The sequence below is a fragment of the Paraoerskovia marina DSM 21750 genome (assembly GCF_000701465.1).
In the GTDB taxonomy this organism is placed as follows: Bacteria; Actinomycetota; Actinomycetes; order Actinomycetales; family Cellulomonadaceae; genus Paraoerskovia; species Paraoerskovia marina.
In genome coordinates this window covers 977373-1206381 of sequence record NZ_JNIY01000003.1, presented here as the reverse complement: position 1 = coordinate 1206381, position 229009 = coordinate 977373, and the positions used below count along the sequence as shown (strand labels likewise).

The following is a 229009-nucleotide window of genomic DNA, read 5'->3' as shown; positions in this document are numbered from 1 at the left end:
CGACGACGACGGGAACGGCCCGTCTCGAGCGGGACCCCGACCGCCCCCGTGCCTTCACCGTCGTCGTCAACGACGTGCCCAGCTCGTACGTCGACCTCGACGATCCGGGCTTCCTCGCCTTCGAGTACATGCAGCAGATGGCAGCGCTCGTCGACCTGCTCGACGGCCCCCTCGAGGCGGTTCACCTGGGCGCGGCGGGTTGCGCCCTGCCCCGCTACATCGACCACACCCGCCGAGGGTCCCGTCAGCTCGGCGTCGACGTCGATGCCGTCCTGATGGAGCGGGTACGGGAATGGTTCGACCTGCCCCGGTCCCCACGGCTTCGGCTCCGGGCCGGCGATGCGCGTGCGGCCGTGGCCACGCTGCGCGACGGAAGCGCGGATCTCGTCGTCCGCGACGTCTTCGACGGGGCGACGACTCCCCCGCACCTGACGACCGTGGAGGCGACCGACGACGTCCTCCGGGTGCTCAGGGACGACGGCATCTATCTGGTCAACTGCGCAGATCGCCCTCCGCTCGCCGGACTCGCGTCCGAACTCGCGACGCTCCGGGCCGCGGGCCTGTCCGACGAGCACGTCGCCGTCGTCGCGGAGCCCGCCCTGTTCAAGCGACGCCGCTACGGGAACTTCGTCGTCGCGGCGTCGCGGGTGCACACGTTCGACGACGCGGCGCTCGGGCGTGCACTCCGCACCCAGCCGGTCCCCGCACACCTCGTGACCGGCCCGGGACTCGAGGCCCTGCGCGGGACCGCCGCGCCTCGACACGACGACCCCGGCCCGTGACACGACGACGGGCCGCCCTCGTCAGAGGACGGCCCGTCGTGGAGAGTGAGATCAGAGCGGGCGAACCTGCTCTGCCTGCGGACCCTTGGGGCCCTGCGTCACCTCGAACTCGACCCGCTGGGCCTCTTCGAGGGTGCGGTAACCCTGCGTCTCGATTGCGGAGTAGTGAACGAACACGTCGTCACCGCCGCCGTCCTGGGCGATGAAGCCGAAGCCCTTTTCGCCGTTGAACCACTTCACGGAACCCTGCACCATGCTGATCCTCAGTCCTTCTTCCCCGAAGGGAATTTGTTAGTCGGCCCTACGCCGATCCGGTGGAACGGCGTCCTTCGTCAGAAGCGTGCCGCCGACCCCAGTCTGGCACGAGAATTGCACACCGCGCCATGCCTAGGGAAAAAACACCGGGACGACGGGGGTCAGTCGTCCCGCTGCTGGGCAAGAAACCGCTCGAACTCGTCGCCGATCTCGTCAGCAGTCGGCAAAGGCGCGTCCTGCGCCAGAAGGCTCGACTCGCCCACAGAGCGCGAGAACGCGTCGTACTGCTCCTCGAGGGCCCGCACGACCGCAGCCACCTCGTCCGACTCCGCGACCTGCCGCTCGACCTCGTCGGCGGTCTCGAGCACCGCGCTGTCGAGGCTCGACACGCGCAGGTCGAGACCGGTCACCCGCTCGACGTGGTCGATGGCCGCGACCGCGGCCGGCGGGTAGGGCGACTGCGACAGATAGTGCGGGACGTGAACGGCAAAGCCGACCGCGTCGTGGCCCGCCTCCCCGAGCCGCAGCTCGAGCAGCGCCGCCGCACTGGCGGGTACGTCGACCCGCCCGAACCAGCTACGGGCCTCGCCGAGCAGCTCGCGTCGCGTCGCGTGCGTCGTCGTCGTGAGGGGTCGCGTGTGCGGGATCCCCATCGGGATGCCGTGCACCGTGACTGCGGGGGGGGTGGCGAGCCGGTCGACGAGCTGGGTCGTCGCGGCGACGAACCGCTCCCACTGGAGGTCGGGTTCGGGCCCGCGCATCACCAGGAACCCGGTCCCCTCCGCGTCACGCAGGTGCTCGAGCCGGATCACAGGCTCGACGTAGTCGGACCAGTGGTCGGTGTCGAAGGTGATCGAGGTCCGCTTGGACCGGTAGTCGATCAGCTGGTCGGCGTCGAACGTGGCGATCGTCGTCGACTCGAACTCGTCGAGCAGGTGGTCGAGCACCAACGTGCCGGTGCTTCCTGCGTCGACGTAGCCGCGGAGCGCGTAGACGAGGACGGGGCCCGCACCGGGACCGGGGGAACCCGCGGCGCCGTCGAACAGCCGGTCGACGGCTTCCTCGTCGACCGTATAGATGTCGCGTGGATCAAGCACCGGGTCACCTCAAGATCAGATCTGGCCCGTCAGGGCACGGCCATGTCCTACCAGGAACACGCAGATCGCCTGTTTTCTTCCAGGCGGGGCGGTCAGTGCCCGGGGAGGCGGACCACCGTGACGAAGAAGTCGTCGATCTGACGCACGACGTCGATGAACCGGTCGAAGTCGACCGGCTTGGTGACGTAGGCGTTGGCGTGGAGCGAGTAGGACCGCAGGACGTCCTCCTCGGCCTCGGAGGTCGTCAGCACGACGACGGGGATGTGACGCAGGCGGTCGTCGGCCTTGAGCTCGGCGAGGACCTCGCGGCCGTCCATCCGTGGCAGGTTGAGGTCCAGCAGGACGAGATCGGGCGTGGGCGCGTCGGCGAACTCTCCCTCCTTGCGGAGGAAGCTCATCGCGCTGACACCGTCGGAGACGACGGACAGGCGGTTGGTGAGCTTGTGGTCCTCGAACGCCTCTCGCGTCATGAGGACGTCACCGGGATCGTCCTCGACCAGAAGGACGTCGATACCGCGGTTCTCCGTCATACACACCCTTTCCTCGCCTGAGCCGCCCGCCACGGGCGACCGACCGGGGCTGAGCCTATCCGACGGTCGCCGCTCTCCCGTCGTCGTCGACGTCCGCCGTGTGGGGCACCGGTTCGGGCTCAGGCTCGTGGGCGAGGGTCCACCGGACCGTCGTCCCTCCCGTCCCGGCCGGTTCGACACTGATGTCGCCGCCGTGGAACTCGACGATCCTCTTGCACATCGCCAGTCCGATGCCGGTCCCCTCGTAGACCTCTTTGGCGTGCAGACGCTGGAAGATCACGAACACCCGGTCCGCGTACTGCGGGTCGATCCCGATGCCGTTGTCCGTGCAGGTGATCTCCCACGCAGAACCAAGGTCCTGTGCGGCGAGCGTGATCTCGGGCGCCCGGTCGGGATCACGGAACTTGATCGCGTTGCCCACCACGTTGACGAGGAGCTGGCGGAGCAGGACCTCCTGCCCACGGACCGTCGGAAGCGCGTCGGCCGAGACCGTCGCACCGGACTCCTCGATCCGCTCCGACATCTCGCTCGTGACCTGGTCGAGAAGGTGCGCGAGGTCGACGTCGGTCCGCGGGGCCGGGGTCCGTCCCACCCGGGAGAACCCGAGCAGGTCCTGGATCAGGCGCTGCATCCGCTTGGCACCGTCGACCGCGAAGTCGATGTACTGGTCGGCACGTTCGTCGAGCTGACCGCCGTACCGCTTCTTCAAGAGCTGCGTAAAGCTCGCGACCTTCCGCAGCGGCTCCTGCAGGTCGTGGGACGCGACGTAGGCGAACTGCTCGAGGTCTCGGTTGGACCGTTCCAGCGCTGCCGCCTGCTGCTCGAGCAGGGTGTGCGACGCGGCCACCTCGGCGTGCGAGACCTCGACCTCGGCCGTCCGCGAGACGAGGGTGCGTCGCATCAGCTCGACGTCACGGGCAAGCCCCACGACCTCGCCCGAACCTTCCATCTGGATCGGAGTCTCGGGCGAGTCCGTCGCGGCGTGCCTGACCTGGGCCGCGAGGTCCGCGACGGGTCTGGTGACACGACGCTCGACCATGCTCCACAACCATGCCGAGACGAGGATCGCGCAGAGGGCGAGAAGGACGACCGCGCCGAAGAGCGTGGCCGTCCACCGGTCCAGGACGGCGAGGTTCGCGGCCCGCTCGGACTCCAGGACCTCGATCAGGTCGTCGGTCGCCGTCCGAGCGTCTCGGTACAGTCCGTCCGAGACGGTGTCGACGGGCATTCCGGCCTGCTCCGACGCGACGGCCGGCTCGACGTAGCCGACGAACCAGACGTCGACGGCGGCCGCGGCACGCGCCCACGCGGCCTCGATCGCCGGCTCGTCCTCCGCCAGCGCGGCGATCGCCCCGCTCTCGAGGTCGGGGGCACCCCCGGCGAGCACGCCGTTCTCGAGGGTCTCCAAGGACACGGTGTTTCCGGTCCGCTCGAAGCTGCGCACCGCGACCTCCGTGTCGACGAGCGCGAGGTTGAGGTTCTCCGCCTCGTGCAGCGCGTCGTAGTAGCCCTCCGTCACGAGGTCCTGCCTGTCGACGACCTCGGCGAGCGCGTAGCCGGCCACCGAGACGACGATCGCGAGCAGCACGCCCGCGACGACGAAGATCCGTCGCAACCACCGCCGCAACGTCCGCCTCGAGCTCATCTCCCCCACCCCGCGTCCTCGGCCGTCGTCGACGCACGCTCGCCGGCCTCGCCCGGGCCGGCCCATCCGACCAGGAGGGCCGCGGCGTCGTCGTCGAGCGGACCGCCGTGGACGTCACGAACGGCCCGGAGGGTTCGTTCGACGACGTTCGACTGTCCGTCGGCAAGCACGCGCTCGACCGTCGACGCCAGGCCGTCCAGACCCAGCCGCGCCCGGCGCGGGCGTGGGCCGTCCAGGCCCTGGACCTCCACTCCCGCGAGGGTCGCCTCGACCAGCCCGTCCGTGTACAGGAGCAGGCTCCACGGTGCCGCCAGAGGGATCGTCAGCGCCTGCCAGCCACCTGTTGACGGCACCCCCATCGCCCGTCCGCGTGCCGTCGACGGCACGGGAGCAATCCTGCCCTCGGCGATGAGCAGAGGTGCGAGGTGCCCGGCGAGGTAGAGATCGGCCGAGCGCCTGTCGGGTGCGACGACCACCTGGCACAGCGTGGAGAAGATCTCGGGACGATCGCGCTCGAGCGTCAGGATGTGCTCGACGTGACCGATCACGTCGGCCGGCGCCGTACCGCTGACGACCAGCGTGCGCCAGGCCGTCCGCAGGGTCGCACCGAGCGCGGCCTCGTCCGGTCCGTGGCCCGCCACGTCGCCGATCAGGCAGACGACCCGCCCGTCCACCAGCTCGACCGCGTCGTAGAAGTCGCCGCCGAGGAGTCCGTTGCCCCCGGGGATGTATCCCACGAGCACCGCGAGGTCGTCGTCGTCGACCAGCGGCGTCGGCAGCAGCGCACGCTCGAGCCGCATCGTCTCCGCCTCACGGATCTGGCTGCGGTAGATCGCACGCTGCTGGGCCTCGGACCGACGGCGCTGCACGGCATACCGGACGGAGCGCCCGAGGAGGTCGGGCTCGACCTCCCCCTTGACGAGATAGTCGTCGGCGCCGGCCGCGACGGCGCGGACCCCCTCGTCCGTCCCGGACAGGCCCGTCAGGACGACGAGTGCCGGCGCGCACGGGAGTGCCCGGAGCCGCGTGACGGCGTCCAGCCCGACCGCGTCCGGAAGTCCGAGGTCGAGCAGGACGCAGTCGACGGAGCGGTCGCCGAGTGTCGAGATCGCGTCGTCGAGCGTCGTCGCGCGCCTGACGACGACCGTCAGCGCAGCGTCCGCGAGGTGCTCGGTGACGAGGAACGCATCGCCGTCGTCGTCCTCGACGAGCAGGACGACGAGCTCGTCGTCGGCCCCGACAAGCGCACTCCCGCCGGATCCTTCGCCCGTTGTGTCGATGACCACGTGTGCCTCTCGTGCCGTTCTGGATTCCCGGCCACGATCCTAGCGGCGGGAAGCCCCGGTGCGGGTCGCGTCAGGCATAATGGACGGCTGCCAGGAGACGGGAGATCACGTGGCCACGCGGCAAGACGAACTCAGACGTGAACAGCGGGTCGTCGACGACAGGTATGCGCGCCTCGACGCCCTCCGGGCACAGGCTCGCGCACGCCTCGCCGACGTCCGCCGTGCCGGCCCGTCGGGTTCTCCGCAGAACCGGAGCGAGCGCGACTCGTTCGCGACGCTCTACGAGGACCGGCTCGCCCAGCTCGAGGCGGTCGAGGACCGGCTCGTGTTCGGCCGGCTCGACCTGCAGACGGACAGCACGATCTACGTCGGCAGGTTGGGCCTGACCGACGACCAGCACGCCTCCGTCCTGACGGACTGGCGGGCTCCGGCCGCGCAGGCGTTCTACCGCGCGACCTCCGCACATCCGGACGGCGTCGCCCGCAGGCGCCACCTGGTCACACGGCGACGGACCGTGACCGGGGTCGAGGACGAGCTCCTCGACCTCGACGCCCCGGCGGACGAGTCGACCCTCTCGGGCGAGGGCGCGCTCCTCGCCGCCCTGTCCACGGGCAGGACGAGCCAGATGGGCGACATCGTCGCGACGATCCAGGCCGAGCAGGACGCGATCATCCGGTCCGGGCTCGACGGAATCCTCGTCGTCCAGGGCGGCCCAGGGACCGGGAAGACCGCCGTGGCGCTCCACCGCGCCGCCTACCTGCTCTACGCGCATCGGCGGACGCTCGAGCGCTCGGGCGTGCTCCTGGTCGGTCCGAGCTCGTCGTTCCTGCGGTACATCGACCAGGTGCTGCCGTCGCTCGGCGAGACGGGCGTCGTCTCGACCACCGTCGGCGACCTCCTGCCCGGTGTCCGGGCGACGGGGTCGGACTCCGCCGAGGCCACGCGCGTCAAAGGCCTGGCGATCATGGCGCGGGTCGTCCGCCGCGCCGTCCGCCGGCGCGAACGCGTACCGGCGCACGACCAGGCCGTCCGTGTGGAGGGGCACGACGTCGTCGTAAGGCGTAGGGACGTCCGCGACGCGATCGCCCGCGCACGGCGCACCCAGAAGCCTCACAACGAGGCGCGTCGGACCTTCGTCCGCGAGATGCTCCAGCGCCTCGCCGACCAGGTCTCGGACCAGCTCGGCGAAAGGATCGAGGGCGACGACCGGTCGATCCTCCTCGACGACCTGCGGCACTCGCACGACATCCGGGTGGCGCTGAACCTGGCATGGCTCCCCATGAGCCCGGAGTGGCTCCTCGAGGACCTCTACGCGAAGCCCGAACGCCTCGAAGAGCTCGCGCCCGAGCTGCGTGAGCCGGAGCGTCGAGCGCTGCTGCGGCCCCGCGGCAGCGCGTGGAGCGACGCCGACGTCCCGCTGCTCGACGAGGCGGCCGAGCTCCTCGGAGTCGACGACCAGGTCGCTCGCGACGCCCGCCGCGCCGAGGACGCCGAACGCGCAGCGCGGGTCGAGTACGCCCGCGAGATGCTGCGCTCGACCGGCGCCGGCGACGGCATCGTCGACGCGGAGACGGTCGCCGACCGGTTCAGCGCCGGCGGATCACGCCTGACGACCGCCGAACGGGCGGCCCAGGACCGGTCGTGGACATACGGGCATGTCGTCGTGGACGAGGCGCAAGAGCTCTCCGCGATGGCCTGGCGCATGCTCGCCCGACGCTGCCCGACACGCTCGTTCACGGTGGTCGGGGACGTCGCCCAGACGTCGTCGCCCGCCGGGACCCGGGACTGGCGAGCGGCGCTCGAGCCTCCCCTCGGCCGCTCGGTCCGGGTCAAGGAGCTCACGGTCAACTACCGGACCCCGCGGGCCGTCGCGGACGCCGCCCAGCGGGTGGCCCGGACCGCCGGGCTCCCGGTCTCCGCCCTGACCTCGGCACGAGACGTCGACGGCGCGCTCGAGACCGTGCACGTCGGGACGCCGGACGAGACCGTGCCCGTCACCGTCCGGCGGCTCGAGGACGCCGCGCACACGTTCCTCGAGGACGACGGCACCGGCCGCGTCGCGGTCATCGCGACGGCCGAGAACCTCACCCGGATCGAGGTGGCCCTCGACGACCTGGACCCTTCCGCGGCCGTGACGGCGGCGCGCGCGGGCACCGACCCGCAGATCGTCCTGCTGACCCCCGAGGCGGCCAAGGGGCTCGAGTTCGACGCCGTCCTGGTCGTGGAGCCGGCGACGATCACGGCACGTCGCAGCGGTGACTCCGACCTCTACGTCGCGCTGACGCGGCCGACGCAACGCCTCGTGGTGATCCACGCCGACGCGCTGCCGCCAGGCATAGAACCCTCGTCCTGATACATCTGTCCCGAGTGTCAAGACGACTCGGCATATCCATCGGGTCGCGGCGCACCATGGGCAGGTGCTGCGAGCCCTCCTTCTTGAGAACCTTCACCCCGACGCCACCGAGATCCTGACCGCTGCGGGCATCGAGGTGATCAACCACGGCGGCGCGATGGACGAGGACGAGCTCATCGAGGCCCTCCAGGGGGTTCAGATCCTCGGGATCCGGTCGAAGACGCACGTGACGGCCCGGGTCGTGGCGAACGCCCCGGACCTGATCGCCGTCGGTGCCTTCTGCATCGGGACCAACCAGATCGACCTTGAGGCCGCCGCCGACCGCGGAGTCGCCGTCTTCAACGCGCCGTTCTCGAACACGCGCTCCGTCGTCGAGATCGCGATCGCGGACATCATCTCGCTGACCCGGCGCCAGAGCGAGTTCGACAAGTCGATGCACGACGGGGTCTGGAACAAGTCTGCGGTCGGCGCGCACGAGGTCCGCGGCCGGACGCTCGGCATCATCGGGTACGGGAACATCGGCACGCAGCTCTCCGTCCTCGCCGAGAGCCTCGGCATGTCCGTCGTGTTCTACGACACCGCCGAGAAGCTCGCCCTCGGCAACGCCCGCCGCATGTCGTCGCTGGACGAGCTCCTCCAGACCGCCGACGTCGTCACGCTCCACGTCGACGGCCGCCCGGGAAACGCGGGCTTCTTCGGCACCCGTGAGCTCGACCGGATGAAGCGCGGCGCGATCCTGCTCAATCTGTCCCGCGGCTTCGTCGTCGACGTCGAGGGACTGCGCGACCGCATCCAGTCCGGCCACATCTCCGGCGCGGCGATCGACGTGTTCCCGACGGAACCGAAGAAGCGCGGCGACACGTTCGAGTCCCCGCTCCGCGGTCTGAGCAACGTCATCCTCACGCCGCACACCGGCGGGTCGACAGAAGAGGCGCAGGAGGCGATCGGGAACTTCGTCGCCAACAAGCTGCGCGACTACCTCAGCACCGGCTCGACGACGCTCAGCGTCAACCTTCCGAACCTCGCGCTGGAGAAGACCACGGGAGTCCGGCGCGTGGCGCACCTGCACCGGAACACCCCGGGTGTGCTCGCCGCGGTCAACTCCACACTCTCGGCCCACGACACGAACATCGAGGGGCAGCTGCTCGCCACGCGCGGCGGCCTGGGCTACGTGGTGACCGACATCGGTGCCGACGTCTCCCCCGTCATGGTGGACGCTCTGCGCGCGATGGACCAGACCGTCCGTCTCCGCGTGATGGACTGACCCGCCCCCTGACGCGCCGATGGCCGCAGACTCTCGAGAGTCTGCGGCCATCGGCGTGTGCGCGGATGCTCGGCGTCCTAACCGGACTTACGCCGGAAGGTCCGCTGCTGCATCGGCCCGGCGGTCTCGGAGCCATGGACCGCTCCGGTGTTCCGGTCACCCTCGGCCGTCCGGTGACGGGATGCCTGCTTCCGCTCGAGTGCCTCGCGGAACTTGGCTCGTGCTTCGTCCGACGGCGCCCCGGGGGCGCCCTCCTTCGAGTCTGAAGTCATCGTCGATCCTCCTTCGTCGCGGGTCGGTACCCGACGATGCCCCTAGCCTGCACCGCCACGACGGCAAACGCGAGACTATTGCGTCGACGAGTCCGCGTCAGCCTGCTCGGCATGATCCTCACGCAGTGAACGGATGGCCGCCTCGAAGTCGTCGAGGGACTCGAACCCGCGGTAGACGCTCGCGAAGCGGAGATACGCCACCTCGTCGAGATCGCGCAGCGGACCAAGGATCGCGAGGCCGACGTCTCCCGCGTCGATCTCCGCGGTGCCGGCGCTCCGGATCGCCTCCTCGACCTGCTGAGCGAGCAGGGCAAGATCGTCCTCGTCGACCGGGCGCCCCTGGCAGGCCTTGCGCACGCCGCCGACGATCTTGTCCCGACTGAAGGTCTCGGTCACCCCCGACCTCTTCACCACGGACAGGCTGGCGGTCTCGGACGTCGAGAATCGCCGCTGGCAGGCCGGGCACTGACGACGGCGACGGATCGACGACCCGTCCTCCGACGTTCGCGAATCCACGACACGCGAGTCGGGATTGCGGCAGAACGGGCAGTGCATAGGGCTCCTTGCACGAAACGTACCGAAGCGAAACAGCTCCGGCGCCCGAAAATACGGCGAAAGGCACCAGCACCGCAAGAAGCCACACCGCGCACGCCTCGGGTCGGCCCGCGTGACCCCAGGCGCCCGGGGCGTCTACTCGGAGGCGACGGGGAGCAGCACCGTCTGACCGACCTCGAGCGTCGAGGTCTGCAGACCGTTGAGCTCGACGATGTCCGCCAGGACGTCCCTGACGTCGGCGCCGACGACGGTCATCTCGCTCGCGTACGACCAGAGCGTGTCGCCCGGCTCGACGACGACCTCGCGCACCTCGACAGGCGCCGCCGGCGCATCGGCGACGACCGCCCGCGCGCCCATGAGGCTGACGACGAAACCGACCGTCGCCGCAAGCGCTGCGAGAACGACCCGCCCGCGGCGGGTCAGGCGGAGCGAGGACAGCGATCCTTCGGTGTGCCTGTGCCCCGCGGGGGCCAGAGTGAGCGTGGTCATCGATTCTCCTCTCACGGAGCTCGAGCAGCTTCCCCGGCTGATCGAACACCTGTTCGTCGAACATCTGTACGATGTATAGCACACCGGGGCGCGCCGCACACGGCAGGATCGAACACGTGTTTGAAAGAAGTGGCGTTCTGACCTACTCTGAGGCATCGCCTTTCGGCGGCGACCTCGACGGAGCGGAGAGAACAGTGGAGCGAGTGCCCGGTTCAGACGTCCCCCTCGCCGAGGTGCATCCTCTGACGGCGCGGCAACCGCTGTCAGAGCGCCAGAGACTCGTCCTCGAGACCGTCCAGGCGTCGGTCGACTCGCGGGGCTACCCACCGAGCATGCGCGAGATCGGCGAGGCCGTGGGCCTGACGAGTCCCTCCAGCGTGAAGCACCAGCTGATGACGTTGGAGCGCAAGGGATACCTCCGACGTGACCCGAACCGTCCGCGCGCGATGGAGGTCGTCCGGATGCCGCAGCAGGCCGGTGCCGCCCTCGAGCCGGCACCGACGACGCCGATCACACTTCTCGACCGGGCCGAGAGTTCCGGGCCCGAGTCGACAGACGCGACCCCCCGGCCCTCCTACGTCCCCGTCGTGGGGCGGATCGCGGCCGGCGGCCCGATCCTCGCGGACCAGGTTGTCGAAGACGTGTTCCCGCTCCCGCGGCAGATCACCGGCGACGGCGAGCTGTTCCTGCTGAAGGTCGTCGGAGACTCGATGGTCGACGCGGCGATCTGCGACGGCGACTGGGTCGTGGTCCGCCGCCAGCCGGTGGCGGAGAACGGCGAGATCGTCGCCGCGATGATCGACGGTGAGGCGACCGTCAAGACGTTCCGGCGGACAGACGGGCACGTCTGGCTCGTGCCGCGGAATGACGCGTACGAGCCGATCCCCGGTGACGACGCTCAGGTTCTCGGACGGATCGTCTCCGTCCTCCGCAGCCTCTGAGCCGTGCTCTGCGCCACACCGTCCGAGCGCTTCAGGCGGGGTTGCGCAGGCCGACCTTCTGCAGAGTCTCGCGCATCGCCTCCGCCGAACGCCGAAGCCCTGCACGCTCTTCGTCGTTGAGGGGGACGTCGATCCGTACGTCGCAGCCGCGTCGGTCGACGAGTGCCGGGACAGAGAGGCAGATGCCGTCGAGGTCCTCGTTGCCCTGGATGAGGGTCGAGACCGGGAGCACGCGGTGCTCGTCCCCGAGGATGGCCTCGACGATGCGGGAACCCGCGAGCCCGATCGCGTAGTTCGTCGCACCCTTGCCCGCGATCACGCGATAGGCAGACTGCACGACGTCGCGCGCGATCGCCTCGCGGTCGGCGGCCGTCAGAGACCCTCGGCCCGGCAGACCCTGCCAGTCCAGCAGCGGCACGCCACCGATGGTGGCGCTCGACCAGAGCGGGATCTCCGAGTCGCCGTGCTCACCGGCGATGTACGCGTGCACGTTCTGCACGGCCACCCCGCAGTGCTGGGCCACGGACTGCCGAAGCCGGGAGGAGTCGAGCACGGTGCCTGACCCGAAGACCTGACGCGGGGGCAGTCCGGAGGTCTGCAGCGCGGCGTAGGTCACGACGTCGACGGGGTTCGTCACGAGAAGGTAGATCGCGTCGGGAGCGACCTCCAGGAGCGGCGGGAGGACAGCACGCACGACGCCGATGGTCGCGTCGGCGAGGTCGAGCCGCGACTGACCGGGCCGCTGCTTGGCCCCCGCGGTGATCACGACCACGTCGGCGCCGGCGCAGACCGAGATGTCGTCCGACCCCTGGACGGTCGCCTGGGGCATGAACTCGAGCCCGTGCTGCAGGTCGAGCACCTCGGCCTCGACCTTTGCGGCATTCAGGTCGTAGAGGGCCACCGTCCGTGCTGCGCCGCGCATCAGCGCCGCATACGCCATCGTGGAACCGACGGCTCCCGCGCCGACGATCGCCAGCTTCGTCGTCCGTGACTGCACTGCGCCCTCCCAGGGATCGGATCCGAAGTGTCTAGCCTAGGGCGTCGAGGCGTTCGAGGGCACCGATGACCGTGGAGCGGTCGTGGGTGCGCCAGAAGGGCGGCATGGATCGCAGGAGGAACTGTCCGTAGCGGGCCGTCGCGAGCCGGGGGTCGAGGACCGCGACGACGCCGCGGTCGTCGATCGAGCGGACCAGCCGACCGGAGCCCTGTGCCAGGAGGAGCGCCGCATGCGCTGCCGAGACCTGCATGAACCCGTTCCCGCCGGCCTCCTCCACCGCGCGGGCGCGGGCCGACCGCACCGGGTCGTCCGGACGGGGGAACGGAATGCGGTCGATGAGCACTAGCCTGCACGCGGGCCCTGGGACGTCGACTCCCTGCCAGAGCGAGAGAGTTCCGAAGAGCGACGTCGCGTCGTCGTCGGCGAACTGGCGGACCAGCGTCGGGAGCTGATCGTCGCCCTGGCACAGGATCGGGATGTCGAGACGCTCGCGCATCGCGTCGGCGGCGACGGTCGCGGCCCGGCGCGAGGAGAAGAGTCCCAGGGTTCGTCCCCCGGCGGCCGTCATGAGGTCCGCGATCTCGTCGAGCTGGTGCTCCGTCGACGCGTCCCGCCCGGGCGCGGGCAGGTTGCGGGCGATGTACAGGATGCCCTGGCGCCCGTAGTCGAACGGACTGCCGACGTCCTCACCGGTCCACGGCGTCTCCTCGGGGTCGAGCCCGAGGGAGCGGGCGACAGGCTCGAAGCTCCCGCCGAGCGCCAGTGTCGCGGAGGTGAGCACCCCGGTCCGCTCGGCGAGGAGGTGCTCGCGGATCAGACCGTTCACCGCGAGCGGGGCTGCGTGCAGACGCGGGGACGACGGGCCGCCGTACGACGCGTCCGGCTGGGTGCACCAGAGCACGTCGTGCCCGGTCGGGTCGGCGGCCATCCGCTCGGCGACGTCGTGCAGCGCGAGGACCGACGCCTGGGCCAGCTTGAGACCGGGGTCGGGCGTCGACCCGGACTCGGGCTTCAGGGCCGACACGAGCCCGCGTGCCGCGTCCCGGACCGCACCGACCACCACGCGGACCTCGTCCGGGAGGCCGGCCGGAAAGCGTTCGGGCGGGAGCTCCTCGAGCATCGTCCCGAGCAGCGCCGCGGCGGAGTCGAGGTCGTCGGTCGTGACCCCACCGTGGCGACGGGCGAGCCGTGCGGCGTGCTCGGCGGACGGGGCGGACAGCTCGACGGTCGCCGCGGCGGTCACGCGCTCCGTCAGCTCGTGCGCCTCGTCGACCACGAGAACGTCGTGCGGAGGGAGGATCTGGGTGAGTCCCGATGCCTCGATGCCCAGCATCGCGTGATTCGTCACGACGACGTCGGCCTCCCTCGCGCGTTGCCGCGCGGCCTCGGGGAAGCAGTCGTCGATCAGGGGGCACTTGGCGCCCAGGCACTCCATCGTCGAGACGGAGACCTGGCGCCATGCCTTGTCCGAGACACCGGGCACGAGGTCGTCGCGGTCCCCCGTGGTCGTCGCCGCCGCCCACTCTCGGGCCCGCAGCACCTGCGCGCCCAGGCTCGCGTCCGCGCCGTCGGCGGGAGCAGGGTGCTCCGCGCCGCCCGCCCTCTCGGCCCCGGGCAGGTCGAAGAGCGCCGGCTCGTCCTCGGGGTACCCACCGCCCACCTTGTGGGCACAGACGTAGTTGTTCCACCCCTTGAGCAGGGCGATGTCCGGGCGCCGCGGCAGCTCGCCCGCGAGAGCGTCGGCGACGAGCGGGAGGTCACGGGTGACGACCTGACGCTGCAGCGCGAGCGTCGCGGTCGAGACGACGACCTTCTCGTCGTCGACGACGGCATGTCGAACCGCGGGCACGAGGTACCCGAGCGACTTACCCGTGCCGGTCCCCGCCTGTACGAGAAGGTGCGTTCCCGAGTCGATCGCACCGCCGACCGCCTCGGCCATGCGGGTCTGCCCGGCGCGTTCGGTCCCGCCGAGCGCTGCGACGGCCGTCGCGAGAAGGTCACGCACGGGCGCGACCGTGGTCCCGGCGGCCGTCCGGTCGGCCTCGTCCACTCCCGCGCTGGTCATCCGACGATCCTAGGGGTAGCGAGCCTTCCGAGGATCCCCGGGAGGGCCATCTGTGGGGAACTCGTCAGCGCACGGCCACGGACGCGATCTGCGCGGCGAGGTCTGCGTCGACACGGCCGCGGATGCGTGTTCCCGTACCGAGGTGTTCCTCCTCGTCGATCTCGCCCTCCTCGTGGATGCGGTGAACGAGGTCGCCGCGGTCGTACGGGACGACGGCGTCGATCTCGACGGCCGGGCGCGGCAGCTCTCGGGCGATCAGCTCGAGCAGGTTGTCGATCCCCTCACCGCCGTGGGCCGAGACGACGATCGTCCGACGCTCGTGCAGCCTGACCCGGGCCACGGTCTCCGGGTCGGCGACGTCGGCCTTGTTGAGCACGACGACCTCCGGCACCCGGTCGGCGCCTGGGACGTCGGCAAGCACGGTGCGCACCGCCGCGATCTGCCCCTCGGGGTCGGGGTGGGACGCGTCGACCACGTGCAGCATGAGGTCCGCCTCCCCCGCCTCCTCGAGCGTCGACCGGAAGGCCTCGACGAGCTGGTGCGGCAGGTTCCTGACGAAGCCGACCGTGTCGGCGAGCGTGTAAACGCGCCCGTCCTCGGTCTGCGCCCGACGAATCGTCGGGTCGAGCGTCGCGAAGAGCGCGTTCTCCACCAGCACCCCCGCACCGGTCAGGGCGTTGAGCAAGGAGGACTTCCCGGCGTTCGTGTAGCCGACGATCGCGACCGACGGGATGTGTCCTCGACGTCTGGACCCGCGTTTGGTGGCCCGCGAGGGCGCCATCGCGGCGATCTCCCGACGCAGCTTGGCCATCCGGGTGCGGATGCGTCGCCGGTCGAGCTCGATCTTCGTCTCCCCGGGACCGCGCGAACCCATCCCGGCGCCCGCGCCACCGACCTGTCCGCCCGCCTGGCGGGACATCGACTCACCCCAGCCACGCAGGCGCGGCAGCATGTACTCCATCTGAGCGAGCTCGACCTGCGCCTTGCCCTCCCTGGACTTGGCGTGCTGGGCGAAGATGTCGAGGATCAGCGCGGTCCGGTCGATGACCTTGACCTTGACGACGTCCTCCAGCGACCGCCGCTGCGACGGTGCGAGCTCCGCGTCGACGACGACGGTGTCGGCCCCGCAGGCGGCGACGATCCCGGCCAGTTCCGCGGCCTTCCCGGACCCGAGATACGTCCCGGGGTCGGGCTTCTGCCGTCGCTGCAGCAGGCCGTCGAGAACCTCCGAGCCAGCCGTCTCCGCGAGCGCCGAGAGCTCACGCAGGGAGACCTCGGCGTCGTCCGCGGTCACGCCGTCGGATCCCCACAGCCCGACGAGGACGACCTTCTCCAGACGAAGCTGGCGGTACTCGACCTCGGTGACGTCCTGAAGCTCTGTGGAGAGCCCCGCGACCCGTCGGAGCGCGGCGCGCTCCGCGAGGTCCAGCTGGTCGCCGTCGTGGGCAGAGTGGACGGTGCCGCCCTCGGCCCTCGCGGTTCCCGCCCGGGCCAGCACGCGTGCCACGACCTCGTCGGCGACGTCACGCTCCGGGAGCCCGACGACGGCGTCGTGGTCGTCGAGGTCGTTCGGGGTGTTGTCGGACGGTGTCTGGGGCATGTGCGCCTTTCTGGAGGGGCCGGCGACCGCGGTCGCCCGGTCGAGGGAGAACAAGCGTGACACGTCCGCGATTCCCCGCGCGAGCGGATTTTCGTCAGCACGTAGGATCGACGACCGTGGACGACCCTGCTGAGCATTATTTCACCGCCCGCCCCGCGTCGGACGCGGAGCGTCGGACGATCGACGTGCGTCTCGCGGGCGAGGACGTCACCGTCGAGGTTGCGTCGGGCATCTTCTCCCCCGGGCGTCTCGACCTCGGCACGCAGGTGCTGCTGCGGTCGGTTCCCGGGCTCGACGCGTCGCCGCGGCCCGACGGCTCCGCGCGGCAGTACCTCGACGTGGGGTGCGGCTGGGGCCCCGTCGCCCTGACGATGGCCACCCAGGCTCCCGAGTCGGTGGTCTGGGCCGTGGACGTCAACGAGCGGTCGTTGGACCTGACGCGGCGCAACGCTCAGCGCCTGGGTCTGGGCAACGTCCGGGCCGTCGCGCCCGAGGAGGTGCCGGACGACGTCGTCTTCGACGGCATCTGGTCGAACCCGCCGATCCGGGTGGGCAAGGCGGAGCTCCACGCGCTGCTCACGCTCTGGCTCGGCCGGCTCGCCCCCGACGGCGACGCGCACCTGGTCGTGCAGCGCAACCTCGGCGCGGACTCGCTGATGCGGTGGATGAACGACTCGCTGCCCGGGCTGACGACGTCGAAGCTCGCGAGCGCCAAGGGCTTTCGGGTCCTGCACGTGACACGCGCGTCGTAGCGTCAGGGGCGGCCGGAGAGCTCGATCGTCCCGGCGAACACGAGGTCGGCCGGCCCGGCCAGCTCCACGTGGCCCGAGGCCAGGACCCGCACGCGAACGGTCCCGCCCGGCACGTCGACGAACCACACGTCGGGCGCCCCGGCGCCCGCCCACGCCCGGACGGCGAGCGCCGCGGCACAGGCTCCCGTCCCGCAGGACTGCGTCTCGCCGGCACCGCGCTCGTGCACCCGCATGCGGACGCGTCCGGCGACCGCTCCGTCGTCGCGCCGGTGCTCACCGAGGGGCACCACGAGCTCGACGTTCGTCCCGGTCTCCGGGACGGGGACGACGAGCGGTGCGGCCGAGAGGTCGAGTCCCGTGAGCTCGGACTCGTCGGAGATCGCGACGACGGTGTGCGGGTTGCCCAGGTCGACGGAGAGGGCGGGCCTCCCCGTCGTCCAGCCCGCGGCCTGGACGCGAGCGTCGAACCCGTCCGTCACCGCACCCTGCCCACCAGGGAAGCGCCACGCCCCCATGTCCACGCAGTACCAGCCGTCGCTGTCGCGCGTCACCCGCTTCACGCCGTCGCGGGTCGCGACGACGAACGGCGCGCGTGCACAGTCGGCGAGGCCGAGCGACTCCGCGAAGGCGGCGAACACCCGCACGCCGTTGCCGCACATCTCGGCGATCGTGCCGTCTCCGTTCCGGTAGTCCATGAACCACTCGGCGGACGGCTCGGCCACGAGCACCTCGCGCCCCTCGGGCAGCGTGGAGCTCGGTGCCAGTCGGATGACGCCGTCGGCCCCGACCCCGGAACGACGGTCCGTGAGACGTCGCACGTCCTGGGCGTCGAGGTCCAGCGTGCCCGCACGGTCGTCGACGAGGACGAAGTCGTTGCGGGTGCCGTGCCCCTTGACGAAGGGAATCAGCGTGGGGCGCGGCGCGGTGCTCATGCACCCAGGCTACGGCGTACCGGTGCGGGCCCGGGATCCGGTCCGGGCCCGCGGCGGGCGGACTCGACGACCGCCAGCGCTTCCGCGAGCAGGGTCGGTGACTGCGCGTCGAGCCAGTTCACCCGCGGGTCTCGCCCGAACCATCCCATCTGCTTGCGCGCAAGACGCCGCGTGTTCGCCGCGATCGCCGCACGGGCCTCGTCAGGGGTGAGCTCTCCGGCGTCCATCGCCAGCACCTCCGCATAGCCGACCGCACGAGCCGCCGTCCGACCGAGCGCAGGGGCGATCCGACGGACCTCGTCGACCAGACCCCGACCCCACATCGCCTCGACGCGGGCGTCCACGCGCGCGTCGAGCACGGTGCGGTCGCAGTCCAGTCCGATCTGGACGGCGGGCGACACGTACTCCTGCCGCGGGAGAAAGGCCGTGAACCTCTCACCCGTGACCTCGACGACCTCGAGCGCCCGGACGACCCGTCGCGCGTTGCGCGGGTCGATGCGTTCCGCGGCCTCCGGGTCGCGGAGCGCGAGCTCGGCGTGCAGCACGCCCGGGCCCTCAGCCACCGCCCGGGCCTCGAGGTGAGCGCGGACGACCGGGTCGGTGCCCGGGAACTCCATGTGGTCGAGAAGTGCCCGGACGTAGAGCCCGGAGCCCCCGACGACGACCGGTTGCGCGCCCCGTGCGGCGATGTCCGCGAGCGCCGCGCGCGCGTCCCGCTGATACTCGGCGACCGTGGACTCCTGATCGGGATCCAGGACGTCGACGAGATGGTGGGGGACGCCGCGCCGCTCCTCCGGCGGCACCTTGGCCGTGCCGATGTCCATGCGTCGATACGTCTGGTACGCATCCGCGTTGACGATCTCCGCGGGCGCGAGGGACTCGGCGATGTCCAGCGCGAGGTCGGACTTGCCCGTCGCGGTCGGTCCGACGACGGCGATGATCATGGCGTCCCCCAGACCTTGACGGTCAGCTCCTCGTCGGCCACGCGGACCGACGCGACCCTGCGGCCCGGTCCGAGGGCCCGGCCGGCGCACGCCCGGACCGCGCCGCGACCGGCGTCGTCCCCCACGAGGACGACGTCGCCGCGTACCAGGACGGCGGACAGCTCGTCGCCCGTGGCGTCGTCGGCGATCTCGAGCACGCGTCGAGGCAGGACGGGGGCCACGGTGTCGAGCAGGGTGAGCAGCACGGACGCCTGCAGTCCTGCCCGGGCGTCCGAGGTCGGCACGGCCTTCGTCTCTGCCGACCGGGCGGTCGAGACGTCGACCCAGGGGCCACCTGCCTGCCCGAGGTCCGGGAGAAGGTCGGCAAATCGCGTCGCGCTCCCTCGTGCGACGACCAGGCAGCGACCGGCCCGTCCCACGGCGTCGATCAGCGCGGCGACCGCGGTGGCGCGCAGGTGCGCGAGGGGATCCGCGCGCCCGGCCGCCCCGGGCAGCATCAGGGCGGAGGCGGGCAGACTCACGGCGGTCACGGGCACGTGCGCAACGGTACCCGGACGCAATCCGCCGGTGCGGCGTACGCTGACCACGTGAGGCTATTCGGCGGCCGTCGCCGCACCCCGGACGACGCAGGTCTTCGATCCGCGGTCGAGGACGTCCTCGTGCGAGAGCTCGGTCGTCTCCCGGACGCCGGGAACGACCGTCTCCGCCCGCTCGACGTCGACCGTCTGCACGCGCGCCTGCTCCACCTGGGGATCAACGCGGCGCGGGACGTCGAGGACGACCTGGTGTGGTCGTGGCGAGGTCGAGAGTTCACGGTCCGTGCGATCGGCGCGGACACGGAGATCCTCGACCTGCGGGCCGACTGGCCGCGGACACCGACGATCGACCGCCTGACCGAGTTCTGGCGGCTGTGCAACGCGTGGAACGCGGAGCGCGTCTGGCCGACCGCCTCGGTCCGGGTCGACGACGACGGCGAGGTCCTGCTCGGCGGCCGCGTGAGCATCGACGTCGAGACCGGAGTGAGCGAGGCGCAGCTGGACCACCTGCTGCGCACGGCGATCGGGAGCACCGTGGCGTTCTTCGACGCCGTCGACGGGACCTATCCGGACCCGATCGCGGAGGCGCCGTGAGGCTGTGGGGGCGGCGACGACGTCCGGGCGTGGCCACCGAGGCACCGGCCCCTGTCACGCCCCGTCGGGTCGCGGACGAGCTGACCCGCCAGGGCTATGCGTTCAGGGTGGGTGGCGACGGCGTGCTGACCGGGACCTGGGACGGGCACCGGCTCTGGTTCCTCCTCCTCGGGGACGAACGTGGGCTGCTGCAGGTGCGGGGTCGAGCCGCGCGGACCACGCCCGTGGAGCACCACGACGCGCTCGTCCAGGTGCTGAACGACTGGAACCGCGACGGCCTGTGGCCTGCGGCCCACGCTCGCGAGGAGCAGGGGGTTCTCCTGGTCTACGGCGAGGTGTCGACGCCCTTCGAGCTCGGAGCGACCGACGCCCAGCTCGCGCACGCGATTCGCACCGGGGTGGCCGGCTGCCTGGCGCTCTTCGAGGCGCTCGACTCGCTCGTGCGCGTCGAGTAGCCCGCCGCGGGACTACGGCCGCAGCGTCGGGAGGCCGAGCACGACCGGACCGGGCGCCGCCGGAGCGCCGTGCCCGTGGTCGTCCTCGCCACGCAGACGCGCACGCTCGCGGGCGACCCAGGCATCACCCGAGGCAGTCCGTCGGACGTCGAAGGTGCCGCCGGCGACGGCGGAGTCGGCGATCAGGTGGTACGGCGCGGACCGGGTCACCTCGACCGTCACGACGTCGCCCGGACGCGGCAGCCGGGGGTCGACGACGTCAGCCAGGCGCGGGTCGTCGGCGCCGCCGAACCCCTCGGCGAGGTCCTGCGCCGCGGCCGGCAGGGCGAGGTGGACGAGCCGGTTGTCCGCCGCCCGCCCGGTCACGCGGTGGGACGTCCCGTCCTTGCGGCCGGAGCCCTCCGTGACGAGCACCTCGAGCGTCCGTCCGACCTGCCGCTCCGACTCTCGGCCGGAGATCGTCTCCTGAAGGGCGAGAAGACGGTCGAACCGCTCCTGGACGACCTCTTTGGGAACCTGCTCGCCGAGGTCCGCCGCCGGGGTCCCCGGACGTGGGGAGTACTGGAACGTGAACGCCGACGTGAACCGCGACGCCTCCACCACGCGCAGGGTCTCCTCGAAGTCCTCGTCCGTCTCTCCCGGGAACCCGACGATGATGTCCGTGGTGATCGAGGCGTCCGGCATCACCGCGCGGACCCGGTCCAGGATGCCGAGGAACTTCGCGCTGCGGTACGACCGGCGCATCGCCCGCAGGATCCGGTCCGAGCCGGACTGCAGGGGCATGTGGAGCTGCGGCATGACGTTGGGCGTCTCGGCCATCGCCTCGATGACGTCGTCGGTGAACGCTGCCGGGTGCGGGGACGTGAAGCGCACGCGCTCGAGTCCGTCGATCTGACCGCAGGCGCGCAACAGCTTGGCGAACGCGCCACGGTCCCCGAACTCGACCCCGTAGCTGTTCACGTTCTGGCCGAGCAGCGTGACCTCGATGGCGCCCTGGGCGACGAGTGCCTGGACCTCGGCCAGCACCTCGCCCGGACGGCGGTCCCTCTCCTTGCCGCGCAGGTGCGGGACGATGCAGAACGTGCAGGTGTTGTTGCACCCGACGCTGATCGACACCCACCCGGCGTAGACGGACTCTCTCCGGGTCGGCAGCGTCGACGGAAAGACCTGCAGCGACTCGGCGATCTCGACCTGGGCGGCGTCGTTGTGGCGAGCCCGTTCGAGCAGCACCGGCAGGGCGTCGAGGTTGTGGGTGCCGAAGACGACGTCCACCCACGGCGCCTTCTCCACGATCGTCCCGCGGTCCTTCTGCGCGAGGCAGCCGCCCACGGCGATCTGCATGCCGGGACGGGCCGCCTTCACCGACGCCAGCATCCCGAGGTTGCCGTACAGCTTGTTCGCGGCGTTCTCGCGAACGGCGCACGTGTTGATCACGACGACGTCCGCCTTGTTCGCCGCCTCGTCCTCCGGGCTCGCGCGCCGATAGCCCGCGTTCTCGAGCATCCCGGCCATGTGCTCGGAGTCGTGGACGTTCATCTGGCACCCCAGGGTGCGCACGGCGTAGGTGCGGGGCGGCGTGGCGGTCGTCGGCTGGGGGGCGGCGGCGTGCGGCAGAGCGGTGGTGGACATCCCCACCAGGATACGGCGCGCGGCCGCGGGCAATCGTTCCCGGACCGTTACCGGCGGAAGTAGCGCACAACACACCGATCCTCTACGTTCGGGAAATGACCGACGAATCAACCAGCGACGTTCTTGTCGAGCTCCACGACGTGAACAAGCACTTCGGCGAGCTCCACGTCCTGCAGGACATCAACCTGGAGGTGGCGCACGGGGAGGTGCTCGTCGTCATCGGCCCGTCGGGCTCCGGGAAGTCGACCCTCTGCCGGGCGATCAACCGTCTGGAGACCGTCGACTCCGGCACGATCCGGATCGACGGCGTCGACCTGCCCGCCGAGGGCCGCGCGCTCGCCCAGCTGCGATCCGACGTCGGGATGGTCTTCCAGTCGTTCAACCTCTTCGCGCACAAGACGGTCCTGCAGAACGTGACTCTCGGCCCGATCAAGGTGCGCGGACTCAAGGTCGCCGACGCCAACGAGGAGGCGATGGCGCTCCTCGACCGCGTCGGTGTCGCGAACCAGGCCGACAAGCTGCCCGCACAGCTCTCGGGCGGCCAGCAGCAACGCGTCGCGATCGCCCGCGCCCTCGCGATGCACCCCAAGGTCATGCTCTTCGACGAGCCGACCTCTGCGCTCGACCCCGAGATGATCACCGAGGTGCTCGACGTCATGGTCCAGCTCGCGAAGGAGGGCATGACCATGGTCGTCGTGACCCACGAAATGGGCTTCGCGCGCAAGGCGGCCGACCGCGTCGTCTTCATGGCCGACGGCCAGATCGTCGAGGAGGCGACACCCGAGGAGTTCTTCACGAACCCTCGCAGCGAGCGAGCGCAGGACTTCCTCTCGAAGATCCTTACCCACTGACCACCCCAACAAAAACCACGACACGAGGAGAACTGCAATGCGTACACGGACTGCAGGCTGGGTGGCGATCGCCGCGGCCACCACACTCATGCTCGGAGCATGTTCCGACGACTCGTCCGACGGGGACTCGTCCGAGCCGGCTGACGTCTCCGCGGGAGACTTCGCCGAGGGCAGCACCATGGCCGAGCTCGCCGAGGCGGGGTCGATCACGATCGGGACCAAGTTCGACCAGCCGCTCTTCGGCCTCCAGGGCCCCGACGGCGTCCCCGTCGGGTTCGACGTCGAGATCGCCACGATGATCGCCGCAGAGCTCGGCATCTCGGAGGACGGCATCGAGTGGGTCGAGACCGTCTCCCAAAACCGTGAGCCGTTCATCCAGGACGGCCGCGTGGACATGGTCGTCGCGACGTACACGATCAACGACGAGCGCAAAGAGGTCATCGACTTCGCCGGACCGTACTACTCGGCCGGTCAGGCCTTGATGGTGCGGGCCGACGACGACTCGATCACCACGCCCGAGGACCTCGCCGGCAAGATTGCCTGCTCGGTGGACGGGTCGACGCCCGCCAAGAACATCGAGGACAACTACCCCGACGTCGAGCTCAAGACGTTCGCGGCGTACACCGACTGCCTCGACCCCCTGCGCAACGGACAGGTCGACGCGGTCACGACCGACAACGTGATCCTGGCCGGCTACGTCGACGAGAGCCCCGACGACTTCAAGATCGCCGGCGACCAGTTCACCGAGGAGCCCTACGGGATCGGTATCGCGAAGGGCGACGACGAGTTCCGCTCCTGGATCAACGACGTGCTCGAGGCCTCCTATGACGACGGCCGCTGGCAGGCGGCCTGGGACGAGACGGCCGGCACCGTCCTGCCGACGGCCGAGCCGCCCGCGGTCGACCGGTACTGAGCCGCCCGGCACCGACACACGACGAGCACACCCCGACGAGGTAGCGGGCCGGTCGACGACGACGTCGACCGGCCCGCTGACCGGAAGCAGGAACCATGGACTCAGTAATTGAGGCCCTCCCCCGGTACTGGGACGGCTTCACGATGACCCTCTATCTCGCCGTCGTCTCCGGCATCCTCTCTCTCGTGCTCGGCACGCTCCTCGCGGCCTTCCGCGTCTCGCCGTTGCGGTCCCTGCGGTTCATGGGCACCGTCTTCGTCGAGGCAGGGCGCAACACCCCGCTGACGCTCGTCTTCATCTTCTTCGTCTTTATCCTTCCCGCGGCAGGGGTCATCCTGCCGCTGGGCACGACGCCCGCGATCATCGCCCTGACCGTGTACACGTCGGCGTTCGTCTGCGAGGCCGTGCGGTCCGGGATCAACAGCGTCGGCGTCGGCCAGGCAGAGGCGGCCCGGGCCATCGGGCTCGGCAGCGTCCAGACCCTCACCCTCGTCGTCCTGCCCCAGGCCCTGCGGTCGGTCGTCCCACCGCTGATCAACGTCCTGATCGCACTGACCAAGAACACCTCCGTCGCCGCAGGGTTCGCCGTCGTCGAGCTCACCGCGACCGGCCGAGGGCTCTCGCGCGACTATCCGGCGGACGTCATCTGGATGCTCCTGGGCGTCGCGTTCTTCTATCTCGTGATCACCATCCCGTCCGGCGTCCTCGCCGGGTTCATCGAGCGCAAGGTGGTGTTCAGCCGATGAGCACGTCCGTCCTCTACGACGCGCCAGGACCGCGGACCCGACGTCTGGAGCGGATCGCGTCGATCTCCGTCGCGGTCGTCGCTCTCGGCGCTCTCGTCTGGCTCGCGACCAAGATGGCTGCCGACGGGCTCTTCGACGACCGCTGGCTCGTGTTCGTCGACCCACCCAAGGGCCAGACCGCGTCCGACGTGTGGACCTCACTCTTCAAGGCCCTGGGCAAGACGATGTCCGCCGCCGCCGTCGCCGCGCCCCTCGCCCTCGTCCTGGCCCTCACCCTGGCGGGCCTCCGCACCGCACGGACCCGCTGGATCAGTGGACCGGCGACCGCCGTCATCGAGTTCCTGCGCGGCATGCCCGTGCTGCTCATGATGTTCTTCGGACTGCTCGCGTTCGGGCTCTCCGCCTACTGGGCGGTCGTCTTCGGGCTCGCGCTGTACAACGCCGCGATCGTCGCGGAGATCCTCCGGGCGGGTCAGGCGGCGCTTCCCCGCGGCCAGGTCGAGGCAGGGACGGCGATCGGCCTGACGCGCGGTCAGACGCTGCGCCTGATCCAGCTGCCACAGGTGGTCAGGTTGATGCTGCCGTCGCTGATCAGCCAGTTCGTCGTCCTGCTGAAGGACACGTCGCTCGGCTTCATCGTCGGGTATCGCGAGCTCCTGCGGACCATGCAGCTGAACTACAGCTTCTTCGGCGACGAGTACCGCCTGCCGCTCTTCGTCGCGGTTCTGGCCATCTACCTGACGGTGAACATCACGCTCTCGCGGACGGCGGTCGTCGTCGAACGCCGACTGGGCGCGGGTGGCAAGACGAAGAAGAAGGCCCGGAACACACCCTCCGGGGGCGGTTCACCGACGCCGGCCAGCAAGCAACCCGGCGTCATGCTCGACGAGTAGCAGACTCTCGGGGCAAGTAGCAGACTCTCGGCCAGGGCGACAGGGGCGCGCGGTCAGTTGCCCGCGTCGTCGACGCCCTGGCCGTCGAGCTCGTCCGCCTCGGTCTCGAGCTCGGAACGTACGAGCTCGAACGCGAGACCGGGGCCGTAGCCCTTGCGGCCGAGCGCGGCCACGGTGCGACGCACACGCACGTCCCGGTCAAGACCCCGTGTCCGGGCGAGTCGTCGACGCACGAGATCCGCGGCGGCGGCTCGTTCGTCGTCGTCGTCGACCTGACCGAGCGCGTCGGCGGCGAGATCGTCGTCGATCCCCTTGCGGCGCAGCTCTTCGGCCAGCGCGCGCCGCGACAGGCCGCGTTCGGCGTACCGTGTCCGGACGAGCGAGTCCGCGTAGGCGGCGTCGTCGACGAGGCCGACCTCCTCCATCCGGTCGAGCAGAGGCTCGACGAGCTCCTCGGGGTACCCGCGCCGCCCGAGAGCCTGGGTCAGCTGGGCTCGGCTGCGCGGTGCCCCTGTCAGCGACCTCAGCACGTACTCACGAGCCTGCTCGGTCGCCTCCTCACGACTCAGGTCCCCGGTCTCGAGGCGCTCGGCGATCGACGGGCGCGGCGTCTTGCCACGCCCGTCGGGCCGTCGTCCAGGACTCAGAAGTCCACCTTCGCGGCCTTGGCCCGGCCCTTGGCAGGCGCGACCGGCGGAGCGACGTCGGCCTCAGGCTTTGCCTCGCCGGCATCCGCCGCCACCTCCGCCGGGATGATGCCGAGCTTCTCCTTGATCCGCCGTTCGATCTCGGCCGCCAGATCCGGGTTGTCACGGAGGAAGGCACGCGCCTTCTCCTTGCCCTGGCCCAGCTGGTCGCCGTCGTAGGTGAACCACGACCCGGACTTGCGGACGAACCCGTGCTCGACCCCCATGTCGATGAGGCTGCCCTCGCGGGAGATCCCCACCCCGTAGAGGATGTCGAACTCGGCCTGCTTGAAGGGCGGGGCCATCTTGTTCTTGACGACCTTGACCCGCGTCCGGTTGCCGACCGAGTCGGTCCCCTCCTTCAGCGTCTCGATCCGCCGGATGTCCATCCGCACCGACGCGTAGAACTTCAGCGCCTTGCCACCGGTCGTCGTCTCGGGCGACCCGAAGAACACACCGATCTTCTCGCGGAGCTGGTTGATGAAGATCGCCGTGGTGCCGGAGGCGCTGAGCGCACCGGTGATCTTTCGTAGCGCCTGCGACATCAGCCGGGCCTGGAGACCGACGTGGCTGTCGCCCATCTCGCCCTCGATCTCGGCCTTGGGCACGAGCGCCGCCACCGAGTCGATGACGATGATGTCGAGCGCACCCGAGCGGATCAGCATGTCCATGATCTCGAGCGCCTGCTCACCGGTGTCCGGCTGCGAGACGAGGAGGTTGTCGGTGTCGACCCCGAGCTTCTTCGCATACTCCGGGTCGAGCGCGTGCTCGGCGTCGATGAACGCGGCGACCCCGCCGGCGCGCTGTGCCGAGGCGACGGCATGCAGCGCCACGGTCGTCTTACCGCTCGACTCCGGTCCGTAGATCTCGACGACGCGCCCCCGGGGCAGTCCGCCGATGCCGAGAGCCACGTCCAGCGCGATGGATCCGGTGGGGATCACCGCGACACGCGGGCGGGTGTCGTCACCCAGCCGCATCACAGAACCCTTGCCGAAGTTGCGGTCGATCTGGGCGAGGGCTGCCTCGAGCGCCTTCTCGCGGTCTGCCGGTGCTGGCATCGTGGTTCACCTTCACTTCAGGGCACCAGGGGTGCCGACGGGTTGTGCTGTGCGTCGGGAACGACCGTACGCGGCGCCACCGACAGAGCCGGTGACGGTCGCCGCGTCGTGTGGACGGACCAGCGTCTTGGGTGCTGTGCACAACTGTAACCGAACAGGTGTTCGACCGCAGGGACCGGCTCACCCGCCGTGTCGCCAGGTCTGCCCCGGCGTCAGCACCACCGGCTCACAGCCCGGCGCGTGCTCCGCGAGCGCCACGCCGAAGGCGACACCCGGCAGGTCCATCCACCCGCGCGGGAACTGCCCCACGAACGGCGCGTGCAACGTCCCCCAGTGGACCGGGACGGCCACCCGCGCCCCGACCTGCGCACAGGCCCGCGCGGCGTCGACCGGTCCCATGTGCCCGCCCGAGAGCCGCGGACCCCAGCCCGAGACGGGGACGAGCGCGACGTCCACCGCTCCCCCGGCGAGGTCGGCGACCCGGTCCAGCTCGGGGCACAGCTCGGTGTCCCCCGCGGCCCAGATCGTCCGCACGGACGACTCGGCAGGACTCGACAACCTCACCAGGTGACCGTTGGCGGCGTTCGGCCGGTGGGGCATGGGCCGGTCCCCGTGGACCGCGGGCACGAGGCAGACCTGGACGCCGGGTCCGACGTCGTACCACTGCCCGACGTCGAGGCCCCGGGGGTCGAGCCCCTTCTTCCTCAACCACGGCGCGTTGAGCCGGTCGACGACGACCGGGGCGGGATGCAGGGCCCGGAGGGACGCGACCTCGGCGTGATCGTGGTGCAGGTGCGACAGCAGCACCACGTCGGCACCCGCCGTCGCGGTGGCGGCCGGCGGCCGGGCGCGGCGGCGGAGAACCCCGGCGTGGCGGCCGAGCAGCGGGTCGGTCACCAGCCGGACGCCGGCGACGTCGATCACGACCGTCGAGTGGCCGAGCCACGTCACGTCCAGGGTCATCGTGGTCGCAGCCCGAGCTCGACCTGCCAGGCGACGAGCCTCTCGTGCACGCTCTCCGCCCCGACGAGCATCCGACGACCGTCCACCGCCTCGAGGAGCGTGTCGGGGACCTCCAGGCCGACCGGACGGATCAGCAGGGCGTCGTTCTGGGCTCCGCCGAGCCCGCCGTGGGAGCCGACGAGCCCTTCGAACGCGTGGACGAGTCCGGCGGCGTCGACGGACGAGACGAGAAGCAGGTCGGGTGCGTCGCCCAGGGTGACGGCGCGGTCCAGGTCGGCGGCGGCACGGGTGCTCCACCCGGCGAGGGGGTCGGTGCCGTGGACGACGCCCGAGTGCAGCTCTCGCCGGCCTCCCACCCCGTGCACGACGACCTCCGCGGGCTCGTCGCCCGTCAGGACCTCGCGGGGTGCCTCGCGGGTGACCACGAGCCCGATCCCGGCCTGGTCGACAAGTCCGTCGACGAGGCGCGGCCATCGTGCCCGGACGTCCTCTCCGCGCAGCGGAGTCGCGGACCCCGGGAACCAGACCAGGCCGAGATTTCCCGAGCCCACGACGACCACCTCGTCGGCGTGCGCGTCCGGCGACGGCCGCTCGCGCCGGGTCCGGTCCGGGCCCACGACCGTCCGTCCGTCGGGCGCGCGGGAGAACGAGCTGAGCGCCGTGTTCACCGGACCCCAGGACTCGTCCGTGCTCCGCGCCGCCGAGGTCGCGGCCGGCAGGTCCGCGTCGACGGCCATCAGGCGCCGCACGACGTCGACGAGCGGCGCACCGGCCACCGCCTCGAACGTCTCGCCCAGCGCCTGACCGTGGTCCGAGAGCACGACGACCCGGTAGTCGCGCGGCGCGGACTCCACCACGGCCTCCAGCGTGCCGACGACTCCGTCGATCCCCTCGAGCGCCCGCAACGACTCGGGCCGGAGCGGGCCCGCGTGATGGGCGATCTCGTCGTAGTCGACCAGGTCGACGAAGATCGTCGGCGTCCCGCGGGCCATCTGCTCCGCGACCATCGAGACGATCAGGTCGCGCAGCACGACGTTCGTCACCCCCCGGAGCCACGGGTACCACCCCAGCCGCGAGACCCGGGGGCGTACGCCTCGCGCAGCCTGGACCCACCCCTGGTAGAGCTCCTTGAGCGTCTCGGCCACCGTCCCGACGAGCGCTCGGGCGAGCAGGAACGGGCTCGAGAAGAAGTGGACGAAGAGCTGACCGGGACCCAGCCCTCCTCGCCGTCCGGCGCGACTCATGACGAGCAACGCCGTCTGCGCGTCGCCGCTGAACATCGTCGCGACGGCGGCGCCCCCGTGGGCGAGCAGGCCGTCGCCCGTCGACAGCCGTGCCTCGACGAACGCGGCGTCCGGCGGCCGGTTGGTCACGACGAGACGGCCACGGGCACGGTCCCACCAGCGAAACGCCGGGATCTGCCGCGACGAGCCGTGCAGCAGACCGGCCTGGCTCGCGGGCGTCGTGGACGGGACCCGGGCCCACCACGAGTCGACGGTGTGCGACCCGCGCTCCTGCCACTGCGCGAGACGCGGGACGAGCCCCGCCTGGACCGCGTAGTCGAAGGTCGACCGGGAGACGCCGTCGAGCTGGATCACCAGGAGGCCCGGATCACGGGCGGCGTGGGCCTCAACACCCCGGCGCCGAGCCTGCCGGTCGGCCCGACGGACCACGTCCGCCACCACATAGCTCTGGTCGTTGGCACCGATGACCCACCGTGCCAGCGCCATGACCACCGACGCGACGACCAGCACCAGGAGCAGCGGCCCGACCCCGCCGACATCCACACCGGGGAGAGCGACCAGAGCTGCGAGGACCACGACGACCTGGGCGAGGCTTCCCAGGACGATCGCACCGACCGCGCCGGTCCGCGGCGCGACGAGCCGCAGAAACGGCCGGAGCAGCGCGTCACCCACGGCGACGACGGCGGCGGCGACGAGCACGGCCGCGATGCTCGCCTCCCCGGCGCCCGGGACGACGGCCAGGCCGATCCAGAGCCCGAGGGCCGTGGTCGCCAACGACCACGCGGCCGCGCGCACGTCGCGCACGGTGACCGCCACCCTCGACCTCATGGCGTCATGATGCCGCAGACCCCGGCTGCGGGGGCGCCTGACGGAACTCGTCGACCCCCCAGCGGTCGGACTCCGGAACCTGCAGGGCGTTGCAGAGGGCGTGCCAGACGACCCGGGGCTCCTCACCGTCGTCGAGCGCTGCGACGGCCGTCCTGCTCCCCAGGTCGTTCAACGAGTGGTCGGACGCCAGGACGCGACCGTAGTCGGCGCCGAAGACCTCGTCGACCAGTTGCCAGAACTCCCGATATCGCACGGTCCCACTCTGCCACGCCGGCACAGCACGGGGAGGTCGACCGACCGGGACGGGCGGATGTGGGACCCCGCTGCCACGATGGTCCCGTGCCGACCGATCCGCTCCGACGATTCACCCGCCCCACGCAGGAGTGGTTCCGTGGCGCCTTCGAGGCCCCGACGGCGGCCCAGGTCGGCGCCTGGGACGCGATCCGGTCCGACGACCACGCACTCGTCGTCGCTCCCACCGGCTCGGGCAAGACCCTGGCCGCCTTCCTCTCCGCCATCGACTCGCTGGTCGGCGCCTCCGAGCCGCCCGAGCCGTCCCGTCGCTGCCGCGTGCTGTACGTCTCGCCGCTGAAGGCGCTCGCGGCCGACGTCGAGCGCAACCTCAGGTCCCCGTTGACCGGGATCGGCCACGCCGCCCGTCGCGCCGGCACCACGATCCCGGAGGTCACCGTCTCGATGCGCACGGGCGACACGCCCGCCGCCGAACGACGCGCGTTCGCGACGCGACCGACCGACATCCTGATCACCACCCCGGAGTCGCTCTTCCTCGTCCTCACGTCCGCGGCACGCGAGGGCCTGGCAGGAGTCGAGACGGTCATCCTCGACGAGATCCACGCCATCGCGGGCTCCAAGCGCGGGGCGCACCTCGCCCTGTCCCTCGAACGACTCGACGCCCTGCTCGACCGCCCCGCGCAACGGGTCGGGCTCTCCGCGACGGTCCGGCCCGTCGACCCGGTCGCGCGGTTCCTCGCCGGGGTCCGCCCGCCGCAGGACGGGGGCCGACGCGTCACCGTCGTCCAGCCCGGCGGCGGACGACGGCCCGAGGTCGAGGTCGTCGTCCCCGTGCCCGATCTCCGCGACCTGCCCGCACCACCCGGTGACGACGCGAAGACCGGCGAGACCGAGCCCGGAACCGCCGAGCACCGTCCCGCCACGCGTTCGGTGTGGCCGCACGTCGAGGAACGCATCGTCGACCTCATCATGAGCAACCGGTCGACGATCGTCTTCACGAACGCGCGACGTGGCGCCGAACGACTCACCGCCCGGATCAACGAGATCGCCGCCCGGCGCGCAGGAACGCCCCTGCCGGACCCCGGAGCGGTCGCCCCGGCGGCCGTGCCCGGGCAGTCCGGCTCGGGGGTGGGTGCACCGCCCGTCGTCGCCCGGGCCCACCACGGCTCGATGAGCAGGGCCGAGCGTACCCAGACAGAGACCGACCTCAAGGCCGGCCGCCTCCCGGCCGTCGTGGCCACCTCGTCCCTCGAGCTCGGGATCGACATGGGCGCCGTGGACCTCGTGATCCAGGTCGGTGCACCTCCCTCGGTCGCCTCCGGGCTGCAGCGGATCGGGCGCGCCGGGCACCACGTCGGGGCCGTCTCGCACGGCGTCGTCCTCCCGACGTTCCGCGGCGAGCTCGTCTCGTCCGCGGTGATCGCCGAACGCATGCGGACCGGCGACGTCGAGGCGATCCACCTCACCCAGAACCCTCTCGACGTCCTCGCGCAGCAGGTGGTGGCGGCCGTGGCGCTCGAACCCTGGACGGTCGACGACCTCGCACAGCTCGTGCGACGTGCCGCCCCGTTCGCCGACCTGGGCGACGCCACGTGGGCCGGCGTCCTCGACATGCTCGCGGGACGCTACCCGAGCGAGGACTTCGGCGAGCTGCGCCCTCGCATCGTCTGGGACCGTTCCAGCGACATCCTCACCGCGAGGCCCGGCGCGCAACGCCTGGCCGTCACGAGCGGGGGGACGATCCCGGACCGCGGGCAGTACGGCGTCTTCCTGGCCGGGTCGGACGGGCCGCGCGGCGGGCGACGCGTCGGAGAGCTCGACGAGGAGATGGTCTACGAGTCGCGCGTGGGAGACACCTTCACGCTCGGCTCGAGCACGTGGCGGATCGACGACATCACCCCCGACCGCGTGCTCGTGACCCCCGCGCCGGGACAGCCCGGCCGGCTCCCGTTCTGGAAGGGTGACAGCCCCGGCCGGCCCGCCGAGCTCGGCGGCGCGCTCGGAGCGTGGGTGCGCAGGTCGGGGTCGGACCCGGCCAGGCGCCGCGACGAGCTGCTCGCGACGGGTCTCGACGCCTGGGCGGCCGACAACCTGCTCGCCTACCTCCAGGACCAGGTCAGGGCGACGGGAGTCCTTCCGGACGACCGGACGATCGTCGTCGAACGGTTCCGCGACGAGCTCGGCGACTGGCGCGTGGTGCTCCACTCCCCCTGGGGTGCCCGCGTCCACACCCCGTGGGCGCTCGCGCTCGGGGCGCGGCTCAAGGAACGGCTCGGGGTCGACGTGGCGGCGATCCCGGCCGACGACGGAATCGTGCTGCGTGTCCCGGACACGGCCGAGACGTGGGAGGCGGGCACGCTCGGCTCCCACGAAGGCCTCCGTCTCGGTGCGGAGGACCTCGTGATCGACCCCGCGGCGGTGCGCGACGAGGTGCGCGACGCTCTCGGCGGATCCGTCATGTTCGCCGCGCGCTTCCGCGAGGCGGCGGCCCGCGCGCTGCTGCTGCCCCGGCGTAGCCCCGACCGGCGCACGCCGCTGTGGCAGCAGCGCCGCCGGGCCTCACAGTTGCTGGAGGTCGCCTCGCAGTACCCGGAGTTCCCCCTCGTGCTCGAATCCGTCCGCGAGTGCCTCCAGGACGACTTCGACGTCCCGGCCCTGACCGAGGTGCTCCAGGGCCTGACGGACGGTCGGATCCGGCTCGTCGAACTGACCACCAGCACGCCGTCCCCCTTCGCCTCGACGCTCCTCGTCGGGTACACGGCCCAGTTTCTCTACGACGGCGACGCCCCGCTCGCCGAGCGACGAGCGGCGGCGCTCACCCTCGACCCGACGGTGCTCGCCGAGCTCCTCGGTCCCGACGCGACCTACCAGATCTCCGACCTCCTCGACGTCGAGGCGCTCGAACGCACCGAGGCGGAGGTGTCCGGACGCGCGGAGTCGCGCCGGGGCAGAGACGTCGAAGGGCTCGCCGACGTGCTGCGGCGGTTCGGCCCGCTCCCCCTCGACGAGGTCGTCGACCGGATGCAGCCGGAGACCCACGAGGCAGTACCGGGCTGGCTCGACGATCTTCGCGCGGCCGGCCGCGCGCTGAGCGTCCGGGTCGCGGGCACCGACGGCGCCGAGCGGTGGGCCGTCGTCGAGGACGCGGCACGTCTGCGCGACGGGCTCGGTGTCGCCCTGCCTCCCGGCCTCCCGGAGGCACACACCTCGCCGGTCGCCGACCCCCTCGGGGACCTGATCCGTCGCCATGCCCGGACGCACGGACCCTTCCCGGCATCGGACGTCGCACGGCGGTTCGGCCTCGCGCCCGCCGTCGTGGCAGAGGTGCTCCGCCGCCTGGAGACCGAGCACCACCTCGTCTCCGGTGCGCTCCGGCCCCCCGAGCTCGGCGGGACGGGTCAGGAATGGTGCGACGTGCAGGTCCTTCGGTCGATCAAGCGGCGCTCGCTCGCCGCGCTGCGTGCCGACGTCGAACCTGTCGAGGAACGCACGCTCGGCGTCTTCGCGCCGCGATGGCACCGGATCGGCGGGCTCCGCGGCACGGACGGGGTGCTCGACGTCGTCGAACAGCTCGCTGGGCTGCCCCTGCCTGCGTCGGCCTGGGAACGACAGATCCTGCCCGCACGTGTCGTGGACTATCGACCCGGGATGCTCGACGAGCTGACGACCTCGGGCGAGGTCCTCTGGGCAGGCCACGCGGCACTGCCCGGACGTAGTGACGGCCTCGTGAGTCTCCACATCGCCGACGCGGCGGCGCTCACGCTCCCTGCTCCCCCGCCGCGCACCGACGCCGACGGCCTCGACGCCACCGTGCTCGACCTGCTCAGCTCGACGGGCGGGTACTTCCTCGGGCAGCTCGTCGACCTGGCGGACGCCGGTACCACCGACGTGCTCGACGCGCTCTGGAACCTGGTCTGGGCCGGCCACGTCACGAACGACGGATTCGCGGCGGTCCGGGAACGCCTCGGTCGACGATCGTCACGGTCGCGTGCCCGCACCCGGTCACGCCCCACCCGCCGCTTCGGCTCGATGCGGCCCGACGGCCCTCGCGAGGCTCCGCCGGGCGGTCGCGGACGGTGGTCCGCGCTCCCGACGCCGGAGACGGACAGCACGCGACGCACCGCGGCTCTCACCCGTGTGCTCCTCGACCGGCACGGCGTCCTGACTCGTGGCTCCGCCCACGCGGAGGGGGTCACCGACTACTTCCGCGGGGTCTATCGGGCCTTGAGCGAGCTCGAGCAGCACGGAGCGGTGCGACGGGGGTACTTCGTCGAGCACCTGGGCGCCGCGCAGTTCGCACTCCCCGGAGCGGTCGACCGGCTGCGTGCCGACCGGGACGAGACGGACAGAGGCGCAGGTGCGGTCGAGCCGCTCGTGCTCGCCGCCTGCGACCCGGCCAACCCGTACGGCGCAGCGCTGGCCTGGCCCCCGACACGTGGTGCGGGCGGGCACCGGCCGCACCGCGGCGCCGGCGCGTCCCTCGTGCTCGCGGACGGCGCTCCCGGGCTGTTCGTCGAACGCGGCGGACGGTCGCTGCTCACGTTCCACGACGCAGAAAGCCCCGACGACGGCTCGGCGCGAGCTGGATCTCTCGCGCGGGCCCTCGTCGAGGCTGTTCGTGCAGGACGCCTGGACTCGCTGACCGTGACGCACGTCGACGGCGACCCCGTCCTTGACGCCACCGGACCCGCCGGCAGGTCGTCGGCGACGAGCGCGCTTCTCGACGCAGGCTTCACCCTCACCCCGCGCGGACTCCGACTACGGAGTCCGTAGGGGGCGGCGCCCGCAGGCGGCGGCAGTACTAGCCGACGGGCTGCAGGTCTTCCGGTGCGCGACGGTCGGACGAGCCGAGCTCGTCGAAGCCGTCGCTGAGGTGCGCCGGGACGGTGTCGGGGATGTCGAACCCCTCGGCCACGGCGATCCGGTCGCTGACGTCGCGCAGCACCACGGACATCGGCACGTTCAGCGCCTCGCAGATCGAGGCGAGCAGCTCGGAGGAGGCCTCCTTCTGCCCGCGCTCCACCTCACTGAGGTATCCGAGCGACACACGCGCTCCGGACGAAACCTCGCGCAGGGTCCGGCCCTGTCGCTGACGGGAGTCACGCAACACGTCACCGAGCTCTCGGCGAAGAACAATCATCTCGCGCCCCCTCTCCCTGTCGTTCGCGGGCGCCGGACGGGTGCGCTCCACGGTCTTTGACGTCGTCCCCCGGACGGGGGTGCTCGTACCGTACCGTGCAACCGGGTGGCTGCGGCGGATGGAACGGCCTTGTGGTCGGGTTGGTATCACGTCGTTGCTAACCCGGTTCATCCGTCGATTGTTCCCCATCCCGTCCGTGGTCACCGCCGTTCGCGCAGAATCTCCACACACAGACCGAGAACTTCGCCCACGGTCGACGATCGGACGGCGCTCCGGTCACCAGGAAGTGCCAATGTTCGCGTCCGCGCGATTTCACCCACCTGGGCGGCGACCACCACCGTGCCCGCCGCGACACCGCCGTGCGCACCCGGGCCGGCCACCCCGGTCGTCGCGAGCGCGACGTCGACAGAGAGTGCCGACCGCGCCCCCGCGGACATCGCCGTCGCGACCGCCGCAGACACGACGCCGGATCGGTCGATCTCGTGCCGGTCGACGCCGAGAAGGGTGACCTTGAGATCCGTGGCATAGCTGACGACGCTCCCCCGGAACACCGCCGAGGCGCCCGGGACGTCGACGAGCGTCGCCGCGACCAGGCCCCCGGTCAGCGACTCGGCCGTGCCGACCGTCAGGCCGTGCTCGGCGCACAGCTCGACAACCTGCCGGGCACGAGGGTCGATCACCGCGACCGCTTCGCCTCGCGACTGATCCGCCGCCCCTGGGCCGCGTAGTCGAGCCCCGTGGCGACGGTGACAACGAGGGCGGCGCCCATGAACGCCGCAGCAGCCCAACCGATCCAGTCCGGCAGGACGAACAGGGGCAGCAGGTAGAGCGTGATCGCGACGGTCTGAAGAACGGTCTTGATCTTTCCGCCGCGCGACGCCGGCATGACCTCGTACCGGATGAGGACGAACCGCATGAGAGTCACGCCGAGCTCACGGGCGAGGATGAGGATCGTCACCCACCACCAGACCTCCCCGATCCACGAGAGGAGCACGAGCGCTGTTCCGACGAGCAGCTTGTCGGCGATCGGGTCGAGCAGCTTGCCCAGGTCGGTGACCTGACCGGAGCGGCGGGCGAGCCATCCGTCGAGCTTGTCGGTCGAGGCCGCGAGCGCGAAGATCCCGGCCGCCACCCAGCGCCACGTCTCGTCCTGACCTCCGTCGACGACGAGCGACCAGGCGAAGAACGGCACCATGAGGATCCGGATCGCGGTGACCACGTTGGCGGCGTTCCAGGACTTCATGAAGGGAGGATTCACGGCTCCACCCTAGAGGCCCGGCGGCCGCCCGTGCGACGGGGCACCTCGCGGGGTGACCTCACTCCGCGCTCTGACCGGTGGGGACGCTCTCCTGGTCGTACGCCGCCGGCGCGGGATCGCCGCGCAGCAGGGCAAGGGTGCCTGCCAGGTCGTCGGGACCGACGAGCACGTCCCGGGCCTTCGAACCCTCCGACGGCCCGACGATCTCCCGCGACTCGAGGAGGTCCATGAGGCGCCCCGCCTTCGCGAAGCCGACCCGGAGCTTGCGCTGGAGCATCGAGGTCGACCCGAACTGCGTGGTCACCACCAGCTCCGTCGCCTGCAGCAGCAGGTCCAGGTCGTCGCCGATGTCCTCGTCGACCTGCTTCTTGGGTGCGACCTGCTGCACGTCCTCGCGGTAGACGGGCTTGAGCTGGCCCTTGACGTGCTCGACGACTGCGTGGATCTCGCTCTCGTTGACCCAGGCCCCCTGCACACGCATCGGCTTGGCGGCACCCATCGGCAGGAAGAGCGCGTCGCCCTGCCCGATCAGCTTCTCCGCCCCGGGCTGGTCGAGCACGACGCGGGAGTCGGCCAGCGACGACGTCGCGAAGGCGAGTCGCGAGGGCACGTTGGCCTTGATCAGACCGGTCACGACGTCGACCGAGGGTCGCTGGGTCGCGAGCACGAGGTGGATCCCGGCGGCGCGGGCCAGCTGGGTGATGCGCTGGATGGACGCCTCGACGTCGCGCGGCGCCACCATCATCAGGTCGGCCAGCTCGTCGACGACGACCAGGAGGTACGGATACGGGGCGATCTTCCGCTCGGAACCCGGCAGGGGCTGGACCTTGCCCGCCCGCACCGCGGCGTTGAAGTCGTCGATGTGCTTGAAGCCGAACAGGGCGAGGTCGTCGTACCGGGCGTCCATCTCGCGCACGACCCACTCGAGCGCCTCGGCAGCCTTCTTGGGATTCGTGATGATGGGCGTGATCAGGTGCGGGATTCCCTCGTAGATCGTGAGCTCGACGCGCTTCGGGTCGACGAGGACGAGGCGCACCTGCTCCGGCGTGGACCGCATCAGGATCGACGTGATCATCGAGTTGATGAAGCTCGACTTCCCGGCGCCGGTCGCACCCGCGACGAGGATGTGCGGCATCTTGGCGAGGTTGGCGACGACGTACCCGCCCTCGACATCCTTGCCCACACCCATGACGAGCGGGTGCTCGGTTCGGCGGGCGGCCGAGGACCGCAGCACGTCGCCGAGCGAGACGTTCTCCCGGTCCGCGTTGGGGATCTCGATCCCGATCGCAGACTTTCCGGGAATCGGCGAGAGGATACGGACGTCCGCGCTCGCCACGGCGTAGGCGATGTTCTTCGAGAGGTTGGTGATGCGCTCGACCTTGACCGCCGGACCGACCTCGACCTCGTACCGCGTCACCGTCGGACCGCGGGTGAAGCCCGTGACGCTGGCGTCGATCGAGAACTGGTCGAACACCTTCGTCAGCGACTCGACGACGCGGTCGTTGACCGCCGACCGTGTCTTGTGGGGCGGCCCCTTGGCGAGCGCGTCCTCGCTCGGGAGGAGGTAGACCGTGTCGCCGTCGAGCATGCCCTGCACTCCCGCACCCACGGATCGGTGCTCCGGCGGAACCTCGTCCTCCACGTGCAGGTCGGGGACGAGCGCAGGGGACTCCTCGCCGGTCGACGGCAGCACCTGCGTCGCGTCCGTCGGCCCACTCGCCGACTCCGGGACGTCGTCGTCCGGCAGGGGGTCCCGGTCGATCGTCGCGGCCGTCTCGAAGGCCTCGTCGCCGGAGTACCCGCCGGGGAGGTCCACGCTCGGTACGTCGGTCGCACGCGTCGGAGCCTTCTTGCGGCGCCGCTTCTTGCGAGGCGCCTCCTCCTCGCCGTCGTGCCGCGAGACGCCCTCGGCGAGCTGGAGCCCGTCGGGATCGTCGTCCGGTGCGGTGTGGGCGCCGGTCAGTCGGGCGTAGAGCGCGCCGAGGCGCTCGGGGATCCGGTTCACGGGCGTCGCCGTGACCACGAGGATCCCGAAGAAGCCGAGCAGGAGGAAGATCGGCACCGCGAACCACTCGGTGAGTCCGGCCACCAGGGGCGTGGCGACGAGGTAGCCGATGATGCCGCCCGCGTCCTGCACCCCGGCGAAGCCGTCGCGCGGGGAGGGCAGCCCCTCGGCGACGTGGATCAGACCGCACGCCGCCACGGTGATGAAGCCGAGCCCGATCGCGACACGGGAGTTCGCCTGCGCACGCTCGGGATGCCGCATGATGCGGAGCGCCATCCAGATCAGGAGCACCGGGACGGCGATCCCCACCAGACCGAACGTTCCCGCGACCACCGCATGGACGGCGCGCCCGAAGGCACCCGGGATCCCCCACCACTCTCGCGCGGCGACGATCACGGCCAGGCCGATCAGCAGGAAGGCGATCCCGTCCCGCCGGTGTTCCGGGTCCAGCTCTCTCGCTCCCTTTCCGATCGCGCGGGTGAGACCACCCACGGCATGTGCTCCGCCCAGCCAGACGCCCCGCACCATGCGGAAGGGCCACGGCGCGGGTCGCGTCGCGCTCTTGCTCTTCGGCCCGCCCCGCGCAGCAGGCTTTGACCGCGTGGCCGTCGACTTCTTGGACGTGCCGGCCTTGCCCCCCGACGCGCCGGTCCGGCGGGTCGAGGTGCCCGTCGAACGGGTCGCGATGCGTGCTCCACCGCGCCCTGAGCCGGCAGGACGTTTCCCTGAGGTCGATTGACGCGTGGCCATAGTGCCCTCACCGTACCCGTGCGCACGGCCAGGTCCACGGATTGGCGAGGCCGTGTCCGCATTGACTCCCGGCCCGTCGGCGCTGAGGATCGACGGCATGACGAGCACCGTGCACGAGATCACACCGGGCGTGCTCGTCAGTCGCGCACGCCTGTGGTCCAGTCTGACCACCGTGGTGGTCGCGGACTCCCGGTGCCTGGTCGTCGACCCCGGGATCACGCCGTCCGAGATCGGCCGTGTCGCCGACGAGCTCCGCGCCCGCGGTCTGCGGGTCGACGCCGGGTTCTCGACGCATCCGCACTGGGACCACGTGCTCTGGAGCCCACGATGGCCGGACGCACCACGGTGGGCCACCACCGCCTGCGTCCGTCGGGCCGACGAGTCACGCGCGCACAACCTCGCCGAGGCCGACGCGCTCGCCCCCGGCCACGACCACGACCTCGTCGGACGCCTCGTGCCGATCCCCCGCACGCACGGCGGTGCGCTCCGGCTCCCCTGGACGGGCGTGGACTCGCTCGTGGTGGAGCACGACGCGCACGCCCCGGGCCACGCGGCTCTCGTGCTCCCCGGACGTCGGGTGCTGGTCGCGGGCGACATGCTGTCCGACCGCGAGGTGCCGCTGCTCGACACCGACGCGGTCGATCCCGTCACGGACTATCGTCGGGCGCTCGACCTCCTCGAGGCCCAGGTCGTCGAGCACCGGGTCACGGCACTGGTCCCCGGGCACGGAAGCCCCGCCCTCGGGTCGAGGGACGTCGGTGAGAGGTTCACGGCCGACCGCCGCTACCTCGACGCGATCGAGCACGAGGCGCGCCACGGATGCGGGGACGAACCCCGCTCAGCATGCTCGACCCGGGACCCCCGGCTCACCGACCCCTGGGTCGCCGGGGAGCACCGAGCCCAGGTCGCCGCTCTCGGACGATCCCGTGGGTAGCCGAGACCTCCGACGGGGGCCGCCACCGTCGTGAACCTCCGACCCACGGATCAGCAGGTCACCCGGCCCGACTGTTCGGGAACCACGCCGGGAACGGCTCGGGACGACGCACGGGTCCGCCCCCTCGCGACGAGGGAGCGGACCCGCGGTGGTGCAGGGTGTTGGGTCGGGACTACGCCTCGACGACGACCGGCACGATCATCGGCCGACGGCGCAGCCTGTTCGAGACCCAGCGGCCGACGACGCGTCGCATGATCTGCTGCAGCTGGTGGGCGTCGGTCGCGCCCTTGGCGATCGCCTCCTCCAGCGCCTCGACCACCTTGGGCTGGATCTCGTCGAAGACCGACTCGTCCTCGGCGAACCCGCGCGCCAGGATCTGCGGGCCGGCGATGACCTTCCCGGTCGCCGTGTCGACGACGGCGAAGATCGAGACGAAGCCCTCCTCGCTGAGGATCCGACGGTCCTTGAGCTCCGAGTCGCTCACCTCGCCGACGCTCGTGCCGTCCACGTAGACGTATCCGCACGGAACGGCCCCGACGACCGAGGCCTTCCCGTCGACCAGGTCGACGACCACGCCGTCCTCCGCGAGGACCACGCGCTCCGGGGGCACACCGGTCTTGACAGCGAGCGCCCCGTTGGCGATCAGGTGGCGCACCTCGCCGTGGACGGGCATGACGTTGCGCGGCCGCAGGATGTTGTAGCAGTAGATGAGCTCGCCGGCACTTGCGTGCCCGGACACGTGCACCTTGGCGTTGCCGCCGTGGACCACGCGTGCCCCCAGTCGCATCAGTCCGTTGATGATCCGGAAGACGGCGTTCTCGTTCCCGGGGATCAGCGACGACGCGAGGATGACCGTGTCACCGTAGTTGACCTGGATCTTGTGGTCGCCGTTGGCCATCCGGCTGAGCGCGGCCATCGGCTCGCCCTGCGAGCCGGTGCACATCAGCACGACCTGGTCGTCGCGCAGCGAGTCGATCTTCTTGAGGTCGATCAGGACGCCGTCGGGCACGTCGAGGTAGCCGAGCTCGGCGGCGATGCCCATGTTGCGGATCATCGACCGACCGACGAGGGCCACTCGCCGTCCGTGCGCGTGCGCCGTGTTGAGCACCTGCTGGACGCGGTGCACGTGCGAGGAGAACGACGCGACGATGATGCGCTGGTCCGACTGGTGGAAGACGTCGTCGAGCACGGGGCCGATCTCGGCCTCCGGCGTGACGAAGCCCGGGACCTCGGCGTTGGTGGAGTCGACCATGAACAGGTCGATCCCCTTCTCCCCGAGGCGTGCGAACCCGCGCAGGTCCGTGATCCGCCCGTCGAGCGGGAGCTGGTCCATCTTGAAGTCACCCGTGTGCAGGACGGTGCCCGCCCCCGTGGTGATCGCGACCGCGAGCGCGTCCGGGATGGAGTGGTTCACGGCGACGAACTCGAGGTCGAAGACACCGACCTTGCGGGTCTCGCCCTCCTTGACCACCTGCGTCACCGGTGTGATCCGGTGCTCCTTGAGCTTCGCCGTCACGAACGCGAGCGTGAGCTGCGAGCCGAGGATCGGGATGTCACGGCGCAGCCGCAGCAGGTAGGGCACGCCACCGATGTGGTCCTCGTGGCCGTGCGTGAGGACGATCGCCTCGACGTCGTCCATCCGGTCCGCGATGTACTCGAAGTCCGGGAGGATCAGGTCGACCCCGGGCTGGGTGTCCTCGGGGAACAGCACGCCGCAGTCGACGATGAGAAGTCGGCCGTCGTACTCGAGGACGGCCATGTTGCGGCCGACCTCGCCGAGACCGCCGAGGGCGACGATCCGCAGGCCGCCCTCCGGCAGCTCGGGGGGTGGTGAGAGTTCGGGGTGGGGGTGACTCATGGTGGCCTCCTGGCCTGTTCTTCAGCGCGCCGAGCGCGCAAGGTCGAGCGCGCCGGCGGCCCGCAGCACGTCGCGCACGGCCTCGCTCTCGGCGTCGCTCGCGGGGACGTTGGGGAGCCGCATCGCGCGGTTGGTGACGACGCCGAGGGCCTGCATCGCGGCCTTGGCCATCACGGCTTGGGCCCCGGCGCCGTTGAGCGCGTCGACGACGGGAAGCGCCGACCGGAGCAGGTCGAGGGCACGACCGTGGTCGCCGGCGTCCCACGCGACGGTGAGGTCGGCGAACTGGCGCGAGACGACGTGCGTCGCGACGCCGACGTGGCCGACCGCGCCCTGGGCGAGCATCGCGAGGTAGAGACTGTCGTCACCGCAGTACCAGGCCAGGCCGGTCCGCTGCGTGTGGGCCGCGACCGCGGCGACGTCGCCCGTCGCGTCCTTCGTCGCGACGATCCTGTCGTGGTCGGCGAGACGGTCGAACGTCTCCGCCGCGATGCGCAGCCCGGTACGGCCGGGTACGTCGTAGAGCATGACGGGCAGCTCGGTCGCGTCCGCGACCGCGGTCATGTGCTGGTAGAGGCCCTCCTGCGAGGGGCGCGAGTAGTAGGGGGTGACCACGAGCAGACCGTGGGCCCCGGCGTCCGCGGCCTGCTCGGCCATCCGCACGGCGTGCACCGTGTCGTTGGAGCCTGCACCGGCGACGACGTGGGCGCGGTCTCCGACGGCGTCGACGACCGCGGCCACCAGCTCGGCCTTCTCGGGCGCGTGCGTGACGGCCGACTCACCGGTCGTCCCGTTGACGACGAGTCCGTCGTTGCCCTGGTCGACCAGGTGCTCGGCGAGGCGTGCCGCGGCGACCAGGTCGATCGCGCCGTCGTCCGTCATCGGGGTGATCATCGCCGTCAGGACGGCTCCGAACGGCCGCACCGGGCTCTGTCCGGCAAGTACAGGGGAAACCATGGGTCAAACGTACCGTGCCCACGGGCCTCGCCGTGGCCTGTACCGTCATACGGTGCACGACGAGCAACCCGACACGTCCGCGGGCGACCGGCGCCCGAGCGCCGAAGAACGCCGAGCCGTCGTCCGTCAGGCGCTCTCGGTGTCCGTGGCGACCGGCCTGTACGGCGTCTCCTTCGGGGCGCTCGCCACCGTGGCCGGCCTGAGCCTCGCCCAGTCGATGGTGCTCAGTCTGCTGATGTTCTCCGGCGGGTCGCAGTTCGCCCTGGTCGGAGTGGTGGGCTCCGGCGGCGCGCCTCTGGCCGCCGTGCTCTCCGCCTCGTTCCTCGGCGTCCGCAACGCGCTCTACGGCGTCCAGCTGGGCCCGCTCCTGGCACTGCACGGGTGGCGTCGCGCGCTAGCCGCCCACCTGACGATCGACGAGTCCACGGCGGTCGCCACCGCGCAGCCGACCCGTGCGTTGGTACGTCTCGGCTTCTGGTGGACGGGCGCGGGCGTCTTCGTGCTGTGGAACCTCCTGGTCCTCGTCGGCGCGGTCGCCGGCGACGCGCTCGGCGACCCGCAGCGGTGGGGCCTGGACGCCGCTGCCGGTGCCGCCTTCCTCGGGCTTCTCTGGCCGCGCCTCGCCTCCCGCGCCGTCGCGCTGACGGTCGCGATCGCCGCAGTCGTGGCCGTGCTGCTCGTCCCGGTCACACCGGCCGGCGTCCCCGTCCTCGCGGCCGCCGCCGTGGCGATCGTGCTCGGGCAGGTCCTCCCTCGCCCGCGCGAGCCGCACCTGGCGTCGCCGGCCTCACCGAAGGAGGAGTCATGACCGACCTCGAGCTCTGGATCACCGTCCTCGTGGCGTCGGTCGTCTGCCTCGGGTTCAAGCTCGCGGGGCACTACCTCCCCGAGCACTGGCTCGGCGACCCCCGCGTCGCCCGGACCGCGAACCTCACGACCGCCGCGCTCCTCGCCGCGCTCGTCGTGGTCCAGACGGTCGCGAACGGTCAGGAGGTCGTCGTCGACGCGCGACTGCCCGCCCTGGGGGCGGCCGCGGTGGCGCTCGCGCTGCGGGCACCGTTCATCGTGGTCGTCGTCCTCGCAGCCGGAGTCGCCGCGGGGCTCCGGGCTCTGGGCGGGTAGGGTCGCCGCCATGGCGTTGTTCTCCGAGTCCGCAGACGTGTCCGTCCGCCCCGCCGTCGCCGGCGACGACGTCGCCGTGACCCGCGCACAGATCGCGGCGTGGCGCGGTGCCCACGACGACGCGCTGGGCGCGGAGGTCCTGGACCGGCTCGACGTGGCCCGGATGCAGGAGCAGTGGGCGGCAGCCATCACGGCACCACCCGGGCCGGGGTTCGCGGTCCTCGTCGCGTGCGTCAGGGCCGACGTCGTGGGGTTCGCCGCCGTCACCCCCGGGGCCGTGATGTCGCTCGAGGTGCTGCCCGAGCACCAGCGCGCGGGCCACGGGTCGCGACTCCTGACCGCCGCGGTCGACCGGCTTCGTCAGGACGGGGCCGACACGGTCACCGCCTGGGTCCTCGACGGGGACGACGCGCGCGAGCAGTTCCTGTCGGGCGCGGGTCTCGGCCCCGACGGCATGGAACGCACCCTGACGACCGGGCCTCGCGAGGTGGTCGAGCGTCGCTGGTCCGCCTCGATCTGAGACGGACCACGCGGACCGAGGGAGGCTACGGGGCGGAGGTACCGGCGGTGCCTGATCGCCGTGACCGGTAGATCCCTGCAGCGGTCCGCAAGGACGACCGGGCCCGCCGGCGGTCACCCGCGGCGTCGTAGGCGAACCCGAGACGGAACCAGTTGGCCCAGTCCTCCGGATCCTGCTCCACGGCCTCACGGCGCGGGCCGAACTGCGCGTCGGCGGCGGCGCGGTCCACACGCCCGCCCGGAGACCGGGGCAGGTCGTCCACGTCGAGCTCGCCCCGAGCGTCGAGCTCGTTGGACATCCGCTGCACGGTCACGGCAAGGCGGTACTCCTGGACGAGCACCCAGATCGCCACGAGCGGGATGAGAACGACCGACGCACCGATCGCGACCGCCACAGGGTCGCCGGTCCGCACCAGCGCCACCGCGCGCCCCCCGACCGCCCACGTGTACAGGACGAGCAGGGCCGTGACGAGGATCGCACCGAGCATGCCCTTCTTCATCAGCGGCGTCCCGTCACAGGTCCATGACGTTCTCGAGCCCGACGGTCAGACCAGGGCGGCCGACGACCTCCCGGATCCCGAGCAGCACGCCGGGCATGAACGACACGCGGTCGAACGAGTCCTGACGAATCGTGAGCTGCTCCCCCTCGTTGCCGAGCAGGATCTCCTCGTGGGCGACCAGACCGCGCAGCCGGACCGCGTGCACACGCACCCCGTCGACGTCCGCGCCGCGAGCCTCCCAGCCGCTCTCGGTCGCGTCCGGGCTCGGCGCGACGCCGGCCTCGGAACGCGCCGCAGCCATCGCCTGAGCAGTGTGCGTCGCGGTACCGCTCGGCGCGTCGACCTTGTTCGGGTGGTGCAGCTCGACGACCTCGGCGGACTCGAAGTACCGGGCGGCACGGGCTGCGAAGGTCATGGCCAGCACGGCCGACAGACCGAAGTTCGGGGCGATCAGCACGCCGACGGCCGTACCCTCCTCGGCCGACGTGGCGAGGTGGTCCGCGACGCGGGCACGGGACTCGTCGGTCCACCCGGTCGTCCCGACGACGGCGTGCACACCCTGGTCGACCAGCGCGTGCACGTTCGCCTCGGTGACGGCGGGGACGGTGAAGTCGACCGCGACCGACGCCCCGGACGCCGCGACCTGCGCGAGATCGTCGCCCGCATCCAGAGCAGCCACCAGCTCGAGGTCCTCGGCCGCCTCGACCGCCGCACAGACCGTCCTGCCCATGCGGCCGTTCGCGCCGAGCACTGCCACCTTGATCGTGTTCGCCGTGTTCACGGGGCCACCCTATCGACCCTCGAACGGCGCGACGCGCACGGTGCTCCGGGGCCGCGACGCCAGGTCCGCCGCCAGGTCCGCGACGTCGTCGACCGTCACGGAGCGGATGTTCGCGATCGCCTCGTCGACGTCCGCGACACGGCCGTGCACCAGCTCGAACCTCCCGAGACGGTTCATCCGCGAACCCGAGTCCTCCAGCCCGAGTGCCAGACCACCCACGTGCTGCCCGACGCTGCGGTCGAGCTCGGCCTGGGTGATGCCGTCCGCGGCCAACCGGTCGAGCTCGGCACCGAGCAGCTCGGTCAGCTCGTCCACACGCCCCGGTGCGCAACCGGCGTACAGGCCGAACGTGCCGGTCTCGGCGAACCCGGACGCGAACGAGTACGTCGAGTACGCCAGGCCGCGCTTCTCACGGATCTCCTGGAAGAGCCGCGAGCTCATCCCCCCGCCGAGGACCGCGTTGAGGATCGACAGGGCGAACCTGCGGTCGTCCGTCGCGGACAGACCGGTGGTCCCCACGATCACGTTCGCCTGCTCGACTCCGCGGTGCAGGTCGAGGGAGACCGGTCCCCCCGGGACGAGGGGCGCGGAGTCGCTGCGTCGGGCACGGGGTGCGCGGTCGGGGTCGAGATCCCACCCGCCACGGCCCAGGGCTGCGGTGACCTGTGCGCAGAGCGCGTCGTGGTCGACCCCGCCCGCCGCGGCGACGACGAGCGTCTCGGGCGCGTAGTGCGCACGGTAGTGCTCGTACACCGCGTCTCTCGGCACGTCCTGGATGCTCTGCGGGGTGCCGCCGATGGGCCGGCCCAGCTCGTGGTCCCCCAGGACGGCGCGCGCGAACTCCTCGTGGGCGACGTCCGTCGGGTCGTCGTTGTCCATCGCGAGCTCTTCGAGGATGACCCCGCGCTCGACCTCGAGCTCGGCCGGGTCGATCGTGGCCGAGGTCACCATGTCCGCCACGACGTCGACCGCCATCGGCAGGTCGGCGTCGAGCACGCGCGCGTAGTAGCAGGTGTGCTCCTTGCCGGTGGCGGCGTTCGCCTCACCGCCGACGGCGTCGAACGACTCGGCGATGTCCATCGCCGACCGCGTCGGTGTTCCCTTGAACAGCAGGTGCTCGAGGAAGTGGGTCGAACCCAGGTGCCCGCTCGTCTCGTCGCGCGACCCGACCCCGACCCAGGCACCCATGGTGACCGAACGAAGGCCGGGCATCGTCTCGCTCAGCACACGAACGCCGCCGGGCAGGACGGTGCGACGAATGGTCGCGCCGTCCTGCCCGGCGGTCAGATCGCTGCCGGGCTCACCGGCAGTGACGAGCGGGAGGTCCCAGGGCACCTCAGGCGTCGGTGGAGGCGTCTGCCTCCGCCGATGCGTCGTCGTCCTCGGTCACGGCGACGAGCGAGAGCTTGCCGCGCGGGTCGATCTCGCCGATCTCCACCTGGACCTTCTGGCCGATGGAGAGGACGTCCTCGACCGACTCGACGCGCTTGCCGCCCACGAGCTTGCGGATCTGGCTGATGTGCAGCAGACCGTCCTTGCCCGGGGAGAGCGAGATGAACGCGCCGAAGGAGGTCGTCTTGACGACCGTCCCGACGAAGCGCTCGCCGATCTCCGGCACGTGCGGGTTCGCGATCGCGTTGATCGCGGCACGAGCGGCCTCGGCCGACGGGCCGTCGGTCGCGCCGATGAAGACGGTGCCGTCGTCCTCGATCGAGATGTCCGCGCCGGTCTCCTCCTGGATCTGGTTGATCATCTTGCCCTTCGGGCCGATGACCTCGCCGATCTTGTCGGTGGGGACCTGCACCGTGATGACGCGCGGGGCGGTGGCGCTCATCTCGTCCGGGGTGTCGATGGCCTCGTTGAGGACGTCGAGGATCGTGATGCGGGCGTCGTGCGCCTGCGTCAGTGCGCCGGCCAGGACCGAGGCGGGGATGCCGTCCAGCTTGGTGTCGAGCTGGATGGCGGTGACGAACTCACGCGTTCCGGCAACCTTGAAGTCCATGTCGCCGAAGGCGTCCTCGGCCCCGAGGATGTCGGTGAGTGCCGCGTAGCGGGTCTCACCGTCCACCGTGTCCGAGACCAGGCCCATCGCGATGCCCGCGACCGGGGCGCGCAGCGGCACACCGGCGTTGAGGAGCGAGAGCGTCGAGGCGCAGACCGAGCCCATCGACGTCGAGCCGTTGGAGCCGAGAGCCTCGGAGACCTGACGGATCGCGTAGGGGAACTCCTCGCGCGACGGCAGGACCGGCACCAGGGCGCGCTCGGCGAGCGCACCGTGGCCGATCTCGCGGCGCTTGGGGCTGCCCACACGGCCGGTCTCGCCGGTCGAGTAGGGCGGGAAGTTGTAGTTGTGCATGTAGCGCTTGCGCGTGACGGGACCGAGGGAGTCGATCTGCTGCTCCATGCGGAGCATGTTGAGCGTCGTGACGCCGAGGATCTGCGTCTCGCCACGCTCGAACAGTGCCGAGCCGTGCACGCGGGGCAGGACCTCGACCTCGGCACCCAGGGTGCGGATGTCGGCGAGCCCGCGACCGTCGATGCGGAAGCCGTCGGAGAGGATGCGCTGGCGGATGAGCTTCTTCTGCACGGCGCGGTACGCGGCGGACAGCTCCTTCTCGCGACCCTCGAAGTCTGCGGAGAGCGCTCCGACGACCTCGGCCTTGATCTCGTCGAGACGGCTCTCGCGGTCCTGCTTGTCGGCGATGGACAGTGCCTCACCCAGGGGCGCCGTCGCAGCGGACTCGACCGCGGCGTAGGAGTCGTCCTGGTAGTCGGGGAAGAGCGGAAGCTCCTTCGCCGTGTTGGTGGCCTGTGCGGCGAGCTCGGACTGAGCCTCGCAGAGCGCACGGATGAACGGCTTGGACGCCTCGATGCCCTCGGCGACGACCGCCTCGGTCGGTGCCTGGACGCCCTCGTTCTTGATGAGGTTCCAGGAGTCGTCCGTCGCCTCGGCCTCGATCATGGCGATCGCGACGTCGTCACCGACGACACGACCGGAGACGACCATCTCGAAGACGGCGCGCTCCTTGTCCGAGTACTTCGGGAACGCGACCCACTGGCCGTCGATCAGAGCGATGCGCACCGCACCGGCAGGGCCGGAGAACGGCAGGCCGGAGAGCTGCGTCGAGAGCGACGCGGCGTTGATGGCGAGCGTGTCGTACGCGTCGTCGGGGTGGCTCGCGAGGACGGTCACGACGACCTGGACCTCGTTGCGCACGCCCTTGACGAACAGCGGGCGCAGCGGGCGGTCGATCAGACGGCAGGCGAGGATCGCCTCCGTCGACGGGCGGCCCTCACGGCGGAAGAACGAACCGGGGATGCGGCCTGCGGCGTACATCCGCTCCTCGACGTCCACCGTCAGGGGGAAGAAGTCGAAGTGGTCCTTGGGGTGCTTGCCGACCGTCGTGGCCGACAGCAGCATCGTCTCGCCGTCGAGGTAGGCGACGGCGCTGCCGGCGGCCTGCTTGGCCAGGCGGCCCGTCTCGAAACGGACGGTGCGGGTGCCGAAGCGGCCATTGTCGATGGTGACTTCGGTGAACTTGATCTCGGGACCCTCCATGGGTGCCCTCCTCACTGTTCTGTGCGCCCGGCGACCGTCGACGGTCTTCGATCGAGGCTCACGGCTTCCCCTCGCGGGGTTCCGGGGGCCACTACCGAGGACCAGACGGATCGGGTCGGTGGGCGCGGAGTGGTTGTGTGGTGTGGATCTGACGTGTCACACCGAACCAGCCCGACCCCTGGAGGGGTCGGGCCGGGAGGCGGACGTCAGCGACGCAGGCCGAGGCGCTCGATCAGGCTGCGGTAGCGGCTGATGTCGGTCTTCTGCAGGTACTTGAGAAGACGACGACGCTGGCCCACGAGGAGCAGCAGACCACGACGGCTGTGGTGGTCGTGCTTGTGCTCCTTGAGGTGCTCGGTGAGGTCCGTGATGCGCTGCGTGAGCATCGCGATCTGGACCTCGGGCGAACCGGTGTCGCCCTCGCTGGTGGCGTACTCGGACATGATGCGCTGCTTGGTGGCAGAATCGAGCGGCACGGCTCTCCTTCAAATGGTCGTTGCGCGGCGCACCAGGGCTTGATCCCTGGGCTCTTCGATGCGATCGGCGAGCTGTCCCCGATCTCCGCGGCCGTTCAGACGGCCCTGCCAGTGTATCAGCCGGTCAGGACGGCCCGCCGGACAGGATCGCCCGGGCCCGCGCGACGTCCTCGTGCATCTGCTCGACGAGCGGCTCGATCCCGTCGAAGCGGACGGTCGGGCGCAGATGCTCGACGAGCTCGACGACGACCTCCTCGTCGTAGAGGTCGAGGTCGTCCCGGTCGAGCACATAGGCCTCCACCCGACGCTCGACGCCGTCGAACGTCGGGTTCGTCCCGACCGAGATCGCCGCGGGCAGGCGGATGTCCGCGTGGTCGGGCGCCGCGTGGGCGAGATCGGGGCGGGAGAGCCAACCGGCGTAGACACCGTCAGCCGGCACCATCCCCACGACGTCACCGAGGTTCGCCGTCGGGAATCCGAGCTCGCGACCCCGCGCGTCACCGTGCACCACCGTGCCACGCACGCGGTGCGAACGCCCGAGCACGTCCGCGGCGTCCTGTACGCGACCCGCCTGCAGAAGCTCGCGGACATAGGTCGACGACCACCGGTCGCGGCCCGGGGTCGAGCCCTCTTCTGCGTGGTCGGCCGCACCGACGTCGTCCACCGTCACGACGTCGAACCCGTAGTGCCGTCCGAGCTCGACCATCGTCCGGAGGTCGCCGGAGTTGTCCCGACCGAACCGGACGTCACGCCCGACCACGACCGTCGTCGCACCCAGCGGTCCGGCGAGGTACCGCGCCACGAACTCCTCCGGCGTCTGCCGGGCGAAGTCCAGGGTGTACTCCTGGACGAGGACGGCGTCGAGACCGGTCGCCTCGAGCAGCTCGGCCCGGTCGACCAGACCGGTCAGAAGCTCCGGCGCCTGCCCGGGACGGTGCACCTGGGCGGGGTGCGGATGGAAGGTCACGGCGACCGACCGTGCGGCGTCCTGGCGCGCAAGGTCCACGATGCGGCCGAGAACCTCGGCGTGCCCGCGATGTACGCCGTCGAAGTTGCCGATCGTCACGACCGACGGGCCGAATCCCGCGGGAACCTGACTCAGGTCGGTCCACAGGTGCACGCACATCTCCTTCTCGAGGGGGGTGCCGCTGAGACAGCGGCAAGGACTAGCGTGCCACGACTCGCGCACCAGGCAGACCTTCGCACCTGCAGACCGACCGCGGCCGGTCGTCTACGCCGGCGCGAAGACCAGGACGGGGCGCGAGCCGTCGACGCCACGTCGTCGCCGGTTCTCCAGGAGAGCCACGAGCGTGCCGTCCGGCGCGAGCCCCGCCGTCGTGCACGGCTCAGGGCTCGGGGAGATCGACTGCCCGTACGACAACGCCCGCACCTCGGCGTCGTCGAGCTCGCGCACCGGGAACACCGCGCGCGCAGCGTCGGCCATCGGACGCGTCGAGAGGACTCCGTTCTCGTCCACCTCGGCACCGAGCTCGTCGAGCGAGCGCGCGACGTCGAGGCCGAACCCACCGACCCGCGTGCGCCGCAGGGACGTCAGGTGACCGCCGGTGCCGAGCATCTCCCCCAGGTCGCGCGCGAGTGCCCGCACATAGGTGCCGGAGGACACGGTGACCCGGACCTGCACGTCGATCGCGGGGCACGTGCCCGCAGGCACGTCGGCGAGGACGGCACGGACGTCGAGCACCTCGAACCGGGAGACCGTCACGTCGCGCGCCGCGAGCTCGACCTGCTCACCGTCGCGCACCCGCGAGTACGCGCGACGCCCGTCGACCTTGATGGCGCTGACTGCGCTGGGGACCTGAGAGATCCGCCCCGTGAGGCGCTGCACCCCCGCCTCGACGGCGACGCGGTCGACGTCCCGCGCGCCGACCGCTGCCGCGACCTCGCCCTCGGCGTCGTCCGTGACCGTCGAGACACCGAGACGGATCGTCGCGTCGTAGTCCTTGTCCGCACCGACGATGTACGTCAGCAGGCGGGTCGCACGACCGACCCCGAGAACCAGGACGCCCGTCGCCATCGGGTCCAGCGTTCCTGCATGCCCGACCTTGCGGGTGCCGGCGAGGCGCCGCATCCGTCCGACGACGTCGTGGCTCGTCCACCCAGCCGGCTTGTCGACGACGACGAGTCCGTCGGCCGCGGCCGGGTTGCGTGGTGTGGTCGTCCGGTTCATCGGGGGTCCTCGGGGTGGTGGGGGTCGGTGAGGAGGATCGAGCTGTCGAGGACGCGGGCGACCAGGTCGGCCATTCCCGGCTCGTCGCGGTGCTCGGGTGCGTCCACCGCGAGAAACACGTTGATCAGCAGGCCCTCCGCGACGAAGGCCTGCGCCCGCTCCGCGGAACCCTCCCAGTGCCGTTGCGAGATCTCGAAGGCACGGGCGATCACAGCCCGGGCCCGGGCACCGATCTCCGGGTCGTCACCCGCGATCAGACCGTGCATCAGCACACGGGGCAGATCACGGTGCACCAGCAGGCCGAGGTACGCGTCGCCGAGCGCCGACCCGCTGCCCGGAGCGAGCGGAACGCTCTCGAAGGTCGCGATCACCTCGTCGCAGACGTCGTCGAAGACCGCCCGAAAGAGCTCCCTCTTACCGCCGAACATCCGCACGACGTACGGCTGGGAGACCCCCGCCGCCCGCGCCACCTGCTCCGTGCTGGTCCCGGCATAGCCCCCGCGCGCGAACGCGGAGCGGGCCGCCCGCAGCACCTGCGCGCGGCGCGCCACCCGCGTCATCCGCTGCGGGGCGGGGCCCGTCGTCGGCGTCATCGTCCCGAGCACACGACTACTCGGTCGTGTCCTCGTCGTCGGACCGCGGGCCGCGCTCACCGGGCTCACGGTACGGGTCCTGCTCCCCCGCGTAGGTCGCGGTCTTCCGCAGAGCTTCGATCTCCGCGTCCCGGCGGTGCGCCTCGACGATCGCCGCGTCGAGATGAGCCGCGGTCTCGGGCACGGAGTCGAGGTGGAACTCGAGCGTCGGGGTCAACCGGATCCCGGTCTGCTTGCCGACCTCGGACCGGATCATGCCCTTCGCGCTCTCGAGCGCCGCGGCCGTTCCGTCACGTTCCTCGTCGGACCCGTAGACCGTGTAGAAGACGCTGGCGTTCTGCAGGTCGCCGGTGACCCGGACGTCGGTGATGGTGACGAAGCCGAGTCGCGGGTCCTTGATCCTGCTGTCGATCATCGAAGCGACGATCACCTTGATGCGGTCGGCGAGCTTGCGCGACCTCGGGCTGTCGCCCATGTTCGGTCCTTTCTGAGGCCCGGGCCGTACCGGGGCCGGGCGGGCGAAAACCCGCCGCCCCTCGGGACGAGGGGCGGCGGGTCCTGGATCACATCACTTTCGAGGCTTCTCGCGCATCTCGAACGTCTCGATCGTGTCGCCGATCTGGACGTTGTTGAACGAGCCGAGGCCGATACCGCACTCGAAGCCCTCGCGGACCTCGGTCGCATCGTCCTTGAACCGCTTGAGGGAGTCGATCGTCAGGTTGTCGCCGACGACGGCCCCGTCACGCAGCACCCGCGCCTTGGAGTTACGCGTGATCGTCCCGGATCGGACGATCGAACCCGCGATGTTCCCGGCCTTCGAGGAGCGGAAGATCTCACGGATCTCGGCGGTGCCGAGCTGAGCCTCCTCGTACTCCGGCTTGAGCATGCCCTTGAGCGCTGCCTCGACGTCGTCGATCGCCTGGTAGATGACCGAGTACGAGCGGATGTCGACGCCCTCGCGCTCGGCGAGTGCCTCGACACGGCCGTCCGACTTGACGTTGAACGCCAGGATGATCGCGTTGTCCACCGTGGCGAGGTTGACGTCGTTCTGCGTGACGTCACCGACCCCGCGGTGGATGACCCGCAGGTCGACGTCGTCGCCGACGTCGATCTGCAGCAGCGCGTCCTCCAGCGCCTCGACGGCACCGGAGACGTCACCCTTGAGGACCAGGTTGAGCGTCTCGACCTTGCCCTGCTCCAGCTGCTGCTGGAAGTCCTCGAGGCTGATGCGCTTGCGACGCTTCGCCAGCATCGCCGCACGCTGAGCAGCTTCACGCTTCTCGGCGATCTGGCGAGCCGTCCGGTCGTCAGGAGCGACGATGAACGTGTCACCGGCGCCGGGGACCGAGGTCAGACCGAGGACGAGGACCGGGCGGGCCGGGCCCGCCGCCGTGACGCTCTCGCCGTGCTCGTCGAACATGGCGCGCACGCGGCCGTAGGCCGTGCCCGCGACGATCGAGTCGCCGACGTTGAGCGTGCCGGACTGCACCAGCACGGTCGCGACCGCACCGCGCCCCTTGTCGAGGTTCGCCTCGATGGCGACACCGCGGGCGTCCTTCTCGGGGTTGGCACGCAGGTCCAGGGCGGCGTCGGCCGTGAGGAGGACAGCCTCGAGCACGCTGTCGATCCCCCGGTTCTCCTTCGCGGAGACGTCGACGAACATCGTGTCGCCGCCGTACTCCTCGGCCACGAGGTTGTACTCGGTGAGCTGCTGGCGGATCTTGGAGGGGTTCGCGCCCTCCTTGTCCACCTTGTTGACCGCGACCACGATCGGCACGTCGGCCGCCTGGGCGTGGTTCAGCGCCTCGATCGTCTGCGGCATCACGCCGTCGTCCGCCGCGACCACGAGGATCGCGATGTCCGTGACCTTCGCACCACGCGCACGCATGGCGGTGAACGCCTCGTGACCCGGGGTATCGATGAAGGTGATGGCGCGGTCGACGCCCTCGTGCTCGTGACGAACCTGGTAGGCACCGATGTGCTGGGTGATGCCACCGGCCTCGCCCGAGATGACGTCCGTCGACCGGATGGCGTCCAGAAGACGAGTCTTTCCGTGGTCGACGTGACCCATGACCGTGACGACGGGAGGACGAGGAATCAGGAGATCGTCGTCCTCGTCCGCCTCCTCGGCGTCGAGGTCGATGTCGAAGGCGCCGAGCAGCTCTCGGTCCTCGTCCTCGGCCGACACCATCTCGATCTGGTAGCCGAGCTCGGCCCCCAGCGTCTCGAAGGTGTCCTCGTCGAGCGACTGCGTCGCCGTCGCCATCTCACCGAGGTGGAAGAGGACGGTGACGAGGCTCGCCGGGTTGGCGTCGATCTTGTCCGCGAAGTCGCTCAGCGACGCTCCGCGGCGCAGGCGCACGACCGTCTCGCCGTCGCCCCGGGGAACCTGCACGCCACCGATTGACGGGGCCTGCATCTGCTCGAACTCTTGACGCTTCGCGCGCTTCGACTTGCGCCCACGGACGGGACGCCCTCCGGCACGACCGAACGCGCCCTGCGTCGAACCACGTCCGGCGCCACCACGACCGCGGAAACCGCCGCCGCCGCCCGGACGACCGGCGAAACCACCGGGACCGCCCGTGCCACCACCGGGGCCACCACGGCCACCGCCGGCGCCACCACGGCCACCGCCGGCACCGCCACGACCACCGGCTGCCGGCCGGTCACCGGGGCGCCCGATGCTCGACTTGCCCGGCATCATGTTCGGGTTGGGGCGTGAGCCGCCACCCGGACGAGGCGACGCCGGACGGGGCGCACCAGGACGCGGTCCGCCGGAGCGCTCCGGGGCGTCGCTGCGGTCCGTGCGCTCTGCGCGCTCCGGACGCTGACCAGGCCGGGGCATGCCCTGGCTGGACGCGAACGGGTTGTTGCCCGGACGCGGCGGCTGACCGCCCGAACCGGACCGGCCGCCGCGCTGACCCGGCCGGGGCATGCCCTGGCTGGACGCGAACGGGTTGTTGCCCGGGCGTGCGTCGCCCGAGGACGAGCGCGGGGGCTTGGGAGCGCCGGGCTTGGGAGCGGCGGACCGTGCAGGCGCGTCGGCCGCGGGCTTCTGGGCCGCCGGTGCCTCGGGGACCTCGGCCGCGGGAGCGGCCGTCGTCGCCGCGGGTTCGGGGGCCGGGGCAGGAGTCTTCTTCGGGGCGGGCTTCTGGGCCGCCGGCGCCTCGGGGACCTCGGCCGCAGGGGCCGGGGTCTTTGCCGCAGGCTTCGGCCCGGGCGTGGGGGCGCCCGAGCTCTTGGTCTGTGCCGCCGCCTTCGCAGGCGGGGTCGATGTCTTGTCCGCTGCGGGGAACTTGTCCCGCATGGAACGGACGATGGGGGGCTCGAGCGTCGACGACGCTGAGCGGACGTACTCGCCTGCTGACTTCAACTCGGCGAGCAAGACCTTGCTCTCCACACCGAGCTCCTTGGCGAGCTCGTATACGCGGACCTTTGCCACAACTCTCCTGTCTCGGCCCGTCCCGGACAGGGAGGACCGTCGTTAGTGCTGGGTTCTCATCGCTGAGTACTCATCGGGTGCCCATGAACTTCTGACCCGCTTCCTTGTCGACGTGTCGTGCGGTGCGGACCGGCACCTTCCCGGTTCGCGACTGGCCGCCGAGGCGACCTCAAAGGTTCTGCTCCAGATGTGCGCGCAGGCCGCTCACGTCGACCGGGATCGTGACGCGCAGTGCGCGGGCGAACGAGCGCCGCTTCTCTGCACGGTCGAGGCATGCGAGATCCGCGTGGATCCACGCACCCCGGCCCGGAAGAGACCGGCGCACGTCGGGAACCAGCTCAGCGGTTCCTGACGACCCCGTGCGAGCGACCACACGAAGAAGAGCAGAACAGGACGTCCGCTCCCGGCAACCGACACACGTGCGCACAGGCCCGAGGGACAGTGGCGCCGTCGACGGCGTGCGGGAACTTCGCCCGTTCTCCTCCATGGTAACGCCTCGCCCCGGCGGAGTCAGCGGCCGTCGGGCACCGCGACGTCGTCGCCCGCACCCGCATCCTGGCCACCCTGGTCCGACTGGATGTCGATGCGCCACCCGGTGAGCTTCGCCGCAAGACGGGCGTTCTGCCCCTCCTTGCCGATGGCGAGCGAGAGCTGGTAGTCCGGGACGACGACACGCGCAGCCCGGGCCGCCGCGTCGACCACCGTGACAGACGTCACCCGCGCAGGCGACAGTGCCTGGGCGACGAACCGCGCGGGGTCGTCGCTGAAGTCGACGATGTCGATCTTCTCGCCGTGCAGCTCCGCCATCACGGCACGGACGCGCGAGCCGAGCGGGCCGATGCACGCACCCTTGGCGTTCAGCCCCTGCACGGTCGAGCGCACGGCCAGCTTGGTGCGGTGGCCCGCCTCGCGCGCGACGGCGACGATCTCGACGCTGCCGTCGGCGATCTCCGGCACCTCGAGCTCGAAGAGCTTGCGCACGAGCCCCGGGTGCGAGCGGCTCAGCATCACCTGGGCGCCCTTCGGCCCCCGGGCGACGTTGATCACCAGCGCGCGCAGACGTTCTCCGTGGACGTAGCGCTCCGTCGGGACCTGCTCGTGCGACGGGAGCACGGCCTCGGTGTCCCCGACGTCGACGAGCACCGTCCGCGGGTCGTTGCCCTGCTGGATGATTCCCGCGACGATCTCGCCCTCCTTGTCTCGGAACTGGCCGAGCACCTGGTCGTCCTCGGCGTCACGCAGACGCTGGATGATGACCTGACGCGCGGTCGCCGTGGCGATGCGGCCGAAGTTCGCGGGCGTGTCGTCGAACTCGGGCCCGGGCTCGGGCATCGGCGGGTAGACGCCGTCCTCGTCGGGCTCGGGGCGCTCGACCCGTTCCCGCGCCCAGACCGTGACGTGCCCGGAGCTGTCCAGCTCCACACGAGCGTCGGCGTAGGCGTCGGGCGTGCGGTGGTACGCGGACAGCAGCGCCGACTCGATCGCGGAGATCAGGACGCCGAGGCTGATGTCCCGTTCACGCTCGAGCATCCGGAGCGTGCTCATGTCGATGTCCATCAGGCCTCCTCATCCGCGCCGAATGCCTCGGCCGCGCGCTTGAGCTCTACCTCGACGTGCCCCACGGCGACGTCGGTGAGCGGAATCTGCGTCGACTCGTCGGAGCCGTCCGCCACACAGTGCAGCACGTCGTCGACGACGTCGACGAGGCGGGTCGTCGTGCTCGTACCGTCACGACGGTCGAGGCGCACCAGCCGGCCTCGTGCGCGCCGGAAGTGCCGCGGCGTCGTCAACGGTCGGGACGTGCCCGGGGTGCCGACCTCGAGAGTGTAGGCCCCGGGGAGGACGTCGGTCTCGTCGAGCGCGTCGGAGATCGCCCGCGACACGTCGGCGACGCCGTCGAGGTCGAGACTCCCGAGCTCGTCCTCCGGGAGGTCGACGACCACGCGCACGACAGACTTGCTCCCCGCCCTGCTCGTCCGCACCTCTTCGAGGAAGAGTCCTGCGTCGACGACGACCGGCGCTAGCAGGTCGTAAACCTCGCCGTCGGTGTGCCTGGCCATCTACATGCTCCTGGTCGGTCGCGCCCACCGGGCTCGATCCGACCGGTGTGCTGTTGTGGGCCCAGCCTATCTACTCCAGAGCGACGTCGCGGACGGAACCGGTCCGTGGGTCCGTGAGCATCGCCACCGTCCTGCGTGGCATGATCAGCATCGATGGACGCCGAACCCCTCTCCCCCACGGTGCCGACCCGACGCAGACGACTGGTGCGCGCCGTGCTCGGCGCCGCCGCCGTCGTCGCCCTGGCGGCCTGCGGAGTACGGATCGACACGCCGCCTCCCAGCGAGCCGTCCCCCGACACGCACGAGATCCTGCGGTCGACGGTCGTCGCCGACGCCCTGGACGTCGAACGGCTCGCCACCAGCGCCGCGGAGGGGACCGACGACGCGGACGTGAGCGCCGCACTGCTGCAGGCGGCCGCGTTCGCCCAGGCCCACGCCCAACAGCTCGGCGGCACCTACGAGTCCGGTCTCGCCGACGCGGCGGTCACACCGGAGGCGACCACCTCCCCCGACGACGAGGCCGCACGCGTGACGGACGTCGTCGAGGCTCTCGCCGGCGCCTCCGTGCGGGCCAGGGGCGCGGCGGACACCACGAACGACGGACCACTCGCTCGACTGCTCGCCTCGATCTCCACGTCCGACATCCTCGCGGCAGAGCAGCTCGGCGACCTCACGGGCGCCGAGCTGCCCGAGACCGTCGTCCCCACGACCGCCGTCGTTCCCGAGACACTCCCGAGCGGCGTCTCTGCAGCCGACCTCACGACGCTCGTGGAGGCCGAGGACGCCGCCGGCTACGTGTACGAGGTGCAGGCGGCGCGAACCGCGGACGCCGGTCGGGAACGTTCCGCCGACCGCGCCCCGATCCATCGTGACCGTGCCGACGACTGGGCCCGGCTGCTCGAGATCGACTCCACGGCGCAGGACCCTCGGAGCACGGCGTACGTGATGCCCGAGGCCGAGAGCGTCGCCGCCCGGGGCCAGCTCCTCGAGAACAACCTCGCGGCGTCCTACGCCAGTCTCGTCGGCACATCAGGCCCGAGCGGGCGGACCGAGCTGGTCGACCTCCTGGCCGACAGCAGCCGCAGCGCGGTCTCGTGGGGGGCACCGCTGACGGCGTTCCCCGGGCTCCCCGAGCAGGAGTAGGAGGGGGACGACGACGGGGCGGGTCCGACCACCGGTGGTCGGACCCGCCCCGTCGTGGTCTCGCCCTAGGCGAGCAGCTCGACGACCTGGCCGGTGACGTGCTCGACGACCTCGTCGACCGCGACCTTCTCGGGGTCGCCCCCGGCGCGCGGACGGACCTCGACGATCCCCTCGGCCAGCCCCCGGCCGACGACGACGATGAGCGGGACACCGAGCAGCTCGGCGTCCTTGAACTTCACACCCGGCGAGACCTTCGGTCGGTCGTCGTAGAGCACCTCGACGCCCTGGCCCGCGAGCCCGGCGACGATCCGCTCGGCCTCCTCGAAGACAGCCGCGTCCTTGCCGGTCGCGACCACGTGGACATGCGCGGGGGCGACCTGTGCCGGCCATGCCAGGCCGACGTCGTCGTGGTTCGCCTCGGCGAGGGCTGCCATGACCCGCGAGACACCGATCCCGTACGAGCCCATCGTCACGGTGACCTGCTTGCCGTTGACGTCGAGGACCTGCAGTCCGAGCGCACGCGCGTACTTGCGCCCAAGCTGGAAGATGTGTCCGATCTCGATGCCCCGTGCAAGCTCCAGAGGCCCCGAGCCGTCGGGCGCCGGGTCGCCGGCACGCACCTCGGCGGCCTCGATCGTCCCGTCGACGGCGAAGTCGCGTCCGACGGTCAGGTCGAAGACGTGCTGGCCGGACGAGTTGGCTCCCGTGATCCACCGGGTCCCCTCGACCACACGGGGGTCGACGAGGTAGCGGATCGCGGTGTCCTCGGGCGAGCCCACCTCGACACCGGCGGGCCGGACGTTGGGTCCGAGCACCTGGGGGCCGATGTATCCCTTGACGAGCAGCGGACGGGCGGCAAGGTCCTCCTCGGTGGCCGGTTCGACCTCGGCCGGCTCGAAGACTGCCGCGACACGCTTGAGGTCGACGTCCCGGTCTCCCGGCAGGCCCACGACGACGAGCTCGCGCTCACCGTCCGGGTGGGTCAGGGCCAGGACGACGTTCTTCAGTGTGTCGGCGGCCTCCCACGGCCGGTCCGGGCGCGGGTGCATCTCGTTCGCGACCTGCACGAGGCGCGCGATGGTCGGCGTCTCCGGCGTGTACTCGACGTGAGCCGCCGGGGCGTCGTCGTACGGCACCGGCTCGGGCGCCGGGGTCACCACGGCCTCGACGTTCGCCGTGTAGCCGCCGGGCGACCGGACGAAGGTGTCCTCGCCGATCGGCGTGGGGGTCAGGAACTCCTCGCTGCGCGAGCCGCCCATCGCGCCCGACGTCGCCGCGACAATGACGTAGTCGAGCCCGAGCCGCTCGAAGATGCGCTGGTAGGCGTCCCGCTGCAGCTGGTACGACGTGTCCAGACCCTCGTCGTCGACGTTGAACGAGTACGCGTCCTTCATGACGAACTCGCGGCCGCGGATCAGCCCGGCGCGCGGGCGCGCCTCGTCGCGGTACTTGGTCTGGATCTGGAACAGCGTGACCGGCAGGTCCTTGTACGAGGAGTACAGGTCCTTGACGAGGAGGGTGAACATCTCCTCGTGGGTGGGCGCGAGCAGGTAGTCCCCACCCCGGCGGTCGGCCAGGCGGAAGAGGTTCGACCCGTACTCCGCCCACCGGCCGGTCGCCTCGTAGGGGTCACGGGGCAGGAGCGCCGGGAAGTGCACCTCCTGCGCCCCCGCCGCGACCATCTCCTCCCGAACGACGGCCTCGACCTTCGCCAGAACGCGCAGCCCGAGCGGCAGCCAGGTGTAGATCCCCGGGGCTGCGCGACGCACGTAGCCCGCGCGCATCAGGAGACGATGACTCGCCACTTCCGCGTCGGCCGGATCTTCGCGCAGCGTGCGGACGAAGAGCGTGGACATGCGCAAGGGCTGGGGCAGCGTGGCTGCGACCGGACGAGCAGATGACATGTCGCAAGCGTACCTGCGCGCAGGCCCCGTTCGATGCCGCGACCGGGGGTGCGGTCGTCGTGATCTGCGACGCACCGCACCGCCCGCCACGGCGGTTGCCGACGCGCTACCCGAGGACCTCGTCGCGCGCCGCCACGAACGCCTCGACACACGCCTCGATCTGGTCGGACGTGTGCGCCGCCGACAGCTGGACGCGGATCCTCGCGCGACCGCGGGGCACGACCGGAAAGCTGAACGCGGTGACGTAGACGCCGCGGCGGTGCATCGCGTCGGCGACCCGGGCGGTGGCGGCCGCGTCCCCGAACATCACCGGGACGATGGGGTGGTCGCCCGGCAGCAGGTCGAATCCCTCCTCCGTCATCCGTCGACGGAAGTGAGCCGCGTTCTCACGCAGCGTCGCCCGCAGCTCACCCGAGCCCTCGACCAGCCGCAGCGCCTCGAGCGTGCCCGCGACGATCGTCGGGGCGAGGGCGTTGGAGAACAGGTACGGGCGCGCGCGCTGGCGCAGGAGGTCGACCACGGCACGGCTCGCCGCGACATACCCCCCGGACGCCCCGCCGAGCGCCTTGCCGAACGTCCCCGTGACGATGTCGACGCGATCCGCGACGCCGCAGGCCTCGGGCGTCCCGCTGCCTCGGTCGCCGAGCACCCCCACCGCGTGGGAGTCGTCGACGAGCACGAGGGCGTCGTACCGGTCGGCCAGGTCACAGATCTCTCGCAGCGGTGCCACGTAGCCGTCCATCGAGAAGACGCCGTCGGTGACGATCACCCGGAACCTCGCGTCCTGCGCCTCCACGAGCCTCGCCTCGAGATCGGCGACGTCGCGGTTCGCGTACCGGAGTCGCCGCGCCTTCGACAGCCGGATCCCGTCGATGATCGACGCGTGGTTGAGCTCGTCCGAGATGATCGCGTCGTCGGCGGTGAAGAGCGTCTCGAAGACACCGCCGTTCGCGTCGTAGCAGGAGGAGAAGAGGATCGTCGCCTCCGTCCCGAGATAGGAGGACAGCGCCTCCTCGAGGGCCGTGTGCTGGTCCTGGGTGCCGCAGATGAACCGCACGCTCGCGAGACCGTAGCCCCACTCGTCCAGCGCGCGGTGCGCCGCGTCGACGAGCCGGGGGTCGTCGGCCAGACCGAGGTAGTTGTTGGCGCAGAAGTTCAGGACCTCGTTGCCGCCCGTCGTGATCCGCGCGCCCTGAGGCCCGGTGATCCCGCGCTCGTGCTTCGTCAGCCCGGCCTTCTCGATCTCCGCCAGCTCTCCGGCCAGGTGATCGGTGAATCGTGTCCCCATCAGAGCTCCTCCCAGTTCAGCACGACCTTGCCGCCCCCACCTGAGGCTGCGGCGTCGAACCCCTCGCGCCATCGCGTCGCGGGGAAGCGGTCCGAGACGACCGCGGCGACCGACTCGCGCAGACGTGCGCTGGTCTCGAGCATCGCGCTCATCGCGTTCCACGTCTCGAACATCTCGCGACCGTAGATCCCCTTGATCGTCAGCATGTGCGTGACGACCGTGCCCCAGTCCACGGCGATGTCTCCGGTGGGCAGACCGAGCATGGCGATCCGACCCCCGTGGTTGAGGTTCGCGATCATCGCCGGGAGTGCCGACGGTGCACCGCTCATCTCGAAGCCGACGTCGAACCCCTCGCGCATCCGGAGGGCCTTCTGCACCCCGTCGATCGACTCGGTGCGGACGTCGATCGCCGCGTCGGCGCCCATCGCCAGAGCCAGCCGCAGCCGCTCGGGACTGATGTCGGTGCCGACGACGTGCCGGGCACCGACGTGACGGGCGACCGCGATCGACATGAGCCCGATGGGGCCGCACCCCGAGACGAGCACGTCCTCCCCCACGACGGGAAAGGCGAGCGCGGTGTGGACCGCGTTGCCCAACGGGTCGAACAGCGCTCCGACGTCGGGGGCGACGTCTGCCTGGTGCACCCACACGTTCGTCGCCGGCAGGGCGAGGTACTCGGCGAAGGCCCCGTCGCGCTGCACCCCGACGCTCTCGGTCCGGATGCACATCTGCTTGCGCCCGGCACGGCAGTTGCGGCACGTCCCGCACACCACGTGCCCCTCCCCGGAGACCCGGTCCCCCACGGTGACGTCGCGGACGCCGGAGCCGACCTCGACGACCTCGCCGTAGAACTCGTGCCCCGGGACGAGCGGCGCGGTGACGGTCGACGCGGCCCAGTCGTCCCACCTGTCGATGTGCAGGTCCGTGCCGCAGATTCCGGTACGCAGGACGCGGATGATCACGTCGTCCGGGCCGCCGTGCGGGTCTGGACGATCGGTCATCTCCAGGCCCGGCCCGGGTCCGGGCTTGTACAGTGCCTTCATCTTGTCCTCTCTCTGGTGCGCGCGGAGATCGTCCGCAGGTCTGACGCTACGCGGCGCCGTCTGCAGAAGCACACCTGGTCAGAAGAGGATCGTCGCGTAGGTCCCCACCCGCTCGAACCCCACCCGGTGGTATGCACGCAGCGCCGGTTCGTTCCAGGCGTTGACGTACAGCGAGACGACCGGTGCGAGAGCCGCCCGCACGTGGTGCACGACGGCCGCCATCCCCGGAACGGACAGCCCCTGCCCTCGCACCCGGGGCTCGACCCAGACGCCCTGGATCTGCGCGACCTGGGAGGTGAGGGCACCGACCTCCGCCTTGAACCCGATCCCGGCCGACGGGCCGTCGTGCAGCGGACGCACGAACGACCGCTCGTCACGAACGAGCGAGCGGACGCGCTGCTCGTACGCCCCACCGCTCGCGACCATCGGCGAGTAGCCGACCTCCTCCGTGAACATCCGGACGCACGCCGGGAGCAGCACGGGCATGTCGCGCAGGACTGCGCGCCGGACCCGTGGGTCCGGCGCGACCGCGGGCGGCCCGTCGATCGCGAGCGACGGCTGCTCGTCCCGGACCTCCCGCGCGGCGGGCCATGCATGGGCGAGCCGCTCCCAGAGACCCAGCGCGGCCGCGCGCTCGCCGACGATCGACGAGCTTCGTCTCCCGTGGCGGAGCGCGCGTCGGGCGAAGGCGTCCAGCGCGGCTCGGGACCCGTCCGGCACGACGGGTACGAGGTTCGCCCCGGCCCAGCAGATCGCCGTGAGCGCCCCGGCCGCTGGATAGCCCCACACCTCGCCCCCGGCTGCCGTCAGGCCGGACCGTCGGGCGACCTCGAGCCGGGCGGCGGCGAGCACCGAGGCGACGGGGTCGACCGCGCACACCGCGAGCGCCTCCGCGAGGTCTCCCGCTCGGAGCACGCGCGCCTCGTCGCGCACCGGAGGCCGGATCATGGACAGATTCTCCCCCGGCCCGGTCGGACGCGCCGCACGAGCCGTGTCAGCCGACGGTGACCGTGGGGGCACCCGCCTGCGCGTCGTTCTCGGGCGCCATGTCCTCGGCGATCCGCATCGCCTCCTCGATGAGCGTCTCGACGATCATCGCCTCGGGCACGGTCTTGATGACCTCGCCCTTGACGAAGATCTGGCCCTTGCCGTTGCCCGACGCGACGCCGAGATCGGCCTCACGGGCCTCGCCTGGCCCGTTGACGACGCAGCCCATCACGGCGACGCGCAGCGGCACCTCCATACCCTCGAGACCTGCGGTGACCTTCTCGGCGAGCGAGTACACGTCCACCTGGGCACGACCGCACGACGGGCACGAGACGATCTCGAGCTTGCGCGGGCGCAGGTTCAGCGACTGCAGGATCTGGATCCCGACCTTGACCTCCTCGACCGGAGGTGCGGAGAGCGAGACGCGGATGGTGTCGCCGATGCCCTGACTGAGCAGGGCTCCGAAGGCGGTCGCCGACTTGATGGTCCCCTGGAAGGCGGGGCCCGCCTCGGTGACGCCCAGGTGCAGCGGCCAGTCGCCACGCTGCGAGAGCAGCTCGTACGCGCGGACCATGATCACGGGGTCGTTGTGCTTCACGGAGATCTTGAAGTCGTGGAAGTCGTGCTCCTCGAAGAGGGACGCCTCCCAGACGGCGGACTCGACGAGCGCCTCCGGCGTCGCCTTGCCGTACTTGGCGAGCAGTCGCTTGTCGAGGGAGCCCGCGTTCACACCGATCCGCAGCGATGTGCCGTGGTCCTTGGCCGCCTGCGCGATCTCCTTGACCTGGTCGTCGAACTTCTTAATGTTACCGGGGTTCACGCGGACCGCGGCGCACCCTGCCTCGATCGCCGAGAACACGTACTTCGGCTGGAAGTGGATGTCGGCGATGACGGGGATCTGCGACTTGCGCGCGATGATCGGCAACGCGTCGGCATCGTCCTGCGTGGGGCAGGCCACCCGCACGATGTCGCAGCCCGAGGCGGTGAGCTCGGCGATCTGCTGCAACGTGGCGTTGACGTCGGTCGTCTTGGTCGTGGTCATCGACTGCACGCTGACCGGAGCGTCACCGCCGACGTCGACCTTCCCGACCTTGATCTTGCGCGTCGGCCGCCGCGGGGCGAGAACCGGCGGCGGTGCTTCGGGCATTCCCAGGTTGATCGAGTTCACCCGTCCATTATCCACCCCTGCGCCGGTCCTGGGGGCATTCACCCCAGGGTCACCGGGTCGACGACGTCCGCGTAGACGAGAAGCAGCCCCATCCCGACGAGGGCGACGAACATCACGTAGGCGACGGGCATCATGCGGGCGACGTCCGCGGGGCCCGGGCGGGGCAGCCCCCGCAACCGCGCGAGCTGCCGCTTGGCCCCCTCGTAGAGCGCGTTGACCACGTGCCCACCGTCGAGCGGGAGCAACGGGATCAGGTTGAAGACGAACAGGGCGATGTTGAGGGACGACAGGAGCAGGAGCATGGTGGCGACGCGGTCCATCACCGAGGCGTCGGCGGTCGCGACGTCGACGGCGATCCGCCCCGCCCCGACCGGCCCCATGATCGACGTCGTCGCCCGCTCCTGCTCGCCGAACGCGGACCTCGCGACGTCGACGACCTGGGCTGGCAGGGTGACGACCACGGCCGCCGTCGCGCTGATCTGGTCGCCCAGGGCCGTACCGACCTCGGACACCGGGACGGGCTGCCGCTCGACGGCGGACGAGATCCCGACGTAGCCGCCGGGATCCGTCACGGGCTCCCCGTCCGCGTCGAGGACGACGCTCCCGTCCTCGTCGTACCGGGGACGCTCGATCTCGCTCGGCGTGAGCGTCAGCTCGAGCTGAGCGCCGTCCCGTTGGACCACCACCTGCGTGGGTTCCCCCGCCGCGTCGTCGATGAGCCCGACGAGCTGGTCCCAGGACTCGACGTCGGTCCCACCGAAGGAGACGACGGTGTCCCCCGACCGAAGCCCCGCGGCTGCGGCCGGAGACTCGGGGTCTGACGCAGTGCACTCCGCGGTGCCGGACGTCGCGTCCCCCGACGCCACGCAGGGCACGACGGTGGCGACCGACGTGGTCGCCGTCGGCACGCCGATCCCGACCAGGACGACGAGCAGGAGGACGGCGGCGATCACGAGGTTCATCACGGGCCCGCCGAGCATGACGACCAGCTTCTTCGGGGTCGACAGGTTGTAGAACGCTCGACGCTCCTCGCCCGGACGGATCTCCTCGGTGCTGGCGTCGCGGGCATCGGCGACGATCTGACCGAAGAACGAGCTCGACGTCTTCGCCCCCTCGGGAGCCGGCGGGAACATGCCGACCATCCGGACGTATCCGCCGAGCGGGATCGCCTTCAGCCCGTACTCGGTCTCACCCCGCCGGCGCGACCAGAGCGTCGGCCCGAATCCGACCATGTACTGGCTGACGCGGACGCCGAACCGTTTGGCGGGGACCATGTGCCCCACCTCGTGGAGCGCGATGGACAGCAGCAGTCCCACCACCACCACGAGGATCCCGACGACCGTCGCAAGCATGAGTCCTCCTCTGTCCGCGCGTCAGCGACGCGCGAGAATCTCCCGCGCGGCGACACGCGCGCGCTGCTCCGCCTCGACGACCGCCTCGAGCGTGACGTCGGCCACCGAGGTGCCACGGTGCTCGGCCAGCACCCGCTCGACGGTCGTGACGATGTCGCCGAAACTCGCCCGGCCCCCGAGAAAGGCGTCGACGCACTCCTCGTTGGCCGCGTTGTACACGGCAGGATGCGTGGCGGACGCACTCGCGGCCTCGCGCGCCAGCCGGACGGCGGGGAAAGTCTCCTCGTCGAGCGGCTCGAACGTCCAGGACGTCGCCGCCGTCCAGTCGCACGGCGGCGCGACGGGGTCGAGCCGCTCGGGCCAGGACAGGCCCAGCGCGATCGGCAGCCGCATGTCCGGCGGAGAGGCTTGCGCGACGGTCGACCCGTCGACGAACTCGACCATCGAGTGCACCACCGACTGCGGATGGACCACGACGGTGATGTCGTCGGTCGGGACGTCGAAGAGCAGGTGCGCCTCGATCAGCTCCAGCCCCTTGTTCATCAAGCTGGCCGAGTTGATCGTCACCACGGGTCCCATCGACCAGGTCGGGTGCGTGAGCGCCTGCTCCGGGGTGACCTTCTTGACGTCCTCGGACGTCCAACCACGGAAAGGGCCGCCGGAGGCCGTCAGGATGATGCGGCGCACCTCAGCGGACGTCCCCGACCGCAGGCTCTGGGCGATCGCCGAGTGCTCGGAGTCGACCGGGACGATCTGGCCCGGCCGGCGCTGCGCGGCGTGCACGAGCGCTCCACCGACCACCAGGGACTCCTTGTTCGCGAGCGCGAGGGTCGACCCGGCCGTGAGCGCGGCGAGGGTGGGACGCAGGCCGACGGAGCCCGTGATGCCGTTGAGCACCACGTCGCTCCCCGACCCTGCCACGACAGTCGCTGCGTCGGGCCCGGCGAGGACCTCGACGTTCGGGACACCACGGTCGGCCAGTGCCTGCCGGAGCGCGTCCGCCCGCGTCGCGTCGGCGACCGCGACACGCTCGACACGGAGGTGCGCCGCCTGCGCGGCCAGGGTCTCGACGTCGGAACCGCCCGCGGAGATCGCCTCCACCCGGAACCTGTCCGGGTGCGCGTCGACGACGTCGATCGCCTGCGTGCCGATCGACCCCGTCGATCCGAGCAGCGTGACGGTGCGGGTCGCACCGGAGTCGGGGACGAGAACGTTGTCGGTCACGTCACTCGACGCCGAGCAGGACCTCGACGGCCCGTGAGCAGAAGGCGTCGACCGGACCCTCCGCATAGCCCTTCGGGCCCTTGCGACGGCGGAACACCGTGTCGCGCACCTCGGCGGCCGTCAACGGCACCTGGCGGTCGAAGTAGTCGACGAGCCGGTCGCACAGGTCGTCGACGTCGTCCATGTCGTAGGCGGGCTCCCCGCGGTCCGCCGGGACGAACCTCTTGCCGTCCGGGCGGCCGAGACGGTCGTAGAGCGTCCGCGCACGCCCCGCGAGCGCGTCCATCCAGGCCTGCTGACCGTGGACGGAGACGTAGGCGGCCCGTTGCCGCGCGATGAAGGCCGACTCGAGCCGGTCCAGAGCCGCGTCGACCTCGTGCGTCGAGTACCCGCCCCGCACCAGCTCGAAGGTCGCGGTCTGGATCTCCCCGGACGTCAGCGTCCGGTTCTCCCGCCCCTCGTACAACGCGCGCGCCTCGTCGAAGAAGTCGTCGACCTCGTCCTTCTCGTACCCCTTCTTGGTACGTGGCACAGTGCTGAACAGCGAACTCACTCGTCCTCCTCGGCTGCAAGCTGCCCACAGGCACCGTCGATGTCGCTGCCGCGGGTGTCACGGATCGTCGTCGGGATACCGTGCGCGCGCAATCGTGCCACGAACTCGTCCTCGACGTCACGGTCGCTCGCGGTCCAGATGGACCCCGGTGTCGGGTTCAGCGGGATGGGGTTCACGTGCACCCAGCCCCGACCCCGCTTGTTGAGCTTCTCCCCGAGCAGGTCGGCCCGCCACGCGTGGTCGTTCATGTCCTTGATCAGCGCGTACTCGATGCTGACCCGACGGCCCGTGACCTCGTAGTAGTGGTACGCGGCGTCGATGGCCTCGTCGACCGACCAGCGCGTGTTGATCGGCACGAGCTCGCTGCGGAGCTCGTCGTCCGGCGCGTGCAGCGACAGCGCGAGCGTGACGGGAATGCCCTCGTCGGCCAGCTTGCGCATCGCCGGCACGAGCCCGACCGTCGACACCGTGATGTTGCGGGCCGACATGCCGAACCCCTCGGGCGTCGGGGCCACGAGGCGCCGCACGGTCCCGATGACCGCACGATAGTTGGCCAACGGCTCTCCCATGCCCATGAAGACGAGGTTGTTGAGCCGCGTCGGTCCGCCGGGGATCTCGCCGTCGGCAAGGGACCGTGCCGCCGAGCGGACCTGCTCGACGATCTCGGCGACCGAGAGGTTGCGGGTCAGGCCGAGCTGACCGGTGGCGCAGAACGGGCAGGCCATCCCGCAACCCGCCTGGCTCGAGACGCACAGCGTCGACCGACTCGTGTAGCGCATGAGGACCGACTCGACCTTGACGTCGTCGAACAGGTGCCACAGCGTCTTGACCGTCGTGCCGCCGTCGGCCTGCATGGTGCGCTTGGCGGTCAGCAGTTCCGGGAACAGGTGTTCCGTCAACGTGTCGCGCGACGCCTTCGGCAGGTCCGTCATCGACTCGGGGTCACGCGTCAGGTGCGCGTAATAGTGGGTCGCGAGCTGCTTGGCACGGAACGGCTTCTCGCCGAGGCTCGTGACGACCTCGCGGACCTCGTCCGGGGTCAGGTCCGCGAAGTGGCGCGGCGGCTTCCCACGACGCTTCGCGGTGAAGGACAGCGGCAGCGGTGCCGTCTCGTCGGACGGCCGAACGGTGGGCCGCTCGAGCGCGACGGGCTCGCGCTGTGTCGGAGTGGTCGAGTGGCCGGCCATACAAGGCTCCCAGGGTCGGGTGCGGTGAGCGGACGAGGCGGTTCCTCAGAGCGCTACGGACAACATCAGGTACACGAACGGAGCCGTGATCATCATGGAGTCGAGCCGGTCCAGGAGACCTCCGTGCCCCGGCAGCAACGAACCCATGTCCTTCAATTCTAGATCGCGCTTGATCAACGACTCGGCGAGGTCGCCGACCGTCGCGGTCAGCGGGGTCACCAGACCGAGCGCGACGCCGATCCACGGGCTGATGCCGAAGCCCCACACGGCCGCACTCACTCCGACGAGGATCGCGAGGACGAACGAGCCGCCGAGGCCCTCCCACGACTTCTTCGGACTCACCGTCGGGGCGAGCGGATGGCGCCCGTAGAGGACCCCGGCGATGTACCCGCCCACGTCGTTCGACACGGCCAGCAGGATGAAGACGAGGACCTGGAGCCGCCCCTGGGGCTCCGAGAGCATCAGCATGACGAAGCCGGCCATGAAAGGCAGGTAGGTCGCCGCGAACGCGGCGGCAGCGACGTCGCGCAGCGCACCCGGTCCGGGCCCGTCGATGAGCCGCCAGACGACGGAGCCCGCGACCGTCAGCAGGTACGAGACCATCAGCGCCTCGGACCCCGACGTATACGTCGAGACGATGATCCCCGTCGATCCGACGATCAGCGGCACCATCGGCAGATGGATGCCGCGGCGCGTGAACGCCCGGCCCAGCTCCCAGAGGGCGCCGCCGACCGCGACGACGGCGAGCCCGACGAACAGCTCGGGCCGGTACCCGAGGCTGACCGCGACGACCAGGAGGAGACCGACCCCGACCGCGATCGCGACGGGCAGGTTGCGGCCCGCGCGTGGTTGGCGGCCCGCCGGGGTGGAGAGCGGCTCGGCAGTCATCAGACCTCGAGCAGTTCGCTCTCCTTGGCGGCAAGAATCACGTCGACCTCGTCGACATGACGCTTGGTGAGCGCCTCGAGCTCCTTCTCGGCGCGCGAACCCTCGTCCTCGCCGGCGTCGCCGTCCTTGACGAGGCGGTCCAGCTGATCCTTGGCCTTGCGACGGACGGAGCGGATCGAGACCTTGGCGTCCTCGGCCTTCGTCTTCGCCAGCTTCACGAAGTCACGGCGCCGCTCCTCGGTCAGGGCGGGCAGGGCGATGCGGATGACGTTGCCGTCGTTCGACGGGTTCACCCCGAGGTCGGAGTCGCGCAGAGCCTTCTCGATGGCGGTCATCGCCGACTTGTCGAACGGTGCGATGACGACGGTCCGGGCCTCGGGGATCTGGAACGACGCGAGCTGCTGCAGCGGCGTCGGAGCCCCGTAGTAGTCCACGGTGATCTTCGCGAACATGCCCGAGCTCGCGCGTCCACTGCGAATGCCGGCGAAGTCTTCCTTCGCGACCTCGACAGCCTTGTCCATCTTTTCCTCGGCCTCGAGGAGGGTCTCGTCGATCACGTGCGCTCCTTCAGCGGTACAGCTCGTCGTCGCCCGCGCGGCGCACGGACGGGGGTGGATGCCGTCAGGCAGCCGTTACCAGTGTCCCAATGTTCTCACCCTGCAGCGCCCGCGTGACGTTGCCGGGCTCGCCCATACCGAACACGCGCATGCGCACGTCGTTGTCCCGGCACAGGCTCATCGCGGTCGCGTCCATCACGCCGAGGTCGTCGACGAGTGCACGCGTGTACGTCAGGTGGTCCAGCTTCTCGGCAGCGGGGTCCGTCCGGGGGTCCGAGGTGTAGACACCGTCGACACCGTTCTTTCCCATCAGGACCTCGTCACACCGCACCTCGAGCGCGCGCTGCGCCGAGACGGTGTCCGTCGAGAAGTAGGGCATCCCCGCGCCCGCGCCGAAGATGACGACACGGCCCTTCTCCAGGTGCCGGATCGCGCGAAGCGGGATGTAGGGCTCGGCGACCTGCCCCATGGTGATCGCGGTCTGGACGCGTGTCGTCGTGCCGGCCTGCTCCAGAAAGTCCTGGAGCGCGAGGCAGTTCATGACCGTTCCGAGCATGCCCATGTAGTCGGCGCGTGCCCGGTCCATCCCCGCCTTGGAGAGGTCGGCCCCGCGGAAGAAGTTCCCGCCGCCGACGACGATGGCGACCTGGATCCCGTCGGCGACAGCGACGGAGATCTCCCGTGCGACGCGCTGGACGACGTCGGCGTCAAGCCCGACGGCGCCTCCTCCGAAGGTCTCGCCCGACAGCTTGAGCAAGACCCGTCGTGCCTGCGTCCTTGAGTCGGTCACCGCATCCACCGTCCTTCGTCCGTTCAGCAAAACGTGTCGGATCCTCGCAGGTGCGAGGTCCGTGGGTGCACGTCGGCCCGGCCAATCGAAATTAGCCGGGCCGACGTGGCGTGGTCAGTTGCCGACGCGGAAACGGACGAACGAGGTGAGCGAACCCCCGGCGCCCTCGAGCGTCTGCTTCACCGTCTGCTTCGGGTCCTTCGCCAGCGGCTGCTCGAGGAGCACCGCCTGCTTGAAGTACCCGTTGAGGCGGCCCTCGATGATCTTCGGGAGCGCTGCCTCGGGCTTGCCCTCGTTGCGCGAGGTCTCCTCGGCGATACGGCGCTCGTTGGCGACCGTGTCGGCCGGGACGTCGTCGCGCGAGAGGAACTCGGGCGACATCGCGGCGATGTGCTGCGCGATGTCCTTGGCAACGGCCTCGCCTGCTGCGTCCGTCGCCACGACGGCGGCGATCGACGGCGGCAGGTCCTTGGCGGTGCGGTGCAGGTAGGCGGTGACCTTCTCACCCTCGACGCGCGCGACGCGACGCAGGACGATCTTCTCGCCCATGGTGGCGGCGGCGCCGTTGATGACGTCACCCACGGTCCCGTCGGCCGTCGGCGCGGCAAGTGCGGCGTCGAGGTCCTGGGCGCCGGCTGCCGCGACGGCCGCGAGGACCGTGTTCGCGAGCTCGATGAACTTCTCGTTCTTGGCGACGAAGTCGGTCTCGGAGTTGATCTCGACGATCGTGGCGACCTGGCCGCCGTCGACGTCGTCGACCTGGACGGCGACAAGACCCTCGGAGGTCGTGTTGCCCTCGCGCTTGGCCACGCCCTTCAGGCCCTTGACGCGGATGATCTCGAGGGCCTTCTCGGCGTTGCCGTCAGCCTCGTCGAGCGCCTTCTTGACGTCGAGCATGCCGGCGCCGGTGCGCTCACGGAGCGCCTTGATGTCAGCAGCGGTGTAGTTCGCCATGTCTGCTTCCTTACGTTAGTCGACGGATCGTGCCGGGCGAGGCCCCGGGCGCGCGACGCGCTCCGGGGCCTCGTCGGATCACTTCTCGGTGGGCTCTGCAGCCTCGGCGGCCGGGGCGGCGTCAGCGGCAGGCGCTTCCTCCGCGGCCGGGGTCTCCTCGGCGGCGGCCTCGGCCGGTGCCTCCGGGGCGGACGGCTCGGCAGCAGCGTCGGCGGCGGGAGCCTCGGCGGCGGCCTCGGCCGGCGCAGCGGTCTCCTCGGAGCCGGTGAGCAGCTCTTGCTCCCACTCGGCGAGCGGCTCGGCGTCGGCAGACTCCTCGCCCTTCGAACCCTGGTGGCGCTTGATGGTGCCCTCGGCGACGGCGTCGGCGATCACACGCGTCAGCAGCGTGACGGAACGGATCGCGTCGTCGTTGCCCGGGATCTTGTAGTCGACGACGTCAGGGTCGCAGTTCGTGTCGAGGATCGCGACGATCGGGATGCGCAGCTTGCGCGCCTCGTCGACGGCGAGGTGCTCCTTGTTCGTGTCGACGATCCAGACGGCGGAGGGGACCTTCGCCATGTCGCGGATACCACCGAGGGTACGGACGAGCTTGTCCTTCTCGCGGCGGAGGACGAGGAGCTCCTTCTTGGTCAGACCCGACGCGGCGACGTCGTCGAAGTCGATCTCCTCGAGCTCCTTCATGCGCTGCAGGCGCTTGTGCACCGTGCCGAAGTTGGTCAGCATGCCACCGAGCCAGCGGTGGTTGACGTAGGGCATCCCGACGCGAGCGGCCTGCTCGGCGATGGGCTCCTGGGCCTGGCGCTTGGTGCCGACGAAGAGGATCGTCCCGCCGTGGGCGACGGTCTCCTTCACGAACTCGTAGGCACGGTCGATGTACGACAGCGACTGCTGCAGGTCGACGATGTAGATGCCGTTGCGCTCGGTGAAGATGAAGCGCTTCATCTTCGGGTTCCAACGGCGGGTCTGGTGTCCGAAGTGGACACCGCTCTCGAGGAGCTGGCGCATGGTCACGACGGCCATGGCACGTCCTTTCACGCGCGGCCGGGGGCCGCGCACCAAATCTGCGCGGTCGCGCACGGCGCGACCGCTGTTGCGGTTGTCAGCACGGGCCGGCGGCCCGTCCTCCTGGTGTCGTGGCTCGCCGACGCCGAGGAGACCTCGGACCGATGTCTGGCTCGCCCTCCCTCGTGGGAGCGGACGACACGCGATGTCGACCGGTCAGACGCACCGGTCGCATCGAAGAGTCTACCGGACGCGGCGTGTGTTCTCAGCCGCCAGCCATGTCCACAGGGTCACAGCGACGCGCAGCGTCCACAGCGCCGAGTCCACGCGACCCTGCGGGCGCCCGGCCGGACCACGATACGAGGATGAGACGTCGAACGGTGCACGCCGTCACGGGTGTCGTGCTCGCGACTGCTGTCGTCGTGGCCGGGCTCTCGCGCCCGGCCACCTCAGGCCCACCGGCGGCCGCACCGTGGCCGGCGCCCGGCGAGTGGTGCGCGCCTGCGTCGTGCACCGCGGTGGCCGACGTGGTGCGAGGCTTCGACCCGCCGCTCCAGGACTGGCTCCCTGGCCATCGCGGTGTCGACGTCGTCGCACCGCCGGGGACGTCGGTCGCCGCGCCGGCTGCCGGGACAGTGACGTTCGCGGGTGCCGTCGGCGGCCGGCCGGTCCTCGTCCTGGAGCACGACGACGGCCGACGCAGCACCCTGGAACCGGTCGAGTCCGACCTGGTGCAGGGCGAGACCGTGGCCCGCGGGCAGGTCGTCGGAGTCGCGGGGACGACGGGTATGCACTGCTCGTCCTGCCTGCACTGGGGCGTGAGGGAGGACGAGGTCTACGTCGACCCGCTCCTCCTCCTTGACGGAGGACCGATCGTCCTGCTGTCGACTAGGCCCGAGGGAACGCCTGCTCGAACGAGGCCCTGAGCCGGTCGGCGCTCACGTGCGTGTACCGCTCCGTCGTCGCCAGGCTGGAGTGGCCGAGCACCTCCTGGACGCTGCGCAGGTCGGACCCGCCCTCGAGGAGGTGTGTCGCGGCACTGTGCCGCAGGTCGTGCGGACCGATGTCGTCCACGCCGGCCCGGGCTGCGCACGCATGCACGCACTCGCGGAGCCGACGCTGCGACCACCGGCCCCCTCGGTCACCGAGCAGCAGGGCTGCTCCGGAGTCCGGCCGTACCAGCGTGGGCCGGACACCTAACCATGCCCGGACCGCACGCGCCGCCGGGACACCGAACGGCACGACCCGTTCCTTCGCCCCCTTGCCCATCACGCGGAGGGTCCTCTCGTCGAGGTCGACGTCGTCGACGTCGACCCCCACCAGCTCGCCGACACGCGCACCGGTGGCGTAGAGGAGCTCGACCGCTGCCCAGGCCCGGACGTCGGCCGGTTCGCCCGACTCCGCCGACGCCTTGACGTTCTCCATGAGGTGCGCGGCAGGGTCCACCCCGAGGACGGTCGGCAGCGCCTTCGGCACGCGTGGCGTCGCCAGTCGAACCGCCGGGTCCACGTCGGACCGCCCGGTGCGGCGCATCCACGCGAAGAACGCCCGCAACGCCGCTCCACGACGCGCGAGCGAGGACCGTGCCGCGCCTCCGTCCGCCATCGCCCCGAGCCAGCCGCGGACGACGGTCAGCGTGACCTGATCCGGCTCGCCATGACCCTGGTCACGGCACCAGAGGGCGAAGGCCTCCACGTCTCCGAGGTACGCCCGCACGGTGTGGTCCGAGAGTCCCCGCTCGACGGCGAGGTGGTCGCCGAAGGCGAGGATGTCGCGCTCTGTCGGCACCGGCGATGAGGTCATACCGGACAGCGTGCGCGACGGGTCCCCGTCGGCCAAGGAGGCGCACCGACGTCCAGCTCATCGTCCGCGCCGCCACCCGCCGTCGTGCCGCTCGGCCAGCCCCGCGAGCTCGAGACGCCCGAGCGCCGCGCGCGTCTCCGTGGTCGAGAGACCCGCGGCGCGTGCCAGACCGTCGACCGTGGCTCCGGAGCGGAGGGGCAGCGCCTCCCAGGTCGCACGATCCTCTGGCTCGAGCCCGTCCCCGGGCCGCGCGTCGCCCGGCGGCTCCGCACCGTACGACTCGCCGATCGATCCCACGAGCTCGAGAACCTCGTCCCCACCCGTGACACAGACCGCACCGTCACGCAGGAGCCGATGGCATCCCGTCGAGGCCGGAGACGTCACCGGCCCGGGCACCGCACCGACGGGTCGACCGAGCTCGACGGCCCGCGCCGCCGTGCTCAGCGATCCCGACCTCCACGCCGCCTCGACGACGACCGTCGCCCGGGAGGCCGCGGCGATCAGCCGGTTGCGATGCAGGAATCGGACACGGTTCGGCACAGAGCCCGGAGGGACCTCGCTCACGACGGCGCCGCCGCTCTCCATCAGCTCGCGCAGGATCTCAGAGTTCCCGGCGGGGTACAGCCGGTCGACGCCTCCGGCGAGGAAGGCGACCGTCGGTCCGCCGGCGACCAGCGCCGCACGGTGGGCCGCGGCGTCGATGCCGTAGGCACCCCCGGACACCGTCGTCGTCCGCCGGGCCGCGAGCGTGCCGGCGATCTCGTCGGTCACTCGTCGTCCGTACTCGGTGCAGGCTCGTGCTCCGACAAGTGCGACCGACCCCTGCATGAGAGATCGTAGGTCGTGCGCGCCCCGGACCCAGAGCGCGAAGGGTGCCGTCCGACCGAGATCGTCGATCGACTCCGGCCACATCTCGTCCCCGGGCACGAGCAGACGTCCTCCCAGCCGTTCGAGGACATGCACCTCCCGGAGGGGATCCGCGCACTCCAGACGCGGAGCCCACCGAGCGACCGCCCTCTGCAGTCGTGCCCGCGCAGGCAGGATCGCGGACTCCGGCCCCGAGGTCGACGAGGTGTTCGGCAGGTCGGCGCGACCTCCGACGAGGTCGTCCACCCACCGCAGCGCCGCCACCGCCCCCATCGACGCGACGAGGGCCGTGGCGACGAGGTCCCCGGGTTCCGCCAGTCGTGACCACGCGGCGGCGGCAAGCCGGGGGTCGTCGACGTCGCGAGGACTACGCACCGCTCCCCCTCGTCCGGAGCGCCAGGGCCTCGCCGATCTCGTCGCGTCCGGGCGCCTCGCGTCCGGCGAGATCGGCGAGCGTCCAGGCGATGCGCGTCGCGCGGTCCGCACCGCGAAGGCTGAGCGTCCCGCGCTCGACCGCGCGGTCCACGGCCGCCGCGCGGGAACCGAGGGGCCACCGGGAGCGCAGCGCCGGCCCTGGGACCTCCACGTTCGTCCGCCAGGGTGTCCCGGCGAGTCGCGCCCGCGCGACCGCCCGCGCCTCCTGGACACGGGCGCGGACGACCGCGGTGCTCTCGCCGGGGCTCGCCGTCGCCCGGCGCACCGGGAGCACGTCGACCTGGAGGTCGACGCGGTCCAGGAGCGGGCCCGAGAGCCGCCCGATGTAGCGCTGGACGTCGAGCGGTCGACACGTGCAGTCGAGCCCGCGGCCCACCCGCCGCCCGCACGGGCACGGGTTCGCGGCGAGCACCAGCTGGAACCTCGCCGGGAATCGCGACGCTCCCCGTGCGCGGTGTATCACCAGCTCGCCCTGCTCGAGCGGTTGCCGCAACGTCTGGAGCACGCGCGGGCTGAACTCCGGAGCCTCGTCCATGAAGAGCACGCCACGGTGGGCTCGCGACGCAGCACCGGGCCGCGGCACACCGGCACCTCCTCCGACCACCGACGCCGGCGTCGCGGTGTGGTGCGGGTCCTCGAACGGAGGGCGACGGAGGAGGCCGTGACCGGGATCGAACGTCCCGGCCATCGAGTGCACGGACGTGACCTCGACGGCAGCCTCGTCGTCGAGGTCGGGCAGGACTCCGGGAAGCCGCGACGCCAGCATCGTCTTGCCCGCACCGGGCGGGCCCACCATGAGCAGGTGATGCCCACCGGCCGCGGCGACCTCGATCGCACGCCGCGCCTCGGGCTGACCGACGACGTCCGCCAGGTCCCCGCTCGGCTGGTGGCGGACGGACACGGCCGGCCGGCGGAACGGGTCGGTCGGTTCGTCCTCGACGTCGACGCCGTGCAGCCGGAGTGTTCCCGCAAGGGTCGCGGCGCCGCGCACGCGCGCGCCGGGAACCAGGCTCGCCTCCTCGACGTCCGCCGACGCGACGACGACGTCGGGGAGTCCGGCGCGCACCGCCGCAGCGACCGCCGGCAGCACACCCCGCACCGGGTGCAGCCGCCCGTCCAGCCCGACCTCGGCGAGGTGCACGACCTCACGGACCTCCGCCCGGACGACGCCGGCACCGGCGAGGATCGCGACGGCGATCGCGAGGTCGAACCCCGTGCCCGTCTTGGGAAGCGAGGCCGGCGAGAGGTTCACGGTGATCTTCCGCTGGGGCCAGGGCACTCCGCTCGAGGCGACCGCGGCGCGCACACGGTCGCGGGACTCGTGCAGGGAGGTATCGGGGAGCCCGACCAGGACGAAGCCGGGGACCGAGGCGGCGACGTGCGCCTGGACCTCGACGACGTGCCCGGTCATCCCGAGGAGTGCGACCGCCCGGGTGGTTCCGAGGCCGCTCACCAGACGCCTCGCAGGTGCTCGATCTGCGCGGCACCCGCCCGCGCCACGACGACGGCGACCACGTCGATGCGCACGGATGCCGGGTGCGACCGGTCGAGGGATAGCCACTCCCCCGTGAGGCGACGGATGCGCGCCAGCTTCGCGGGCGTGACCGCCTCGGCCGGATGCCCCGACAAGACTCCTCGTCGTGTCTTGACCTCCACCGCGACCAGCACGTCCCCGTCCAGGGCGACGACGTCCAGCTCACCTCGCGCTGTCCGCCAGTTCCTTGCGACGATCTGCCAGCCCAACGACTCCAGATGCCGGACCGCGACACTCTCTCCGTACCGACCCACGGCGTCCTTCGCTCGCATGTCTCACCTCCACGACCGATGCTGCCGGTCGGACGGAGGGAGCGGGCGTGGGCCGACGAGGCCGTGGAGACGACGCGCCGTCGCGGGTGTCTGTGGACGAGTCTGGCGCGGTGCGGGGCGTCAGAGCTGAAGATCCGCCTTGGCGAGCTCCTCGACGTTGACGTCCTTGAACGTCACGACCCGGACGGACTTGACGAACCGTGCCGACCGGTAGACGTCCCAGACCCATGCGTCCGCCAGCGTGAGCTCGAAATACACCTCGCCCGCCGCCGACCGGACCTGGAGATCGACCTGGTTGGCGAGGTAGAAACGTCGCTCGGTCTCCACGACGTACGAGAAGAGCGAGACCACGTCTCGGTACTCGCGGTAGAGCGCGAGCTCCATGTCGGTCTCATAGTTCTCGAGGTCTTCTGCGCTCACTCGTCCATCATGAACCATCACACCAAATGGGGCGACCTACACGCTAACAATCCTCGGCACGCCCAATATTCGCCGTCGCCACGGACGAACTCATGGCGAGCACGACGGCGTGCAGCCATTCAGGGCAGTGGTGACTCTCCGCAAATCGCAGTTGGCACACGAAGCGATCCGGCTACCCCTCCCCACGCCACCACCGAGTCACCGCAGGCCTGGAGTCTCGTCACCCCGGCACCCGCGCGGCGAATGGAGTTACCCTTCGAGCGCGGCGTACGGTCCGCGCTTAGGTGGTCGCGGCTTCCCGTCCGGTTCCCGCACGAGGCCGAGGTCCACCCCAGTCCGTGCGGGGACGAGGTGGAACCCTGTCTTGCGTCGCGGGTTGTAGTCAATCACCTGCCCCGTTTCCTTTAGCCGAGCTTCGACCGCGTACAGGTTCCGCCATGACTCGTCACCCAACGGTTCGTCGTGCTCACGACGCCAGTACGAGTACACGGCGTTGCGGTACACGGAACCCTTGTGTTCCGGCTTGACCTTCCACGGCATGCGACGCCCACCGGCCTTGATCCCGCCTGCTGGTGGGATATCGGTGTGACGCTTCCTGAACATGCTTATTGCTGATGGGGTTACCTCGATGCCGAGGTGTTCCCGTAACCATGCTGAGATTTCAGCTGGTCCCATCCCGTCTTCCAACATCCTTGCTACACGGTCGTGTGGCAGTCGTGGTGCTGGCATTCCAGTTCTCCATCCACTAGGTGTTTCTTATGTTTTCAACCACCATAACAGGCGGTCTCGTGGGGCGCGAGGTGGGGGATGGCGTATGTCTTTTGTGATGGGTGGGGGTGTTGTTGCTGGTGGTGGTCGATACGTTCATAATGAACCATCAAGGGTCGACTGTGCCGCCTCGACAGGCGTGGGCAACGTCTCGGCTCCTGGAATCTTCCAGCTCCGGCGGTGCTGCGGCGTCGTGCCGAGCCGACGGATCGCGTCGACGTGCGCGGCCGATGCGTATCCCTTGTTGCTGTCCCACCGGTAGGCGGGGTACTGGCGAGCGAGCCCGGCGACCAGGGCGTCACGTTCCGTCTTGGCCAGCACGCTGGCGGCAGCCACGGACGCGCAGGTCATGTCTGCCTTGACGAGAGTGCGTACGGCGGGATCCGGGGGCCCGTCGTCGATGTCCAGCTCGGCGGACGCGAAGAGGTCGAACCCCGCGGGACGGGAGAGCCAGTCGTGCGAACCGTCGAGCAGGACGACGTCGACCGGGCCGACCTGTCGACGAACCTGGGCCAGCGCCCTCAGCCCGGCGATGCGCAGAGCCGTGACGATCCCGTGCGCGTCGATCTCGGCGGGTCCCGCGTGGCCGACCGCCCAGCCCACGGCCCAGGCGCGTGTCGGCTCGACCAGTCGCGCCCGCGCCCGCGGCGTCAGGAGCTTCGAGTCCGTCAGCCCCGTCGGGCAAGGACCGGTGGACGCGTCGACGACCGCCACACCCACGCTGACGGGCCCCGCGAGGGCGCCACGCCCGACCTCGTCCATGCCGGCGACGACGCGCGCGCCGGCGCCGAGCAGCGCGCGCTCGTGCCGAAGATCGGGAGGATCGGTGGTCACGGCTCGGGGACGTCGGCGAAGACGTCACCGGGATTGTGGAGCACCGCGAACCGGTCGAACGGCCAGACACGGATGAAGGCGGACCCGGTCACGTCGTCGAGCGGCACGAATCCGCCTCCAGGGTCGCCGAGGTGATAGCGGGAGTCGCCCGAGTGCTGTCGGTTGTCGCCCATGACGAACAGCGAGTCCGCGGGCACCGTGACGTCGAACTCGACCTCGCTGGGGATCGACCCCGGCTTCAGGTACGGCTCGTCGAGGGGCTCGCCGTTGACGCTGACGCGACCCTCGGCGTCACAGCACTCGACATGGTCGCCGGCGACCCCGATCGTCCGCTTGATCAGATGGTCTCCCGTGTCCTGGGGCCGCAGCCCGATCCAGGTCAGGACGCTGCCGATCGGGGTCTGCGGGTCCGAGCGTTGCGCCGGCAGCCACCCGCCGGGGTCGGTGAACACGACGATGTCCCCGCGGTGGACGTCGAAGACGCCGGGGACGAGGCGGGAGACCATGACGCGGTCGTCGACCTGCAGCGTGTCCTCCATCGACTCGCTGGGGATGAAGAACGCCTGGATGAGGAAGGTCTTGATGAGCCAGGAGAGCACGAGCGCGCTGACGAGGATGATCGCGATCTCCCGCAGCAGGGCGCCTCCGCCCCGGGCCCCGTCCTCGTGATGCCGCCCCGATTCGGTGGCGAGGCCGTTGTCGTCGATGTCGTCACGGGTCACGAGCACACTCTCCCACGCCGGACGCGACCGGAGAAACGTCCGCGCCCCGGGTACGCGAACGGGCGGCCACCCCGAAGGGTGACCGCCCGAAGCGAGAGATCAGGAGTTGGTGCGCTTCTCCTTGATCTTGGCCTTCTTGCCGCGCAGCGAGCGCAGGTAGTACAGCTTGGCGCGACGGACGTCACCGCGGGTGACGACCTCGACCGTGTCGATCGTCGGGGAGTGCACGGGGAACGTGCGCTCGACGCCGACGCCGAAGCTGACCTTGCGGACGGTGAACGTCTCGCGGACGCCGTGGCCCGAGCGAGAGATGACCGCGCCCTGGAACGCCTGGACGCGCGAGCGGTTGCCCTCGACGACCTTGACGTTGACCTTCAGCGTGTCGCCGGCGCGGAACTCCGGGATGTCGTCGCGCAGGCTCGCTGCGTCGACCGAATCAAGGGTGTGCATGTTCTTCTCCCCGCCCGCCACAGGTCGGACGCGTCTCGAGGCTCTCGACGAGAGCCGGTGTCGGTACGAAAGGTGGCGACGTCGCGACCGGGCACAGGCCCGGTCCTCAGGTCAGCAGAGAAGTCTCTGCACGCCGTCCCCCGTGGCAGAAGACGTGGACCGACGCACACCAAAGGACGATTATGCCACAGGAGCCGGCGGTGTCGGCACCAGGCGTCCGGCCTCGACCACCCATCCGAGCTCCTCCAGGACGGCACGGTCGTGCTTGTCGAGCGCCGCGGCGTCGAGATCCTGGATCATGTCCGGCCGGCGCGCGGCGGTCCTGCGGAGCGCCTCGTCCCTCCGCCACCGGGCGATACGTGCATGATGGCCAGAGAGAAGCACCTCGGGGGCGTCGTAGCCGTCCCAGGACGGCGGACGGGTGTAGACCGGGTACTCGAGCAGACCTGCCGCACCGTGCGACTCCTCGACGAGCGACTCCGGGTTCCCGATCACACCGGGCAGGAGGCGCGCGACGGCCTCGACCATCACCATCGTGGCGACCTCTCCCCCGTTGAGCACGTAGTCGCCGATCGACAGCTCGCTCACACGACCGCCGGCCGCGCGATGGCGTTCCGCGACCCGTGCGTCGATCCCCTCGTACCGGCCGCACGCGAAGACGAGCTGCTCCTCGCCGCTGAGAGCCTCGGCGGTCCGCTGCGTGAAGGTGCGTCCCGAGGGGGTCGGGACCACCAGGTGCGCCCCGGGCTGCGCACAGGCGTCGAGGGCCTGGCCCCAGACGTCCGGCCGCATGACCATCCCGGCGCCCCCGCCGAGCGGGGAGTCGTCGACGGTCCGGTGCCGGTCCGTCGTCCAGTCCCGCAGGTCGTGGACCCGCAGGTCCAGTAGCCCCGAGGTCCTCGCCTTGCCGACCAGGGAGAGGTCGAGCGCCCGGAGGTAGTCGGGGAAGATCGTGACGACGTCGATCCGCATCAGGACCCGCTCGTCTCGTCGGAGATCTCCAGGTTCGCGGCGTCTCGCGCCAGGAGTCCGCCGGGCGGGTCGAGGACGACGCGGCCTCCGTCCACGTCGACGACGGGGACGAAGACCGTCACGAACGGTACGAGGGTCCGCTCGCCGCCGAGCTCGCGGACCACGAGCAGGTCGTGCGCCGCGCCGGGCTCGAGGCCGGCGACCTCTCCCACGTGCGTGCCGTCGACGAGCTCGACGCGCAGCCCGGTCAGCTCGTGCGGGTACCAGGCGTCGGGCTCGTCCGACGCCTCGACGTCGACGACGAGCTCCGTCCCGCGCAGCGCCTCGGCGGCGTTGCGGTCCTGCGCCTCGGCGAACGTGACGAACCAGCGGCCGTCGAGCGACCGGTGCCGGGCGACCGTCAGCGGGCCGACGTCAGCCGGACGCGTCCGGAGGGCCTGCCCGACGGCGAACCTCGCCTCGGGCGTGTCGGTACGCACCTCGAGCCCCACCTCGCCGCGCAACCCGTGCGCGCGGCCGATCTTTGCAACGGTGAGCTCCATCGGTCCTCCTCCTGGCCGCGGCGTCAGGCTCGCGGCGCGTCAACGACGACGAGGCCCGGCCCCCTGGGGGACCGGGCCTCGTCATCACTACTCAGCGACGATCGACGTCGACGACGTCCACGCGCACAGGGCCCGTGGCGATCGCTCCGACGACGGTGCGCAGCGCTCGTGCTGTCCGGCCGCCTCGGCCGATGACCCGGCCGAGATCTTCCGGGTGGACCCGGACCTCGAGGAGGTCACCGCGTCGCAGCGTCCGGTTCGAGACCTGGACGTCGTCCGGGTGATCGACGATCCCCCGGACGAGGTGCTCGAGCGCGTCGGCAAGCATCAGGCCTGCTCGTCTGCCGTCTCAGCGGCAGCCTTGGCGGCCTCCGCCGACTTCTTCTCGGCAGCCTTGGCCTTGGCCTTCTCGGCCTCGGCGTGGACGGCCTCGACCGCAGCAGCGGTGTCGCCGGCGTCGCCCTTGGTGCGCAGGGTGCCCTCGGCGCCCGGCAGACCCTTGTGCTTCTGCCAGTCACCGGTGATCTTGAGCAGTGCAGCGACCTGCTCGGTCGGCTGAGCGCCGACGCCGAGCCAGTACTGCGCACGCTCGGAGTTGATCTCGATGAACGAGGGCTCCTCGGTGGGGTGGTACTTGCCGATCTCCTCGATCACACGACCGTCGCGCTTGGTGCGCGAGTCGGCGACGACGACACGGTAGTAGGGCGCACGGATCTTACCGAGGCGCTTGAGACGAATCTTGGTGGCCACTAGGTGGTCTCTCCTGTTTCACGTGGTGGTGACTGATCCGCGTCCTCGTGGGGCGAGGAGGCTGACCGTGTCGGGACACGGCGTCGCGCGGTGAGAGGGGCCGGGCACGCCGAGTACCTGCCCATTGTGCCAGACGGATCACCGGCCGGTCCACACGCCGCCCGTGACGTCGACGACGGCTATCGAGCGGTCGCGAGCGAACCGCCGACGATCTCTCCGCGCAGGACGATCGCCGCGGGGTGCTTGAGGACACCGACGTCGAGCCGCGGGTCCTCCGGGTAGACGACGAAGTCCGCCGACGCCCCCTCGACGAGCGACCCGTAGCCGAGGAACGCGCGGCCCTCCCAGCTCGCGGCGGCGACGACGTCGCGCGCGGGCAGTCCTGCCTCGACGAGCTCGGCGCACTCCGCCGCCAGACGACCGTGGTCGATCGTCCCGCCCGCGTCGGTGCCGACGAGCAGCTGGATCCCCGCGTCGTACATCTCCCGCACCTGCTCGTAGCGTCGCTCGTGCATGCCGCGGAGCCGGCGTGCGAAGACGTCGTACTTGCCGGCGGCCTGGTCGGCGATCTGCTCGAACCGCGAGACCTGCAGCAACGTCGGAGTCACGGCGATCCCCCGCTCGGAGATCTCGTACATGATCTCCGGTGCGATCCCCGTGCCGTGCTCGATACAGTCGACCCCTGCCTCGACGAGGTCCGGGATGACCTCCGCGGAGAACGCGTGGACGGTGACGCGTGCCGCCTCGGCATGGGCCGCCTCGACTGCCCCGACGAGCTGTTCGCGGGTCCACAACGGGCGAAGGTCGGCCCCGGGGCCCATGTCCCGGTCGATCCAGTCACCGACGAGCTTGACCCAGCCGTCGCCGGTGCGCGCCTCGGCCCGGACGACGTCGGCCAGCTGTGACGGGTCCTCGAGCTCGAGGCCGTAGTTGCGCAGGTAGCGCCGCGGGCGGGCGATGTGCCGCCCCGCGCGGACGAGCCGCGGCAGGTCCGGGCGCTGCTGGACCCACCGCGTGTCGGCGGGCGATCCCGCGTCGCGGATCAGAAGGACTCCGGCGTCCCTGTCCGCCCGCGCCTGCGCCTCGGCGACGTCCTCGTCGACGGGACCGTCGGCCCCGAGGCCGACGTGGCAGTGCACGTCGACGAGCCCCGGGACGACCCACCCTGACAGCTCTGTCATGTTGGTGCCCTGGGCGGACGGCCGCGTCAGACTGAGCGCACCGTCCTTCACCCATGCGTCGCCGACCTCTTGGTCTGCGCCCAGGATGACGTGGCCTGAGACGTGGATCGTCGGGCCCTCAAGTGCAGACAATGCGACCTCCGTGTCGTGTGTCGAACGGGCCTAGCGGCCCAGATACTTCTGCAGCTCCGCCAGGTCGACGTCCTCGGGGGGCGTCGTCGGCCCGCCGCCGAAGGCCGAGCCGGGCGCCTGCGCCTTGCTGGTCGTCTCGCCCCGCTCCTGCGCGGCACGCTTGGCCGGGTTGCCCGACTTCCCCTTGCGCTTCTTCGCGGGGGCCTGCATGCGACCCTTCGCCTTCTTGCCGCTGCCACCCATGGCCGGCATCCCCGGCATCCCCGGCATGCCGCCGCCCTTGCCCATCTGACGCATCATCTTCTGGGCCTGGGTGAAGCGTTCGAGCAGCTGGTTGACGTCGCTCGTGCGGACGCCCGAGCCCTTGGCGATCCGTGCGCGTCGCGACCCGTTGATCACGCGCGGGTTCTCGCGCTCGCCGGGGGTCATCGAGTTGATGATCGCCTCGATGCGGTCGACCTCGCGCTCGTCGAAGTTCTCGATGGCGTCCCGCATCTGGCCCATGCCCGGCAGCATGCCGAGCATCTTCTTCATCGAGCCCATCTTCTTCATCTGCTGCATCTGCACCAGGAAGTCGGCGAGCGTGAAGTCCTCTCCCGACGCGACCTTGGCCGCCATCTTCTCGGCCTCTTGGGCGTCGAAGGTCCGCTCGGCCTGCTCGATCAGCGTCAGGACGTCGCCCATGTCCAGGATGCGCGACGCCATCCGGTCGGGGTGGAACGCCTCAAACTCGGTGAGCTTCTCACCGGTGGACGCGAACAGGATCGGGCGGCCGGTGACCTTCGCGACCGACAGGGCGGCACCACCGCGTGCGTCGCCGTCGAGCTTGGAGAGCACGACACCGGTGAAGTCGACACCCTCGAGGAAGGCCTGGGCCGTGGTGACGGCGTCCTGGCCGATCATCGCGTCGATGACGAACAGCACCTCGTCCGGTGAGATCGCCTCGCGGATGTCGGCCGCCTGCTGCATCAGCAGCTCGTCGACGCCGAGACGGCCGGCCGTGTCGACGATCACGACGTCGTGCTCGCGCGCCCGGGCCGTCGCCACACCGTCGCGGGCGACGCCGACCGGGTCGCCGACGACCTCGTCGGTCTCGGCGCCCTGGTTCCCGGGGTGCGGCGCGTGCACGGGGACGCCCGCGCGCTCACCGACCACCTGCAGCTGGGTGACGGCGTTGGGGCGCTGCAGGTCGGCGGCCACGAGGATCGGGGTGTGGCCGCGACCCTTCAGGTCGAGGGCCAGCTTCCCGGCCAGGGTCGTCTTTCCCGCACCCTGGAGCCCCGCGAGCATGATCACCGTCGGCGGTGTCTTCGCCAGGTTCAGCGACCGGGACTCCCCGCCGAGGATCCCGACGAGCTCGTCGTTGACGATCTTGACGACCTGCTGGGCAGGGTTCAGCGCACCGGAGACCTCCGCGGAGAGCGCTCGCTCGCGCACCGACGCGGTGAACTCACGCACCACCGGGACGGCGACGTCGGCATCGAGGAGCGCGCGACGGATCTCGCGCACGGTGGCATCGATGTCCGCCTCGGAGAGCCGGCCCTTGGTGCGCAGGTTCTTGAAGGTGGACGTCAGACGGTCCGACAGGGTGGAGAACACCGCATGGATCCTTTGGGGTCGTGGAGCAGAGCCGTCCCAGCCTACCGTCCGGCGGCCGGATCCCGACCCTCGGGCGGCAGGGAGGGCTCGAGTGCGTGCCGGGCCGCACCCACCAGCCGGTCGACGAGGCGCGCGCGCCAGGTCGTCCACGCCCCCGGACCGAGAGATGCGCCGTCTGCCTCCGTGAGCACCCGCAGGACCTCGAGGAGGTCCGTCCGACCGTCCACGGCGTCGACGAGCTCACGCACCGTCGCCGGGTCGTCGGGGTCCGCGGTCACGGCGAGCCGGGAGAGCGTGAGGTGGTGCCGCACGAGCCGGGCGACGTCGTCCGCCGCCCCGTCACCGAAGCCCATGCGCGCGACGGCTGCGCGGGCCAGCGGCTCGCCGGCGACGGAGTGGTCCTCGACGCCCGCGCGCTTGCCGATGTCGTGCAGGAGGCACGACAGCAGGAGCAGGTCGATCCGTTCCACGGAGCGCCGTCCCGACGAGGCGAGCGCGACCACCTCGATCATGTGCCGGTCGACCGTGTGGCGGTGGACGGCGGCCCGCTGGGGCCGGTTGCGCACCCCCTCCCACTCCGGGATCCAGCTGGTCACGACCCCCGCGAGGTCCAGCGCCTCCCACACGGGGACCTGGGCGTGCCCCGAGCCGAGCAGGTGCAGCAGCTCCGTCCTGGCCGCGGTCGGCCACGGGACCGGCAGCGACGGGCAGGCCGACAGGCTGGCGACCGTCACCGGCGAGAGCGCGAGCCCGGTCCGGGCGGCCACGGCCCCGGCGCGCAGAGCCAGCATGGGGTCGGTCTCCGGCGTCGCGCCGACGGCAAGGACGAGCTCGCCGTCGTGCTCGACCAGGCCGGGACCCGCAGACCGGAGCCGCGGCGCAGCACGTCGTCCGCGGACGAGCAGCGGGCGCCGGGCGGGTGGTCGCTGCAACGCGCGGCGCGCTCGGCGGATGGTCCCGTCGAGGGCGTACGAGACCTCCCGGCCCGAGGCGGCCAGGCTGCCGAGCAGGTCGTCCGGGTCGTCGTAGCCCGCGAGCGCCGCGACGTCGTCCAGGTCGCCGAGACTCAGACGGTGCGAGTGTCGACCCGTGACGACCTGCAGCGCGTCGCGGACGTCGAGCAGGTGCGCGTGCGCCCGGTCGACGGCACCGTGGGGCCGGTCGGTGAGCCACGTCGCGGCCAGGGCCGAGAGCACGACGGCGTCGCGGATCCCTCCCCGGGCCTCCTTGAGGTCCGGCTCGATCAGGTAGGCGAGCTCACCGAACTTCTCGGCGCGTTCGCGGACCGACGTCAGGAGGTCCGGAAGGCGCCGACGCGAGGCGTCCCGCCAGTCGGCGAGGACGGCGCTCGCGGCACGGTGCACGACGACGGCGTCGCCGGCGATCGCCCGGACGTCGAGCCAACCCACCGCCGCCGGCACGTCCGTGGACGCGACCTGTCGGCACTGGCTCAGCGATCGAACGGCGTGGTCGACGTCGACGCCCGAGTCCCAGAGCGGGTACCAGATCCGGTCGGCCACCACGCCGACCTCGGCGGCGGAGCGGACTCGCCCGTCGTAGACGAGGACGAGGTCCAGGTCGCTGGCCGGTCCGAACTCCCCGCGGCCGAGACTCCCGACCGCGGCGAGCGCCATCCCGTGACTCTCCTCCCCCTGCAGCGCGTGCGACCACAGTGCGGCGAGGCGCTCGACGACGAGCTCGCCGAGCGCCTCTCGCCGTGCGACACCGCTGCGGCCGGGCCCGGTCAACGACCGGGCGAGGGTGGTGATCTCAGCGCGGAGGCCCCGCACCCCTGTGGGGTCCGGGGCCTCCGTGTCAGCGTCGGACATGAGCCGTCACAGTGCGCCTGCGCCGTGCTCGCCGGTGCGGACCCGGACGACGTCCTCGACGGGGACCGTCCAGACCTTGCCGTCACCGATCCGGCCGGTCTGCGCGGCCTGGACGACGACGTCGGTCACCGTCGGGGCGGTCTCGTCGTCGACGAGCACCTCGATCCGGACCTTGGGGACCAGGTCCACCGTGTACTCGGCGCCGCGGTACACCTCGGTGTGCCCCTTCTGCCGGCCGTACCCGCTGGCCTCCGAGACCGTCATGCCGCGGATCCCTGCTGCCTCCAGCGACGTCTTCACGTCGTCGAGACGGTGCGGCTGGATGATTCCTGTGACGAGCTTCATGCTCGAACCTCCTTGATGGTGCCGCCCTGTGCGGCGATCTCGTACGCGGACTCCCCGTGGACGGCGAGGTCGATACCGCCGACCTCGTCCTCCTCGCTGATGCGCCAGCCGATGGTCGACTTCAGGATCAACCCGATCACGAGCGTCACGATCCCGGCGAACGCCACGGCGACGAGTGCGATGAGGATCTGGACGACGAGCTGCTCGACGCCCCCACCGTAGAAGAGACCGGTCTCGGTCGCGAGGAAGCCGATCGCCACGGTGCCCCAGAGGCCGGAGACCAGGTGCACGCCGACCACGTCGAGCGAGTCGTCGTAGCCGAACTTGAACTTCAGGCCGACCGCCAGGGCGGACAGGACACCGGCGACGGCGCCGACGGCGAGCGAACCGACCGGGCTGACGGAACCGGCGGCCGGCGTGATGGCGACCAGACCTGCGACGACGCCGGACGCGGCACCGAGGGAGGTGGCCGAGCCGTCGCGCAGCTTCTCGGTCACGAGCCATCCGATCACGGCGGCCGCGGTCGCGGTGGTGGTGTTGACCCAGGCGAGGCCGGCGAAGCCGTCGGCCGTGAAGGCCGAGCCACCGTTGAATCCGAACCAGCCGAACCACAGGAGCGCAGCACCCAGCATGACGAGCGTGAGGTTGTGCGGACGCATCGGCTCCTTGCCGAAGCCCTTGCGCTTGCCGATGATGATGGCGAGCACGAGCGCCGCGATACCGGCGTTGATGTGCACCACGGTGCCACCGGCGAAGTCGATCGGAGCGACGCTCGCGACCTCGTCGGCCCCCGTGCCGGTGGTGCCGAAGACCATCGCCGCCAGGCCGTCGGCCGAGCCGGAGAGGAAGCCGCCGCCCCACACCATGTGGGCGAGCGGGAAGTAGCAGACGGTGACCCAGATGGCCGTGAAGATCATCCAGGTACCGAACTTGACGCGGTCGGCCAGCGCACCGGAGATCAGCGCGACGGTGATGATGGCGAACGTCGCCTGGAACCCGACACCGACGATGTTCGGCACACCGAACCCGTCGATGAGGAACTCACCCGACTCGTCGTAGATCGCGCCCTGCAGCCCGAACTGGTCGAACGGGTTTCCGAAGATGCCGCCGACGTCCGCCCCGTAGGACATCGACCACCCCCAGAGCACGTAGACCACGGCGACGACCGCGATCGACCCGAACGACATCATCATCATGTTCAGGACGGACTTGGTCCGTACCATCCCGCCGTAAAAGAACGCCAGTCCCGGCGTCATCAGGAGCACGAGGGATGCCGACATCAGCATCCACGCGGTCGCTCCGGTGTCCAGCTCCACCATGGTCAGTCTCCCCTCGTCGGCCCGGGCGGCCGATCTGGGTCAACCTTCGAAGACGCGGGTTTCCGCCGATAGGTCGTCGTGTTACGAGCGTGTGACAGGCGTCATCGGCGGGTAACCATCATGTTTCGCGTCTCGGCGTCCGAGACGACGGCTACGCCGGGTCGCCGAGGAGTGCGTCGACGAACTCGGCCGGGTCGAAGGGTGCGAGGTCGTCGGGGCCCTCACCGAGACCGACCAGCTTGACCGGCACCCCGAGCTCGCGCTGCACGGCGACGACGATCCCGCCCTTGGCCGTGCCGTCCAGCTTGGTGAGCACGATGCCCGTGACGCCTGCGACCTCCCCGAAGACCCGGGCCTGGGTCATGCCGTTCTGCCCCGTCGTCGCGTCGAGGACGAGAAGCACCTCCGCGAGCGGTGCCTCCTTCGTGATCACCCGACGGATCTTGCCGAGCTCGTCCATCAGCCCGGCCTTGTTCTGCAGACGGCCGGCCGTGTCCACGAGCACGACGTCGGTCCCGTCCTCGCGACCGCGACGCACCGCGTCGAACGCGACGGACGCCGGGTCGCCACCCTCGCGCTCGGAACGGACGGTGGGTACGCCGACACGGGCACCCCAGGTCTCGAGCTGGTCGGCCGCGGCGGCACGGAACGTGTCCGCGGCTCCGAGGACGACCGAGCTCCCGTCCGCGACGAGCACCCGTGCCAGCTTTCCGACGGTCGTGGTCTTCCCGGTCCCGTTGACACCGACGACGAGAGTGACCGCGGGGACGGTGACGCCGTCCTCCCTCGTGACCCGCTGCGTCGCCAGGCTCCGGTCGAGCTCCGGGTCGATGATCTCGAGCAGGGCGGAGCGCAGCATGGCGCGGACCGCTGCCGGGTCACGCACGCCCTCGACGCGGACCCGCGTCCGCAGGCCGTCGACGATCTCCCCCGTGGCCCCCGCACCGACGTCGGCGAGCAGGAGGATCTCCTCGATCTCGTCCCAGTCGTCCTCGGTGAGGCTGTCACGCGACAGGACGGCGAGCAGCGCCGATCCGAGCGGCGAGCCGGACCGGGCGAGCCGGTCCCGCAGCCGCGTGAGCCGACCAGCGGTGGGTGCGGGCGTCTCCGTCGACGGCGCGGCAGCCTTCGCCGGCAGGCTCTCGGCCTCGCCCTCGGCCTCGGGCACCTCCGCCTGGTCCGGTCCGCGCTCGTCCAGGGTCGGTGGCTTCTTGGCCCCTCGTCCCCGCGGCGCGAGGAGGACGTAGAGCAGTCCTGCCACGACGAGAACTGCGAGAAGGATCCAGAGCCAGGTGAGATCGGTCGCGTTTGTCACGCGCTGATTCTCTCAGACCTCCGTGGGCTCCTCAGGCTGGGCGTGCTCGCGGGGCCTGACCGTCCCGATCCGGACGTGGCCCCGGGCGGTGCGGGCGGCGTCGACGGCCCGTGCGCCCGTCCGGGCCCACGACTCGGTGACGTCGGTGGCGTCCATGTACGGGTTCCCGTCCTCCTGCGTCGCCGCGAAGAAGTCCCCCATGCGCGTCTCGACCGGCTGCTCCGGGTCCTGCCGGCCGGTCGCCGTGCCCGCACGACGCTGCCGGCGACGCTCACGCATCGCGTCCGTGGCACTCCGCAGGTCGTCGACAAAACCGCGGACGCCGCGACCCTTCTGGCCCGACTCCATGCCCGCGACGGTTCCCGCGTACACGAAGACCACGCACGCGACGAGAAGGGCTATACCCCACCACAGGAACATTCCAAGCATGTAGACAGTGTGCAGGAGCGTGCGGCACCCGACACGCCGACATCACCGTTGTCATCGAACTGTCACACGATCTCCACGGGCGCGGTCAGACGACGGGAGCAGGGTCCATCCGTTGACTGATGACCGTCGTCACACCGTCGCCGCGCATCGTGACGCCGTAGAGCGCGTCGGCGATCTCCATGGTCCGCTTCTGGTGCGTGATGACGATGAGCTGGGAGTCCTCCTGCAGCTCGCGAAAGATCTCCAGGAGCCTGCCGAGATTCACGTCGTCGAGCGCCGCCTCGACCTCGTCCATCACGTAGAACGGGCTCGGCCGCGCCTTGAAGATCGACACGAGGATCGCCACCGCGGTCAACGACCGTTCTCCCCCCGAGAGCAACGAGAGGCGCTTGACCTTCTTGCCGGCGGGGCGGGCCTCGACCTCGATCCCCGTCGTGAGCATGTTCGTCGGGTCCGTCAGGACGAGCCTGCCCTCACCCCCGGGGAACATCCGGGCGAACACGCCCTCGAACTGGCGGGCGGTGTCGGCGAACGCCGAGGTGAACACCTCCTCCACGCGGCGGTCGATGTCGCTCACGATGTCGAGGAGGTCCGACCGGGACTTCTTCAGGTCCGCGAGCTGGGTGGTGAGGAACGTGTGCCGCTCCTCGAGCGCGGCGAACTCCTCGAGCGCGAGCGGGTTGACCTTCCCCAGGGCTCGCAACGCGCGCTCCGCCGACCGGAGACGCTTCTCCTGCTCGGCCCGGACGTACGGGACCTCACGGGGCTCACCGTCCTCGTCGAGGGCGTCGTCGCCGGTGCACGGCACCGGGCGGTGCGGTCCGAACTCCTCGACCAGCACCGCCGGGTCCAGTCCGAGCTCGTCGACGGCGCGCTGCTCGAGCTGCTCGACGCGCAGGCGCTGCTCCGCCCGGGCGACCTCGTCACGGTGCGCCACGTCGGTGAGCTCGCGCAGGCGCTGCTCGAGCCCGGAGACGGCCGCGCGCACCACCCCGAGCGTCTCGTCCCGCACGGCGCGTGTCTGCTCGAGCTCAGCCTTCCCGTCGGCCGCCCGCTGGACGGAGTGCTCCACCACGCGCACCGCCTGCTCCGCGATGTCGGAGACCTCGCGCGCGCGGCGGGCACGACGCACCCGGACCTCCTCGCGCCGAGCGGCGCGCTCCCGCGCCTGGCGCTCGTTCGCGACGGCGCGGTCGAGCGCCTCGGCGCGCCCGGACAGTGCTCGCTCCCGTTCCTCCTGCGTGCGGAGCGCGAGACGAGCCTCCGTCTCGGTCGCCCGTGCCGCCTGCGCCGCCTGCGCCGCCTCGTCACGCTCGCCCTGGGCGGCCACCACCGACGCCTCGGAGGCCTCGGGCTCGGCCGCCGCCACGTCGTGCCGCTCGACGAGCGCCGCGAGGAGCTCGCGCTCCTCGCCGAGGGAACGCTCGGCCCGTTCGAGGTTCACGCGCGCACGGTCGGCCTCCGCCGTCGCACCGCGCGTGGTCGCGCCCAGGTTCCCGAGACGTTCCGCCACCGCCGCGAGCGCCGCGTCGTTCTCGTCGAGACGCCCGAGGGTCTCCTCGTAGCGCTGGTCGGCCGCGGCCAGCGCGAGCTCGGCGTCGGCCAGTTCTCGAGAGATCTCTGCGACGAGGGCGTCGACGGCATCACGCCGTTCGCGCGCGTCGTCCACGGCGGCCTGCAGGTGCAGCACGCCCGGCGCGGACGCCGATCCGCCCCAGGCCTGCCGGGCGCCGAGCACGTCCCCGCCGCGGGTCACCGCGACGAGCCGCGGCTCGCTCTCCACCAGGATCCGTGCGGCGGTCAGGTCCTCGACGACCACCACGTCGCGCAGCAGCGCCGCGACGACGTCGCGAGCCGCGTGCGCCGGTGTGACGACGTCGGTCGCCCACGACGCCGCGGGCGGCAGGTCGATCTCCGGCCGTGCCGGAGCGTCGGCGGCGTCCAGGACGACCAGCCCGGCCCGCCCCGCGTCCTCGGTCCGCAGGTGCCGCAGGGCGTCCACGGCGGCACCGACGTCCTGGACGGCGACGGCGTCGGCAGCGGGGCCGAGCGCGGCGGCGACGGCGTCCTCGTACCCCGGCGCGATGCCGACGAGCGCGGCGACCGACCCCTCGGTCCGTACTCCGTCGGCGCCGAGCAGCTCGCCGACACCGTCCTTTCGGGTCAGGCTCAGCTCGAGCGTCTCGATGCGTGCGGCGAGGGTCGCCCGCTCCTGCTCGGCGGCGCGACGGCGCTCGACCAGTGCGTCGACGGCGTTGCGGGCCTCGGTCCGCGCCCCGGCCGCCTGCTCGTGGGCGGCGTCCAGCCCGACCTCCCCCTCCTCCGCGCCCGCGGCCTCCGCCTCGAGCGACGAGAACTCCGCGCGCGCCTGCTCGGCCCGTCGGCCCGCCTCCGCGACGACCTCGGTCAGCCGTCCGATCTCCGCCTCGACGGCCTCGACCCGGCTGCGCCGGGCGGCGACCTTCCCGGCGAGCGTCGCGAGCCCCTCCCGGCGGTCGGCCTCGCCGCGCACGAGCGTCGCGAGCGCCCGGTCGGCCGCCGCCGAGGACTCTTCCGCGGTCTGCCGTGCGGCCTGGGCCGCGGTCAGCCCGTCGCGCGCGGCCTCGACCTCGGCGGCCAGCTCCCGCTCTGCGGCACGGACACGCTCGGCCTGCCGGGCGAGCTCGTCGGGATCCTGCCCCTGGTGGGCCGGCTCGGGCGTGCCGAGCATCCGGAGCCGCTCGCCGGCGAGCTGCCGGGTGCCGACGAGCCGTTCGCGCGCGGAGGACAGCCGGAACCAGACGTCGGTGGCGGCGGCCAGCTCCGGGGCGGCCCGCGCGGCCTCCTCCTCGAGCGAGGCCAGCTCGGTGCGTCGCGACGCGAGGTCGGCCTCGACGGTCGCCTGCTGCGCCCGGACGGCGGCCTCGTCCGCCGACTCCTGCTCGAGCCGCGCGGTCGCCTGGGCGACGTCGTCGGCGAGCAGTCTGGCGCGAGCGTCGCGGACGTCCACCTGCACGGTGCCCGCCCGGCGCGCGACCTCGGCCTGCTTGCCGAGCGGACCGAGCCGCTTGCGGATCTCGGTCGTGAGGTCGGCGAGCCGCGTGAGGTTGCCCTGCATCGCGTCGAGCTTGCGGAGGGCCTTCTCCTTGCGCTTGCGGTGCTTGAGAACGCCCGCGGCCTCCTCGATGAACCCGCGCCGCTCCTCCGGGGTGGCACGGAGCACGGCGTCGAGCTGCCCCTGCCCGACGACGACGTGCATCTCCCTCCCGATCCCGGAGTCCGAGAGCAGGTCCTGGATGTCGAGGAGACGGCACGCGGAGCCGTTGATCGCGTACTCCGACCCCCCCGACCGGAACAGGGTGCGCGAGATGGTGACCTCGCTGTAGTCGATCGGGAGCGCCCCGTCGGCGTTGTCGATCGTCAGCGACACCTCGGCGCGGCCGAGCGGCGGACGGCCGGCGGTGCCCGCGAAGATGACGTCCTCCATCTTGCCGCCACGCAGGGACTTCGCGCCCTGCTCGCCCATGACCCAGGCGAGCGCGTCGACCACGTTCGACTTGCCCGAGCCGTTGGGGCCGACGACGCACGTCACTCCCGGCTCGAACCCGAGCGTCGTCGCCGACGCGAACGACTTGAAGCCGCGGAGCGTCAGGGTCTTGAGGTGCACGGGTCACACACTAGCGACGCACGGCCCCGGACACACGGACGCCGCCCCGGCCGAGCGGCGCGGGGCGGCGGAGACTCGTGGTGTCAGCCGAGCTCGGGGAACCAGAGCCCGATCTCGCGGGTCGCCGACTCGGCGGAGTCGGAACCGTGCACGAGGTTCTGCTGGACCTTGAGCCCCCAGTCACGCCCGAGGTCACCACGAATGGTCCCCGGGGCGGCGGCGGTGGGATCGGTCGCACCCGCGAGCGATCGGAAACCGGGGATGACGCCCTGCCCCTCGGCGACGACCGCCAGGACCTTGCCGGAGAGCATGAACTCGACGAGCGGCTGGTAGAAGGGCTTTCCCTCGTGCTCCGCGTAGTGCTGGGCGAGGACGGCGGGGTCGGCGTCGACGAGCTTGACGGCCGCGAGCACGTAGCCCTTGGCCTCGACGCGGCGAAGAACCTCGCCCGACAGCCCCCGGCGGACGCCGTCGGGCTTGACGAGGATCAGTGTGCGTTCGATCGGTGCATCAGTCATGGCACGAGCCTACCGCCGCGTGATCAGGCGACGTTCGGGGCCGTCTCGGGGTGCGCGGCGTCGTACTCCGCACGCTCCCGATCGATCCGCGAGCCGAGGACGAGCGAGGCGATCCACATCACGACGAAGATCGCGCCGACGAGGAGCATGAGCGGGATCGCGATCCCCGTGGCGAGCACCGGGACCTGGACGAGGCTCCCGGCCACGTACCCGCCCGTGGAGTCGAGCGTCCGGGAGAGCACGAGCAGAGCCACCATGAGCGTGCCCCCGATCACCCAGACGGTCGTCGCCGAGGGCACGTCCATCCACTCGGGCCACCCCGCCTCGTTGCGCCGCAGGGCGTGGGCGGCCATGGTCGCGAACAGCACCAGGCACGCCTCGAGCACCAGCGTCGCCGAGGCGAACTGCTGCTTCGCCGACTTCTTCGGGCGGATGCGCGGCGCGTCCTCCCCCGACCGGACGATCGGGTCGGGGGACGCGGGCTGGGTCGAGTCGCTCACGCGGTCAGGATACCGATCTCGGGGGCTCGCCGCTGCGACCCTCGTCGTCGCCGTCCGCGACGCCCGGGTCGGCACCGGGCGCGGCGCCCACGGGGGCACTCACCGGCGACGGTTCGACCGGCTCCTCTCCCGTGCCTGCACCGGTCGTGGGCTTCGGGGCGGCGAGCGCCTCACCGCGTGCCACCATCCCCGCGGTGTCCGAGAGCTTGACCACCGGCAGGAACAGCGCGAGGACGAACCCGAGGGCCAGCAGCGGCACGAGGTACCAGAACGACGGCGCCAGCGCGTCGGCGTAGGCATCGACGACTCCGGAGTGGAGCGGCTCCGGGAGCTGCTCGACGGCAGCCGGCGTGATCGAGTCCGCGCCGCCGGGATCGCCCGCGCCCGGGACACCGGTGAAGACCTCGGTGAGGTTCTCCGTGAGCCGCGAGGTGAAGATCGTCCCGAACAGCGCGGTGCCGACGGCGGCACCGATCTCGCGGAAGAAGTTGTTGGCGCTCGTGGCGGTCCCGATCTCCTGCGGATCCACGGAGTTCTGGACGGCGAGCACGATCGTCTGCATCACGAGTCCGATGCCCGCGCCGAGCACGAAGATCATCGCGCCGAAGAGGACCATCGACATGTCGCCGGTCATGGTGGTCATCCAGACCAGGCCGAGCGTCGCGATCGCCATCCCCGCGATCGGGTACGGGCGGTAGCGGCCCGACTTGACGATCGCGAACCCGGAGATGATCGAGGTCGCCATGAGCCCGACCATCATCGGGATCATGAGCAGGCCCGACTCGGTGATCCCGGCGCCGGTGGACATCTGCAGGAACGTCGGCAGGAACGCGAGGGCGGCGAACATGCCCATGCCGATGGTGAACCCGATCGAGGTCGCGATCGTGAAGGTGCGGTTCTTGAAGAGGCGCAACGGGAGGATCGGGTCCTGGGCCCGGAGCTCGACCACCACGAAGAGAGCGACCGACACCAGCGTCCCCGCGGCCAGCGCGAGGAGCGCGGGGCTGCTCCAGTCGTAGCCTCCGTCGGCCACCGACTCCCAGCTCGTCAGGAGGATGATGCCGGAGGTCGCGAGCACGAGGAAGAAGATCCCGGCGACGTCGACCCGACGTCGGGCGGAGTGGCTGGGGAGCTTCAGCGCGACGAACGAGATGATGAAGGCCGCGATGCCGACGGGGATGTTGATCCAGAAGCACCAGCGCCAGTCGGCGTGCTCGGTGAAGAACCCGCCCAGCAGGGGGCCCGCCACGGCGGAGATCCCGAACAGGGCACCCATCGGCCCCATGTACTTCCCGCGCTCCCGCGCCGGGACGATGTCCGCGATGATCGCCTGGGACAGGATCATCAGACCGCCGCCGCCGGCTCCCTGGACGAAGCGCCAGAACACCATCTGCCCCATCGTGTCGGCCATGCCCGCGCCGGCCGAGGCGACGGTGAACAGGGCGATCGCGCCGAGGAAGAGCCAGCGACGCCCGAAGACGTCGCCGAACTTCCCGTACAGCGGCATCACGATGGCGACGGCCATGATGTAGGCGGTCACCATCCAGGCCTGGTGCTCGACGCCCCCGAGGTCGCCCACGATCGTCGGCATCGCGGTGCCGATGATCGACTGGTCGAGGGAGGCCATGAACATGCCGGCCATGAGGGAGCCGAAGATCAGCCAGATCGTCTTGGGGGTCAGGACGATCAGGGGTTCGTCCTGGGTGGTCGTGGTGCTCATCGACGAGCCTTTCCGGTACAGGGTGGGATTGCGGGCCGGCGGACGCGAGTGGTCAGGCCAGCAGGGTGCGGATCTCCGCGAGGATTGGTTCGACATGGTCGGCCGGCGTGCCGTCCGCGCCGTGCCGCTCCCAGCGCATGAAGGCGCCGCGCACGGCGGACATCATGACGACGCCGACCAGCTCGGAGGCGACGTCCTCCCCCGTCGTCGCGCGACGCCGGGCGAGCAGCTCGTCAAAGCTCGAGCGCTGGTCCTCCATCCAGGCGACGTGCCGGACGAGCAGCCGGGGCTCGGCCCGCGCGAGCTCCATCGCGGCAGCAAGTCGGTGGCCGGAGAGCGCGGGTGCGGAGAGCAGGTCCCGGAGCACCACGACGGTGTCGTCCACGAAGCGTCCCGTCGGCCCGCCGGCCACGAACGTGGCGGCGACGGTGTCGTCGACCGAGACCTCCGTGAGGCCGAGGATCGCGTGCTCCTTGGACTCGAAGTAGTTGAAGAAGGTCCGCGACGAGACTCCGACCGCGTCGCAGATCATCTCGACCGTGACGCCGTCGCTCCCGTGCTCGCGCACGAGGGCGTGGGTCGCGTCGATCAGCGCCTCGTGGCGCTCGCGCTTCTTGCGCTCGCGCAGTCCAGACTTCTCCATGGAGAATATTCTTGCACGGCCTGCACTATTTCAGTGACTGAAATAATGTGGCCCCGGACACGCTAGAGCTCGCCGAATCCCGCCTCGACCGCCTCGACGACGGCCTGGCGGGCCTCGGCCGCCTGCGGGCCCTCGGCGACGATCGTGAGCTCTCTTCCCTGTGTCGCACCGAGCTTCATCAGCTCGAGGACGCTGGCGCCGTCCACCCCGTCGACGCGGACCTGGGCGTCGAACCCGGCGATCATCCGGGCAAGGACGGCCGCGGGCCGGGCGTGCAGGCCCAGGGGGTTGCGGAGCACGACCACGATCTCCCCGTCGGCCGCTGCAGCACCGTCCGTCGTCGCGTCCATGACCGCATACTCCGACCCGACCGGCGCCCCGCGCAAGCTCACCGCGGCATTCTCCGCGGCGGCGACGACGTCGGACGCGGCCAGGCCGCCGTGCGCGGCCACCGCGGCAGCGACGGCACCCTCGACGAACGGACCACCGGCCAGTCGGACGTCCAGCCCGTCCTCGAGGTCGAGGACGGACTCGACCGTCAGCACCGCAGACCCGAGGTCCGCGAGCACGACCGCGGACCCACCGTCGGACGTCACGTCCGTCAGCGCCTCGAGAATCCGGTCGAAGCTCGTCCCGAGCCGCCGGTCGTCGGCTCCCCCGACCGGGACGATACGGACCCCGGGCGCCATCTGGCCGGCGAGCTCGGCGAGCCCGTCCGCCAGGGCGGCCGAATGAGAGACGAGGACCAGCGAGACGCGGCTCATCGGCCCTCGCCCACGGCCCGCACGGCGGCGTCGAGGATCAGCGCCGTGGAGGTCGCGCCGGGATCCGCGCTCCCCGCGCTCCGGTCCCCGAGATAACTGGCGCGACCCTTGGTCGCGACCATCGACGTCGTCGACGCCGCACCCGCGGTCGCCGCGGTGGACGCCCGGCGCAGGACCTCCTCGGCAGATGCGCCCTCGTGCGCGGCGGCCGCAGCGGCGTCGGCGGCCGCCTGCCACGCGTCGACCATCGTCTTCTCCCCGGGCACGGCCTTGCCCCGGGCCGTCACACCGTCGAGCGCACCCTCGACGAGAGCCACGACGGCGCTCGCGTCGAGAGAGGGGACTGCTGTCGCCTTGGCGGCACGCAGGTAGGCGGTGCCGTAGAGCGGCCCGGAGGCTCCGCCGACCTTCGACATCAGCGTCGTCGCGATGAGCTTGAGCACGTCTCCGACGTTCTCGGGCTCGGGGTCGAGCGCGTCCAGGCGTTCGACGACCGCGCGGTACCCCCGGTCAAGGTTCTCGCCGTGGTCGCCGTCCCCGATCCGTCGGTCCAGCTCGGTCAGCTCCGCCTTGGCCAACCCCACCGCCTCGGCGGTCAGTCGTACCCAGCGCACAGCCCACGAAACGTCCAGCATCCGTCACCCTCACTTCTGACATCGTCGGCATCGGCGGTCCGGGCCTTGCCCGCGGCCGTCGCTACCAGTGCAGCGCCGCGGTGCGCACGGGTGCGTCCCACAGCTGCGTCGTCTCGTCGTCGAGCCGCAGGACAGAGACCGACGCGCCCTGCATCTCCAACGACGTCACGTAGTTGCCGACGAGCGAGCGCGATACCGAGACGCCCAGCCCCTCGAGCCGTGACCGCGCACGACGATAGACGACGTAGAGCTCGGAGAGCGGGGTGCCGCCCATTCCGTTAACGAACAGCAACACGCTCTCCCCGTCGGTCAGCCCCAGGTCCTCGACGACGGGGTCGAGGAGCTGGTCCGTGATCTCGTCCGCCGTGGCCACCGGTGCCCGCCGCCGACCGGGCTCGCCGTGGATGCCGATGCCGATCTCGATCTCGTCGTCGCCGAGCTCGAACCCGGGTCGTCCCACGTGGGGCACCGTGCACGGGGCGAGTGCCACGCCCATCGTCCGGACGTTGTCTGCGACGCGCTGCGCGACGGCGGTGACGGTCTCGAGGTCGTCGCCGCGGGCGGCCGCCGCACCGGCGATCTTCTCGACGGCGACCGTCCCCGCCACACCACGACGTCCCGCCGTGTAGAGCGAGTCCTCCACCGCGACGTCGTCGTTCACGAGCACCGTCGTGACGCGGTGGTCGTCGTCCCCGGCGAGCTCGACGGCCATCTCGAAGTTCAGGACGTCGCCCGTGTAGTTCTTCACGATCGCGAGAACACCGGCCCCCGAGTCGGCCGCCTCGAGCGCAGGCTGGATCTGGTCCGGCGTCGGCGACGTGAACATCTCGCCCGGGACCGCGGCGTCGAGCATGCCGTCGCCGACGAATCCTGCGTGGAGCGGTTCGTGGCCGCTCCCCCCGCCGCTGACCAGGCCCACCTTGTTCGGCACGGGGCCACCCGCACGGGTCACGTACGTCGGGTCCAGGGAGAGCTCGACGAGATCGGCATGAACCGCCGTGAATCCCTCGAGACTCTCCGTGACCGCGTTCTGCGGGTCGTTCAGCAACTTCTTCATCGCACGAACCTCCGTTGGTCGGCGGTCCGCGCGCAGGACGACGGACCCGTACCCCCATCCAACACCTCCCCGGCCGGGTCGGCGAGGGCGGGCCCCGCCGACCCGGCCGGGCGAAGGTCTCGCTCCTATCGTCGGCGCAGCAGTGCCCGCGCGTCGGCGGCCGTGATGACCGACCCGGTCACCAGAACTCCCGTCCCGGTGCCGACGCCCACCGTGTCCTCGGCCTCCGCCAGGTCCGCGGCCCGCGCCACGGCGTCGCCCAGCTGCTCGACGACGTGCACGCGGTCCTCGCCGAAGACCTCGCGCGCGGTGTCGGCAAGGTCCAGCGGGTCGGCGGACCGGTCGGCACTGTTGCTCGTGACGACGATCTCAGCCAGGTGCGGCTCGAGCACGGCCAGCAGGGCCTCCGCGTCCTTGTCCGCCATGACCGCGACGACGCCGACGAGGTGCGTGAACGCGAACGACTCCTCGAGGGCGGCGACGAGCGCCTCGGCACCCGCCGGGTTGTGGGCGGCGTCGACGAGGACCGTCGGGCTTGAGCGGAGGACCTCGAGGCGCCCTGGAGACGTCACGTCGGCGAACGCGGCCTCGACGACCTCCCCGCCGAGCGCGCGACCGCCGAGGAACGCCTCGACCGAGGCGAGCGCCAGGAGCGCGTTGTGCGCCTGGTGCGCGCCGAGCACGGGAAGGAAGATCTCCGTGTAGAGGCCCGCCGGTGTCCGCAGGTTCAGCAGCTGCCCGCCGACGGCCGGGGTGCGGCCGGCGACCTCGAGGTCGACGCCGTCGCGCAGCACACGCGCGTTGCGCTCGGCCGCGGTCTCGAGGATGACGAGCTCGGCCACCTGCTCCTGCTCCCCCACGATCACCGTCGCGCCGTCGACGATGATGCCCGCCTTGTTCTCGGCGATCTCGGGCAGCGTGTGACCCAGCCACCGCTCGTGGTCGAAGGCGACAGGGGTGATGACCGCGACCTCGCCGTCGACGACGTTGGTCGAGTCCCAGGTCCCGCCCATGCCGACCTCCACGACGGCGACGTCGACCGGGGCGTCGGCGAAGGCGGCGAAGGCCATGACGGTCAGCACCTCGAAGAAGCTCAGGCGTGGGCCCCCGGACTCCTCCGACTCGCGGTCCACGACCCCGACGTAGGGCGCGACGTCCTCCCAGACCGCGACGAACTCGCCCGCCGTGAGCGACTCGCCGTCGACCGCGATCCGCTCGGTGACGCTGGTCAGGTGCGGGCTGGTGAAGCGCCCGGTCCGCAGGCCGTGCTCGCGCACGAGCCGCTCGACCATGCGCGCCGTCGACGTCTTGCCGTTGGTCCCGGCGACGTGGATGGTCCGGTAGGCCTTCTGCGGGTCCCCGAGCAGCTCGAGCACGCGGGCGACCCGGTCGAGCGTCGGGTCGATGTCGTGCTCGGGCGCACGATCCATGATGTGCGCGTAGACCGTGGCCAGCGCCTCCTGGCTCGCGGCGTCCTCGGTCGCCTCCCGCTCCTTGCGCCGACGGTCTCGTGCATCGCGCTCGTTCTTGGACGGACTCATGCGCGCGCCACCTCCACGGTGATCGTGTCGGCCGTCCCCACCTGGACGGTGACGGCCAGCGTCTCGCGAGCGATCAGCTCACGGTGCTCCTCGACCGCGGCCACGTTCGCCTGCGGAACGCCGAGCGTCAGGACGATGCGGTCCGAGACGTCGAGGTCGGCGGACTTGCGTGCCTCCTGAACCTCGCGCACGACGTCGCGGGCGAAGCCCTCGGCGACGAGCCCCTCGTCGAGGGTCAGGTCCAGGACGACGAACCCGCCTCCGGGCAGGACGGCGGCCGCGACCTGCCCGTCGTCCCCGCCCCCGACCACGGTCGAGAGCTCGTACTCCGACGCGAGCAGCGGCACGTCGCCGGTCTCGGTGGTGACCACGACCTCGTCGCCGTCCGTGCGCCAGGAGCCGGACTTGGCGGCCTTGATCGCCGCCTGCACCCCGCGCCCGAGCCGCGGTCCGGCGGCACGGGCGTTGACGGCGAGCCGCTGGGTGATGCCGAACCGCTCGGACACGGTGTCCGTGAGCTCGACGACGTCGACCTCCTTGAGGTTCAGCTCCGCGGCGAGCAGGTCGACGTAGGGCGACAGTGCGCCCGGCTCGGCGACGGCAACGGTCAGACGGCGCAGGGGCTGACGCACCCGCTGCCGGTTCGCCTTGCGCAGCGAGAGGGTGTGGGAGACCACCGCGCGCACCTCGTCCATCGCCGCGACGAGCGCCTCGTCCGGGACGAGCGCCGCGTCGGTCGGGCCGGTTGCGCCGGTCGAGCCGGTCGAGCCGGTCGCGCCGGTCGCGCCGGTCGCGCCGGTCGAGCCTGTCGAGACCACGGGCCAGTCGGTCAGGTGGACCGAACGCCCACCGGTCACGCCCCTCCAGACCTCCTCGGCGGTCAGGGGCGCCAGCGGCGCCATGACGCGCGTGAGCACCTCGAGCGAGGTCGCGAGCGTGTCGAAGGCGTCGTGGTCCTCGGACCAGAAACGGTCCCGCTGCGTCCGGACGTACCAGTTCGTCAGGACGTCCAGGTGGACGCGGACGCTCTCGCACGCCCCGGCGATGTCGTAGGAGTCGAGCTGCTCGGTGACGCGGACGACCAGCTCGGACGTCTTGGCGAGGAGGTAGCGGTCGAGCGCCGGGAGCCCGGCCACGCGGTCCGCCGTCACGGGCTGCGCCACGTAGCCCGCGCCGTCGTGCGCCTTGTTGGCGTAGAGGGTGTGGAAGTAGTACGTGCTCCACAGGGGCAGGAGGACCTGCCGCACCGAGTCGCGGATCCCCTCCTCGGTCACGACGAGGTTGCCGCCGCGCAGGATCGGCGAGCTCATCAGGAACCAGCGCATCGCGTCGGCCCCGTCCCGGTCGAGCACCTCGGTGACGTCCGGGTAGTTGCGCAGCGACTTGCTCATCTTGCGCCCGTCAGAGCCGAGCACGATCCCGTGCGAGACGGCCGAGCTGAACGCGGGACGGTCGAAGAGCGCCGTCGACAGGACGTGCAGCAGGTAGAACCAGCCACGCGTCTGGCCGATGTACTCGACGATGAAGTCGCCCGGGAAGTGGTGCTCGAACCAGTCGGCGTTCTCGAACGGGTAGTGCACCTGGGCGAACGGCATCGACCCGGAGTCGAACCAGACGTCGAGGACGTCGGGGATCCGGCGCATCGTGGACCGCCCGGTCGGGTCGTCCGGGTTCGGGCGGGTGAGGTCGTCGATGTACGGACGGTGCAGGTCGGGCTCACCGTCGGCGTTCAGCGGGAGCCGGCCGAAGTCCGCCTCGAGCTCCGCGAGAGACCCGTAGACGTCCGTGCGCGGATAGTTGTCGTCGTCGCTGACCCAGACCGGGATCGGGGTGCCCCAGTAGCGGTTGCGGCTGATCGACCAGTCGCGCGCGCCCTCGAGCCACTTGCCGAACTGGCCGTCCTTGATGTGCTCGGGCGTCCAGTCGATCTGCTGGTTGAGCTCGACCATGCGGTCCCGGAACTCGGTGACCCTCACGAACCAGCTGGAGACGGCCTTGTAGATCAGCGGGTTCCGGCACCGCCAGCAGTGCGGGTAGGAGTGCTCGTAGGTCTCGTGCCGCAGGACGACGGCACGCCGTGCCTCGTCCACGCGTGCGAGCGGACCCGTCCTTGCCTTGAGGTCCTTGATGATCGTGGGGTTCGCGTCGAAGACCTGCTCGCCCGCGTAGTCCGCGACGGCGTTCGTGAACCGACCCCGCCCGTCGACGGTGAGGACCGCCTCGATGCCGGCGACCGAGCACACGGCCATGTCGTCCTCGCCGAAGGCCGGGGCGAGGTGCACCAGCCCGGTGCCGTCCTCGGTCGAGACGAAGTCCGCGACCAGGACACGGTGCGCGTTCTCGTGGCCCGCGAAGTAGTCGAACGGCGGGGTGTAGGACGCCCCGGCGAAGTCGCTTCCGGTCATGATCGAGAGCACCGTGGGGTCCTCCCCCAGCTCCTTCGCGTACGCCGCGAGTCGCGAGACGCCGACGACGACGCGCTCCCCCTCGAGGGAGGAGCCCTCGCCCGGCTGGACGACGACGTACTCGATGTCCGGCCCGACGGCGATCGCCAGGTTGGACGGCAGCGTCCACGGCGTGGTGGTCCAGATCAGGGCGAGGGCGCCCGAGGCCGGGCCCGCGTCGTCGGACAGCCGCACGCCGACCGTGAGCGCCGGGTCCTGCCGCGACTGGTAGACGTCGTCGTCCATCCGCAGCTCGTGGTTGGACAGCGGGGTCTCGTCGCGCCAGCAGTACGGCAGCACGCGGTAGCCCTCGTACGCGAGGCCCTTGGTGTGCAGGGTCTTGAACGCCCACAGCACAGACTCCATGAACGTCACGTCGAGCGTCTTGTAGTCGTTCTCGAAGTCGACCCAGCGCGCCTGGCGGGTGACGTACTGCTCCCACTCGGCGGTGTAGGTCAGGACCGAGCTGCGGCACGCCTCGTTGAACGCGCCGATCCCCATCGCCTCGATCTGCGACTTGTCGGTGATCCCGAGGATCCGCTCGGCCTCCAGCTCGGCCGGGAGACCGTGGGTGTCCCACCCGAAACGTCGCTCGACGCGCTTGCCACGCATCGTCTTGAACCGCGGGACGACGTCCTTGGCGTAGCCGGTGAGCAGGTGTCCGTAGTGCGGCAGCCCGTTGGCGAACGGGGGCCCGTCGTAGAAGACGAACTCGTTGTCACCGTTCGTCCCGGCGTCCCGAGCCTCGACCGACGCACGGAACGTGTCGTCGTCCTTCCAGAACGCGAGGACGTCGCGCTCGATCCCGGGAAGGTCCGGGGAGGCGGGGACGTCCGACGACGGGCGGTGCAGCGGGTAGGCCATGGCTCAGGCTCCAAGTTCGAGTGGTCCGGGTCTCGCATCGAGGACGACTCGCCCGTCCGGGCGCTCCGCGGTACCACCTCGCTTGCCGACGCCACCCCAAAGGGGCACCACCGACCGCTCGAACGGCTGTGACGGGCCGACCCGTCCGGTTCTACTGGGGAGGGCTCGCGCCCTCCTGTTCTTCCGGAGGCTCACCGGTGATCGCCGGGTCGACGCCTATGCACCCATCGTAGCGCGGGCGCGCGCCCGCTGTCGTACGGATTCGCGGCGGGAGTAGGCCTCGATGTCGAGCGAGACGAGGTGCTCGATCGTGACGGCCCGGGCCACCGGGGCCGAGAGACGGACAGGACGGGGCCTGCGGGTCGGGGCCGCCGTGTCGCGGACGGAGACGTCGACGGGCGGGGCGAGCAGCGACATGTGAGATTCCTGGTGATGCGCAGTGACGGCGGACTGCAGACCGGGGACGCTGTGGGTCCTCGGCGATCACGGGCGCGCGTGTGCGCGTCTGCTCACCGACCGTGGATCCGAGCTGCGTCGGGCCGGCGAGCCGTCAACAACAGGTCGCGGCGACGGACGCGCGCACGACGAGGACCGCGGCAGCGCGGTGCGTCGGGGCGTCCAGAGGTGTCACGAGAAGAATTGTGCCGGGATCCGGGACCGATGGCAAGAGGTCACCGGACGTCGACCTCCACGGAGTGCCACCCCGTGGACCCGTCCGGGGCGGGAGGTGCGTACTGCTCCGTCTGGGTGTCCCCGTCCACGTTGGTCGCCCGCACCGTGAGGGTGTGCCCCCCGGGGGTGGCGTCCCACCGGTAGACCCACTGCCGCCAGGTGTCGGCCGAGGCCGTCTCGGCGAGCTCTGCCTCCACCCACGCACCGTCGTCGACGCGCACCTCGACCTTCTCGATCCCCGTGTGCTGGTCCCAGGCCATCCCGGCGACCGCGACGGTTCCCGCGTCGACGGTGGTGTTGCTGCGCGGGGTGTCGATCCGGCTCGACATCTTGATCGGCCCCCGGGCGGTCCACCCCCGGGTGGTCCAGTACGCGACGTCCTCGGCGAACGTCGTCACCTTGAGCTCGGTGACCCACTTGGTCGCGGAGACGTAGCCGTAGAGCCCGGGCACGACGAGTCGCGCGGGAAAGCCGTGCTCCAGCGGTAGCGGCTCTCCGTTCATGCCGACGGCGAGCAGGCTCGCGCGGTTCTCGTCCTGGAGCACGTCCAGCGGGGTGCTGGCCGTCCACCCGTCCTCGGACCGCGACAGGACCATGTCCGCGCCGGCCTGGGGCTTCGCGCGTGCGAGCAGCTCCCGGAGCGGGTAGCCGAGCCAGAGCGCGTTGCCGATGAGGTCACCGCCGACGTCGTTGGAGACGCACGCGAGCGTCGCGTGGTGCTCCTCGAGCGGGAGGGCGAGGAGGTCCGCCATCGTGAGCTCGAACGGCTCGTCGACCATGCCGACGACGCGCAACGACCAGTTGTCGGGGTCGACCTGCGGCACGCGAAGCGCAGTGTCGATGCGGTAGTACTCCTCGTTCGGCGTGATGTACGGTTCGAGGCCGTCGATACCGAGCTCGGCACCCGTCGGCACGGGGTCGGCCGGGACGGCGGGGATCGGGAGGCGCAGGGTGGTCCTGGCCTGCTCGACCACCCGGGTGGTCGCCGACAACGCGCGGGCCCCCACGGCGAGCAGCACGGCGGACGCCCCCGCGACCCCGGTGTAGGTCAGGAACCGTCGGCGGTCGAGCTCCGCACGCCGACGCGCAGCGGTCAGCGGCGTCTCGACCTCCGGGGACTCGACGTGCTCCCACTCCGCCAGGCGGCGGATCGACGCACGGAGCACGCCGGCCCCGGCCAGTCCGCCGATGACCGACGGCGCGGCCCAGAAGATCGTGGACCCGGGGCGGAGCACGGCCACGACCGCCGCCACGGCGGCGACGAGGAGGACGAGCGCCGCACCCCACGTGTCGCGGCGGCGTTCGAGCACGCCCGCGAGGGCGGCGCCGACCAGCATGAAGACGCCCATGAAGACGAAGAGCGCCACCTTGTCCGCGGTGCCGAACGTCTCGATGGCCCAGTCCTTGAGCCATGCCGGCGTCGCGTCGACGACGGCCGCTCCGGCCGCCGCCACCGGGCTCGACCGCGGCGAGACCAGCACGGCAAGAACCTCGGCGACGGCGAGACCGGCGCCGGCGCCGACGACGCCGGCCAGCGCTGCCCACCACCGGGCACCCCGGACCTGCCCGGAAGGCTCGTCAGGACGCGGTGCAGCGGGGCGCGGGGCGCTGGTGGCCGTGGTCATGCACCTAGCGTCGCACCCCGTCCTGTGCCGCGAGGGCCTCGAGGCGGCAGGACCGGGAACCGTCATCCGTTTGTCAGGTCCCCGTCCGGCCGAGGATGCGGCCGACAGATATGGTTGAACAATGAACGATTCTGTCGCAGGGAACGACCGTCCGGAGCACTCCCAGGGCGGCACGTACACGGTCGAGGGCCAGGAGTTCGTCCGCGACCAGCGGTACATCCCCACCCGGATCACGCGCGACGCCGTCGACGGCTTCCCCGTCGAGCCCGGCCGGTACCGACTGGTCGCGGCCCGGGCGTGCCCCTGGGCCAACCGCTCGATCATCGTCCGCCGCCTGCTCGGACTCGAGGACGTCATCAGTCTGGGCACGCCCGGCCCGACGCACGACGAGCGCAGCTGGACGTTCGACCTCGACCCCGACGGCCGTGATCCCGTTCTCGGCATCGAGCGCCTCCAGGAGGCCTACTTCGCGCGCGACCCCGAGTACCCGCGCGGCATCACGGTCCCCGCCCTCGTCGACACGAAGGACGGCGCGGTCGTGACCAACGACTTCGCGCAGATGACGCTGGACCTGTCGACCGAGTGGGCCGACTTCCACCGGCCCGGCGCGCCGCAGCTGATCCCGCAGGATCCGACGGAGCGCGCCGAGATGGAGGCCGTCATGCAGGAGGTCTACACCGAGGTCAACAACGGGGTGTACCGCTGCGGGTTCGCCGGCTCCCAGGAGGCCTACGACGAGGCCTATGCCCGGCTGTTCGCGGCGCTCGACCGCCTCGAGGACCGGCTCTCCGGGCGCAGGTTCCTCATGGGCGAGAGAATCACGGAGGCGGACGTGCGCCTGTTCACGACGCTCGTCCGGTTCGACGCCGTCTACCACGGCCACTTCAAGTGCAACCGGAACAAGCTCACCGAGATGCCCGCTCTCTGGGGCTACGCTCGCGACCTCTTCCAGACCCCCGGGTTCGGCGACACCGTCGACTTCGGCCAGATCAAGGAGCACTACTACCGGGTGCACACGGACATCAACCCGACCGGGATCGTGCCCGCCGGTCCCGACCTCGCGGGCTGGACGACGGCGCACGGCCGGGAGTCGTTCGGCGGCGACCCCTGGGGCGGAGGCACCCCGCCGGAGCCCGCGTCCGCACGCTAGGGTGGGACACGGATCCCGGGCACCGTTCTCGCCCGGAACGGCGGACGCACCCCTTTGCGCCGCAGGTCCTCGGCACCGGATGGCGTGCCACGCTCCCTGATCGCTGACCCCGCACGCCCGCGGGCCACCACTCTGGAGACGCCACCGTGCGCCATGTCCGTCCTCGTACCCCTGCCCGTCCTCGACGCGCCCCCCGTGCCGTCGCCGCACTGACGACTGCCACCGCGCTGCTCGGGCTCGGCGCGTGCGCCGACCCCGACCCCGGAGCCGGAACAGACCCGACCGACGGCAGCACCGCCGCGGTCACGGACGGGTTCCCCGTCGACGTCGACAACTGCGGGTTCGACGTCACGATCGCCGCCGAGCCGCAACGGGTCGTGACGATCAAGTCGTCGATGACCGAGCTCGCGCTCGCGCTCGGGGCCGGTGACCGGATCGTGGGGAGCGCCTTCCTGGACGGTCCGCTTCCCGACGACCTTGCCGCGGGCGCTCCCGAGACCGTGACCTCGCCGATGGCCGACCAGGCGCCCGGCGCCGAGGCGCTGCTCGCCCTCGAGCCGGACCTCGTCCTGGCCGGGTGGGAGTCGACGCTGACCGCCGAGGAGTCCGGCGACCGGTCCACTCTGACGAGCCTCGACGTCGCGACGTACGTGGCACCGTCGGCCTGCAAGGAGAAGGAGTACCAGCCCGACCCCATGACCTTCGACCTGCTGTTCGACCAGATCGCCGAGGCCGGTGACGTGCTCGGCACCCCCGACGAGGCGGCCGCACTGGTCGACGAGCAGAGCGCGGAGCTCGACGCCGTCGTGCCGGACGAGCGCGGGCTGACCGCGGTCTGGTACTCCTCCGGCTCCGACGTGCCCTACGTCGGCGCGGGCATCGGCACGCCGCAGATGATCATGTCGGCCGCCGGGCTGACCAACATCGCCGCGGACGTCCACGACACGTGGACCTCGATGGGCTGGGAGTCGATCGTCGAGCAGGACCCGGACGTCATCGTCCTCGTGGACGCCGCCTGGAACACCGCCGAGAGCAAGATCGAGGCGCTGGAGGCCAACCCCGCCACCGCCGAGCTCTCCGCCGTGCGCGAGGGTCGCTACGTGACGCTTCCGTTCGCGTCGACCGAGGCCGGGGTGCGGTCCGTCGACGCCGTCGCCTCGCTCGTCGAACAGCTCGGCTCCGTGACCGACTGAGGGCGGCTCCATGACCACGACGACACCCCGGACCCGGACGACGACGCGCGTGCCGGGCGAGGCCCGGCCCGCGGTCGCGCCGCGCCGCGGGCCGCGTGGAGTCGTCTGGATCCCTCTCGCCGCCGTGCTGCTCCTGGTGACCGTCGTCGTGGCCGTGACGATCGGACCCGCCGACGTCTCGGTCGGCGACGCCGCCGCGAGCGTCGCCGGGCACCTCGGGATGGGCGGGCTCGTCGAGGCCCCGTCGCGTCTGGTCGACGCGATGGTGTGGGAGCTGCGGATGCCGCGGGTCCTGACCGCCGCGTGTGTCGGCGCCGGTCTGGCGCTCTGCGGTGTCGTCATGCAGTCCCTGACGCGCAACCCGCTCGCCGACCCGTACCTGCTCGGCCTCTCGTCCGGCGCGTCGCTCGGGGCGGTGCTCGTCCTGCTCGTCGGCGTGAGCGTGCTCCTGCCCGTCGCGGCGTTCGTCGGTTCGACGGCCGCGCTCGTCGCCACCCTCCTCCTGGCCGGGGCGTCCGGCGGCGTCACGCCCGCCCGGACCGTTCTCGCCGGGCTCGCCGTCGGCCAGGCCGCGGCCGCCGCGACGTCGTTCGTGATCTTCACCTCCGCCCAGGGCGACTCCTACCGGGAGGTGCTCACCTGGCTGATGGGCTCGGTGGCCGGCTCCACGTGGACGGAGGTCGCGATCGCCGGGGGTGCCGTGCTGGTGCTCGGCGGGCTCCTCGTGAGCACCGGGAGCGTGCTCGACGCCTTCACCTACGGGGACACCGCCGCGGCGGCGCTCGGGGTGCACGTCGCCCGCACCCGCTGGACGATGCTGATCGGAGTTGCCGTCCTCACCGGCGCCCTCGTCGCGGTCTCCGGCGCGATCGGCTTCGTCGGGCTGATCCTCCCGCACGCCGTCCGGTTCCTCACCGGCGCCCGCCACCGGCTCCTCCTCCCGCTCTCCGCGCTCTTCGGTGCCAGCTTCCTCGTCTGGTCGGACACCGCAGCACGGACGGTGGTCGCGCCGAGCGAGCTCCCCGTCGGAATCGTGACGGCCGCCATCGGGGCCCCGGTCTTCACCCTCCTCCTCTGGCGCCGCAGGGCAGCATGAGCGGTCTCCGGATCGACCACGTCAGCTGGGGCGTGGGTCGACGACTCATCGTCGACGGCGTCGACTGCACCGCCCCCGCCGGCGCGGTCACCGGCCTGTGTGGACCGAACGGTTCGGGCAAGTCGAGCCTGCTGCGTCTCGTCGCGGCGATCCGCACGCCCGCCGCGGGCGTCGTCCGGTTCGGCGAGGACGACCTGACGACGATGCGTCGTCGCGACCGGGCCCGCGCCCTCGCCCTCGTCGAGCAGGACGCGCACACCGACCTCCCCCTGCTCGTCGGCGACGCGGTCCTCCTGGGACGCACTCCCCACCGGGCACCGTTGGCGGGTCCGACGGACGCCGACCACGCGGTCGCCGCAGCCGCACTGGCCCGGGCTGGCGCGGCCGGGCTGGCTGACCGCGACGTCTCGACACTCTCCGGCGGAGAACGCCAGCGCGTCCACATGGCCCGCGCCCTCGCCCAGTCGCCCGACCTGCTCCTGCTCGACGAGCCGACCAACCACCTCGACGTCGCCGCGCGGCTCGAGACGATGCGCCTGGTGCGGTCCCTGGCGGCAGGTGGGATCACGGTGCTCGCCGCCCTGCACGACCTCGACCTCGCGGCGTCAGCGTGCGATCACGTCGTGATGCTCGCCGAGGGCCGCGTCGTCACGGCCGGCCCTGTCGACGAGGTACTGGTCCCCGACGTCGTCGAGAAGGTCTACGGCGTCCGCTGCGCGGTCCTGCGTCACCCGAGGACGGGCCGCCCGGTCCTCGCCTTCGACCTGGAGTAGCGGTCAGGCGACGAGCGAGACCACGAGCAGCACGGCTCCGGCTCCCGCCGCGGCGGCACGCAGGTCGTTCCAGGCCGTCCACCGCTGGGCATACTCGGGCCAGAACTCCGCGGCCTCGGCCGACTCCATCGAGCCGAGCCGTCGGTCGAGCGGAATCGTCTTCACCACCGACAGGACGAACACCGAGAGCGTGAGGACGGACCCCGCGAGCACCCACCACGGACTCGGCCCCCCGGCGTCGAGCGCGAGAACGAGCACGGGAGCGACGAGCGCGGCCACGGCTGTCGCTCCGAGGACGACAAGCAGCGGCCAGCGCGCCGACGTCCGGTTGACCGAACGCATCGCGATCGCCCCGCTCGCCGGCTTGAGTCGCAGAAAGGCGGGAATGACCACCGCCGACAGCGACACGTAGATCCCGGCGACCACCGCCGCTCCCACGGCGGCAAGGACGACGACGAACACGCTGAGGAACAGGTCCATGTGCTGAGGGTGGCAGGAACTTCTCCGCGATGCCGGGCGGCGCGCCAGCCCGGCGCCACGTGGATACGCTGGCGTCGTGACCGCGCCGACGCCGTACCCCCACCTGCCCGGGACCGCCCGCCGGGCACTGACCTTCTGGGCGGAGGTCTTCGGGTGCAGCACCGAGACGCACACGCTCACCGGTTTCGAGAACTCGCGCCCGTGACGACCGTCCGCGGGGCCCATGTGCGGGACGCCGAGGGAATGGGTGCCGTCCACCACGCTTCCTGGCTCGAGACCTACGGCCCGCTCCTCCCCGACGACTTCTGGGCGACCCGCTCCGTCGCCGACCGGGTCGAGCTCTGGACCAGGCTGCTCTCGACACCAGATCCCGACCACCGGATCGCCGTCGCCGTCGACGGCGATCAGGTCGTCGGCATCGCCCTGTCGGCGGCGCCGCGGGTCGGGGCGCACGGCGCCGCACCGGCGGTCCGCGACCGGGAGCTCTCGACGCTCTACCTGCTCGCCGCCCACCACGGCACGGGGGTCGGGCGCTCCCTCCTGGAGTCCGTGCTCGACCCGTCGGAACCGGCACAGCTCTGGGTGGCCGAGCAGAACCCTCGCGCCGTCGCGTTCTACCGACGCAACGGCTTCGTCCCCGACGGCGCCCGCAGCACGAACGAGCGGTTCGCGGGGCTCGCCGAGATCCGCCTCGTCCGATGACGCGTCGCGGGCCCCGACACGCGGCTCCTGCGAAGATGGATCCATGACCCTCTGGATGACCGGCGACCCCGACGCCGACGAGCTGCTCGACACCAACCCGTTCGCCCTCCTGGTCGGCATGCTGCTCGACCAGCAGTTCCCGATGGAGCAGGCGTTCGCCGGCCCGCAGAAGATCCGCGAACGCCTCGGAACGTTCGACGTCGCTTCTGTCGCGACGGCCGACCCCGAGGAGTTCGCGGCACTGTGCGCCACTCCTCCGGCTGTCCATCGCTACCCCGGGTCGATGGCGGCGCGGATCCAGTCGGTGGCCACGGTGATCCTCGACATGTACGGCGGCGACGTCACGCTCCTGTGGTCGGCCGCCGAGGGCGAGGACGCGCCGTCGGGCAAGGACGTGCTCCGGCGGCTCAAGGCGCTCCCGGGCTTCGGCGAGCAGAAGGCGAAGATCTTCCTCGCTCTGCTCGCGAAGCAGCGGGGCGTGACGCCCGCGGGTTGGCACGAGGCGGCGGGCTCCTACGGCGACGAGGGGTCGCGCCGGTCGATCGCCGACGTCACCGACCCCGGGTCGTTGCATGAGGTCCGGGACTTCAAGAAGCAGCAGAAGGCGGCCGCCAAGGCGGCGAAGGGCTGATCGGTGCGCATCACGCTGCTCGCGGGCGGGGTCGGGGGCGCACGCTTCACGCGTGGTCTCCGTGACCATCTCGCCCGGCACGGCACACCCGACGGCACCTCCGCGGAGATCACGGTGGTCGTCAACACCGGCGACGACATGTGGCTGCACGGCCTGCGGGTCTGTCCCGATCTCGACACGGTGATGTACACCCTCGGCGGCGGCATCCACGAGGGCCAGGGCTGGGGCCGGCCGGACGAGAGCCGGCGGGTGACGGACGAGCTCCACGCCTACGGCCTCGGATGGGACTGGTTCACGCTCGGCGACCTCGATCTCGGAACCCATGTCGCGCGGACGGCGATGCTCCGGGAGGGCCTGCCGCTCAGCACCGTCACCGAACGTCTCGCCGCGCGGTGGCAGCCAGGGGTTCACCTCCTCCCGATGTCCGACCAGCCCTGCGAGACGCATGTCGAGGTCGACGACGCGTCGTCCCCCTCGGGGACGCGGCTCATCCACTTCGAGGAGTGGTGGGTCCGGCACCGCGCGGCGCTGCCCGCGCGGCGGTTCGTCCAGGTCGGCCTCGACGACGCCCGCCCCGCGCCAGGCGTCCTCGACGCGATCACCCGGGCGGACCTGGTCCTCCTGCCGCCGTCCAACCCCGTCGTGTCGGTCGGCACGATCCTTGGCGTCCCCGGCATCCACGAGGCCATGACGAGGACGTCGGCGTCCGTCGTCGGCGTCTCACCGATCCTCGGGGGTGCACCGGTACGCGGGATGGCCGACGCCTGTCTGACGACGATCGGCGTCGAGACGTCGGCCGAGGCGGTCGCCCGCCACTACGGCTCACGTCGTGAACCTTCCCCGACGCGCTCCGAGACCACAGGTGTTCTCGACGGGTGGCTCGTGGACGACACCGACGAGTCTGCCGTCGAGCGGCTGGAAGACGTCGGTATCACCGCTCGTGCGTTGCCGCTCCTCATGGGCGACGAGCCGGGAGCAGACGGTCGCACGGCGACGGGCCGGATGGTCGACGCCGCGTTCGGCGTCGCGGCCGCACGGCTGACGACCTAGCGGACGTCGTCGGTCGCCAGCCCGGCGAGCACGTGCGCGGTGTGGGTGCCGACGCCGAGCCGGACCACGTCCTCGAGATCGCCGGGCGCGTCGACGTCGCGGCGCAACCGTCGTGGCGCGTCGTCCAACGACACGTGCCCGACCCGCTCGTGGGCTCGGGCCGAGCCGGACCCGAACCTCGGTGCCAGCTCCTCACCGACGACCGCTGCCAGGAGCGTCGTCCCGGTTCCCTCGGCATCGGGCACGAACGCACGTCGAACACTGCCGGCCTGACGCAGACCCACCGAGAGATCCCCGGCCCGCAGTCCCGGGAGATCGCCCAGAAGTACGCCACGGTGGACCGGCCGGTCGATCACCCCGAGCCCTGCACCGATCGCCGCGCGCAGGCCCGCGCCGGGGTCGGGGACGACGCGGACCCGCGAGTCACCGGCGAGGCGGTCGACGACAGTCGGCTCGCTGCTGACCAGGACGACACGTTCGACCTCCGGGGTGGCGAGCACGGCCGTGAGCGTGTCGAGCGCGAACGCGCGCGCGAGCTCACGGCGCAGATCGCCTGCGAGCGCCGGGTGGAGCCGCGACTTGGCGTGCTCGAGACGCTTGACCGGAACGACGAGCCACCAGGCGGAGTCGTCAGGCGTTGTCGTCAACGTTCGGCTCGACGTCGACCTCGCGGTCGGCGTCGGCGGCCTCGGTCGCGCCGTCCTCGAATCCCGAGGCGTACCCCTCCTCGTACGCCTCCTCGCTGCCCAGCCGGAAGAGGTCCTCCTCCGCGGGCCGCACGAGCGAGGCCGCCCCGGGACCGTCCTCGTCGGTCACGTGGACCGCGAGCCCGCGGAGCACCGCGACGGGCCGTGCCGCAGCTTTTCCGCGCACGAGCTCGCTCGCCGCGGCGATCTCGTCGACGACCGCGGTGCGGGTGACGACGATCTCCCGGCCGTGGGTGTCGCGCGTCCCCCGCAGGTCGGTGAGCGGCCGCACACCGGCGGAGCCGATCGCGAAGTCGGTCTGCCCCTCCCGCCACGGCCGCCCGGCCGTGTCCGAGACGACGACTCCGACCCGCACGCCGAGCCGGGCCCGCAGGCCGGCACGGAGCGCGCGAGCGGAGGCGTCCGGATCCTCGGGCAGAAGCAGGATCGTCCCCTCCGGCGTGTTGCTCGCGTCCACGCCGGCCGCGGCCATGACGAGACCGAGCCTGTTCTCGACGATGCGGAGCACTCCCGTCGGCGAGGTCCGGGACGCGACCTCGCGGACCGTCTCCTCCGCGATCGCCTCCTCACGGCCCTCCGCCGCGCGAACCCGCCCCTCGGCCTTCGAGACGACCTTGCTCGTGACGACGACGACGTCGCCGTCCGTCACACCGCCGCTCGACTCGAGCAGGTCGGCCACGAGCGTCGCGAGGTCGTCGCCAGGCACCACCTCGCCCATCCCGTCGGGTGCCCACGCCTCGAACCGGGCGGGTACGGATCCCGTCATCGTCGTCCCCCTCTATCGACTCAGGTTCGGCAGGACGTCTGCGCCGAACGTCTCGATCCACTCGCGCTGGTTGCGACCCACGTTGTGCAGGTAGATCCGGTCGAAACCGAGGTCGACGTACTGCTGGATGTACGCACGGTGGGCGTCCGGGTCCTCGGAGATCAGGAGCCGGCCCTCGAAGTCCTCGGGACGGACGAGCTTCGCCATCTGCTCGAGGTCGTGCGGTGAACGGATGTCTCCCTTGGGGAACTTCATGCCGCCGTTGGGCCACTGGTCGAGGGCGTTCGCCAGCGCCTCCTCGTACGTGGGTGCCCAGGACATGTGGAGCTGCAGGACCCGCGGCATCTCGTCGGCGTCGCGCCCCGACTCCTTGGCCCCCGTCGCGAAGCGGTCGAAGAGCATGCCGATCTTGTCCAGCGGCGCACCCACGGTGATGAGGCCGTCGGCGTGCTTGCCGGCACGCTTGGCCGTGATCGGCCCGGCGGTCGCGACCAGGATCTCGGGCGGCACCTCGGGCATCGTCCACAGGCGCGCCGACTCGTGCTTGTAGAACTGCCCGGCGTGCTTGACGTCCTTGCCGGCGAGCGACCCAGCGAAGAGCCGCTTGATGATGTCGATCGCCTCGAACATCCGGTTGATGCGCTCGGGCGCCTCCGGCCAGTAGCCGGCCATGACGCGCTCGTTGAGCGCCTCTCCGGAACCGAGGCCGAGCCAGTGCCGTCCCGGGTACATGGCGGCGAGCGTGGCGGAGGCCTGGGCCACCATGGCGGGATGCCACCGGAACGTCGGCGCCGTCACGCCGGGGCCGAGGTCACCGGTCGTCCGCTCACCGAGCGCGGTGAGCACGTTCCAGACGAAGGACGACTCGCCCTGTGCGGGGACCCACGGTTGGAAGTGATCTGCCGCCATCGTGCCGGAGAAGCCGTGCTCCTCGGCGTAGGCGGAGTAGTTCACCACGTCGGTGGGGTGGAACTGTTCGAGTGCGGCGGCGTAGCCGACCGTGAGCCCTGATGCGGGGGTGTTCGCAGACATGCTCCGACACTAGCCCTGCTGGCGGCGGGCGACCATCACTCGACGAGAAGTCGGCCCGTCGAGCTCCGTGCCTCGGCCGTCACAGTGCCTTCTCGTAGAAGAGGCCGGCGTCGGGGTTGTCGTTGTAGCGCTCGACCGGCCGGTACCCGGCACGCTCGTACAGCGCGACGGCCTCGGAGAGCTCCCCGCGGGTGTCGAGGCGGACGACCGAGTCCCCGAGCCTCGCCGCCTCCTCCTCCAGACGACGGAGCATCCTCGACCCGAGCCCGGCACCCCGCCAGGTCGCGTCGACCCACATGCGCTTGATCTCGGCGACCCCGGGCCCGATGGTGCGCACGGCCCCGCACGCGACCGGGTCGCCGTCGCTGACGGCGACCAGGAACACCCCCCGGGGCGGCCGCAGACTGACCGCGTCCTCGCGGGTCGCCCGGGCGGCGTCGAACCCCTCCGAGAATCGCCGGTTCAGCTCGTCGACGTACGCACCGACGGCGACGACGGCGCGCGGGTCCTCGGGATCGACGGGACGGAGGTCGACGGTGGCAGCCCGCACGAGCAGGTCTGCCTCGCGGAGCGCGGCGGTCAGCCGCTCCCGCTGCCGCGGCGAGAGCGGCTCCATCAGGCCGGCCGCCCGCCGCCCGCTGGACGCCTCGATCGCGTCCCAGCGCTCCTGCCCTCCCGACGTCAGCGCGACCGTCCTCCGACGCCGGTCGGCCGGGTCCTGCGCGACGACCACCAGGTCGTCGGACTCCAGTCGACGCAGCATCCGGCTGACGTAGCCGGAGTCGAGGTCGAGACGCGCGCGCAGGGCCGCGACCATGTCGACGCCGGTGCCGATCTCGTACAGCACCCGAGCGGTCCCGAGCGGCATGCCGCTGCCGAGGAAGGAGTCGTCCAGGGCACCGATCCGCTGGGTGTAGCTCCGGTTGAAACGGCGTAGGACGGCGGTCTGGTCGTCGTCGATCTCGTGCATAACCTCTGACTCTAGTCAGAGATTGGCCCGGCGGGCGAACGCGTCCTGTCGCCGCGCGCCCATCTGGAACAATGAGGACCATGAGCACACCTTCGTCCGCCGACGCCCCCGAGACCACGACCACCCCGCCGTCCGCCGTCGTGCGCGCCGTCGTCCGTGGCGTACCGGACAAGGTCAGCACGGACGGGCTCGAGGACAAGTACGACGCCCGCTGGGACGCCGAGCAGACCTACGCCTTCGACCGCACGCGACCGCGCTCCGAGGTCTACTCGATCGACACACCGCCCCCCACGGTCTCCGGGTCGCTGCACGTCGGCCACGTGTTCTCCTACACGCACACGGACGTCGTCGCGCGCTACCAGCGCATGCGCGGCAAGGAGGTCTTCTACCCGATGGGGTGGGACGACAACGGCCTGCCCACCGAGCGCCGCGTCCAGAACTACTACGGCGTCCGCTGCGACCCCACCCTCCCCTACACCGACGGCTACGAGCCCCCGCACGAGGGCGGCGACGGCAAGTCGATCAAGGCGGCCGACCAGCAGCCGATCTCGCGGCGCAACTTCGTCGAGCTCTGCGAGCGCCTGACCGTCGAGGACGAGAAGCAGTTCGAGGCGCTCTGGCGCCGTCTGGGGCTGTCGGTGGACTGGAACCACCACTACCAGACCATCTCCGCGGACTCGCGGACCGTCGCCCAGAAGGCGTTTCTGCGCAACCTCCAGCGGGGCGAGGCCTACCAGGCCGAGGCTCCCGGACTCTGGGACGTCACGTTCCAGACCGCCGTCGCGCAGGCCGAGCTGGAGGCGCGCGACTACCCCGGGCACCTCCACCGCGTGGCGTTCCACCCGGTCTCGACAGGCTCGACCGACAAGACGACAGGCTCGACCGACGAGACGACAGGCTCGGCCGACAAGACGACAGGCTCGGCCGACAAGACGACAGGCTCGACCGACGAGACCACGGGCTCGACCGCCGCACCGATCTACATCGAGACCACGCGTCCCGAGCTCCTGCCGGCCTGTGTCGCGCTCATCGCGCACCCCGACGACGAGCGCTACCAGGGCCTGTTCGGCACCACCGTCCGCTCCCCGCTGTTCGACGTCGAGGTCCCGGTGCTCGCCCACCCCGCCGCCCAGGCCGACAAGGGTGCTGGCATCGCGATGTGCTGCACGTTCGGCGACCTCACCGACGTCCAGTGGTGGCGAGAGCTCGACCTGCCCATGCGCTCCGTCGTGCGACGCGACGGGCGTCTGAACGCCGAGCCCGCCCCCTGGATCACGAGCCCCGAGGGCGCCGCGCTCTTCGCGGAGCTCGGTGGCAAGACGACCTTCAGCGCCCGGGCGCTCGTCGTCGACGCGTTGCGTGAGTCGGGCGACCTCGACGGCGAACCCGTGGCCACGCAGCGCAAGGCGAACTTCTTCGAGAAGGGCGACAAGCCGCTGGAGATCGTGACGTCGCGCCAGTGGTACATCCGCAACGGTGGCAAGGACCTGACGCTGCGCAAGGACCTTCTGGCGCGCGGCGAGGAGATCCGGTTCCACCCGGACTTCATGAAGGTGCGGTACGAAAACTGGGTCGGCGGCCTCAACGGCGACTGGCTCGTCTCGCGCCAGCGCTTCTTCGGCGTCTCGATCCCGCTCTGGTACCCGGTCACGGACGGTGGCGACGTCAACCACGACGCCCCGATCGTGCCCGACGAGGCGTCGCTCCCCGTCGACCCGGCCTCCGACGTCCCACCGGGCTACACCGAGGACCAGCGTGGCGAGCCGGGCGGGTTCGTGGGCGAGGCCGACGTGATGGACACCTGGGCCACGTCGTCCCTGACACCCCAGATCGCGGGCGGCTGGGAGCGCGACGAGGACCTCTTCTCGCGCGTCTTCCCGATGGACCTGCGCCCGCAGGGCCAGGACATCATCCGGACGTGGCTCTTCTCGACGGTCGTGCGCTCGCACCTCGAGCACGGCAGCCTGCCCTGGGCGAACGCCGCGATCTCCGGCTGGATCCTCGACCCCGACCGCAAGAAGATGTCCAAGTCCAAGGGCAACGTGGTCACCCCCATGGGGCTGCTCGAGGAGCACGGGTCCGACGCCGTGCGCTACTGGGCCGCGTCGGCCCGCCTCGGGACGGACGCCGCGTTCGAGGTCGGTCAGATGAAGATCGGGCGCCGCCTGGCGATCAAGATCCTCAACGCCTCGAAGTTCGCCCTCGCGTTCGGCGGCGACGGCGAGATCGTCCTCGACCCGGCCCTCGTGACCGAGACGATCGACCGAGCGATGCTCGCCGGCCTGGCCGACGTCGTCGACAGGGCGACGGAGTCGCTCGAGACGTACGACCACACGCGCGCGCTCGAGACCGTCGAGACGTTCTTCTGGGCGTTCTGCGACGACTACCTCGAGCTGGTCAAGGACCGTGCCTACGGTGCGGGCGCCGAGGAGGAGGACCTGACGCAGGAGACCCGGTCCGCACGCGTCGCCCTGGCGCTCGGGCTGGACACCATGCTCCGGCTCTTCGCCCCCTACGTGCCGTTCGCGACCGAAGAGGTCTGGTCGTGGTGGCGCGAGGGTTCGGTCCACCGCGCTCCGTGGCCTTCGGCCGCGCCCCTGCGTGCCGCGGCCGAGGGCGCCGACCCCGAGGTCCTGGCCTACGCCGGCTACGCCCTCGCCGCCCTGCGTCGCCTCAAGTCCGAGGCGAAGGTCTCGATGAAGACCCCGATCCTCGCCGTGGAGCTCGCCGTGCCGGCAGCCGGCGTGAGCGGTGTCGAGGCATCCGCGGTCGACGTGCGCAACGGCGGCCGCGTGACCGGGGACCTCGTGATCGTCGAGACGACCGAGGGTCAGGGCGACGCTGCGGTCCAGGGCGGTCTCGTCGTCGTCTCGCACGAGCTCGGCGAGCCCGTCGTCCGCAAGAAGGGCTGACCGTGGCCGCATCGCCGGCTCTCCCCGCGGGTGCGGCCGGCGATGCACCCGAGCAGCGGCGGACGCTCGTCGTGCTCGTCTGCGCGCAGATCCTGTCGGGCGCCGGGCTGGCTGCCGGGATCACCGTCGGTGCGCTTCTCGCGCAGGAGATGCTCGGGTCGACGTCGCTCGCGGGGGTGCCGAGCACGCTGTTCACGCTCGGCTCGGCGCTTGCAGCCGTGTTCATCGGGGTCGCCTCGGGACGCTCTGGCCGTCGCGTGGGGCTCGCCGCGGGGTACGCCGTCGGGGCTCTCGGCAGCCTGGGGGTGATCGTCGCGGCGGTGACCGACTCGTCCCTGCTCCTCTTCGCGTCGCTCTTCGTCTACGGTGCCGGCAGCGCCGCGAACCTGCAGGCGCGCTATGCGGGGGCGGACCTCGCGGCCCCGTCACGGCGTGCCCGCGCGCTCTCGACCGTGCTCGTGGCGACGACGGTCGGCGCGGTCGTCGGTCCGACCCTGACCGGGCTGACCGGAGACATGGCCGTCGACTGGGGGCTGCCCCGGTTGGCCGGTCCCTTCGTGCTCGCGACGGTCGCGTACTCGTGCGCCGCGCTGGTTCTCTGGATCTTCCTGCGCCCCGACCCGCTCCTGCGAGCGCTCGAGATCTCGCGAGACGCCGACACGGGCACCGCCGGTGACCCGGGACCGTCCTCGATGCCCGTCGCCGCACCCGACACGGCCACGGCACCCCCCACCGTCACGGCGCGCAACCGCGGTGTGGCCCTCGGCGCGACCGTCATGGTCGTCACGCAGATCGTGATGGTCGCGATCATGACGATGACGCCGGTCCACATGGCCCACCATGGGCATGTCGGTGCGGTGGGACTGGTGATCGCGATCCACGTGGGTGCGATGTACCTCCCGTCCCCGCTATCCGGCCGACTGGTCGACCGCCACGGACCGCGGACGGTCGCGGTGCTGGCTGCCGTCACGCTGCTCGGCGCGGGCCTCGTCGCCGCCGTCTCCGGCAGCTCGGTGGTGCTCGTGGCGATCGGGCTGGCGCTGCTCGGCCTCGGATGGAGCCTCGGGCTCGTCGCGGGCACCACGCTCGTCACCGACGCCGCACCCCTCGCCACGCGCGCCCGGACCCAGGGCCGCGTAGACGTGCTCGTCGCGCTGGCGGGGGCGGCGGGCGGTGCGCTGTCCGGGGTCGTCGTCGCGGGCGCGTCGTACACGGGCCTGGCCCTGGCGGGCGGGGTGCTCGCGCTCGTCCTCGTCCCTGTCGTGGCACGCGCCGGCCGGCCACGCCCGTAAGCGCGACCGGCCGGCACGGCACAGGACTACGAGGCGGGACGCAACCGCTCCGCGTCGCCCGACATGCTCGGCGACGCGTCGTGCGGCGTGTCCTCGTCAGCCCATCGCAGCAGCGCGCCGACGCCGCCCGGCAGGTCGTGGCCGACCACGGTGACGCCCGCATCCTGCCCGAGGGCCGCACGCATCACCGCGACCGTCGCCGGCAGCTCCCGCACGTCGTCGGCGGCGATCCCGAGCGCCTCCACCTCCTCCTTCGACGAGGCCAGGTGCAACAGGTCAGGCCCCACCCAGAGGGAGTGCGTGTCGCCGTCGAGCGCCGAGGCCGTGATCACCAGCTCGCGCACCTGACCGCGCTGGAGGACGGTGACGGCGTCCGCGAGCGACGTCACGCCCCCGGCGTCGCGCGCCACCGCAGCCTGCAGCTCCTCGAACACGGACGTCCGACGGCTCTCCCGGACCTGCGCCAGCGCCTCGGCGATGTGCGCGTCGAACGACGCCTGGTTCACCCCGCTGTCCCGGGCACCGCCCTGGACGTCGACCAGAAGGTCGCCCGTCTTGCGGGTCGCCGCCCCCCGGACCAGGGCGCACGCCCGGACGTCGCCGCTGAGCAGCACGACCTCGGGACCGTGCTCCGCGACGATCCGGTCGACACGTGCGGCGATCGCCTCGGCGTTCCGCTCCCAGGAGTCCTCCGCCCGTCCTTCGACCCGCTTCTCCTCGTAGCGACCGACCTTGGCCTTGGTGACGGCGTCGTGGTCGCCCTCGACGCTGCTCCGCTCGACCTCGATCCCACCCGTTCCGGGCGTGCTGCGGTAGAGGTCCGCGCCGGTACGGTCGGCGACGACGAGCAGGTAGTTGACGGACTCGTCAGCGGCGCGCGCCGCGGGCCCGAGCTCGGGCGCCGCACCCCAGTGGCCCCGGGAGGCGGTCGGTGGAGCGGCGAGGATCCGGTCGACCAGGACGCCGTCCTCCGCCGTCGCGATGATGACGCGGCCGTGCGGGCCGTGCACGTGGGTGGGCCGCAGGGCACGATCCTCCAGGTCGGCGACCACCGCCGCCGGAGCTCCGGCCTTGTCGAGGTCGCGCACCACCGAGCGCCATCGCGCCCGGAGCTCCCGCTCCCCCGACTCACCGCCCCGGGAGACGTCGAGCGTGGCCGTCGCGAACGGTCCCGTGCTGCCGAGCAGGGGCTTGAGCCAATCGATCTTCATGCAGATCCCTCCGTCGCTGGCTGACCGTGCGGCGACGAGCCCGCACGGCCGAGGATCACTCCAGGGTGCGACACCTCGGTCGTCCATGCCAACGCTGGCGGCCGTCGCCCCACCGAGGTCAGGCGAAGAGGTCAGGACCGTCCGTGGACGAACCGTCCCGCTCGTCCGCGATCGAGCGGTGCTGACGCTTGACCTCTCCGACGATGAACTCGCGGAACTGCTCAGCGAACGCCGGGTCGAGGCCCGAGGCCTGGGCGATCGACCCGAGCCGCTCGATCTGCGCACGCTCGCGGCGCATGTCGGCCGGAGGCAGGCCCGCCTCCGCCTTCAGCTCACCGACCCGGCGGGTGCACTTGAAGCGCTCCGCGAGCAGGTGGACGATCGCCGCGTCGATGTTGTCGATGCTCCCGCGCAGCCGCAGGATCTCGGCAGGGATCTCGACGGCGGTGGTCGTGCGGACGGTGTCGGAGGTCGGTCGCTCATCCATGCCTCGATCGTAGAGGTGAGGCGCGTCCGTCCGACGCCAGACGGTAAGGTCGGACATCGTGCAACCACCCATCGCGCCCCAGCCGCAGAGCGTCTCGCCCAGCCTCGTCGAGGTCGGGCCACGGACCACCATCTCCGACCTCCTCGCCGACCGGGTGCGCACCCGGGGCGACGAGACACTCGTGGAGGTCCGTGCGGAGTCCGGCGCGTGGGAGCCCACGACGGCAACGGAGTTCGCCGAGCAGGTCCGCGCGGTCTCCCACGGCTTCCTGGGACTCGGCCTGCAGAAAGGCGACCGGGTCGCGATCATGTCGCGGACCCGCTACGAGTGGATGCTGCTCGACTTCGCCGCCTGGGACGCCGGTCTGGTCCCGGTCCCCGTCTACGAGACGTCCTCCCCGGAACAGGTTCGTTGGATCCTCGAGGACTCCGGAGCCCGCGTCGTCGTCACCGAGACGACCGCGCACGCCGCGGCGATCGCCGAGGTCCGCGACCGGCTCCCCTCCGTCGAGCGGGTCCTGGTCCTTGAGGACGGGGCGATCGACACGCTCGTCGCCGCCGGCGCGGACGTCGACCCCGAGCGGGCCGTCCGCCGTCGGAACGCCGCCCAGCGGGACGACATCGCCACGATCATCTACACGTCGGGTTCGACCGGGCGCCCGAAGGGCGTCGAGCTGAGCCACGGCAACTTCGTCTATCTCGCGCTGAACGGTGTCCAGGGCCTCAGCGAGATCGTCTCGCCCCCAGGCTCGCGCACGCTCCTCTTCCTGCCGCTCGCGCACGTCTTCGCGCGCTACATCCAGGTGATGGCGGTGGCGTCGCCCGGTGTCGTCGGCCACTCCCCCGACACCAAGCAGCTGCTGTCAGACCTGACGACGTTCAGGCCGACCTATCTGCTCGCGGTCCCCCGGATCTTCGAGAAGGTCTACGCGGGTGCCGAGCAGAAGGCGGGGACCGGGCTCAAGGGGAAGGTCTTCCGCTGGGCTGCACGGGCGTCACGGGACTTCTCGCACGCGCTGGACGAAGGCTCGGTGAGCGTCGGCGTCCGCGCCCGGCACGCGGTCGCGGGCAAGCTCGTCCTCGGCACGCTCCGCGAGGCTCTCGGCGGACAGGCCCGCTTCGCGATCTCGGGAGGTGCACCGCTCGGCGACGACCTCGCCCACTTCTTCCGTGGTGCAGGCCTGACGATCCTCGAGGGCTACGGACTGACGGAGACGACGGCTCCGACAGCGGTCGCCCGCCCGGGTCACACCCGGGTCGGAACCGTCGGGCAGGCGTTCCCCGGCGCCTCGCTGCGTGTGGCGGACAGCGGCGAGCTGCAGGTCTCCGGCGGCCACGTCTTCCAGGGGTACCGCAACCAGCCCGAGCTCACCGCCGAGGTGTTCGACGGCGAGTGGTTCCGCACGGGAGACCTGGGCAGGATCGACGAGGACGGCTACGTCAGCATCGTCGGCCGTCTCAAGGAGATCATCGTGACCGCGGGCGGGAAGAACGTCGCACCGGCACCCCTCGAGGACCGTCTCCGTCACCATGCCCTCGTCGGCCAGGCGGTCGTCGTCGGCGACCAGCGCCCGTTCGTGGGAGCACTCGTGACGATCGACCCCGACGGCATCGCCCACTGGTGCGCGACGCAGGGAATCCCGGCGATGGACGTCGAGACGGCGCGGACGCATCCGGCGGTTCTCGCCGAGCTCGACGCCGCGATGGCACACGCCAACGAGCTGGTCTCCCGCGCGGAGTCGGTCCGGAAGATCCGCGTCCTCGACACGGACCTCACCGAGGAGAACGGGTACCTCACCCCGTCGCTGAAGGTGAAGCGCCACCTCGTGCTCGACGACTTCGCGGACGAGATCGAGGCACTCTACGCACCTCGCTAGGGCGAGTGGCGGGTCCGGCCGCGGTGTGTCGACCGCGCCGGACCGGTCAGGCGGACTTCTCGCGGGGCTCCCGCTTGGCGTCACGCGGGACGATGGTGGGGTTGACGTTCTCGAGGACGACGTCGCGGGTGATCACGACCCGCTCCACGTCGTCCCGGCTCGGCATGTCGAACATGATCTGCTGCAGGACCTCTTCGAGGATCGCGCGCAGGCCACGCGCCCCGGTGCCGCGCAGCAACGCCTGGTCGGCGATCGCCTCGATCGCGCCGGTCTCGAACTCGAGCTCCGCCCCGTCGATCTCGAACATGCGCTGGTACTGCTTGACCAGGGCGTTCTTCGGCTCCGTGAGGATCTTGACGAGCGCTTCCTGGTCCAGCGGCGAGACGGCGGCGATCACCGGGAGTCGCCCGATGAACTCGGGGATCAGCCCGTACTTCTGCAGGTCCTCGGGACGGACCTCGGAGAACAGGTCCGCGCTGTCGTCGGTCTCCATCGGCGCACCGAAGCCGATACCGCGCTTGCGGACCCGCTGGCCCACGATGTCGTCCAGGCCGGCGAACGCCCCGGCGACGATGAACAGGACGTTGGTCGTGTCGATCTGGATGAAGTCCTGGTGGGGGTGCTTGCGTCCACCCTGGGGCGGGACGGAGGCCGTCGTGCCCTCGATGATCTTGAGCAGCGCCTGCTGCACTCCCTCGCCGGAGACGTCGCGCGTGATCGACGGGTTCTCGGCCTTGCGTGCGACCTTGTCGACCTCGTCGATGTAGATGATCCCGGTCTCCGCCTTCTTCGTGTCGAAGTCGGCGGCCTGGATCAGCTTCAGCAGGATGTTCTCGACGTCCTCGCCGACGTACCCCGCCTCCGTGAGCGCGGTCGCGTCGGCGATCGCGAACGGCACGTTCAGCATCTTCGCCAAGGTCTGGGCGAGGTAGGTCTTGCCGGTCCCGGTGGGACCGATCAGGAGGATGTTGGACTTCGCGATCTCGACGGCGGAGTCGTCGTGCACGGTCCCCGGCGCCTGCGCTGCCTGGATCCGCTTGTAGTGGTTGTAGACGGCGACCGCGAGGGCCTTCTTCGCCTGGTCCTGGCCGATGATGTAGTCCTCGAGGAACGAGAAGATCTCCCGAGGCTTCGGCAGGTCGACCAGCCCGAGCTCGGCGGCCTCGGTGAGCTCCTCGGTGAGGATCTCGTTGCACAGCTCGATGCACTCGTCGCAGATGTACACGCCGGGGCCGGCGATCAGCTTCTTGACCTGCTTTTGCGACTTCCCGCAGAACGAGCACTTCAACAGTTCTGCGCCGTCCGAGATCCGAGCCACGCTATATCTCCTCGCCTGGTCGACCGCTTGTCGTCGATCGTCTTCCCATTGCACACCACCGGGCGCCCGTTGTCACAAGGCGCACCGGTGGTGGCTGGGGTTTTGCCCGGATCTGTCGGTCAGGGCTTGTTGATCTTGACCGGCTTGCGGCTCTCGAGGACCTGGTCGACCAGGCCGTAGTCCTTGGCCTGCGCGGCCGTGAGGATCTTGTCGCGCTCGATGTCCTCCTGGACCTGCTCGAGCGTGCGGCCGGAGTGCAGCGAGAGCGTGCCCTCGAGCCACTCGCGCATGCGGATCAGCTCGTTCGCGTGGATCTCGATGTCGGAGGCCTGCGCGTACCCGCCGCCCTCCATCGCCGGCTGGTGGATCAGGACGCGGGCGTTCGGGAGCGCGAGACGCTTGCCCGGGTGTCCGGCGGCGAGCAGCACGGCGGCGGCGGACGCGGCCTGCCCGAGGCAGACCGTCTGGATCTCCGGCTTGATGTACTGCATCGTGTCGTACAGCGCCGTCATCGCGGTGAAGGAACCACCGGGCGAGTTGATGTAGAGGATGATGTCGCGGTCGGGGTCGGAGCTCTCGAGGACGAGGAGCTGTGCCATGACGTCGTCCGCCGAGGCGTCGTCGACCTGGACGCCCAGGAAGATGATGCGGTCCTCGAACAGCTTGGTGTAGGGGTCCTGGCGCTTGTACCCGTACGCCGTGCGCTCCTCGTACTGGGGCAGGACGTAGCGGTTGGACGGCGCGCCGTAGGGCATGGCGCGGCCGCCGCTCGGCAGGCCGGCAGGCCCGGCGAGGCGCTGCGCGGTGTTGATGTACTGGGACTCGATGCTCACGGGTTCTCCTCAGCAGGTGTGGTGGGTGTGCGGCGGGGGCGTCGGGCCGTCAGGCTCCGGTGCCGCCTCCACCTGCGACCGAGTCCGCGTGCTCGACGACGTGGTCGACGAACCCGTACTCCAGTGCCTCGGACGCCGTGAACCAGTTGTCCCGGTCGTTGTCCTTGTTGATCTGCTCGACCGTCTTGCCGGTCTGCTCGGCGGTGAGCTCCGAGAGCACCCGCTTCATGTGCATGATCAGCTGGGCGTTGATGCGAACGTCCGTCGCCGTGCCGCCGATGCCGCCCGACGGCTGGTGCATCATCACTCGTGCGTGCGGCGTCGCGTAGCGCTTGCCCTTGGCCCCCGAGGAGAGCAGGAACTGCCCCATCGACGCGGCCATGCCCATCGCCACGGTCGCGACGTCCGGCTGGATGAACTGCATCGTGTCGTAGATCGCCATGCCGGCGGTGATCGAACCACCGGGCGAGTTGATGTACAGGAAGATGTCCTTCTCGGGATCTTCCGCTGCAAGAAGCATCATCTGCGCGCAGATCGCGTTCGCGTTCTCGTCGCGCACCTCCGACCCGAGCCAGATGATGCGCTCCTTGAGAAGCCGGTTGTAGATCGAGTCGTTGAGCCCGAGTCCTGAGCCCTCGGCCCGTGCCATCGGCAGCTGGTCGTTCACGTCCGTCTCCCTCGTCATCGTCTCGTCACGGGCACCCCGTGGCGGCGTGACGGTGCGATCGGGACTCCCCGGTACGCACCGTGTGCAGTGACCCTAACGCGCGGGGCCCGCGGTTATCGTCCTGATCCGCGCCCGTTTCGCTGTCGGCGCACGCCGCACGCCGATCCGGACGCACCAGGACGACGGACGGCCCCCGCCCCCGTGGGGGCGAGAGCCGTCCGGCTGGTCGTCGTGCTCAGGCCTTGGCGTCCTCGGCCGACTCCTCGGTGGCGTCCGCGGCCTCGGCAGCGTCGTCCTCGTCCGACCCGATGAACTCGGAGAGGTCGACGACCTCGCCGGCCTCGTCCTTGACGACGACGTCGCGCAGGGCGACGGCGAGAGCCTTGGACCGGGCGACCTCGCCGACCATCGCGGGGATCTGGCCGTTCTGGTCGAGCGTCTGGATGAACTGGTTCGGGTCCATGCCGTACTGACGCGACGCGCTCACGAGGTACTCGAGCAGCTCGTTCTGAGCGACCTGGATCTCGAGCTTCTCGGCGAGCGTGTCCAGCAGGATCTGGTTGCGCAGGGCCTCGGTCGCCTGCTCGGTGACCTCGGCGCGGTGCTCCTCGTCCTCGAGGCGGTTCTCGCCCTCGAGGTGACGGTGGACCTCGGCCTCGACCGCACCGGACGGCACGGGGATCTCGGTCTTCTCGACGAGGTGCTCGAGCAGTGCGTCACGCGCGGCGACGGCCTGGTTCGAGGTCTTGGCGTCGGCGACCTGCTTGCGCAGGTCGTCCTTCAGCTCGTCGATCGTGTCGAACTCGGAGGCGAGCTGGGCGAAGGCGTCGTCCGACTCCGGGAGCTCACGCTGCTTGACGGCGGTGGCCGTGACGGTGACGTCGGCCTCCTTGCCCTCGTGGTCGCCACCGGCGAGCGGCGCCTTGAAGGTGGTGGTCTCCTCGGCCGAGAGGCCCGTGAGCGCCTCGTCGAGGCCCTCGAGCATGTTGCCCGAGCCGATCTCGTAGCTGACGCCCGAGACCGAGTCCACCTCTTCGTCGTCGATGACGGCCTTGAGGTCGAGGACGACGAAGTCGCCCTCGGCGGCGGGACGGTCGACACCGACGAGGGTGCCGAAACGCTCGCGGAGCGACTCGAGACGCTCGTCGACGTCCTCGTCTCTGACCTCGCCGGCCTCGACGGTGAGCTCCAGGCCCTCGAGCTCCGGCAGCTCGAGCTCCGGGCGGACCTCGACCTCGGCCGTGAACTTCAGCGGGCCCTCGGCCTCGATCGGCACCTCGGTGACCTCGACGTCCGGCTGGCCCAGCGGGCGCAGCGACGTCTCGGAGATGGCCTGACGGTAGAAGTTGGGCAGACCCTCGTTGACGGCGTGCTCCAGCACGGCCGGGCGACCGACGCGCTGGTCGATGATCCGCGCCGGCACCTTCCCCTTGCGGAAGCCAGGAATGTTGACCTGCTCCGCGATGTGCTCGTAGGCGTGGTCGATGCTGGGCTTCAGCTCGGCGTACTCCACCTCGACGGTCAGCTTGACCTTGGTGGGCTCCAGGGTCTCGACGGCGCTCTTCACTTCGATGATCTCCAACTGATCGGGGCCGGCCGGGTACGGCTCGGTAGGTCGTTCGACATGCACGCCCGGGCGGTTCGTCGACTGCCACGACGTGGCGGACTGAATAGGTGCACGGGCAACCGTTACATCCTACGGCATCAGGAACGCGGTGTCCCGAACGCCTGGGTGGCCAGCAGCTTGCTCTCCAGCTCGCCCGTGAGCAGGCCCGTCGTCGTCCAGGTCAGGTGGCTCGCGTCCCGGTACATCAGGACTCCCCCGAGCACCGCCTGGCAGGTCTCGCTCGGGCAGAGGCTCGCGCTCATGTCGACACCCTCGACGCCCGGCTCGTCGCCGAGGACCGCACGCAGGAGCAGCGGGTCCGGGGCCAGCGACGCCGAGCGGGAGAACTCGCACCGCGACCAGTCCTCGACGTGCTCCGAGATGCAGCCCGGCACGTCGAAGTCGGGCACCGGGACGTCGCGGACGTACACCACAGGGATGTCCGCCGACCGGAAGGCGTCCAGCGTCCGGTCCCACGCGTCGTCGCGCAGGATCTCGGCCTGCGGCTTGAAGAAGTAGGACGTGGACGTCGAGACGACGACGACGTCGGCCTCCTCGCCGATGCGGGGCAGCTGGGCGGCACGCCACCGTTCGCAGTCGACCGACTCGGCGGTGAACCGCTGCGGGATGTCCGCGGCCGAGCAGCCGCCCTTGGTGACGATCGTCAGCCTCCACCCGTGGTCCTCGGCGATGGTGCGCATCGCCCCGCTCCACTGGAAGGCCTTGGAGTCGCCGAAGAGGACGACGTCGAGACCGTCGTCGGGTCCGGTGGTGCACTCCTCGTGCCAGGTCAGGTCCAGCTCGCTCATCGGCGACAGACAGGGGTACTCGAGCGGGGGCGCGTCGGCGGCCGCTTCCCCGGGACCGGGGGTCGTCGGACCACCCGTCAGAGCCGCGGCCTCCGGGGTCAGGACGTCGGAGAGGGACGTCCCCTCGAGCGTGCCCGAGGCCTGGGCAAGGTCCTCGTAGACGTCCGAACCCAGTCCGAGGCCGGCGCCGAGGGCCACGAGGACGCCCGAGACCCCGACGGCGTAGGAGTGAGCGGGGCGCAGAAGGACGACGCGGGATCTGCGGACCCGGTTCTCGACGGTCTCCATCAGACCGTAGGCGAGCACGCCGGCCACCAGGGTGAGGACCACGAGCGTCGGCCAACGGAGGTCACCCAGGACCGCCTCGGCAAGTACGACGACGGGCCAGTGCGTGAGGTACCAGGAGAACGACAGTCGGCCGACCCACCGCACCGGCGGCGCCGCGAGGAGGATGCCCGCTCCGACCAGTCCGCCGGCGCCCGCGGCGAGGATCGCGACCGTCCCGAGCGTCGGCAGCAGCGCGGCCGTTCCCGGGAACGGCGTCTCCTCGTCGAGGACGACGGCAGCGACGACGACGGCCGCGACACCGACCCACACGAGCACCGAACGCACGCGCGGCACACCGCTGCCCCGGCGGCCGTGGAGCGCGAGCGCGGCGATCCCGCCCGCCCCGAGCTGCCACGCCCGCGTGAGAGGCGACATGTACGCCGAGCCGGGGTCCGCCGTCGTGAGGACCAGGGAGTAGAGGAACGACGCGACCGACACGCCCACGACGACCGTCCCTGCCACCGCGACGGGCGACCACCCGGCACGACGGGCGACGAACGCGGCGCCGAGGAGAAGCAGGGGGAAGACCAGGTAGAACTGCTCCTCGACCGCCAGGGACCAGTAGTGCAGCACCGGGCTCGGGGCTGCGTCGGCCGTCATGTAGTCGGTCTCCTGGGAGATGAACCGCAGGTTGGCCACCTGGAGCGCCGCGGCGACGACGTCGATCATGGTCTCGCGCACGCGGAGCGGGGGAAGCAGGAGCCAGGCAGCCACCGCGGTGGCCACGAGAACGGCCGAGGCCGCCGGGAGGATGCGGCGCGCACGGGCCGCCAGGAACGAGCCGAGGGCGATCGTCCCGGTGGTCGAGAGCTCGCGCAGGAGCATGCCCGTGATGAGGAAGCCCGAGATGACGAAGAAGACGTCCACGCCGACGTAGCCCCCGCCGATCCCGGGCACACCGGCGTGGAAGAGCAGGACCAGCACGACCGCGAGCCCGCGAAGACCCTCGACGTCGGCGCGGAACCGCGAGTCCCGGGTCACAGCGAACCGAGCAGCGGGTCGAAGGCACCGAGGGCGAGAAGCGCGCCGAAAGCCATGGCCACGGTCACGAAGATCGCGACCGGCCAGGGCAGCCCGCCGCTCCGACGACGCTCGACGGGCCGGAGCACGTCGTCGGGCACGGCTGAGTCGACGAACGGGACGTGGGGGCGGTCTGGCGATCTCATCGGGTGCTCCGTGCGTGGTGGCAGGTGTGTCGGGCGGCGCAGGACGTGCGTGACGGGCGGGGTGTTCGAGGTCTAGGGCGCGAGGCCGGCGCGCGCGTGCCGCGGCACCGTCGTGCCGCTCCTGACCTGCGCCGACGCGCGCGGCGAGAACCCGCGAGGTCGCACGATGCGCAGACCGTCGACGATCAGCGGGACCGCGAGCCACGTGTATCCGGCCGCCAACGCCGCCATGCCCCAGAACTGGGCGAGCCCGTACGTCGCGACTCCGACGACGACTCCTCCGAGCCACGCGACCACCCCGACGGTCAACGTCGTGACCATCACCCGGGCGATCGAGCGGGCGAGCGCGCTCGACCCGCCACCCGAGCCGGTCGGCACCCATCCGGCGTAGTTCCCGCGGATCGCGTGCGCGAGGACGAGCAGGTGCGCAAAGCTCTGGGCGAGCTGGACGCGCAGGACCTCGATGCGCCAGTGCGAGCGGTGCACCACCGGGAACAGGACGGTCATCACCCAGAGGCTCGGGAGCAGGAGCAGCAGGTGCGCGGGGAGGACGTCCTGCGGGTAGATCCAGCACATCACCACGGAGGGCACGAAGATGTTCAGCGCGAGCGCCGAGGTCTCTGTGTAGTAGCAGAGCCCGGCCCAGAGGGCGGCTCGCTGGATCCGGCGGAGTCCTCGCAGGTCGTTCTCACGGTCCGTGACCATGGCCACGGTGCCGTTCGCCCAGCGGTACTGCTGGGTGAGGAACGGACCGAGCTCGTCGGGGCACAGCCCCTTGGCGAGTCGCAGCGGGACGAATCTGGTCTCGAACCCGGCGCGCATGAGCCAGATGCCGGTGTAGAGGTCCTCGCTGTGGTCGATCTCCGGGAATCCGCCGATCAGCTCCAGCGCGCTGCGCCGGTACAGGGCGTTCGTCCCGCAGCACACGGTCGCGCCGATCCGGTCCCTGGAGGGTTGCACCCAGCGGTAGAAGATCTCCTGGGTCGCTCCTGCGGTGCGTTGGAGCCAGCCCATCGACGGGTCCGTGTCGAAGTCCTGCGGACTCTGGACGATCCCGACCTCGGGGTCGTCCAGGTACGGCACGAGCTGCCGGAGGAAGTCGGGCCGCGGACAGAAGTCTGCGTCGAAGATCGCGATGACGTCGGCCTCGCTGACGGCGAAGGCCGAGCGAAGGTTCCCCGCCTTCTTGAGGCGCCCCCGGTCCGGCCGGACGCGGTACCGGAACCCGTAGCGCTCTGCGAGCCGCGCGACGTGCGGGTCGGCCCCGTCGTCGAGGACCCAGACGGTCAGGCCACCGGTCCAGTAGAGCTGCTCCACGTGGGCGAACGTGTTCTCGAGCACCTCGAGGTCCTCGCCGCAGACGGGGACGAAGACATCGACCGACGGCACCTTCTCCCGCGCCCATCGCCGCACGAGACGCAGGTGCGACTCGGCCGAGACACGTGGCCTGCGGATGCCCGTGACCACCCAGAGGAGGAGGCTGACGGCCGTCAGGGCGAGAGTGAGGTAGAGCGGCCAGAGCCAGGGTGCCCGGCCGGCGAAGAGTGCGAGGCTCACGAGCACGGGCAGGCTGGCCGCCGCGGCGACGGGCTGCACCCACGGCCGCACGGGCCCGAGGTCGCGGAACGCCTCGACGTCGGTGGGCGGACTCGGCAGAGCACGGCGCCCGCCGGCTCTCATCTCGTCTCGTGTCATCTCGGTCCCTCGGTCCAGGCCCCGCGTCGCGCGGGGCGGCACCGCGACGTCGTCGGCCCGGCTCGTTGTGTATGAGAGGGACGCTAACGAACATCTCGAGCGTGGGAGCGCTCCTTCAGCAATACCGCTTAGTGGCTTTCACGTAGTGAGACTACTTATGCGCAGTTTCAACCATCTATCCACTCCTCCATGTCGACCACGCACCGGATTCCGGCCCCGACCCCGGGCACGAAAAAGGCCGGACCGACGATGTCGTCGATCCGGCCTCGCGGCGCTCTCGCACCGAGCCGTCGGGGTGACAGGATTTGAACCTGCGACCTTCCGCTCCCAAAGCGGACGCGCTACCAACCTGCGCCACACCCCGGCTCGCCCTCGGAGAACCGCGGGCGGCCCGAGTCTAACCGCTCGCCCCTCGAGTCAGGACCACCGCCCGGATGCTGGCATCGGCCGCGGCGTTTGCTAAGGTGTCCACGTTCCTGGCGCTCCGGCGCCGGTTCGCGGGTGTAGCTCAATGGTAGAGCCTCAGTCTTCCAAACTGATCACGCGAGTTCGATTCTCGTCACCCGCTCCCCTCCCTCTCCGCGCGGCCACGGCCGCGCATGAACCGGCCCGCCGAGGTCAGGCGCCGCAGGTGCGGCCCACCGGCGTCCCGGCGTCCGGGAATGAGACGCCGTTGCGGACGGTTACAGCCCTCGCTAGTGTCGGCCGCGAGTTCCGCCCTCGAGTCACCGCTCGGTCGGCGCGAGCCGCGCACGACCACCGCCGCACGATCGGAGGGATCGAGGATGTACGAGCACTCAGCCGTCTCACCTCTCCCCGTCATGCCCGCGGCCCCCCTGCACACGCGCGCCGTGCGTTCGTGTGCCTGCTGTCCCTGCTGTCGCTAGAGCGTCGGCGCGGCCCTGCGCCCGTCCCCCGACGCTCCGCGACCCCGAGGCCCGCCCTCGGCCCGATCGCACCCCGGGGGCACGCCCCCTCCCCCTGACAGCCGGAACCCTCCGGCCTGACATCCGCACACCGGCACCCGCCGGCCAAGGAGATTGAGGTTGACATGGCACGCATCTACGACGACGTGACGACACTGGTTGGCAACACCCCGCTGGTCCGTCTCAACCGGGTGACCGACGGCGCCGAGGCCACGGTCGTCGGCAAGCTCGAGTTCTACAACCCGGCCAGCTCGGTCAAGGACCGGATCGGTGTCGCGATCATCGACGCGGCAGAGAAGTCGGGCGACCTCAAGCCCGGCGGGACGATCGTCGAGGGCACCTCGGGGAACACCGGCATCGCCCTGGCCATGGTCGGTGCGGCGCGCGGCTACAACGTCGTCCTCGCGATGCCCGAGAGCATGTCAAAGGAGCGCCGCGCGCTGCTGCGTGCGTTCGGCGCCGAGCTCATCCTCACCCCGCCGGCCGAGGGCATGAAGGGCGCGGTCTCCCGCGCCGAGCAGATCGTCGCCGAGCGTGAGGGTGCAGTGCTCGCCAGCCAGTTCGCGAACGCCGCGAACCCCGCGATCCACCGGGCGACGACGGCCGAGGAGATCTGGGCCGACACGGACGGCAAGGTGGACATCGTCGTCTCCGGCATCGGCACCGGCGGCACCATCACCGGCGTGGGTCAGGCGCTCAAGGAGCGGAACCCCGACATCAAGATCGTGGCTGTCGAGCCCGAGGAGTCGGCGATCCTCAACGGCGGCGCCCCCGGCCCGCACAAGATCCAGGGCATCGGCGCGAACTTCGTCCCGGAGATCCTCGACACGGAGATCTACGACGAGGTCATCGACGTCAACGCGGACACCGCGGTCGAGGTCGCTCGTCGCGCCGCCAAGGAGGAGGGCCTGCTGGTCGGCATCTCCTCCGGTGCCGCCATCGCCGCCGCCACGCAGGTCGCCCAGCGTCCGGAGAACAAGGGCAAGCTGATCGTCGTGATCATCCCGTCCTTCGGCGAGCGCTACCTGACTTCGGTCCTCTACTCGGACCTCATGGACTGACGTGCGCCGTCTGCGGAGGTTCGTGACGGTCCTCGGTGAGGACCTCGACGCGGCGCGCCACGGAGACCCCGCGGCACGCTCGCGCGTCGAGGTGGCTCTGAGCTACCCGGGGTTGCACGCCGTGTGGGCCTACCGCGTCGCGCACCGGATGTGGCGGGAGCCCGGGCTCCGGTTCCCTGCCCGCCTGCTGTCACAGATCACCCGTGCGGCGACCGGGATCGAGATCCACCCGGGTGCCATGCTCGGTCGGCGACTGTTCATCGACCACGGCATGGGGGTCGTCGTGGGCGAGACGGCCGTCGTCGGCGACGACGTGCTGCTCTTCCACGGCTCCACGCTCGGTGGACGCTCGATGACCAAGGGCAAGCGTCACCCCACCCTCGGCGACCGGGTGACGGTGGGCGCCGGCGCGAAGATCCTCGGCCCCGTGTGGATCGGCGACGACGCACAGGTCGGCGCGAACGCCGTCGTCGTCAAGGACGTCCCCGACGGGGGCGTGGCCGTCGGCGTACCGGCGAGGGTGCGGGTCCCCGAGCGTCGGGTCGAACCACGGTCGGTGGCCGACCCGTCGGAGCTCATCGAGTACATGATCTGAGTCGCGACCGCGAAGGGGCCCGCACCGTCCGGTGCGGGCCCTTTCACGCATCTTGCATGATCTATTTCAACTAGAACAATGTAGACTAAGCGACATGCTGTTCACCCTGAACCCCGGGACCGACGAGGCGCTCTTCGAGCAGCTCGCCGCACAGGTCCGTCGGGCCGCGGTCCGGGGAGAGCTGACCCCCGGAGACCGACTCCCCTCGGCCCGGGACGCCGCCGCCGCGCTCGACGTCAACGTGCACACCGTCCTGCGCGCGTACCAAGAGCTTCGCGACGAGGGCGTCGTCGACCTGCGGCGCGGCCGCGGCGCGGTCGTCGTCGCCGTCCCGCCACCGAGCGATCCGGCGCTCGACGCCGCGATCGCCGACGTCGTCCGCGCGTCCCGGCGCCTCGGCATCTCCGGCCCGACCACCGTCGCCCTGCTCGAGGAGGCACTTCGATGACCCACCGCACGACGTCCACCTTCCGTCGCCCCGTCCCCGTGGCCGTCGCGACCGGCGTTCTCGGCCTTCTCGCACTCGGGATCTGCGCGGCCGTCGCGTTCACCTGGATCGACGACCTGCCGAAGCAGGTGGCCGTGCACTGGGGGCCGGAGGGTGCCGACAGGTTCGCCTCGCCGACGAGCGCGATCCTCGGCCCGCTCGCCCTGGGCGCGGTGCTGACGCTCGGGTTCGCCGTGATGACCGCACTGGTCGGCCAGTCGTCATCGACCCGCCGGATCTCCGGCGGCCTGACCGTCGGCATGCCGGTGTTCATGGGTGTGCTCACCGTGAGCACGATCTGGGCGCAGCAGGCCGTCGGCGAACCGTCGACGAGCGACATCTCTCAACTTGCCATGGGGGCCGTGGGCGCGGGCCTCCTGACCGGCGTGCTGGTCGCCGTCGCCCTCCCCGGGGACGAGGCTCGTCCGGCCACCGCCGAGGTGGCCGCCGACGCGCCGCGACTGACTCTCCCCGACGACACGCGCGCAGTGTGGGTGCAGCACGCGCAGGGCGGCCCGGGTCTGACGGTCGGGCTGGTCGCCGCCGCGTCGATCATCGTCCTCGCGATCCTGACCGACCTCTGGTTCATGCTGCTTCTTGCTCTCGTCCTCGGACTCGCGCTGGTCGCGATGATGGCCTGGGTCGTCCGCGTCGACGCCTCGGGTCTGCACGTCCGGTCCGTCGCGGGATTTCCGCGCACGCACGTGCCCGCCGACGAGGTGGAACGGGCCGGCGTGGTGGAGGTCGCACCGATGCGGGAGTTCGGCGGCTGGGGCTGGCGGGTCGGGCGTGGCGGTCGCGTGGGTGTCGTCGTCCGCAACGGCGAGGGGCTCCTCGTCGAACGGTCCGGGGGCCGGTCCATCGTCGTGACGGTCGACGACGCCGCGACCGGCGCGGCGTTGCTCAACACGATGTCCGACAGGGCTCGCGGCACGCGATAGCCTGGGCGCTACCCGATACCTCGGGTACCAGACACCCGCCCCTCAGAGCCGAGGAGAACACATGCGCATCGGAATCCACACGGGCTACTGGTCCGCCGGCCCGCCCGCAGGCATCGGTGAGGCGATCGCCGCTGCCGACCGGATGGGGGTCGACTCGATCTGGACCGCGGAGGCCTACGGCTCCGATGCCTTCACCCCCTTGGCCTGGTGGGGTGCGAGCACCCGCAACGTCCGGCTCGGGACCGCCGTCGCGCAGATGTCCGCACGCACCCCCACGGCGACGGCGATGGCGGCGCTGACGCTCGACCACCTCTCCGGCGGACGGGCGATCCTCGGGCTCGGCGCGTCGGGGCCGCAGGTGGTCGAGGGCTGGTACGGGCAGCCGTACCCCCGCCCGCTCGCACGCACCCGCGAGTACGTCGACATCGTCCGCAAGGTCCTGGAGCGTGGCGCCCCGGTGGAGTACGACGGCGCGTTCTACCAGCTTCCGCTGCGGGGCGAGGGGACGACGGGGCTCGGCAAGGCCCTGCGGTCGACCGTGCACCCGCACCGCGCCGACCTGCCGATCCACCTCGCGGCCGAGGGGCCGAAGAACATCGCCCTCGCGGCGGAGATCGCCGACGGCTGGCTTCCCCTGTTCTACACGCCACGACTCGACCACGAGTTCCGCGAGCGCCTGGCCGAGGGGTTCGCCCTGCGGTCCCCGGAGCGCTCCGCCGCGGCGGACTTCGAGATCAGTGCGACGGTGCCCGTCGTCGTCGACGACGACGTCGAGAAGGCCGCGGACGCGGTGCGTCCGTTCCTCGCGCTCTACATCGGTGGGATGGGGGCGAAGTCGGCGAACTTCCACCGCAACGCGATCGACCGACTCGGGTACGCGGACGCGGCGGACGAGGTCCAGAGCCTCTACGCCGAGGGCAGGCGGGCCGAGGCGGTCGCGGCGGTGCCGACGGCACTGGTGGAGGACATCGCGCTGGTCGGCCCTCGCGAGAAGATCGCCGCCGAGCTGCAGAGGTGGGAGCAGACCGCGATCACGACGCTCCTCGTCCAGGGCGACGCGACGGCGGTCCGCACCCTCGCCGAGATCATGCGATAGTCGGCGCCAGCGGCGGGAGCCACACGGCCCGTCGCAGGTCCACGCGGTCCCCGCGCAGCGGACAGTCGTCCGCCCGCAGGCGGGCGAGCGCCTCGTCGAGGCATCGTGCGGGGGGACACCCCGAGGCGTTGACGACGCGCCACCACGGGACCCCGCCCCCGGCGTGCGCCATCACGGCACCGACCTGGCGGGGTCCTCCCCGCCCGAGGCCGTGGCCCACGGCCTCGGCGAGGATTCCATACGTCGTCGCGCGTCCCGCCGGGACCTGCTCGACGAGCTCGAGGACGGCGTCGAGGTACTCGAGATCCACCACGGGACCGACGGTACCCGGCGCCGTCGGCTCGCGGGGAGGATCGCCGGGTGTCAGGATCACGGCGTGAACCTGCCTGCGAACCACCGTCTCGTCCAGCTCACCCCGGAGCGGCTGCGGGAGGTGCTCGACCTTGACGCCTGGTCCTTCCCGACGGCGGCGAGTCTCGACCAGCTCGAGTCGGTCCCGTTCCCGCTGACGTGGGACCGCACGGTGGGCATCGACGCGGAGCTCCCCGACGAGTCCGTCCCGCCGGCGGACGGGGCGGTCCCGCGGCGTCGTGAGCTCGTCGCTCTCCACTCCTCCTACCCGTACGGGCAGTTCCCCGTCCCGGGCGCTCGACTCGCGGCGGCCGGACTCACCTGGGTGGGCGTGCACCCCGGCCATCGGCGCCGCGGGCTGCTCCGCGCGATGATGGAGCATCACTTCGCACGCTGCAGGGCGGACGACGAGGCGATCTCGGTCCTCTTCGCGGCCGATCCGGGCATCTACGCGCGCTTCGGCTACGGCGCCGCGGCGTCGGAGGTGCACCTCCTCATCCCCCGTGCGGCGCCGATTCACGCGGTGCCCGACGCGGACCAGCACACCCTGCGGGTCGAGCACGCGACCCGCGCCGCGCACGGTGCGCTCGTCGCCGACGTCCACCGACGGGCCGGCGAGGCGTCAGGCCGTCCAGGGTGGGTCGGCCGAGAGACGCCGGAGCAGGAGGCGACGTTCTGGGCCGACCCCGAGTTCGAGCGCGGGGGCGCGGAGGACCTGCGGATCGTCGTCGTGGAGCGCGACGGCGACCCGCGTGGCTACGCACTGCTGCGGCGGGAGTTCGCCTGGCCCGGCACCGGGCCCGACGGTACGGTCGCCCTGCGCGAGGTCGCCGCGGTCGACATCGCCGCCGCTCATGCGCTCTGGGGGTCGCTGACGACGATGGACCTCATGGAACGCGTCCGCACTCCTCGCCTGGCGACGGACGACTTCGTGACGCGCCTCCTGGTCAACCCCCGCAAGGCCGACCCGCACGTGGTGGACAACCTCTGGGTCCGGCTCGTCGACGTCCCCGCGGCGCTGTCCCGCCGCCGCTACGCGACCGACCTGGACATCGTCCTGGCGGTCACCGACCACCACCTGCCGCAGAACGCCGGGCACTGGAGGCTCCGTGCCCGCGCCTTCGGCGAGGCGACCTGCACGCGCACGGACGACCCGGCCGACGTCGGCGTGGACGTGGCGAACCTCGGCGCGGCCTACCTCGGCTCCGCGAGCCTGGCCACGACCGGTGCCCAGGAGCACACCCCGAACAGCCTCGCCAGGACCGCCACCGCCTTCCGGTGGCCCGTCGAGGCGTTCTGCTCGTGGCTGTGGTGACGACCTAGCGCTGGCAGCCCGGGCAGCGGTAGAGCTTGCGGGCCGCCATGTCCTCGACGACGACGGGCGTGCCGCACCGTCGGCAGCCCTGGCCGGCGCGCTGGTAGACGTAGAAGGCCTCCTCGCGCGGTACCGCGCCCGGTGTCCCGTCGGTGTTCTGCCGGACGGGGCGTGCCGGTGGCACGTCGGCCCCGAACGCAGCCCGGTCCTCAGGACGGGTGGTGACGATCGCGCCGACGCGCACGCCGTCGTGCATGAGGTCGACGAGATCCGTCCAGAGCGTCCGGAGCGTCTCGGCCGGCACGTCGCGCCCCGGCGTCCAGGGGTCGAGCTCCGCCCGGAACAGCGCCTCGGCCCGGTAGATGTTGCCGACACCGGCGATCACCGACTGGTCCATGAGCTGGGCTCCGACGCTGGTCCGGGAACGGCGGACGCGCGCGACGAACGCCTCCGGGTCGGCGTCGGCCCGGATCGGGTCGGGGCCGAGTCGCGCGATCGCGCGGTCGCGCTCGGCGGCGGTGACGACCTCGCAGCGGGTCGGGCCGGTGAGATCCGCCACGGCATGCTCGCCGAGCAGCCGCACCCTGACCTGGCCGCGAGGCTCCGGAGGGTTCCACGGCCCGGGACCGCCTGCGCCGACGGCGCGCGGGGCCGAGACCGACTCGCGCTCACCGACCCGACGGCGTGGCGCCCCGATCGCGTGCGCGACGTCGTCCGTCCCGTCGCCGGCGAACGTCCACGACCCGTACAGGCCCAGGTGGACGTGCAGCCAGAGCAGGTGGTCGTCCAAAGGGTCCGATCCACCGCCGTCCTCGCGGGAGAGCCCGAGGAAGAGGTGCTTGCCCCAGGCCTGGGCGCTCTGCAGACGCGAGCCGTCGAGGAGACGCGCCCCGGCGTCGAACCGACCCTGCGGGCTGGTGACCTCGAGGACCTGCCCGCCGAACAGCTCGGCGAACGTTCGGGCGAGCCGGTGGACGGTGTGCCCCTCCGGCACCGCTCAGGCCGTCGGCTCGGCGGCAGCGCCCCGGTCGGCCTCGTACTGCGCCATCTGGTCGATCCGACGCTGGTGGCGCTCGTCCCCGCTGAAGGGCTCTGCGAGGAACGCGTCGACGATCGCGACGGACTCGTCGACCGAGTGCTGACGCGCGCCCACCGCGACGACGTTGGCGTCGTTGTGCTGGCGGCCCAGACGCGCGATCTCCTCGTTCCAGGCGAGCGCGGCCCGCACGCCGTCGACCTTGTTCGCGGCGATCTGCTCGCCGTTGCCCGACCCGCCGATCACGATGCCGAGGCTCCCGGCGTCCGCGACGACCGCTTCGCCGGCCGCGAGGCAGAACGCGGGATAGTCGTCGAGGGCGTCGTACTCGTGCGCCCCGTGGTCGACGACGTCGTGCCCGGCGGCACCGAGGTGCTCGACGAGGTGGGTCTTGAGTTCGTAGCCCGCATGGTCGGCGGCAATGTGAACGCGCATGGCACCATCATGCCGCACCCAGCACCCGTGCGTCGCCGGTCGGACGGGCCGTCGGGGTCCTGGCATACGCTGGCGCCATGACGAGTGACACACGCCCCTCAGGCATCGACCTCGACGCCCTGGACCCCACCACCCGCCCGCAGGACGACCTCTACCGCCACGTCAACGGCCGGTGGATCGACTCGCACGAGATCCCGGCCGACCGCTCGATGGACGGATCCTTCCGCGCGCTCCACGACGCCGCGGAGGAGCAGGTGCGCGACATCATCACCTCGGCGGCCGAGAGCGCGACGGGCGGTGTGGAGGCCAAGATCGGCGCGCTCTACCAGAGCTTCATGGCCACCGAGGCGATCGAGACGCTGGGCAACGCGCCGCTCGCCGCCGACCTCGACCCGGTCCTGGCGGCGTCGACACCTGCAGAGCTCACGGCAGCCCTCGGAGCGCTGCAGCGGACGGGAGCCGGCGGAGCGGTCGGCCTCTGGGTCGACAACGACGCCAAGGACCCGGAGACGTACGTGGTCTACCTCGCGCAGGCCGGTCTCGGACTGCCGGACGAGGCGTACTACCGGGACGAGCAGTACGCGCCCGTGCTCGCCGCCTACTCCCCGCACGTCGCCCGCATGCTGACGCTGGCGGGCATCGTGACGCCGGAGGCGGCCGAGGGCGCCGCCGCCCGCGTCGTCGCCCTGGAGACCCGCCTGGCCGCCCACCACTGGGACGTCGTGCGTGACCGAGACGCCGACCTCACCTACAACCCCACGACGCTCGCCGCTCTCTCGACGAGTGCGCCCGGGTTCGACTGGGCGGCCTGGGCGTTCGCCCTCGGTGCGCCGGCCGGGGCGATGGACCACCTCGTCGTGCGCGAGCCGTCGTTCGCGACGGGCTTCGCCTCGCTCTGGGCCTCCGAGGCCCTCGACGACTGGAAGCTCTGGGCCGCGTACCACGCCGTGACGGCGCGCGCGCCGTACCTGACGGACGAGCTCGTCGAGGCGAACTTCGACTTCTACGGCCGGACCCTGTCGGGCGCCCAGGAGGTCCGAGACCGCTGGAAGCGGGGCGTCACCCTCGTGCAGGGAGCCCTCGGCGAGGCCGTCGGCGAGGTCTACGTCGCCCGGCACTTCCCGCCGTCGCACAAGGAGCGGATGCTCGGACTGGTCGACCACCTGGTGGCCGCCTACCGCGAGTCCATCGAGACCCTCGACTGGATGACCGCGGAGACCAAGGCGCGAGCGCTGGTCAAGCTCGAGAAGTTCACGCCGAAGATCGGGTACCCCGTGCGGTGGCGCGACTACTCCGACCTCGCCGTCGACGCCCAGGACCTGCTCGGCAACGTCCGGCGCGCCCACGCGTTCGAGCAGGACCGCGAGCTCGCGAAGATCGGGAGTCCCCTGGACCGCGACGAGTGGTTCATGACGCCGCAGACGGTCAACGCCTACTACAACCCCGGAATGAACGAGATCGTCTTTCCGGCCGCGATCCTGCAGCCGCCGTTCTTCGACCCCGAGGCCGAGGACGCCGTCAACTACGGCGGAATCGGAGCGGTGATCGGGCACGAGATCGGGCACGGGTTCGACGACCAGGGGTCGAAGTACGACGGGGACGGTCGGCTCGAGGACTGGTGGACGGAGCAGGACCGCGCCGAGTTCGACGAGCGCACCCGTGCCCTCGTCGCCCAGTACGACGAGTTCGTCCCCGCCCAGCTCGGTGAGGACGGTCAGCACGTCAACGGGTCGCTGACCATCGGCGAGAACATCGGCGACCTCGGCGGCCTGTCGATCGCGCTCAAGGCGTACCGGATCGCCCTGGGCGGGTCGCTCGACGACGCTCCCGTGATCGACGGGCTGACCGGGGTCGAGCGGGTGCTGCTCGGCTGGGGCCAGGTCTGGCAGTCCAAGGGCCACGACGCCGAGGTCGTCCGCCGTCTCGCCACGGACCCGCACTCCCCCAACGAGTTCCGCTGCAACGGGGTCGTGCGCAACCTCGACGTCTTCCACGAGGCGTACGGGCTCACGCCCGAGGACGCGCTGTATCTCGCACCCGAGGAGCGCGTCCGTATCTGGTAGCCGCCCACCGCACCGGGGCCGGGGCCACGATCAGAAGGTCGTGACCCCGGCCCTGGCGACGTTGAAGCCGGCGCCGGTCGAGGCGTCGGTGCAGCTGACACCGGACTCGCTCGAGACGCACTCGACGTCACCGGCCTCGCGGGAGTCGCCGTAGTCGAGCGCGGGGACTCCGTCCGGTGCCGCGCCCGGCTGCTCGTCCGCGGGGACGCACGGCTCCGCGACGCCGTCGGACGTCAGCTGGACGACGTACCCGACCGTCCCGTCGCACCCGTCGACCGTGGCGGGTTCCGAGTTCAGCTGCGCGATGTCGCACCGAGCGCCCGCCTCGGAGATCTCACAGAGGATGTTGCTGCTCGGCGAGCGGAACGCGTCGCCGTCCAGGTCGACCGGGACGGCCAGGCCCGGCTCCTCCGGCTCCTCGCTCTCGGTCGCCACGGCCTCCTCGGCCGCGGCGGCCTGCGCGTCGGTCCCGCCGGAGAACGCCCGCACCCCGAGGACGACCGCAACCACGACGAGGATCACGTCGAGAAGGATGAACAGCCACCAGCCGATGCCGAGCCGGTCACGCGACGTCTTCGGGTCGGACGTGCCGTAGCCCCCGGCGGGGGCACCCGGCGCGGGGGGCGACGCGGGGACGGTCCGGGGCGCGACGATTGCCGGGGAGTCGCTTCCCGTGCTCGAGGACGTGTCGGCGGCCGGCGCCGTCCGTGTCGCGGCACGGTCCGTCCGGACGGGCGGCGCGGGGCGTGCCCACGGCGCCGCCCCGCCCGCGGCCTGCCCGTCGACGGCCGTCATGGGCGCGGTCCCCGGACCGCCATCGGTCACAGGGGCGATCTGCTCGGTGCCGTCGGCCGTGTCGGCCGACGTCGCACGAGTCTGCTCGGTCGACCGTGCGCGTTGGGCGCGGAAGTACCCGCCCGGTGGTGGCGGCGGGGGCGGCGGGGTGTGGGTGTTGCCCGACATCGGACCTCCTTGTGGGTCGTCCCTCCGGACGTGTCAGCACGGGTCAGCATCCCACGGCCCGCGCGCCCCCGACGAACCGGGTCAGTCGAAGACCGGACCCTGGGTGCGAGTGCGCTTGATCTCGAAGAAGCCCGGCGTCCCCGCGACAAGCAGAGTGCCGTCCCAGAGGCGACCGGCGGCCTCTCCCCGGGGCGCCGGAGTGACGACCGGGCCGAAGAAGGCCGTTCCGTCGAACGCCACCACGGGCGTCCCCACGTCCTCGCCCACCAGGCCGATCCCCTCGGCGTGCGACGCACGGAGCTGCTCGTCGTACGCGTCCGACGTCGCGGCGTCGGCAAGGGACGCCGGCAGCCCGACCTCGGCGAGCGCCTCGGAGATCACGGCGGGGAGGTCGTCACCCCGGCCCTGCGGGTGGATCCGGGTGCCGAGCGCGTCGTAGAGCGGCTTGACGACGTCGTCCCCGTGCTCCGCCTGGGCCGCGACGACGACGCGCACCGGACCCCAGGCCGCGTCCATCATCGCCCGGTACTCGTCGGGCAGGTCGCGGCCCTCGTTGAGGACGGCGAGGCTCATCACGTGCCAGCGCACGGAGACGTCGCGCACCTGCTGGACCTCGTCCATCCAGCGGCTGGTCATCCAGGCCCAGGGGCAGACGGGGTCGAACCAGAAGTCTGCGACTCCCGCGGTGGTGGCGGACGTGGCCGGGGACGTGCTCGTCATCTTTTCCTCCTCGTGGTCGGAACGACCTGTTCCGTCGGGGCAACCACGGTCCTGCGCGGAACATTCCTGACGTGACATGATCATTGACGGATATTCGCGGCGTGGCCCCACCCGGGAGCGCCGTCCCGCACTGACGAAGGAGCCATCCGTGCCCGGAGAGAACCTCACCCGTACCGAGGCCGCCCAGCGCGCCGAGTCGATCGCGACGCAGTCCTACGCCGTCGACCTCGACCTCACGACGGGTGCCTCGACGTTCACGTCGACGAGCGTCGTCCGCTTCGCGGCGACGCCGGGCACGTCGACCTTCATCGACCTCGTCGCCCCCTCGGTCCGCGAGGTCGTCCTGAACGGCCGTTCCCTCGACCCCGCGACCGTGTTCGCCGACTCGCGGATCGCCCTGGACGAGCTCGCCGCCGAGAACGAGCTCCGCGTCGTCGCGGACTGCGCGTACACGAACACTGGCGAGGGGCTCCACCGCTTCGTCGACCCGGCCGACGACGAGGTCTACCTCTACTCGCAGTTCGAGGTGCCCGACAGCCGCCGCATGTTCGCGGTCTTCGAGCAGCCCGACCTCAAGGCGACGTTCGCGTTCACGATCACGGCACCGACGTCCTGGCACGTCGTGAGCAACCAGCCGACGCCGCAGCCCGCCGCGCACCGGACCGTCACGGACCCGACGGGGACCGGGGCGGGCGACGTCGAGGTCGCCACCTGGGCGTTCGAGCCGACGCCGCGCATCTCCTCCTACATCACCGCCCTCGTCGCTGGTCCGTACGTCGTCGAGCGCAGCGAGCTGACCAGTGCCGACGGCCGGACGATCCCGCTCGGGGTCTTCGCCCGCGCGTCGCTGGCCGAGCACCTCGACGCCGACTACGTCTTCGAGAAGACCCGTCAGGGCTTCGAGTTCTACGAGAATGCGTTCGAGCAGCCGTACCCGTTCGACAAGTACGACCAGCTCTTCGTCCCCGAGTTCAACATGGGGGCGATGGAGAACGCCGGGTGCGTCACCTTCACCGAGACCTACGTCTTCCGGTCCAAGGTCACCGACGCCATCAAGGAACGCCGCGTCGTCACGATCCTCCACGAGCTCGCGCACATGTGGTTCGGCGACCTCGTCACCATGAAGTGGTGGAACGACCTGTGGCTGAACGAGTCGTTCGCCGAGTACGCCTCGACCCTCGCCACGGCCGAGGCGACGGAGTGGACGGAGGCCTGGACGACCTTCGCCGCGATGGAGAAGTCCTGGGCCTACCGCCAGGACCAGCTGCCGTCGACGCACCCGATCGTCGCGACGATCAACGACCTCGAGGACGTCCAGGTCAACTTCGACGGCATCACCTACGCCAAGGGCGGGTCGGTCCTCAAGCAGCTCGTCGCCTGGGTCGGTCAGGAGGAGTTCCTGGCCGGCGTCGCCGCCTACTTCCGCAAGCACGCCTGGGGCAACACCGAGCTGTCCGACCTCCTCGTCGAGCTCGAGGCGACCTCGGGGCGCGACCTCGGCGACTGGAGCCGGCTCTGGCTGGAGACCGCGGGTGTCAACACCCTGCGACCCGAGCTCGAGGTCGACGACCACGGCCGCATCACGTCGTTCCGGATCACGCAGACGGCACCGGCCGAGCACCCGACGCTGCGCCCGCACCGCCTGGCGATCGGGTTCTACGACTGGCAGGGTGACCGGCTCGTCCGCAGCCGCCGGTTCGAGATCGACATCGACGGTCCGAGCACGAACGTGCCGGACGTCCTCTCGCTCGACCGGCCCGCACTGATCCTGGTGAACGACGACGACCTCGCCTACGCCAAGGTCCGGCTCGACGAGCGGTCCTGGGCCGCGGCCCTCGAGAACCTGGACGCGATCGCCGACCCGCTGGCCCGCTCCCTCGTCTGGGGTGCGGCCTGGGACGCCACCCGCGACGGCGAGGCCCCGGCGAGCGACTACGTCCGCCTCGTCCTCGGCAACATCGGGCGCGAGTCCGAGTCCACGACCATCCGGACGACCCTGGCCCAGCTGCTCCTCGCCGCGCGCAACTACGTCGCACCCGCGCGCCGAACCGAGACGCTTGAGCTCGTGGGCGACGAGCTCTGGACCCTGGCGCAGGAAGCCACCGCCGGCTCCGACTCCCAGCTGCAGCTCGTCAAGTACTTCGCGAACGCCGCGTGCACGGCAGCGCACGGTGACGAACTCGGGTCGCTGCTCGACGGCACGACGACCCTGCCCGGTCTCGAGATCGACGCCGACCTGCGCTGGGAGATCCTGGAGGGCCTCGTCCTCCTCGGACGAGCAGGCACCGCGGAGATCGACGAGGCGCTGGCCGCCGACCGCACGGCGAACGGGCAGCAGGCAGCCGCTCGTGCCCGGGCCGCCGTCCCGACCGCCGACGCGAAGGCACGGGCGTTCGACTCCGTCGTCGCCGTCGACGACGCCCCGAACGCGATCGTCCGCGCGACGACCGTGGGGTACACCCACGTGGTGGACCCGTCCGTCCTCGAGTCCGGCATGGACACGTACTTCGCCTCGCTGGACACGATCTGGGCCGAGCGGAGCTACCACATCGCCGAGACCCTGATCGAGGGACTGTACCCGTCTCCGCTCGCGTCGGAGGCGCTCGCCCAGGCGACCCGTGCGTGGCTCGCGAGCCACCCCGATGCCGCACCCGCGATGCGTCGCATGCTGGTCGAGAGCCTCGCGGGCGTCGAGCGTGCGCTCGCCGCCCAGGCGGCCGACGTCTAGTCCGTCGGGATGCCGTCCGGCCCGTCCCGCGTCTCGCGGGGCGGGCCGGACCGCTCTCTGAGAGTCGTCCGCCGTCGCTCAGGCGTCGGGACGCACGTGGTCGAAGAGCGCCCTCAGCCGCGCACTCTGCGGAAGGTCCTCGACCCGCACCAGAGCGCCGTTCGCGTCGACGAGCGGGAGTCGGCCCGACGGGTAGTCCGACCCGGCCGCGCGGACCGCCGGCACCCGACGGTCCCCGACGGCATCGGCGAGCCGGATGACGACCATCGCGGCACCCGACCGGGTGGCCCAGGCGTAGAGCCCCTCGACCTGCTCGCGCTCCGCGGCGTCAGGGGTCGTGGTCCCTGCTCGCAGGGCTCGCGCGAGCACCTGGTCGCGCTCGGAGCGCCGCACCCGACGTGCGCTGTCGGCGTCGTCCAGGATCCCGAGCGAGTCCTGCAGGTCGATGTCCTCACCGGCGAGCCATGCCGCCAGCGGCGCGTCGAGGCGGCTCGTCACCCGCGCGACGACACCGGGCCGCACCCCTTGGAACGGCGGTCGGCGCAGGTCGTCGAGCCCGACGAATCCGCGATCGGCGAGACCCTGCTGCTCCGTGGCGTCCGCGAGGCGTGAGTCGTCTACGACGACATAGACGCCGGCACGGTGGGCCTCGAGCGCCAGGATCCCCGTCAGTGCTTCCGAGTCCTGTGCGACGTAGGTGCCGGCCGAGGCACGGGCACCGCCCGGGACCCACCACGACCGGAACAGCGCTCCGGCGTCGTCGACGACGATCATGCTGGCGTGACGAGCCGCGGCGCGCACGGCGTCGCGGAACGGCGCGAAACCGGCTCGGGCGAGCTCCCGCGGGTTCCAGGCGATCTCGTGCCGGACCGAGCCGGCCGCGTCCTCGGCGCCGGGCGCGGACCCGACGGCGGCACCGCGGGCGACCAGCGCGCTCGACGCCCAGGCGTCGGGCCCGTCGAGTGCGGAACCTGCGACGACGGTCTGGCCGACACCGAGCAGGGCGCCCGCCTCCTGCGCACGGCGGTGCGTGTCGGCACGCTGCTCGTCCGCGACCCACTGGATCCAGCGGTGCAGCTCGACCCGGTCCGCGAGGCGCGCGCGGGCAGCGTGGACGCCAGGACTGCGCGAGCTCATGACCGCCTGCGGGAGGTCGGGCCCGCCGTGATGGTCGACGAGCGCGGACCAGGTGGCGAAGTTCTCGAGCGCCTGTCCACCGCTCTCGACGAACTCTTCGTAGCGGGCCTGGCGTGCGGGAGACCGCGGCATCTGGTGGACGACGTCGAGAGCGGAACGCTTGGCGGTACGCACCGCGTCGAGGTCGACGGGGCCCGCATCGGCGCCGGCGTCGCGCGCCTCCTCCGCGGACCACTCGACGAGAGACCGGTCCGCGGAGGACAGATACCCCGTCTCGCGGATGTCCTCGACGCGCAGATAGACAGGATCGACCCACCGGTTGGTCAGCAGGCTTCCCGGGACCTGCGGGTTGGCCTGCTGAAGCGGGTCGACGAGGACGACGTCGGCCCCGTCGTCACGGGCAGCGGTCCAGGCGACGTCGACCAGGTCGCCCAGGTCTCCGACGCCCCACGACGACTGCGAGCGCAGGCTCGCCACGGCGACGGCGAGCGCGCGGACGATCACGTCGTCCGGTGGGACGTCGAGTCGGTCCGGGACGACGATCAGCGGAGCCTCGACCTCGACCCCGCCGCTGCGTGCGACCGCGACGTGGTAGCCGAGCGGCAGCCCGTCCGGCACGGTGAACGTGGCACGCCCGACGCGGCGCGACCCGACCTGGCGCGGCTCGACCCAGACGTCGGACTGCTCGAGCTCGACGACCCCCTCGTCGCCCTCGAGCTCGACGTGGACCTCGACCTCGTCGCCGTCGGTGACGTGGACGGGAACCTGGGCACCGACAGAGCTCCGCACCACGGTGCACGGCGGAAGCATCGAGCGCCAGGGCTCGGCCTCGGCCTCGGCGAGGCTGAACGCGATCTGGTCGGCGGTGGTCGCGGGCACGCCCAGGGCGCCGAGCACGGCGATCAGCGTCCCCTCCGAGACGTCGACGAGCTCGCCGTCCGCACCCGGGACAGTCGTCGCCACACCGTGCGCGGCAGCGAGGCGCTCCAACGGCGTCGTCCGGTCCATGTCGTCGTCCACCCCTTGATCTTGCCAGAGGCCCCGGCACCCTACTGCACCGGGCACGGCGCGCCGGTCTGCTACCGCCGTCCGTCCGGTGGTGGATAGCCTCGGGGCCATGCTGCACATCACCACCTCATCCATCGACACCGCTGCCCTGCCGACCGCCACGGACGACGTGAAGTCCGGGTGGGAGGCAGCCTGGGAGTGGTTCCTCGGGGCTCCTCTCCAGATCGCGATCATCGTCGTCGCGAGCCTCGTCGTCCTCGGCGTCATCCGCAGTCTGATCAAGCGGGTGACCGAAGCCATAGCGAACGGGAGCCCGGAGGTCGGCAAGGACCGGCGCGGTGCCGACTCGACGCCCCGGGGAGTCCTTGCACGGGCGGTGCCGATGGCCAACCCGCTGGCGGGCGTCCGACGTGCGCAGCGGGCGCGCACCATCGGATCCGTGCTGCGCTCGACGGCGAACGTGATCGTCCTGGCGATCATGATCCTGCTGGTCCTCGACACGCTCGGCGTCAACATCGCGCCGTTCATCGCGTCGGCGGGGATCGTCGGCGTCGCCCTGGGCTTCGGGGCGCAGAGCCTCGTGCAGGACTACCTGTCGGGCATCTTCATGCTGCTCGAGGACCAGTACGGCGTCGGCGACACGGTCGACTTCGGCGAGGTGACCGGGACCGTCGAGGACGTCCAGCTCCGCGTGACGAAGGTCCGCGACCTCGAGGGCACCCTCTGGTTCGTCCGCAACGGCGAGATCCTGCGGACGGGAAACATGTCGCAGGAGTGGAGCCGCACGCTCGTGGAGTTCCCCGTCTCGATGACGGCGGACGTCCCGCGGGTCCGCGAGGTCCTGGAGGCGGCCGCCGCCCGGATCGCCGAGGACGAGGAGCTGGGCGCCTACGTCCTCGAGGCTCCCGAGGTCACGGGCGTGGAGTCCATCGCCCGCGGACGGCTGCTGTTCCGCATCAGGATCAAGACGCAGCCGGCGATGCAGTGGGAGGTCGCCCGCGCCCTGCGCGTCGCCGTCCGCGACGACCTCAGCGGTGCGGGGATTCCGCTGTCGTCCTGGTAGACGGGAGCGACCAGGTCACGATCGGCTCGCCGACCGTGACCGAGGAACCCAGGGGGATCGCCGCGCCGACGTGTGCGGGGTCCCCCTGGAGCGCGACCACCGGGCAGACGGTCGCTAGGCCCTCGGCCCGGGTGACCGCGGCGTCCCAGACGATCAGGGGAGCCCCTGCCTCGACCACGTCCCCCACGGCGACCTGAAGGTCGAACCCGTGCCCGTCGAGCCGGACGGTGTCGATCCCGAGATGGACCAGGACGGTCTGCCCCTCCGGGATCTGGATGGCGAAGGCGTGCGGAAACAGGGACGCGACCCGACCGGAGACGGGCGCGCACACCACGACCGGGTCCGAGCCCTCGGGCTCGACTGCGACTCCCGGGCCCACGATCTCCTGGGCGAAGACGGGGTCCGGAACCGTTGCGAGCGGCACGACGACGCCCGCCAGCGGGGATCCGATCGTCACCTGCATGCGAGCGTCACTCAGCGCTTGCTGTCGAGCTCCGCGGCCAGGTCGTCGGCCTCCGGGCCGACGATGACCTGCACGACGCGACCCGAGCGGACGACGCCGAAGGCGCCCGTGGCCTTCAGGGCCGCCTCGTCGACGAGTTCCGGGTCCGTGACCTCGACGCGGAGCCGGGTGATGCACGGCTCCAGCTCGACGACGTTCGCCGAGCCGCCGAGCGCTTCGAGGATCTGCAGTGCCTTGCTCATGGGGTGTTGCTCCTGAAAGGTGTGACGACGGGGGTCGCTCACGCGTGAGCGCACCTCCTAGCCTAGTCCGCTCCGAGGACGATTGCTCCCGTGTCCGGCACGCCTGGTGGCAGACGCGCGCGTGGTCGGCCAGACTCGTCGGACATCCGCCGAGGAGGACCCTGTGAACGAGCCACAACCCGCCGTCCGCGGCATCGGAGTCTCAGCTGGAACCGCTGTCGGCCCCGTCGTCGTCATGCCCGAGCCCATCGAGGAGCCGCCACCGGGCCGGAGGCTCGCCCCACGCGACGACCAGCAGGCCGAGGCCGTCAGGCTCCGCTCCGCCGCGAGCGCCGTGGCCGACGACCTCATGCGCGCGGCCGACGCCGCCGACGGCACGACCCAGGACGTCCTCGGTGCCACCGCTGCGATCGCCGCCGACCCCACGCTCCTCGCGGACGCGGAGCGGAGGGTCCTCGACGACCACCTCGTCCCCGAGCGGGCGATCTGGGAGGCGGCGGACGCCGTCGTGCGGCAGTTCACGGAGCTCGGCGGGTACTTCGCCGAGCGCACCCAGGACATCGCCGACGTCCGGGACCGGATCATCGCGAACCTGACGGGTCTGCCGGCCCCGGGTGTGCCCGACCATCCCGAGCCCTTCGTCCTGGTGGCCCGGGACCTGGCACCGTCGGCGACCGCTGCCCTCGACCCGGAGCGCGTCCTCGCGATCGTGACCGAGCTGGCCGGCCCCACCTCGCACACCGCGATCGTGGCGAACGCCAAGGGCATACCTGCCGTCGTCGCCGCCACGGGTGCGGTCGGGGCGCTCGCCTCGGCGACGCTGGTCCTCGTCGACGGGTCGAGCGGCGTCGTGACTCTCGACCCGTCTGCCGACCAGGTCGCCCGTGCCCGGGAGCTCGCGAGTCGCACACGCACGTTCGACGGCACCGGCCGGACCGCGGACGGCCATCGTGTCGCGCTGCTGGCGAACGTCGGGGACCCGACGGGCGCGGCGGCCGCGGCGGCCGCGGGCGCCGAGGGCGTGGGTCTGTTCCGTTCGGAGTTCTGCTTCCTGGGCCGCGAGGACCCGCCGGGCGTGGAGGAGCAGGTCGTCGAGTACCGGCGGGTGCTCACGGAGTTCCCGGGACGCAAGGTCGTCGTGCGCACGCTCGACTCCGGCGCGGACAAGCCGTTGGAGTTCCTGAGCTCCCCGGACGAGGAGAACCCCGCCCTGGGCGTCCGTGGGCTGCGGACCGCAGAACGCTGGCCCCAGCTGCTCGAGGACCAGCTCGAGGCGATCGCGCTCGCCGCCCGGGCCGAGTCCGCCGACGTCTGGGTGATGGCGCCGATGGTCGCGACCGTCGACGAGGCGCAGTGGTTCGTGGAACGCTGCGCGGCCCACGGGCTGTCGCAGGCCGGGGTCATGGTCGAGGTCCCGGGCGCGGCGCTCCTGTCCGGCCAGATCCTCGCCTCGGCCCACTTCGCGTCGATCGGCACCAACGACCTCGCGCAGTACACGATGGCCGCCGACCGCCTCCTCGGCTCCCTGGCGGAGCTCAACGACCCGTGGCAGCCGGCGGTGCTCCGGCTCGTCGAGGCGACGTGCCGCGGCGGCGCCCAGCAGGACCGGCCCGTGGGCGTGTGCGGCGAGGCGGCGAGCAACCCGGTCCTCGCGGCCGTTCTCGTCGGCCTGGGTGTCAGCAGCCTCTCGATGACGGCGCGCGCTCTCCCCGACGTCGCCGCCCTGCTCGCGGCGGTCACGCACGACGAGTGCCGGACGCTCGCACAGGTCGCTCTGACGGCGCCGTCGGCCCGCAGTGCCCGCGACGCGGTCCGTGAGCGTCTGCCCGTCCTCGCCGAGCTGGGGCTCTGACCCGGACCTCGCGGTCGATGCGATGATGGGGCACGTGGAACCAGAACCCGCGCGTGCATCCCTGCCCCTGACCGCCGCACAGCCACCTCGGGCCGCGGCCGAACGCAGCTCCGACGGCTTCTACGCCGCTGTCGGGGGCCACGAGACCTTCGCGCTCCTCGTCGACGTCTTCTACGAGGAGGTCGCGAAGGACGACTACCTGCGGGCCATGTACCCCGAGCAGGACCTGGGCCCGGCCAAGGAGCGACTGACCATGTTCCTGGAGCAGTACTGGGGCGGTCCCACGACATACTCGGAGCGCCGCGGGCACCCACGCCTGCGGATGCGGCACGCGGCGTTCAAGGTCACCCCTCGGGCGCGGGACGCCTGGCTCGCGCACATGCGGGTCGCGGTCACCGCCCTGAACCTCGCCCCGCTCTACGAGGCGCAGCTCTGGGACTACCTGGAGCGCGCCGCACACTCGCTGCTCAACACCTTCGAGGAGGACGCGTGACGCACGTGCCCACGGAAGCCATGATCTCCGCGGACGACCTGGCCACGGACCCGCTCGGCCATCTGCTCTCGGCGCTGCGGCTCGAGGAGGAGCCCCTCGACGAGGCCACCGGGCGCGGGGCGGACGACCGCTTCGGCGGGTACAACCTGCACCAGCCGAACGCTCGGATCTACGGCGGTCAGGTGCTTGCCCAGGCGCTCGTCGCCGCAGGCCGCACCGTCCCCGACGGGCGGCTCCCCCACTCGATGCACGGCTACTTCCTGCGCGCCGGGGACCTGTCCACGCGGATCGAGTTCGACGTCGAGCGACTGCGCGACGGCCGGTCGTTCAGCGCACGGCGCAGCCACGCGATCCAGCACGGCCAGCCGATCCTGTCGATGATCGCGTCGTTCCAGGAGCGCCAGGACGGGTTCGAGCACACGAGTCCGATGCCCGACGCCCCCGATCCCGAGACCCTGCCGTCGGCGATGGACGAGCTCGGCGAGATCCCCCATCCCGCGGCCCGTTCGCGGTCGCACGAGTCTCCGTTCGACCTGCGCCACGTCGAAGGATCGCTGTACCTCGGCGGCGGCGAGACCCGCACGGACCACCAGAAGGTCTGGATGCGCGCGCGGGGTCCCGTCCCGCAGGACCAGCTCCTGCACCGTGCGCTGCTCGCGTACGCCTGCGACCAGGTGATGCTCGAGCCGGTCCTGCGTCAGTCGGACACCTCCTGGGCGACACCCGGGATCTCGATCGCCAGCCTCGACCACGCCATGTGGTGGCACCGCGACGTCCGGGTCGACGAGTGGCTGCTCTACGTGCAGTCCTCGCCGTCGGCCCAGGGGGGCCGCGGGCTCGGCGCAGCGCGGGTCTACGCCCAGGACGGCACCCTCGTCGCAAGCATCGCCCAGGAGGGAATGCTCCGACTCCCCTAGCGACGAGCTGCATCCGGCCGCGGGTGCGAGTCCGAACCTGCTCCCGGAGGATGAGTCAACCGAGAGCGGGGAGCGATGATGGCGGACAAGCCGTTGGCAGTGGTCACCGGGGTGACCGGATACGTGGGCGGACGGCTCGTGCCAGAGCTCCTCGAGGCCGGGTTCGCCGTGCGTGCGGTCGCGCGGCATCCGGACCGCCTCTCGGGGCGTCCGTGGGTCGACGACGTCGAGCGGGTCGAGGCGGACGCGAGCGAGCTGGATCAGATCCGCGACGCGCTGCACGGAGCCGACGTCGCGTACTACCTGATCCACTCGCTCGGCACCGGACCGACGTTCGAGGCCCGCGACCGTCGCACAGCGCTGACGTTCTCGCAGGCCGCGCGTGAGGCCGGCGTGGGTCGCATCGTCTACCTCGGCGGGCTGTCCCCCGACGACGAGGACCTGTCCCCGCACCTGGCGTCCCGGAAGGAGGTGGGCGAGATCCTGCTCGCCTCGGGCGTCCCGACGACGGTGCTCCAGGCCGCGGTGATCCTCGGCTCCGGCTCGGCCTCGTTCGAGATGATGCGATACCTGACCGAGCGGCTCCCGGCGATGACCACCCCGCGGTGGGTGGACAACCGGGTCCAGCCGATCGCGATCCGCGACGTCCTGCGCTACCTCGTCGGCAGCGCACGGATGCCCGCCGACGTCTCGCGGACCTTCGACGTCGGCGGGCCGGACGTCCTGACCTACCGCGACATGATGCAACGGTACGCACAGGTCGCGGGCCTGCCCCGACGTCGGATCGTCAGCGTCCCCGTCCTGACGCCCCGCCTGTCGTCACACTGGGTCGGCCTCGTCACCCCGGTCCCGTCCGGGATCGCACGCCCGCTCGTGGAGTCGTTGCAGCACGAGGTCGTGTGCAAGGAGGACGACATCCGCGAGTACGTCCCCGACCCGGAGGACGGCCTGGTGCACTTCGAGACGGCCGTGAGCCTCGCCCTGCAGCGGATCCACGAGGGCGAGGTCTCCACCCGGTGGTCCTCGGCCGCGGTGCCGGGCGCGCCGTCCGACCCGTTGCCGAGCGACCCCGACTGGGCCGGTGGCTCTCTCTACGTCGACGAGCGCCGCACGTTCGTCGACGCACCACCGGCAGCCCTCTGGGAGGTCATCCGCGGCATCGGCGGCGAGGGCGGCTGGTACTCGTGGTCGCTCGCCTGGCAGGTCCGGGGCGTGCTCGACCGGCTCTCGGGCGGCCCCGGGCTGCGCCGTGGCCGGCGCGACGCCGTCGACCTGCGGGTCGACGACGCCGTCGACTTCTGGCGCGTCGAGGCCGTCGACCCCGGCCACCGGCTGCTGCTGCGCGCGGAGATGCGGCTGCCCGGACTCGCGTGGCTCGAGCTCCGCGTCGACGACACGTCCGACCCGGGCAGGACGCACTTCGTCCAGCGTGCGCTCTTCTCGCCGCAGGGCCTGACAGGTCAGGCGTACTGGTTTTCCGTCAAGCCGTTCCACGGGATCGTCTTCGGCGGGATGCAGCGCAACATCCGCGAGGCCGCCGAGACGCTCGCTACCGACGCCTGAACGCGATCGGCTCCTCCACGAACGGCTCCCACGCTGCCCGCTCGACCGGGGTGAGCCGGCGCGGCGCGCCGGACCCCGCGTCGACGACGACCACGGTCGTCGACGCCCGGGCGTACGGGGCACTCCCACCGCCCGGTCCCGTCCGGGGGAACGTCGCCGCGCCGTCGTGCACCTCGTAGCAGATCTCGAGACTGGCGCCCCCGAGCCGTCCGAACCACATCTCGACGCGGACGGGCGTCCGGGTGAAACCCAGCGGGCGCAGGTACTCCACCTCCTGACGTGCGACGAGGGTGTGCGAGGACGCGTCGGGCCCGGTGTCCAGGACCGCCGTCGGCCACGTCTCGGCCGAGTCGTCGTGCCGCCACAGCGCGGTGATCCGCGCATCCTCCATCAGGCGGAGCATCTCGACGTTGTTGACGTGCTGGTACGCGTCGAGGTCGGACCATCGCAGGGGTACGGGAACGTGCAGTCTCATCTCACTCCTTCCTGCCCGCCGGGCAGGGTCGTCCTGGTCAGCCGGCCGCGATGACCGCGGACGTCCGGCATCGTGCCAGCTCTGCCTGCTCCTCCGCCACGGGCAGTCGGACGAGCTCGTCGGCCACCTCGCCGATCGAGCGGCGCAGCTGCTTGCGCACCCGGGCCGCCCGGCGCCGCGCCCCGAGCGCGGCCGCGAAGCGGCTCAGGAGGGCGAGGAGCAGGCCGACGACCACAGCCCCGAGGAGCATGATCGTCGGGACGGGGACGTCGTTCCACGTCGGGACGGGCAGCTCGGGCAGGCGGAAATAGTCGACGACGCCGAGCGCGGCGAGCCAGAATCCCCCGATCACGCCGACGACCAGGACGGCCCACTGGAGGGCGTTGACCACCGACCACCAGGCCGGCCGCCGTGCGACGTCGAGACGCGTCCCGGCGATCGCGCCGTCGAGCGAGTTCGGCAGGTCGTCCGTGTTGCGGTCGACCCGGTCGCGCAGCGCGTCGCCCCAGCGCTCGGGCATGAGGTCCGCCGCGGAGCGCGCGTACTCACGGACGGCCATGTGCGCCTCCGCGACCGTGGTGACCGACGCGACCGGCAACGACGTCCGGGCGAGGTCGGGGCGTTCGCGGCCGCGGCGCAGCCCCAGCCGCCGGAGCGGATCGGCCCGCAGACGACCCAACCACCGGGTCGGCGGCCACCCGGTGGCGGCCTGTGCGTCGCGACGCGCCGAGACCCGCACCGCCGAGACCACCGTCTCGACCCCGGCAGCAGCCTCGAGCCCATCGATCAACCGCTGCCGCGCAGCCTTGGTGTCCCGCGCACGCGACGGGTCTCCGCACTCGTCGACGATCCGCTCAGCAACCACGCGCACGTCCGCAGCCACCCGGGCCAGGGCGGCCTCGCGCCGTCGTGCGGCATCGCCGAGACGCTCCGAGAGATCGACGATCCCCACGCCCGTCCGGGCCGAGGCCGCGAGCACGGTCGCGCGCGGGAGACCGTCCGCGGTGACCAGCCGCTCGAGGTCGTCGCGGACGGCGCGCGCGTCCGCGGCGGTGAGCCGGTCCACCTGGTTCAGGACCACGACGACGACGTCGTCGTGGTCGGCGAGCGGGCGCAGGTAGTCGTCGTGCAAGGACGCGTCGGCGTACTTCTGCGGATCGACGACCCAGACGAGCAGGTCCGCCCGCGCGACGACCCGCTCGGCACGACGCCGGTGCTCCCGCACCACCGAGTCGTGGTCGGGCAGGTCCAGCAGGATCAGCCCGGGCGTCGCGACACCGGACTCGCTGCCCACGTCGACCCGGTCGCGCACCTCGAGCCACCGCAGCAGGTCGTCGCCGCCCGTGCCCCAGACCGCCGCACGGGGGTGGGACGTCGTCGGGCGCCGGGTCCCGGGGACGGCCACCTCCGTCCCGGCGAGGGCGTTGACCACGGACGACTTTCCCGACCCGGTCGACCCCGCCACCGCGACCACCGTGTGCTCGCCGGAGAGCGAGGATCGCTCCCGCGCCCGCTCCGCCACCTCCCGAGCGTCGGCGAGGAGCAGTCCGTCGAGGCGACCGTCGGCCGCCGCGACCGCGCTCTCGAGCGCGCGGACCCGCGACTCGAGGTCGATCCCCCGGGGCGTCACCGGGTGCCCCGTCCGAAGAGTCGGCGCCACCCGCTCGAACGCGGCGTCGAAGCAGGATCCGCGTGCGACTCCGGCGTGACGACGGGCACCGGTTCGACCGGCTCCGGCCGTCCTTCGCGCTCCGCCAGCGCCGCGCTCCGGACCGCGTCGGCCGCGTCGCGCAACGCCTGCCCGCCGGGCTCGCCGGCGCCGAGCGCGTCGAGCTGGGTCGTGTAGCGCCGCGCCTGCGGGTCGAGGACGGCATCGACACGGTCGTCCAGACGATCCTGGGCGTCCCGGGCCAGCCGCCGCACGGCGTCGTCCCCGAAGACCGCCTCGAGGAGCTTCTGGGCGACCACGGCGGTCCCGCCCGCGATGCCGACCTCGGCACCGGTGAGTCCTCCTGTCGACGCGAAGACGACCACCATGAGGCTGACCGCCACGCCGTTCAGCCCGAAGGAGAGGGCCCGGGCCAGCCCGCGCTTGTTCGCCCCCTGCTCGCGCACGAGGTCGAGCACATCCCCCTGCCAGCCTCGGATCTCGGCACCGACCTGCTCGTGCAGACCGGCCGAGGCACGAGACAGCGAGGCGTCGTCCGTCAGAGCGCGACCCGCGGGGTCCGAGCGCCACGACTGCCACGTCCGCTCGGCCGCGGCCTCGGCGGCGTCGAGCAGGAGCGCCTCGAGCCCGTGGGCGATCGCCTCCTGAACCTGCGGTGCTCTCGCAGGGCGGCCGCGGAAGAACCCGACGACGGAGTCGCGCGCGCGTCCGACCTTCTTCTCGACCGACCGGAAGAACTCGCTCGTGCCGACGAAGTCCTGCCAGCGGGCGAGCACCTCACCGCGCAGCATCGTCCCGTCGCGCGTCGCCGCCCGGACGCGGGACCGCGCCTCGGCGTACGCCGTGCGGACCGACGCGCGCAGGCGTTCCGTCGCCTCGACCTGCTCGTCCGCCGCCGCGGCGAGGTCGAGCGTGCGGTCGACGACGTCGTCGACCGCACCGTCGCGGGTCGCGACGGCGACGCGCTCGCGCGCCGGCCCGTCACCCCCGAGCGCGGTGAGCCACGCGGACAGCTCTCGGACCTCCGAGGAGGGAAGCAGCCCGTCGACGAGGTCGGCCTCGGGGACGGTGAAGAGGCTGGCCTGCGACAGACCACGCTCGTCCATCATGGTGCGCAGGTCGGCCGGGACGTCGTGGGTCTGCTGGTCGAGCCGGTCGAGCACGAGCGCCACCTGGGCGTGCCGCGCCACCGCCGACTGCAGGATGTCCCAGGGCACCGCGTCGGCATAGCGGGCGGGCGTCGTCACGAAGAGCCAGAGGTCTGCCGCCGCCAGCAGCTGAGCGGCGAGGTCCCGGTTCTCCTCGGCCACCGAGTCGACGTCGGGCGCGTCGAGGAGCGCAAGACCGGCCGGGAGCGCGTCGCTGGGGACGAGGCGCAGCGAACGGCCCGCCTGACCACCGCGGGTCAGGCCCGGAAACACCCGGTCGCCGGTGAACCACCGGACGTCGTCGGGGTGATGGGCGAGCACCGGCGAGCGCGTGGTCGGGCGCAGGACACCGGGGGCCGAGACCGTGCGTCCGAGCAACGAGTTGACGAGCGTCGACTTCCCGGCACCGGTCGAGCCCCCGACGACGACGAGCAGCGGGGCGCCCGACGCGCGCAGTCGCGGCAGCATGTAGTCGTCCAGCTGGTCGATGCTCCGGCGCCGGGTCCGGCGCTGCGCGTCCACGTCAGGCAGCTCGTGCGTGAGACGCAGGGCGTCGAGCCGGCCGCGGAGCACCTCGAGAGCACCGATGAGGTCCGCCGTGCTGCCGCCGGCGAGGGGTGAGGGTTCGGCGGCGGGAGACATGTCGCCATGATGCCCGACGTTCGCGGACGCCGCTGCGGGCGACGCGCCCGGACGCACGCCGCCCGCAGCAGGGCGTGCCCCGTGGGGCTCTGCTGCGGGCGACGTGGGCGGCACGCGCGCGGGTCAGTCGCGCGTCAGGCGGCGGTACGTCACGCGGTGCGGACGTGCCGCGTCGGCGCCGAGACGCTCCACCTTGTTCTCCTCGTAGGACGCGAAGTTCCCCTCGAACCAGTACCAGTTCGCCGGGTTCTCCTCGGTGCCCTCGTAGGCCAGGATGTGCGTGGCCACGCGGTCGAGGAACCACCGGTCGTGCGAGACGACCACGGCACAGCCCGGGAACTCGAGCAGTGCGTTCTCCAGCGAGCCGAGCGTCTCGGTGTCGAGGTCGTTCGTGGGCTCGTCGAGCAGGAGCAGGTTGCCTCCCTGCTTCAGCGTGAGCGCCAGGTTCAGGCGGTTGCGCTCACCGCCGGAGAGGACCCCGGCCGGCTTCTGCTGGTCCGGGCCCTTGAAGCCGAACGCCGCGACGTACGCGCGCGAGGGCATCTCGACCTGACCGACCTTGATGTAGTCGAGTCCGTCCGAGACGACCTCGAACAACGTCTTCTTCGGGTCGATGCCGCCGCGCGACTGGTCGACGTACGAGATCGAGACCGTCTCGCCGATCTTCAGATCCCCGCCGTCGAGAGGCTCCATGCCGACGATCGACTTGAACAGCGTCGTCTTGCCGACACCGTTCGGTCCGATCACGCCGACGATGCCGTTGCGCGGGAGCGTGAACGAGAGTCCGTCGATGAGCACGCGCCCGTCGAAGCCCTTCTGCAGGTCGCTGGCCTCCAGGACGATCGACCCCAGACGCGGGCCCGGCGGGATCTGGATCTCCTCGAAGTCCAGCTTCCGGGTGCGCTCGGCCTCGGCGGCCATCTCCTCGTAGCGCGCCAGGCGCGACTTGGACTTGGTCTGACGCCCCTTCGCGTTCTGTCGGACCCACTCGAGCTCTTCCTTGAGGCGCTTGGAGAGCTTGGCGTCCTTCTTGCCCTGGACCTTCAGACGCTCCTGCTTCTTCTCCAGGTACGTCGAGTAGTTGCCCTCGTACGGGTAGAGGCGCCCACGGTCGACCTCGCAGATCCACTCCGCGACGTTGTCGAGGAAGTACCGGTCGTGGGTGACGGCGAGGATCGCGCCGGGGTAGTTGGCGAGATGCTGCTCGAGCCACAGCACCGACTCGGCGTCGAGGTGGTTCGTGGGCTCGTCGAGGAGCAGCAGGTCGGGCTTCTCGAGGAGGAGCTTGCAGAGCGCGACGCGGCGGCGCTCACCACCGGAGAGGACCGACACGTCGGCGTCCGGCGGCGGGCAGCGCAGGGCGTCCATGGCCTGCTCGAGCTGGGAGTCGAGGTCCCACGCGTCTGCGGCGTCGATGGCCTCCTGCAGGTTGCCCATCTCGGCCATGAGCGCGTCGAAGTCGGCGTCCGGCTCGGCCATGAGCGCCGAGATCTCGTTGAACCGGTCGAGCTTGCCCTTGATCTCCGCGACTCCGTCCTCGACGTTGCCGAGGACCGTCTTGGACTCGTCGAGCTCCGGCTCCTGCATGAGGATCCCGACGGTGTAGCCCGGCGACAGCCTCGCCTCGCCGTTCGACGGCTGCTCGATGCCCGCCATGATCTTGAGGATCGTCGACTTCCCGGCACCGTTGGGGCCGACGACGCCGATCTTGGCGCCGGGTAGGAAGTTCAGGGTGACGTCGTCAAGGATGACCTTGTCACCGTGCGCCTTGCGCGCCTTGTACATGGAGTAGATGAACTCAGCCACTGGCTCTGTTCCACCGTTCGGTCGATCGTGGGATTCGCGGCCCGCCCGGCGTCAGGACCCGGTGCCGGACCACCCGCCCGCACCCTCACGAAGGGCGGGCGTCGTCAGCGTCTCAGCCTACGCGCTCATCGCGTACGCCGCGTCGTCCGACCGCGCCTCCTCCGCCTCCGGCTCACCTTCCGCGGCCGAGTCCTCGACGTCGGGCGCCGGGTCCCCGACCTCGCCTGCCACGGCGTCGGTCGCCCGCTCGTCCCGGCGGGCGACCGTGTGCGCGAACCGGGCCGTTCCTCGCGTCAGGTCCGGCCCGAGCGCGGTCGCCTCGACCACAAGGTCGGTCCGGGGCCCGTCGTCGGCGGTCCACTCGTCGACCGCGAGCCGTCCCGTCACCACGACGGCGTCCCCCTTGCGGACGGACTCGGCCACGTTCGTCGCCGGCTGTCGCCAGGCCTTGACGGTGAACCAGATCGTCTTGCCGTCGACCCATGCGTTGCTCGAGCGGTCGAGGTAGCGCTTGGTGCTGGCGACCCGGAAGCTGGTGAACGGCGTGCCGTTCTGCGAGGTGAAGAGCCTCGGGGTGGTCCCGACGAATCCGGCGAGCGTGACGTTGACGTCCATGGTTCCTCCGTAGGTTCGGCACGGGCCGTGCGCCCGCGCTCGCCCTACGGTCGGTGATGCTCGCCGGACTCCGCCGGGCTCGAGCCGGAATCTGTGGACCGGGCGGCGATCTCCGAGGCTGTGGGCAGACGTAGCGCCCCGGTGACGGGCGCAAGCCGCTCCGCCTCCCGTGCCGCCTCGGCGAGCAGCCGGACCCGTCGGTACTCCCCCAGCACGGCCTGTGTCGGTTCGACAAAGCTGCGCTGGACCACGGCCTCGACGACGGACCGGCCGGCGGCGAGCACCTCGTCGCGACGTCGCCGCGCCAGACGGCGTCGGACGACCGCTCCGACGACCAGGAGGACGAGACCGACGACGAGCAGGACGACAGCCACCGCGCCGAGGGTGGTGACGAGCGAGGTGTCCAACGAGACGCCGCCGAGCGCTCCGAGCGCAGCCAGCACGCCTGCCACGACCGCGAGGGCGAACGAGGTCATCCACGCGACCCGGACACCTCCTGCCGACCGCGGACCGCGGGTGTCGAGGTCGACCCGCTCCAGCCCCTCGACCAGCCGCTCGGCGACGACCGGTGTGGCACTGACCTCGTCGTTCAGGGCCGTGCGCCAGCCCGACCGCAGGGACTTGCCCGACCGGGAGAGCCAGCGGCTCCGCGACAGCGCGACCGCGTCGAGCTGCGGGGTGTCGAACCGGGGGCGGCCGTAGCCGTTCATCACGCCGGACGAGACCTGCGCGGCCACCGGCTCGAGACCCACGGCGTCAGCCAGGGCGTCGCACTCGGACGTCACCGCGTCCTCGACGCTCCACGGCGCCTCCTCTGGGGTCTGCGAGAGCAGCAGCGCGGCGGCCGAGTCCAGCTCGCCCGCCACGCGCCCGGCCGCGACGCTCCGCCGGGCGACGGCCTCCTCCAGGACGTCGACCAGGTGCGAGATGCCCTCGCCGGTCGCGGCCGAGACCGTCGCGACGTGCACACCGTCGAGCCCGTCGTCGCGCAGGAGGGACTCCATGTCGGTGACGAGGTTCTCACGCTGGCCCGTCGGGACGGTGTCGATCTGGTTCACGGCGACCACCATGGACGCCTCGTACCCGACCGACTGCCTCAGGTAGTCGCTGTGCAGGCTGTCGTCGGCGTACTTCTGCGGGTCCACGACCCAGATCAGCAGGTCGACGAAGGGCAGGACCCGGTCGACGACGGCGCGGTGCGCGGCCTCGATCGAGTCGTGGTCCGGCAGGTCCAGCAGGATCAGGCCCGCGAGCGCCTGCTCGTCGGCGGCGTCGAGCTCGTCCCCGCGCGCGATCCGGCGCTCGGGGATGACCTCGAGCCAGTCGAGCAGGCGACCGGACCGGGTGCTCCACGAGCAGGCGGTGATCTGGGCCGTCGTCGGGCGCTTGATCCCCACGTCGGCGAAGTCGAGGCGGGAGAGCCGGTTGAAGAGGCTCGACTTCCCCGAGCCGGTGCCGCCCGCCAGTGCGACGACGGTGTGGTCGACCCCGAGCGAGAGCCGTTCACGGACCCCGGCGATCGCCTGGCGCACGGGCGTCGCCACGGCCGGGTCGAGGCGCACCCCCGCGAGGTCGACGGCCTCCTGGAGCTGGTCGGTCCGCTCACGCAGGTCGCGATCGTGCGACGTCATACGAGTCTCCTCAGCTCAGCGAGCCGGACGCTGAGCGCGACCGACGCGTCGTCGTGCAGGTCTGGGACGTCGAGCGCCTCGCGGAGAGGAGCCGCCTCGGCGTCGATGATCTCGGCCGCGCGCCGGACGAGCGCCTCACGGAGCGCGCCGACCGGCTCGTCGTGGCCGCCGTCGAGCACCCGGTCGGCGAGACGCAGGGCGTCGTCGCTGCCGATCGCGGCCGTGAGCAGGACGGTCGACAGTCCTCGTCGTCCGAGCGCCCGCGCCGCGGCCTCCTCGGTCCTGGCGCCGCCCGCGAGCAGCGCGTCGACGACCGCGTCGCCCTCGTCGAGCCACGACCGCGTGGCGTCGTCCGCGCGACGGTCGCGCGCCTCGCGGGACGGCGCGTCGTCGAGGAGCGGAGCCAGGGTGCTCGCACCGGGCGACGCGTCGGGTCCGCCGAGGCGGTCCGCGATCGCGTCGTGGGCGGTCGTCCCCGCGGCCACGAGACTGCGGCGCACGGCGCGCTCCACGCTGTCGCGCACGCTGTCCAGAGCGTCCTCGCGCGCTCGTCCGCGTCGTCGGCTGCTGCGGGCGGTGCCTGCCTTGACCTTCACGCCGTCCACCCGGGAGCCCGAGACTCCCTGGGACCAGGCGGAGCTGACCGGACCGCGCGCGACGACGCCGCCGGTGATGGCCGTGCGGGCCATGTCCTGCACCTCGGGGACGACACCGTCGACGTCGGCCCTCAGGGTGTCGGCGGCGGCGACCTGCGCGTCGACGGCGTCGGTGAGCGTGGTCACCCAGGCCGGCAGCGCGGCGAGCGAGCCCTTGAGCGTACGGACGATGACGGACCGGGAACGGTCGGGGCCGCCGAGCATCGCCAACCACCGAGAGATCGGTGCGACAGCCTCCGGCTCCAGGAGCCCCTCGTGGGGACCGACGTCGGGGACGACGAAGAGCGGGACCTTCTCCATCCCGTGGTCCCGGAGTCGCTGCAGCAGGTCCGCACGGATCGTGCCCAGGTTCTGCCGGGAGACCCTGTTGAGCACGACGGCGACGCTCGCCCCCCGCTCCCGTGCCCGGCCGAGCGTCTTCCACGGCAGCGCGTCCCCGTAGCGGGACGCCGTCGTGACGAAGAGCCACAGGTCGGCAGCCTCGAGCAGCTGGCCGGCGATCTCCCGGTTCTCCGAGGCGAGCGAGTCGAGGTCCGGGGCGTCCAGGAGCGCGACCCCGCGCGGGACGGCGTCGTGGGCGACGAGCCGGGACGACCGTGTCGCCGGTCCTGTGACGAGCACGTCCTCGTCGAGCGGGTGGTGCGAGAGCACCGGGCGACGCGTCGTCGGACGCAGCACCCCCGCCGCGGAGACCTCCTCGCCCAGCAACGAGTTGTAGAGCGTCGACTTGCCGGCGCCCGTCGAGCCCGCGATCACCACGATCGCCGGGGACGAGAGCTCCTTCAACCGCGGGAGGAGGTGCTCGTCCAGCTGGACCACGAGCCGGTCGCGGGAAGCGGCGGCGTCCGCGGAGCCGGGCAGGTCGAGGGGGAACGTGGTGCTCGCCGTCACACGGCGCAGGTCCTTGGCGACGTCGTGGACCGTCGTCTCGAGCCGCCGGGAGGACGCCTCGTTGTCTGTCCCGCTGGGGGCTACGTCTCGGCTGGTCACCTGCTCATCCTGACGTGGTGAGGTGAAGACGCAAAAGATGCGCGCCGTAGCGTGACCCGATCGATTTGCCCGAACCCCCCTAAGATGGTCCCCGCGCCCCGATAGCTCAATGGATAGAGCAACGGCCTTCTAATCCGTAGGTTGCAGGTTCGAGTCCTGTTCGGGGCACTTGACCACTGACGGACAGGAGCGTCGATGGCGCAACAGGCGCGGTGGGGCGTGCACCGTCCCGCGAGCCGGACGGGAACGGTCGCAGCGGCGCTGGCCGGCACCCCGGGGCTCATTCGCGCGCTCCTCGTCCTCTGCCTCGTCGTCGTCGCCACGGCAGGTGTCGTCGTCTCCGGGGTCGCACGGTCGCAGGAGTCCGCACTGCGGACCGCGGGCGAGGAGGCGTCGAGGCTCGGCGACATCCAGGCGACGAGCACGGCGCTCGCGAGCGCGGACGCGTACGCGACGAACGCGTTCCTTGCCGCCGGGCGTGACGAGGTCGACACCCTGGCGCAGTTCGCCGCGGAGATGGACACCGCGTCGTCGATGCTCCCGCAGCTGGCACGGACGGGTTCGAGCGGAGACGCCGCCTACCTCAGCCAGATCAACGTGGACCTGTCGACGTACAACAACCTGGCCGCGCAGGCCCAGGCGAACAACCGGCAGGGACTCGCGGTCGGGGCCGCGTACCTGTCCAACGCCTCGACGCTCCTGCGCGAGGACATCCGGCCCGATCTTGCGACCCTGATCTCGCGGGGGGACTACCGGGTCCGCAGCGCGATCGACGGCACCGGTGTCGCGACCGCCGTCGCGGTCCCGTTCCTGGTCGTCCTCGCCGTGCTGCTCGGTGTGCAGATCTGGCTCGCCGCCCGCACGCACCGGCTCGTGAACCCGGGGATGGCCTTCGCCACCCTCGTGGTCCTCGTCGCCGGAACCGTGACGATCCTCCTGATCGAGGACGCGCGGACCACCGCGCTCGAGGCACGCGACGGGCCGTACTCTGTGGCGACCCTCATGTCGGGCGCCCAGGCGTCGGCCAACACGGCCAAGTCGAACGAGAGCCTGGGCCTGATCCAGCAGGGATCGGGGGACGAGCGGGAGCAGGCGGTCGAGCTCGCGCTCGACCGCGCGTACGACCAGATCCAGACGGCCAACGAGCACGGCGGTGTCGGCGGCACCGCCAAGGCGAACCTGATGACGTGGAACCAGCGGCACGACGAGATCCGTGCGATGGACGACGCAGGCGACTGGTCCGGCGCCGTCGACATGTCCACCGACCAGAGCCACTCGAGCGCGAACGCGTCGTTCTCCCAGTTCCGCAACGCGGCCGAGACCGAGGTCCGCGCCGCGACAGCGCGCGCCGACGAGGAGTTCGCCGCCGCCGAGGACATGACGTCGCTCGCGTCGACGGTCGCCGCCGTCGGCCTGACGGTCGGCGCCGCGGGTGTCTGGTGGGGTCTGGCCCGACGTCTGGACGAGTACCGATGAGGCGGGCACGCAAGAGGCTGCGGTCCACGGTGTCCGTCCTGATCGGGCTCGCGCTGCTGACCGGCTGCACCGGCACGGGCACGGCCGACGGCGGTGCGGTCGACTCGCCGCTCGAACCTCTGCCGCCCGCACCGACGGCCGACTCGACCGCACCGAACGAGGACAGCGCCGAACCGGGCGAGGCCTGCGAGGACCCGACGGCGTCGTACGCGCCCGTGGGCGAGGTTCCCGAACCCGAGGACTTCGCACCGGGATCCACGATGGCGGAGATCCGGGACCGGGGTCATCTCCGCGTCGGCGTCTCCTCCGACTCGGTCAATCTCTCGTCCCGCGACCCGTTCACGCGCGAGATCGTGGGCTTCGACGTCGACGTCGCCTCCTGGATCGCGGAGGCCGTGATCGGCGACCCGGACGCCCTCGAGTTCGTCGTTCTCGAGGCCCGGCAACGGGCCTCGGCGCTCGAGGCGGACGACGTCGACATCGTCGCCCGGGCGTACACGATCACGTGCAACCGCTGGGAGCGGGTGGCCTTCTCCGCGGAGTACCTGCACTCCAGCCAACGACTCCTCGTGGACCGGGACGACGAGATCGACGGCGTCGGCGACCTCGAGGGCCGGACCGTCTGCGCGGCAGCCCAGACGACGACGATCGAGGCGCTCGACGCCATCCCCGGGATCACGATCGTCCCGGGCCGCACGCACACCGACTGTCTCGTGAAGTTCCAGCAGCGCACCGTCGACGCGATCTCCGCGGACGACACGGTCCTCGCGGGTCTGGCCGTCCAGGACCCGCACGCCAAGGTCGTCGGCCCGCCGATGAGCGCCGAGCCGTACGGGGTCGCCACGCACCGTGACGAGGTCGACCTGGTCGAGACCATCAACGCGGTCCTCGAGGAGCGCGTCGCCGACGGGTCCTGGATGTCGTCCTACGAGACGTGGTTCGCGTCGACGCTGGGTCCGGTGGACTCGGCCCCGACGCCGGTCTACGGGAGGGCACCATGAGTGACGAGCGCACCCACGCGCTGCTCCCGCCGCAGGGCGCCGACGCGACGCACCAGGTCTCGTGGGTCCCGGACGCCCGTGAGCCCGACCTCGCCTCGGACCCGGGACCCCGGTCGTCCTCCTCGAGCCTCGCCGTCGCCCCTGTCGGCTCGTCGCGCACCCGGGGCTCCGAGCGCTCGACCGGACGCCGAGGCACCGACTCGCTGCGGCTCCGCGTGGAGCGGCTCGGCGCAGGGGTCACCAGCGTGCCGCCCGCCCCGGTCACCGACCCTCGTCGACTGATCTGGGACTCGCCCCGCGTCCCGGAGGACCGACGCCACTGCGGCGCCTGCGGTCGTCCCGTCGGACGCGCGGCGAACGGCGAGCCCGGCCGCGAACGAGGCTTCTGCCCGTCCTGCGGTGCGGCGTTCGACTTCACCCCACGGCTCCGCCCGGGCGACGTCCTGGCAGGCCAGTACGAGGTGGCCGGCTGCCTCGCGCACGGGGGCCTCGGATGGGTCTATCTGGGCCGCGACCTCAACGTCTCGGGCCGTTGGGTCGTGCTCAAGGGCCTCCTCAACACCGGTGACGCGGAGGCCCAGGCGGTCGCGATCTCCGAGCGGCAGTTCCTGGCCGAGGTGTCCCACCCGTCCATCGTCGAGATCTTCAACTTCGTGATGCACGACGAGGTCGGCTACACCGTGATGGAGTACGCGGGCGGCTCGTCGCTGCGGGACATCCTCGACCGCCGGATCCGCACCTCGAAACAGCCGATCCCGGTGGACCAGGCGATCGCGTACATCCTCGACGTCCTGCCGGCCTTCTCCTACCTGCACGACGCAGGCCTGCTGTTCTGCGACTTCAAGCCGGACAACGTGATCCAGCAGGGCGACGTCGTCAAGCTGATCGACCTCGGTGGGGTACGGCGGGCCGACGACGCCACGAGCCTCATCTACGGGACCGTCGGCTACCAGGCGCCGGAGATCGCGGCGCTGGGCCCGTCGGTCGCCTCGGACATCTTCACGATCGGGCGCACCCTGCTGCGGATGTGCACGCGCATCCCCGATCCCACGACGACGTACAGCGTCCACCTCCCACCGGTCGTCCTCGTCCCGGAGTTCGAGCGGTACGACTCGTTCTACCGGTTGCTCCAGAAGGCGTGCGCCGCTGAGCCGCTCGACCGGTTCGCCTCGGTCGACGAACTGCGCTCCCAGCTCGTCGGCGTACTGCGCGAGGTCGTCGCGACCGACGCGGAGAAGCCCGAGCCGCGGTCGACGGCCTCGGTGCACTTCGTCGTGCCGATCTACGACGCGCCCGACCGCCCGCTGCACGCCTCCGAGCTGCCCTACCTCCAGGTCGACGAGACCGACCCGTCGACCGCCTGGCTCGCCGGCGTCGAGTCGCTCGACCCTGCCGCGCGCCTGCAGGTCCTCGCCGCGGCACCGACGGAGTCGCCCGAGGTGCACCTGCACCGCGCCCGCACCTATGCCGAGATCGGCGAGACGGCCCGTGCCCGCGAGTCGACCGCTGCCGTCCTCGCGCTCGACCCCTGGGACTGGCGCGCGCTCTGGATCGAGGGCCTGACCCACCTGATCGACGGGGACGGCTCGGCCGCCTGCGCGGCGTTCAACGCCGTCTACGGGCAGGTTCCCGGCGAACTCGCTCCCAAGCTCGCTCTGGCGACGGCGTGCGAGATGCAGGGCGACCTCGAGGTCTCGGAACGTCTGTACTCGATCTGCGCGGACACCGACGCGAACTACACGCCCGTCGCGTGCTTCGCCCTGGCGCGGCTCTACCGCGAGCGCGGCGACGTCGACGCGGCACTGGCAGCACTGGAACGCGTCGGCTCGACCCGGGCGTCGTACGCCCAGGCCCGGATCCGGCGCGCGCACCTGCTCGTCGGTGCCGGGCGTGGACTTCCCGCCCTCCACGACGCCCTCGACGGTCTCGACGTCCTCTCCCTCGTCCCGCGCGAACGGCTCGAGCTGCGCGCCGTCGTGCTCGACGCGGCGCTGCAGGAGGTCAGGGCGCACGGGGAGGACGCGTCGGTGGACATCGGCGGGATCCGCGCGACCGAGGCCGACCTGCGCGACGCGCTCGAGGCCACGTACCGGCGGACGGCGGCGATGTCGGACTCCCCCGCCCGACGGTCCGCACTCGTCGACCGGGCGAACGCGGTGCGCCGCTGGACCTGGTGGTGACCGTGTCCGATAGGCTCTACGCAACGATTCGCGACGAGGAGAATGTGATGCTTGTGCCACCCGGGGCGTGCCGACGATGACTCGTCTGTGCACCCGCGGACACTCCACCCGCACCGACCCGTGCTCGGTCTGCGGTGCACCGGTGGACGGCACGGCGCTGATCGAGCGGATGGGCACTTCCGCTGCCGCGTGCACGCAGTGCGGCATGGCGTCCGACCCCCGTGCCGCGTTCTGCGAGGCCTGCGGCACGCCGTTGCAGAACGCCTCCCGGTCTCCGTCGGTCCCCGTCACCGGCAGCGTCGCCTCCGCCCGGGTGCGCCCGGCGACGTCGTCGACCCCCACGTACCGGCAGCAGATGACCGCTCCGACGGCCCCGTCCCCGCCGACCGCCGAGCCGTGGCTGGTCGAGCGTTCCGTCGACCTCGGGTGGCACGCCTCGCAGCACGCGCTCGGCACGCCCCCGGCGCCCGGCGACCCGGAGCTCGTCACGGCGCGCGCCGCGTCGCTCACCGTCGGCCGCGAGTCGGGCCCCAACCCCGTCACCCCCGACATCGAGTGCGGCCACGACACCGCCGTCTCACGCGCGCACTGCCGGCTGACGACGGACGGTCGGCGATGGTGGGTCGAGGACCTGGGCTCGTCGAACGGGACCTATCTGCGACGGCGCGGCTCGCCGCTTCCCACGCACCGGCTCCCCGTCGGGCGCCAGCACGAGCTGCTCGACGGCGACCACGTCTACCTCGGCGCCTGGACCCGGATCGTCGTACGCCGGGCGCTGCCCGGAGAGTTCTAGTTTGTAGAGATCGTGCACAGAGCCCCGCGATAGCGGGCCCCGTGTTGGTGACTGTCGCCAGCCGGTTGTCGAGTGCCACCACCCCGACGGCCGAAAGAGTGGCCATGCTCCACGACGACCGGGACGAGGCGGTCGCGGAACAGTAGGGCGTGCCCGTCCCGGGCCCGACCGAAGGAGCTCTCGATGACCGAGTCAGTCACGTCCACCGCGCCGGCGTCCACCGCGCCCGCCCCGACCCGTCCCGCCGCGGTCGCGGCCCAGGTCGGCACGTTCGCCGCGCTGATCGCCGTCTTCGGGGTCGCCGGGACGATCCCGGTCCCCGGACTCCTGGTTCCGGTCACGCTGCAGACGCTGGCGGTCATGCTGGCCGGGGCGCTCCTCGGTCCGCGTCGCGGGGCGGCCGCCGTCCTGACACTGCTCGCGCTGGCTGCCGTCGGGCTGCCCGTGCTCTCCGGCGGACGTGGAGGCCTCGGGGTGTTCGTGAGCCCGTCGGCCGGATACCTGCTCGGCTGGGTCGTGGCCGCGTTCGTCGTCGGGCTGCTGGTCGACCGCTCGGTCGGTCGCCGTGGACGCCTGGCCTTTTGGCCCGTCCTCGTCGCGTGCCTCGTCGGTGGGATCGGTGCGCTCTACGCCGTCGCGATCCCGATCCTCGCGCTCGTGACGGGCATGGACCTCGCCGCAGCAGCTCTCGCCAACATCGTCTACCTGCCGGGAGACGCGCTGAAGGCCGTCCTGGCCGCGTCCGTCACCGTGGGCGTGGCGCGCGCCTACCCCGCCGTCCTCACACATCGGGGGTTCTGAGGACCCGTGCCGATCGCCCACCAGCTGCTCGCCCTGCGTGCGAAACCCTCCCGGCCGTCGCTCCGCGGCCCGGGGGGCGCCCGCACGAGCCACGAGGTGGCGGACGACGTGGTGGCCGGGGCGAGGGCTCTCGGCCTCTCGCCCGGAACCGTCGCCGTCGCTCTCGCCGACCCGGTCGACGCCCTGGTCGCGCTCCTGGCCGTCGACCTCGCCGGCGGGACCGGCCTGATGTGCGACGCAGGTTGGCCACCCGCGCAGCGGTCCGAGGCGCTGGCGACCCTCCGGCCCGACGCCGTGGTCGACGTCGCCCTGCCACGTGCCTCCGCCCGCGGTCGCGCCGCCGACGAGCGGGCGGACGGCGCGGCAGGTCCGTGGCCCCGCCCGGCGCCCGACGACCTCCCGTGGGCGGGCTTCAGCGCGGGCGCCACGGGCCGCCCCCGTGCCGTGGAGCGGACCCGTGCTTCGTGGACAGACTCGTTCGCCCACGTGACCGCGGTCCTGGGCACGCCCCCGGGGAGCCGCCTCCTGCTCCCGGGTCCCGTCTCGTCCTCGCTCTACTGCTTCGCGGCGCTACACGCCCTGGCGGACGGCGTCGAGGCGTGCTTCACCGCGACCGACGCCGACGCCGTCACCTCGCTGGCCCGCTGCGACGTGGTCCACACCGTCCCGTCCGTCGCCCACGACCTGCTGTCGGCGATCGGGGCCGGTGCGCCGTCGTCGGTCTCGCGGATGATCGTCGGGGGTGCGGCCCTCACCCCCGAGACCCGTGACCTCGCCGCGTCCCACGGCGTCCCGCTGGTCGCGTACTACGGCGCGGCGGAGCTCTCGTTCGTCGCGGTCGACTCGGGTGCCGGGCTCTACCCGTTCCCCGGCGTCGAGATCGACCGGAGGCCCGTCGTCGGTGCCCCGCACCTGGCCGAGGCATGGGTCCGGTCGCCGTGGACGGCCCGCGGATACCTGCGGGGTGTCCGAGGACCGCTCGTGCACGACGGCGACTGGGCGAGCGTCGGTGACCTCGTCGAGACCGACGGCCCGGCTCTGCGGCTTCGGGGCCGTGGCGAGGGCGCGATCACGACGAACGGCGCCACGGTGGTCCCCGAGGACGTCGAGGCCGCGCTGCGCCCGGTACCGGGCGTCCGGGACGTCGTCGTCGTGGGGGCGCCCCACCGCCGTCAGGGCTCCGTCGTCGTGGCCGTGGTCGAGTGCGAGCCGGGGTCGATGCTGCGCGGCCAGCTCGCCCGCGCGGCCCGGAGCGCGCTCGATCCGGTCCAGCGGCCCGCCCGGTGGTACGCCGTGTCGTCCTTGCCACGGGTGCACGGCAAGATCGCCCGCGGGCTCGTCAGCGCCTGGGTGCAGGACGACGTCCCCGAGCTGTCGGTGCTCGCATGAGCAGCGGGATCGTCCTCGACGACGTCCACGTCCGGCTCGGCGACCGCGACGTCCTGCGCGGCGTCGACCTGCGCCTGACCGAGCACCGGATCGGGATCGTCGGGGCGAACGGCTCGGGCAAGTCGACGCTCGCACGCCTGCTCAACGGCCTCGTCCTCCCCACCCGCGGCCGCGTCAGCGTGGACGGGCTCGACACCGCGCGCTCCGGCCCGGCGGTGCGGCGCCGCGTCGGCTTCGTCTTCACCGACCCCGATGCGCAGATCCTGATGCCCACCGTGGCGGAGGACGTCGAGTACTCGCTGCCCCGGACCCTGCCCCGCGCCGAGCGTGCACGACGGGTCGCCGAGGCCCTGACGACGGTGGGGCTCGCCGAGCACGCCGAGCACCCGGCGCACCTGCTCTCCGGCGGCCAGAAGCAGCTGCTCGCCCTGACCTCGGTGCTCGTGACCGAGCCCCGCGTCGTCGTCGCCGACGAGCCGACCACGCTCCTGGACCTGCGCAACACCCGCGAGATCGCGGCACGGCTGCTGGCGCTGCCGCAACAGCTCGTCCTCGTCAGCCATGACCTCGACGTCGTCGCCGGCACGGACCGCGTCCTCGTCGTCGACGAGGGACGCCTGGTCGCGGACGACGAACCCGGCCCCGCGCTCGACCACTACCGACGGCTGATGTCGTGACCCGGGGCCCGTCCGCCCTGCACCGCCTCCCCGCCGGAGCCAAGCTCGCCGCCCTCGCGGCGGGCTCGCTCGGCCTGATCCTCGTGGACTCGCTCCCGGGAGTGCTCGCCGCCCTCGGGCTCGTCGCCGCCGGCTACGCGGCGGCCCGGATCTCGCCGCGGCTCGCCTGGGAGCAGGTCCGTCCCGTCGCCCTGCTCGTGGCGATCCTCTTCGGGGCGCAGATCTGGATGATCGGTCTCGAGCCCGCGGCGGTGGTCGCACTGCGGGTGGTCGTCCTCGTGGCGCTCGCCGGCCTGGTCACGCTCACCACGCGGGCCGGCGACCTCCTGGCGACGATCGAGCGGGCCGCGCACCCGTTGCGCGGGGTCGGCGTCGACCCCGCCCGGATGGCGCTCGTCCTGTCCCTCGCCATCCGGGGCATCCCTGTGCTCGCCGACGTCTCCCGCCGGGTCCAGGACGCCCAGCGAGCCCGCGGACGCCGTGACGTCCGGGCCTACGCGGTCCCGGTCGTCGTCGGGGCGCTGCGGCGCGCGGACGCCGTCAGCGAGGCCCTGGCTGCCCGGGGTCGGGCGGACTGACGTCGGCGGCCTGGGCACGGTCGTGGAGCCGTGTCACGATCACCACGACCCCGAGCACGACGACGGAGACGCAGATCCCGGCGAGGACGTCGGTGACGAAGTGATACCCCAGGTACAGCCGGCTGCCGCCCACGAGGCCGATGATCACGACGCTGGCCACGGCCCAGAGCGCCAGGCGCACCCCGCCGTGACGGCGGTGCCAGATCAGGTACCCCGCGACGAGCACCAGCGTCGACGCCCCGATCGTGTGGCCGGACGGGAACGAGAACGACGTCTCGAAGCCCGGGACCGACATGTACTCGTCCGGCGGCCGGGGGCGGCCGACGAGGAGCTTCAGGACGACGGAGAGGCCGCTGGCCAGGATCATCGCGCCGGTCAGCACCGCGGGGTCCCACCAGCTTCCGGTCCGCCACGCGTACAGCAGCGAGACGGCCAGCACGACGATCGGCAGGACCAGCGGCCCGAAGGCGTTCGTGACGAAGGTCATCACGTCGGTCATCGCCGGCGTCCGGTTCTCGGCGAGCCACTCGAGCACCGGCGAGTCGACCACGAAGAGGTCGTCCTGCTCGGTGACGGCGTCAAGAAGGCCGAAGAATCCTGCCGCCCCGAGGAGGATGAGGAGCGCTCCCGGCCACACGGTCCGCCAGACGGGCGGTTGTTCGGTCGACTGCATGACGTGAGCGTAGGTGTGGACGGTGCGACGCGCAGGCGAGACGCCCTAGTGTGTGGGGGTGAGCCCTGTGACATCGAACGCCAATGACCGGATCGTCTGGATCGACTGCGAGATGACGGGACTCGACCTGGACGCCGACGTCCTCGTCGAGGTCGCCGCCGTCGTGACGGACTCCGAGCTGAACGTGCTCGGCGAGGGGGTGGACGTCGTCATCCGCCCGCCGGACGCCGCGCTCGACCAGATGAACGACTTCGTGCGCGAGATGCACACCACCTCGGGTCTGATCACCGAGCTCGAGGCCGGCACGACGATCGAGGACGCCCAGGCGCAGGTCCTCGCGTACATCCGCGCGTGGGTGCCCGAGGCGGGCAAGGCTCCGCTCGCCGGGAACTCCGTCGGCACCGACAGGGGCTTCCTCGAGCGCGCGATGCCCGAGCTCGTCGAGCACCTGCACTACCGGATCGTCGACGTCTCCTCGATCAAGGAGCTCGCCCGCCGCTGGTACCCGCGCGTCTACTTCGCGTCGCCGGAGAAGACGGGCGGCCACCGCGCTCTCGGCGACATCCTCGACTCGATCGACGAGCTCCGGTACTACCGCGAGATCCTGCTCGTCCCGCAGCCCGGACCGGACACGAAGACGGCCCGTGCCGCGGCCGAGAAGGTCAAGGAGACGAGCGTCACGCACGCGATCGGTCCGAACGGCCCGACGGAGTCGTAACCGACCGCCGGGACCAGGTACACTTTTCGACGGTCGCCACGCCGTTTTCCTCGCAGAGGAACGACGTCGCAGCGTCCCCTGGTGGGTATAGCTCAGCTGGTAGAGCACCTGGTTGTGGTCCAGGGGGTCGCGGGTTCAAGTCCCGTTACTCACCCCAGCACGAAGGCCGCCCCGCATCGCGCGGGGCGGCCTTCGTCGTTCCTTCGGTCAGACCTGCGCGGCGATCGCGTCGGCGAAGCGGTTCACGGCGCCGTCGAAGGTCGACATGAACAGGGACGGCTCGGTGAGCTCGACCTCGATGATCATCGGGTCGCCGTCCTCGCCCCAGACGAGGTCCACCCGTGCGTACAGCGGCATCCCGGCGTCGGAGACGGCGTCCGTGACGACGTCGAGGGCCCTGCGGGCGACGTCGAGCTGCGCCTGCGTGGGCTCGTGGGAGCGGACGATCTCGCGCCGGTAGAGGCCGCGCGTGGGCTGGTGCGGCCCCGTCAGCCGGGTGCTGGTCGTGACGGCGTAGGCGAACTCACCCTCGAAGAAGACGAGACGGGCCTCCCCCGCGGTGTCGACGCTCTTGACGTACGGCTGCACCATGACGTGGCGGCCGTCGGCCAGCAGGCGCTTGACGTGCGCGATCGCGAGCCCCCGGGAGGGCGCCTCGCCGGCGAGGTACCGGCCGGTGTCCTGGGCGCCCGCGCTCACGACGGGCTTGATGACGAAGTCTCCCTGGGCGGGCATCCGGGTGTGGATGGCCTGCGCGCTGAGCTTGCGCGCGGGGTCGAGCCAGAGGGTCGGGATGATCGACAGGCCCGCGGACTCGAGCTCGCGCAGGTAGTACTTGTCCGTGTTCCACCGCAGGATCGGCTCGGGGTTGATGATCGTGCCGACGCTCGCGGCCCAGGAGACGAACTCGTCGCGGCGCGCGGAGTAGTCGTAGACGGACCGCACGACGACGGCGTCGAACGCCGACCAGTCCACGGAGGGGTCGTCCCACACGACGGCGACCGCGTCGATGCCGCGTGCCTCCAGTGCGGGGATCAGCGGTGCGTCGTCGGCGTCGAGGTTCGGCAGGACGGCGCAGGTCGCCAGGGCGACCCGAGGGCGAGAGGTGGTGTTCTGATCGTCGGTCACGACGACCAGCCTAGTCGCCGCCCCCGCGTCAGAGCCCGTACGTCTCCAGGAGCCGCAGCCAGACCTCGCTCACCGTGGGGTAGGCGGGCACCGCGTGCCAGAGACGCTCGACCGGCACGGCACCGACGACGGCGACGGTCGCGGCGTGGAGCATCTCCCCCGCCTCGGGCCCGACGAAGGTCGCCCCCACCAGCACCCGCCGGTCCTCGTCGACGACGATCGTCGCGGTCCCGGCGAAGTCGGCGCCCATGAGGTAGCCGCCGGCGGTGTCCTCGAGCGCGAACGAGACCGCCCGTACCCGCATCCCGGCGTCCTGGGCCTGCTTCTCGGTCAGGCCGACCGAGGCGACCTGCGGCCGGGTGAAGACGACCTGGGTCTGCGCCACGACGTCGGAGGTCGACGCGTACCGCGTCCAGGGCTCCGGCTCGGCGCCCGGCTCAGGCACCGGCCCGCCCCACGCGGGCTGCTCGTCGCCGTGCCGTGCGGCGATCACGTCGCCGACCACCCGCGCCTGGTACTTGCCCTGGTGCGTCGTCGTGATCCCGGCGACGGCGTCCCCCACGCCGTAGAGCCAGTGCCCCTCTGCCTCCTGGACCAGCCCGGTCGGGTCGACGTCGAGTCCCCGTGGCGCCTCGATCCCGAGGCTCTCCAGACCGACGTCGCCCGTGCGCGGCACACGTCCCGAGGCGACGAGGATCTGGTTGGCCGTGACGGAGGACGTCGTGCCGTTGCTCTGGTATGTCAGGGTCACCGACCCGTCGTCGCGCCGGACCACCTCGGTGGCCTCGGCACCGAGGACGACGTCGACGCCCATCTCGCGCAGGTGCGCGGCCACGGCCTCGCCGGCCGCCGGTTCCATCGCGCCGAGGAGTACGGAACGGGTGACAAGGGTGACGTCGGCGCCGAGGTCCCGGTAGGCGGTCGCCATCTCCGAGCCGACGACGCCGCCACCGAGCACGACGAGCGATCCTGGCACCTCGTCGGCGCTGGTCGCCTCGCGGCTGCCCCACGGGGACGCCGTCTCGAGGCCGGGAACCGGCGGGAGCACGGGTACCGAGCCGGTCGCGACCACGACGGCGTGACGGGCGACGAGCGTGCGCTCGCGCGCGCCGTCGACCTCCGCGAGCGCCGACGACGTCACCTGGACCGTCCGGGGCGCGACGATGCGTCCGTGGCCCCGCACGAGCGTCATCCCGGCGTCCGCGATCCAGTCGGCCTGCGACTCGTCGTCCCAGCCGTGGGTCACCTCGTCACGGTGCGCGAGGATCGCCCGGACGTCCAGCGCCGGGACGTCCCCGACGCCCACGACGGACTCCGCCGCCTCGACGGCGGCACCGGGCCGCAGGAGCGCCTTCGACGGCATGCAGGCCCAGTACGAGCACTCCCCGCCTGCGAGCTCGGACTCGACGACCGCCACCGAGAGTCCCGTGCGGGCCGCGCGGTCCGCGACGTTCTCCCCGACCGGGCCCGCGCCGATCACGACAACATCAAACTCGTCCGTCTGAGATTCCATGCCTCCATCGTCGCCCGCGGGGGCACCCGACGCACCCGCGGCCGTCACCGGCCGCGACCTACCGACGACGGTAGGTCAGGTCGGTGATCTCGCGACCCGCGGCGTGCGCCTTCTCCTCGAAGGACGTCAGCACACGTCCGTCGAACCGCTCGACCTTCCCGTCGACGCCGAGGGGCTCGAAGCGGTCGTCGGCACCGACCACGGCCTGCATGTGCTCGGCGTAGTCGGCCCAGTCCGTCGCGAGCCGCCACAGTCCTCCCGGTCGCAGCACCCGGTGGACAAGCCCGGCGAACGACGGCGAGACGAGCCGGCGCTTGGTGTGCCGCGCCTTGTGCCAGGGGTCGGGGAAGAACGTCCAGACCTCCTCCACGCTGCAGGGCGCCAGCGCGTGCTCGAGCAGCTCGGGAGCGTTGACCTGCGCGAGGCGCAGGTTCGACAGGCCCGCCAGGTGCGCGCGCCGGATCGTGTGTGCGAGACCGGGCGTGTAGACCTCCAGGGCCAGGAAGTCCCGTCCCGGGTCCGCCTGGGCCGCAGCCAGCACCGCCTCTCCCTTGCCCGAGCCGACCTCGACGACCAGGGGGGCGGCACGGCCGAACTCCGCCGCGGCGTCAAGCTCCCACGACGGGTCGACCGACGTCGTCGCCCGCGCCCGGGGCACGTCGACGAGGTACTCGTCGCGGTGCTCGTCCCACGCGCGCTGCTGGCCGGTGTTGAGCCGGTCGGAGCGGCGCACGAACGAGACGGTCTCTCGACGGAAGCGCGGTTCGCCGTCTCGGGTCAGGGGCATGTCGTTCTGCTCAGGCACCCGACAAGCCTACGGGGAACGCCGAAGGCCCCGGTCGAGGTGACCGGGGCCTTCGTGGTGGTGCGCCATCATGGACTCGAACCATGAACCCGCTGATTAAGAGTCAGCTGCTCTGCCAATTGAGCTAATGGCGCGCGAGAAGAAACATTAGCAGCGTCTGCCCCGATGGTAAAAACCAGATCGGGCCGCAGCCGGTGTGACCTCGGCAACACCGGCTCGGAGACGCGATCTCGGGCACGCCCGCGAGGCCGGCGGGAGGCCGTAGGCTCGCTCGGGACGCCGCCGAGGCGGCGAGGACCGCACGCGAACCACTGGAGGACCCATGACCGACCGACTGGCCGCCGGCGACACGGCGCCCGACTTCACCCTGGCGACGGCCGACGGCGGCGAGGTGACGCTCTCCGACCTTCGTGGCCGCCACGTCGTCGTCTACTTCTACCCGGCAGCCGCGACGCCGGGCTGCACGACGCAGGCCTGCGACTTCCGCGACGCCCTCGCCTCGCTCCAGGGCGCCGGCTACACGGTGCTGGGCGTCTCCCCCGATCCCGTGGAGAAGCTCGCTCGGTTCGCCGCGGACGAGTCGCTGACGTTCCCCCTCCTCAGCGACCCCGACCGGACGGTGCTCGAGGCCTACGGCGCCTACGGGGAGAAGAAGAACTACGGCAAGACCGTGGTCGGCGTGATCCGCTCCACCGTGGTCGTGGCGCCGGACGGCTCCGTCGAGCTCGCGCAGTACAACGTGCGCGCCAAGGGCCACGTCGCCAAGCTCCGCCGCGACCTCGGGATCGACGAGGCCTGAGGGCCGGAGACCGCTCCGCCTCGCGTTGGGTAGGCTGGGCGGTCGCGCGCGAGTGGCGTAATTGGCAGCCGCGCCAGGTTTAGGTCCTGGTGTCTTCGGACGTGCGGGTTCGAGTCCCGCCTCGCGCACCGACGACGAGACCCCCGGCAGCGCTGCTGCCGGGGGTCTCGTGCTGCGGGTGCCTCGGAATCCCCCGGCCAGATCGCGCCCCGACTACGAGATGCTGAGAGTCACAGGCGTGTCGTAGTCCACCATGTACTTGAACTTTCCACCGAACTCAGCGTCGTCGTACGCATACGACAGGTATGAAGTAGCGTCCGCAACGATCTCCGTGACGTTCGCCGCGACGGGTTGACGGACAACTCCATCCGGTCCGACGTATACGGGTGCATAGTCGGCGAGCGCATCGACAGTCGAATCAACCTTGAGCACGACCCAGACGGCCCCTCCGTTCGACTCGTAGGAGTTCGCTACCGTGACGACCTGACCCTTCGCAGACTTGCTGTCATGGGACGACCCGAGAACCTCTTCGAGAGCTCCTGACGCTCCAGTCCAGGACTCCAACTTGCCCGCATCGGTCACCTGAAAGTCTGACCACGTGTAGTCAGCCGGCTCACTGCCATCGCCTGTGACGTCCCGGAACGAGATGTCGACCACCTGCAGGTCCTCGTCCGGATCGAACGAATATCCAGCGTCGTAGTAGTGGGGATCGAAGCCTGCGGCCTGTTGCGCGAGATTCGAGTTTCGAATGTATGAAACGTACTCCGCCGCAGGACTCCCTTCGGCAACAATGCCCTCAGAGGCATCGACGTCGCCGTTATGCACAGCCTCGACGAAAGCCGCAACCTCACTCCAGTGCGCCGCGACAGGATCTGACGGCTCCGAGGGCGTCGGATCCGCGGCGACAGCGTCAGTAGTCACACTGACGCCTGGCTCAACATCGGCGTCAACGGCACCTTCACTCTCGCTACACGCCCCCAAAAGCACTGCAAGCCCAACAAACATGACGAAGCCGACGATTGGTAAACCATTTCGTTTCATGCTGAATACGCTACTCGAGTTCCTACTTGCTCCCGTGCCAACGTCGGGTGAACTTTGACCCTCCAATGACACGACGAGACCCCCGGCAGCGCTGCTGCCGGGGGTCTCGTGCTGCGGGCGTCAGGAGCACCCGCGCGGGGTTCAGAAGCCGATCAGGCCTTGGCCTCGTCCGCACCGTGGTCGGACGCCTCGTGCTCGGCGATCGCCTGACGGACCTCGTCCATGTCCAGGCCCTTGACGGCGTTGACGACCTCGGCGAGCTGCGGCGCGGGGAGCGCACCGGGCTGCGAGAAGACGAGGATGCCCTCGCGGAACGCCATCAGCGTCGGGATGGACGTGATCCCGGCGGCCGACGCGAGGCCCTGCTCGGCCTCGGTGTCGATCTTGCCGTGGACGATCTCGGGGTTCTCGTCCGAGGAGGCCTCGAAGACGGGGCCGAACTGCTTGCACGGCCCGCACCACTCGGCCCAGAAGTCGACCAGGACGATGTCGTTGTCCTTGATCGTGGTCTCAAAGGTGTCCTGCGTGAGGTTGGTGGTCGTCATGACCGTCCTTTCGTCTGTCGCGATCATGCGTTCATAGGGCGTAGCACCTCGAGCCTCGCAGGTATTCCCGCACAGTTCGCGGGCAACCGCAGGGCCCTCGCGTGGTCCTCGTCACAGCGCAGACCCATTAGGCTGCGCGAATGACCGCTGCGCTGCGTCCTGGGACCGTCACCCGCTATGCCGTCGGATCGGTCGGCACGGGCGGGTTCGGGACGTTGCCCGGCCTGGTGCTCCTCTACTACCTCACGGACGCGCTCGCCGTCCCGGCGCTGGTCGCCGGCGGCGTCGTGACGCTCGCCAAGGTCTGGGACGTCGTCGTGAACCCGCTCGTGGGCTACGCGAGCGACCGGGACCTGGCCCGCACCGGGTCCCGGCGGCGTCTGATGGTGATCGGCGGCGTCACCATCCCCCTCACGTTCGCCCTCACGTTCGCCGTCCCCCCGGGGCTCGACCCGTGGATGTCGGCCACGTGGGTCTTTGTCGCGTTCGTCCTGACCGCCACGGCCTTCAGCCTCTTCCAGGTGCCGTACATCGCGCTGCCGGTCGAGATCGCCCCCACGTACGACGACCGCACCCGGTTGCTGGCGTGGCGCGTGGCGATCCTCGCCGTCGCGATCCTCGCCTTCGGCGGCGGCGGGCCGATCCTGCGCGGCGACGGCGACGAGCTCTGGGGCTACCTCCGGATGGGCGTCGTCGCCGGTCTGGTCATCGGCATCGGCATGCTGGTCGCAGCGGGCGCCGCGCCGCGCGGCCCGGCCCAGGCCGTCGCCCCCGAGCGGCAGCCTGTCGGCGTCGTCATCCGGGGCGCCGCACGGACGGCTCGCGCCACCCTTGCCCGCTCGCAGGCGTTCCGTGCCCTCTTCTTCGCCTTCGTCCTGCAGGCGCTCGGCGTCGGCCTGCTCCTCGCCGGGGCGCAGTACGTCGCGACGTACCTGCTGGAGTCCGAGGCCGCGGTGACCCTGCTCTTCGCCGCCCTGATCGCCCCCGCGCTCCTGACGATGCCCCTGTGGTCGGCGGTGACCCGGCGGCTCGGGAAGGAGCGCGGGTTCATCCTCGCGACGGTGCTGTTCGCCGTCGCGACGGCCGCGATGATCCCCGTCATCTGGTCGCCCGGCCCGTGGATCTACGGGCCGACGGCGCTCGCCGGGATCGCGTACGCAGGCCTCCAGGTGCTCCCGCTCGCCATGCTCCCCGACGTCGTCGAGGACGACGCCCGCCGGTACGGCGCCGGCGCCGGCGGGGCGTTCTCGGGGCTGTGGACCGCCGGCGAGACGGCGGGCATGGCACTCGGCGGGACCCTCCTGTCCCTGCTCCTCGCCGCCACGGGATTCGTCCCCAGCGCTGCCGGGGTCGACGTCACCCAGCCCTCGTCGGCACTGCTCGGGATCGGGATCGGGTTCTCCGTCCTCCCGGCGCTCCTGGCGGCAGCGAGCCTGCCGATCCTCATGAGGTACCGTCTGCGCCGGGGGGACTTTGACCGTAGTGAACTATCCCAGGAGGCCTCCCCGTGAACGCCACGCCCTCGTCCGAGCCCGTCCCCGTGAACACCGACGGGATCCTCGACCGGCTCGCCGAGCTCCGCAAGGCCGACGCGCCGACGCACGGGGGCCGCGTCCTTTCCTACGTCTACGACCCGGGCCTCGCCGCCCTGGACGAGCTCGCCGCCTCGGCGATCCGCTCCGTCCAGCACCTGAACGGGCTCGACCCGACGACGTTCACCTCGATCGGCGTCATGGAGCGCGAGCTCCTCACGTTCGCAGGCCAGGTCCTGCACGGCGACGCCGATGTCGTCGGGTCCGTGACCTCCGGCGGGACCGAGAGCTGCACCCTCGCGGTGAAGATCGGCCGCGAGGACTGGCGCGCCCGCAACCCGCGGCGTGCACCCGGTGACCGCGCCCGCATCGTCATCCCGACCACCGCGCACGCCGCGTTCCGCAAGGCCGCCGGGCTGCTCGACCTCGACCTCGACCTCGTCCCCGTCGACCCCGCCACCGGGGTCCCGACCGCGGCCGACATGATCGCGCGGCTCGGCGAGGACGTCGCGCTCGTCGTCGTGTCCGCACCCGCCTACCCGCACGGCGCGGTCGACCCGGTGCGCGAGGTGGCTGCCGCCGCGTCCGCGCAGGGCATCGCGGTGCACGTCGACGCGTGCGTCGGCGGGTGGGTACTGCCGTTCTGGGAGGCCGCCGGGGGTGCCGACGTCCCCGACTTCGACTTCCGTGTCCCCGGGGTCACCAGCATCTCCGCCGACGTCCACAAGTACGGGTACGTCCCCAAGGGCACGTCCGTGCTGCTCGTACGCGGCCGTGACCTGCAGCGCCACCAGTTCTTCTCGGTGACCGACTGGCCCGGCTACCCCGTCGTCAACGCGACGCTCGCCGGCTCGCGGTCGGCCGGGCCCCTCGCCGCGGCCTGGGCCGTCACGCAGGCGCTCGGCGTCGACGGCTACGTCGCGCTGACCCGCCGGTGCCGTGAGGCGACCGACGTGCTCGCCGCCCAGGTCGACGAGATCGAGGGACTCACCGTGCTCGGGAGCCCGGACGGCCCGCTGCTCGCCGTCATCACGGACGAGTCGGTCCGCGAGGACCGGCGTGTCGACCCGCACCTGTGGGCCGACGAGGTGCGGACGCTCGGCTGGGTCCTGCAGACCCAGCCCGGACTGGTCCAGTCGGACGGCACACGCCTGCCCCACACGACGCACCTGACCGTCACCCCGGTGACGGCCGACGTGGTCGACGAGCTCGCCGGCGCGCTCGTGACGGCGGCCGACCGGATCCGCGGCACCGCCCGCCCCGCCCCGGAGCAGGTCCTCGCTCACGTGCTGGGGACCGCCGCGCCCGGGGTCGACCCGCACGCGGCGCTCGCCGTCTTCGACCAGGCCGACGCGGACGCGGTGTGGAACATCGTGCGCGGCGCACTGCTCGACGAGGGCGACGGCGGACCGACCGTCCCCACGCGCCTCACCCCGCTGCTCTCGCTCGTCGAGGCGCTCCCGCCCCACGTGAGCGGTCGCATGCTCGTCGAGGTCGTGGCACGCATCTCGGAGCCGCAGAGCGTGCCGGTGGAACCGACGGCCTCGGCGGGGTAGAACTGTCGGGTGACTGACACGGCAGACATCGGCCCCGAGGACTTCGATCCCACCGACACCACCCCGACGCCGGCGGGGTGGATGACCAGCGAGGAGATCGCGGCCGCCCGCGCCCAGCTCCCCATCGTCTACGTCGACGCGATCCCGGTCCGCGTGGACGACTCCGGTGACGTCGTCGCCGTCGGGCTGCTCCTGCGGGTCAACGCCGAGGGGCAGATGACCCGCGCGCTCGTCTCGGGGCGGGTGATGTACCACGAGCGCATCCGCGACGCGCTCCTGCGCCACATCGAGAAGGACCTGGGGTCGGTCGCGCTCCCCCAGATCCCGGCCTCACCGCAGCCCTTCACCGTCGCCGAGTACTTCCCGACGCCGGGCATCACCCCGTTCCACGACCCGCGCCAGCACGCGGTCTCGCTCGCCTACGTCGTCCCGGTCACCGGGGACTGCCAGCCGCAGCAGCACTCGCTCGACCTCGCGTGGCTCACGCCCGAGGAGGCTTGCGAGGACACCGTCATGGTGGAGATGCACGGCGGCCAGGGGGCTCTGCTGCGGCAGGCGATGGCGCACGTCGGGCGCCTCGGGTGACCCGCTAGCCCAGGTCGAGCGTCGGCCAGTCCGCGAGCTCGGCGCGCATCCGGCGGTCGTGGGTGGCGACGACGACCGCGGCGGGTGTGATCCGCAGCGCGCGCGTGAGCTCGTCGACGAGGTCGATCGACAGATGGTTGGTCGGCTCGTCGAGCAGCAGGACGTGGGGCACCGTCAGGAGCGCACGGGCCAGGTCGAACCGTCGACGCTGACCTGCCGAGAGCTCCGAGAGCGGTCGGTCGAGGTCCTCCTCGCTCAGCAGTCCCAGGAACGCGACGGGGACGAGGTGCTCGGGGTCCAGCGACCCGGCGGCGAGCCGGTCGAGGGCCTCGCGGGCGAACGCGTCGAAACCGCTCGCCCCCGGGACGACCGCCGCGCCCTCCTGCTCGACCGCGCCGACCCGTGCGCCGTCGATCACCGTCCGCGTCCCGCGCGCGAGCCCGACCGACCCCGCGAGGGCGCGGAGCAACGTCGACTTCCCGGAGCCGTTCGCCCCGGTCACGAGCAGGCGCCCGCTCGGCGGGACCGCGATCCGCGTGCCCGGCAGGTCGAGCAGCACCGAACCGACGCTCTCGACCCGGGGGTGCCGGACGTCCAGCACGGGTTCGCCCGGGTCCCAGCCCGGAGCCATCGCGACGAGGTCCGGGAACACCAGCTCCAGCGGCGGGACGGGGACCTCGACCGCCTGCTCCTCCAGCTTCTGCGCGAGCCGGTCGGCAGACTTCACGTGCTGCCGGGCCCGCGTGGCGCGCCGGTGCTTCTGGCTTCCCTTGGGCGGCCGCCACTCGTCCGACAGGCCCTCGTAGGAACGGTCCAGCACCTGCGCGAGGTGTTCGGCACGCTGACGTTCGGCGCGGTACCGACGCCGCCACTTCTTCAGGGCCTGGTTCTTGGCGAAGCGGTAGGCGAGGTACCCCGGCTGGCCGTAGAGCACCGGCCGGCCGTCGACCGACGGGTCGAGGTCCAGGATCGCGGTCGCGACGTCGTCGAGCAGCTCACGGTCGTGCGTGACCACGACGACGCCTCCGCGCCAGGCGAGCAGCTCACCGGTGAGGAACTCGAGACCGGCGTCGTCGAGATGGTTGGTGGGCTCATCGAGCAGAAGCAGGTCGGAACGCTCCGCGAGGCGGCACGCCAGCCGGACGCGGAACCGCTGGCCGACGCTCAGTGTCGCGAGCTCCCGGTCGCGGTCGCGACACGCGCCCAGGCGTGAGAGCGCCACGTCGACCCGGCGGTCGGCGTCCCAGACGGCGAGGTGCTCGGCGGCCGCCATCAGGTCGCCGAGACGCGCCAGGTCCCCGCTCTCGTGGTCGAAGGCGTCGGTCTCCGCCTGGAGGCGTGCGGCCGCGGCCCGGAGCTCGCCGAGGCTCGCGTCGACGAGGTCGCCGACGCGCAGGCCGTCCGGCACCACCATCTCCTGCTCGACGACGGCCAGGGACCCGTCACGTCGGACGGATCCGCCCGCCGGGTCCAGCTCACCGGCGAGCAGCCGCAGCAACGTCGACTTGCCCGTGCCGTTCTCCCCCACCACACCGAGCCGGGCACCGGGGCCGACCGCGAGGTCGACGCGGTCCAGGACGGGCAGGTCGGGGTAGGAGAACGAGAGGTCCGAGGCGACGAGTTGCACGGCACAACCCTAGGCGGTCGCGCAGTAGGCTCGTCCTGTGAACCGTCCACGCCCCTCGGTCGTCCTCGCCGCCGCCGTCGCGGACCTGATCTGCGTGCTCGCGCTCGCCGTCGGCGGGTATCAGACCCACGACGCCGGGTCGACCGGGGCGACCGTGCTCCGCATCGTCTGGCCGTTCGCCGCCGGCCTCGGGCTCGGGTGGCTCGTGTCCCGGGCGTGGCGCCGACCGACCGCACTGTGGCCCACGGGCGTCGTCGTCTGGGGATGCGCCTGGGCGGGCGGCGTCGTCCTGCGGGTGCTGACGGACCAGGGCGCCGCTCCGGCGTTCCAGATCGTCTCGTTCGGGTTCCTCGCCGTGACGCTGCTGGGATGGCGCGGGGTGGTCGCGGCGGTCTCCGTCATCTGGCCCTCGGAGCGGCGACACCGCGCACAGGCTCTGCGTGGCGCGCCGCCCCGAGGTCGCTAGACCGACTCCCGCAGCACGCGGGCGATCTCCGGTGCCAGGGCGCGGAACGCCTGACCGCGGTGGCTGATCGCGTTCTTCTCGGCGGGAGCCAGCTCCGCGCACGAGCGATCCATGCCCGTCGGACGCAGGACCGGGTCGTACCCGAACCCGCCGTCGCCCCGGGGCGCACGGAGCAGGTCGCCGCGCAGCGCACCGGTCCGCACGACCTCCTCGCCCGACGGCGTCACGAGCGCGGCCGCGCAGACGAACCCCGCCGCGCGGTCCCCGTCCGCGACGTCGGCGAGCTGTGCGAGCAGCAGGTCGAGGTTGGCCCGGTCGTCGCCGTGGCGCCCGGCCCAGCGTGCGGAGAAGATTCCCGGGGCGCCGCCCAGCACGTCGACCGCAAGACCGGAGTCGTCGGCGACGGCCGGAAGGCCCGTCGCGGCCGCGAGCGCCCGCGCCTTGATCAGCGCGTTGGCCTCGAAGGTGACGCCGTCCTCGACGGGCTCCGGGGTCTGCAGGTCGGCCGCGGAGATCACGGCGTTGTCGGCGAGGTCCAGGCCGGGCTCGGCACCGAGGATCTGTCGCAGCTCGACCAGCTTGCCGCGGTTGTGCGTCGCGAGGACCAGCCGCGCGTGCGGCAGGGTCATCGTCCGGCGGGGGCGTCGGCGAGCGCCGCGCGCTGGATCTCGGCCAGGGTCGCGGTCCCGCCGACGGCCAGGTCGAGCAGGGAGTCGAGCTCGCCGCGGTTGAAGGGGGCTGCCTCGGCGGTCCCCTGCACCTCGACGAACGCTCCGCTGCCCGTGACGACGACGTTCATGTCGGTCTCCGCACGCACGTCCTCCTCGTAGGGCAGGTCGAGCATCGGGGTGCCGTCGATGATCCCGACGCTGATGGCGGACACCGAGTCGGTGAGCACCTCGGCCCCGCCGGTGATCGCCCCGTGGGCCCGCCCCCAGGCGATCGCGTCGGCGAGCGCCACGTAGGCGCCCGTGATGGCCGCGGTGCGGGTGCCGCCGTCGGCCTGCAGCACGTCGCAGTCGAGGACGATCGTGTTCTCGCCGAGCGCGGAGACGTCGACGACGGCGCGCAGGGAGCGTCCGATCAGGCGGGAGATCTCGTGCGTACGTCCGCCGATCTTGCCCTTGACCGACTCACGGCTGTTCCGGGAGTCCGTGGCCCGCGGGAGCATCGCGTACTCGGCGGTGACCCAGCCCTCGCCCGAACCCTTCTTCCAGCGCGGCACGCCCTCCGTGAAGGACGCCGCGCACAGTACCCGCGTCCGGCCGAACTCGACGAGGACGGAGCCCTCGGCGTGGTCGAGCCACCCCCGGGTGATACGGACGTCGCGGAGCTGGTCGAGGGCGCGGCCGTCGGCACGCTGCGGGCTGTTGTCGATGCTGATGCTCATGCGACCAGCCTAGTCGCCGCGCTCAGACGGAGAAGGTCGCCCCGGTGCTGGCGATCACCGTGGGACCGGAGTACTCGCCGGCCGCCTCGGCGAGCGTCAGGTCAAGATCGTTCCACGCCGGCACGTGCGTCAGCACGAGGGAGGAGACGTCCGCGGTGCGCGCGAGCCGTCCCGCGTCCTGCCCGGTCATGTGGATGCCGGGGTCGACGTCGGCGTCCCTGCCCTCGTGGAACGCGGCCTCGCTGAGCAGGAGGTCGGCCCCGCGCGCGAGGTCCACGACGGCGTCGCAGTAGTCGGTGTCGCCCGTGAACGTGAGCACCGCCGTCTCCCCCGGACGCTCCGTCGACGGGCCCGTCACGCGGAACCCGTAGGCCTCGACCGGGTGGTAGACCCGACGTGGCTCGATGGTCAGCGGCCCGACCGTGATCGGCTCCGTGTCACGGAGCCGGCGGAAGTCGAACTGGGCACCCATGTCCTCGCCCGGCCGGCCGGCGTAGGCCATCGACGCGCGCTCGGCGGTGTCCCGCGGGCCGAACACCGGCAGCGGTGCGCGGCCACCGTGCCGCTCGGTACCGCCGGTCGGGTGGTAGCGCAGATACACGTAGAGCCCGCAGACGTCGACGAAGTGGTCCGGATGCAGGTGGGAGAGCAGCACCGCGTCCAGGTCGAGCGGGTCGAGCACGCGCTGCAGCGCACCCAGCCCGCCGTTGCCCAGGTCGAGCAGGACGTTCCACGCGCGCCCGTCGGGCGACGTCGTCGCCGGGACCTGCACCAGGTAGCACGACGCCGGTGAGCTCGGTCCGGCGAACGACCCGGAGCACCCGACCGTCACCAGCCTCATCCGGTGGTCTCCACGATGCGCACCTCGGGTCCGAGGAACCGGCGGGCGAGCTTCTCGAACGGCTCGGGGCTGCCCGTCGCGACGAACCTGTGCTCCGGAGGACCGGCCTCCGGACTCCGCTCGAGCCCGTGCGCCACGAGCGTGCGGTAGACGTCCTTGGCGGTCTCCTCGGCGCTCGAGACGAGGGTCACGCCGTCGCCCATCACGTAGGAGATCGCACCGGTCAGCAGCGGGTAGTGCGTACAGCCCAGGACGAGCGTGTCCACCCCCGCCGCCTGCACGGGCTCGAGGTACTCCCGGGCGACGTCGAGGACCTCGGGCCCGGACGTGATCCCGGCCTCGACGAGGCGGACGAACTCGGGGCAGGCCTGGGACGTCAGCGTGAGTCCCGGCGCGACCGCGAGTGCGTCCTCGTAGGCGCGCGAGGCGATCGTCGCCTGCGTGCCGATGACACCGACCTGCCCCGACCGCGTGGCCGCGACGGCACGACGCGCCGCCGGCAGGATCACCTCGACGACCGGCAGCCCGTGGCGCACCTCGTACCGCTCGCGCGCGTCCCGCAGGACCGCCGCGGAGGCGCTGTTGCACGCGATGACCAGCATCTTGACACCGTCGTCGACCAGTCGGTCCATGATCGACATGGCCATCGCGCGGACGGCCGCGAGCGGCTTCGGGCCGTAGGGCGAGTTCGCGGTGTCGCCGATGTAGCGCAGCGACTCGTGCGGCAGCTGGTCGAGGATCGCGCGTGCCACCGTCAGGCCGCCGACCCCGGAATCGAAGATTCCGATGGGTGCGTCGTTCACCCGGTCAAGCCTAGTCGGGTCCCGTGCCGTTCGGGCGGTGACACCGCTCACGGCGCGGCGTGGTCACCCGCCCCGCGCAGGCGCGCCAGCATGGCGTCGACGAGCGACTCCTGCAGCCACCCCGTCGTGACGAAGACCCCTGCCAGAAAGCGCCAGAGTCCCCCGTCGTCGTCGACCGTCGGGTCGACGCCCTCCTCTTCTGCCCGCAGAGACCGGTCGAGCCGTGCGTGCAGCTCCTCGACGTCGACGTCCGACGCGAGCTCGAGCCGGTCAGCCACCACGAGGCGGATGTCGGTCAGCGCGGTCGCGACCACCTGCGCATCCGTCTCCGGGACGACCCACGGCAGGGTCCCGTGCCCCTCCGACCCGTCCAGCAGGTCGGCGAACCGGTCCAGCCCGTCGATCTTTCCGCGCGCGACGTCGTCCTGCGTCAGCCGCCGGAACTCGGCCGCGACCTCGTCGTCGTCCGACGCGTCCGGCACGAGCCGGGCCACCGCCCCGTCCTGGGGAGACTCCCCCTCGACGACCGGTGCCAGCATCTGCGCGACACCGCGCGCCGCGCTCGACAGGACGTCACGCTCGGCCTCGTCCAGGGCCGCCTCGTACCCTCCGTCCACCGGAGCGAAGCCGCGCACTAGCCGTCCGCCCGCTGCATCGTGGCCCAGAGGCCGTACCCGTGCATGGCCCGCACGTCGACCTCGACCCGCTCACGCCCGCCCGTCGACACGATCGCCCGCCCCTCCTCGTGGACCTGCAGCATCAGGCGACGTGCCTTCGCCTCCGAGTACCCGAAGTAGCTCTCGAAGACGTAGGCCACGTACGTCATCAGGTTCACCGGGTCGTTCCAGACGACGGTCGACCACGGACGGTCCGACGCCGTCAGGGTCTCCTCGCGCTCGAGCACGTCCGTGCCCGTCGACTCCTCGCTCACGCGTCCACGGTAGCCCGCCCACGCGCACGCGCACCAAGGCACCGCATAGTGTGAGAACCATGACGACCTCGCTCCTGACCGACCGCTACGAGCTGACGATGCTCCGGGCCGCGCTCGCCGACGGCACGGCGTACCGTCACTCGACGTTCGAGGTCTTCACGCGCAACCTGCCCCCCGGCCGGCGCTACGGCGTCGTCGCGGGCACGGGCCGGCTCCTCGAGGCGCTCGCGGACTTCCGGTTCGACGACGACGACCTCGCCTGGCTCTCGCAGGCGGGTGTCGTGGACCGGACCACGCTCGACTTCCTGGCGAAGTTCCGTTTCCGGGGCACGATCCACGGGTATCCCGAGGGTGAGACGTACGTCGCGGCGTCGCCGGTGCTCACCGTCACAGGGACGTTCGCCGAGTGCGTGCTCCTCGAGACCCTCGTCCTCTCGATCCTCAACCACGACTCGGCCGTCGCAGCCGCCGCGTCGCGGATGACCAGCGCTGCCGTCGACCGACCCTGCATCGAGATGGGGTCGCGCCGCACCCACGAGGAGGCCGCCGTCGCCGCGGCCCGGGCCGCCGTGATCGCCGGGTTCGGGTCCACGTCGAACCTCGAGGCCGGTCGTCGCTACGACCTGGAGACCACGGGCACCTCCGCGCACGCGTTCACCCTGCTGCACGACGACGAGCAGGCCGCGTTCGCGGGTCAGATCGCGGCGCTCGGCCCGCAGACGACGCTCCTGGTCGACACCTACGACGTCGCGGCCGGGGTCCGCCGCGCGATCGACGTCGCGGGGACGAGCCTCGGCGCGGTGCGCATCGACTCCGGCGACCTCGGGTCGCTCGCGGTCGAGGTCCGCCGTCAGCTCGACAGCCTCGGCGCGCGGGACACCAAGATCGTCGTCACGTCCGACCTGGACGAGCACGCGATCGCCGCGCTGGCCGTCGCACCGGTCGACGCGTACGGCGTCGGCACCCGGCTCGTCACCGGGTCCGGCCACCCGACGTGCGGCATGGTCTACAAGCTCGTCGCTCGCGAGGCGTCGAACGGCATGATCGAGCCCGTCGAGAAGACCTCACCGTCCAAGGCCAGCCGGGGCGGCCGCAAGACCGCCAACCGGGTCACCGGCATCGACGGTCGTTCGCAGAGCGAGGTCCTGCTCACGGGCCACGAGGACGCCGTGGCGGCCTGGAGGTCCGAGAGCGGACAGGCCCGCGCCCTGCAGGTCCCACTGGTGCTCGACGGCGCGATCGACTCCCGCTGGACGGGTCCGTACGGCGTCCGCACGGCCGCGAGCCGCCACGAACGTTCCCGCGCCGAGCTCCCCCGCGGTGCGCGCCGGCTCTCCGACGGCGACCCCGTCATCCCGACCGTGAACATCGACCTGGGCTGACCCGCTAGCGCCGTCCGACGAACCAGCCGCGTACCACCTCGGTGCGCTTCTGCAGCTGCTCGACCGTCGCCAGCGGGACCTCGGGCCCTCCGCAGCGACGCCGCAGCTCGGTGTGCACCGAGCCGTGCGGCTGCCCGCTGCGACGTGCCCACGCCGAGACGAGCTGCGACAGCTCCTTGCGGAGCTCGCCCGCCTTCCGGTGCTCGAGCTCGGCACGCTCCGCCGCGCTCGGGCCCTTCTTCGACCGCGCGGAGACCTGGCTCGCCTGACGCTGCCGCAGCAGCGTCGCGACCTGGTCGGCGTCGAGCAGACCCGGCAGGCCCAGGAAGTCCTGCTCGTCGTCGGAGCCGACGTCAGCCCCCGTGCCGAACTCACCGCCGTCAAAGAGCACACGGTCGAACGACGCCTGCGCGTCGAGCGCCTCGAACGTGCCCTGCGCCATGTCGTCCGACGCCTTCTCCTCGCGGTTCGCCGCCGCCAGCAGGTCGGCCTCCGGATCGAACTCCTCCCCCTGCTCCTCCGCGGTCAGCGGGCGGTCGAGCGCGTGGTCACGCTCGATCTCCATCGCATTCGCCAGATCGACCAGCAGCGGGACGCTGGGCAGGAAGATCGACGCCGTCTCCCCACGACGACGCGCACGGACGAACCGGCCGACCGCCTGGGCGAAGAACAACGGGGTCGACGTCGACGTCGCGTACACGCCGACGGCGAGCCTCGGCACGTCGACGCCCTCGGAGACCATCCGGACCGCGACCATCCACCGGTCGTCCGAGTCGCTGAACTCGTCGATCCGGGCACTCGCGCCGTCGTCGTCGGAGAGCACCACCGTCGGCGACCTCCCCGTGATCCGCGCCAGGTGGCCCGCGTACGCGCGCGCATCCGTCTGGTCCGACGCGATGACGAGCCCGCCCGCGTCGGGGACCGTCCGCCGCACCTCCGTCAGCCGACGGTCCGCAGCAGCGAGCACCGACGGGATCCACTCACCGTTCGGGTCCAGCGCCGTGCGCCAGGCCTGCGCGGTGAGGTCCTTCGTCATGTCCTCGCCGAGCCGGGCGCTGACCTCGTCGCCGGCCCGCGTACGCCAGCGCATCGCGCCGGAGTACGTCATGAACAGCACCGGCCGCACGACGTGGTCGCGCAACGCCTCGCCGTAGCCGTACGTGTAGTCGGCGGCCGACCGTCGCACGCCGTGCGCGTCGCGCTCGTAGCGGACGAACGGGATCGCGGCGGTGTCGGACCGGAACGGCGTGCCGGTCAGCGCGAGACGGCGGTCGGCGCCCTCGAAGGCCTCACGGACGGCGTCGCCCCACGAGAGCGCGTCGCCACCGTGGTGCACCTCGTCGAGGATGACGAGCGTCGGCGCGGCCGCGGTCCGGGCGGTGTGGAGCGCCGGCTTGGCGGCCACCTGGGCATACGTCAGGGCGACGCCGTCGTAGTGCGCTCCGTGACGACCCTGGCTGTTGCGGAAGTTCGGGTCGATCCGGATGCCCACCCGCGCCGCGGCGTCGGCCCACTGGTGCTTGAGGTGCTCGGTCGGCGCGACCACGGTCACCCGACGCACGACGCCCTGCTCGAGGAGCTCGGTCGCGATACGCAGCGCGAAGGTCGTCTTGCCGGCCCCCGGGGTCGCGACGGCGAGGAAGTCTCGCGGTGCGGCGACCCGGTACTGCTCGATCGCCTCGGCCTGCCAGGCACGGAGCTTCGAGGCGGTCCCCCACGGGGCCCGTCGGGGGAACGCCGGGGAGAGGTTCGACGCCGCGGAGGACGACGCGTGCTGCGGTGCGGTCTGACGAAGGTCGAGCTGGTCCTGCCGGGACGAGGCGCGCTCGCTCACTTGCCGGAATCACCCTCGCCGTCCTGCGGGCTGCGCAGGCCTTCGTAGATCTCCTTGCACGCGGGGCAGACCGGGAACTTCTTGGGGTCCCGGCCGGGCACCCAGACCTTCCCGCAGAGCGCGATGACCGGCTTGCCGGACATCGCGGACTTCATGATCTTCTCCTTGCGCACGTAGTGCGCGAAGCGCTCGTGGTCGCCGGGCTCGACCTTCTCCTCGGCCTCGGTCCGTTCGAGGACGCTGGTCGACGTGCCCGTACCTTCGAGCGGGTCAGCAGGGGTGGTCGGTTCAGTCATGCCCCCGATACTACGTCCACCCACCCCCACGACGACGGACGGGTCCGGGCGACGAGCGCCTCGGGGCACAACCTGCGGAGACGACGACGAGCGGGAGACCGTATGGCCTCCCGCTCGTCGACGCGACGTGTCGGTCCGGTTAGAGTCCCTGCCACTCGGGCTTGGACGCGAAGGTCTGCCGGTAGTACTGGCCGAGCTGCAGGCGGCTGGCCGCAGCCTCGTCCACGAGCACCGTCGCGTGCGGGTGCATCTGCATGATCGTCCCCGGCCACATGGCCGAGATCGGGCCCTCGACGAGCTGGTGGACCGCTTCCGCCTTGCCCTTGCCGGTCGCCAGGAGCACCAGGTGCTTGGCCGACATGATCGTCGCGAGGCCCTGGGTCAGGCAGTGCTGCGGCACCTGGTCCAGGTCGTCCTCGAAGAACCGCGCGTTGTCCTCACGGGTCTGCGCGGTGAGCGTCTTGATCCGGGTCCGGGACGCGAGCGACGAGCCGGGCTCGTTGAACGCGATGTGCCCGTCCGTGCCGATTCCGAGGAGCTGGACGTCCACCCCGCCGGCCGACTCGATGGCACGCTCGTAGTCCGCACAGGCCGCGACGAGGTCCTCGGCCAGCCCGTCCGGTCCGTTCACCGCGCCGGGTGCGAAGTCGACCCGCGACGCGATCTCGGTCTCGATGACGTTGCGGTAGCGCTCCGGGTGGTCGGCGTCGATCCCGACGTACTCGTCGAGCATGAACGCCTTCGCCTCGGCGAAGGACAACCCGTCCTCTGCGTGACGGCGGGCCAGCTCGTCGTACACCTTCAACGGGCTCGATCCGGTGGCGAGGCCGAGCACGGCTGCCGGGTTCTCCCGCAGCTTTGCCTCGATCGTGTCGGCGGCGAGCTTCGCAAGCTCTTCCGCCGGTGCAATCACAACTTCCATTTCGACACCTTTCTGCGACCGGCGAGGGCTGCGCCCACGGCGGCGACGGGTACGTCGGTCGGACAGAGGCGGACGCGGTCCGCGATCTCCAACGACGCAAGGAACGGCGAGGACGATGCCTGCTCCTCGAGTGCGACGGCCACGGCGTCCAGCAGAGGTGCGCCGAGAATGCTGACGCCGCCGCCGAGAACGACGTGCTCGACGTCGTACGACAGGACCAGAAGACGGATCGCGGCAGCCACGGCCGTGACGAACTCGTTCTTCACGAGGACCGCCCGCTCGTCTCCGCCCGCCGCGGCCTCGAAGAGCTCCGCGGGGGCCGGACGACCGTGCTGCGACGGCCAGCGGGCACCGAGTGCCGTGCCCGAGGCGTACGTCTCGAGACATCCTCGCTGACCGCACGCGCACAGCGGTCCGCGGGGGTCCACCGGGATGTGGCCGATCTCGCCGGCGGCGCCCGACACGCCACGGCGGAGCTCTCCCCCGAGGACGATTCCCGCGGCAAGCCCGGTCCCGAGCGCCAGGAACGCCAGGTCGACGTCCCCGCCGGTGACGGAGGCTGCGCCGAGCGCTGCCACGTTGAGGTCGTTGTCGACGCTCACCGGCACGCCGCCCAGGTGCTCGGAGAGCAGGGAGGCCAGCAGGAACGTCTCTGCGTCGATCCCGAGGTTGACGGCGTGCTGCACGCCTCCCGATGCCGGGTCCACGAGCCCGGGCACCCCGACGCCCACCGAGGTCAGGCGCTCGACCGGTACGCCCGCAGCGTCCAGGAGCCCTGTGACCGCTTCCGCGGCGCTCGAGACGACACCCTCGGGTCCCCACCGGGTGGGGAGCCGGAGCGTCCCCTCGACAGAGCCGTCCGGCCCGACGAGGACACCGAGAATCTTGGTTCCCCCGACGTCCAGACCCACGGCATAGCCCTGGGCCAGGCCGGCGGAGGCGGTGGCCTCGTCCGTAGACGAGGCCACCGAACTGAGCTCGCTCACATCAGCCCTTCACAGCACCGGAAACAAGACCACCAGTCATTCGGCCCTGAACGATCATGAAGAAGATGACGACCGGGATGGCGATGAGGGTCGCGCCCGCCATCAGTGCCCCCCAGTTCGTCGCCATCGTGGCCTGCTGGAACGTCCGCAGCCAGACCGGCAGCGTCATGTTCTCGGGCCGGGTCATGATGATCAGTGCCATCACGAACTCGTTCCAGGCCTGGATGAAGGCGAAGACGCCGGTCGCCACGAGGCCGGGAGCCAGCAGCGGGAAGGTGACCTTCCAGAACGCCTTGGTCCGCGAGCAGCCGTCGATCATCGCGGCTTCCTCGAGGTCTGCCGGCACGGCGTTGACGAAGCCACGCAGCGTCCAGATCGTGAACGGGAGAACCGCCGCGAGATACACCATGCCGAGACCGACGATCGTGTTCAGCAGCTGCCAGGAGTCGATGATCCGGAAGATCGAGATCATCATGGCCTCGGCGGGGATCATCTGGACGGCGAGGATCGTGATGATGAACGTGTAGCGACCCTTGAACTTGAAGCGAGAGATCGCGATGGACGCGAGGAACGCGAACAGGAGGGCGAAGATCAGCGTGAAGAACGTCACCAGGAGCGACGTCTGCAGCGCGGGACCGAACGGTGACCGATCCTGTTCGAAGATCGCGACCTCGTAGTTGCGCCAGGTGAAGTTGGAACCCGGCCAGAGGTGCAGCTCCGACCCACGGATCATGGACGTGGGAAGGAACGAGGAGTTGACCATCCAGTAGACCGGGAAGATCGAGAACAGGAACACGACGACCGAGATCGCCGACCAGATCACGCTGTTGCGCGCCTTGCGTCGGGTGTCCTTGCTCCGACGGACCGCCGGAGGCTTCGTTGACGAACGCGTCTGGCGCTCGGGGGCAATCGCCGCTGCGGAGGTACTCACAGCTCTTCCTCCTTCAGGGTCTGGCGCACGTAGTAGTACGAGATCGCCATCATGATGATGACCAGGATGACCGCGATCGCGCTTGCGGGGCCGTAGTGCCCCTGCGCCATACCGACCTGGTAGATGTACGTACCGATCGTGTTCGTCTGCTCACTGATGCCGCCGACACCCTGCAGGGCGAAGATCTGGGTGAAGACGCGCAGGTCCCAGATGATCGACAGGATGATGAGCACCGTGAGGATGCTGCGGACGAACGGCACCATGATGAGGCGGAAGCGCTGGAACGGGCTGGTGCCGTCGAGCTGCGCCGCCTCGAGGACCTCTCCGGGAACCTGGCTCAGGCCCGCATACATCGTGAACGCGATGAAGGGGACCGCCTGCCAGATGATGGCGATGCCGGCGACGAAGAAGAACGAGAGCGGGTTGATGAGCCACGAGTGGCCCATCCAGTCGTTGCCGGTGATCGACGTCAGGACGTGGTTCACGACGCCGTACTCGGTGTCGAAGATCCACCCGAAGACGATCATCGTGGCGAGCTGCGGCATCGCCCACGCGAGCAGCAGGCCGATCGAGGTGAGGAGCTTGAAGCCCTTGTTCAGGCGAAGCATCAGGAGGGCGATCAGAATGCCCAGCAGCATCGTGAAGAAGACGCAGAAAATCATGAACACGAAGCTCCGGGCGAGCACGGTCCAGAAGTCCGGGTCGGTGAGAATGTCGGTGTAGTTCTGGAATCCCACCCATTCGGCGGGGACGCCCATGAGCTGGGCGCGCTCGTACTCCTGGAACGACATGATGATCAGGCGGATCAGCGGGTAGCCGGTCAGAACGCCCAGAACGATGAGGGTCGGCGCCAGAAGGAACCAGGGAAGCGGCGACTTGCGCTTCTTCCGTTCGGGCTGGGAACCGCTCGACCGCTCCGCGGTCGGGTTCTCCAGAGTCGTTGAGCTCATTTCCTCACTCCGTCGGTGTCTGCGCGCACGAGGTACGCGTCGCAGTGCGGTGTACTCATGCCAAGGGGCGGGGACCCGTCGGGGCCCCCACCCCTTGACAGTGCAGGGTTGTCACCGCGTGCGGTGACTCACCGTGGGATCAGCTGTTGAGGATCGACTCGATCTGCTCGTCCAGTGCCGTCGCGATCTCCGTGACGTCGCCGCCCTGAGCGATCTTGACGAACGAGTCCTGGAGGACCTTCTGCGCCTCGACGTCAGCCCACTTGGGCGACGCGGGGGTCAGCTTCGAGTTCGCAGCGGCAGCAGCACCGGCCTGCGTGATCTCGTCGTCCGGCAGGTACTCGGCCTGCGAGACCTTGGCGGGGATGAGGCCGTTGCCGGCGAGGATCTTCTGGTAGCCGTCCGAGAGCATGATCTCGAGCGCCGACTTGGCGAGCTCAGGGTTCTCCGACTTCGCGGCAACCGCGATGTTCGAGCCACCGGCGAAGACCTGGGCAGCGCCACCGTCAGCACCCGGGAGGGCGAAGGCGGCGAGGTCCGAACCGTAGGTGTCCGAGCAGCCCGGAACCTCGGCGTCGGGCTCAGCCACGATCGACCACTTGATCCAGGTCGGAGCCGACAGGTAGCCGACCGAACCCTCACAGAACGGAACCTGCAGGTCCGTCTCCTGGCCGTCGGCCGGAGCGTTCGAGGCGTTGACCATCAGGTCCTGGACCTGCTCGAGGCCCTTGATGCCACCCTCGGAGGAGAAGCCTGCCTCCCAGGTGCCGTCGTCGGCCTGCTCGGCGATGAAGCCACCGTTCTCCCAGACGAACGGGAGAGCGTTGTACCAGTCCTGACCCGGCCACCACATGCCCGACACGTCGTCGGTCGTGTTGTCCTTGGCGGTCGAGATGTACTCGTCCAGCGTGGTCGGGATCTCGTTGGTGACGATCTGCGGGGTGTAGAACACCGCACGTGCACCGGAGTAGTACGGGGCTGCGTAGAACTTGTCGTCGTACGTGCCCGCCTCGACGAAGCCCTGGAGCAGGTCGTCGCCACCGAGGGCGTCGTAGTCCTCGGTGAGGTCGGCGAAGAAGCCGGCCGACGTGAAGGCCGAGGCCTGCGTGTTTCCGACCTCGACGACGTCGGGGCTGTCGGAGGAGGAGAGGGACGTCGTCAGCTTGTCGACGAGGCCGTCCCAGGCCTGCTCCTCGATGGTGAGCGTCGAGCCCTCGTTCTCGGACTCGAAGGTCTCGATGAGGTAGTCGCGTGCATCCTGCGGCGTGTCGGTGCCGACCAGCCACACGCGGAGGTCACCAGACTCGACGGCGGCGTCGGAGCTGCCCTCGTCGGAGCTGGAGTCGTCGGAGCCACACGCGGCGAGCGCGAGGGCCAGGGTGATCGTCGAAGCCACCGTGGTGGCGACGAGGCGGTTCCTCTTCACTGGGGTACTTCCTCTCGGTGTATCGCTGTGGTGGCGCTGGGGACGCCACCTGAGGTAATTCGGGAGGTCATGCGGATGTCCGCTCCTCCGGCCCGGCTCAGGAGACCCCGAGCTGTCCGGAGAGAACGAGAACCGCTGCTCCGGAGAGCACCACGTCCTCATCCAGGGACGCCATCCGGAACGTGAGACCGGCGTTGACCGCCGGCATCGTCCGATCGCGGATGACTTCGAGCGCCGTTTCTCTCAGTGGCCCGTCGAGAAGCTCGGCGGGTCCGCTCAGGAGAACCTCGGAGAGGTTCAGCGCACTGATGACAGGAGCGAGGGCGGTGCCCAGGAGCCTGCCTGCCGATGCCAGCGCGGCATCGGAGTCTTGTGTGGACAGTCCCGCGGTCGCGCTGCGCAGCGCGGGGACGGCGAGGACGGTCTCGAGGCAGCCGTCGCGCCCGCAGGCACAGCGCAGGCCACCCTCGGCGAGGACGGTGACGTGCCCGATCTCTCCTGCGGCGTTGCGGTAGCCGCGCATCGGGGACCCGTCGACGACCACGCCTGCACCGACGCCCTGACCGACCGTGACGATCATGAAGCCGTCACCGTCGGCGTTGCCGAACGTGAACTCGGCGAGCGCGGCGATGTTGGCGTCGTTCGCGACGTGGACCGGGAGACCGAGACGGTCGGCGAGGTCCGCGGCCAGCGGGACGTCGAACCACCGGCGGTTGGGGGCCTCGACGACCAGCCCCTCGGGGTCGACGACACCGGGCGAACCGATGCCGACGCCGAGCACAGGCTGCGTGGCCGACGCGATCAGGCCACGGATGAAGCGGGCGAGCAGGTCGACGAGATCGGCACCCGTGCGCCCCTCGATGTTGAGCTGCGACCGGACGACGATGGCACCGTTCAGCGACATCACGGCGCCGCGCATCTCCATGTCGTCGGTGAGGTCGACCGCGACGATCTGGTAGGCGCTGGTGCGCATTCCCACGAGGATCGCGGGCTTGCCGACGCGCTGGCCGGGGCGGACGCCGAGCTCCTCGACGAGCCCCTCGGCGATGAGCGCGGAGACGAGGTCGGAGATCGTGACGCGAGTGAGCTGCGTGGCACGCGCCAGGTCCGCCCTGGAGGTCGGCCCCTCGTGGAACAGGTGCTGCAGCACGAGCGACCTGTTGTGAGCACGCGCGTGCTCGGGCAGCACCTTGGTGAGGGGTCGGAGCCTGGAGCTCAGCCCTCGCATGGTGGCCACGTTGCGCGTGACGTCCGTCGTCATGTTTGTTAGTAGACCCCCTTTACTAAGGGGGTGTCAACCAAAACGAAGGACCGTGTCCAAACCGTTGCCAAGTGGTGACATTTAAGGTTCAACGATCCAGCCACGCGCCCCACGGTGCCCGACCGACACCGTGGCGACGTCCGCGGCGCGCTGCAGCGCGACCTCGTCGTCGAGGCCCTGGTCGCAGAACGCGGCGAGCGCACCGTGCAGGACGTCCCCCGCCCCCAGGGTGTCGACGACCCGGTCCGGGCGTCGCACCAGGATCGTCGTCGGGACGCCACGGACCGAGGCGACGAAGCTCGCCCCGCCCGCGCTCTGCGCGACCGTGCGAGGGCCCCAGGACAGCAGGGTCTCGACGACGCCGCGCCCGCTCTCCCGCAGGTCCGTCGGGATACGGAAGTCGGCCGAGGCCACCACAAGATCGCTCGCCGCCACGAGCTCGCCCGTGCCCGGCTTCCAGGACCCGGCGTCCATCACGACGATCCCCCCGCGGCGACGGATCTCCCTCGCCAACGCCAGGGCGATCTCCGGCAGGTGGCCGTCGACGAGCAGGACGTCGCCCGGACCCATGCCCCTCGCCAGGTCGTCGACATCGACGGACGCGCCGACGGCGGACGTCGCGTTCGTGCTCACGACGGCGCGCTCGCCGGTCCCTGCGGTCACGAGAACCGTCGACAGCGCCGGGTCACCACCGTCGGCGACGTCGGCGACGGTGACACCCGCGCGGTCGAGTCCTGACCGGGCGATCTGCGCGAGCGGACCGTCACCGACCGACGCCACGAGACGGACGCCGGAGCCCAGCGCAACCGCCGTCGCCGCCGCGTTCGCCGCCGGCCCGCCGAAGTCCACGGCGAGCTGCCGGGCGACGACCTTCTCGTCAGGACGTGGCAGCCGCTCGACGGTCTGCAGCACGTCGACGGTCAGGAGCCCGCAGCACACGATCATCCCTGCATCGTGGCACTCCGGCGACGAAGACGTCACGAACGAGCCACGAACCGATCACGATCGGCCGAAACCCCTGCTGCTCCGGCGTCTGCCGCTCTACGGTCGCACCATGACGATGCGCACGAGCCGGACCACCCGCCGCGGCGGCCTCGTCGTCGCCCTCGCGACGGGTGCGGTGCTCGCCCTTGCCGGCTGCACCTCGGGCGCGTCGGACTCCGCCGACTCGTCGAGCACCGAGATGGGCGTCGAGGACTCGGCCGCCGCTGACGTCGGAGAGGTTGCCGACGGCGACCGCGCCGCGCTCCCGAGCAGCGACGCGGTCTCGCAGGACCGCGAGGTCGTGACGAGCGGCTGGGTCTCGCTGGTGGCCGACGACCCGGCCGAGACGGTCGGTGAGATCGCCACGATGGCTGAGACGGCGGGCGGATGGGTCGAGTCGCGCAGCCAGACGGCAAGGACGGACGAGATCGAGCCGAGCGCGACGATCACGATCCGGCTCCCCGCCGACCGCGTCTCGGACACCGTCACGGCTCTCGAGGGAGCCGGGGACGTCGTGGACGTCTCCGTCGACTCTGTCGACGTCACCGCGACCGGCCAGGACCTCGATGCTCGCATCCGCGCACTCAGCGCCTCGGTGGACCGCCTCACCGAGCTGATCGACGCCGCCGAGTCCACCTCTGAGCTGATCGAGGCGGAGTCCGAGCTGACGACCCGCCAGGCCGAGCTCGACAGCCTGTCGGCCCAGCGTGACCAGCTGACCGAGCAGGTGGCGATGTCGACCCTGACGGTCTCCGTCTCGGCCGCTCCCGGACCGACGGAGCTCGCTCCGGGCGGGTTCACCGGCGGGGTCCTGGCGGGATGGTCGGCACTGGTCTCCACCGTGGACGTCCTGATCGTGGCCATCGGGGCGGCTCTGCCCTGGATCGTCCCGGCCGCCCTCGCCTATCTGCTCGTCCGGACCCTACGTCGTCGACGTGCCGGCGGGACGGCGCCCGGCGGCCCCGACGCGAACGACCCGGCTGCTCCGGGGGGCGGCGGACCCGGCACCGGCCACGCGGGTGACCACGACGACGAACCGCACCCGGGCCGCGACGAGAGCACGTCGCGGTCGGTGCAGATGTCAGGGACAGGGCGATGACGACGTCTCCCGCCCGCGACGGCAGCGGCGCGGCCGCGTGGCTCTTCGACGGCGATCGTCAGGTGGGGACCCTCGTGACCCGGGTGCACCGTCACTGGGACCGGATCGGCCCCGCGACGCATCCCTGCCACGTCAATCCCACCGAGCAGACGGAGTGGTGCGTGACCTTCGTCGACCCCGCGCGGCCACGGCTGTTCAGCGACGAGGTCGATCTTGAGGTACCCGCCGTCGTGCAATGGGACACCGGGACGTTCACGGTCACCGGCCAGCCCCTGCGGATGCAGTGGCTGGCCGGTGACGCACGGGACGAGGCGATCGCCCGCTCTGGCTGGTAGAGCCGCTACGCCCCGGCCGCGCCGCTCGCGGAACTGTCCGTGGGACCGGCCGACCCGTCCGGAGCCAGACCTGCTCGCGCGCGCCGACGCGGGAGGATCGCCAGGAACCAGGCCGCGACGAGGAAGAGGAGGACGAAGACGACCGCGAACACGCCCGTCGTCGTCTGGTACGCCGTGACGTAGGCGTCCGTCGCCCCCTGGACGATCTCGTCGGCCTGCGGGGAGTCGGCGACCCACCCGGGTGCCTCTCCCCCGGCGACGTAGCCAGAGATCTGCGTCTGCTGGACCGGGGTCAGCCCGACCTCGTCGTAGACGTCCTGGAGCCCGTTGCCGAAGCCCCCGTACAGAAGGCTCGAGCTCAGCGCAAGGCCCAGGGCGAACGAGGCCTGCCCGATCGCCGGCTTGCTCGCGACCGTCGCACCGACGAGGTCGGCCGGCGGCTTGCCCACGAAGAACTCGCCGGCGGCGGTCTCGGTCAGCATGCGAGAGAACCCGCCGACGACCAGTCCGAGCCCGAACACCCAGTACGGGCTCGAGCCGCCCGCGAGGGCGAAGACGCCCATGGCGATCGCGACACCCGCGAGCCCGACCAGGACCATCGACTGAGCGCTCTGGCCCCGCGTCGCGAGCCGGCCCGCCGCGAACGCGCCGAGGACCATCGCGATGGTCGCCGGCAGCTGCCCGACGGTGACCTGCAGTGCGTCGTAGGAGTACACGTACTGCCACAGGAGGGAGAGCTGCAGGACCATGACCGCCTGCCACATGTTGAACGAGACGTCGGCGGTCAGCGCTCCGGCGAGGTCCGGGTCCTTGAAGAGCTTCACCGGAAGCGCCGGCTCGTCGTGATGGGTCTCCCACCACAGGAAGGCGACGAGGGCCGCCACGCCGATGAGCAGCGGGACGAGAACCCGCGCCGAGGTCCACCCGCCGCTGGCGTCGGAGACCCCCCAGATGATCCCGACCAGCGCGACGGCGATCAGGCTGAGCCCGACGCCGTCGGTGCTCCGTGCGTGGACCGCCTTGGAGCGCGGCACGAACCGCTTGTTTAGCACGAACGCGATGATCCCGACCACGGGCACGACGAGGTACCCGTAGCGCCAGGACCCGCCGATCAGCCACCCGCCCAGGATCGTGAGCGGGATCGTGAACGCGACCTGACCGGTGAAGAACAGCGACAGCGCCTTGCCGACCCGGTCGGGTGCGACGGTCCTGATCAGGGCCATCGAGAGGCAGAGCGTCCCCGCCAGACCGAAGCCGGTCAGGACACGGCCCCCGATGTAGACCTCCGCGCTCGGCGCGACGGCGGTCACGAGGCCTCCCACGAGGAGCGCGCCGCACGCCCACAGCAGCACGAGCCGCCGCCCGATGCGGTCACCGAGGTTCCCGATCGCCAGGATCGACGCCGCCATCGCGAGCGTCGCGACCGACGCGGCGAAAGCCCGTTCAGAGGGCGACATCCCGAGGTCGGAGGCGGCCGACGCGATCGCGGTGTTGTGCAGGGACACGTCCGCGGCCTGGGCGACACCGGCCATCGTCAGCGCGAAGATCGCGGCACCGGGCCGACGGGCGACGCCGTCGGCCGTCGGCTCTGCCGCTGCGTTTTTCGTCATGAGGCTGAGTACACCGTGGTTCCTCGTTTGATGGTGCGCAGGACGGAGATGTCCTTGATCGCATCATGGTCGACCTCGAGCGGGTTCGCGTCGAGGAGCACGAGGTCGGCGATCTTGCCGACCTCCAGCGAGCCGCGGTCGTCCTCGGTCCGGTGCTCGTACGCTGCGTTGATCGTCAGCGCCCGGAGTCCGTCGATCGGGGTGGCCCGCTCGTCCGCGCCGAGCACGGCACCACCGGTGGATCGCCGGACGACGGACGTCCACAGGAGGACCATCGGGTTGATGGGTGTGATCGGGTAGTCGGAGTGATTCGTGGGCCGCAGGCCCTTGGCCGTCGCCGAGCGCAGTGGCGAGATCCCGGCTGCGCGTTCGGGGCCGAAGTTGCGCAGGTGCGTGTCCCCGAAGATGTACGTATGGATGGTGAACATCGAGGGGTTGAAACCCTCGGCGACGTAGTCGTCGAGCTGGTCCGCACGCATGACCTGCGAGTGGATGGGGACCGTGCGGCCCGGGGACGAGACCCCGGCCTCCTTGGCGGCACGATGTGCCGCGAGCAGCTGGTCGATCGACGCGTCTCCGTTGCAGTGCGCGAAGACCTGCACCCCGTGGCGATAGGCCTGCTCGACGAGTGCGTCGGTCGTCGCCTGGTCGATCACGGCGAGCCCGTGCCAGTGCTCCTCGCCCCCGGGACCGCCGGTGACGTACTCCTCGGTGACGTACGCCGTCTTTCCCTGGGGTGAGCCGTCGAGGATGAGCTTGAGGCCCTGGACGGTGTGCCCGTGGCTGCTGGTCCCCAGGAGGCCCTCGTCGAGGGCCTCCTGGAACTCATTGAAGATCACGAGCGAGCGGACGTCGACCGGCAGGCCTCTCGACTCCGCGAAGGAGCGCACGTACTTGATCTGGTCGACCGTGGCGGCCCCGTCCTGCACGGTGGTCATCCCGAACCGTGCGTACTCCCCGAGCATCTCGACGAACGCGTCGTCGTCGAAGTCGAAGAGCGAGAAGGCGATCGGGATCCACGCCTGCTCCCAGAGCACACCGTTGGGGGTGTCCGTCCCCGGATAGCGGACGATCGTGCCGCCGTCCGGGTCCTCGACGCCCGCCGTGAACCCCGCGGCCTCGAGCACCCGCGAGTTCACGACGCCGCCGTGCCCCGAGACGTGGACGATCGCGACGCGGTGGTCCGGGAACTCACGGTCCAGCATCTCCGCGGTGACCTCACCGCCGTCGTCCATCTCGTCCGGGTAGTAGCCCCAGCCGATCACCCACTCGCCGGGCGCAGGCCGGTTGCGGTCCTTGGCCTCGTGGAGCCTGCGCACGATGTCGGGCACCGTCCGCGTCTCCCCCACGGGCGGGGTGTGGAGGGCCGCGTGCTTGATGTACGGCGCCCCCATCGACACGTGACTGTGCGCGTCGACGAAGCCGGGGACCACCGTCGTCCCGGCGAGATCGACGACCTCCGTGTCCGGGCCCGCGAGGGCCCGGACGTCGTCTGAGGTTCCGACGGCGACGATCAGACCGTCGTCGACGGCGATCGCCTCCGCGACCGTCCCGTCCTCGTCGACCGTGACGACGGAACCGTTGACCAAGATCAGGTCGACGTTGCTCATGCGACAGCCTCTTCTCGTCGCCGGTCAGGAAGCCGGAGACGGCGGGGACGCGGGCCCGTCGGCGGAATCGCCCGGACCGGACTCGCCCGGCCGGTCGACGTCGGCCGCCTCGGCCGATCCACCGCCGACCAGAGCCGCCGGACGGCCGTCCAGCGTGAGCGGGCCGTCGACGAGCGTGCCGGCCTTGCGCATCCGGCTCGCCTTCATGAAGAACAGCGTGCTGATGATCGCGAAGACCGTCAGGAAACCGGCGATGATGAACATCGTGCCGTTGAAGGACGAGACGAAGACGTCGCTCGCCTGGTCGACCACCGTCTGCACCTGCTCGGAGTCGTAGTCCGACATGTCGCCGCCCGAGACGTAGGTCTCGATCATTCCCGTGTAGTAGCCCTGCTGCGAGGGTTCGACGTTCGCCTTGTCGAAGGCCTCGGCGATGCCGCGGCCATACTGGCCGAAGAGGAACGTCGTGCTCAGCGCGGTGCCGAGCGCGAAGCTCGTCTGGCCGATCGCCGTCTTGGACGAGGCCATCGAACCGGTCAGGGCCGCCGGCGGCTTGCCGACGAAGTACTGACCCATGGTCGTCTCGTTGAGCATCCGGGCGAAACCACCGACGATCATCGGGATGGCGAAGAAGATGTACGGCGTGGTCGTCGTGGAGAACCCGAACATCACGAGCGTGCCGATGAGCATGAGGTGGCCGGCGCTCAGCAGGATGATGACCGGGAGCTTGCGGGCGAGCAGGCGGCCGGCGACCGTGGCGCCGACGACCATCGCGAGGTTCATCGGGAGCTGTCCGAGGCTGACCTGGAGCGGCTGGTACTGGTAGACGTACTGCCACAGCATCGAGAGCTGGATCATCACGACGGCCTGCCACATGTTGAACGAGAAGCCGGTGGCGACCGAGCCCGCGAGCTCGGGGTCCTTGAAGAGCTTGACGGGGAACGCGGGGAACTCGACGCGAGCCTCCCACCAGATGAAGATGGCCATCGCGACCAGGCCGATGAGCACGGGGATGATCACCGTCGACGATCCCCAGCCGGCGTTGCCGGCGTTGGAGAGTCCGTAGATGATGCCCACGAGCGCGATGGCGACGGACGAGAGGCCGACGTAGTCGAAGGGTCCGACCTTGTCCGCCTTGGCCTCGGGCAACCCCCGCATGCACATGAGGAACGCGATCACTGCGACCGCGGGAAGAACCAGATAGCCGAAGCGCCAGCCGAAGCCGGCGACCCATCCGACGAGAACTCCGAGCACCAGTGCAGCCGCCGTCTGTCCGGCGAGCCAGAAGGCGACGGACTTGGGGATGGCGTCCGGGGCCACCGCCCGGATCAGGGCGAAGCTGAGACCGAACGCCGCCGCGATACCGATCCCGGTGACAGCGCGGCCGAGCATGAAGACACCTGTGGTCGGGGCGAACGCGGTGATCACACCGCCGGCGCCTGCGACGAGGAGACCTGCGAGCATGACCTTCCGTCGACCCAGGCGGTCTCCGAGCGCACCCGTCGTCAGGATGGCGGCGGCCAGGGCGAGCGTGCCGATGCTGGCGGCGAACGCGCGCTGGGCGGCGTCCATCCCCAGCTCGGAGCTCGCACCGACGACCGAGATGTTGTTCGCCGTGGGGTCGACGACCTGCAGGCACGACGCCGCGGTCAGCGCGACCATCGCCGCGGTCGTCCCCTTTCTCGTCGCACTCGACTGACTCATGCGTTCCTCCGGTGTTCATGACGTCGCAGACGTCGACGGCCGATCAGTGCGACGCGTTCGGTCGCACTGCCGACCATATGACCGGAACAAAGGGACGGCACGCCGAAATCGGCTGCAAAGCAGCGAGCCCCACCCTGAACAGGGTGGGGCTCGTCACGAGGGGTGGAGGTGCGGGGAATCGAACCCCGGTCCGGCAGCGATTATCAAGGACTTCTCCGGGCGCAGTCCGCTCCGCTTTTCTCGGCCCCAGCACTCACACGGACAAGGTGCTGACGGGCCCAGTCGGCTGAAAGTCCCCGCGTCGTCACCGACGAACGACGCGAGCAGTGGCTCTCTAGCTGACGCCAGGAACCGGGACGAGAGCTATCCCGGGCTGACGGACTTCGAGGCTCGCTCAGGCGGCGAGGGCGAAGTCGGTGCGCTTGTTATCGGCACCTATAGGTTTGCAGACATCGTTAACGAGATAAGTCTGCATTCTCGGCCCGCTTCTCCCTGAAGCACGACCACCGTCGAAACCGATCACCCCCTGTGCAGTTGTCAATCTTGGTGGCCCGCGAGCCACCGCGTGGACCGACTGCCGCCGACCCGCGCAGGATGCATCCTACGGGGTCAACGGCGATCGGTGCACGACTATTCCGCTAGCGCTTGCGACGGAGCGCCCCGGCGACCAGCCCGCCGGCGATTCCGAGCAGGAACACGTCCTTCGCCATCCCGATGCCCTCGGGGGTCGGGCGCACGCCGTCCTCCCGGGTCAGCCCCGGCGTCTTGAGATAGATCCCGACCAGCGCACCGGAGAACGCTCCGAGCGCGACGCCGACGAGCCCCGAGGGCACGAACGGCGTGACGAGAGCGGCACCCAGCGCGATCTCACCGGTCGACAGCGCCTTGGTGAACTCCTCGGGCTCGACCTCGTCGAGGAACGGGAGTGCCGCAGCGGCGGTGCCGTGCAGGTAGGCCGCCGTGTCGGCGTCGGCGCCGCGCTTGTCCAGGCCGGAGCTGAGGATGAACGCGCCGGCGGCGAGACGCGGGATGTACTGGCTGAGCTGAGCCATGGAGGGCCTCCGAGAGTAGACGGACGAACGGCCCGTACGCTACGGCGTCGCCCGCCTCCTCACCAGCGCTGAGCCCTACCGCAGCTCACGCTGGCGCATGGCCCGGTGCGCCTCGCGGTTGTCCTGCTTCTCCCGCAGCGCCTGCCGCTTGTCGTACTCACGCTTTCCCTGTGCGAGCGCGATCTCGACCTTCGCCCGACCGTCGACGAAGTAGAGCTGGAGCGGGACGAGGGTATGTCCCTTCTCCCGCGTCTTGGCCTCCAGGCGGTCGATCTCGCTCCGGTGCAGCAACAGCTTGCGACGGCGCCTCGGCGCGTGGTTGTTCCACGTCCCCTGCGAGTACTCGGGGATGTAGACGTTCTCGAGCCAGGCCTCGCCGTGATCCACCGCGGCATACCCGTCGACCAGGGACGCCCTCCCCTGCCGCAGCGCCTTGACCTCGGTGCCGTTGAGGACGATTCCTGCCTCGAAGACGTCCCGGATCAGGTAGTCGTGCCGGGCCTTGCGGTTCGTCGCGACGACGTTGCGCCCCGTGTCCTTCGCCATCACCCATCCAATCCGCTCGTCGATCCACGCCGGGCGTGGGCTACGCCGTCGGGCGTCACGGACCAATCTACGCGACCGGACCCGCCGTGACCCAGCTGATATGCGTGGTCAGAGGTACGAGAGCGGGTCCACGGTCGAGCCGTTGCGATACACCTCGAAGTGCAGGTGGCAGACCTGCGAGGTCCCGGTCGTGCCCGAGTAACCGACCAGCTGACCCTTGGACACGTACTGCCCGGCCGAGACCGAACGGACCGAGAGGTGGTTGTAGCTCGACATCACGCTGTTGCCACCGTGCGAGCCATGGTTGACCAGCACCTGCTGCCCGAGCCCGCCGTACCACCGGGAATAGAGGACCGTCCCGCTCTGCGCCGCGTAGATCGCCGTCCCCTGCCCGCCCGGACAGCGCGCGCGGAGGTCGAGCCCGGCGTGCAGACGTGTGACGCCCACCAGGAACGGGTGCTTGCGCATCCCGTAGTACGACGTGATCACCGGCACCGCCGTCGGCCACGAGAGCCCCCAGGACGAGCTCGAGGAGGACGAGCCGCCGCCTGAGCCGGAGCTCCCACCAGAGCTCGAGCTGCCACCCGAGGAGGACGACCCCCCGGAGGAGGACGATCCGCCAGAGGAGGACGAACCGCTATCCTTTTCGGCCTCCTTCCGCGCAGCCTCTTCGGCCGCCGCCTTCTCGGCGGCGGCCTTCGCGGCGGCCTCCTTCTCGGCCTGGATCCGCGCGTCGCGGGCGTCCTGCTCGGCGATGACCGACTTGAGGTCGGCCTCGAGGGAGTTCTGCTCGGAGACGACGTCGGCCAGGTCCTGCTCGGCCTGCGCCTTCTGCGCCTCGATCTCCGCCTGCTTCTCCTGCTGCTCGGCCTGGAGTCGCTCGAGCTCTGCCTTGCGCTCCTCCGCGGCCTGGCGGGCGGCCTCCGCGTCGAGGACGTTCTGGTCTGCCTGCGCCTTGAGGTCGCTGATCGTCTCGCGGATGGCCTCGAGCCGCGCGGACCGGTTGCGCGCGATCGACTCCGCGTCCCTCAGCTCGTCGAGGGTCTGCGAGGTGCTGCGGGCGGCCGACGACGCGGCCGCGTACTCGTCGACGAACTCCTCGGCGCTCTGCGCACCGGTCACGATCCCCAGGCTGCTCAGCGACCCCTCGCCGCGGAACGACCGGCGCGCCATCTCCGCGAGGTTCGCGTGCGCGTCGTCGACCTCCTCGGCGCTGGTGTCGATCTCCTCGGTGACCTGCACCTCTTCGTCCTGCGCGTCCGCGAGCCGCTGCGCCAGCTGCTCGGCCTCGCGGCGGGTCCGCTCCACCTCGGCCTCGGCGGCCGCGAGCTCGACCTCGGCGCCCGGGAGCTGCGCCTCGATGTCGTGCAGCTCCAGCACGGCCGCGGCCAGTGCCGCGTCGGTTCCCTCGAGCTCGTGCGCGAGCTCCTCACGCTCGGCGCTCGCCTGAGCCTGCTGCTGCTCGACCTCGGCGCGGCGGTCGTCGATGTCGTCGGCGACCGCCGGGGTCGCGCCCACGGCGATCAGGGCTCCGACGACTGCGGTGGCCATCCAGCGTGACGTGCGACGTGTCATGAACGATCAGACTCTCGTGTATCGACGAAGGGTGAGGTAGGACGAGCCCACCGAGAGAACCAGTGCGATCAGGATCAGGAACGGTGCGACCTGGATCACATCGCCCGTGTCGACATAGTTCACCCAGGGGACGGAACCCGCCAGCCAGTCCGTGATGAGATACCTCACGCCGACGAGGAGGCCACCGATCGCGAGCAGGGAGCCGAGCACTGCCGCGATCGCGCCCTCCAGGAGGAACGGCAGCTGGATCACGGTGTTCGAGGCGCCGACGAGCCGCATGATCGACGTCTCTCGGCGCCGGCTGAACGCCGAGAGGCGAATCGTCGTGCTGATCAGCAGGACCGCCGTCACGAGCATGACGACCGCCAGCCCGGCCGCCAGGAGCGAGAGCCGGTTGAGCACCAGGAACAGCGGCTCGAAGATCGCCCGGTCGTCCTCGACGGACTCGACACCCGGCCGTCCGGTCAGGACGTCGTTGACGACCTCGTACTCCTCAGGGTCGACGAGCGTCAGGTGCAGCGAGCTCTGCATGTCGTCGACCGTCAGCGGTGTCCCGAGGTATCCGTCGGGGTACCGCTGCGTGAAGGCGTCGAACGCGTCCTCCTTGGACTCGACGCGCACCTCCTCGACGACACCGTCGAGCTCGGTCGCGATCACGCGCTCGAGGTCCTCCTGCTGCTCCTGCGTCGCCTCTCCCCCGGCGCAGGCCGCCTGCGGAGAGTCCTGCGGGCAGAGATAGACCGTCACCTCGACCTGCTCGTACCAGTCGCCCTGGAGCTTGTCGATCTGCAGCTGAAGAAGCGCCGCGGCACCGACGAACGTCAGCGACACGAAGGTCACGAGCACGACCGCCACGGTCATCGAGAGGTTCCGACGCAGCCCCGCACCGACCTCCCCGAGGATGAACTGACCCCGCATCGTCTACACCTCGCCGATCGGGAGAGGCTCGCCCGCCGCGGCGATGCCCGGTGTCCCCGGATCGCCGCGCCTCGACGAGTCGTAGATCCCCTCGGCCTCGTCCCGGACGACCGTCCCGTCGTCCAGCTCGATCACACGACGCCGCCACTGGTTCACGGTCTCCTCGTCGTGCGTGGCCATGACGACCGTCGTGCCCGTCCGGTTGATCCGGTCGAGCAGACGCATGATGCCCAGCGCCGTCGTCGGGTCCAGGTTCCCGGTCGGCTCGTCGGCGAGCAGGATCGGGGGTCGGTTGACGTACGCCCGGGCCAGCGCGACGCGTTGCTGCTCCCCACCCGAGAGCTCGTGCGGGCGACGCTTCTCCTTGCCCTCGAGCCCGACGAGCTCGAGGACCTCGGGGACCGCGAGCGAGATGGTGTGCCGCCTGCGACCGAGCACCTGGAGGGCGAACGCGACGTTCTCGTAGACGGTCTTGTTGGGCAGCAGGCGAAAGTCCTGGAAGACGACGCCGATCTGACGACGCAGGTCGGGAACCTTCCAGCTCGAGAGCCTGCTCAGGTCCCGCCCCGCGACGTGGACGGCGCCCGCGGACGGCCGTTCCTCCCTCAGGACGAGACGCAGGCAGGTCGACTTTCCGGACCCTGAGGCCCCGACCAGGAAGACGAACTCACCGCGGTCGATGTCGAGCGAGACGTCGTCGAGGGCGGGTCTCGCCCCACGCGCGTACGTCTTCGTGACGTTTTCGAAGCGAATCACAGGGGCACTCACCGTCGGTCGAGGCGGGGCACGGTCGTGCCCTCGGTCGACTCGAGGCTAAGCACCGAGCCTTCGCGGTACGCCGACCGACACGCCGCGGGAGGAGAGACCGCGGAGATCTGACGCGAGACCGCGATCAGTCGTCGGAGGACCCCGTCCCGCGCCGCCAGCGGATCCCGGCCTCGATGAAGCCGTCGATGTCGCCGTCGAAGACGCCGGACGTGTTGCCGACCTCGTGCTCCGTCCGCAGGTCCTTGACCATCTGGTACGGGTGCAGCACGTAGGACCGCATCTGGTCGCCCCAGCTCGCCTTGATGTCGCCGGCGAGCTCCTTCTTCTTGGCGTTCTCCTCCGCCTGACGCTGCAGCAGCAGGCGTGACTGGAGAACGCGGAGCGCGGCGGCGCGGTTCTGGATCTGGGACTTCTCGTTCTGCATCGAGACGACGATCCCGGTCGGGATGTGCGTCATCCGCACCGCGGAGTCGGTCGTGTTGACCGACTGACCACCCGGGCCGGAGGAACGGAACACGTCGACCTTGATCTCGTTCTCGGGGATCTCGACGGAGTCGGTCTGCTCGATCAGCGGGATGACCTCGACGGCGGCGAACGACGTCTGGCGGCGACCCTGGTTGTCGAACGGCGAGATCCGCACGAGGCGGTGCGTCCCGGCCTCGACCGAGAGGTTGCCGAAGGCGTACGGGGCCTTGACCTCGAACGTCGCCGACTTCAGGCCGGCCTCCTCCGCGTACGACGTGTCCAGAACCGTCGTCGGGTAGCCGTGCCGCTCGGCCCAGCGCAGGTACATCCGCATCAGCATCTCCGCGAAGTCGGCGGCGTCCACACCACCGGCTCCAGCACGGATCGTGACGACCGCCTCACGGACGTCGTACTCACCGGACAGGAGCGTGCGGACCTCGAGCTCACCGAGCGCCTTCTGCAGCGTGACGAGCTCGGACTCCGCCTCCGCGAGCGTCTCGGCGTCCCCGCCGTCCTCGGTCGCCATCTCGACGAGCGCCTCGAGGTCGTCGATCTGCCCGTTGAGGTTGTCGACGCGCTCCAGCTCGTTCTGCGCGGCCGAGAGCGCGGTCGTCACACGGGCGGCCGACTCCGGGTCGTCCCAGAGACCGGGCGCGGACGCCTTCTCCGAGAGGTCGGCGATCTTCGCTCGCAGCGCCTCGGGGTCGCTCACGGCGGCAATGCTCGCGAGAGTCGATCGGAGGGACTTGAGCTCGTGCGGAAAGTCGATGGAGGCCACGAGAACCCAGGGTACGCGCTACCAGGCCCGTGCCGCCGCGACGGCCGTCAGGTCGATGCCGTCGGACCACCCGCGTGTCACGGGACTCACGATCGCCGGCCAGGTCCGTGCCGTCAGGACCACACGCGCGCTGCGTCCGTCCGGCGTCCCCGCCTCGACGAGCCGGACGTCCGTGAGCGTGCTCGAGCCGGCGTACGCCGCGAGATAGGCGGCGGCCGCGGTCTCCACGTCGTCCGGGTCCAGACGCGCGCCTCCCGTCGACGCGGGCGTCCCGTCAAGGCCGTCGTAGACCGACGTCGCGACCACCTCGTCGGCGGCGGCGAGCGCCGTCGCGTCGGCAAGGTCGAGGAGACGCTTGCGGTCGAGATGGACCTGCGTCACGGAGACGACGACGATCACCAGACCGAGCGTGAACGCCACGAACGCGGCCGTCATCAGCATGATCCGTCCGCTCTCGCCCTCCGGCAGCGCGCGCAGCGCGCACGCGCGGGTCACGGGACCACGTGGTCACCGACGGGTGCCACGTGCACGGCCTCCACGGGGACGGACAGCGGGACGGCTTCCCCGACGAACCTCGGGACGAACGGCAGCTCGACGGGGTAGACGACCCGGACCGTCACCTCACCGCCCGCGGCGGGACAGGTCGCGGTGGCGCAGGTCACGGCCACCTCGGCCCCGTCCGGATCGAACCCCTGGTCGTCGAGGGCGAGCCGCAGTGCCGCGTCGCTGAGCGCCGCCCGCTCGGACGCGTCCGCGGAGGTGACGACGACGCGTCCGATCTCGCGTGCCGCCGCCTCCGTCGCGAAGACTCCTGCCTGGAGCCGAGCGAGCGCGATCCCGATGTACATCACCGGCAGCAGGAGCAGCACCGCGGCCCCGATGAACTCAACCATCGCGTTGCCGTCCTCGCGGCCGGCCCCGGCACACCGGGTGCGGAGGGCCGCGATCCCCCGGCGCATCAGCCCGGCTCCTGCACGGCGTGTCCCTGGACCTCGAGCATCCCGGAGGGGCCGAGCGTCCCCACGACGGGAAACGGCGCACGGACAGAGATCTCCGTCACCGGCAACCCGTCGAACTCGGCCTCGCTGACTCGGACGTCCTCGGCGAAACGCCCGGACAGCGATCCCTCGATCAGTTGCTCGGTCCGCCGGATCCCGTCGGAGGGGAGGGAGTCTGCGCGCGCCGCGACCCGCGCCCCCTCCGCCGCGGCGTCGACGAGCAGGGACCTGACGTAGACGGCGAGGATGACCTGGACGACCGCGAGCACGAGCGCCAGCACGAGGACGGAGACCAGGGCGAACTCGGCCACCGCCGACCCCTCGTCCCCGCGGACGCCGGGAGCGCCACGACGGCGGGGTCGCGCCGGCCGTCGGCTGTCGGGACGCCCGGCGACTACGGACCCGTGACGCTGTTGATCGCCTCCGTAAACGTCTGCTCCAGCAGGGGGCCCGCGATGGCCCAGAGCGCGACGACGAGCCCCGCCGTCATGAGCGTGACGAGCACCCATCCGGGCACGTCGCCACGCTCCGGCTGCGACGCGACTCGTCGCAGGCGCGCGCGTAGGACCCCGCCGGTCCGGATCGAGATGCTGCGGCGTTCCATGGACGTCAACTCCTTCGGTGGTGGGCACGCGTCACAACCCGACGCGCAGGGTGGCAAGACTGGGGAAGACGGCGAAGACGACCGTGACGGGGAGGATGAGAAAGACCACCGGGATCATCATCAGCACCTCGCGCCGTCCTCCTTCCTCCATCAGGGCGCGGCGGCCTGCTTCACGGACGTCCTGCGCCTGCGCGCGGAGGACCTCGGCCAGCGGCGTGCCGCGGTCGACGGCGACCGTCACCGCCTCGGCGAACCGGGCGAGCGCCTTGACCTCGGTGCGGCGGCCCAGCTCCTCGAGGGCACCGTCGAGCGTCGCACCGGCACGCAGGTCGGCGCGGACCCGGGTGAACTCGTCGGAGAGGTCACCGCGCGTCGTCGCGGCGATCCGGTCGATCGCGGCGACCGGGCCCTCCCCCGCACCGACGGCGAGCGCGAGCAGCTCGGCGACCGTCGGGAACTCTGACCTGATGCGCTCCTCGCGGCGCGAGGCCTGTCGAGTCAGGTTCCAGTCGCAGAGCAGGATCCCCGCGACGGCACAGATCACGACGAGGACGACCAGGGTGAGCAGGCTCGACCCGCGTGCCGCGAGGAGCAGGACCGACAGGGCGAGTCCGGCGGCGAGGCCCACGACCGCCCAGATGACCTGCACCATGCGGAACTGCTCGACCGAGCCGCGGTTCCCGGCGCGGGCGAGACGTCGCTCGACGTCCGCCCGGGACGACCCGAGCCGCTCGAGCCAGCGGGTGATCCTGGACATCCACGGAGCCAGGGCTGAACCACCGGTCCGCGGACCGAGCTCGCCGCCGAAGGCACGCAGGTAGGGGACCACACGGTCGTCCAGGCGGATCGACCGGCGGGCGACGGCGCTGGCGACGAGCAGCAACCCGAGACCCGCCGTCGCACCGACGGCAGCACCCACGAGCGAGACCTCGATCATCGCAGCACCCGTTCCTCGTCGGGAAGTCGCCCGATGTGCACCATCGCGCGGTAGGCCACGAGCGAGCATGCGGCGCCACCGGCGAGGACCAGCGCGCCGGTGACCGAGTCGAAGGCCGCAGCCGTCTCCGGCCTCGTCGCCAGAAGCCCGAGCACCACCCAGGGGCCCGCCACTGCGACACGCGCCCCGTTGATCGTCCACGACTGCCGAGCCTCCAGCTCGCCGCGTGTCCTGGCGTCTTCCCGGAGGAACCCGGAGAGCGTACGAAGCATGCGCCCCAGGTCCGCACCACCTACGTCGCGCGTGACCCGGAGGGCCTCGACGATCCGGTCGCCGACGGGATCGGCCAGGCGTGCCTTCAGCGCATCGAGCGCTTCCCCGAACCTACCCGCGCTGCGATAGTCCTGACCGAACCGGCGGAACGGTTCGCGCAGGTCCTCGGGACCCCGCTCGCCCAGCTGGACGAGCGCCTCCGGAAGCGAGAGGCCCGCACGAACCCCCGACGCCAGGTGATCGACCGCCTCGGCCCAGACGTCGCGCAGCCGCACGCGACGCCGACGCGCCTGACCGCGGACCAGAAGCCACGGGGCAGCACCGGCCATGGCGGCGAAGCACACCGAGATCGTGATCGACCGGGTGACCGCGAAGACGACGGCGAGCGCGGCGAGCCCCGCGGCGGACGAGACACCCAGGAGCGCGCCCGGCGTCACGTCAGGCAGGCCTGCCTGGCTCAACATGTCCTGGACGCGTGCCGTCCAGCCACGGGTTCGCGACCGTGCAGCAGGGTTGGTCCAGCACGACAACCAGACGAGACAGCACCCCGCGCCCAGGAGCAGACCGACGACGACTCCCATCAGATGCCCACGCCCACGGGCATCGCGTGGCGCTCCCCGTTGAGGATCGCGGTGACGTCGAGTCCGGCGCGCATGAATCGTTCACGGGCGTGCGGGTAGCCGGCGGCGCGGTGCAGACGTCCCTCGGTTCTCTGGAAGATGTCGACGGTCTCGACGACGCCCTCCTCCGTCCTGCCGGGCACGGTGACGATCTCTCGGACGCAGCGCGTCCCGTCGGCGTCGACGCCGAGGTGCACGACGACGTCGACCGAGGACGCCACCGTCGGGACGACGAAGCGATCCGTGACGTTCGGCCCTGCGAGCATCGGCAGGGTGCAGAGTTTGACGAGAGCCTCACGGGCCGAGTTCGCGTGGATCGTGCAGAGGCCGGGGACGCCTGAGTTGAGTGCGACGAGCAGGTCGAGCGACTCGGCCTCGCGCACCTCGCCGATCACGATCCGGTCGGGCCGCATGCGCAGAGCCTCCTTGACCAGCCGCCGCAGCGTGATCTCTCCGGTCCCCTCGAGCGAGGGCTGCCGGCACTGGAGGGGGACCACGTCGCGGCAGGGCATCTGCAGCTCGAAGACCTCCTCGCACGTGATCACCCGATCCGTCGCAGGGATCGACCCCGCGAGCGCGTTGAGCATCGTGGTCTTGCCCGCCTGTGTCGCGCCGGCCACGACGACGTTGAGGCCCGCTCGTACGCAGGCGTCAAGAAACTCGGCGGCATGCAGGGTCAGGGAACCGAGATCCACGAGGTCCCGCAGCGACGTGGCCCTGAGCACGTGCTTGCGGATGTTGACCGCCATGTGCTCGCGGGTCACGTCCGGGATCGCCACGTGGAGCCGCTCTCCCCCGGGCAGGCAGGCATCGACGAAAGGGCTGGAGAGGTCGAGCCGACGCCCGGAGGACTTGAGCATCCGCTCGACGAGGTCCCGCAGCTGGGTTCGCGTCAGGATCGTCGTCGTCAGCTCGGAACGCCCACGGCGCGCGACGAAGACCTCCGAGGGCGAGTTGACCCACACCTCCTCGATCTCCGGGTCGTCGAGGTAGGCCTGCAGCGGACCCATTCCGGCGAGGTCGTCCAGGACCCGACGCACCGCGGCGTCCGTGTCGTCGATGACGGGCACCCCGCCGAGCGCCGCTCGTGTCTCGTACGCGGAGAGCGCCTCGCGGACCAGCAGCTCGGCCGCCGCGGGGTCACGCACGGGGTCGACGTCCCGCGTGCGCACGAGGTCCCGAGCATCCCCGGCGAGGAGCACCACACCGTCATCGTCCACAGGTCCTCCTCCCACCGTTCCAGACATTCTTCGCAGCCTGGGCCGCCGCGCCCGAGCCTAGAGAATTCGCCGCGTCACCGTGCAAGGGCTGTGGACAACCTGCCCGACGGGTCCGCGCTAGGGTCGGTCGGCATGACGGAACGATGGTTCGACGTGGCCCGCGCCACGGGTCTGGTCCGCGCGGACGGCTCGGTCGCAGGGTCGATCTTCGCCGAGATGACGGACCTCGCCGCCTCGACCGGCGCGCTCAACCTCGGCCAGGGATTCCCCGACGTCGACGGCCCCGCCGCCATGCTCGACGCGGCGAAGGCTGCGATCGACGCAGGGTTCAACCAGTACCCCCCGAGCGCGGGGACCGAGTCGCTGCGCAGCGCCGTCGCCGACCACCAGGCACGGCACTACGGGATCACGCTCGACCCCGAGAGCGAGGTCCTGGTGACCACCGGCGCGAGCGAGGCGCTCGCGGCGACGATGCTGGCCCTGGTCGGCCCCGGTGACGAGGTCGTCACCCTCGAGCCCTACTTCGACACTCACGCCGCGACGATCGCGCTCGCAGGCGGGACGCACCGCACGGTGCCGATGCTCGCCCACCCGGACGGGTTCAGGCCGGACCTCGACGCGCTCGCGGCCGTCGTCGGCCCCCGCACCCGGCTGGTCCTGCTCAACTCGCCGCACAACCCGACGGGCGCGGTACTGACACGCGCCGAGCTCGAGGCCTTCGCCGACGCCGCACGACGTCACGACGCGCTCGTCGTGACGGACGAGGTGTACGAGCACCTCGTCTTCGACGGCGTCGCGCACGTGCCGATGGCCTCGCTGCCCGGGATGGCGGACCGCACGGTCACGATCAGCTCCGCGGGCAAGACATTCTCCGTCACCGGGTGGAAGATCGGGTGGCTGCACGGTCCCTCCCACCTGGTGACGGCGATCAGGACGGTCAAGCAGTACCTGACCTACGCGAGCGGGGCACCGTTCCAGCCGGCGGTCGCGTCGGTCCTCGGCGACGACGCGGTCCCGCGTGCGCTCGCGGCGTCGTTGCAAAGACGCCGGGACCTGCTGTGCGAGGGACTCGACCGGGCGGGTCTCGCGGTGTACCGACCGCAGGGCACGTACTTCGTCGTCGCCGACACCGCTCCGCTCGGCGTCACTGACGGCGTACAGCTCTGCCGCGACCTCGCCCGTGAGGGCGGGGTGGTCGGGATCCCCGTCGCCGCGTTCTGTCGCACCGGGGACGACGGTCGTCCGTCGGCGGTCGCCGACGCTCTCGCGTCGACCGTCCGGTTCACCTTCGTCAAGCAGGAGCACGTCCTGACGGAGGCGGTCGACCGACTGACCCGGTATACCGCCGCCCTCCGCTGAGCGGGCACGACGACCCTAGCTCGGGCACACGCCGGGGGCGGCCGTCTCCTCGACGGCCTCCTCGGCGACGTCCTCCTCGCCGGTCTCCGCGGAGCTGTCCGACGGCGTGGCCGACGATCCGGCCGGAGCCTCGGTGGTCGCGTCGCTCTCGCCGACGGTCTCGGTGATCTCTGCCTCGGGCGTCGGCGGTGCCTCGTCGGCCGCGAGCCGTTCCCAGATCGCGTCGGCCTCGGCGGTCCAGACCACGCGGTTGCGGTCCGTCGGGGCCTCGACCACGGGAAGGCTCGTGAAGACCACCTGTTCCGGCGGGATCTTCGCCAACGACGCCGCGAAGCCGGCGAGTGCCTCCGGGCTTCCGAGCCCCGGGCTCGTCGAGATCGACTTCAGGACCGCCTCGACGAGCCTGTAGAGCGCGGGCGAGTCCGTCAGCAGGTTCTTCTGGGAGACCTCGTGCACGGCGGCGTCGACGAACGCCTGCTGTCGTTCGATCCGGGCGAGGTCGCTTCCCATCTCGAGCCCGAACCCGGTGCCCTTACGGGCGCGGAGGAAGTTGATCGCGGTCTCGCCGTCGATCACCTGCTCGCCGGCGGGGAGGTCGAGGTCGACCTGGTAGCCGTGCATCTCCTCCGGCAGGCACATCCGCACACCGCCGATCGCGTCGACGATCGGCGTGACGCCGGCCATCTGGACGACGACGTGGTCGGTGGTCAGCACCCCGGTGAGCTGTTCGATGGTGCGTCGGGTGCAGGCCGCGGCTCCCGCGATGTCGTCGGTGTCACCGGCTCCGAGCTGGAAGGCCGTGTTGAACATCGTGTTGTAGTGCACACCGGTCGTCGTCCCGTCCGAGCGGGTGCACTCCGGGATGGTCACGAGCGAGTCGCGGGGAATCGAGACGACCTCGACGCGGCTGCGGTCGCCGGCGACGTGCACGAGCATCGTCGAGTCGCTCCGCATGCCGGCGCCCTCGAGCTCGGTCGCCGCGCCGGCCACGTCGGCGTTGTCGCCGTCGCGGAGGTCGGTCCCCATGACGACGATGTTCAACGCCTGGTCGGCATAGGGGTCGACGAGTGGCTCCGCGGGGTCCTCGGGCTGCTTCTGGACGCCGGTCGGCATCGTCGGGCGGTCGGCGCCGAGGAGGTCGTCGACGTCGTGGACGTCCATCTGGCTCCGCAGGTCGACGTAGGCCGCCCCTGCCCCGACCATGATGAACGTGAGCACTCCGGTGAGCACGAGGCCCACGACCCTGCCCGCGTGCCGGCGCGCGGTCCCGGGGGTGTGCCGTGCGGGCAGAGCGCGCGCCGGAGGATCCATCAACGAGAGGTGACTCTCGTCGTCGGATCGGGTGGGGTCCTCGTCGTCACGCACCCCGTGACAGTACCCAAGCGCGGGATCAGGTGCCCACCGCTCCCGCGTGCCAGCCGCCGCGTCGGAACGCCGGGGTGGCAACGGCGAGGATCACGATCGAGAGGGCGACGGCCGCGAACATGACGGTCGCCATCGCCTGCGCGTCACCGCCCAGGACTCCGACGAGAGGGCTGACGACGCCGGCGATACCGGCCTGGAACGCTCCGATCACGGCTGCGGCGGTCCCGGCCATCTCACCGTGGCGCGAGAGGGCGAGGGCGGACGCGTTGGCCGGGATCAGCCCCTGCATCGCGAGGGTGAGCCAGAGCGCGGCGAGCAGCCCGACGAGACCACCGGCCCCGGTCGACGCGACGACGAGCAGCACGACGGCGAAGCCCGCCTGCATCACGAGCGCGACGCGCAGGATCCGGATCGGCGCGACCCGGCGGACGAGCGAGGCGTTGACCTGCGCGGAGACCACGAGGCCGATGCCGTTCATCGCGAAGAGCGCGGCGAACTGCCCGTCGGAGAGCCCGTATCCCTCCTGCAGGACGAAGGGCGAGCCGACCACGTAGCTCATGAGCAGCGCCATGCCGAGCCCGGGGAGGACCGCGAGCGCCACGAAGTGCCGGTCCTTGACGAGGGTGGCGTAGCCGCCCAGGACGGACCGCATCCCCCCGGTGCGACGCCGCTCGACGGGCAGGGTCTCGGGCATCCACCGCAGGACGACGAGCCCGAGCACGAGCCCCATCACGGCGAGGACGACGAAGACGGCGCGCCAGCCCGCGACACCGGCGATGGCCGCGCCCAGCGTCGGGGCGAGCAGCGGCGCCAGGCCGATGACGAGCATCAGGCGGGACAGGATCCGCGCGGCGTCCGAGCCCGTGAACTTGTCGCGGATGACCGCGATCGAGGCGATCTGGGCCGCGGCGTTGAAGAACCCTTGCAGCACGCGCAGGACGATCAACCACTCGATGCTGCCGACGACGGCGCACAGCAGCGAGGTCACGACGTGCAGGGCGAGCCCGATGATCACGGGCAGGCGCCTCCCGTACCGGTCGGAGAGCGGTCCGATCACGAGCTGCCCGACGGCGCCGCCGATCAGCATGCCGGAGATGGTGAGCTGTGCGAGGGCGGGCGACGCGTCCAGGTCGGAGGCGACGTCGGGGAGCGAGGGCAGGTAGGTGTCCACCGTGAAGGCGGGCAGGGTCGCCAACGCGCCGAGGAGGAGCACCCACGCGACGGTCGATCGGGAGCGAGCGGGGGTCATGGGTCGGATACTACGGCCGTTCGGCACCCGTTGTCGTATCGATTCGACCGATGCTCCGGCGGCGTACTGCCGAAAGACGGGGCACCCTGGACGCATGTGTGGACGATTCGCGGCGTTCCGGGACGCCGAAGACCTCGCGGACGAGTTCGCGATCGCGCTCGTGGCCGACGACGCACGCCTGCTGCCGCCCTCGTGGAACGTCGCCCCGACCACGGCGGTGCGGATCGTCGTCGAGCGCGACGAGAGGTCGTCCGACGACGTCGTGCGCTCGCTCCGGGTGGCGCGGTGGGGTCTCGTCCCGCCGTGGTCGAAGGACGCCTCGGCAGGCGCACGCATGATCAACGCCCGGGCCGAGACCGTCGCCGAGAAGCCGTCGTTCCGGCGCGCGTTCGGCGCGCGGCGATGCATCGTCCCCGTCGACGGGTACTACGAGTGGCGGCGGACGACGTCGGGCAAGCAGCCGTACCGCATCACACCACCCGGGGACGGCATCACGCCGCTGGCCGGGCTCTACGAGTTCTGGCGCGACCCCGAGAAGGCGGACGACGACCCGGCGCGATGGCTCGTCAGCACCACGATCGTCACGCGGGCCGCCGAGGGGGCGCTCGCGGAGATCCACGACCGGACCCCGCTGACGCTGGCCCGTGCGGACTACGCGCGCTGGCTCGACCCGACCGTCCCGGGCGACGACGTCCGGGACCTCCTGAGAGCCCCGGGCGTCGAGCTCGAGGCGTACCCCGTCGCCGCGCGCGTCGGCTCGGTCGGCCAGAACGACCCCGGTCTCCTCGAGCGGGTCGAGGTCTAGCTACCCCTGGTAGGCGCGTTGCAGGCGGACGGGCTCCACCTGGCCGATCCCCTGGACCTCCTGCGGCTCGATCGCGGTCAGCGCGAAGGCCGGATCGGCCGCAAGCTCCGACGCGGTCAGCCGGTCGAGCAGGACGGAACCGGGCTCGGCCAGGTCTGAGAGGCGTGCGGCGAGGTTCACGGTCGGACCGAACACGTCGCCGAACCGGGACAGCACCCGGCCCCACGTCAACGACACGCGCACGGGCGGGACCTCGCCGTCGGCGCTGTCGTCTCCCGCCTCGGCGAGCGCGAGCGCGACGTGCGCCCCGGTGACGACGTCGTCGGCGATGAAGAGGACCGCGTCGCCGATCGTCTTGACCACACGTCCGCCGGCCGACGTGATCCGGTCCCTCGCCTGCGTCTCGAAGACCTGCACGAACTCGGCCAGCTCTGCCGAGCCGAGACCCGCGGTCCGTTTGGTGAAGGACACGATGTCCGCAAAGCCCACGGCGCGCGGGAGCGGCAGCTGACCCGACCCCTCGGTCCGCGAGCCGCGGGCACCGGAGAACTCGACCTCGAGGCGACCCGTCACTGCCGCGAGCTGACGGCGCCACGCGTGGAGCAACTGTCGCTCCAGCACGGGCGCGAGGGCGGGGATCCGGTCGAGGGCCAGCAGCCGCGCCGTCGTGTCGTCGAGCTCGTACCGCCTGGCCATGTGCTCGATCAGCGCCTCCATCTGCCAG

At 71.4% G+C, this 229009-nt stretch carries 215 protein-coding genes, 6 tRNA genes and 1 other RNA gene (2 of these 222 only partly in view); 65 read left to right on the top strand and 157 right to left on the bottom strand.

The annotated features are described in order from the left end of the window. Positions 1–782, top strand: partial view of a spermidine synthase gene (locus Q343_RS0105720; protein ID WP_029252628.1) — the 3' portion only. The gene continues 88 nt to the left of window position 1, outside the view; the window shows 782 of its 870 coding nt (coding positions 89–870); its start codon lies beyond the left edge, outside the window; its stop codon occupies positions 780–782. Positions 783–833: 51 nt separating this feature from the next. Here Q343_RS0105720 and Q343_RS0105715 read toward each other — a convergent pair whose 3' ends face one another. The 5 genes from Q343_RS0105715 to Q343_RS0105695 form a co-directional block, all read right to left on the bottom strand. Next, a complete protein-coding gene (locus Q343_RS0105715) occupies positions 834–1037 on the bottom strand; it encodes a cold-shock protein (protein ID WP_029252627.1) in 204 nt (67 codons plus the stop codon). A 161-nt stretch (positions 1038–1198) separates the two neighbouring features. Beyond that, complete coding sequence (locus Q343_RS0105710; RefSeq protein WP_029252626.1) at positions 1199–2134, bottom strand: PAC2 family protein; 936 nt, start codon at positions 2132–2134, stop codon at positions 1199–1201. A 92-nt stretch (positions 2135–2226) separates the two neighbouring features. After that, positions 2227–2664: a response regulator gene (locus Q343_RS0105705; RefSeq protein WP_029252625.1), complete on the bottom strand. Its 438-nt coding sequence runs from the start codon at positions 2662–2664 to the stop codon at positions 2227–2229. Positions 2665–2719: 55 nt separating this feature from the next. Continuing rightward, a complete protein-coding gene (locus tag Q343_RS0105700; RefSeq protein WP_081829667.1) occupies positions 2720–4309 on the bottom strand; it encodes a sensor histidine kinase in 1590 nt (529 codons plus the stop codon). Continuing rightward, a complete protein-coding gene (locus tag Q343_RS0105695; RefSeq protein WP_248616742.1) occupies positions 4306–5595 on the bottom strand; it encodes a PP2C family protein-serine/threonine phosphatase in 1290 nt (429 codons plus the stop codon). The genes Q343_RS0105700 and Q343_RS0105695 overlap by 4 nt, the downstream gene beginning before the upstream one ends. Positions 5596–5704: 109 nt before the next feature. Here Q343_RS0105695 and Q343_RS0105690 point away from each other — a divergent pair, with 109 nt between their 5' ends. Together Q343_RS0105690 and serA are read left to right on the top strand one after the other, a co-directional pair. Beyond that, complete coding sequence (locus Q343_RS0105690) at positions 5705–7948, top strand: HelD family protein (RefSeq protein ID WP_029252622.1); 2244 nt, start codon at positions 5705–5707, stop codon at positions 7946–7948. A 64-nt stretch (positions 7949–8012) separates the two neighbouring features. Next, positions 8013–9212, top strand: a complete 1200-nt coding sequence (gene serA, locus Q343_RS0105685; protein ID WP_029252621.1) for a phosphoglycerate dehydrogenase — start codon at positions 8013–8015, stop codon at positions 9210–9212. A 77-nt stretch (positions 9213–9289) separates the two neighbouring features. On the opposite strand, the gene Q343_RS0105680 is transcribed toward serA, so the two are convergent. The 3 genes from Q343_RS0105680 to Q343_RS0105670 form a co-directional block, all read right to left on the bottom strand. Continuing rightward, positions 9290–9484: a DUF5302 domain-containing protein gene (locus Q343_RS0105680; protein WP_029252620.1), complete on the bottom strand. Its 195-nt coding sequence runs from the start codon at positions 9482–9484 to the stop codon at positions 9290–9292. A gap of 75 nt (positions 9485–9559) precedes the next feature. Continuing rightward, positions 9560–10039: a transcriptional regulator NrdR gene (nrdR, locus tag Q343_RS0105675; protein ID WP_029252619.1), complete on the bottom strand. Its 480-nt coding sequence runs from the start codon at positions 10037–10039 to the stop codon at positions 9560–9562. A 135-nt stretch (positions 10040–10174) separates the two neighbouring features. Then, positions 10175–10528: a LysM peptidoglycan-binding domain-containing protein gene (locus Q343_RS0105670; protein WP_029252618.1), complete on the bottom strand. Its 354-nt coding sequence runs from the start codon at positions 10526–10528 to the stop codon at positions 10175–10177. A 203-nt stretch (positions 10529–10731) separates the two neighbouring features. On the opposite strand from Q343_RS0105670, the gene lexA reads away from it, so the two are divergent. Further along, positions 10732–11469: a transcriptional repressor LexA gene (gene lexA, locus Q343_RS0105665; RefSeq protein WP_029252617.1), complete on the top strand. Its 738-nt coding sequence runs from the start codon at positions 10732–10734 to the stop codon at positions 11467–11469. A gap of 31 nt (positions 11470–11500) precedes the next feature. Here the strand turns inward: lexA and Q343_RS0105660 are convergent, their stop codons facing one another. The 3 genes from Q343_RS0105660 to hflX form a co-directional block, all read right to left on the bottom strand. Then, the gene (locus Q343_RS0105660; RefSeq protein WP_029252616.1) at positions 11501–12466 is read right to left on the bottom strand and encodes an L-lactate dehydrogenase; all 966 of its coding nucleotides are present in this window, start codon (positions 12464–12466) and stop codon (positions 11501–11503) included. 31 nt (positions 12467–12497) lie between these two features. Continuing rightward, a complete protein-coding gene (locus tag Q343_RS0105655; protein WP_029252615.1) occupies positions 12498–14531 on the bottom strand; it encodes an ATP-dependent DNA helicase in 2034 nt (677 codons plus the stop codon). 64 nt (positions 14532–14595) lie between these two features. After that, the gene (gene hflX / locus Q343_RS0105650; protein WP_029252614.1) at positions 14596–16131 is read right to left on the bottom strand and encodes a GTPase HflX; all 1536 of its coding nucleotides are present in this window, start codon (positions 16129–16131) and stop codon (positions 14596–14598) included. Positions 16132–16247: 116 nt separating this feature from the next. Between hflX and Q343_RS0105645 the strand changes: the two genes are divergently transcribed. Then, positions 16248–16883 (top strand): class I SAM-dependent methyltransferase, encoded by a 636-nt coding sequence (locus Q343_RS0105645; RefSeq protein WP_029252613.1) that lies wholly within the window; start codon positions 16248–16250, stop codon positions 16881–16883. Between the two features lie 2 nt (positions 16884–16885). On the opposite strand, the gene dapF is transcribed toward Q343_RS0105645, so the two are convergent. From dapF to Q343_RS15275, 3 genes are read right to left on the bottom strand one after another with little or no spacing between them, the layout of a single operon-like run. Beyond that, positions 16886–17815, bottom strand: a complete 930-nt coding sequence (gene dapF / locus Q343_RS0105640; RefSeq protein ID WP_029252612.1) for a diaminopimelate epimerase — start codon at positions 17813–17815, stop codon at positions 16886–16888. Continuing rightward, positions 17812–18759: a tRNA (adenosine(37)-N6)-dimethylallyltransferase MiaA gene (gene miaA, locus Q343_RS0105635; RefSeq protein WP_029252611.1), complete on the bottom strand. Its 948-nt coding sequence runs from the start codon at positions 18757–18759 to the stop codon at positions 17812–17814. The genes dapF and miaA overlap by 4 nt, the downstream gene beginning before the upstream one ends. Continuing rightward, the gene (locus Q343_RS15275; RefSeq protein ID WP_029252610.1) at positions 18756–19295 is read right to left on the bottom strand and encodes a hypothetical protein; all 540 of its coding nucleotides are present in this window, start codon (positions 19293–19295) and stop codon (positions 18756–18758) included. Before Q343_RS15275 ends, miaA begins: the two co-directional genes overlap by 4 nt. 51 nt (positions 19296–19346) lie before the next feature. Between Q343_RS15275 and Q343_RS15270 the strand changes: the two genes are divergently transcribed. Together Q343_RS15270 and Q343_RS0105620 are read left to right on the top strand one after the other, a co-directional pair. Beyond that, the gene (locus Q343_RS15270; protein ID WP_162175463.1) at positions 19347–19889 is read left to right on the top strand and encodes a type III secretion system chaperone family protein; all 543 of its coding nucleotides are present in this window, start codon (positions 19347–19349) and stop codon (positions 19887–19889) included. Between the two features lie 29 nt (positions 19890–19918). Continuing rightward, on the top strand, positions 19919–20344 hold the full coding sequence (locus tag Q343_RS0105620) for a type III secretion system chaperone family protein (RefSeq protein WP_162175462.1): 426 nt from the start codon (positions 19919–19921) through the stop codon (positions 20342–20344). Between the two features lie 12 nt (positions 20345–20356). Here Q343_RS0105620 and miaB read toward each other — a convergent pair whose 3' ends face one another. Then, on the bottom strand, positions 20357–21973 hold the full coding sequence (miaB, locus tag Q343_RS0105615; protein WP_029252607.1) for a tRNA (N6-isopentenyl adenosine(37)-C2)-methylthiotransferase MiaB: 1617 nt from the start codon (positions 21971–21973) through the stop codon (positions 20357–20359). A 95-nt stretch (positions 21974–22068) separates the two neighbouring features. Here miaB and Q343_RS0105610 point away from each other — a divergent pair, with 95 nt between their 5' ends. From Q343_RS0105610 to Q343_RS0105595, 4 genes are all read left to right on the top strand, one after another. After that, complete coding sequence (locus tag Q343_RS0105610) at positions 22069–22824, top strand: amino acid ABC transporter ATP-binding protein (RefSeq protein WP_029252606.1); 756 nt, start codon at positions 22069–22071, stop codon at positions 22822–22824. 37 nt (positions 22825–22861) lie between these two features. Further along, positions 22862–23737 carry a glutamate ABC transporter substrate-binding protein gene (locus Q343_RS0105605; protein ID WP_029252605.1) on the top strand — a complete coding sequence of 292 codons (876 nt, stop codon included), beginning with the start codon at positions 22862–22864 and terminating at the stop codon, positions 23735–23737. Between the two features lie 95 nt (positions 23738–23832). After that, positions 23833–24483: an amino acid ABC transporter permease gene (locus Q343_RS0105600; protein ID WP_029252604.1), complete on the top strand. Its 651-nt coding sequence runs from the start codon at positions 23833–23835 to the stop codon at positions 24481–24483. After that, positions 24480–25376 (top strand): amino acid ABC transporter permease, encoded by an 897-nt coding sequence (locus Q343_RS0105595; RefSeq protein WP_081829622.1) that lies wholly within the window; start codon positions 24480–24482, stop codon positions 25374–25376. The genes Q343_RS0105600 and Q343_RS0105595 overlap by 4 nt, the downstream gene beginning before the upstream one ends. A 53-nt stretch (positions 25377–25429) precedes the next feature. Here the strand turns inward: Q343_RS0105595 and Q343_RS0105590 are convergent, their stop codons facing one another. The 5 genes from Q343_RS0105590 to Q343_RS0105570 all read right to left on the bottom strand — a co-directional run bounded on the left by Q343_RS0105590 (position 25430) and on the right by Q343_RS0105570 (position 30408). Then, on the bottom strand, positions 25430–25906 hold the full coding sequence (locus Q343_RS0105590; protein ID WP_231959182.1) for a regulatory protein RecX: 477 nt from the start codon (positions 25904–25906) through the stop codon (positions 25430–25432). 113 nt (positions 25907–26019) lie between these two features. Then, positions 26020–27120 carry a recombinase RecA gene (recA, locus tag Q343_RS0105585; protein WP_029252601.1) on the bottom strand — a complete coding sequence of 367 codons (1101 nt, stop codon included), beginning with the start codon at positions 27118–27120 and terminating at the stop codon, positions 26020–26022. Between the two features lie 180 nt (positions 27121–27300). After that, entirely contained in the window at positions 27301–28083 is a 783-nt protein-coding gene (locus tag Q343_RS0105580) for an MBL fold metallo-hydrolase (protein WP_043109289.1), read from the bottom strand. Further along, positions 28080–30155 (bottom strand): alkaline phosphatase family protein, encoded by a 2076-nt coding sequence (locus tag Q343_RS0105575; protein ID WP_029252599.1) that lies wholly within the window; start codon positions 30153–30155, stop codon positions 28080–28082. The genes Q343_RS0105580 and Q343_RS0105575 overlap by 4 nt, the downstream gene beginning before the upstream one ends. A gap of 4 nt (positions 30156–30159) precedes the next feature. Further along, a complete protein-coding gene (locus tag Q343_RS0105570) occupies positions 30160–30408 on the bottom strand; it encodes a DUF3046 domain-containing protein (protein ID WP_029252598.1) in 249 nt (82 codons plus the stop codon). Positions 30409–30494: 86 nt separating this feature from the next. Between Q343_RS0105570 and Q343_RS0105565 the strand changes: the two genes are divergently transcribed. Beyond that, a complete protein-coding gene (locus Q343_RS0105565; protein WP_029252597.1) occupies positions 30495–35180 on the top strand; it encodes an ATP-dependent helicase in 4686 nt (1561 codons plus the stop codon). Positions 35181–35208: 28 nt separating this feature from the next. Here Q343_RS0105565 and Q343_RS0105560 read toward each other — a convergent pair whose 3' ends face one another. The 4 genes from Q343_RS0105560 to Q343_RS0105545 all read right to left on the bottom strand — a co-directional run bounded on the left by Q343_RS0105560 (position 35209) and on the right by Q343_RS0105545 (position 39338). Continuing rightward, positions 35209–35547 (bottom strand): helix-turn-helix domain-containing protein, encoded by a 339-nt coding sequence (locus Q343_RS0105560; protein ID WP_029252596.1) that lies wholly within the window; start codon positions 35545–35547, stop codon positions 35209–35211. Between the two features lie 200 nt (positions 35548–35747). Beyond that, entirely contained in the window at positions 35748–36227 is a 480-nt protein-coding gene (locus Q343_RS0105555) for a CinA family protein (protein WP_248616741.1), read from the bottom strand. Continuing rightward, positions 36224–36790, bottom strand: a complete 567-nt coding sequence (pgsA, locus tag Q343_RS0105550; RefSeq protein ID WP_043109284.1) for a CDP-diacylglycerol--glycerol-3-phosphate 3-phosphatidyltransferase — start codon at positions 36788–36790, stop codon at positions 36224–36226. The genes Q343_RS0105555 and pgsA overlap by 4 nt, the downstream gene beginning before the upstream one ends. Positions 36791–36863: 73 nt before the next feature. Continuing rightward, the gene (locus tag Q343_RS0105545; RefSeq protein ID WP_052366878.1) at positions 36864–39338 is read right to left on the bottom strand and encodes an FtsK/SpoIIIE family DNA translocase; all 2475 of its coding nucleotides are present in this window, start codon (positions 39336–39338) and stop codon (positions 36864–36866) included. A gap of 319 nt (positions 39339–39657) precedes the next feature. Here Q343_RS0105545 and Q343_RS0105540 point away from each other — a divergent pair, with 319 nt between their 5' ends. Next, positions 39658–40494 (top strand): MBL fold metallo-hydrolase, encoded by an 837-nt coding sequence (locus tag Q343_RS0105540; protein ID WP_052366877.1) that lies wholly within the window; start codon positions 39658–39660, stop codon positions 40492–40494. A gap of 172 nt (positions 40495–40666) precedes the next feature. On the opposite strand, the gene Q343_RS0105535 is transcribed toward Q343_RS0105540, so the two are convergent. After that, complete coding sequence (locus Q343_RS0105535; RefSeq protein ID WP_029252591.1) at positions 40667–42352, bottom strand: ribonuclease J; 1686 nt, start codon at positions 42350–42352, stop codon at positions 40667–40669. 21 nt (positions 42353–42373) lie between these two features. Then, positions 42374–43309, bottom strand: coding sequence for a 4-hydroxy-tetrahydrodipicolinate synthase (dapA, locus tag Q343_RS0105530; RefSeq protein ID WP_029252590.1), 936 nt, complete (start codon positions 43307–43309; stop codon positions 42374–42376). Positions 43310–43361: 52 nt separating this feature from the next. On the opposite strand from dapA, the gene Q343_RS0105525 reads away from it, so the two are divergent. Genes Q343_RS0105525 through Q343_RS0105515 form a run of 3 tightly spaced genes read left to right on the top strand, consistent with a single transcriptional unit; the run spans position 43362 to position 44951 of the window. Further along, the gene (locus Q343_RS0105525; protein ID WP_029252589.1) at positions 43362–44117 is read left to right on the top strand and encodes an AzlC family ABC transporter permease; all 756 of its coding nucleotides are present in this window, start codon (positions 43362–43364) and stop codon (positions 44115–44117) included. Then, complete coding sequence (locus Q343_RS0105520) at positions 44114–44431, top strand: AzlD domain-containing protein (RefSeq protein WP_029252588.1); 318 nt, start codon at positions 44114–44116, stop codon at positions 44429–44431. Before Q343_RS0105525 ends, Q343_RS0105520 begins: the two co-directional genes overlap by 4 nt. Positions 44432–44441: 10 nt before the next feature. Further along, positions 44442–44951: a GNAT family N-acetyltransferase gene (locus Q343_RS0105515; protein WP_029252587.1), complete on the top strand. Its 510-nt coding sequence runs from the start codon at positions 44442–44444 to the stop codon at positions 44949–44951. 25 nt (positions 44952–44976) lie between these two features. Here the strand turns inward: Q343_RS0105515 and Q343_RS0105510 are convergent, their stop codons facing one another. The 13 genes from Q343_RS0105510 to rimP form a co-directional block, all read right to left on the bottom strand. After that, positions 44977–45450 carry a tetratricopeptide repeat protein gene (locus tag Q343_RS0105510; RefSeq protein ID WP_043109280.1) on the bottom strand — a complete coding sequence of 158 codons (474 nt, stop codon included), beginning with the start codon at positions 45448–45450 and terminating at the stop codon, positions 44977–44979. Between the two features lie 13 nt (positions 45451–45463). Further along, a complete protein-coding gene (gene dapB, locus Q343_RS0105505; RefSeq protein ID WP_043109278.1) occupies positions 45464–46231 on the bottom strand; it encodes a 4-hydroxy-tetrahydrodipicolinate reductase in 768 nt (255 codons plus the stop codon). 9 nt (positions 46232–46240) lie between these two features. Further along, on the bottom strand, positions 46241–47566 hold the full coding sequence (locus tag Q343_RS0105500; RefSeq protein WP_029252584.1) for a M16 family metallopeptidase: 1326 nt from the start codon (positions 47564–47566) through the stop codon (positions 46241–46243). A gap of 1 nt (position 47567) precedes the next feature. Continuing rightward, positions 47568–49790, bottom strand: a complete 2223-nt coding sequence (locus Q343_RS0105495; RefSeq protein ID WP_029252583.1) for a polyribonucleotide nucleotidyltransferase — start codon at positions 49788–49790, stop codon at positions 47568–47570. A gap of 206 nt (positions 49791–49996) precedes the next feature. Next, positions 49997–50266 (bottom strand): 30S ribosomal protein S15, encoded by a 270-nt coding sequence (gene rpsO / locus Q343_RS0105490; RefSeq protein ID WP_029252582.1) that lies wholly within the window; start codon positions 50264–50266, stop codon positions 49997–49999. Between the two features lie 124 nt (positions 50267–50390). Beyond that, positions 50391–51386, bottom strand: a complete 996-nt coding sequence (locus Q343_RS0105485; protein ID WP_043109647.1) for a bifunctional riboflavin kinase/FAD synthetase — start codon at positions 51384–51386, stop codon at positions 50391–50393. A 111-nt stretch (positions 51387–51497) separates the two neighbouring features. Next, positions 51498–52454 carry a tRNA pseudouridine(55) synthase TruB gene (gene truB, locus Q343_RS0105480; protein ID WP_029252580.1) on the bottom strand — a complete coding sequence of 319 codons (957 nt, stop codon included), beginning with the start codon at positions 52452–52454 and terminating at the stop codon, positions 51498–51500. Next, positions 52451–53047: a TetR/AcrR family transcriptional regulator gene (locus Q343_RS0105475; RefSeq protein WP_248616740.1), complete on the bottom strand. Its 597-nt coding sequence runs from the start codon at positions 53045–53047 to the stop codon at positions 52451–52453. The genes truB and Q343_RS0105475 overlap by 4 nt, the downstream gene beginning before the upstream one ends. A 16-nt stretch (positions 53048–53063) precedes the next feature. Continuing rightward, complete coding sequence (gene rbfA, locus Q343_RS0105470; RefSeq protein WP_029252578.1) at positions 53064–53522, bottom strand: 30S ribosome-binding factor RbfA; 459 nt, start codon at positions 53520–53522, stop codon at positions 53064–53066. Positions 53523–53615: 93 nt separating this feature from the next. Beyond that, the gene (gene infB / locus Q343_RS0105465) at positions 53616–56489 is read right to left on the bottom strand and encodes a translation initiation factor IF-2 (RefSeq protein WP_029252577.1); all 2874 of its coding nucleotides are present in this window, start codon (positions 56487–56489) and stop codon (positions 53616–53618) included. Between the two features lie 169 nt (positions 56490–56658). Beyond that, positions 56659–56976, bottom strand: a complete 318-nt coding sequence (locus Q343_RS13870; protein ID WP_052366876.1) for a YlxR family protein — start codon at positions 56974–56976, stop codon at positions 56659–56661. A gap of 23 nt (positions 56977–56999) precedes the next feature. After that, complete coding sequence (gene nusA, locus Q343_RS0105455) at positions 57000–58046, bottom strand: transcription termination factor NusA (RefSeq protein WP_029252575.1); 1047 nt, start codon at positions 58044–58046, stop codon at positions 57000–57002. After that, on the bottom strand, positions 58046–58549 hold the full coding sequence (gene rimP / locus Q343_RS0105450; RefSeq protein ID WP_029252574.1) for a ribosome maturation factor RimP: 504 nt from the start codon (positions 58547–58549) through the stop codon (positions 58046–58048). The genes nusA and rimP overlap by 1 nt, the downstream gene beginning before the upstream one ends. 153 nt (positions 58550–58702) lie before the next feature. Here rimP and Q343_RS0105445 point away from each other — a divergent pair, with 153 nt between their 5' ends. Continuing rightward, the gene (locus Q343_RS0105445; protein ID WP_043109274.1) at positions 58703–59692 is read left to right on the top strand and encodes a DUF4439 domain-containing protein; all 990 of its coding nucleotides are present in this window, start codon (positions 58703–58705) and stop codon (positions 59690–59692) included. A gap of 65 nt (positions 59693–59757) precedes the next feature. Here Q343_RS0105445 and Q343_RS0105440 read toward each other — a convergent pair whose 3' ends face one another. The 14 genes from Q343_RS0105440 to rpsB form a co-directional block, all read right to left on the bottom strand. Continuing rightward, positions 59758–61596: a proline--tRNA ligase gene (locus Q343_RS0105440; protein WP_052366875.1), complete on the bottom strand. Its 1839-nt coding sequence runs from the start codon at positions 61594–61596 to the stop codon at positions 59758–59760. 106 nt (positions 61597–61702) lie between these two features. Then, positions 61703–62884, bottom strand: a complete 1182-nt coding sequence (locus Q343_RS0105435; RefSeq protein ID WP_029252571.1) for a glycine C-acetyltransferase — start codon at positions 62882–62884, stop codon at positions 61703–61705. After that, positions 62884–63927: an L-threonine 3-dehydrogenase gene (gene tdh / locus Q343_RS0105430; RefSeq protein ID WP_029252570.1), complete on the bottom strand. Its 1044-nt coding sequence runs from the start codon at positions 63925–63927 to the stop codon at positions 62884–62886. Before tdh ends, Q343_RS0105435 begins: the two co-directional genes overlap by 1 nt. Positions 63928–64005: 78 nt before the next feature. Then, positions 64006–64875, bottom strand: a complete 870-nt coding sequence (locus Q343_RS0105425) for a GNAT family N-acetyltransferase (protein WP_029252569.1) — start codon at positions 64873–64875, stop codon at positions 64006–64008. Positions 64876–64921: 46 nt separating this feature from the next. Continuing rightward, on the bottom strand, positions 64922–66061 hold the full coding sequence (gene ispG / locus Q343_RS0105420; RefSeq protein WP_029252568.1) for a flavodoxin-dependent (E)-4-hydroxy-3-methylbut-2-enyl-diphosphate synthase: 1140 nt from the start codon (positions 66059–66061) through the stop codon (positions 64922–64924). Positions 66062–66120: 59 nt separating this feature from the next. Next, positions 66121–67434 (bottom strand): M50 family metallopeptidase, encoded by a 1314-nt coding sequence (locus Q343_RS0105415; RefSeq protein WP_029252567.1) that lies wholly within the window; start codon positions 67432–67434, stop codon positions 66121–66123. 21 nt (positions 67435–67455) lie between these two features. Beyond that, positions 67456–68658, bottom strand: coding sequence for a 1-deoxy-D-xylulose-5-phosphate reductoisomerase (gene dxr / locus Q343_RS0105410; RefSeq protein WP_052366874.1), 1203 nt, complete (start codon positions 68656–68658; stop codon positions 67456–67458). Between the two features lies 1 nt (position 68659). Continuing rightward, on the bottom strand, positions 68660–69211 hold the full coding sequence (locus Q343_RS0105405; protein WP_029252565.1) for a DivIVA domain-containing protein: 552 nt from the start codon (positions 69209–69211) through the stop codon (positions 68660–68662). Further along, positions 69208–70398 (bottom strand): dual-specificity RNA methyltransferase RlmN, encoded by a 1191-nt coding sequence (gene rlmN / locus Q343_RS0105400; protein WP_081829618.1) that lies wholly within the window; start codon positions 70396–70398, stop codon positions 69208–69210. Before rlmN ends, Q343_RS0105405 begins: the two co-directional genes overlap by 4 nt. 45 nt (positions 70399–70443) lie before the next feature. Continuing rightward, positions 70444–71286: a phosphatidate cytidylyltransferase gene (locus tag Q343_RS0105395; RefSeq protein ID WP_029252563.1), complete on the bottom strand. Its 843-nt coding sequence runs from the start codon at positions 71284–71286 to the stop codon at positions 70444–70446. Further along, entirely contained in the window at positions 71286–71843 is a 558-nt protein-coding gene (frr, locus tag Q343_RS0105390) for a ribosome recycling factor (protein ID WP_029252562.1), read from the bottom strand. Before frr ends, Q343_RS0105395 begins: the two co-directional genes overlap by 1 nt. Before the next feature lie 64 nt (positions 71844–71907). Further along, the gene (gene pyrH / locus Q343_RS0105385) at positions 71908–72633 is read right to left on the bottom strand and encodes a UMP kinase (RefSeq protein WP_029252561.1); all 726 of its coding nucleotides are present in this window, start codon (positions 72631–72633) and stop codon (positions 71908–71910) included. A 114-nt stretch (positions 72634–72747) separates the two neighbouring features. Continuing rightward, positions 72748–73587, bottom strand: a complete 840-nt coding sequence (tsf, locus tag Q343_RS0105380; protein ID WP_029252560.1) for a translation elongation factor Ts — start codon at positions 73585–73587, stop codon at positions 72748–72750. A gap of 78 nt (positions 73588–73665) precedes the next feature. Beyond that, positions 73666–74610, bottom strand: a complete 945-nt coding sequence (gene rpsB / locus Q343_RS0105375; protein WP_029252559.1) for a 30S ribosomal protein S2 — start codon at positions 74608–74610, stop codon at positions 73666–73668. A gap of 347 nt (positions 74611–74957) precedes the next feature. On the opposite strand from rpsB, the gene Q343_RS0105370 reads away from it, so the two are divergent. Beyond that, positions 74958–75518, top strand: a complete 561-nt coding sequence (locus Q343_RS0105370) for a M23 family metallopeptidase (RefSeq protein WP_081829617.1) — start codon at positions 74958–74960, stop codon at positions 75516–75518. Here Q343_RS0105370 and Q343_RS0105365 read toward each other — a convergent pair. From Q343_RS0105365 to Q343_RS0105215, 31 genes are all read right to left on the bottom strand, one after another. After that, positions 75481–76395, bottom strand: a complete 915-nt coding sequence (locus Q343_RS0105365) for a tyrosine recombinase XerC (RefSeq protein WP_029252557.1) — start codon at positions 76393–76395, stop codon at positions 75481–75483. The genes Q343_RS0105370 and Q343_RS0105365 overlap by 38 nt on opposite strands. A 57-nt stretch (positions 76396–76452) precedes the next feature. Next, the gene (gene dprA, locus Q343_RS0105360) at positions 76453–77637 is read right to left on the bottom strand and encodes a DNA-processing protein DprA (protein WP_043109268.1); all 1185 of its coding nucleotides are present in this window, start codon (positions 77635–77637) and stop codon (positions 76453–76455) included. Next, on the bottom strand, positions 77630–79108 hold the full coding sequence (locus Q343_RS0105355; RefSeq protein WP_052366934.1) for a YifB family Mg chelatase-like AAA ATPase: 1479 nt from the start codon (positions 79106–79108) through the stop codon (positions 77630–77632). Before Q343_RS0105355 ends, dprA begins: the two co-directional genes overlap by 8 nt. A 38-nt stretch (positions 79109–79146) precedes the next feature. Continuing rightward, positions 79147–79503 (bottom strand): YraN family protein, encoded by a 357-nt coding sequence (locus Q343_RS0105350; protein WP_029252554.1) that lies wholly within the window; start codon positions 79501–79503, stop codon positions 79147–79149. A 120-nt stretch (positions 79504–79623) separates the two neighbouring features. After that, positions 79624–79923: a DUF2469 domain-containing protein gene (locus tag Q343_RS0105345; RefSeq protein WP_029252553.1), complete on the bottom strand. Its 300-nt coding sequence runs from the start codon at positions 79921–79923 to the stop codon at positions 79624–79626. A gap of 864 nt (positions 79924–80787) precedes the next feature. Beyond that, positions 80788–81525, bottom strand: coding sequence for a ribonuclease HII (locus Q343_RS0105340; RefSeq protein WP_052366871.1), 738 nt, complete (start codon positions 81523–81525; stop codon positions 80788–80790). Beyond that, positions 81522–82247, bottom strand: coding sequence for a signal peptidase I (gene lepB, locus Q343_RS0105335; RefSeq protein ID WP_231959188.1), 726 nt, complete (start codon positions 82245–82247; stop codon positions 81522–81524). Before lepB ends, Q343_RS0105340 begins: the two co-directional genes overlap by 4 nt. A gap of 99 nt (positions 82248–82346) precedes the next feature. Continuing rightward, a complete protein-coding gene (gene rplS, locus Q343_RS0105330; RefSeq protein ID WP_029252550.1) occupies positions 82347–82697 on the bottom strand; it encodes a 50S ribosomal protein L19 in 351 nt (116 codons plus the stop codon). 180 nt (positions 82698–82877) lie between these two features. Continuing rightward, on the bottom strand, positions 82878–83669 hold the full coding sequence (gene trmD, locus Q343_RS0105325; protein ID WP_029252549.1) for a tRNA (guanosine(37)-N1)-methyltransferase TrmD: 792 nt from the start codon (positions 83667–83669) through the stop codon (positions 82878–82880). Further along, entirely contained in the window at positions 83669–84211 is a 543-nt protein-coding gene (gene rimM / locus Q343_RS0105320; protein ID WP_029252548.1) for a ribosome maturation factor RimM, read from the bottom strand. Before rimM ends, trmD begins: the two co-directional genes overlap by 1 nt. Positions 84212–84302: 91 nt before the next feature. Next, positions 84303–84539, bottom strand: a complete 237-nt coding sequence (locus Q343_RS0105315; RefSeq protein ID WP_029252547.1) for an RNA-binding protein — start codon at positions 84537–84539, stop codon at positions 84303–84305. Next, complete coding sequence (gene rpsP / locus Q343_RS0105310; RefSeq protein WP_029252546.1) at positions 84539–84961, bottom strand: 30S ribosomal protein S16; 423 nt, start codon at positions 84959–84961, stop codon at positions 84539–84541. Before rpsP ends, Q343_RS0105315 begins: the two co-directional genes overlap by 1 nt. Before the next feature lie 179 nt (positions 84962–85140). Then, positions 85141–86274, bottom strand: a complete 1134-nt coding sequence (locus tag Q343_RS0105305; protein WP_029252545.1) for an amidohydrolase family protein — start codon at positions 86272–86274, stop codon at positions 85141–85143. 30 nt (positions 86275–86304) lie between these two features. Further along, the gene (ffh, locus tag Q343_RS0105300; protein WP_029252544.1) at positions 86305–87873 is read right to left on the bottom strand and encodes a signal recognition particle protein; all 1569 of its coding nucleotides are present in this window, start codon (positions 87871–87873) and stop codon (positions 86305–86307) included. A 41-nt stretch (positions 87874–87914) separates the two neighbouring features. Next, positions 87915–89702 (bottom strand): [protein-PII] uridylyltransferase family protein, encoded by a 1788-nt coding sequence (locus Q343_RS0105295; RefSeq protein WP_052366870.1) that lies wholly within the window; start codon positions 89700–89702, stop codon positions 87915–87917. Between the two features lie 6 nt (positions 89703–89708). Beyond that, positions 89709–90047 (bottom strand): P-II family nitrogen regulator, encoded by a 339-nt coding sequence (locus Q343_RS0105290; protein ID WP_029252542.1) that lies wholly within the window; start codon positions 90045–90047, stop codon positions 89709–89711. Continuing rightward, positions 90044–91366, bottom strand: a complete 1323-nt coding sequence (locus Q343_RS0105285) for an ammonium transporter (protein WP_029252541.1) — start codon at positions 91364–91366, stop codon at positions 90044–90046. The genes Q343_RS0105290 and Q343_RS0105285 overlap by 4 nt, the downstream gene beginning before the upstream one ends. Before the next feature lie 151 nt (positions 91367–91517). Then, positions 91518–92681 carry a signal recognition particle-docking protein FtsY gene (gene ftsY, locus Q343_RS0105280; protein ID WP_029252540.1) on the bottom strand — a complete coding sequence of 388 codons (1164 nt, stop codon included), beginning with the start codon at positions 92679–92681 and terminating at the stop codon, positions 91518–91520. A gap of 12 nt (positions 92682–92693) precedes the next feature. After that, on the bottom strand, positions 92694–93110 hold the full coding sequence (locus Q343_RS0105275) for a hypothetical protein (protein WP_155990632.1): 417 nt from the start codon (positions 93108–93110) through the stop codon (positions 92694–92696). An 85-nt stretch (positions 93111–93195) separates the two neighbouring features. Further along, the gene (gene smc / locus Q343_RS0105270; protein WP_029252538.1) at positions 93196–96756 is read right to left on the bottom strand and encodes a chromosome segregation protein SMC; all 3561 of its coding nucleotides are present in this window, start codon (positions 96754–96756) and stop codon (positions 93196–93198) included. 83 nt (positions 96757–96839) lie between these two features. Next, a complete protein-coding gene (gene ndk / locus Q343_RS0105265) occupies positions 96840–97274 on the bottom strand; it encodes a nucleoside-diphosphate kinase (protein ID WP_029252537.1) in 435 nt (144 codons plus the stop codon). Between the two features lie 23 nt (positions 97275–97297). Further along, entirely contained in the window at positions 97298–97774 is a 477-nt protein-coding gene (locus Q343_RS0105260) for a DUF4233 domain-containing protein (RefSeq protein ID WP_231959189.1), read from the bottom strand. A gap of 4 nt (positions 97775–97778) precedes the next feature. Further along, on the bottom strand, positions 97779–99494 hold the full coding sequence (locus tag Q343_RS0105255; RefSeq protein WP_052366869.1) for an MDR family MFS transporter: 1716 nt from the start codon (positions 99492–99494) through the stop codon (positions 97779–97781). Between the two features lie 52 nt (positions 99495–99546). Continuing rightward, positions 99547–100137 carry a TetR/AcrR family transcriptional regulator gene (locus Q343_RS0105250; RefSeq protein WP_029252534.1) on the bottom strand — a complete coding sequence of 197 codons (591 nt, stop codon included), beginning with the start codon at positions 100135–100137 and terminating at the stop codon, positions 99547–99549. Positions 100138–100199: 62 nt separating this feature from the next. Beyond that, positions 100200–100901: a dihydroxyacetone kinase phosphoryl donor subunit DhaM gene (gene dhaM / locus Q343_RS0105245; RefSeq protein WP_029252533.1), complete on the bottom strand. Its 702-nt coding sequence runs from the start codon at positions 100899–100901 to the stop codon at positions 100200–100202. Then, positions 100898–101536 carry a dihydroxyacetone kinase subunit DhaL gene (gene dhaL, locus Q343_RS0105240; RefSeq protein ID WP_029252532.1) on the bottom strand — a complete coding sequence of 213 codons (639 nt, stop codon included), beginning with the start codon at positions 101534–101536 and terminating at the stop codon, positions 100898–100900. The genes dhaM and dhaL overlap by 4 nt, the downstream gene beginning before the upstream one ends. Before the next feature lie 61 nt (positions 101537–101597). Then, entirely contained in the window at positions 101598–102593 is a 996-nt protein-coding gene (dhaK, locus tag Q343_RS0105235; RefSeq protein ID WP_029252531.1) for a dihydroxyacetone kinase subunit DhaK, read from the bottom strand. A 125-nt stretch (positions 102594–102718) separates the two neighbouring features. Then, the gene (locus Q343_RS0105230; protein ID WP_029252530.1) at positions 102719–104134 is read right to left on the bottom strand and encodes a bifunctional folylpolyglutamate synthase/dihydrofolate synthase; all 1416 of its coding nucleotides are present in this window, start codon (positions 104132–104134) and stop codon (positions 102719–102721) included. Further along, positions 104131–107442, bottom strand: a complete 3312-nt coding sequence (ileS, locus tag Q343_RS0105225) for an isoleucine--tRNA ligase (protein WP_029252529.1) — start codon at positions 107440–107442, stop codon at positions 104131–104133. The genes Q343_RS0105230 and ileS overlap by 4 nt, the downstream gene beginning before the upstream one ends. A 216-nt stretch (positions 107443–107658) precedes the next feature. After that, a complete protein-coding gene (locus Q343_RS0105220) occupies positions 107659–107859 on the bottom strand; it encodes a hypothetical protein (protein WP_029252528.1) in 201 nt (66 codons plus the stop codon). 254 nt (positions 107860–108113) lie between these two features. Then, positions 108114–109739 carry a molybdopterin-dependent oxidoreductase gene (locus Q343_RS0105215; RefSeq protein WP_029252527.1) on the bottom strand — a complete coding sequence of 542 codons (1626 nt, stop codon included), beginning with the start codon at positions 109737–109739 and terminating at the stop codon, positions 108114–108116. Positions 109740–109860: 121 nt separating this feature from the next. Between Q343_RS0105215 and Q343_RS0105210 the strand changes: the two genes are divergently transcribed. The 4 genes from Q343_RS0105210 to Q343_RS0105195 all read left to right on the top strand — a co-directional run bounded on the left by Q343_RS0105210 (position 109861) and on the right by Q343_RS0105195 (position 113951). After that, the gene (locus tag Q343_RS0105210) at positions 109861–110889 is read left to right on the top strand and encodes a glutathione S-transferase family protein (RefSeq protein ID WP_029252526.1); all 1029 of its coding nucleotides are present in this window, start codon (positions 109861–109863) and stop codon (positions 110887–110889) included. Between the two features lie 146 nt (positions 110890–111035). Further along, complete coding sequence (locus Q343_RS0105205) at positions 111036–112082, top strand: putative F420-0 ABC transporter substrate-binding protein (RefSeq protein ID WP_043109263.1); 1047 nt, start codon at positions 111036–111038, stop codon at positions 112080–112082. A gap of 10 nt (positions 112083–112092) precedes the next feature. Further along, a complete protein-coding gene (locus tag Q343_RS0105200) occupies positions 112093–113178 on the top strand; it encodes a putative F420-0 ABC transporter permease subunit (protein WP_029252524.1) in 1086 nt (361 codons plus the stop codon). Then, entirely contained in the window at positions 113175–113951 is a 777-nt protein-coding gene (locus Q343_RS0105195; protein WP_043109261.1) for a putative F420-0 ABC transporter ATP-binding protein, read from the top strand. The genes Q343_RS0105200 and Q343_RS0105195 overlap by 4 nt, the downstream gene beginning before the upstream one ends. Before the next feature lie 3 nt (positions 113952–113954). Here the strand turns inward: Q343_RS0105195 and Q343_RS0105190 are convergent, their stop codons facing one another. Further along, positions 113955–114431, bottom strand: a complete 477-nt coding sequence (locus Q343_RS0105190; protein ID WP_029252522.1) for an anthrone oxygenase family protein — start codon at positions 114429–114431, stop codon at positions 113955–113957. 76 nt (positions 114432–114507) lie between these two features. On the opposite strand from Q343_RS0105190, the gene Q343_RS15675 reads away from it, so the two are divergent. From Q343_RS15675 to cofD, 4 genes are read left to right on the top strand one after another with little or no spacing between them, the layout of a single operon-like run. Next, positions 114508–114636, top strand: a complete 129-nt coding sequence (locus Q343_RS15675; protein ID WP_282706015.1) for a hypothetical protein — start codon at positions 114508–114510, stop codon at positions 114634–114636. Continuing rightward, entirely contained in the window at positions 114633–115133 is a 501-nt protein-coding gene (locus Q343_RS0105180) for a GNAT family N-acetyltransferase (protein ID WP_029252521.1), read from the top strand. Before Q343_RS15675 ends, Q343_RS0105180 begins: the two co-directional genes overlap by 4 nt. 43 nt (positions 115134–115176) lie before the next feature. Next, positions 115177–115764 carry an HhH-GPD-type base excision DNA repair protein gene (locus tag Q343_RS0105175; protein ID WP_029252520.1) on the top strand — a complete coding sequence of 196 codons (588 nt, stop codon included), beginning with the start codon at positions 115177–115179 and terminating at the stop codon, positions 115762–115764. A 3-nt stretch (positions 115765–115767) separates the two neighbouring features. Beyond that, positions 115768–116814 (top strand): 2-phospho-L-lactate transferase, encoded by a 1047-nt coding sequence (gene cofD, locus Q343_RS0105170; protein WP_029252519.1) that lies wholly within the window; start codon positions 115768–115770, stop codon positions 116812–116814. On the opposite strand, the gene cofC is transcribed toward cofD, so the two are convergent. The 4 genes from cofC to Q343_RS0105150 form a co-directional block, all read right to left on the bottom strand. Further along, positions 116811–117461 (bottom strand): 2-phospho-L-lactate guanylyltransferase, encoded by a 651-nt coding sequence (gene cofC / locus Q343_RS0105165; RefSeq protein WP_029252518.1) that lies wholly within the window; start codon positions 117459–117461, stop codon positions 116811–116813. The genes cofD and cofC overlap by 4 nt on opposite strands. Continuing rightward, positions 117445–118287 (bottom strand): coenzyme F420-0:L-glutamate ligase, encoded by an 843-nt coding sequence (locus tag Q343_RS0105160; RefSeq protein ID WP_052366867.1) that lies wholly within the window; start codon positions 118285–118287, stop codon positions 117445–117447. Before Q343_RS0105160 ends, cofC begins: the two co-directional genes overlap by 17 nt. A 12-nt stretch (positions 118288–118299) precedes the next feature. Further along, on the bottom strand, positions 118300–119319 hold the full coding sequence (locus Q343_RS0105155) for a TIGR03557 family F420-dependent LLM class oxidoreductase (protein ID WP_029252516.1): 1020 nt from the start codon (positions 119317–119319) through the stop codon (positions 118300–118302). 79 nt (positions 119320–119398) lie between these two features. After that, positions 119399–120289 carry a bifunctional helix-turn-helix transcriptional regulator/GNAT family N-acetyltransferase gene (locus Q343_RS0105150; protein ID WP_029252515.1) on the bottom strand — a complete coding sequence of 297 codons (891 nt, stop codon included), beginning with the start codon at positions 120287–120289 and terminating at the stop codon, positions 119399–119401. An 80-nt stretch (positions 120290–120369) separates the two neighbouring features. Between Q343_RS0105150 and valS the strand changes: the two genes are divergently transcribed. Next, a complete protein-coding gene (gene valS / locus Q343_RS0105145; protein WP_081829615.1) occupies positions 120370–123201 on the top strand; it encodes a valine--tRNA ligase in 2832 nt (943 codons plus the stop codon). A gap of 2 nt (positions 123202–123203) precedes the next feature. Further along, positions 123204–124493: an MFS transporter gene (locus Q343_RS0105140; protein ID WP_211248964.1), complete on the top strand. Its 1290-nt coding sequence runs from the start codon at positions 123204–123206 to the stop codon at positions 124491–124493. A gap of 26 nt (positions 124494–124519) precedes the next feature. Here the strand turns inward: Q343_RS0105140 and Q343_RS0105135 are convergent, their stop codons facing one another. Then, complete coding sequence (locus Q343_RS0105135; protein ID WP_029252512.1) at positions 124520–125704, bottom strand: baeRF2 domain-containing protein; 1185 nt, start codon at positions 125702–125704, stop codon at positions 124520–124522. Between the two features lie 118 nt (positions 125705–125822). Continuing rightward, on the bottom strand, positions 125823–126191 hold the full coding sequence (locus tag Q343_RS13865) for a chorismate mutase (protein ID WP_052366933.1): 369 nt from the start codon (positions 126189–126191) through the stop codon (positions 125823–125825). A 58-nt stretch (positions 126192–126249) separates the two neighbouring features. Between Q343_RS13865 and Q343_RS0105125 the strand changes: the two genes are divergently transcribed. After that, positions 126250–128067, top strand: a complete 1818-nt coding sequence (locus Q343_RS0105125) for an AMP-dependent synthetase/ligase (RefSeq protein ID WP_248616739.1) — start codon at positions 126250–126252, stop codon at positions 128065–128067. Positions 128068–128113: 46 nt separating this feature from the next. Here Q343_RS0105125 and clpX read toward each other — a convergent pair whose 3' ends face one another. From clpX to Q343_RS0105085, 8 genes are all read right to left on the bottom strand, one after another. Next, a complete protein-coding gene (gene clpX, locus Q343_RS0105120; RefSeq protein ID WP_029252509.1) occupies positions 128114–129385 on the bottom strand; it encodes an ATP-dependent Clp protease ATP-binding subunit ClpX in 1272 nt (423 codons plus the stop codon). 119 nt (positions 129386–129504) lie between these two features. Then, positions 129505–130218, bottom strand: a complete 714-nt coding sequence (locus Q343_RS0105115) for an ATP-dependent Clp protease proteolytic subunit (RefSeq protein ID WP_029252508.1) — start codon at positions 130216–130218, stop codon at positions 129505–129507. Between the two features lie 49 nt (positions 130219–130267). Beyond that, a complete protein-coding gene (locus Q343_RS0105110; RefSeq protein WP_029252507.1) occupies positions 130268–130903 on the bottom strand; it encodes an ATP-dependent Clp protease proteolytic subunit in 636 nt (211 codons plus the stop codon). A 217-nt stretch (positions 130904–131120) separates the two neighbouring features. After that, a complete protein-coding gene (gene tig / locus Q343_RS0105105) occupies positions 131121–132452 on the bottom strand; it encodes a trigger factor (protein WP_029252506.1) in 1332 nt (443 codons plus the stop codon). Between the two features lie 137 nt (positions 132453–132589). Then, positions 132590–134608, bottom strand: a complete 2019-nt coding sequence (locus Q343_RS0105100) for an acyltransferase family protein (RefSeq protein WP_052366866.1) — start codon at positions 134606–134608, stop codon at positions 132590–132592. Further along, entirely contained in the window at positions 134605–134793 is a 189-nt protein-coding gene (locus Q343_RS15265; RefSeq protein WP_162175461.1) for a hypothetical protein, read from the bottom strand. The genes Q343_RS0105100 and Q343_RS15265 overlap by 4 nt, the downstream gene beginning before the upstream one ends. Positions 134794–134865: 72 nt before the next feature. Then, on the bottom strand, positions 134866–136488 hold the full coding sequence (locus tag Q343_RS0105090) for a glycosyltransferase family 2 protein (RefSeq protein WP_211248963.1): 1623 nt from the start codon (positions 136486–136488) through the stop codon (positions 134866–134868). Positions 136489–136778: 290 nt separating this feature from the next. Beyond that, positions 136779–136852: transfer RNA gene (locus Q343_RS0105085), tRNA-Pro, on the bottom strand. A 133-nt stretch (positions 136853–136985) separates the two neighbouring features. Here Q343_RS0105085 and Q343_RS0105080 point away from each other — a divergent pair. From Q343_RS0105080 to Q343_RS0105055, 6 genes are all read left to right on the top strand, one after another. Then, positions 136986–137056 (top strand) — tRNA-Gly (locus tag Q343_RS0105080). Positions 137057–137539: 483 nt separating this feature from the next. Beyond that, positions 137540–138475, top strand: coding sequence for a cysteine synthase A (gene cysK / locus Q343_RS0105075; protein ID WP_029252503.1), 936 nt, complete (start codon positions 137540–137542; stop codon positions 138473–138475). 1 nt (position 138476) lies between these two features. Beyond that, positions 138477–139070 (top strand): serine O-acetyltransferase EpsC, encoded by a 594-nt coding sequence (gene epsC, locus Q343_RS0105070; RefSeq protein ID WP_029252502.1) that lies wholly within the window; start codon positions 138477–138479, stop codon positions 139068–139070. A gap of 94 nt (positions 139071–139164) precedes the next feature. After that, a complete protein-coding gene (locus Q343_RS0105065; protein ID WP_029252501.1) occupies positions 139165–139518 on the top strand; it encodes a GntR family transcriptional regulator in 354 nt (117 codons plus the stop codon). After that, positions 139515–140498, top strand: a complete 984-nt coding sequence (locus Q343_RS0105060; RefSeq protein ID WP_029252500.1) for a DUF1648 domain-containing protein — start codon at positions 139515–139517, stop codon at positions 140496–140498. The genes Q343_RS0105065 and Q343_RS0105060 overlap by 4 nt, the downstream gene beginning before the upstream one ends. Before the next feature lie 61 nt (positions 140499–140559). Beyond that, positions 140560–141594, top strand: coding sequence for an LLM class F420-dependent oxidoreductase (locus Q343_RS0105055; RefSeq protein ID WP_029252499.1), 1035 nt, complete (start codon positions 140560–140562; stop codon positions 141592–141594). On the opposite strand, the gene Q343_RS0105050 is transcribed toward Q343_RS0105055, so the two are convergent. After that, positions 141584–141967 carry an MGMT family protein gene (locus tag Q343_RS0105050; protein ID WP_345940088.1) on the bottom strand — a complete coding sequence of 128 codons (384 nt, stop codon included), beginning with the start codon at positions 141965–141967 and terminating at the stop codon, positions 141584–141586. The two genes, Q343_RS0105055 and Q343_RS0105050, sit on opposite strands and share 11 nt — an antisense overlap. A 3-nt stretch (positions 141968–141970) precedes the next feature. On the opposite strand from Q343_RS0105050, the gene Q343_RS0105045 reads away from it, so the two are divergent. Beyond that, complete coding sequence (locus Q343_RS0105045; protein ID WP_029252497.1) at positions 141971–143260, top strand: GNAT family N-acetyltransferase; 1290 nt, start codon at positions 141971–141973, stop codon at positions 143258–143260. Positions 143261–143264: 4 nt separating this feature from the next. On the opposite strand, the gene Q343_RS0105040 is transcribed toward Q343_RS0105045, so the two are convergent. Together Q343_RS0105040 and Q343_RS0105035 are read right to left on the bottom strand one after the other, a co-directional pair. Then, positions 143265–144254 (bottom strand): Fpg/Nei family DNA glycosylase, encoded by a 990-nt coding sequence (locus Q343_RS0105040; RefSeq protein ID WP_029252496.1) that lies wholly within the window; start codon positions 144252–144254, stop codon positions 143265–143267. 3 nt (positions 144255–144257) lie between these two features. Continuing rightward, entirely contained in the window at positions 144258–144731 is a 474-nt protein-coding gene (locus tag Q343_RS0105035) for a ribose-5-phosphate isomerase (RefSeq protein ID WP_029252495.1), read from the bottom strand. Positions 144732–144808: 77 nt separating this feature from the next. Between Q343_RS0105035 and Q343_RS0105030 the strand changes: the two genes are divergently transcribed. Then, positions 144809–146794: a M13 family metallopeptidase gene (locus Q343_RS0105030; protein WP_029252494.1), complete on the top strand. Its 1986-nt coding sequence runs from the start codon at positions 144809–144811 to the stop codon at positions 146792–146794. Positions 146795–146824: 30 nt separating this feature from the next. On the opposite strand, the gene Q343_RS14465 is transcribed toward Q343_RS0105030, so the two are convergent. Next, a complete protein-coding gene (locus tag Q343_RS14465) occupies positions 146825–147757 on the bottom strand; it encodes a hypothetical protein (RefSeq protein ID WP_052366865.1) in 933 nt (310 codons plus the stop codon). A gap of 81 nt (positions 147758–147838) precedes the next feature. Then, positions 147839–148477: a mycothiol-dependent nitroreductase Rv2466c family protein gene (locus Q343_RS0105020; RefSeq protein WP_029252492.1), complete on the bottom strand. Its 639-nt coding sequence runs from the start codon at positions 148475–148477 to the stop codon at positions 147839–147841. Positions 148478–148625: 148 nt separating this feature from the next. Between Q343_RS0105020 and pepN the strand changes: the two genes are divergently transcribed. Continuing rightward, complete coding sequence (pepN, locus tag Q343_RS0105015) at positions 148626–151205, top strand: aminopeptidase N (protein ID WP_029252491.1); 2580 nt, start codon at positions 148626–148628, stop codon at positions 151203–151205. Positions 151206–151283: 78 nt separating this feature from the next. On the opposite strand, the gene Q343_RS0105010 is transcribed toward pepN, so the two are convergent. Continuing rightward, entirely contained in the window at positions 151284–153362 is a 2079-nt protein-coding gene (locus tag Q343_RS0105010) for a 4-alpha-glucanotransferase (RefSeq protein WP_052366864.1), read from the bottom strand. Positions 153363–153459: 97 nt separating this feature from the next. Between Q343_RS0105010 and Q343_RS0105005 the strand changes: the two genes are divergently transcribed. Continuing rightward, positions 153460–154413 (top strand): mechanosensitive ion channel family protein, encoded by a 954-nt coding sequence (locus tag Q343_RS0105005; RefSeq protein WP_052366863.1) that lies wholly within the window; start codon positions 153460–153462, stop codon positions 154411–154413. Here Q343_RS0105005 and Q343_RS0105000 read toward each other — a convergent pair. Then, entirely contained in the window at positions 154379–154876 is a 498-nt protein-coding gene (locus Q343_RS0105000) for a PTS sugar transporter subunit IIA (RefSeq protein ID WP_052366862.1), read from the bottom strand. The two genes, Q343_RS0105005 and Q343_RS0105000, sit on opposite strands and share 35 nt — an antisense overlap. Before the next feature lie 11 nt (positions 154877–154887). Continuing rightward, a complete protein-coding gene (locus Q343_RS0104995; RefSeq protein WP_029252487.1) occupies positions 154888–155118 on the bottom strand; it encodes a PTS sugar transporter subunit IIB in 231 nt (76 codons plus the stop codon). A gap of 163 nt (positions 155119–155281) precedes the next feature. Here Q343_RS0104995 and ptsP point away from each other — a divergent pair, with 163 nt between their 5' ends. The 4 genes from ptsP to Q343_RS0104975 all read left to right on the top strand — a co-directional run bounded on the left by ptsP (position 155282) and on the right by Q343_RS0104975 (position 159943). After that, the gene (gene ptsP / locus Q343_RS0104990) at positions 155282–156970 is read left to right on the top strand and encodes a phosphoenolpyruvate--protein phosphotransferase (RefSeq protein ID WP_029252486.1); all 1689 of its coding nucleotides are present in this window, start codon (positions 155282–155284) and stop codon (positions 156968–156970) included. 67 nt (positions 156971–157037) lie between these two features. Then, complete coding sequence (locus Q343_RS0104985; protein WP_052366932.1) at positions 157038–157463, top strand: globin; 426 nt, start codon at positions 157038–157040, stop codon at positions 157461–157463. 20 nt (positions 157464–157483) lie between these two features. After that, complete coding sequence (locus tag Q343_RS0104980) at positions 157484–158380, top strand: acyl-CoA thioesterase (protein ID WP_029252484.1); 897 nt, start codon at positions 157484–157486, stop codon at positions 158378–158380. Positions 158381–158455: 75 nt separating this feature from the next. After that, on the top strand, positions 158456–159943 hold the full coding sequence (locus Q343_RS0104975; RefSeq protein WP_043109257.1) for an SDR family oxidoreductase: 1488 nt from the start codon (positions 158456–158458) through the stop codon (positions 159941–159943). Here Q343_RS0104975 and Q343_RS0104970 read toward each other — a convergent pair. The 7 genes from Q343_RS0104970 to Q343_RS0104940 form a co-directional block, all read right to left on the bottom strand. Beyond that, positions 159930–160418: an acyl-CoA thioesterase gene (locus Q343_RS0104970; RefSeq protein WP_029252482.1), complete on the bottom strand. Its 489-nt coding sequence runs from the start codon at positions 160416–160418 to the stop codon at positions 159930–159932. The genes Q343_RS0104975 and Q343_RS0104970 overlap by 14 nt on opposite strands. A 37-nt stretch (positions 160419–160455) precedes the next feature. Next, positions 160456–162048, bottom strand: coding sequence for a GTPase (locus tag Q343_RS0104965; protein ID WP_029252481.1), 1593 nt, complete (start codon positions 162046–162048; stop codon positions 160456–160458). Beyond that, positions 162045–163877 carry a GTPase family protein gene (locus tag Q343_RS0104960; protein ID WP_155990630.1) on the bottom strand — a complete coding sequence of 611 codons (1833 nt, stop codon included), beginning with the start codon at positions 163875–163877 and terminating at the stop codon, positions 162045–162047. The genes Q343_RS0104965 and Q343_RS0104960 overlap by 4 nt, the downstream gene beginning before the upstream one ends. A gap of 123 nt (positions 163878–164000) precedes the next feature. After that, positions 164001–165683 (bottom strand): energy-dependent translational throttle protein EttA, encoded by a 1683-nt coding sequence (gene ettA / locus Q343_RS0104955; RefSeq protein WP_029252479.1) that lies wholly within the window; start codon positions 165681–165683, stop codon positions 164001–164003. Between the two features lie 117 nt (positions 165684–165800). Continuing rightward, positions 165801–166298 carry a single-stranded DNA-binding protein gene (locus Q343_RS13860; RefSeq protein ID WP_052366861.1) on the bottom strand — a complete coding sequence of 166 codons (498 nt, stop codon included), beginning with the start codon at positions 166296–166298 and terminating at the stop codon, positions 165801–165803. A gap of 44 nt (positions 166299–166342) precedes the next feature. Next, complete coding sequence (locus Q343_RS0104945) at positions 166343–167929, bottom strand: GTPase (protein WP_052366860.1); 1587 nt, start codon at positions 167927–167929, stop codon at positions 166343–166345. Beyond that, positions 167926–169575, bottom strand: coding sequence for a GTPase (locus Q343_RS0104940; RefSeq protein WP_029252476.1), 1650 nt, complete (start codon positions 169573–169575; stop codon positions 167926–167928). The genes Q343_RS0104945 and Q343_RS0104940 overlap by 4 nt, the downstream gene beginning before the upstream one ends. Positions 169576–169670: 95 nt before the next feature. Between Q343_RS0104940 and Q343_RS0104935 the strand changes: the two genes are divergently transcribed. The 9 genes from Q343_RS0104935 to Q343_RS0104890 all read left to right on the top strand — a co-directional run bounded on the left by Q343_RS0104935 (position 169671) and on the right by Q343_RS0104890 (position 178470). Then, positions 169671–169743 (top strand) — tRNA-Arg (locus Q343_RS0104935). A 27-nt stretch (positions 169744–169770) separates the two neighbouring features. Then, positions 169771–171051, top strand: coding sequence for a hypothetical protein (locus tag Q343_RS0104930; protein WP_029252475.1), 1281 nt, complete (start codon positions 169771–169773; stop codon positions 171049–171051). After that, a complete protein-coding gene (locus tag Q343_RS0104925; protein WP_029252474.1) occupies positions 171048–172052 on the top strand; it encodes a glutamate ABC transporter substrate-binding protein in 1005 nt (334 codons plus the stop codon). Before Q343_RS0104930 ends, Q343_RS0104925 begins: the two co-directional genes overlap by 4 nt. After that, on the top strand, positions 172049–174232 hold the full coding sequence (locus Q343_RS0104920) for a serine/threonine-protein kinase (protein ID WP_081829660.1): 2184 nt from the start codon (positions 172049–172051) through the stop codon (positions 174230–174232). Before Q343_RS0104925 ends, Q343_RS0104920 begins: the two co-directional genes overlap by 4 nt. Before the next feature lie 205 nt (positions 174233–174437). Further along, positions 174438–175025, top strand: a complete 588-nt coding sequence (locus Q343_RS14835) for an FHA domain-containing protein (protein WP_248616736.1) — start codon at positions 174438–174440, stop codon at positions 175023–175025. A gap of 183 nt (positions 175026–175208) precedes the next feature. Then, positions 175209–175826, top strand: a complete 618-nt coding sequence (locus Q343_RS0104905; protein ID WP_043109255.1) for a biotin transporter BioY — start codon at positions 175209–175211, stop codon at positions 175824–175826. A gap of 6 nt (positions 175827–175832) precedes the next feature. After that, positions 175833–177215 (top strand): AMP-binding protein, encoded by a 1383-nt coding sequence (locus Q343_RS0104900; RefSeq protein WP_029252470.1) that lies wholly within the window; start codon positions 175833–175835, stop codon positions 177213–177215. Further along, positions 177212–177892 (top strand): energy-coupling factor ABC transporter ATP-binding protein, encoded by a 681-nt coding sequence (locus tag Q343_RS0104895; protein WP_052366857.1) that lies wholly within the window; start codon positions 177212–177214, stop codon positions 177890–177892. Before Q343_RS0104900 ends, Q343_RS0104895 begins: the two co-directional genes overlap by 4 nt. Then, entirely contained in the window at positions 177889–178470 is a 582-nt protein-coding gene (locus Q343_RS0104890) for an energy-coupling factor transporter transmembrane component T family protein (RefSeq protein ID WP_029252468.1), read from the top strand. Before Q343_RS0104895 ends, Q343_RS0104890 begins: the two co-directional genes overlap by 4 nt. Here Q343_RS0104890 and Q343_RS0104885 read toward each other — a convergent pair. After that, a complete protein-coding gene (locus Q343_RS0104885; RefSeq protein WP_029252467.1) occupies positions 178433–179143 on the bottom strand; it encodes a phosphatase PAP2 family protein in 711 nt (236 codons plus the stop codon). The two genes, Q343_RS0104890 and Q343_RS0104885, sit on opposite strands and share 38 nt — an antisense overlap. A gap of 58 nt (positions 179144–179201) precedes the next feature. Here Q343_RS0104885 and orn point away from each other — a divergent pair, with 58 nt between their 5' ends. After that, positions 179202–179861, top strand: a complete 660-nt coding sequence (gene orn / locus Q343_RS13855; protein WP_029252466.1) for an oligoribonuclease — start codon at positions 179202–179204, stop codon at positions 179859–179861. Between the two features lie 81 nt (positions 179862–179942). Beyond that, positions 179943–180018, top strand: a tRNA-His gene (locus Q343_RS0104875). A 50-nt stretch (positions 180019–180068) separates the two neighbouring features. Here Q343_RS0104875 and Q343_RS0104870 read toward each other — a convergent pair. The 4 genes from Q343_RS0104870 to Q343_RS0104855 form a co-directional block, all read right to left on the bottom strand. Beyond that, a complete protein-coding gene (locus Q343_RS0104870) occupies positions 180069–180989 on the bottom strand; it encodes an ATP-grasp domain-containing protein (RefSeq protein ID WP_029252465.1) in 921 nt (306 codons plus the stop codon). A gap of 28 nt (positions 180990–181017) precedes the next feature. Beyond that, entirely contained in the window at positions 181018–182502 is a 1485-nt protein-coding gene (locus Q343_RS0104865) for a dihydrolipoyl dehydrogenase family protein (RefSeq protein WP_029252464.1), read from the bottom strand. 58 nt (positions 182503–182560) lie between these two features. Continuing rightward, positions 182561–183307 carry a tRNA (guanosine(46)-N7)-methyltransferase TrmB gene (gene trmB / locus Q343_RS0104860; protein ID WP_428829335.1) on the bottom strand — a complete coding sequence of 249 codons (747 nt, stop codon included), beginning with the start codon at positions 183305–183307 and terminating at the stop codon, positions 182561–182563. A gap of 58 nt (positions 183308–183365) precedes the next feature. Further along, positions 183366–183441, bottom strand: a tRNA-Lys gene (locus tag Q343_RS0104855). Between the two features lie 188 nt (positions 183442–183629). On the opposite strand from Q343_RS0104855, the gene bcp reads away from it, so the two are divergent. Beyond that, on the top strand, positions 183630–184106 hold the full coding sequence (gene bcp / locus Q343_RS0104850) for a thioredoxin-dependent thiol peroxidase (RefSeq protein ID WP_029252462.1): 477 nt from the start codon (positions 183630–183632) through the stop codon (positions 184104–184106). Positions 184107–184152: 46 nt separating this feature from the next. After that, positions 184153–184234, top strand: a tRNA-Leu gene (locus tag Q343_RS0104845). Between the two features lie 85 nt (positions 184235–184319). Here Q343_RS0104845 and Q343_RS0104840 read toward each other — a convergent pair. Next, the gene (locus tag Q343_RS0104840) at positions 184320–185147 is read right to left on the bottom strand and encodes a hypothetical protein (RefSeq protein WP_155990629.1); all 828 of its coding nucleotides are present in this window, start codon (positions 185145–185147) and stop codon (positions 184320–184322) included. Positions 185148–185299: 152 nt separating this feature from the next. Beyond that, entirely contained in the window at positions 185300–185692 is a 393-nt protein-coding gene (trxA, locus tag Q343_RS0104835; RefSeq protein WP_029252460.1) for a thioredoxin, read from the bottom strand. A gap of 140 nt (positions 185693–185832) precedes the next feature. On the opposite strand from trxA, the gene Q343_RS0104830 reads away from it, so the two are divergent. Genes Q343_RS0104830 through Q343_RS0104820 form a run of 3 tightly spaced genes read left to right on the top strand, consistent with a single transcriptional unit; the run spans position 185833 to position 189365 of the window. Then, on the top strand, positions 185833–187203 hold the full coding sequence (locus tag Q343_RS0104830) for an MFS transporter (RefSeq protein WP_029252459.1): 1371 nt from the start codon (positions 185833–185835) through the stop codon (positions 187201–187203). After that, complete coding sequence (locus Q343_RS0104825) at positions 187200–188780, top strand: pyridoxal phosphate-dependent decarboxylase family protein (protein ID WP_248616735.1); 1581 nt, start codon at positions 187200–187202, stop codon at positions 188778–188780. Before Q343_RS0104830 ends, Q343_RS0104825 begins: the two co-directional genes overlap by 4 nt. A gap of 9 nt (positions 188781–188789) precedes the next feature. Continuing rightward, positions 188790–189365 carry an NUDIX hydrolase family protein gene (locus Q343_RS0104820; protein ID WP_029252457.1) on the top strand — a complete coding sequence of 192 codons (576 nt, stop codon included), beginning with the start codon at positions 188790–188792 and terminating at the stop codon, positions 189363–189365. A gap of 4 nt (positions 189366–189369) precedes the next feature. On the opposite strand, the gene Q343_RS0104815 is transcribed toward Q343_RS0104820, so the two are convergent. Further along, positions 189370–190992: an ABC-F family ATP-binding cassette domain-containing protein gene (locus Q343_RS0104815; RefSeq protein WP_029252456.1), complete on the bottom strand. Its 1623-nt coding sequence runs from the start codon at positions 190990–190992 to the stop codon at positions 189370–189372. Positions 190993–191029: 37 nt separating this feature from the next. Between Q343_RS0104815 and Q343_RS0104810 the strand changes: the two genes are divergently transcribed. Beyond that, positions 191030–191458 carry a DUF3054 domain-containing protein gene (locus Q343_RS0104810; protein ID WP_081829613.1) on the top strand — a complete coding sequence of 143 codons (429 nt, stop codon included), beginning with the start codon at positions 191030–191032 and terminating at the stop codon, positions 191456–191458. Here Q343_RS0104810 and rdgB read toward each other — a convergent pair. The 6 genes from rdgB to clpS are packed head-to-tail and all read right to left on the bottom strand — an operon-like array spanning position 191455 to position 195423. Then, entirely contained in the window at positions 191455–192087 is a 633-nt protein-coding gene (gene rdgB, locus Q343_RS0104805) for an RdgB/HAM1 family non-canonical purine NTP pyrophosphatase (protein ID WP_029252454.1), read from the bottom strand. The genes Q343_RS0104810 and rdgB overlap by 4 nt on opposite strands. Continuing rightward, positions 192084–192848 carry a ribonuclease PH gene (gene rph, locus Q343_RS0104800; RefSeq protein ID WP_029252453.1) on the bottom strand — a complete coding sequence of 255 codons (765 nt, stop codon included), beginning with the start codon at positions 192846–192848 and terminating at the stop codon, positions 192084–192086. The genes rdgB and rph overlap by 4 nt, the downstream gene beginning before the upstream one ends. 22 nt (positions 192849–192870) lie before the next feature. Further along, a complete protein-coding gene (locus Q343_RS0104795; protein WP_029252452.1) occupies positions 192871–193689 on the bottom strand; it encodes an MBL fold metallo-hydrolase in 819 nt (272 codons plus the stop codon). Then, a complete protein-coding gene (murI, locus tag Q343_RS0104790; RefSeq protein ID WP_029252451.1) occupies positions 193686–194492 on the bottom strand; it encodes a glutamate racemase in 807 nt (268 codons plus the stop codon). The genes Q343_RS0104795 and murI overlap by 4 nt, the downstream gene beginning before the upstream one ends. 47 nt (positions 194493–194539) lie before the next feature. Further along, a complete protein-coding gene (locus Q343_RS15110) occupies positions 194540–195127 on the bottom strand; it encodes a DUF2017 family protein (protein ID WP_052366856.1) in 588 nt (195 codons plus the stop codon). Continuing rightward, the gene (gene clpS, locus Q343_RS15105; RefSeq protein ID WP_029252449.1) at positions 195127–195423 is read right to left on the bottom strand and encodes an ATP-dependent Clp protease adapter ClpS; all 297 of its coding nucleotides are present in this window, start codon (positions 195421–195423) and stop codon (positions 195127–195129) included. The genes Q343_RS15110 and clpS overlap by 1 nt, the downstream gene beginning before the upstream one ends. A gap of 59 nt (positions 195424–195482) precedes the next feature. On the opposite strand from clpS, the gene Q343_RS0104775 reads away from it, so the two are divergent. Then, positions 195483–196805 (top strand): nicotinate phosphoribosyltransferase, encoded by a 1323-nt coding sequence (locus tag Q343_RS0104775; RefSeq protein WP_029252448.1) that lies wholly within the window; start codon positions 195483–195485, stop codon positions 196803–196805. Between the two features lie 4 nt (positions 196806–196809). Here the strand turns inward: Q343_RS0104775 and Q343_RS0104770 are convergent, their stop codons facing one another. The 9 genes from Q343_RS0104770 to Q343_RS0104730 all read right to left on the bottom strand — a co-directional run bounded on the left by Q343_RS0104770 (position 196810) and on the right by Q343_RS0104730 (position 206356). After that, entirely contained in the window at positions 196810–198639 is a 1830-nt protein-coding gene (locus Q343_RS0104770; RefSeq protein ID WP_029252447.1) for a DEAD/DEAH box helicase, read from the bottom strand. Then, positions 198636–198935 (bottom strand): DUF3039 domain-containing protein, encoded by a 300-nt coding sequence (locus Q343_RS0104765; protein ID WP_029252446.1) that lies wholly within the window; start codon positions 198933–198935, stop codon positions 198636–198638. The genes Q343_RS0104770 and Q343_RS0104765 overlap by 4 nt, the downstream gene beginning before the upstream one ends. A 139-nt stretch (positions 198936–199074) precedes the next feature. Then, positions 199075–199857 (bottom strand): glucosamine-6-phosphate deaminase, encoded by a 783-nt coding sequence (gene nagB / locus Q343_RS0104760; RefSeq protein WP_029252445.1) that lies wholly within the window; start codon positions 199855–199857, stop codon positions 199075–199077. After that, a complete protein-coding gene (locus Q343_RS0104755; RefSeq protein WP_248616734.1) occupies positions 199845–200843 on the bottom strand; it encodes an ROK family protein in 999 nt (332 codons plus the stop codon). Before Q343_RS0104755 ends, nagB begins: the two co-directional genes overlap by 13 nt. A 1-nt stretch (position 200844) precedes the next feature. Next, the gene (locus Q343_RS0104750) at positions 200845–201774 is read right to left on the bottom strand and encodes a carbohydrate ABC transporter permease (RefSeq protein WP_081829610.1); all 930 of its coding nucleotides are present in this window, start codon (positions 201772–201774) and stop codon (positions 200845–200847) included. Further along, the gene (locus Q343_RS0104745; RefSeq protein ID WP_029252442.1) at positions 201771–202724 is read right to left on the bottom strand and encodes a carbohydrate ABC transporter permease; all 954 of its coding nucleotides are present in this window, start codon (positions 202722–202724) and stop codon (positions 201771–201773) included. Before Q343_RS0104745 ends, Q343_RS0104750 begins: the two co-directional genes overlap by 4 nt. Positions 202725–202863: 139 nt before the next feature. After that, the gene (locus tag Q343_RS0104740; RefSeq protein WP_231959196.1) at positions 202864–204150 is read right to left on the bottom strand and encodes an extracellular solute-binding protein; all 1287 of its coding nucleotides are present in this window, start codon (positions 204148–204150) and stop codon (positions 202864–202866) included. A gap of 97 nt (positions 204151–204247) precedes the next feature. Further along, a complete protein-coding gene (locus Q343_RS0104735; protein ID WP_081829608.1) occupies positions 204248–205411 on the bottom strand; it encodes an ROK family transcriptional regulator in 1164 nt (387 codons plus the stop codon). Positions 205412–205492: 81 nt separating this feature from the next. Next, positions 205493–206356 (bottom strand): PfkB family carbohydrate kinase, encoded by an 864-nt coding sequence (locus tag Q343_RS0104730; RefSeq protein ID WP_029252439.1) that lies wholly within the window; start codon positions 206354–206356, stop codon positions 205493–205495. A gap of 109 nt (positions 206357–206465) precedes the next feature. Between Q343_RS0104730 and Q343_RS0104725 the strand changes: the two genes are divergently transcribed. After that, positions 206466–207494: a DUF4349 domain-containing protein gene (locus tag Q343_RS0104725; protein WP_052366855.1), complete on the top strand. Its 1029-nt coding sequence runs from the start codon at positions 206466–206468 to the stop codon at positions 207492–207494. Then, entirely contained in the window at positions 207491–207829 is a 339-nt protein-coding gene (locus Q343_RS0104720) for a hypothetical protein (protein ID WP_029252437.1), read from the top strand. The genes Q343_RS0104725 and Q343_RS0104720 overlap by 4 nt, the downstream gene beginning before the upstream one ends. 5 nt (positions 207830–207834) lie before the next feature. Here Q343_RS0104720 and Q343_RS0104715 read toward each other — a convergent pair whose 3' ends face one another. From Q343_RS0104715 to Q343_RS0104640, 17 genes are all read right to left on the bottom strand, one after another. Continuing rightward, on the bottom strand, positions 207835–209439 hold the full coding sequence (locus Q343_RS0104715; RefSeq protein ID WP_029252436.1) for an MFS transporter: 1605 nt from the start codon (positions 209437–209439) through the stop codon (positions 207835–207837). Then, on the bottom strand, positions 209436–211049 hold the full coding sequence (locus tag Q343_RS0104710; protein WP_029252435.1) for an amidohydrolase: 1614 nt from the start codon (positions 211047–211049) through the stop codon (positions 209436–209438). The genes Q343_RS0104715 and Q343_RS0104710 overlap by 4 nt, the downstream gene beginning before the upstream one ends. A 24-nt stretch (positions 211050–211073) precedes the next feature. Further along, on the bottom strand, positions 211074–212753 hold the full coding sequence (locus Q343_RS0104705) for an MFS transporter (RefSeq protein WP_081829607.1): 1680 nt from the start codon (positions 212751–212753) through the stop codon (positions 211074–211076). Between the two features lie 160 nt (positions 212754–212913). Next, positions 212914–213280, bottom strand: a transfer-messenger RNA (tmRNA) gene (ssrA, locus tag Q343_RS14825). A gap of 111 nt (positions 213281–213391) precedes the next feature. Continuing rightward, entirely contained in the window at positions 213392–213805 is a 414-nt protein-coding gene (locus Q343_RS0104700) for a hypothetical protein (protein ID WP_029252433.1), read from the bottom strand. Positions 213806–213880: 75 nt separating this feature from the next. Beyond that, positions 213881–214351, bottom strand: a complete 471-nt coding sequence (smpB, locus tag Q343_RS0104695) for an SsrA-binding protein SmpB (RefSeq protein WP_029252432.1) — start codon at positions 214349–214351, stop codon at positions 213881–213883. Positions 214352–214459: 108 nt separating this feature from the next. Continuing rightward, a complete protein-coding gene (locus Q343_RS0104690) occupies positions 214460–215926 on the bottom strand; it encodes a M23 family metallopeptidase (RefSeq protein ID WP_029252431.1) in 1467 nt (488 codons plus the stop codon). 6 nt (positions 215927–215932) lie between these two features. After that, positions 215933–216844, bottom strand: a complete 912-nt coding sequence (ftsX, locus tag Q343_RS0104685; protein ID WP_029252430.1) for a permease-like cell division protein FtsX — start codon at positions 216842–216844, stop codon at positions 215933–215935. A 3-nt stretch (positions 216845–216847) separates the two neighbouring features. Then, positions 216848–217600: a cell division ATP-binding protein FtsE gene (gene ftsE / locus Q343_RS0104680; protein WP_081829606.1), complete on the bottom strand. Its 753-nt coding sequence runs from the start codon at positions 217598–217600 to the stop codon at positions 216848–216850. A gap of 136 nt (positions 217601–217736) precedes the next feature. Beyond that, positions 217737–218855, bottom strand: a complete 1119-nt coding sequence (gene prfB, locus Q343_RS0104675) for a peptide chain release factor 2 (RefSeq protein ID WP_029252428.1) — start codon at positions 218853–218855, stop codon at positions 217737–217739. Between the two features lie 18 nt (positions 218856–218873). After that, positions 218874–219350 (bottom strand): pilus assembly protein TadG-related protein, encoded by a 477-nt coding sequence (locus Q343_RS0104670; protein ID WP_029252427.1) that lies wholly within the window; start codon positions 219348–219350, stop codon positions 218874–218876. After that, on the bottom strand, positions 219347–219814 hold the full coding sequence (locus Q343_RS0104665) for a hypothetical protein (RefSeq protein WP_043109251.1): 468 nt from the start codon (positions 219812–219814) through the stop codon (positions 219347–219349). The genes Q343_RS0104670 and Q343_RS0104665 overlap by 4 nt, the downstream gene beginning before the upstream one ends. After that, complete coding sequence (locus tag Q343_RS15325; RefSeq protein WP_029252425.1) at positions 219814–220164, bottom strand: TadE/TadG family type IV pilus assembly protein; 351 nt, start codon at positions 220162–220164, stop codon at positions 219814–219816. Before Q343_RS15325 ends, Q343_RS0104665 begins: the two co-directional genes overlap by 1 nt. 83 nt (positions 220165–220247) lie before the next feature. Beyond that, positions 220248–220457 carry a hypothetical protein gene (locus Q343_RS0104655; protein ID WP_029252424.1) on the bottom strand — a complete coding sequence of 70 codons (210 nt, stop codon included), beginning with the start codon at positions 220455–220457 and terminating at the stop codon, positions 220248–220250. A 31-nt stretch (positions 220458–220488) separates the two neighbouring features. After that, positions 220489–221394, bottom strand: coding sequence for a type II secretion system F family protein (locus Q343_RS0104650; RefSeq protein ID WP_029252423.1), 906 nt, complete (start codon positions 221392–221394; stop codon positions 220489–220491). Next, positions 221391–222248, bottom strand: coding sequence for a type II secretion system F family protein (locus Q343_RS0104645; protein ID WP_029252422.1), 858 nt, complete (start codon positions 222246–222248; stop codon positions 221391–221393). The genes Q343_RS0104650 and Q343_RS0104645 overlap by 4 nt, the downstream gene beginning before the upstream one ends. Then, positions 222248–223507: a TadA family conjugal transfer-associated ATPase gene (locus tag Q343_RS0104640; RefSeq protein WP_043109249.1), complete on the bottom strand. Its 1260-nt coding sequence runs from the start codon at positions 223505–223507 to the stop codon at positions 222248–222250. Before Q343_RS0104640 ends, Q343_RS0104645 begins: the two co-directional genes overlap by 1 nt. A gap of 132 nt (positions 223508–223639) precedes the next feature. Between Q343_RS0104640 and Q343_RS0104635 the strand changes: the two genes are divergently transcribed. Further along, the gene (locus tag Q343_RS0104635) at positions 223640–224866 is read left to right on the top strand and encodes an aminotransferase class I/II-fold pyridoxal phosphate-dependent enzyme (protein ID WP_043109598.1); all 1227 of its coding nucleotides are present in this window, start codon (positions 223640–223642) and stop codon (positions 224864–224866) included. Positions 224867–224881: 15 nt separating this feature from the next. Here Q343_RS0104635 and Q343_RS13850 read toward each other — a convergent pair whose 3' ends face one another. Further along, positions 224882–226231: an LCP family protein gene (locus Q343_RS13850; RefSeq protein WP_052366853.1), complete on the bottom strand. Its 1350-nt coding sequence runs from the start codon at positions 226229–226231 to the stop codon at positions 224882–224884. 25 nt (positions 226232–226256) lie between these two features. Beyond that, the gene (locus Q343_RS0104625) at positions 226257–227480 is read right to left on the bottom strand and encodes a multidrug effflux MFS transporter (protein WP_029252418.1); all 1224 of its coding nucleotides are present in this window, start codon (positions 227478–227480) and stop codon (positions 226257–226259) included. Positions 227481–227574: 94 nt separating this feature from the next. Between Q343_RS0104625 and Q343_RS0104620 the strand changes: the two genes are divergently transcribed. Then, positions 227575–228285: an SOS response-associated peptidase gene (locus Q343_RS0104620; protein WP_029252417.1), complete on the top strand. Its 711-nt coding sequence runs from the start codon at positions 227575–227577 to the stop codon at positions 228283–228285. Here Q343_RS0104620 and Q343_RS0104615 read toward each other — a convergent pair whose 3' ends face one another. Beyond that, positions 228286–229009, bottom strand: partial view of an adenylate/guanylate cyclase domain-containing protein gene (locus tag Q343_RS0104615; protein WP_029252416.1) — the 3' portion only. 332 nt of this gene lie beyond the right edge of the window; the window shows 724 of its 1056 coding nt (coding positions 333–1056); the start codon falls outside the window, past its right edge; its stop codon occupies positions 228286–228288.

Bases quoted from the DNA above. Each gene is read 5' to 3' on its own strand.
- Q343_RS0105395 (WP_029252563.1), bottom strand. From the start codon at position 71,286: ATGACTGCCGAGCCGCTCTCCACCCCGGCGGGCCGCCAACCACGCGCG.
- Q343_RS0104730 (WP_029252439.1), bottom strand. From the start codon at position 206,356: ATGATCGTGTGCTGCGGGCTCCTGACCGTCGACGTGCTGCAGACCGTC.
- rph (WP_029252453.1), bottom strand. From the start codon at position 192,848: ATGAGCATCAGCATCGACAACAGCCCGCAGCGTGCCGACGGCCGCGCC.
- Q343_RS0105295 (WP_052366870.1), bottom strand. From the start codon at position 89,702: ATGTCCGACGCTGACACGGAGGCCCCGGACCCCACAGGGGTGCGGGGC.
- Q343_RS0105605 (WP_029252605.1), top strand. From the start codon at position 22,862: ATGCGTACACGGACTGCAGGCTGGGTGGCGATCGCCGCGGCCACCACA.
- rbfA (WP_029252578.1), bottom strand. From the start codon at position 53,522: ATGGGCGACAGCCCGAGGTCGCGCAAGCTCGCCGACCGCATCAAGGTG.
- Q343_RS0105715 (WP_029252627.1), bottom strand. From the start codon at position 1,037: ATGGTGCAGGGTTCCGTGAAGTGGTTCAACGGCGAAAAGGGCTTCGGC.
- Q343_RS0105020 (WP_029252492.1), bottom strand. From the start codon at position 148,477: ATGACGAGCACGTCCCCGGCCACGTCCGCCACCACCGCGGGAGTCGCA.
- rdgB (WP_029252454.1), bottom strand. From the start codon at position 192,087: ATGACCCTGCCGCACGCGCGGCTGGTCCTCGCGACGCACAACCGCGGC.
- Q343_RS0105135 (WP_029252512.1), bottom strand. From the start codon at position 125,704: ATGAAGATCGATTGGCTCAAGCCCCTGCTCGGCAGCACGGGACCGTTC.
- Q343_RS0105350 (WP_029252554.1), bottom strand. From the start codon at position 79,503: ATGCGAGCGAAGGACGCCGTGGGTCGGTACGGAGAGAGTGTCGCGGTC.
- nrdR (WP_029252619.1), bottom strand. From the start codon at position 10,039: ATGCACTGCCCGTTCTGCCGCAATCCCGACTCGCGTGTCGTGGATTCG.
- Q343_RS0105610 (WP_029252606.1), top strand. From the start codon at position 22,069: ATGACCGACGAATCAACCAGCGACGTTCTTGTCGAGCTCCACGACGTG.
- Q343_RS0105440 (WP_052366875.1), bottom strand. From the start codon at position 61,596: ATGTCATCTGCTCGTCCGGTCGCAGCCACGCTGCCCCAGCCCTTGCGC.
- truB (WP_029252580.1), bottom strand. From the start codon at position 52,454: ATGAACCGGACGACCACACCACGCAACCCGGCCGCGGCCGACGGACTC.
- nagB (WP_029252445.1), bottom strand. From the start codon at position 199,857: ATGGAAGTTGTGATTGCACCGGCGGAAGAGCTTGCGAAGCTCGCCGCC.
- Q343_RS0104725 (WP_052366855.1), top strand. From the start codon at position 206,466: ATGACGATGCGCACGAGCCGGACCACCCGCCGCGGCGGCCTCGTCGTC.
- Q343_RS0104925 (WP_029252474.1), top strand. From the start codon at position 171,048: ATGAGGCGGGCACGCAAGAGGCTGCGGTCCACGGTGTCCGTCCTGATC.
- Q343_RS0105595 (WP_081829622.1), top strand. From the start codon at position 24,480: ATGAGCACGTCCGTCCTCTACGACGCGCCAGGACCGCGGACCCGACGT.
- Q343_RS0104715 (WP_029252436.1), bottom strand. From the start codon at position 209,439: ATGACGAAAAACGCAGCGGCAGAGCCGACGGCCGACGGCGTCGCCCGT.
- Q343_RS0105175 (WP_029252520.1), top strand. From the start codon at position 115,177: ATGACCCTCTGGATGACCGGCGACCCCGACGCCGACGAGCTGCTCGAC.
- Q343_RS0104620 (WP_029252417.1), top strand. From the start codon at position 227,575: ATGTGTGGACGATTCGCGGCGTTCCGGGACGCCGAAGACCTCGCGGAC.
- Q343_RS0104795 (WP_029252452.1), bottom strand. From the start codon at position 193,689: ATGAGGCTGGTGACGGTCGGGTGCTCCGGGTCGTTCGCCGGACCGAGC.
- Q343_RS0105520 (WP_029252588.1), top strand. From the start codon at position 44,114: ATGACCGACCTCGAGCTCTGGATCACCGTCCTCGTGGCGTCGGTCGTC.
- tdh (WP_029252570.1), bottom strand. From the start codon at position 63,927: ATGAAGGCACTGTACAAGCCCGGACCCGGGCCGGGCCTGGAGATGACC.
- Q343_RS0104930 (WP_029252475.1), top strand. From the start codon at position 169,771: ATGGCGCAACAGGCGCGGTGGGGCGTGCACCGTCCCGCGAGCCGGACG.
- Q343_RS0105030 (WP_029252494.1), top strand. From the start codon at position 144,809: ATGACGAGTGACACACGCCCCTCAGGCATCGACCTCGACGCCCTGGAC.
- Q343_RS0105445 (WP_043109274.1), top strand. From the start codon at position 58,703: ATGGACGCCGAACCCCTCTCCCCCACGGTGCCGACCCGACGCAGACGA.
- tsf (WP_029252560.1), bottom strand. From the start codon at position 73,587: ATGGCGAACTACACCGCTGCTGACATCAAGGCGCTCCGTGAGCGCACC.
- Q343_RS0104945 (WP_052366860.1), bottom strand. From the start codon at position 167,929: ATGACGTCGCACGATCGCGACCTGCGTGAGCGGACCGACCAGCTCCAG.
- Q343_RS0104710 (WP_029252435.1), bottom strand. From the start codon at position 211,049: ATGAGCAACGTCGACCTGATCTTGGTCAACGGTTCCGTCGTCACGGTC.
- Q343_RS0105055 (WP_029252499.1), top strand. From the start codon at position 140,560: ATGCGCATCGGAATCCACACGGGCTACTGGTCCGCCGGCCCGCCCGCA.
- rplS (WP_029252550.1), bottom strand. From the start codon at position 82,697: ATGCACACCCTTGATTCGGTCGACGCAGCGAGCCTGCGCGACGACATC.
- ndk (WP_029252537.1), bottom strand. From the start codon at position 97,274: ATGACTGATGCACCGATCGAACGCACACTGATCCTCGTCAAGCCCGAC.
- dhaK (WP_029252531.1), bottom strand. From the start codon at position 102,593: ATGAAGAAGTTGCTGAACGACCCGCAGAACGCGGTCACGGAGAGTCTC.
- Q343_RS0104865 (WP_029252464.1), bottom strand. From the start codon at position 182,502: ATGGAATCTCAGACGGACGAGTTTGATGTTGTCGTGATCGGCGCGGGC.
- Q343_RS0105210 (WP_029252526.1), top strand. From the start codon at position 109,861: ATGAACGATTCTGTCGCAGGGAACGACCGTCCGGAGCACTCCCAGGGC.
- smpB (WP_029252432.1), bottom strand. From the start codon at position 214,351: ATGGCGAAGGACACGGGGCGCAACGTCGTCGCGACGAACCGCAAGGCC.
- trmD (WP_029252549.1), bottom strand. From the start codon at position 83,669: ATGCGGATCGACGTCGTCACGATCTTCCCCGACTACCTCCGGGCGCTC.
- Q343_RS0104650 (WP_029252423.1), bottom strand. From the start codon at position 221,394: ATGATCGAGGTCTCGCTCGTGGGTGCTGCCGTCGGTGCGACGGCGGGT.
- Q343_RS0105495 (WP_029252583.1), bottom strand. From the start codon at position 49,790: ATGGAGGGTCCCGAGATCAAGTTCACCGAAGTCACCATCGACAATGGC.
- miaB (WP_029252607.1), bottom strand. From the start codon at position 21,973: ATGTCCACCACCGCTCTGCCGCACGCCGCCGCCCCCCAGCCGACGACC.
- Q343_RS0104975 (WP_043109257.1), top strand. From the start codon at position 158,456: ATGATGGCGGACAAGCCGTTGGCAGTGGTCACCGGGGTGACCGGATAC.
- Q343_RS0105355 (WP_052366934.1), bottom strand. From the start codon at position 79,108: ATGACCGGGCACGTCGTCGAGGTCCAGGCGCACGTCGCCGCCTCGGTC.
- miaA (WP_029252611.1), bottom strand. From the start codon at position 18,759: ATGATCATCGCCGTCGTCGGACCGACCGCGACGGGCAAGTCCGACCTC.
- Q343_RS0104840 (WP_155990629.1), bottom strand. From the start codon at position 185,147: ATGAAACGAAATGGTTTACCAATCGTCGGCTTCGTCATGTTTGTTGGG.
- Q343_RS0105705 (WP_029252625.1), bottom strand. From the start codon at position 2,664: ATGACGGAGAACCGCGGTATCGACGTCCTTCTGGTCGAGGACGATCCC.
- dhaM (WP_029252533.1), bottom strand. From the start codon at position 100,901: ATGAGCCGCGTCTCGCTGGTCCTCGTCTCTCATTCGGCCGCCCTGGCG.
- Q343_RS0105290 (WP_029252542.1), bottom strand. From the start codon at position 90,047: ATGAAGCTCGTCACAGGAATCATCCAGCCGCACCGTCTCGACGACGTG.
- rimM (WP_029252548.1), bottom strand. From the start codon at position 84,211: ATGGAGCTCACCGTTGCAAAGATCGGCCGCGCGCACGGGTTGCGCGGC.
- trxA (WP_029252460.1), bottom strand. From the start codon at position 185,692: ATGACGACCACCAACCTCACGCAGGACACCTTTGAGACCACGATCAAG.
- rlmN (WP_081829618.1), bottom strand. From the start codon at position 70,398: ATGGCCGGCCACTCGACCACTCCGACACAGCGCGAGCCCGTCGCGCTC.
- Q343_RS0105540 (WP_052366877.1), top strand. From the start codon at position 39,658: ATGACGAGCACCGTGCACGAGATCACACCGGGCGTGCTCGTCAGTCGC.
- valS (WP_081829615.1), top strand. From the start codon at position 120,370: ATGAGCACACCTTCGTCCGCCGACGCCCCCGAGACCACGACCACCCCG.
- Q343_RS0105200 (WP_029252524.1), top strand. From the start codon at position 112,093: ATGACCACGACGACACCCCGGACCCGGACGACGACGCGCGTGCCGGGC.
- Q343_RS0104690 (WP_029252431.1), bottom strand. From the start codon at position 215,926: ATGACACGTCGCACGTCACGCTGGATGGCCACCGCAGTCGTCGGAGCC.
- Q343_RS0105415 (WP_029252567.1), bottom strand. From the start codon at position 67,434: ATGCTTGCGACGGTCGTCGGGATCCTCGTGGTGGTGGTGGGACTGCTG.
- Q343_RS14465 (WP_052366865.1), bottom strand. From the start codon at position 147,757: ATGTCGGGCAACACCCACACCCCGCCGCCCCCGCCGCCACCACCGGGC.
- dhaL (WP_029252532.1), bottom strand. From the start codon at position 101,536: ATGCTGGACGTTTCGTGGGCTGTGCGCTGGGTACGACTGACCGCCGAG.
- dapF (WP_029252612.1), bottom strand. From the start codon at position 17,815: ATGAGCACCGCGCCGCGCCCCACGCTGATTCCCTTCGTCAAGGGGCAC.
- Q343_RS0104980 (WP_029252484.1), top strand. From the start codon at position 157,484: ATGATCTCCGCGGACGACCTGGCCACGGACCCGCTCGGCCATCTGCTC.
- Q343_RS0105160 (WP_052366867.1), bottom strand. From the start codon at position 118,287: ATGACGGGATCCGTACCCGCCCGGTTCGAGGCGTGGGCACCCGACGGG.
- Q343_RS0105515 (WP_029252587.1), top strand. From the start codon at position 44,442: ATGGCGTTGTTCTCCGAGTCCGCAGACGTGTCCGTCCGCCCCGCCGTC.
- Q343_RS0105285 (WP_029252541.1), bottom strand. From the start codon at position 91,366: ATGGTGGAGCTGGACACCGGAGCGACCGCGTGGATGCTGATGTCGGCA.
- hflX (WP_029252614.1), bottom strand. From the start codon at position 16,131: ATGCCCCAGACACCGTCCGACAACACCCCGAACGACCTCGACGACCAC.
- Q343_RS0105065 (WP_029252501.1), top strand. From the start codon at position 139,165: ATGCTGTTCACCCTGAACCCCGGGACCGACGAGGCGCTCTTCGAGCAG.
- ftsX (WP_029252430.1), bottom strand. From the start codon at position 216,844: ATGCGGGGTCAGTTCATCCTCGGGGAGGTCGGTGCGGGGCTGCGTCGG.
- Q343_RS0104995 (WP_029252487.1), bottom strand. From the start codon at position 155,118: ATGAGCAAGGCACTGCAGATCCTCGAAGCGCTCGGCGGCTCGGCGAAC.
- Q343_RS0105315 (WP_029252547.1), bottom strand. From the start codon at position 84,539: ATGCTTGCCGACGCGCTCGAGCACCTCGTCCGGGGGATCGTCGATCAC.
- Q343_RS0105700 (WP_081829667.1), bottom strand. From the start codon at position 4,309: ATGAGCTCGAGGCGGACGTTGCGGCGGTGGTTGCGACGGATCTTCGTC.
- Q343_RS0105600 (WP_029252604.1), top strand. From the start codon at position 23,833: ATGGACTCAGTAATTGAGGCCCTCCCCCGGTACTGGGACGGCTTCACG.
- Q343_RS0105580 (WP_043109289.1), bottom strand. From the start codon at position 28,083: ATGACCCTGGACGTGACGTGGCTCGGCCACTCGACGGTCGTGATCGAC.
- recA (WP_029252601.1), bottom strand. From the start codon at position 27,120: ATGCCAGCACCGGCAGACCGCGAGAAGGCGCTCGAGGCAGCCCTCGCC.
- Q343_RS0104960 (WP_155990630.1), bottom strand. From the start codon at position 163,877: ATGTCTCCCGCCGCCGAACCCTCACCCCTCGCCGGCGGCAGCACGGCG.
- Q343_RS0105220 (WP_029252528.1), bottom strand. From the start codon at position 107,859: ATGTCGCTGCTCGCCCCGCCCGTCGACGTCTCCGTCCGCGACACGGCG.
- Q343_RS0104765 (WP_029252446.1), bottom strand. From the start codon at position 198,935: ATGACTGAACCGACCACCCCTGCTGACCCGCTCGAAGGTACGGGCACG.
- dapA (WP_029252590.1), bottom strand. From the start codon at position 43,309: ATGGTTTCCCCTGTACTTGCCGGACAGAGCCCGGTGCGGCCGTTCGGA.
- Q343_RS0105655 (WP_029252615.1), bottom strand. From the start codon at position 14,531: ATGACCAGCGCGGGAGTGGACGAGGCCGACCGGACGGCCGCCGGGACC.
- Q343_RS0104720 (WP_029252437.1), top strand. From the start codon at position 207,491: ATGACGACGTCTCCCGCCCGCGACGGCAGCGGCGCGGCCGCGTGGCTC.
- bcp (WP_029252462.1), top strand. From the start codon at position 183,630: ATGACCGACCGACTGGCCGCCGGCGACACGGCGCCCGACTTCACCCTG.
- Q343_RS0105190 (WP_029252522.1), bottom strand. From the start codon at position 114,431: ATGGACCTGTTCCTCAGCGTGTTCGTCGTCGTCCTTGCCGCCGTGGGA.
- Q343_RS0104775 (WP_029252448.1), top strand. From the start codon at position 195,483: ATGACGACCTCGCTCCTGACCGACCGCTACGAGCTGACGATGCTCCGG.
- ispG (WP_029252568.1), bottom strand. From the start codon at position 66,061: ATGCCCGAAGCACCGCCGCCGGTTCTCGCCCCGCGGCGGCCGACGCGC.
- Q343_RS0105255 (WP_052366869.1), bottom strand. From the start codon at position 99,494: ATGAGCACCACGACCACCCAGGACGAACCCCTGATCGTCCTGACCCCC.
- Q343_RS0104655 (WP_029252424.1), bottom strand. From the start codon at position 220,457: ATGGAACGCCGCAGCATCTCGATCCGGACCGGCGGGGTCCTACGCGCG.
- ileS (WP_029252529.1), bottom strand. From the start codon at position 107,442: ATGGCCTACCCGCTGCACCGCCCGTCGTCGGACGTCCCCGCCTCCCCG.
- nusA (WP_029252575.1), bottom strand. From the start codon at position 58,046: ATGGACATCGACATGAGCACGCTCCGGATGCTCGAGCGTGAACGGGAC.
- Q343_RS0104625 (WP_029252418.1), bottom strand. From the start codon at position 227,480: ATGACCCCCGCTCGCTCCCGATCGACCGTCGCGTGGGTGCTCCTCCTC.
- Q343_RS0104970 (WP_029252482.1), bottom strand. From the start codon at position 160,418: ATGAGACTGCACGTTCCCGTACCCCTGCGATGGTCCGACCTCGACGCG.
- Q343_RS0105510 (WP_043109280.1), bottom strand. From the start codon at position 45,450: ATGAAGAAGGGCATGCTCGGTGCGATCCTCGTCACGGCCCTGCTCGTC.
- Q343_RS0104905 (WP_043109255.1), top strand. From the start codon at position 175,209: ATGACCGAGTCAGTCACGTCCACCGCGCCGGCGTCCACCGCGCCCGCC.
- Q343_RS0105005 (WP_052366863.1), top strand. From the start codon at position 153,460: ATGCTGCACATCACCACCTCATCCATCGACACCGCTGCCCTGCCGACC.
- Q343_RS0105560 (WP_029252596.1), bottom strand. From the start codon at position 35,547: ATGATTGTTCTTCGCCGAGAGCTCGGTGACGTGTTGCGTGACTCCCGT.
- Q343_RS0105035 (WP_029252495.1), bottom strand. From the start codon at position 144,731: ATGCGCGTTCACATTGCCGCCGACCATGCGGGCTACGAACTCAAGACC.
- Q343_RS0104885 (WP_029252467.1), bottom strand. From the start codon at position 179,143: ATGCAGTCGACCGAACAACCGCCCGTCTGGCGGACCGTGTGGCCGGGA.
- rpsB (WP_029252559.1), bottom strand. From the start codon at position 74,610: ATGGCCGTCGTGACCATGCGCCAGCTCCTCGAGAGCGGTGTCCACTTC.
- Q343_RS0105215 (WP_029252527.1), bottom strand. From the start codon at position 109,739: ATGACCACGGCCACCAGCGCCCCGCGCCCCGCTGCACCGCGTCCTGAC.
- pgsA (WP_043109284.1), bottom strand. From the start codon at position 36,790: ATGAAGTCCTGGAACGCCGCCAACGTGGTCACCGCGATCCGGATCCTC.
- Q343_RS0105060 (WP_029252500.1), top strand. From the start codon at position 139,515: ATGACCCACCGCACGACGTCCACCTTCCGTCGCCCCGTCCCCGTGGCC.
- Q343_RS13860 (WP_052366861.1), bottom strand. From the start codon at position 166,298: ATGGACGTCAACGTCACGCTCGCCGGATTCGTCGGGACCACCCCGAGG.
- Q343_RS0105370 (WP_081829617.1), top strand. From the start codon at position 74,958: ATGAGACGTCGAACGGTGCACGCCGTCACGGGTGTCGTGCTCGCGACT.
- Q343_RS0104735 (WP_081829608.1), bottom strand. From the start codon at position 205,411: ATGACGACGGACGTCACGCGCAACGTGGCCACCATGCGAGGGCTGAGC.
- Q343_RS0105365 (WP_029252557.1), bottom strand. From the start codon at position 76,395: ATGACCTCATCGCCGGTGCCGACAGAGCGCGACATCCTCGCCTTCGGC.
- Q343_RS0104665 (WP_043109251.1), bottom strand. From the start codon at position 219,814: ATGCGCCGGGGGATCGCGGCCCTCCGCACCCGGTGTGCCGGGGCCGGC.
- Q343_RS0105575 (WP_029252599.1), bottom strand. From the start codon at position 30,155: ATGAGGTCGAGGGTGGCGGTCACCGTGCGCGACGTGCGCGCGGCCGCG.
- Q343_RS0105195 (WP_043109261.1), top strand. From the start codon at position 113,175: ATGAGCGGTCTCCGGATCGACCACGTCAGCTGGGGCGTGGGTCGACGA.
- Q343_RS0104920 (WP_081829660.1), top strand. From the start codon at position 172,049: ATGAGTGACGAGCGCACCCACGCGCTGCTCCCGCCGCAGGGCGCCGAC.
- Q343_RS0105250 (WP_029252534.1), bottom strand. From the start codon at position 100,137: ATGGAGAAGTCTGGACTGCGCGAGCGCAAGAAGCGCGAGCGCCACGAG.
- Q343_RS13865 (WP_052366933.1), bottom strand. From the start codon at position 126,191: ATGGATGAGCGACCGACCTCCGACACCGTCCGCACGACCACCGCCGTC.
- Q343_RS0105435 (WP_029252571.1), bottom strand. From the start codon at position 62,884: ATGGGGACACGATTCACCGATCACCTGGCCGGAGAGCTGGCGGAGATC.
- Q343_RS0105680 (WP_029252620.1), bottom strand. From the start codon at position 9,484: ATGACTTCAGACTCGAAGGAGGGCGCCCCCGGGGCGCCGTCGGACGAA.
- Q343_RS0105155 (WP_029252516.1), bottom strand. From the start codon at position 119,319: ATGTCTGCGAACACCCCCGCATCAGGGCTCACGGTCGGCTACGCCGCC.
- Q343_RS0104745 (WP_029252442.1), bottom strand. From the start codon at position 202,724: ATGAGCTCAACGACTCTGGAGAACCCGACCGCGGAGCGGTCGAGCGGT.
- Q343_RS0104700 (WP_029252433.1), bottom strand. From the start codon at position 213,805: ATGGCTCAGCTCAGCCAGTACATCCCGCGTCTCGCCGCCGGCGCGTTC.
- Q343_RS0105535 (WP_029252591.1), bottom strand. From the start codon at position 42,352: ATGAGTCACCCCCACCCCGAACTCTCACCACCCCCCGAGCTGCCGGAG.
- cysK (WP_029252503.1), top strand. From the start codon at position 137,540: ATGGCACGCATCTACGACGACGTGACGACACTGGTTGGCAACACCCCG.
- Q343_RS0105000 (WP_052366862.1), bottom strand. From the start codon at position 154,876: ATGCAGGTGACGATCGGATCCCCGCTGGCGGGCGTCGTCGTGCCGCTC.
- Q343_RS14835 (WP_248616736.1), top strand. From the start codon at position 174,438: ATGGCGTCCGACCCCCGTGCCGCGTTCTGCGAGGCCTGCGGCACGCCG.
- Q343_RS0104645 (WP_029252422.1), bottom strand. From the start codon at position 222,248: ATGGGAGTCGTCGTCGGTCTGCTCCTGGGCGCGGGGTGCTGTCTCGTC.
- Q343_RS0105110 (WP_029252507.1), bottom strand. From the start codon at position 130,903: ATGACGAGGGAGACGGACGTGAACGACCAGCTGCCGATGGCACGGGCC.
- Q343_RS0105545 (WP_052366878.1), bottom strand. From the start codon at position 39,338: ATGGTGCGGGGCGTCTGGCTGGGCGGAGCACATGCCGTGGGTGGTCTC.
- Q343_RS0105090 (WP_211248963.1), bottom strand. From the start codon at position 136,488: ATGACACGAGACGAGATGAGAGCCGGCGGGCGCCGTGCTCTGCCGAGT.
- Q343_RS15265 (WP_162175461.1), bottom strand. From the start codon at position 134,793: ATGAGATCGCCAGACCGCCCCCACGTCCCGTTCGTCGACTCAGCCGTG.
- Q343_RS0105425 (WP_029252569.1), bottom strand. From the start codon at position 64,875: ATGATCCGGCCTCCGGTGCGCGACGAGGCGCGCGTGCTCCGAGCGGGA.
- Q343_RS0105150 (WP_029252515.1), bottom strand. From the start codon at position 120,289: ATGCACGAGATCGACGACGACCAGACCGCCGTCCTACGCCGTTTCAAC.
- Q343_RS13870 (WP_052366876.1), bottom strand. From the start codon at position 56,976: ATGGAGGAGAACGGGCGAAGTTCCCGCACGCCGTCGACGGCGCCACTG.
- Q343_RS0104705 (WP_081829607.1), bottom strand. From the start codon at position 212,753: ATGAGTCAGTCGAGTGCGACGAGAAAGGGGACGACCGCGGCGATGGTC.
- Q343_RS0105670 (WP_029252618.1), bottom strand. From the start codon at position 10,528: ATGACCACGCTCACTCTGGCCCCCGCGGGGCACAGGCACACCGAAGGA.
- Q343_RS0105275 (WP_155990632.1), bottom strand. From the start codon at position 93,110: ATGCTTGGAATGTTCCTGTGGTGGGGTATAGCCCTTCTCGTCGCGTGC.
- Q343_RS0104895 (WP_052366857.1), top strand. From the start codon at position 177,212: ATGAGCAGCGGGATCGTCCTCGACGACGTCCACGTCCGGCTCGGCGAC.
- Q343_RS0105475 (WP_248616740.1), bottom strand. From the start codon at position 53,047: ATGACGCCGACGACGGGCCCCGCCCCGCAGCGGATGACGCGGGTGGCG.
- Q343_RS0104635 (WP_043109598.1), top strand. From the start codon at position 223,640: ATGACGGAACGATGGTTCGACGTGGCCCGCGCCACGGGTCTGGTCCGC.
- Q343_RS0105230 (WP_029252530.1), bottom strand. From the start codon at position 104,134: ATGAGTCCGTCCAAGAACGAGCGCGATGCACGAGACCGTCGGCGCAAG.
- rimP (WP_029252574.1), bottom strand. From the start codon at position 58,549: ATGGCCAGGCACACCGACGGCGAGGTTTACGACCTGCTAGCGCCGGTC.
- Q343_RS0104830 (WP_029252459.1), top strand. From the start codon at position 185,833: ATGACCGCTGCGCTGCGTCCTGGGACCGTCACCCGCTATGCCGTCGGA.